Raw genomic sequence first — 230,686 nt, 5'->3', positions numbered from 1 at the left:
TTGAGCAGTACGGCTTTCAGGCGGTCAGAATATTTCTTCTGCTGCACTACGTTATTACCGGAACGTGCATGAATCCCGTCATTGAGCAGTTTTTCCAGCAGTTCCACTGCCAGATTACGCTGCGGCATTTCCCGCACTTCTTCCAAAAACTCATCGGACAGCAAACCTATGTTCGGTTTATCCAGCCCGGCGAGTGCGAAGACATCCTCAACCCCGGTCGCGACAACCGCGTTATCGAGGATCTTGCTCAGCAGCGAGTTTTTTTCGGACTGGCTAAATTTGGCCTTCGGATCGAGTTTGATAAGCCCCACCCTGACCGCCGAAAGAAACGCGAATTCCTCCTGTAAGGGTTCGGCCTCATCCAGCGTGTTACATAGTGACCAGGCTTTGCTCATCGCCAGCGAGACATCGAGGTAACGTTTTTTACCGTCATCCAGTCCCAGAATGTAGTTCACGGCATCACGCAAGAAGGCCAGCGGATCGCGGGAGAAGCCCGTGTAATCAAATCCCGGCTTACCCGCCGAACGGGCAAACATCCCATGAATGACATCCATTTTTTCCAGCAGAATCGCAAAGGCTTCCCTGGCATCGACCGTTGTCTGTCCTTTGCCTTTTGAATCGGTATAGGTTTTCAGCGCCTGCTTCAGCTCGTTGGCAATGCCGATATAATCCACCACCAGCCCGCCGGGTTTATCCCGGAACACACGGTTAACGCGGGCAATCGCCTGCATCAAATTATGGCCGCGCATCGGTTTGTCGATATACATGGTGTGACAGCATGGGGCATCAAACCCGGTCAGCCACATATCCCGCACAATCACCAGTTTCAGCGGATCGTTCAGATCTTTAAAGCGGGCTTCCAGGCGTTTTTTGGTCTGTTTGTTGTAAATATGCGATTGCAGGTGATCTTTATCTGACGCCGATCCGGTCATGATGACTTTGATCGCCCCTTGTTCAACGTCTTCACTGTGCCATTCATGGCGTATCGCCACGATGGCATCGTACAGTTTCACGCAGATCTCGCGGCTCATGGCGACAACCATCGCCTTGCCGTTCATGGCAGTGTTACGTGTTTCAAAATGCTGAACCAGATCGGCGGCGACCTGCTGAATACGTGGCTCTGAACCGACCAGCTTTTCCAGACGGCTCCAGTCACCTTTGGTTTTTTCTTGCTGGCCCGTTTCTTCGTCTTCTACCAGTTCATCGACCTGATCAGAGAGCGTTTCCAGCTCTTCATGGTTCAGGTCGAGTTTTGCCAGCCGGGATTCGTAGTAGATCGGCACCGTTGCGCCGTCATCGACCGCATCCTGAATGTCGTAGATAGAGACATAATCACCGAACACGGCACGGGTATCTTTATCTTCCGAGGCAATCGGCGTGCCGGTAAAGCCCATAAACGACGCATTCGGCAGCGCGTCGCGCATATGTTTTGCGTAGCCGTATTTATAGACACCCGTTTGTCTGTCCAGCGTGGCGCTCAGGCCATACTGGCTACGGTGCGCTTCATCCGAAATCACCACGATGTTGCTGCGCTGATTGAGTGCCGGATGGCTCTGCTCACCGTCCAGCGGCGCAAACTTCTGCACGGTGGTAAAGATGATGCCGCCGGATTCACGGGCATTAAGCAACTCGCGCAATTCATCTCGATCGTTGGCCTGTAGTGGCGTCTGCTTCAGCAAATCCTGTGCCTGGCAGAAGGTGGCGTATAACTGGCCGTCGAGATCGTTGCGATCCGTCACCACCACAATGGTCGGGTTGTTCATCTCCGCCTGTTGCAGCAGTTTCCCGGCATAGCAGCACATAGAGATACTTTTGCCGGAACCCTGGGTATGCCAGACGACCCCCGCTTTTTTACTACCGGGCTGAATATTACTGTGCAACGGCAGGTGTTTACCGGTCGAGGCCACAATCGTCGCCGTCACCGCTTCACGCACTGCATGGAACTGGTGATAGGCGGCAATCTTCTTAATCAGCCGTTTGCCGTCATTCTCAAACAGGGCAAAATAGCGGATATAATCGAGCAATAATTCACGGTTAAAAAAGCCCTGCACGACGGTTTTAAGCTGCCAGTCAAACTGCGGTTTGTCATTTTCGTTCGCCACCGTTTTCCACGGCAGGAAGCGCTCTTCATCCGCCGTGAGAGAGCCAATGCGCGCATTCTGCCCATCGCTCACCACCAGCGCTTCGTTACAGATAAACAGATCGCTCAATTCGTTTTTATAGGTCTGTAACTGGTTAAACGCCGCCCAGATATCGGCGTTAGCATCAATGGGGCTTTTCAGCTCAATCACCGCCACCGGCAGACCGTTGATATAGCCAATGATATCCGGACGACGAACCTGCTTTATTCCCTGAATGGCGACCTGGTTCACCACCATAAAGCGGTTGTTGTCTGGATGGTTGAAATCCATTAACAGCGCGTTATCGTGAATTACCTTGTCTTCATGCTTATATTCAACGGGTACGCCATTGAGCAGCAGGTGATGAAAGACTTTATTGCTGACGACCAGATCCGGGCTGTGCGCATGGGCGATACGCAGTATCACCTCCTCCAGCACGGAAACAGGGAGATGGGGATTGATGGTTTGCAGCTGCTCCAGCATTACCGGGCGCAGAAACACATCATGAAATGAGGCACGCAGCGGGTTATCGCCATCCGGTGCGATATCCGGCCCGTGCAGCACGTCCCAGCCCTGTTCAGCAAACCATTGCAGGCATTGCTGTTCTAAATCGTCTTCGCTTAGCATCAGGCTTCCTCGCTGATTATTTGTTCTGCTTCCGGCAGGGTAATTTCACCCGAGAGAAGTTTGGGGAGAAGGGTGTCGCGGAGTTCGGTTAGGCTATTATTTTCCCGCATAGTATTTTCAATCAACGAGTAGATTGCACTTACTTGCTTGGTATAATTTTTAACAAGCTCAAGTGGCGGCTTCACAAGAGGAATTGGATTGAAATTTTTCTTACTAATTTCAGCAAAGGTGGTACCACTTGCGCGAGATATAATTTCTGGCATGTTTGCAGAACACCACTGTAACACGAATTCAGGGCTTAACTCTTTATTACACTTCATGGCAATATATCCCTGATTAATCGCCACAGGGACTTTTGCAATTGCCAGGTATCCCACAGGTGCACGTGATGACATCAACACGGTATTAACAGGTAGTAAACCAGAGGAAATTTTGCCCAATCCTGCTTTTGTTATTTTTCTTTCTGTATGCAGTAAAATTTTGTCTTTAACGTTGGATAAATCTTTAGGTGTAGTCCAGTGAATATCTCCATTATCCCAAAAATCAGGTGTTTTAGTTGATGGCGTTGCCCCACCAGCAATATCGATTTGCGCTCCAATTTCAGATAGAGTCCACCCTTCCGGAATTTCCCCCAACTCACTGTCCTGCATCGCCAACGGAAACAGCTCTGCTGTGGCTTTTAATTCGGCATACTGCTCAGGATGTTCACGCTCAAAAACCGCTAGCGCATCCGCATTTTTCCCGGAAATGGCGGTCATTGCGGCAAGCGTTGCGTCTTCCTGCGAACCGCCCGCTTCCAGCACTGCCATTTTGGCCTTTACGGGTTCAAAATTAACAAACCAACTTTTGAACAAGGCTTGTGCCATTTGTTCGAGGGTTTGGTTGATTTCTTTATTCTTCTCAATTTTTTCACTAAGAGAGAAATAAAACAAACCAATGGCCCTCTGAATTTTAAGATTTCTAGGTATTGAAAGATAGAGGTTTTTGAAATCACCTTTTTTAAAATGAGGGATTAAAGTACCAACATGCATGTTATTTATTTTATTAATCACTTGCTCAGAACGAAGCAATGAAAATAAAAACATAGGATCAACTAATCTTTGATCTGCACGTATTGCGACCATATCTTGGGCAATGCAAAAGGAAACAGGTTCTTTCACCCATGCAACACGGCCAGGAGAACCTTTACATACAAAAATTATGTCTCCAGCATTTGGGTGACCTCGAAACCAATTTTTATATGTGTCATCTGATACAAATCTAACTTTCTCGAAAACAGGATATAATGAGTCATCCTTGATGCAATTTGTCGCTATTAATGGGAAACCTTTATCTTCTACAGGACAAGTTTTCCCTCTATTGTCAACAATATTGGACAATAAATCTGCAAAACTATATTCATCAAAATCCATAACCCAGCCCTCCCAGATTCGCCTTAATCTGTGCTTCCAGCTTCGCACTCTCTTCGAGCTGATCTTTTAGCTGCGCCGTCAGTCGTGCCATCTTCTCGGCAAACGGTTCATCATCTTCATCTTGCTCGGCCGCACCGACATAGCGCCCAGGGGTTAATACAAAGCCGTTTTTCTGAATATCTTCCAGCGTTGCCGAGAAGCAGAATCCGGCTTCGTCTTCGTAGTCTTTATCCGATTGCCATGCATGGAAGGTCTCGGCAATTTTGGCGATATCTTCACGGCTAAAATCACGCAACACGCGATCTTTCATATAACCAATCTGGCGCGCGTCTATAAACAGTACTTCACCTTTACGGTGTGCTTTGCCGTTGCCACCAGATTTATCTTTGGTCAGAAACCAGATGCAGGCCGGGATTTGGGTGTTGGTAAACAGTTGCCCTGGCAGCGCCACCATACATTCCACCAGATCCGCTTCAATCAGGTTGCGGCGGATTTCGCCTTCATTGTTGGTGTTGGAACTCATTGAGCCGTTCGCCAGCAGCAGAGCCATCGAACCTTTTGGCGCGAGGTGGTGGATCATGTGCTGCATCCACGCAAAGTTGGCGTTGCCCTGCGGCGGCGTACCATATTTCCAGCGCACGTCGTTTTCCAGCTTCGCGTTCCACCACTCCTTCATGTTGAACGGCGGGTTTGCCATCACGAAGTCGGCACGCAGATCCGGGTGCTGGTCGTCCAGCAGGGTATCGGCGTTTTTGCTGCCGAAGTTAAAGTCGATACCCCGGATCGCCATATTCATCGCCGCCAGCTTCCAGGTGGTCGGGTTGGACTCTTGGCCGTAAACGGAGATATTGCGCTTCTGCTCGGCGGCGTTGTACTGCTTCTCGCCCGCGTGCTCTTCGATAAAACGGTCGCTGGAAACAAAGAACCCGCCGGAACCCATCGCCGGGTCATACACGCGCCCGTTATACGGTTGCAGCATTTCAACAATCAGGGTGACGATACTTTTTGGCGTGTAATACTGGCCGCCCTGCTTACCTTCCGCCAGCGCGAACTGACCGAGGAAATATTCGTATACGTGGCCGAGAATATCTTTGCTCTTTAAGCTCAGTTTCTCACCGTTATATTCCGGGTTGCTGAAGTTGGCATCAGAGAAGGTGTTAATCAGCCCGGTCAGTACCTCGTTGCCCAACTGGTACTGGCTAATGCGGTTCAGAATGCCTTTCAGTTTCGGGTTGGTTTTTTCGATTTCATCCAGCGCGTTGTCCACCAGCCAGGAGACGGAGCGCAGCTTCACATCCTGTCCGGTGGTTTCATCCACCCACAGCACCGTACCGGTCGGCAGAATCGCTTTCGTTTTCAGCGTATCCCAGCGTGCGGCTTTCGGCACCCAGAAGATGTTCTTTTCGGTGTAGTAATCTTCCACCTCCAGTTCATCCACAATCGCCTGTGCGTACTCTTCATCAGAGTCGTAACCGTCGCGCGACATGGCATAGATGTTGTCCGGGTTGCCGACATCGCGGAACAAGGTGATTAGCTCCTGCTGACGCGCCTCGAAGGCATCGGACACATACTTGAGGAAGATAAGCCCCAGCACCACGTGCTTGTAGTTGGCGGCATCCATGTTGGCGCGTAGCTTGTCGGCGGCTTTCCAGAATTTGTTATCCAGCTCGTTCAGGAACTGTTGTTCGGCGTTGTTCATGAAAATCCTCAGGGGCGATCGCAGCGATAGTGCTAACATGCCTATCTTAAATTTGGTTTTGGAATGCTAATCGCAAAATGATACCCGGAATGACTAGGTTCATAAACGAGATAGCGCAAAGAAGTGGAAGATGGGCTATGGCTAAGTTGACATTAAGTTCCGGGCCTCAAGCAGACGTCTCAACGTTGTCTCGCGAATATGCCAAATTATTCCGCAGCAGATGCTCAGCCCTACGGATTGACAGTCTATATTACTCTCCAAACAGTCTTCATTTACCTTCGGTTTTACGATACATGTCTGGTCGGTTGATCTGCCAGACAAAGTCTGGTCGGTTCAACGGGAGATACCCCATTTTCTGGTATAGCCAAGGGGCGCTGTCAGTGACCAGCATTATCCGTCGCAGGCGTGACATCAATGGATGGGCGTGACAGCATTCAATCAACCAACGACCGAGGCCACTTTTCTGATAGTCGTTCAGCACGTAGACGTCGCACAAATAACCAAAAGTGGCAAAGTCTGTCACCAGACGGGCGAAACCGATCTGTCTTGTGCCATCCAGTAGGCCAAAACAAAGGCTGTTCTGGATAGATACACTGACCGTTTCTATATCAATACCAGGAGCCCAGGACGATTGCGAAAGGTAATCATGAATGGCTTCCAGCTCAAAAAAGGCGGGATCGGTTGTGACCGTAAACAGGTCTTTAGTAAAACTGAGATGCGGGTTATCCACTGATTAACTCCTTGTAAACGAATATGTGACGAGACAGGACCGAACGGTATGTTGGGTAACTCTCAGGATGATTTCTCATGTACCGTCATGATGAACACCAATGGGCTCGCTCCTCGGTTTTCATAGCAATGCGCAACGTCTGTTCTCGCGGTTGCCGAACAGTTGGTGTTCACTTGATACAGGTGATCTTGTACACCCAGTGTGAGTGTGCCTTCCTGGACGTAAAACAATTCAAGCGTTCCATCTGTGTGGCCGGGGGAAGCAAACTTTTCCCCCGGTTGCATTTCCCACATCCACATCTCGGTCATATCAGGGCCACCTGATCCTGCAAGCAGTCTGGCTCGTCCGCCTTTTTCGCCTTGCCATAATTCGGGGATTTCCTCTTCAGCGATGAGATGCACCGTTGGTTTCGAACTGACATCCACAAAGTCTGCCACCGAAACCCCCATCGCGACGGCCAGGCGGCACAACAGAGCAATACTGGGATTTGCCCGGCACCCCTCAATTTCAACCAGTGCACCCTTGCTGACGCCCGCCCGGCGGGAGAGTTCATCAAGGGAGATTTTTTTTTGTTTGCGATACAGCTTAATCCGCTGAGATACAGCTTCATTTACTGTGCTGGCAATCGAACCAGCATCGGTCATTAAATTGACTTTTTTAGTCATTGGTCATTATCATGATTTAAATTGGTCATTACAGGATTATTCCGTGTTAACAGTATCTCCGTCAATTGCCCCTGAAATTTATCGTATTGCACCCGGTTTCCGGGCACTCAGTATCTATGTAAACGCTGCGCCGGTGCTGAACCCTGATATTGGTGAAACAGCGCTGAGAGAAGCTTGTGAAGCGGTTCTTGTCGGTGAGCCTGAGTGGGCAGAATCGCATTTAGCTGCATGGGCTGAGATTTTTCAGACGTTTGGCGCTAAGCCTAAACGCACCCCTTGTTCAGCTGATGCGTTACGTAAGCGTGTATTACGTGACGGCGCGATGCCAGCACTTGACCCCATCGTTGATCTCTATAATGCCGTTAGCCTTCGCTACGCCGTGCCGGTGGGGGGCGAGAACATTGCTGCCTATCAGGGGCTACCACGCCTCGTTGTGGCAACAGGCACTGAGCCGTTTGATACGGTAAAAGAGGGTGAAATCGCCGTTGAATATCCTTCGCAAGGTGAAGTTATCTGGCGTGATGATGCCGGTGTGACCTGCCGTCGCTGGAACTGGCGACAAGGAGTCAGAACCCGCTTAGATGTGGAAGCACAGCACATGTGGTTTATTCTGGAGAGTCTGCCGCAAATGCCACTGGAAAAACTTCACGAAGCCGGGAAGATGCTGACCGATGGCCTCGAAGCAATGATGCCAGGTCTGCGGGTTGACGTAACTCTCATTGAAGAGCAACAACCGTAATACCATTGAGGAGAAACACCATGTTCACCGGCTTGTCTGCTTTCCCAATGACCCCTGTTACCGCCAACGGCGTCGATGAAAAGGGATTCAATAATATTTTGGCCCGCCTTACGACGGCACGGGTGGATTCAATGGGTATTCTGGGGTCTACCGGTAGCTACGCCTATCTAACCCCGGAGCAGCGCAAACGTGTCGCGACTCTGGCAAAACAGGTTGCTGGGGATATCCCTGTTATGGTGTGTGTGGGGGCAGTCAGGGAAGGTGCGAATAAGTAGGTCATTTCTTCCCAAGCTGACTCGCTGATTAAAATTTCGCGGATCTGGGCCGATTTTTTTCCCGCAAACACATCGAATCAGCCTATTTAGGCTATTTTTTCCACCATTTCTGGCGTTATTTCCGGTTTTTACTGAGATCTCTCCCACTGACGTATCATTTGGTCCACCCGAAACAGGTTGGCCAGGGTGAATAACATCGCCAGTTGGTTATCGTTTTTCAGCAGCCCCTTGTATCTGGCTTTCACGAAGCCGAACTGCCGCTTGATGATGCGAAACGGGTGCTCCACCCTGGCACGGATGCTGGCTTTCATGTATTCGATGTTGATGGCCGTTTTGTTCTTGCGCGGATGCTGCTTCAAGGTTTTTACCCTGCCGGGACGCCCGGCGATCAGCCAGTCCACATCCACCTCGGCCAGCTCCTCGCGCTGTGGCGCTCCTTGGTAGCCGGCATCGGCTGAGACAAATTGCTCCTCTCCATGAAGCAGATTACCCAGCTGATTGAGGTCATGCTCGTTGGCCGCGGTGGTGACCAGGCTGTGGGTCAGGCCACTCTTGGCATCGACACCAATGTGGGCCTTCATGCCAAAGTGCCACTGATTGCCTTTCTTGGTCTGATGCATCTCCGGATCGCGTTGCTGCTCTTTGTTCTTGGTAGAGCTGGGTGCCTCAATGATGGTGGCATCCACCAAAGTGCCTTGGGTCATCATGACGCCTGCTTCGGCCAGCCAGCGATTGATGGTCTTGAACAATTGACGGGCCAGTTGATGCTGCTCGAGCAGGTGGCGGAAATTCATGATGGTGGTGCGATCCGGCAGGGCGCTATCCAGGGATAATCGGGCAAACAGGCGCATGGAGGCGATTTCGTACAGGGCATCTTCCATGGCACCGTCGCTCAGGTTGTACCAATGCTGCATGCAGTGAATACGCAGCATGGTCTCCAGCGGATAGGGCCGTCGGCCATTGCCCGCCTTGGGATAAAACGGCTCGATGACAGCGGTCATATTCTGCCATGGCAGAATCTGCTCCATGCGGGAGAGGAAAATCTCTTTTCGGGTCTGACGGCGCTTAGTGCTGAATTCACTATCGGCGAAGGTGAGTTGATGGCTCATGATGTCCCTCTGGGATGCGCTCCGGATGAATATGATGATCTCATATCAGGAACTTGTTCGCACCTTCCCTAAATCATTAGGTTGGAAGCATCACCGAAAAAATGTATATTTGTCGGCGAATAAATAGCATTCTTTGACGCCGATAGCACCAGCGAACTTATATTTTTAGGTTCGTTACCTGACGCCTTAAATATTGCGGATCCCGGTCAGTCGAAGATTCTATTAGCAGTGGCATAAATCAGCATCGCCTGATGTTTATGGTTCTATGCGAATTCACAGTGTGCTCATGGATTCGTAATTCACTCTGACAAGGAAATAGCAATGAAAAAGGTTCTTCTCTCTGCAGCAATGGCAACCGCGTTTTTTGGCATGACTGCTGCCCATGCAGCTGATACCACTGTTGGCGGCGGCCAGGTTAATTTCTTCGGTAAAGTTACCGATGTATCCTGTACTGTTTCCGTTAACGGCCAGGGCAGCGATGCGAACGTTTACCTGTCTCCGGTAACCCTGACTGAAGTTAAAGCGGCAGCAGCGGATACTTACCTGAAACCGAAATCTTTCACCATTGACGTCTCTAACTGCCAGGCGGCTGATGGCACTAAACAGGATGACGTAAGCAAACTGGGCGTGAACTGGACCGGCGGTAACCTGCTGGCTGGCGCAACCAGCAAACAACAGGGCTACCTGGCGAACACCGAAGCTTCCGGTGCTCAGAACATCCAGCTGGTGCTGTCTACTGACAACGCTACCGCGCTGACCAACAAAATCATCCCGGGTGACAGCACTCAGCCGAAAGCGAAAGGCGACGCTTCCGCTGTCGCTGATGGCGCGCGTTTCACCTACTACGTAGGCTACGCCACCAGCGCGCCGACCACGGTAACCACCGGTGTGGTTAACAGCTACGCGACTTACGAAATTACTTACCAGTAATTCCGTCAGAAAATAAAACTGCCCCGCGATGGGGCAGTTAATAACAATAATAAAGCGGCAATGTCCGCCGCTTGTATTTTTATTCTGAGGTCAGCATGAAGCGTATTGCCCTTTTTTTCTGTTTCATTTTTAGTTTTGCGGCCCATGCCAACAATATTATTGTTAACGGTACCCGCTTTATTTATCCAGGAAATGAAAAAGAAATAACGGTACAGCTTTCAAATAACGCCGACCGTCCGGCGCTGGCGCAGGCCTGGCTGGATAACGGCGATGCCGATGCCACACCGGATACCATTACCACCCCGTTTATTATCACCCCGCCGATTTCGCGCGTTGACGCCAAGAGCGGCCAGACGCTGCGTATTAAGCTCGGCAGCAGCGCCGGTCTGGCGAAAGATAAAGAGACGCTGTGGTGGCTGAATCTGCTGGAAATTCCGCCGGTGGTGGCCAATCAGAAAAATGAAGGCCAGAACGTGCTGCAGCTGGCGATCCGTTCGCGCTTTAAATTTATTTATCGTCCTGCCGGACTGGGCAACCGCGATGCGGCGGCCGAGAAGCTGACCCTGACCGCCAGCGGCAGTAGTCTCGCCATCAACAACCCGACGCCGTTCTACATTACCGTCAGCCGTATTTCCCGCGACGGCGGTAAAGCCCTGAACAGCAAAACCGTGATGCTGGCGCCGCAGTCCAGCCAGACGGTGGCGCTCTCCTCCGCCGTCAACCGCGGCGAAACCCTGACCGTTAACAACATTAATGACTATGGCGCCGATGTCGCAGTGAAAGTGGCCGTTAAATAAGGGAAAAGCTAATGAAGCAGAGGTCATTCTGCCCGGGAAGATTAAGCACCGCGATCGCCATCGCGCTGTGCTGCTTTCCGCCATTTTCCAGCGGACAGGAAAACCCGGGAACGGTATATCAGTTTAACGACGGCTTTATTGTCGGCAGTCGCGAAAAGGTCGATCTGTCGCGCTTTTCGACCAGCGCGATTACCGAAGGCACTTACTCCCTTGACGTCTACACCAACGACGAGTGGAAAGGGCGCTACGATTTACGCATCGCGCGCGATAAAGATGGTCGGCTGGGCGTCTGCTACACCAAAGCGATGCTGGCCCAATATGGCATCGCGGCGGAAAAGCTCAATCCGCAGCTGAGCGAGCAGGAGGGCTACTGCGGTAGCCTCAAATCCTGGCGCAACGAAGAAAACGTCAAAGACAACCTGGTCCAGTCCTCCCTGCGGTTGAACATTTCGGTACCGCAGATCTATGAAGATCAACGCCTGAAAAACTATGTCAGCCCGGAGTTCTGGGACAAAGGCATTACCGCGCTTAATCTTGGCTGGATGGCCAACGCCTGGAACAGCCACACCTCTTCGGTCGGCGGGTCGGATAACAGCAGCGCCTACCTTGGCGTCAACGCCGGTCTGTCGTGGGACGGCTGGCTGCTGAAGCATATCGGTAATCTGAACTGGCAGCAGCAGCAGGGCAAAGCGCACTGGAACAGCAACCAGACCTATCTCCAGCGGCCGATCCCGCAGATCAACTCCCTCGTCAGCGGTGGTCAGATTTTTACCAATGGCGAATTTTTCGACACCATCGGTCTGCGTGGGGTCAACCTCGCCACTGATGACAATATGTTCCCGGACGGCATGCGCTCCTATGCCCCGGAAATTCGCGGCGTGGCGCAGAGCAACGCCCTCGTCACCGTGCGTCAGGGCAGCAACATTATCTATCAGACCACGGTTCCGCCGGGGCCGTTTACCCTGCAGGATGTCTATCCATCCGGCTATGGCAGCGATCTTGAAGTCTCGGTAAAAGAGGCGGATGGCTCGGTGGAAGTGTTCAGCGTGCCTTACGCCTCCGTTGCTCAGCTGCTGCGTCCGGGCATGACCCGCTACGCGCTCTCCGCCGGTAAAGTGGACGACAGCGGGCTACGCAACAAGCCGATGCTCTATCAGGCGACCTGGCAGCACGGGATCAATAACCTGCTGACCGGCTACACCGGGGTCACCGGCTTTGACGACTATCAGGCCTTCCTGGTGGGCACCGGGATGAACACCGGGATCGGCGCGCTCTCTTTTGACGTCACCCATTCGCGGCTGAAGAGCGATACCCATGATGACTCGGGGAAGAGCTATCGCGCCACCTTTAACCGCATGTTCACCGATACCCAGACCAGCATCGTGCTGGCGGCGTATCGCTACTCGACGAAAGGTTATTACAACCTCAACGATGCGCTGTACGCCGTCGATCAGGAAAAAAACAGCCGCAGCAACTATACGCTGTGGCGGCAAAAAAACGGCATGACCTTCACGGTGAACCAGAACCTGCCGGACGGCTGGGGCGGGTTTTATCTCAGCGGTCGTATTTCCGATTACTGGAACCGCTCCGGGACCGAGAAGCAGTATCAGGTCAGCTACAACAATTCGTTTGGTCGTCTCTCCTGGTCGGCGAGCGCCCAGCGCGTCTATACCCCGGACAGCTCCGGCCATCGCCGCGACGATCGCATTTCACTCAACTTCAGCTACCCGCTGTGGTTTGGCGATAACCGCACCGCCAACCTGACGTCGAACACCTCGTTCAACAACTCGCGCTTTGCCAGCTCGCAGATTGGCATCAACGGTTCGCTGGACAGTGAAAACAACCTTAACTACGGCGTGTCGACCACCACCGCCACCGGCGGTCAGCACGATGTGGCGCTCAACGGCAGTTACCGTACGCCATGGACCACCCTCAACGGCAGCTACAGCCAGGGCGAAGGGTATCGTCAGAGCGGCATTGGCGCCAGCGGGACGATGATCGCCCACAGCGGCGGCGTGGTGCTCTCGCCGGAAAGCGGCTCGACGATGGCGCTGATTGAAGCCAAAGACGCGGCCGGCGCCATGCTCCCGGGATCGCCGGGCACCCGCGTGGACAGCAACGGTTACGCCATCCTGCCGTATCTGCGCCCGTACCGGATCAACGCCGTCGAGATCGACCCGAAAGGCAGCCATGACGATGTGGCCTTCGATCGCACCGTGGCGCAGGTTGTGCCGTGGGAAGGCAGCGTGGTTAAGGTGGCGTTCGGCACCACGGTGCAGAACAACCTCACCCTGCAGGCGCGCCAGGCGAACCATGAGCCGCTGCCGTTCGCGGCGAGTATTTTCTCCCCCGACGGCAAGGAGATCGGCGTCGTCGGTCAGGGCAGCATGATGTTCATCAGCGATGCGAACGCCAAACGCGCGATTGTGAAGTGGAGCGGCGGGCAGTGTTCGGTGGATCTGGGACAGCAAACAACAAAGGATAGCGTATGTCGCTGAGGAAATTACTGACGCTTTTTATCGTCTTAATGGCGCTGGGCACCACCTCGTCCTGGGCCGTCTGTACGCGTCTCTCTTGGCCAACGGTGATGCTGGACATGGTGGTGGGCAGGGTGGTGGTGCCCCCGGATCTGCCGGTGGGCTCGGTGATCCTCACCCGCGACTGGACGATGAGCGCCCCGGGCGGGGCGAGCTATCGCTGTACCTCCGGCACCAACCGCTTCGCGGCGAAGATCGTCTCGCCAGGGGCCACCGATCTTGGGAATAAAATTTATTCCACCAACGTGCCGGGGATTGGTATGCGTTTCAGCCGCGGCGGCGCGACGGTGAATATCGTCTATCCCGACGTCTATTCGTCCCGGGTGTATAACACCACCAACTATTCCCTTGAAGGGTCACGTTTTACGCTGGAGATTATCAAAACCGCGGCAACCACCGGCAGCGGCACCCTCGCGGCGGGAAAATACACCTCCTATGACTGGGAGAGCGGCGGCAACCCGATCCTCGAAACCTATCTGAGCGCCAATGCGATCACCGTGGTCTTGCCCTCCTGTTCGGTACTGAGCGGGAAAAATATGAATGTTGATGTGGGCGCCATCAGACGCACTGACCTGAAAGGGGTGGGCACCACCGCGGGCGGGAAGGATTTTAATATCGATCTGCAGTGCAGCGGCGGCCTGAGTGAAACGGGATACGCCAACATCAGCACCTCTTTTTCCGGCACCCTGGCGACCAGTACCACCGCCACTATGGGCGCCTTGCTGAATGAAAAGGCCGGCAGCGGGATGGCGAAAGGCGTCGGCATCCAGGTGCTGAAGGATGGATCCCCGCTGCAGTTTAATAAGAAATATACCGTTGGCCGCTTGAATAATCAGGAGACCCGCTACATCACCATCCCGCTGCACGCGCGCTTTTATCAGTATGGCCCGACGACCAGCACCGGCGAGGTGGAGTCGCATATGATCTTTAACCTGACGTACGATTAATACGGGAGGGGGAATGAAGGGATTGCCGAAACATACTATCGCGTGGCTGCTGCTCTGCGGCAGCCTCGCTGCCCCCTCGGCGTGGGGTTTCGAGACCAATTATGATCGCGGACGGGGCGATTTTGCCGGGCGGGTGACGGATATTTCCTGCAGCGTCGCGCTCAATGGCGGCCAGCATGCCGGCAGCGGCAACGTCTGGCTGGCGCCGGTCAGCCTGGCGGAAGTGCACGATCGCGGGGCCGGCGCGTTTATGAAGCCGCAGCCTTTTACCCTGGCGCTGTCAAACTGCCAGCTGCGTCATGACGGCGGCGCCGCCTCGCAGGACGAGGTGCGGCGGGTCAGCGTTCGCTGGGTCGACGGTTTTTTACTGACGGCGGTCGGCAATGAGAACGCGGGCTATCTGGCCAATACCTTGCCAGACGGAGCGCAGAATATTTATCTGGCGCTGTCGACCAATGATAATAATACGCTGGATAAGAGTAATAAAATTGTCCCTGCGGACCCGCAGCAAAATCAGGTGCATTTGCAGGAAAGCGCGGTCAGCGGCGGTCTGTTCACCTATTATGTGGGCTACGTTTCGCCGACGCCGAAAAGCGCCACCAGCGGGCCAATTACCAGCTGGGCAACGTGGGAATTAGTTTATAATTAAGTGACGTTAAAAAGGGTAATGGTGCCAACTTACTGATTTAGTGTATGATGGTGTTTTTGAGGTGCTCCAGTGGCTTCTGTTTCTATCAGCTGTCCCTCCTGTTCAGCTACTGACGGGGTGGTGCGTAACGGCAAAAGCACTGCCGGACATCAGCGCTATCTCTGCTCTCACTGCCGTAAAACATGGCAACTGCAGTTCACTTACACCGCTTCTCAACCCGGTACGCACCAGAAAATCATTGATATGGCCATGAATGGCGTTGGATGCCGGGCAACCGCCCGCATTATGGGCGTTGGCCTCAACACGATTTTCCGCCATTTAAAAAACTCAGGCCGCAGTCGGTAACCTCGCGCATACAGCCGGGCAGTGACGTCATCGTCTGCGCGGAAATGGACGAACAGTGGGGATACGTCGGGGCTAAATCGCGCCAGCGCTGGCTGTTTTACGCGTATGACAGGCTCCGGAAGACGGTTGTTGCGCACGTATTCGGTGAACGCACTATGGCGACGCTGGGGCGTCTTATGAGCCTGCTGTCACCCTTTGACGTGGTGATATGGATGACGGATGGCTGGCCGCTGTATGAATCCCGCCTGAAGGGAAAGCTGCACGTAATCAGCAAGCGTTACACTCAGCGAATTGAGCGGCATAACCTGAATCTGAGGCAGCACCTGGCACGGCTGGGACGGAAGTCGCTGTCGTTCTCAAAATCGGTGGAGCTGCATGACAAAGTCATCGGGCATCATCTGAACATAAAACACTATCAATAAGTTGGAGTCATTACCAATATTTCTTTATTCAGAAAATGAAGCATGCTTGGCAGCAGGCTGTTTCATCACGTAAAAAAGACAAAAAGTAGATCAAGTTAATAATTTTCAGATATATATCATCACTCTGAACATACCAGATTAACGGTGGAATCTCACGATTCTGCCGTTTTTGTATTATTTTTCAGAGGAGTAGTAATGAACAATTCTGAAGGATTGAAGCCGTTTCAGCAATCGCTCGCTGGTCTGCCACAGTGGGTGTCTGAACGTATATTGCAGCAGATAAATCAGTTAACCCGCTACGAGCCAGTGATCGGCATTATGGGTAAAACCGGTGTTGGGAAGAGCAGTCTGTGCAATGCCCTGTTTGCCGGAGATATATCACCGGTCAGCGATGTGGCTGCATGTACCCGTGAGCCACTGCGCTTTCGCCTGCAAGTCGGCGACCGCTATATGACGCTGGTGGACCTGCCCGGCGTGGGCGAAAGTGGTGCTCGCGATACCGAGTATGCTGCGATGTACCGCGAACAACTCCCCCGGCTCGACCTGGTTCTGTGGCTGATTAAGGCCGATGACCGGGCGCTGGCGGTGGATGAACATTTTTATCATCAGGTGATTGGAGAGGTATACCGGCATAAGGTGCTGTTTGTTATCAGCCAGTCGGATAAGGCCGAACCCACCAGCGGTGGGGGACCGTTGTCCACGGCGCAGAAGCAGAATATCAGCCGTAAAATCTGTCTGCTGCATGAGCTGTTCCAGCCCGTACATCCGGTGTGTGCCGTGTCGGTCCGTCTTCAGTGGGGACTGCGGGTGATGGCCGAGCGAATGATTAAGTGCCTGCCACGTGAGGCCACCAGCCCGGTGGTGTCGCAACTCCAGTCTTCCTTTCGCACGACGGTAGTCCGGGAACAGGCTCGTAGCGATTTTGGTGAAACCGTCGGGGCCGTACTCGATAGCATCAGTGCCTTTCCCCTGATACCCGCCCCGGTACGGGCTGTCATTCAGGCCGTGCGCACCACGGTGGTGTCAGTGGCCCGCGCCGTCTGGGATTTCTTCTTCTGAGTATTTAACCCATCCCTGTTACTTCCCTGCCCCTGTCGCAGATGCGACGGGGATCCCTTTTATTTGTTTTCCCGTTATGAGGAGTCTGCTTATGACCCGTCTGGCTTCGCGCTTTGGCGCAGCAAATCTTATCCGTCGCGACCGCCCGTTAACCCGCGAAGAGCTGTTTCGCGTGGTGCCCAGTGTATTCAGTGAGGACAAACACGCATCCCGTAGTGAGCGTTATACCTATATACCCACCATATCCCTGCTGGACAGCCTGCAGCGCGAAGGCTTCCAGCCGTTCTTTGCCTGTCAGACCCGGGTACGCGACCCGGGTCGACGCGAGCACACAAAACACATGCTACGCCTTCGTCGGGAGGGGCAGATTACCGGTAAACAGGTACCAGAAATTATCCTGCTCAACTCCCATGATGGCACCAGTTCGTACCAGATGTTGCCGGGTTTATTTCGTGCGGTTTGTCAGAACGGGCTCGTCTGCGGTGAGTCGTTTGGCGAGGTGCGGGTGCCACACAAGGGGGACGTGGTGAGTCAGGTGATTGAAGGCGCGTATGAGGTGCTGGGGATTTTTGACCGGGTGGAGGAGAAACGGGATGCCATGCAGTCGTTGCTGTTGCCACCCCCGGCACAGCAGGCACTGGCAAAAGCCGCCCTCACATACCGCTTTGGTGAAGACCACCAGCCGGTGACTGAATCGCAGATCCTCTCCCCTCGCCGCTGGCAGGATGAGAGCAATGACCTGTGGACCACGTACCAGCGTATTCAGGAGAACCTGATTAAGGGCGGGCTCAGTGGCCGTAATGCCAAAGGAGGACGGTCACATACCCGTGCCGTTCGCGGTATCGACGGGGACGTGAAACTTAACCGGGCACTGTGGGTGATGGCGGAAGCCCTGCTCACGCAACTGCAGTGACCGTTTAATGTTGCTGCTTTGTTAATATCGGACACCACCTGTCCGCATCGCACCGTGCTGACGGTCCTCACTCACCGAGGGAAGGCCTGTAACCCCCGCTGCCTCTGGCTTTTGCAGAAATGAAAAATAGTTTCTGTGGTGTCCATACCCTGTCCGACCCCCTCTTTAAAGTAATCACATCATTTTCAGTCAGTTAACTTTCACGGAGAACGTCTCATGACACAGGCAGAACGCCGCCATGACCGGCTGGCTGTCAGGCTGTCACTGATAATCAGCCGTCTGGTGGCAGGGGAAACGCTGAGTGTGCGTAAGCTTGCCGCTGAGTTTGGTGTGTCGGTGCGCACGCTGCGGCGTGATTTTCGTGAGCGGCTGATGTATCTGGACCTGGAGTATCAGTCCGGATATTGCCGCTTACGCACTGCGGGCAGTGAGACGCAGATGGTGCCCGACGTGCTTATCTTTGCCCACCGCAGCGGGATGGCCGGTCTTTTCCCTGGCTTTGACCGTCGTCTGGTAAACGCACTGCTGATGTACGATGAGTCTCCCTGCGTAATCGCACCCGCCAGTCCGGCTCCTTCGCCATCAGGCGCATTGTCTTTCTGGCGACTGATTCAGGCCATTACCGGGCGCAGGCGGGTGACGCTAATTGCCTAGGGGCAGCGCTGTGAGCGGCTGGCTCCCTGTCGGTTACTCATCCACCAGCAGGCCTGGTATCTGGTGGCAGAGCACGACGGACATATCGCCGTATTCACCCTGGATGAAATCCATCTGGTTCAGCCCTTGCAAGAGACTTTTCGCCGCAACGACAGTCTGTGCAGTCTGGTTGAAGACCCGGTGTTTATTCAGGCCTTACCCCATTTTCGCTTTATCCAGCAGTCACTGCTTGCGTTTATTCCGGCCGACAGCCCACCGGAATAGTGCAGGTCTATCTCAACTCATCCGCAGGGAGAGCCTATGCCATTCATTGCCATTATTGCCATTGTTGTCATCGTCATCATTCTGAACAAAACCGGGGTGTCCGACAGCCTCACGGCCCTGACCCTTGCGACGGTTGCTGCACTCTTGACGGGCGGAGGTGCAGCAGGGGCCGCCAGTGTCGCGCTGACACCGTTCGTCGGCGTGCCGGTGGGTATTTTCGTGGGCATTTATGTCTTTGCCAAAGTGGTTCGTCTCATTTCAGGAAAAAAATAATGAAACGTAAAACACTGCCTCTGCTGGCGCTGGTTGCCACCACGCTGTTGCTAAGCGCCTGCGATGACAGAAGTGATGGCCTGAAGGCCATCAGCAAATTTAAGGATCTCACCCCACCGCGTTTCAGTGATGTGGTTAGCCACCAGGATGATGTCAGCGAAGAATGGTCACAGGTTGACTACGTATCCGGTCCCACCTTGCAGGTTTTACGTACCCGCCAGTCGCCCGATGGCTGCGAGGGTGGCAGTTACTACTACCTCGTGGATATGCAGGAAAAAACCGTCCAGCCACTGATGAATGCGCTGTGTATTGCCGATAACATCAAACTGGAATACCAGGAGGTGACGGACCCGTATACCAAAGAAAGATACTTTGAGTACGCCCATGACGGCAAACTGATGGGGCGACTGCTGATACCCTCAAACCCTGAGAACCAGGAATAAAACAACGACAAAGGAGACAGGAATGACAATACGTTCACTAAGTCGATTTATGCTGGCGGGTGTACTGCTCGCGAGCTTTAATGCCTCTGCGATCCCGGGGTTCTGGCAGCAGGGTTACGGTCAGGGCAATACGGAATACAGTGTGACCGAAGCCAGCGGGAAGACGTTTACCATCAACTGCACAGGGAACCCGGACCAGAATGGTTTTTATCAGCATTCAGTTTTTCTTACCCTTGCCGATGACAAGATGGTCAGTTCGCACGATGACGGCACCACTATCACCGTAGTGATGGATCACCAGCAGTACATTATTCCGTCCAGCCTGGGCTGGCGTAACGGCGATAACGCCTGGTTTGACTTCATCAGCAATATCTCTGAGGCCGGGCAGTTTGACGTTTACGTCAATGACCGTAAAGCGGGGACTTTCACTGTGGACCTGAAGAACGCAGAGAAAGTTCTACCCACTCCCGGAGACTGCAGTAACGACTGATAGCTGTTCCTTCCTCAGCAAATCCCCCCCCGACAGCCAGCAGGCTGCCGGGGTTTTCTTTTATCAGGAGCCCGAAAATGTCCCGACCGGTATTCTTTACATTATAAGAATGAGCTTTGACCCGTTAAACTAACAGCACGGATCGGACATAAATCAAGATCAATAAGGCCTACATTGAGCGTGAAGCGGAAGTTAAATGGTTAGACGTTAGCATCGACTTACAGAGGTCTAACCCAATGCGGCAGCTTTATATTTGTAAGATGCTCTTCCTCAACGACAAACGCTAGGCTGTAACGGGCTCGGGTAATGGCCACGTACAGCTTGTTTCTAGATTCCTCCGTTTTATCTTTATCGAACACGCCAAGGTCACCACCCAGATACTTGAGATGTTTCTCCGGTGAAATAATTAGTACGCGGTCGAAACCGAGACCTTTACAGGAGCCGAAGGTGTGACAGGTGAGACCTGGTGGCAAATAGCCTTTTCCCATGGGCGATGACCATCGCAAAACTTGAGGTTTGAATATATCGAGATAATCGTTCACCTGAGATGGTTTTATGAGAAAACAACCGCAGTGATGGGCCATCTCAGCAGGAACTTCTCCCACCTCTGATTGCGTTTGTTCATAAATACCGGGATGAATGGTATCCGCGAGATCGCAGATTTCCTGGATACATCTGCGATTCTTCGCCAGCGAGAACGGACTAAAATTGAGGTCTTTGAAGTATTGAATCTTTTGCTCAGGTGTTTCCGGTGCCTTGTGGCCGAACGTGGTCGTGTAAATAGTTTGACGAAAATCGCCTACACAGCAAATAGAGTTATGCATTGCCTTACTGAGTGCTTTGATAACGTCAAAATCCCATCCAACCAAATCCTGAACCTCATCAAAAAAGATCCTCTGATAAATCTCTTTCAATCTGCTAGCGGGGGCATTCTTTGTTGAAGCGGAGATTCTTGTTGCCAGCTTCGCCAGCAGCCCAGTGTAAGCTTTGGTTTTGCACGGCGTCAGATAATGAAGAGGATTCAGCGCCCCATTAATTTTTTCCCCTCTTTTGGGATGCCATTTCCTCGTACCAGGTATCAGGTGAGGGTTATGCTCGGTGAACATTGTAGAAGTGATTCGCTCTGGAAACATGGCCGTTTGATATGGTCTTACTAAGTCTTCTAGGTAAAATGAAAACAGGCCTTTCACAACAAAATCATCGCTGTGTTTGCCGTACAATTCCACAAAGCGAGAACGGAGCTCTGCCTGGTTGTTCATGGTGTAGGTGACGACCAATACGCGTCCGCCCGCCTTTATGACTTCAATGGCATCCTCAATGACTTTTTGGGTTTTTCCTGATCCTGCACCGGCAATCCAGAATTCATTAGGCAAAGTCGAACACCTCATCGAGGAAAGGTGGATACCTGAAATTCAGAGTGCCATCGAACAGCTTGATAGCTGAGTCGACCTTGCGAGCGCCCTTACCGTTTCCCTGGACGCTTCGAAACCAGTCGATCAGAAAGTCGCGTCGCTTATCTAAGTCGACTACTTTATCGTAGAGGTTAAACGTCTGTGTCGATAACACCACTTTGGCGAAAGCGTCCAGCGTAACCAAGTCGGTTGCATTGGCATATATCATCGCGGGTTCAAGCGAAAACTCCTCATTTTTGGCAGAGGAGATAAGTTTGATATTGGGATAGGCCGCATAATCGGCACGCACTTTCACGACGTTTTCATCATAGTCGCCATCGTTATCTCTGAGGACGTTAATCCGAGTACCAATTTCCATACCTACGGAGATGAACGTATCAAACCCGACTCCGCGCACGACGATGATATCAATACCATCCTGCTCGGGCAGGCGGTTATGCTTGCGGTGGTAAATCTTCTTGAGTACTAACTCGTCTGACGGTCCCTCGACAAGGATGACTTTGTGCGACAGTGCCACGCGCAATGTGTCATAGCCCGGTAAGCGCTTTAAGGTTTTGACCACTGCAGGGGCAAGCTTATGCAGACGTTTGTATCCCGACTGAACCAAGCAGATTTTATCAATGCTCAGCTTGTTGAGCACATACGAGCTGTGAGTGGTAAGGAAGAGTTGTTTGTCTCCCCGCTGATTTTCAATGTAGTGAACCAGCTTATTGAGGTTAGTGTGAGAAAGGTGATTTTCGGGCTCCTCCATCATCACCAAATCGATATCCTTCGACTTGTTCTGAATCGCGAGCTTGATCTGCACATTACTCTGCTCACCCTTGCCAATGAACTGGAAAGGGACATCATCTACTTCAAGTTGAAGGCTGGTCTGAATAGATCCCGCTGGTAAAGTGCTTGCGGCAATGGACAGCTTTTTTTCTGTGATCAAGTGGTCCGTATCCAGACCGGTGTTGACTGTCCTGACCTCACCTGAGTTGTTAAAAACCTGCTGATTCTCACGATAATTGAGGGTCAGCTTAACCAGTTCCTCTTTCTTTAAAGCGGTATTAAGTATGGTAGAGATGTACTGATTCTTACCCAGAGTGGGGTGGATACGAGTTGGGTCGATGTATAACGCCCTGAATTTCTTCGCTACGGCTTTAACAGGATTCCATCCGAAATCCAGCCATTCCAGCTTGTAGAATTCGATCGGGATACTCGTAATGTGTGGGTTTGTCAGTAAGTGGTCGGCGTAAACGTCCTTGAGTGTGTCATCAAAGCGCACCAGCACCGTGATCCCTTGAGCATCGGCTTTAAGGAAATTATTTGTACCCCGGTATTCAGGAACCCCCTCAATGAATGCCTCTATTGCCAAGACAGGTAAGTGCGTGGCCGATTTATCAGAAGCCAAAAAAAGCTGCACTGCATCCTTATTAAAAATGTCTGGCGTAAACTCGCTGTTGAAGGGGCGGCCCCGATAGCTGTAATTCAGTACGATTTCCAGGGCTTCCAGAATAGTACTTTTACCGGCGTTGTTATCACCTACAAAGATATTTACGTCATCGTTGAATTCAAAATGTTCATCTTTGAATTTCTTGAAATTGGTAAGCTTAATCGATTTAACCCGCACTCTAATTCCCTCAAGATACTGTCAAATGATACCCCTTAAAGACATTAACTCACCGATATACCTGTGTCCACATGCAGGCTCGTTGTCCCCTTAAATCCTGCAGGCACTGAAGGGGTGGTCTACATCAATAGGCCAAGATATGAGAGCTGTTCTTGGACAACTTAAAGTCTGCTATTTGGCATAGAACGGTCTATCAGCATTATAAAAGTTTTCAGGTATATATCATTCCTCTGAATAGACCCGATTAGCGGCAGAATCTCACGATTCTGCCGCTTTTTTATTATTTTTCAGAGGAGTAGTAATGAACAATGCTGAAAGTTTGAAGCCGTTTCCCTAATCGCTTGCTGATATACCACAGTAGGTATCAGCTAATTGCGCAGCATGGCTACTGATTCCTGCCAGTATCACCGACTTTAACATTAAAGACGACCAAGGCGGTCACATCTGCCTGATAGATACTGATACCGAAGATCTGATAGTTGTCTGGCATGGAACTTTGAACCCGATGCTGGTGAAGGTCTTAACCGCTACATCCGCACCTCTGGCATCCGTACAGGCAACTCCACCCGCTGACCGCGAAGCATTTACCCGCAACATTTCACCTCCCCGAACACACTTTATATCCCCATACGCCAGCCATCGCCGCTGGCGTTTTTATTGACGGAGACATACCCATGACAACACAGACGCAGTACGATCTCGCACCCGCTAACCAACCCGAATTTGAACTGACCGTCACGCCAGTTCCCGATGAACAGCGCATCGATTTCTGGCCTCAGCATTTTGGCACTATCCCACAGTGGATAACCCTGGAGCCCCGTATTTTTGCCTGGATGGAGCGTTTCTGTGCGACCTACAGTGGCGGTATCTGGTCATTCTGCACCCTGAGTAACGGTGGCGCATTTATGGCCCCAGAGCCTGAAGGTGACGATAAGTGGCATCTGTTCAACGGCATGAACGGTAACGATGCACAAATGAGTGCGGAAGCCGCAGGTATTGCTGTCTGCCTGATTGAATATAGCCATCACGCCTGCCGTACCGAATGCGATGCCATGACGGAGCACTATTACCGTCTGCGGGACTATGCCCTGCAGCATCCTGAAGCCCACGCCATTCTGCGCATCATCGACTGACCGAAGGAGCAACGAATGAAACAGCTTTCCTTTTTACCCGGCGAGATGACGCCACAGGACCGGCGTCTCATTCAGCGGGCGCTCAGGGCGCTGGACCGGCACCTGCATGAACCCGGGGTGGCCTTCACCTCCTCACACGCTGTCCGTGAATGGCTGAGACTGCATATGGCCGCACTTGAGCGGGAAGAGTTCCGGGCGTTGTATCTGGACAACCAGAATCAGTTGATTGCCCATGAAACGCTCTTCACCGGCACGATTAACCGTACTGAGGTGCATCCCCGGGAAGTGGTCAAACGTGCTCTGCACTTCAATGCCGCAGCAGTAATACTGGCGCATAACCATCCTTCCGGCGAGACGACACCCAGCCTGGCTGATAAAACCCTCACGCAGCGACTGGTGCAGGTGCTTCAGTTGGTGGATATCCGCGTTCCTGACCACCTGATTGTCGGCGGCAGGCAAATCTATTCGTTCGCAGAACACGGTCTGCTGTGAGGTATGACATGAAAATTATCAGTAAACGCCGGGCAATGACGATATACCGCCAGCATCCTGAGTCCCGAATCTTTCGCTACTGCAGTGGAAAATATCAGTGGCACGGTAGCGTCTGTCATTACACCGGCAGGGACGTTCCGGATATCACCGGAGTCCTCGCGGTATACGCCGAACGCCGCCAGGACCGTAACGGGCCCTATACCTGCCTGATGAGCATCACCCTGAACTGACAATAAAAGGAGAGCCGCCATGACCCACATCATCTGGGGCCTGCAGCGGAATATCACGCCGCGCCTGGGAGCCCGTCTGGTACAGGAGGGCAACCGACTGCACTACCTGGCTGACCGGGCCAGCATCACCGGTATGTTCAGTGACGTCGAATGCCTGAAGCTGGATGACACATTCCAGCACTTTATCCGCCAGATGGAATCGATGCTGACCACCGGTGAACTCAGCCCCCAACATGCCCACTGCGTCACCCTGTACCACAACGGTTTTACCTGTGAAGCCGACACCCTTGGCAGTTGCGGCTACGTATACATCGCCATTTACCCCACTCAGCGTTAATTACCTTCACGAGAGCAAACATGAAAACTTTACCTGCAACAACTCTGCGGGTGGTGAAGCCCTGCCTGTCACCCGTGGCTATCTGGAAAATGTTACTGACACGCCTGCTGGAACAGCACTATGGTCTCACCCTCAACGACACACCGTTCAGTAAGGAACGTGTTATACAGGAACATATCGATGCCGGGATCTCGCTGGCTGATGCCGTGAATTTTCTGGTGGAAAAATACGAACTGGTGCGTATCGACAGGAAGGGGTTTAGCTGGCAGGAACAATCCCCTTATCTCCGGGCTGTAGACATTCTGCGAGCACGGCAGGCAACTGGCTTGTTGCGGCAAAGCCGTAAAAATTTGGTACGGTGAATATTACAGGCAGTGCTACTGGCTTTCATCACTATCCGGGGATGCTGGCAGCGAGATGAAGAGGGCAGGGTAGCAATTCCTTACCTGACCCATTACCTGACCCAAATTGCATCCAAAGAAAAAGGAGTTAGACGATTTCTCATCTAACTCCTTGTTTTATCTGGTGGCCCCTGTTGGGTTTGAACCAACGACCAAGCGATTATGAGTCGCCTGCTCTAACCACTGAGCTAAGGGGCCGTGGCGGTGAATTATAAAGTAACTCCCCGCAGCAATCCAGCCATTCACACCTGCCTGCTGTTTTTATAAACAATGCATAATCAATCCTTTATACTTCCCTGACGATGTATCGAGCGGGAGTAAAGATGATCAACGATATTCTGGCCCCAGGCCTGCGGGTGGTGTTCTGCGGAATCAACCCGGGTAAGTCCTCGGCGCACACCGGTTTTCACTTTGCCCATCCGGGCAATCGCTTCTGGAAGGTGATCTACCAGGCCGGGTTTACCGACAGGCTACTCAAGCCCGAAGAGGAACAGCATCTGTTGGACACGCGCTGCGGCATAACCATGCTAGTCGAGCGGCCTACGGTACAGGCGAGCGAGGTCAACCTGCATGAGCTGCGCAGCGGCGGACGGGAGCTGATCAAGAAGATAGAGGATTATCAGCCGGCCGCGCTGGCGATCCTCGGCAAGCAGGCCTATGAGCAGGCGTTTAGCCAGCGCGGTGCTAAGTGGGGTAAGCAGAGCATCATGATTGGCGTGACGCAGGTTTGGGTGCTGCCAAATCCGAGCGGGCTCAACAGGGCGACGCTGGATAAGCTGGTAGAGGCGTATCGGGAGCTGGATGAGGCGCTGATGGTGCGGGGGCTTTAATCCTCTGCGGCCTGATGCCCTCATCCTCTCCCCACATGACTGAGGGATCCCTACAACGTTATGGCAGCACGGAACAGTCCCCTCGCCCCTCCGGGGAGAGGGTTAGGGTGAGGGGAATATACGGCCGTGGTGGTCATTCCGTTCACTTTATGTTCCTTGCTACTCTGTCACGACATGACCTGTGAACGTGCCAGGGTGGCTCAGTCGCCACCACCCTGGCGACCCGGGCTCCCGGCGGTAAATCGCCGCTTCGCGGTGCCCTCGGCTTATTCCTTCCGGCTTATCGGGTACGGGCGGAGGTAACGTCCCTGTAAAGCCGCCCTCTCGGCGCATCCATGCGCCTCGCCCCGGCCTGCAGGAAACGCCTCAGCGATTTACAGCCGGACCAGAGCATCGCTGAAAGTCTTCACTCGTTCTGAAACAAGGTTATTGCTTCTGCTTATAAATTACTGGGGAGCCCACAGTCCATAGGGAGAGGGTATAAACAAAAACAAAGCTCCCGATTGGGAGCTTTTTCACTGTCAGGACCGATTAATCGTCCAGGAAGCTACGCAGCACTTCAGAGCGGCTTGGATGACGCAGCTTGCGCAGCGCCTTCGCTTCGATCTGACGGATACGTTCGCGGGTAACGTCGAACTGTTTACCCACTTCTTCCAGCGTGTGGTCGGTGTTCATATCAATACCGAAACGCATACGCAGGACTTTCGCTTCACGAGCGGTCAGGCCGGCCAGAACGTCGTGCGTCGCAGCGCGCAGGCTCTCGGTGGTGGCAGAGTCCAGCGGCAGCTCGAGGGTGGTATCCTCGATGAAATCACCCAGATGCGAATCTTCATCATCACCGATTGGTGTTTCCATGGAGATTGGCTCTTTGGCGATCTTCAGCACTTTACGGATCTTGTCTTCTGGCATCAGCATGCGCTCGGCCAGCTCTTCCGGCGTCGGCTCGCGGCCCATCTCCTGCAGCATCTGGCGGGAGATACGGTTGAGCTTGTTGATGGTCTCAATCATATGCACCGGAATACGGATGGTGCGCGCCTGATCCGCGATAGAGCGGGTGATAGCCTGACGGATCCACCAGGTTGCGTAGGTGGAGAACTTGTAACCACGACGGTATTCAAACTTATCTACCGCTTTCATCAGACCGATGTTGCCTTCCTGAATCAGATCCAGGAACTGCAGACCACGGTTGGTGTATTTCTTGGCGATAGAGATAACCAGACGCAAGTTCGCTTCAACCATCTCTTTCTTCGCACGGCGGGCTTTCGCTTCACCGATGGACATACGACGGTTGATGTCTTTAACCTGCTCGATGGTCAGGCCGGTCTCTTCTTCAATCTGATGAAGTTTCTGCAGGCCGCGATGTACGTCGTCCTTCACGTCGTGCAGTTTTTCAGACCACGGCTTGTTCATCGCGATAGCCGCGTTGAACCAGGTTTCGCTGGTTTCGTTGCCGGTGAAGAGGGTGATGAAGTTCTTCTTCGGCATTTTGCACTGCTCAACGCACAGCTTCATGATGATGCGTTCCTGGGTGCGTACGCGATCCATCATCACGCGCATGCTGTTTACCAGGTAGTCGAACTGTTTTGGCACCAGGCGGAACTGTTTGAATACCTCAGACAGTTTCAGGATCTCTTCCTGAGCGGCGGCATGGCTGCGGCCTTTCGCTTTGATGGTGTCGCGCGTCACTTCGTACTGGGTACGCAGCTCGGCAAACTTCTCACGCGCCAGCTCCGGGTCGATGCTGTTGTCATCGTCCGCGGTGTCGTCGTCGCTCTCTTCCTCATCTTCGTCTTCGTCATCATCCATCTCTTCCTGAGACAGTTCAGAACCGACGTGAGTGGCGGTAGGAGCCATATCTTCTTCAGCGTTCGGGTCGACAAAACCGGTAATCAGATCAGACAGGCGCGCTTCTTCCGCTTCAACGCGATCGTACTGCTCCAGCAGATAGGTGATCGCTTCCGGGTACTCGGCAACGGAGCACTGAACCTGGTTGATCCCGTCTTCGATGCGTTTTGCGATGTCAATTTCGCCTTCGCGGGTCAACAGTTCAACGGTACCCATTTCGCGCATGTACATGCGGACCGGGTCAGTGGTACGCCCGATTTCAGATTCCACGCTGGACAGTACCTGTGCAGCAGCTTCTTCCGCATCTTCGTCAGTGTTGTTGGAGGTTTCAGCCAGCAACAGATCATCGGCATCCGGTGCTTCTTCCATCACCTGAATGCCCATGTCATTGATCATTTGGATGATATCTTCGATTTGATCTGAATCGACAATATCTTCCGGCAGATGGTCATTGACCTCGGCATAGGTCAGATAGCCTTGCTCCTTACCACGTTGGACAAGAAGTTTCAGCTGTGACTGCGGGTTTTGCTCCATAAGACGGTATCCACACTTAATTCGTTTGATTGGTGTCGGCGATGGGGCTGCCAACCTTTAAAGCGAGGGCGTACTTATATTTTTGCCGCTGCCTCTCAGTGCGGCTGCCGGGGGCTTCCCGATCGATATTCGGCACTTAAGCCGTTAAATTTTTTATTTCTTCGCCAGTTCCTGGTTAATCATCCAAAGCTCCCGGCGTTCTTCGCTGCTTAAACCGTGTGTGCGCTCGCGAGCTATCAACTCTTCCTGGCGCAGCTCAAGCATCGAATCAAACATATGGTTGAGTGAGTCGGTGAACGTTTTTTCTGCAATGTCCTTATCTGCTATATCGTCCCACATCGACAATTTTTCAAGGGTAGCGGCCTCTTTTGTGCCGCGATAATGCTCTAAAAGTTGTCCGGTGGTCAGACCTGGCTGAGACAAACACGTGTTGACCAGTTCTGAAAATAAGCCAAGCCCGGGCAATTTTTCGTGGTTTAAACCCGCCAGCGACGGCACCTGCGGCGCAAGCTCGGGGTTTTGGACCAGCAACCCTATCAGTATACGCATGGTTGTGCGTTTTAGCTGAGGTGCGGGCCGAACCGCACCGTTTTCAGCCTGTTTTGGCATTAAACGTTCAAGCTGGCTGTCATCCAGAATGCCGAGCTTGTTGCCTAACTCCTGACGCAGATAGATGCGCAGCGTTTCGCCGGGCACCTGGCTGATTAACGGCAGCGCCAGCGTGCTGAGCTGCGCGCGCCCGTCAGGGGTACTCAAATCGACCTGCGGCATCAGGCTGTTAAACAAAAACGTGGAGAGCGGCTGAGCCTGCTCCATCCGCGCTTCAAACGCCGCTTTGCCCTCTTTACGCACCAGCGTATCCGGGTCTTCGCCGTCGGGCAGAAACATAAAGCGTAGCTGACGCCCGTCGGTCATATACGGCAGCGCGGTTTCCAGCGCGCGCCAGGCGGCGTCGCGCCCTGCGCGGTCACCGTCGTAACAGCAGATGACGTTGTTGGTCACCCGGAACAGCAGTTGAATATGATCGGCGGTGGTGGACGTCCCTAACGACGCAACCGCGTAGTTGATGTCGTACTGCGCCAGTGCCACGACGTCCATATAGCCTTCGACGACCAGAAGACGCTGAGGTTCCGCATTATTCTGCTGCGCCTCATAAAGGCCGTACAGCTGGCGGCCCTTATGGAAAATATCGGTTTCCGGGGAGTTGAGGTATTTCGGCAGGGCATCACCCAGCACGCGACCACCAAAACCTATTACCCGGCCACGCTTGTCGCGGATCGGGAACATCACCCGTTCGCGGAAGCGGTCGTAGCTTCGTCCCTGGTCGTTAGTGACCAGCATGCCTGCATCGATGAGTGACTTACGATCTTCGCTATTGCCGCCAAAACGCTTTAACACGTTGTCCCAGCCGGGCGGGGCGTAACCAATAGCGAAACGCGCAATGACATCGTCGCTCAAGCCGCGCTTGTTCAGATACTGACGCGCAGGCTCAGCCGCAGATTGCTTAAGAGACTGTTGGTAAAACGAATTCAGGCCATCCATCAGTTGATACAGCGTTTGCCGTTGATGGCGCTCGATCTGACTTGGCCCACTGCCTGCTTCATACGGCACTTCAAGGTTATGCATCGCCGCCAGCTCTTCGACGGTTTCAACGAACTCGAGCTTGTCGTAGTTCATTAAAAAATCGACGGCATTACCGTGTGCGCCACAGCCGAAGCAATGGTAGAACTGCTTTTCACCGTTTACGGTGAAGGAGGGGGTTTTTTCGTTATGGAACGGACAGCACGCATGGTAGTTCTTGCCCTGCTTTTTTAGCTTTACCCGCGCGTCGATGAGATCGACGATGTCGGTTCTGGCAAGCAGGTCATTGATGAAAACGCGTGGGATTCTTCCGGCCATATGCCCCAAAATTTTAAGCGACTTATAAACGAAAACAAGCCGCGCATTCCTTCCGGAAGCACGGCCTTACGACTATTACTCTGTCTGTCAATTGAGGGCTGAGGCCCTCAACCAATTAGTACAGACGAGTACGGCGTGCGTTTTCGCGAGCCAGTTTCTTCGCGTGACGTTTCACAGCGGAAGCTTTAGCGCGCTTACGTTCGGTCGTTGGTTTTTCATAAAACTCACGACGACGAACTTCAGCCAGAACACCTGCTTTCTCGCATGAACGTTTGAAGCGACGCAGTGCTACGTCGAACGGCTCGTTTTCACGTACTTTAATTACCGGCATGTAACTCTCACCTTTAATAAATTCGGTTTGCCGCTGGCATCAACGCCAGCTTATTTCAAAATGGTGCGGAATTTTACTGCAAATGCTGCTGCTTTGTAAAGCACCGATGCGATTTTGAAAGGGACTTTAATAAGGGTGAGGAGTATACACGAGCCTTCTTCCTGGGGCGAACAAAGTTTTACATCAACCCGCCCAGGCTCTACACTGCGCGGTATTGAAACGAGGTAAAACAAGTCATGCGTGTACTGGGTATTGAAACATCCTGCGATGAAACCGGCATCGCCATTTACGACGACGAAAAAGGGCTTCTGGCCAACCAGCTGTATAGTCAGGTGAAATTGCACGCTGACTACGGCGGCGTCGTACCTGAACTGGCCTCTCGTGACCACGTGCGTAAAACGGTTCCCCTGATTCAGGCGGCGCTGAAAGAAGCGGGATTAACGGCAAAAGAGATTGATGCAGTGGCTTACACCGCAGGCCCTGGTCTGGTCGGCGCGCTGCTGGTTGGCGCAACGGTTGGCCGTTCACTGGCGTTTGCGTGGGATGTGCCGGCGATCCCGGTTCACCATATGGAAGGGCACCTTCTGGCGCCGATGCTGGAAGAGAATCCGCCTGAATTCCCGTTTGTGGCGCTGCTGGTCTCCGGCGGCCATACGCAGCTGATTAGCGTAACGGGCATTGGCAAGTACGAGCTGCTGGGCGAATCGATCGATGACGCCGCCGGTGAAGCGTTCGACAAAACCGCCAAGCTGCTGGGTCTGGATTATCCTGGCGGCCCGATGCTGTCAAAAATGGCGTCGCAGGGAACGGAAGGGCGCTTTGTCTTCCCGCGTCCGATGACCGACCGTCCGGGGCTGGATTTCAGCTTCTCCGGGTTGAAAACCTTCGCGGCGAATACGATTCGCAACAACGATGACAGCGAGCAGACCCGCGCCGATATCGCCCGCGCGTTCGAAGATGCTGTGGTGGACACGCTGATGATCAAGTGCAAGCGCGCGCTGGATCAGACCGGCTTTAAGCGTCTGGTGATGGCGGGTGGCGTCAGCGCTAACCGCACGCTGCGCGCGAAGCTCGCCGAGATGATGCAAAAGCGTCGCGGGGAAGTGTTCTATGCCCGTCCGGAATTCTGCACCGACAACGGCGCGATGATCGCTTACGCGGGAATGGTGCGCCTGAACGCGGGCGCAACGTCCGACCTCAGCGTGTCCGTGCGCCCGCGCTGGCCGCTGGCGGAACTGCCGGAGGCGTAATCCCTCACCCTAACCCTCTCCCCACAGGGAGAGGGGATCGTTTGACTACACCCGCAGCATCCCTTTCTCTTCCAGGAACGCAATTATCGTCGCTAACCCGTCACCCGCCTTCAGGTTGGTAAAGGTCCACGGACGCTCGCCGCGCATGCGGTTAGTGTCGCGCTCCATCACCTCCAGCGACGCGCCGACGTACGGCGCGAGGTCAGTTTTATTGATCACCAGAAAATCGGATTTGGTGATCCCCGGCCCGCCTTTACGCGGGATTTTTTCCCCTTCGGCCACGTCGATCACGTAAATGGTCAGATCCGCCAGCTCCGGGCTGAACGTCGCGCTCAGGTTGTCTCCGCCGCTTTCAACGAAGATCAGATCCAGATTGCCGAACTTCTCGCTTAACGCTTCCACCGCCGCCAGGTTCATCGAGGCATCTTCACGAATGGCGGTATGCGGGCAGCCTCCCGTCTCTACGCCCACGATGCGCTCCGGCTCCAGCGCGCCTGCCTCGGTCAGGATGCGCTGATCCTCTTTGGTGTAGATATCGTTGGTCACCACCGCAAGATGATACGTGTCGCGCATCGCCTTGCAGAGCGCTTCCAGCAGCGCGGTTTTGCCCGACCCTACCGGGCCGCCCACGCCCACGCGCAGGGGATGTTTGTAATCAGCCATGTTGACTCCTCAGGAACGGAATAGTCGTGAATATTGGGTTTCGTGGCGCGCGGAGGCGATGGCGGACAGCGGCGTTGCTGCCCCCAGCGCGTCGTCGCTACGCAAAAATGCCTGTTCAAGCCCGGCGGCGTAATGGTCGCCCAGTTCGATAATCAGCTGCTGCGCGGCCTGTTGCCCAAACGGCACCAGCTTGACGCCCGCCATGACCGCGCTCTCCATCCAGCTGTAGCCGAGGCTCAGCGCCAGCTCGCGCGCGCTAATGCCCCAGCGCACGCCGAGCCAGGCCATGCCGCAGAGCTGGCTTTGCATAAACAGCGGCAGCCATTCGGGCGGACAGTCAGGTTCCCAGCTCTTAATCAGCCGCGTAAACGCCGCCCCGCGGTTGCGCTCCTCTTCGCGCAGCTCGCGCGTTTCCCGGCAGGCGAGAAGGTATGCCGTCCAGCGTTTTGCATTTGTAAGAGAGCGTTGCTCACAGGCCTGATAAAGACGGATAAACAGCGGCAGATCGACGCAGAAAAAGCTCTGCTCCATCTGCTGGATTTGCCAGCGTTTGAACGCGTCGGCGTCGGTGACCCAGCCTGCCTCAACGGCCCACTCCAGCCCCTGCGACCAGGTAAACGACCCGACCGGCAGGCTGCTGCTGGAGAGCTGCATCAGGCGCAGCCTCTGGCGGGCGTGCTCCATCAGCTCATCAGCGCCAGCAGGGCAGAGACGATCAGCCCGCCGCCGAAGGTTTTACGCAGGCCGTCGTGACGGCGCAGCAGCAGCCCCGCGGCAAAGCTGGCGCACAGCACCGTGGCGCTGGCGAGCATAAAGCCGCTGGTGAAGAGCCAGAAGCTGTGGCCGGACATCTCCACGCCGTGCGCCCAGCCGTGGAACATCGCCAGGGCAGGCACCGCCAGCAGCAGGCGGTTTTCAGTTTTAAACATCATCACGCCGGATACCGCCAGCGAGGCGATAATCAGCATCTCCATGCCGCTGAAGCCGCCGAGCAGGCTGCCCGCAATGGCGCCGACAAGCATCATCCCGAGGGTGGCAAACGGCAGCAGGAGTTTGCGACCGCTCAGGGCCGAGAGCACGCCCGCGCCCGCCAGCATCAGCAGGTGATCGAGCCCTGTCAGCGGGTGGAGAAATCCGGCCTGGAAGCTGTCGGTACCGTGACCGGGATGCGCGAGGGCGGGAACGGAAAAAGCCAGCAGTAACAGCGGTAAATACTTGCGCATGATGGATCCTTAATGTGAATGAGCGTGAGAATGGCTGTGGCTGTGGGCATCGCTGGCGTACGCGCCCGCTTCCGGTTCAAACGGCAGGCTGGCGTAGGTCACGTCCAGCCCGAACTGGCGCAGCATGTCGTCGAGAACGTGGTCGTGGTGATAGCGCAGCTCGCCGGGCATGACCTGTAGCGGCACGTGGCGGTTGCCCAGGTGGTAGCAGGCGCGGGCGAGCAGGAACGGATCGGCGCAGCGCACCACGGAAACCGACTCCGGGGCGGCGATCACTTCGATGACCTCGCTGCCGTCGTCGGTCGTCAGCAGGTCGCCCCCACGCAGCAGCAGGCCGCGCGGCAGCATCAGCCCGGCTTCGCGGCCGTCGTTCAGCGCTACGCGGGCGCGGCTTTTCACCCGCACGTCAATCGGCAGCGTGACGCTGGCGGTAATCGGATGCGCATGGTCCAGGCGTTGGGTTAAATAGATCATCATCACTCCTCAAAACAGGAAATAGCGTTGCGCCATCGGCAGAACGTCAGCCGGTTCGCTGGTTATCAGTTCACCGTCGACGCGCACCTCGTAGGTTTGCGAGTCGACGGTGATATTCGGCTGCAGGCCGTTGTGGATCATGTCCGCTTTTTTCACCGTCCGGCAGCCTTTCACCACCGCGGTAGCGCTCTGCAGGTTGAGCTGCTGCGGGATGCCGTTCGCACTGGCGGCCTGCGAGATAAACGTCAGTCGGGTAGCGTGGCGCGCGGCGCCCAGCGCGCCAAACATCGGGCGGTAATGCACCGGCTGCGGCGTAGGGATCGAGGCGTTGATATCGCCCATTGGCGCGCAGGCGATCATCCCGCCCTTGACGATGGTGGCGGGTTTGACGCCGAAGAACGCCGGGGACCAGACCACCAGATCCGCCAGCTTGCCCGCCTCAATCGAACCGACTTCATGGGCGATGCCGTGGGTGAGCGCCGGGTTAATGGTGTATTTGGCGACGTAGCGCTTCACGCGGAAGTTGTCGTTCTCGCCGGTCTCTTCCGGCAGCGCGCCGCGCTGGACCTTCATGCGGTGCGCCACCTGCCAGGTGCGGATAATCACTTCCCCGACGCGGCCCATGGCCTGTGAATCTGACGACGTAAGCGAGAACGCGCCGATGTCGTGCAGCACGTCTTCCGCGGCGATGGTTTCACGACGAATGCGGGATTCGGCAAACGCCACGTCCTCGGCGATATCCGGATCGAGGTGATGGCAGACCATCAGCATGTCGAGATGCTCATCGATGGTGTTCACCGTATAGGGCAGCGTCGGGTTGGTGGAGGAGGGCAGAATATTCGGGTGCGCGCAGGCGGTGATAATATCCGGCGCGTGGCCGCCGCCCGCGCCTTCGGTGTGGAAGGTGTGGATGGTGCGCCCGGCAATGGCCGCCAGCGTGTCTTCGACAAACCCGGACTCGTTCAGCGTGTCGCTGTGCAGCGCCACCTGAATATCCATCTCGTCAGCCACCTCCAGCGAGCAATTGATGGCGGCGGGCGTCGCGCCCCAGTCTTCGTGGATCTTCAGCCCGATGGCGCCCGCGGCAATCTGCTCGCGCAGGGCGTCCGGGCTGGAGCCGTTACCTTTGCCGAGAAGACCAATATTCACCGGCAGCGTATCGGCAGCCTGCAGCATGCGGGCGATATACCACGGTCCCGGCGTGCAGGTGGTGGCGTTGGTGCCCGCCGCCGGTCCGGTGCCGCCGCCGATCATGGTGGTGACGCCGGAGACCAGCGCCTCTTCCGCCTGCTGCGGGCAGATCCAGTGGATGTGGGTGTCGATCCCGCCGGCGGTGACGATCTTCCCCTCGGCGGCAATCACTTCCGTTGCCGCGCCAATCGGGATCGTCACGCCGGGCTGAATGTCCGGGTTCCCGGCTTTGCCGACGGCGAAGATCCGTCCGTCCTTGACGCCGATATCGGCCTTCACGATCCCCCAGTGATCGACGATCAGCGCGTTGGTGAGAACCAGATCCACGCAGCCGTCTGCGGTCATCTGCCCCTGACCCATACCGTCGCGGATCACCTTTCCGCCGCCGAACTTGACCTCTTCGCCGTAGACCGTGAGATCGTCTTCCACTTCGATCCACAGCTCGCTGTCGGCCAGCCGCACTTTATCTCCGGTGGTGGGGCCGAACATATCGGCATACGCCCGGCGCGAAATCTCAGCCATGGTTCACCTCGCCCATCACCTCGCCGCGAAAGCCGAAAATGCGCTGCGCCCCCGTGACCTGAACCAGCGTCACTTCCCGCTTCTGGCCGGGCTCGAAGCGCACGGCGGTGCCCGCCGGGATGTTCAGTCGGAAGCCTTTGGTGGCTTCCCGATCGAACTTCAGCGCCGGGTTGACCTCGTAAAAGTGATAGTGCGATCCGACCTGGATCGGCCTGTCGCCGTGATTTTCGACAACCACGCGTTGGGTTTCACGCCCGACGTTGAGGGCAATCGTTCCGGGCTGGATCTGGTATTCACCTGGGATCATCACGCGCTCCTTAGACGATCGGGTTGTGGACGGTGACGAGCTTCGATCCGTCCGGGAAGGTGGCTTCGACCTGAATATCCGGGATCATCTCCGGGACGCCCTCCATTACCTGGTCGCGCCTCAGGACGTGGCGGCCCGCCTCCATCAGCGAGGCGACGGTTTCGCCATCGCGCGCGCCCTCCATAATGAAGGCGCTGATCAGCGCGACCGATTCCGGGTAATTGAGCTTTACCCCGCGCGCAAGGCGGCGTTCGGCAACCAGCGCGGCGGTGAACAGCAACAGCTTGTCTTTTTCTCTGGGGGTCAGTTCCATAACGTTTCTCTTATGTCTGCCAGATACGCGGCGAACAGGCATTTTTGGTGGTGAGAAGCGGGCGAAGCGACTGCCAGATGTCGCGCATCACCCGCTGGCAAATCAGGTTGTCGTCGGAGAGAAAACGCACCGACAGCAGATCGTCAGTGAGCGTTGCACCTGCGTAATTTTCCAGCGGTGCGAGCCGTTCGCGCACCGCGTCGAGATGTTCTTCTTTGGCCGGATAGAACAGCAGCGTGCCGAGCCACGGACGTCCGGCGACGGGCGTGAGATCGCCGTCGCTAAGATGCTGACGCTCAATCAGGCGCGGTTCGTCTTCAACCCAGATTTCAAGGCGGCTTTCCAGCGTGCCGTGGCTAAAGATCTCACCGATCACCGGACGCCCCAGGCAGTACAGCTCCCACGCCAGCAGCGTGCTGGAGGCCTTCAGATGGAAGACGGAGCGCAGCGCGGCATTCGCGCCGGGGAAGATAATGGTGTCCTGCGGCAGCCACTCCAGCGTGGAATCTTCATCGAGGTAAAAATGCTGATTCAGACGGGCCTGCGGGCCGCTGCTGCGATAGAACTTGCTGGCCCCGGGCATGGTGATGAGCGCGTGGCTTTTGGCGTCCAGCCGAACGGAAATGTCCAGCGTATCGCCGCCCACAATCCCGCCTGGCGGGTGCAGCAGGTAAAGGTGGCAGGTTTCGCCTTCTGGGTAAAACGGACGTTGAACGGTGAGCGGCCCGACGTGGTGGGCGGAGTACAGGAGGGTTTTCTCAGGGGTGTGACAAAACTGCAGGGCAAGCGACGCCTGCCAGCCTTTATACGTATTATCAGTGACCTGAGCTGCTAACATGCTGCATCCATTTCCACACCATCGGGATACGTTTCAGTATGCCCTGGCGGAAATGAAGCCTGTCATATGAGTCGCTTATGGATGGCCAGGCAGGAGAAATACAAAAGCACGGCCGGGGCCGTGCTCTGTATAAGCAATGACGAGACTATTTCAGGTGCTCATGCAACGCTGCACCTGCCTGCTCAAGCGCAACTTTCACCGTTGGCTCCTGGCTCAGCGGGTTAAGCAGGCCGTAGTCGTGGATCATGCCGTTATAGCGCGTGACGGTCACCGGGACGCCAGCCGCATCCAGTTTACGCCCGAATGCTTCACCTTCATCCCGCAGAACGTCCAGCTCCGCTGTCTGGATCAGCGTCTCGGGGAAGCCTTTCAACTGCGCGGTGCTGGCGCGAAGCGGAGAGGCAAGGATATTGTTGCGATCGGCAGCGCTGGTGGTGTAGTTATCCCAGAACCATTTCATCATGTTTTTCGACAGGAAATAGCCATTTTCGAACTGGCTATACGAGGCAGTATCAAAATTCGCATCGGTAACTGGCCAGAGCATGACGTTGTAGCGAATCTTTGGCCCATTGAACTGTTTGGCCTGCAGCGCCACCGAAGCCACCATATTGCCGCCCACGCTGTTACCCACCAGACCCAGACGGCTACCGTCCACGCCAATTTCCTGACCGTGCCCGGCGACCCATTTTGTCGCTTCATAGGCCTGATTAATTGCTACCGGGAAATGGGCCTCAGGTGACGGGGTGTAATCGACGTAAACCGCAGCGGCACCCGAAGCGCGAACGAGGTCGCGGATTAAACGTTCGTGGGTAGCGAAGTCACCCAGCACCCAACCGCCGCCGTGAAAGAACATAAAGGCGGGGAGCGTGCCGCTGGCGTTTTCAGGTTTCACTATTTTCAGTTTGATCGCCTGGCCATTTACCTGGATCGTTTTTTCAGAAACCTGAGCGGGCGGCAATTTTGCGCCTTGCTGCGCGCCAATCAGTACCTGGCGGGCCTCCTGCGGGGTCATCTGTTCCATTGGCTTACCCTTGCCGGAATTCAAAACATTAAGAAATGCCTGTACGCCTGCGGTCGGGGTTGGGGTATTGGGGGTTTGAGCGGATGCCGCGGCTGACGCGAAGACGGAAGAAACCAGGATGGAGGTTAGTGTTTTCATGGTAGTGCCTCTTTAAGCGTATTTGATTGGATGAGATAACTAAATAGTGCGCTACTTAGTTGTTGGTGTAATACTTGCGCGCAAGATACTTTTAGTCAAACATTATTTATAATTTTTTTAGGCAACCGATTTGGAGTTGATAGAAAAATGAAAGAAAACAAAACGCTAGACGATTTACTTTGCTTCTCGCTGTACTCGGTCACCAACGCGTTTGTTCGCCAGTATCGCCCCTTACTGCAAGAGATGGATCTGACCTATCCGCAATTCGTTGTTTTGATGGCGCTTTATGAGAAAGACAACATCCCACTTCGCGATCTCAGCGATAAGACGTTTTTTGATTCGGGCACATTGACCCCGCTTGTACAAAAGCTTGAGGCAAAAGGATTCCTCAACCGTATCGCGGTTGTGGGTGATGAAAGGATGAAAAATGTTGTACTGACCGACAAGGCCAAAGACCTGAAGAAACGGGTGATGGCATTGCCGGATCAGATTCGCTGCAGCATGCGGATGAATGACGATGAGCTTGAGACGCTAAAAAAACTCTCCCGAACGCTGCTCGACGATTTGTAATAACCCTTCGGTGGGTTGAACCCACCGAAGTAATGTGTCGTTACCGGTAGTCCTCTGCATCCACATCATACCCCGACGGCTCCCAGCGGATTGCCAGCAGCGACGCCAGGCCGATAAACGGCGCCAGCGCAATCACCCAGAACACGGCGGTATCCAGCGAGGCGACCAGCAGCGGGAACAGAAACAGCGACAGCGTCGAGCTGCTGCGCATCAGCGTCTGGTTGAGGCCCACGCCCACGCCGCGCAGCGAGGTTGGGTAGCTCAGCGAGGCAAACGTCATGGTATGCGCGCCCGGGCCGAAGCCCTGACCGAACAGGAATAGCGCCAGCATCGCCACGGCGAGCACCCCTTCAGAGGCACCGTCTGGTCTGCCAATCAGCGCCAGGCCAAGCAATGCGACAAGCTGGCAGGCATAACCCGCCAGCGACATCCGCCAGGCGCCGAAGCGCGGCACGTAGCGTACCGCCAGCAGTCCGCCGACGAAGGCAAACAGCAGGTTAAGCGCCAGAGAAATGAGAATGGTGGTGAGCATCGACTGGACAAAGAAGCTGGAGATGATCACCGGCAGGCCAAACGCCACGGCGTTATAGGCAAACGACGAGACGACGGAAAGCAGCGTGGCGAGCGTCGTGCGGCGTAAGTAGACGCCGCGGAACAGGTTCAGATAGTTTGACCATTTCGCTTTATTCACGACGGGTGCGGGCTGGCCGAGCGCGTCCTGCGGCACGTGGGCATTGATGTTATACGACTGGCGTAAAATCGACGCCGCCTCTTTCAGGTTGCCCTGATTAGCCGCCCAGACCGGAGATTCGCTCATATAGCGGCTGCGGATGGCGATAATCACCAGCGCGGGCACCGCGCCAAAGCCGAGAATCAAACGCCACAGCCAGTCGCTGTGGCTCTCCGGCAGCACGGCGTAGAAGAAAAGCACCAGCAGGTAGGAGATGCTGATGGCGGCATACCAGGTGGGGCACCACATCGCGACGCTGGAAGCCTTATTTCCGGGCCCTTTTAGCCTGGCGAACTCGCTTAAAAACGCCATCGCCACGGGAAGGTCGATCCCAACCCCCAGCCCCATCACAAAGCGGGCGCCCGCGAGCACATATTCGTTCGGGGCCAGCGCACAGGCGATCGCTGCCACCACGAAGAACACCATATCAGCCATAAAAACGCGGTAGCGCCCGATTTTATCCGTGAGATAGCCGCCAAGCAGCGCCCCGACAATGGCACCAAAGGTAATCGCCGAGGCCACCATACCGGTACCAGCGGGCGTCAGGCTAAATTCGCGGGTGATGTCTTTAATGCCGAACGCCAGCGCGCCCAGATCGTAGGCATCGAGGAAAATGCCGCCCAAAGCGATACCGACCACGATACGGGCGTTTGTCCGGCCCTGAGAACCGTCATTAACGAGGCGTGATACATCCGAAGCGCTGCGCACCCACTGGATGTCGCCATCAGGGGGAATACCTGCCGTTGAAAGGGGAGTTGATTCTGTGATTTCAGCCATTTTCTTCTTATGTGGTTGTGTTGTGTCCCTAACAGTTACCACAGGCAGAAGGTGACCAAAATCACATTTGGCTATAAGGCATAACTAACCCTTTGGAGCGTCTTTTTTCTTTCTCTTGAGCTTCGTCCAGATTTTGGTCTCCTGACGACGCCACAGGCGCTGAATATTGTCGTGATGGCGCAGCAGGATAAGACAGGAGAGCATCGACACCGGGAAGGTGAACTGGGGTTTGAACCACCAGACATAGAACGGGGCGATCAGCGCGCTGACGATTGCGCCCAGCGACGAATAGCCGCTCAGAAGAATGGTGAGCAGCCAGGTCCCGGCCATTACGCCGGTGAGATCCCAGCCGATAGGTGCAATGGCACCAAAGGCGGTCGCAACGCCTTTACCGCCTTTAAAGCCGAAGAATACGGGCCAGATGTGGCCAACGCAGGCCGCAATCGCAATGAGCCCGAGCCAGAAAGGCGTAACGCCCAGCGCATAGGCGCCCCAGACGGGCAGCATCCCTTTCAGAACATCAAAAATCAAAACCGCTACGGCTGCTCCCTTGCCGCCAATTCGTAGTACGTTGGTCGCCCCCGGATTCCCGGAACCATTTTCACGCGGGTCAGGTAACCCTGCAATGCGGCAGACCAGAATGGCGCTGGAGATTGAGCCGCAAAGATAGGCGAGGAGGATCATTCCAGGCGCGATTGCACTCATAACGCTGTTCCGTTTTGAAAATGTATCTGTATTCTCAGCATCTGTGGATAATACGCATAATTCGCCGGAAGTGGTATCCGGTTTAGCCAAAAAGCAGGCAGGTCGTGATGGATATTGTATTTATAGAGCAACTTTCGGTAATCACCACAATTGGTGTTTACGACTGGGAACAGACCATCGAGCAGAAACTGGTGTTCGATATCGAAATGGGGTGGGATAACCGCAAATCGGCAAAAAGCGATGACGTGAACGACTGTCTGAGCTATGCCGATATCAGTGAAACGGTCATCGCCCACGTTGAAGGGCAGCGTTTTGCGCTTGTCGAACGGGTGGCGGAAGAAGTCGCAGAATTATTGCTGAAAAAATTTAAGTCACCGTGGGTGCGCATCAAGCTGAGCAAGCCGGGCGCGGTGGCGCGCGCCGCCAATGTTGGCGTCATTATTGAGCGTGGCACAAATCTGAAAGGCAAGATTTAACGTCATAATTGCTAAACCATTTTAGGTTATACCGGTCTCAAGACTGTATCTTATCGGTTGTCCGTATGGGGCACCGTTTTTTTATATCTTTTTAGGGGTTTATAGATGAGCGATATGCACTCGCTGCTGGTGGCGGCAATACTGGGTGTGGTCGAAGGATTGACGGAGTTTTTGCCGGTCTCCAGTACGGGCCATATGATTATCGTTGGCCATCTGCTGGGCTTTGAAGGCGATACCGCAAAAACGTTTGAAGTGGTGATCCAGCTGGGGTCCATTCTGGCGGTGGTCGTGATGTTCTGGCGTCGCCTGTTTGGCCTGATCGGCATCCATTTTGGTCGTCCGCCTCAGCACGAGGGGGCCGGTAAAGGTCGTCTGTCACTGATCCATATTCTGCTCGGGATGATCCCTGCGGTGGTGCTGGGCCTGGTGTTCCACGACGTCATCAAATCTCTGTTTAACCCGATTAACGTAATGTACGCGCTGGTGGTGGGGGGCTTACTGCTGATCGCCGCGGAAGTGCTGAAGCCAAAAACGCCGCGCGCGGAAGGCCTGGACGACATGACGTATCGTCAGGCGTTTATCATTGGTTGCTTCCAGTGTCTGGCGCTGTGGCCGGGCTTCTCGCGTTCAGGCGCTACCATCTCCGGCGGGATGCTGATGGGCGTAAGCCGTTACGCCGCGTCAGAGTTCTCGTTCCTGCTGGCGGTGCCGATGATGATGGGCGCCACCGCGCTTGACCTCTATAAAAGCATTGGTTTCCTTACCACGGGCGACATTCCGATGTTCGCCGTTGGCTTCATCACCGCCTTTATCGTGGCGCTGATTGCCATTAAAACCTTCCTGCAACTGATTAAGCGTATCTCGTTTATTCCGTTCGCGATCTATCGCTTTATCGTGGCGGCTGCGGTGTACGTGGTCTTCTTCTGACCGATGGCCCTCAGTCTTTCGGCTGAGGGCAATGCTTTTCCTTCCAGTCCGACACCGCCTGAATTCGCCGTTTCGTGAGCTCTTCGCGAATTTCCGGTCCTTTGAATCCTGCTTCGACAACGTCCTTCGTGGGCACCGCTTTCGCAACGTCCCAGGCTTTGCGCAGTAAACGTCCCTGCGGGTAATCGCACGCTTCAAAACCGGTACGACCGCGCACGTCAGCTTCGCTGGTGAGCGCGATTTGCTCTACGCGCTGGGGTTTGCGCCAGGCGTCGATATTATCGAAAAGCTTAACGATGGTAGCCGGCTTCAGGATCGGGAAGGTGTGGATCAGATCGTGGAACTCGGCCACCAGTTTCGCCAGATCGCGGATCTCGTTCGGCACGCGCAGACGCTGGCACAGCCCCTCGACCAGCTTCACCCCTGCCGGGCCGTGCCCGTGGTGGCGAGGCCAGAATTCTTTTGGCGTTAGGCCTTTGCCGAGATCGTGGCACAGGGTGGAAAAGCGCACGTCCACGTCAGGGCTGAGCATGGCGGCCATGCTCAGAGTCATCAACGTGTGCACGCCGGTATCAATTTCCGGGTGCCATTTTGCCGGAGCAGGCACGCCGAACAGCGCGTCTATTTCCGGGAACAGCACCTTCAGCGCGCCGCAGTCGCGCAGGACCTGGAAAAAGACCTGCGGGTTGCGCGTGGTGAGGGCATTTTCCGTCTCTTTCCAGACGCGCTCTGGCGTCAGATGTTCAAGCTCGCCCGCCTCGGTCATGGCGGTCATCAGCGCCATTGTCTCATCGGCAATACGGAAACTGAGATGGGCGTAACGCGCGGCAAAGCGCGCCACGCGGAGCACGCGGAGCGGATCTTCTGAAAACGCCGGGGAGACGTGACGCAAAAGGCGGTTGCGCAGATCGTCCTGACCGCCATAGGCGTCAACAATCTGCCCATCCTCGCCCTGCGCCAGCGCGTTGATGGTGAGATCGCGGCGCAGGAGATCTTGCTCCAGCGTGACGTCCGGCGCGGCATAGCAGGTGAAGCCCGTATAGCCCGAGCCCGATTTCCGCTCGGTACGCGCCAGGGCATACTCTTCACGGCTTTTCGGGTGCAGGAACACGGGAAAATCGCGGCCTACCTGCTGGTAGCCCGCGTCGAGCATCTCTTCAGGGGTGGCGCCAACCACCACCCAGTCTTTATCTTTGACCGGCAGACCTAACAACGCATCACGTACCGCACCACCGACAAGATAACTCTTCACGCCCAACTCTCCCGTTTTCTCTTTTCCAGAATGATACGTAAGTCTGGCAGAGAAGACGAATTAGTTCATCCAGCGGTCTTTACGCTTGCGGCTTGGGATCAGATGCGGCAACACCAGACCCAGTACCAGACCCACGCCCAGCACGCCGCCGCCATACATGAACCACTGCATGATGATGGTGCGCTGTTTGTCGTCGAGCTGCAGATTGGCGGCATTCACCTTCTTCTGCGCGACAATCAGCTCGTTTTTCAGTTTCTGGTTCTCTTCTTTCAGACCGTTAATCACACCGTCGCTTTGCGCCACTTTCTGCTGCATTTCAGCGGTGCGCTGGTTCCAGGTGCCGTCGATGTTGTTCAGCTTATCGGTCAGGGTCTTCACCTGGTTTTCCAGATCGGGAACGCGCGTGCGCAGGCTTGGCACGGTGCTCAGCTCTTTCAGCGGGATCCAGGACGTACGGCCGGTACTGTCGCGAACCTGGCCATAGTTGGTGTCCGCGTTGGTCTGTAACAGGGTGACTTCCTCGCCGGCATTCACCGTGCCCACGAGGCGATAATTATCTCCGGGGCCACTGCGTACCCAGGTGTTCAGTTCGTCAGAAACGTAACGCTTCTCTTCAGCGTGCACTGCGGTTGCGGCGCTAAAAGCGAGTAAAGTAAGTCCAATCAGGCGTAATTTAAGCATCATTAGTCGTTATTTTCATAAATAGTGGAACGATAGTAGTGGCAACAGTGTCTCTACGCAAAGCATTCGTCAGCAATCAGAATCATCTGTGTCACGACTCTATACATTTACGCCCGACAAATTGCTCATTGCATGGCAATTTGGCGCAAAATACTATGTACTGACAAACAAATGGCGAGGAAGTTCGCCCTCATTGACGCGTCTGTGACGCCCGCAAAAGTACAAGGCTATGGCACAAGAAATCGAATTAAAGTTTATCGTCGAAAAAGACAGCGTTGACGCACTCCGCCAGCATCTGCATACGCTTTCCGGCGAACACCATGCACCGGTACAACTGCTTAATATCTATTATGAAACGCCAGACAGCTGGCTGCGCCGCCATGATATGGGGCTGCGCATCCGCGGCGCTAGCGGGCGCTACGAGATGACGATGAAAATTGCCGGCCGCGTGGTCGGCGGTTTGCATCAGCGCCCGGAATACAATATCGACATCAGCAAGCCGGAACTTGAGCTGGAACGTTTCCCGGCGGAAGTCTGGCCGGATGGCGAGCTGCCTTCCACGCTGGCGGAACAGGTGCAGCCGCTGTTCAGCACCGATTTCTGGCGCGAGAAATGGCTGGTGACGGAAGGCAAAAGCCGCATCGAAATCGCCCTCGATCTGGGGGACGTGAAGGCGGGTGAGTTCCAGGAGCCGATTTGCGAACTCGAGCTTGAGCTGCTGGAAGGGGACGCAAATGACGTGCTGAAGCTGGCGCGCAGGCTGGTGAACCAGTCCGGACTGCGTCAGGGAAGCCTGAGTAAAGCCGCGCGGGGTTACCATCTGGCCGCCGGAAATGCGCCGCGCGTGCTGAGAGAGACGACCATTTTGCACGTTGCGCCGAAAGCCAGCGTTGAACAGGGTCTGGAAGCCGCGCTGGAGCTGGCGCTTTCTCAGTGGCAATACCATGAAGAGCTGTGGGTGCGAAATGTGAAAAACGCGAAATCCCACGTGCTGGCGGCGATTGCCCTGGTGCGCCATACCCTGACGCTGTTCGGCGGTATTGTTCCTCGCAAAGCGAGCGCTCACTTACGTGACCTGCTGACGCAAACCGAAACGCTGATGCTCTCCGACGTATCGGCGCAAACGGCAATCTACAGCCCGCAAGCCGCGACGGCAAAACTGGCGCTGACCGAGTTTCTGGTGACGCGCGGCTGGCGCGCCTTCCTGGATGCGAAAGCCGAGACCAAAATCGCGGAAAACTTTAAGCGTTTCGCGGATATTCATCTTTCCCGTCATGCCGCCGAGCTGAAGAGCACCTTTGCGTATCCGCTCGGCGATCGGTATGGCGATCAGCTTCCTCGTCTGTCGCGCAACATCGACAGCATGCTGCTGCTTTCCGGCGCTTATGACGGCGTTAAAACCCAGGCCTGGCTGGAAAACTGGCAGGGGCTGAAGCATGCCATTGAGACCCGCCAGCATATTGAGATTGAGCATTTCCGTAACGAGGCCATTTCGCAGGAGCCGTTCTGGCTGCACAGCGGAAAACGTTAACTCTGGCAAGGAACCCCTATAATGCCGCTTTCTTCACCGTTACAGCAGCAGTGGCAGACCGTTTGCGAACGTTTGCCTGAGTCATTACCGGCGTCATCGTTAAGCGAGCAGGCGAAGAGCGTGCTCGCCTTCAGTGATTTTGTGCAGGAAAGTATCGCCGCCAACCCGGACTGGCTGGCGGAGCTTGAGAACGCACCGCCGCAGGCGGACGAGTGGCGGCAGTATGCCGGCTGGCTGCAAACCGCGCTCGAAGACGTTGCGGATGAAGCGACGCTGATGCGCGTCCTGCGCCAGTTCCGCCGTCGGGTGATGGTGCGCATTGCCTGGGCTCAGGCGCTGGAGCTGGTGAGCGAAGAGAGCACGCTGCAGCAGCTAAGCGAGCTGGCGCAAACGCTGATTGTCGCCGCGCGCGACTGGCTCTACGCCGCCTGCTGTAAAGAGTGGGGCACGCCGTGCAGCGAGGAAGGGGTTCCTCAGCCGCTGCTGATTCTGGGGATGGGCAAGCTGGGCGGCTGCGAGCTGAACTTCTCCTCCGACATCGACCTGATTTTTGCCTGGCCCGAGAACGGCTCCACGCGCGGCGGCCGTCGCGAGCTCGACAACGCCCAGTTCTTTACCCGCCTCGGCCAGCGTCTGATTAAGGCGCTGGATCAGCCGACGCAGGACGGTTTTGTTTACCGCGTGGATATGCGCCTGCGCCCGTTTGGCGACAGCGGACCGCTGGTGCTGAGCTTTGCCGCGCTGGAGGATTACTACCAGGAGCAGGGGCGCGACTGGGAGCGCTATGCGATGGTTAAAGCGCGGATCATGGGCGACAGCGACGACGCTTACGCCAACGAGCTGCGCGCCATGCTGCGCCCGTTCGTATTCCGTCGCTATATCGACTTCAGCGTGATCCAGTCCCTGCGTAACATGAAAGGGATGATCGCCCGTGAGGTGCGCCGGCGCGGGCTGAAGGACAACATCAAGCTCGGCGCGGGCGGCATCCGCGAAATTGAATTTATCGTCCAGGTCTTCCAGCTTATTCGCGGCGGCCGTGAGCCGTCCCTGCAGTCCCGCTCGCTGCTGCCGACGCTGAGCGCCATCGAGCAGCTGCACCTGCTGCCGGACGGCGACGCGCAAACCCTGCGCGAGGCCTATCTTTTCCTGCGCCGTCTGGAAAACCTGCTGCAAAGCATCAATGACGAACAGACCCAGACCCTGCCGGGCGATGACCTTAACCGGGCGCGCCTGGCCTGGGGCATGCGCGTGGACGACTGGGCCGCGTTAACCGAACGATTGGATGCCCATATGGCAGGCGTGCGCCGCATCTTTAACGAGCTGATCGGTGATGACGAAAGTGAATCACCGGATGATGCCCTTTCCGAGCACTGGCGCGAGCTGTGGCAGGACGCGCTCCAGGAAGATGACACCACGCCGGTGCTGACGCACTTAACCGACGACGCGCGCCATCGCGTGGTGGCGCTGATCGCTGATTTCCGTCTTGAGCTGAACAAACGCGCCATCGGCCCGCGCGGCCGTCAGGTGCTGGATCATCTGATGCCGCACCTGCTGAGCGAGGTCTGCTCGCGGGCGGACGCGCCGGTGCCGCTGTCGCGCATGATGCCGCTGCTGAGCGGGATTATCACGCGTACCACCTATCTGGAGCTCCTGAGCGAGTTTCCGGGGGCGCTGAAACACCTGATTACGCTCTGCGCCGCGTCGCCGATGGTGGCCAACAAGCTGGCGCGTTACCCGCTGCTGCTGGATGAGCTGCTCGATCCGAACACGCTGTATCAGCCAACGGCGACGGATGCCTACCGGGACGAGCTGCGTCAGTATCTGCTGCGCGTGCCGGAAGAGGACGAAGAGCAACAGCTGGAGGCGCTGCGCCAGTTTAAGCAGGCGCAGATGCTGCGCGTGGCGGCGGCGGACATTGCCGGAACGCTGCCGGTGATGAAAGTGAGCGATCACTTAACCTGGCTCGCGGAGGCGATCATCGACGCGGTAGTGCAACAGGCGTGGGTGCAGATGGTGGCCCGCTACGGCCAGCCGAAACACCTGGCCGAACGTGAGGGACGAGGGTTTGCCGTGGTGGGTTACGGCAAGCTTGGCGGCTGGGAGCTGGGCTATAGCTCCGATCTGGATTTAATCTTCCTGCACGACTGCCCGGTTGACGTAATGACCGACGGCGAGCGTGAAATTGACGGGCGCCAGTTCTACCTGCGCCTGGCGCAGCGCATCATGCACCTGTTCAGCACCCGCACCTCGTCGGGCATTTTGTATGAAGTCGATGCCCGTCTGCGTCCGTCCGGCGCGGCGGGCATGCTGGTGACCTCAACGGAATCCTTCGCCGATTACCAGAAGAATGAAGCCTGGACGTGGGAGCATCAGGCGCTGGTGCGCGCTCGCGTGGTGTATGGCGATCCGCAGCTCAAAACGCAGTTTGACGTCATCCGTAAGGACGTTATGACGACGGTGCGAGAGGGCGCCACATTACAAACAGAAGTGCGGGAAATGCGTGAGAAAATGCGCGCGCATCTCGGCAATAAACACCGCGATCGCTTTGATATAAAAGCCGACGAGGGCGGGATTACCGATATTGAGTTCATTACCCAGTATCTGGTGCTGCTGCACGCCCACGACAAGCCGAAGCTGACGCGCTGGTCCGATAACGTGCGCATTCTGGAGCTGCTGGCGCAAAATGACATCATGGACGAGCAGGAGGCGCAGGCTTTAACCCGCGCCTACACGACGCTTCGCGATGAGCTTCATCACCTGGCGCTGCAGGAGCAGCCGGGGCACGTGGCGCTGGACTGTTTTGCTCATGAACGTGCTCAGGTAACGGCCAGCTGGCAGAAGTGGCTGGTGGAACCGTGCGTAACAAATCAAGTGTGATATTATCGCGCGCAAATTGTGAATCTTTCTGGAGTCAGGAATGAAAGTAACACTGCCAGAGTTTGAACGTGCTGGGGTAATGGTTGTTGGAGATGTGATGCTGGATCGCTACTGGTATGGGCCTACCAGCCGCATCTCTCCGGAAGCACCGGTACCGGTGGTTAAGGTCGACACCATTGAAGAGCGTCCCGGCGGCGCGGCAAACGTGGCGATGAACATTGCCTCTCTGGGCGCGCAGTCGCGTCTGGTGGGCCTGACCGGCATCGACGATGCGGCGCGTGCGCTGAGCAAGTCGCTGGCGGACGTGAACGTGAAGTGCGACTTCGTCTCTGTTCCGACCCACCCGACCATCACCAAGCTGCGCGTGCTGTCGCGCAACCAGCAGCTGATCCGCCTCGACTTTGAAGAAGGATTCGAAGGCGTTGATCCCGAGCCGCTGCACGAGCGTATCAACCAGGCGCTGGGCAATATCGGCGCGCTGGTGCTGTCCGACTACGCCAAAGGCGCGCTGGCGAGCGTGCAAACGATGATTCAGCTGGCGCGTAAAGCCAGCGTGCCGGTGCTGATCGACCCGAAAGGGACCGACTTTGAGCGCTATCGCGGCGCGACGCTGCTGACGCCAAACCTCTCCGAGTTTGAAGCGGTGGCGGGCAAGTGCAAAACCGAGGAAGAGCTGGTTGAGCGCGGCATGAAGATCATTGCCGATTTCGAGCTGTCCGCGCTGCTGGTCACCCGCTCCGAGCAGGGGATGACGCTGCTGCAGCCGGGCAAAGCGCCGCTGCATATGCCAACCCAGGCGCAGGAAGTGTACGACGTGACCGGTGCCGGTGATACGGTGATCGGCGTGCTGGCGGCGACGCTGGCAGCAGGAAACTCGCTGGAAGAGGCGTGCTACTTCGCTAACGCCGCGGCGGGCGTGGTCGTCGGTAAACTCGGTACCTCAACCGTTTCGCCAATCGAGCTGGAAAACGCGGTGCGCGGTCGTGCGGATACCGGTTTTGGCGTCATGACCGAAGACGAGCTGAAGGTGGCCGTCGCCGCCGCGCGCAAGCGTGGTGAAAAAGTGGTGATGACTAACGGCGTGTTCGACATTCTGCACGCGGGCCACGTTTCGTATCTGGCGAACGCGCGCAAGCTGGGCGATCGCCTGATTGTGGCGGTTAACAGCGATGCATCGACGAAGCGCCTGAAGGGGGAAACGCGTCCGGTGAACCCGCTCGAGCAGCGCATGATTGTACTCGGCGCGCTGGAAGCCGTGGACTGGGTGGTGTCGTTTGAAGAAGATACCCCGCAGCGCCTGATTGCCGGTATTCTGCCGGATCTGTTGGTCAAGGGCGGGGATTACAAGCCGGAGCAAATCGCGGGTAGCGAAGAGGTCTGGGCGAACGGCGGCGAGGTGATGGTGCTCAACTTTGAGGACGGGTGCTCAACCACCAACATCATCAAGAAGATCCAGAAGGACAGTCAGTAAAAAAACGGGCCAGCTGGCCCGTTTTTCATGCCGGGTGGCGGCTGCGCCTTACCCGACCTACGCGTAGTATATGTAGGCCCGGTAAGCGAAGCGCCACCGGGCGATACAACCAGCACTTACTCCTGGTCATCCACCGGTGGAATAGCCGGTGCCGGCTTCACTTCTTCCGGCGTATTACGGTTTTCCAGCTCGGTCAGACGCTGTTCCAGCAGCGCCAGCTTCTCTCGGGTGCGCAGCAGAACCTGGGTCTGCACGTCAAACTCTTCGCGGCTGACTAAATCAAGGCGAACCAACTGCGCCTGCAGCGTCTGGCGGATTTTCTTTTCTACGTCATCACCAAATTCACGAATGCCTTTTGGCATAGATTCATGAACCTGACGCGCGATCTGCTCAATTTTTTTCGGGTCAATCATTGGCGTTTCCCTTGATGGAAAAGTGTTAGTGTCCATTGTAGCGCGTCATGCCCGGGGTAAACAAAATTGTTTGATGCTTATGCATTGCCCAGGATAATCAATAGCGTTATAGTTATCTCGCTTATTCTCAGGGCGGGGCGAAATTCCCCACCGGCGGTAAATCAGCGTGACGCTGAAAGCCCGCGAGCGCTTTGGGTGAAAACTCAAAGGTCAGCAGATCCGGTGTAATTCCGGGGCCGACGGTTAGAGTCCGGATGGGAGAGAGTAACGATCAAGTCGGGCATGGGCCCGCTCACGTTATCTTTTTGCCGCTTATACGGCGCTCCTAAGACTGCCCTGATTCTGGTAACCATAATGTTAATGAGGTTTTTTTACCATGAATCAGACGCTACTTTCCTCTTTTGGCACTTCAACTCAACGTGTTGAACATGCACTGGATGCACTGCGCGAAGGCCGCGGTGTGATGGTGCTTGACGATGAAAACCGTGAAAACGAAGGCGACATGATTTTCGCCGCCGAAAACATGACCGTTGAACAGATGGCGCTGACCATCCGTCACGGCAGCGGCATCGTATGCCTGTGTATTAATGAAGATCGTCGTAAGCAACTCGATCTGCCGATGATGGTCGAAAACAACACCAGCGCCTTTGGTACCGGTTTTACCGTGACCATTGAAGCGGCGCATGGTGTGACCACCGGTGTGTCTGCGGCTGACCGTCTGACCACCGTACGTGCAGCGATTGCTGATGGTGCCAAACCATCCGATCTGCACCGTCCTGGCCACGTCTTCCCACTGCGTGCGCAGGCGGGCGGCGTGTTGACCCGCGGTGGTCACACCGAAGCGACGATCGACCTGGTGACGCTGGCTGGCTTCAAACCTGCTGGCGTGCTGTGCGAACTGACCAACGATGACGGCACCATGGCGCGCGCGCCGGAGTGCATCACCTTTGCCCGCCTGCACAACATGCCGGTGGTCACGATTGAAGATCTGGTTGAGTATCGCCAGGCGCACGAGCGCAAAGCCAGCTGAAAATAAAAACGCCGGGAAGTCCCGGCGTTTTTTTACCCGATTCCTGCGCTCTGCAGCAGAACCAGACTTAATCCCATCACCGACATTCCGCACAGCACGCCATAGCTGGGGTTGTTGTTTGGATCGATCTCCTTCGCCAGCGGCATCAGTTCATCCACCGAAAGCGCAACCATGATCCCGGCTACCGCTGCCATGATCGCCGCCATTACTACCGGAGAGACCAGGCTACCAAGGATCAGCCAGGCCAGCACGCCACCGAGGATTTCGGCCATCCCGGAAATGCCCGCCCAGAACACCGCTGTGCGTTTCGATCCCGTTGCGGCATACACGGGTCCGGCGACGGCCAGTCCTTCAGGAATATTGTGTAAGGCGACCGCCAGCGCGATGCCAAAGCCCATCTCCAGATTACTGCTGGCCGTCACGTAGGTAGCGACCCCTTCCGGGAAGTTGTGCAGGCTGATGCCAAGCGTTAACAGCACGGCGGTACGCTTGATATTGCGCGGTATAGGCGTCACGTTTTTCTGCATTAAATCCTGCGGATGCGCGTGCGGCAGTATCCGATCGAGGGCAAAGTATCCCAGCAGGCCAAAGATAAACATGCCGTAGCCAAGCAGCGGAGACATGCCTTCTGTGCCCAGCGCGGCAGGCAGCATCTCCATCAGGGAGATGAGCAGCATGATCCCGGCAGCAAAGCCCAGTGAGAAGGCCAGTACGCGGTTAGAGGGCTTTTGGCCGAGCACGCCGAGGAGCGCACCGATGAAGGTCGCGGCGCCCGCCAGTATGGTCAGGATCAAGGGGACTGACATGCATTGCTCCTTTTGATAATGATTATCATTAATATAAATGATTCATTTCTGGCAAAGCGAGGGTTAAAACCCGGCTTTACACATTCCTTACATTCAAATTTCCTGATGATGATCTTCACGCTTATCTGCGTTCATCTTTGCCGCATTGCGCGTAATGTAGCACCATTAAATTGACACCTTCTGTAAGGATATCACCATGACTTCTTCCCGTATGCCAGCCCTGTTTTTAGGCCACGGTAGCCCTATGAACGTTCTGGAAGACAACGTCTATACCCGCGCCTGGCGTCTTTTGGGTGAGACGCTGCCACGGCCGAAAGCGATCGTGGTGGTGTCTGCGCACTGGTTTACCCGTGGGACAGGCGTGACCGCCATGGAAGCGCCAAAAACCATTCATGATTTTGGCGGCTTCCCGCAGGCGCTGTACGACACGCATTATCCGGCCCCCGGCTCGCCTGAGCTGGCGCAAAAGCTGGTAGAGTTGCTGGCACCTGTCCCTGTGACGCTGGATAAAGAAGCCTGGGGCTTTGACCATGGCTCCTGGGGCGTGCTGATTAAAATGTATCCTGACGCGGATATCCCGATGGTGCAGTTGAGCATCGACAGTACTAAACCGGCGGCCTGGCATCTGGAGATGGGGCGTAAGCTGGCAACCCTGCGTGATGAAGGCATCATGCTGGTGGCGAGCGGCAACGTGGTGCATAACCTGCGTACCGCACGCTGGCACGGTGAGAACACGCCGTACCCGTGGGCAACCTCTTTTAACGACTACGTCAAAGCGAACCTGACCTGGCAAGGCCCGGCTGAGGAGCACCCGCTGGTGAACTATCTGGATCACGAAGGCGGTTCGCTCTCTAACCCGACGCCGGAACACTTCCTGCCGCTGCTGTACGTTCTTGGCGCGTGGGATGGTCAGGAGCCGGTGACGATCCCGGTCGACGGTATCGAGATGGGCAGTCTGAGTATGCTGTCGGTGCAGGTGGGATAATAAAAGCAAAACGGCAACCTCAGGTTGCCGTTTAGTGTTTGCCCCCTCTCCCTGTGGGAGAGGGGCGGGGTGAGGGCATCAGGCCGCGGCCTATTCGACAAAAATGTGCGGATAAAAGCGTGACAGATCCTGCGTGATCAGCGCGCGATCTTCGCGAATACCAATCCCGGCCGGCAGATCGTTAATGAGCCAGCTGCCAATCAGGGTATAGCTGTCGCCAAATTTCGGCAGTTGCCAGAACTCCTGGACGATCATCCCTTCTTCGCCGTATGGCCCTTCAACCGCTTCCAGCGTCTTGCCGTTTTCGATAATCGAGACGTTTGCGCCTTCGCGGGAGAAGATCGGCTTAACGACGTATTTCTCCATTTGCGGGTAATCATCTTCCGCAAAATAGGCTGGCAGCAGGTTCGGGTGGTTGGGGAACATCTCCCAGAGCATCGGCAGCAGGGCTTTGTTAGAGATGATGCTCTTCCAGGCCGGCTCCAGCCAGCGCACGCCAGCATCTTCCAGCTTGGTGGAAAACATCTCGCGCAGCATGTATTCCCACGGGTATAGCTTGAACAGGTTGCTGATCACCTGGTCCTGCATATCCGTAAACTGACCCTTTTCACCCAGGCCGATATCCTCGATATAGAGGAACTCGGTCGCCACTTCCGCTTCGGCGGCGCAGTCCTGCAGATACTGAACCGTGCCACGGTCTTCTTCCGTGTCGCGGCAGCAGGCGAGATGGAGCAGGTTAAAGCCATGCTGTTCGCGCAGCTCGGCAAAACGCTCAATCAGCTTTTCCTGCAGGCTGTTAAACTGGTCGCTGCCTTCCGGCAGGTTTCCGGCATTGGCCTGGTCTTCCAGCCAGATCCACTGGAAGAACGCCGCTTCATACAGAGAGGTTGGCGTATCGGCGTTGTTTTCCAGCAGCTTAGGCTCGCCTTTGCCGTCCCACGCCAGATCCAGGCGAGAGTAAAGCGAAGGTTGATTCGTTTTCCACGACTGGCGCACAAAGCCCCAGGTGTGCTTCGGAATGCGGAACTTTGCCATCAGCTCGTCGCTGTCGATGACCTTTTCCACGACCTTCAGGCACATCTGGTGCAGCTCGGCCGTCACCTCTTCCAGTTTTTCCACCTGGGCCAGCGTGAGCTTGTAATAGGCGTCTTCACACCAGTACGGCTCGCCGTACATGGTGTGGAAGTTAAAACCGTACTCAGTGGCTTTTTCGCGCCAGTCCGGGCGCTCGGTGATACTGACTCGTTCCATGATTAGCCGCCCATTGAGCGAGTAGAGGAGGTGCCTGTCGCACTGCGCTGCATACTGGTCTGCTTCGCCACAGATTCACCAAACCCGCCGCGGGTGATGGTGCTGGTGGTCGCAGGCTTGGGCGCCATCGCCGTTTTCGGTACGGTCACGGTGCGGCCGGGGGTCGCTGCGCCGTAGCCTTTGCCGCTGGCATCGGTATATTGACCGTAAGCCGGGCTGGCCGGGTTTTTCGAGCTAAACAGCGGCTGCTGCTGATAGCCCGCACCGCCGCCCATCAGGCGACCCATCATGTAGCCTGCCATCAGCGGCATCCAGAAGCTGCCGCTGGACTGCGCCTGAGCCTGATTTTCAGGTGCGGTGCCGGCCTGAGCCGGTGCCTGCTGGCACTGACCTTCACCAAACTCCGCCACGCAGTCTTCGCGTGAGGCATATTTCGGCGCGGTACGTTCCGCTTCTTTCAGCGCGCTGGTGTAGGCCGTTTTACATTCGGCCGCTTTACCAGTGGCGGCAGAGCAGTCGTCCGCGTTTTGATACAGCGAAACCGTTTCGTCATTTTTCTCACAGCCTGCCAGCATAAAGACAGCCGTGACCGCCAGCGCAACAGGGGTGAGGTGACGCGCGTTCCAGCTCTTACGGAACGAAGCGTGATTTATAGATTTTGTCCGTTTCATCTTTGTCTTCCAGGACCCAGTGGTAATAACGCTCAGGATAGAGGATGAGTGGTTGAAAATGAAGCGAAGAGGGGCGTAATCAGGGGGATCTTTACGTTGGCTTACGTTCGGATGTGATTCAGATGCGCCCTCTCCCTGTGGGAGAGGGCGAGGGCATCAGGCCGCAGTGGACCTGATGACACTCTTAATTACGGAACGGATTATTGCCTTTGCTGGCGGATGTAGTGGTACGCGCAGCGGCCGGCTGTGCCGCAGGGGTGTTGCTGTTAGCGTTGAAGTTATCAACCGCGGCAACCTGCTCCGGGTTCTCCGGTGCAACGCTGTCCGGAGAGGTGGAGACCGGTTTGCCCAGCGCGCTGTTCAGCATCTGCAGATCTTGCTCGTTCAGCGTACCCAAAGCCTGTTTGATGTTCAGCTGGTTAATCAGGTACTGGTAACGCGCGCTTGAGAGCTGCTGTTTCGCGTTGTACAGCGTGGTGGTCGCGTCGAGCACGTCCACGATAGTACGTGTACCGACCGAGTAGCCCGCTTCCATCGCATCCAGAGAGCTCTGTGCAGACACAACGGCCTGTTTATAGGCGTTGATGCTGCTGATCGAGGCGTTCACGTTGTTAAAGGAGGAACGTACGGTCTGCACCACGTTGCGGTGGGCGCTTTCCAGCTGCTCGCTCGCGCCAACAAAGTTGTACTGCGCCTGTTTCACCTGAGAGTTGACCTGGCCGCCCTGGTACAGCGGCAGGGAGAAGCTCAGACCTACTTTGTTCTGACCCATATTGCTGTCGTCATACTGGGACGTATTGGTTTTAGAGCCGCTGTAGGTCGTATCAGAGACACCGGTAGACGCGCTCAGGCTCAGGGTTGGCAGATGGCCGTCCTGCGCCTGACGAATTTGCTCGCGGGCCAGGTCCTGGCTCAGACGCGCCTGCAGCAAACTCAGGTTGCGGTTTTCCGCCTCTTTCAGCAGGGCGTTAACGGCCTGCGGTTTATCCGTTTTGAAGCTGTCCACGTTCAGCGACGCCAGCTCAGGATAGTAATTCCCGGTGACCTGACGCAGGGATTCCAGCGCGTTGTCGAGGTTGTTACGCGCGGTCACTTCGTTAGCCAGCACGGTATCGTACTGTGAACGGGCGTTCTGCACGTCGGTGATCGCCACCAGGCCCACGTTGAAACGCTGGGTGGTTTGATCTAACTGGCGGTAAATCGCCTGTTTCTGCGCTTCGGTGTAGGAGAGTGCGTCAATCGCGCTCAGCACGTTGAAGTACGCTGTGGCAGTGTTCAGGATCAGCGTCTGCTGGTCGGTTTGATAGGTCACATCCTGAATACCAGCACTCTTTTCCTGTAGGGTCAGGGCACGCCATTTGGACATATCAAACAGCGTCTGTGTCAATTGCAGTGAGGCGCTGGTAGCATTGGAGTTTACGCCGTTAGCGTCGCGGAAACCGTTGCTGTAGGTATAATCTGCACCTAAACCTAACTGTGGCAGCAAGGGGCTACGCGCTTCGTTAATCTTTTCAAACGCAGCATCACGATCGGCCGCTGATTTACGTAAATCAGGGTTGCCCAGACGTGCCTGCTGGTAGACCTGTAACAGGTTTTCCGCCTGGCTCATTGCACTGAAGCCCGTCAGGCTCAGGCCGATAAGGATGGGGAGCAATTTCTTCATTTGCATTCCTTGTTGTGAAGCAGTATTAGCGCTGATCTAATTAAAAAATAATTGCCGATTCTAACAGAATCTTCCATACCAAAAGGTTGGCGTAACGTGCCATCTGGCGGTAATTTGCACCAATCTACCATATAGCCTTACAAACGGCAGCCAAACAGCCTTGAAATTCACAATTTCATCACCATTGCTACCAGGACTCGACCCATGCAAAAACCAGAAAAGTTGCCCGTGACATTCGCCAAAAACGATGTAGAAATTATTGCACGAGAAACGCTTTATAGCGGTTTTTTTTCAATGGATCTTTACCGTTTCAGGCATCGCCTGTTTAACGGGGAAATGAGCGGCGAAATCAGACGCGAAATTTTTGAGCGCGGGCATGCGGCAGTCTTGCTACCCTTTGACCCAGTGCGTGACGAAGTTGTGCTGGTGGAGCAGATCCGCATCGCCGCTTATGACGTCAGTGAGAGCCCGTGGCTGCTGGAGATGGTGGCCGGGATGATCGAAGAAGGTGAAACGGTTGAAGACGTCGCCCGGCGCGAGGCGCTGGAAGAGGCCGGACTGGTGGTGGGTCGCACCAAGCCGGTGCTGAGCTATCTGGCAAGCCCGGGCGGTACCAGCGAGCGCTTGTCCATTATGGTGGGCGAAGTGGACGCCACGACGGCGGAAGGGATCCACGGTCTGGCAGATGAAAACGAAGATATTCGGGTTCATGTGGTGAGCCGGGAACAGGCTTATCAGTGGGTAGAAGAGGGGAAAATCGACAACGCAGCGTCTGTCATCGCCCTGCAATGGCTACAGCTGCATTATCAGACATTACGAAACGAGTGGAAAAAATGAAGCGCTATACGCCTGACTTCCCAGAAATGATGCGCCTGTGCGAAACCAATTTCGCACAGCTGCGCCGCCTGCTGCCGCGAAACGACGCACCCGGCGAAACGGTAAGCTATCAGGTGAGCAACGCGCAGTATCGGTTAACCATAACAGAATCAACGCGCTACACTACGCTGGTGGAGATTGAGCAAACGGCACCCAGCATTAGCTACTGGAGCCTGCCGTCGATGACGGTGCGCCTCTATCATGACGCGATGGTCGCTGAAGTGTGTTCAAGCCAGCAGATCTTTCGCTTCAAAGCGCGGTATGATTACCCCAATAAAAAGTTGCATCAACGCGACGAAAAGCATCAAATTAACCAGTTTTTAGCCGACTGGCTAAGATATTGTTTAGCACATGGAGCAATGGCGATTCCGGTTTGTTAGCGTCATAAACCTACCTAAGGACACCATTTGGAAAGCCTGTTGAACCTGACTGTTGCTGGTGGGGCGCCAGTCAGGATATTACAAATCACCGATACCCACCTTTTTGCCGAAAAGCATGAGACGCTACTGGGGGTCAACACCTGGGAGAGTTATCAGGCGGTGCTTAGCGCCATTCACGCTGAAAACCGTGCATGCGATCTGATTGTCGCAACGGGCGATCTGGCGCAGGATCAGTCCTCCGCGGCCTACCAGCATTTTGCTGAAGGCATCGCGAGCTTTAGCGTGCCTTGCGTCTGGCTGCCAGGAAACCATGACTTCCAGCCTGCTATGTACAGTTCTCTTCAGGATGCGGGCATTTCGCCGGCGAAATGTGTTTTTGCGGGTGAACAGTGGCAGATCCTGCTGCTTGACAGCCAGGTGTTCGGCGTCCCGCACGGTGAGTTAAGCGAGTTTCAGCTCGACTGGCTTGAGACCAAACTGGCTGCTGAACCTGAACGCCACACGCTGCTGTTGCTGCATCATCATCCTCTGCCGGCGGGCTGCAGCTGGCTCGATCAGCACAGCCTGCGCAACTCCGCAGCGCTGGATCGCGTGCTGGCCAAGTTCCCACGGGTGAAAAATCTGCTGTGTGGGCATATTCACCAGGAACAGGATCTCGACTGGAACGGACGCCGCATGCTGGCGACGCCATCGACCTGCGTTCAGTTTAAGCCGCACTGCGCCAACTTTACGCTGGATACCATCGCGCCAGGCTGGCGCTGGCTGGAACTGCATGCCGACGGCTCGCTGACCACGGAAGTCTGCCGTTTGACCGGTGCAAAATTCCGCCCGGATACCGCTTCAGAAGGCTATTGATGTCTACGCTCCTTTATCTGCACGGATTCAACAGCTCGCCGCGCTCCGCAAAAGCGACACAGTTTCGCCAGTGGCTGAGCGAGCATCACCCCGACGTTGAGATGATTATCCCGCAGCTGCCGCCTTACCCGGCAGAGGCCGCTGAGATGCTGGAATCTATTGTGCTTGCGCACGGCGGCGAAACCTTCGGTGTGGTCGGTTCATCCCTGGGCGGGTACTACGCCACCTGGCTTTCACAATGCTTCATGCTGCCCGCCGTTGTGGTTAATCCGGCGGTTCGGCCATTTGAGCTGCTGAGGGACTTTCTTGGCGTAAACGAGAACCCCTACACCGGGCAGCAATATGTGCTAGAGTCACGCCATATTTACGATCTCAAAGTTATGCAGGTCGACCCGCTTGAGGCGCCGGATCTCATCTGGCTGCTGCAACAGACGGGTGATGAAGTCCTGGATTACCGCCAGGCAGTGGCGTATTACGCCTCCTGCCGCCAGACTATAGAAGAGGGCGGAAACCATGCTTTCACGGGCTTTGAGAATCATTTCACCCAGATTGTCGATTTTCTTGGACTGCACAGCCACTGACAATCAATGCGAATTGCTAGTTTAAATCATGACGCAAACCTATAACGCTGATGCCATTGAGGTCCTCACCGGGCTTGAGCCGGTTCGCCGCCGCCCGGGGATGTACACCGATACGACGCGCCCAAACCATCTGGGCCAGGAAGTTATTGATAACAGTGTGGACGAAGCGCTGGCGGGCCATGCCAAACGCGTCGACGTTATCCTGCACGCCGATCAGTCGCTGGAAGTCATCGACGACGGGCGCGGCATGCCGGTGGATATCCACCCGGAAGAGGGCGTGCCTGCCGTTGAGCTGATCCTCTGTCGTCTGCACGCGGGCGGTAAGTTCTCCAACAAGAACTACCAGTTCTCCGGTGGTCTGCACGGCGTGGGCATTTCCGTCGTGAACGCCTTGTCCAAACGCGTGGAAGTGAACGTTCGTCGCGACGGTCAGGTCTATAACATCGCGTTTGAAAATGGCGATAAGGTGCAGGATCTGCAGGTTGTCGGCACGTGCGGCAAACGCAATACCGGCACCAGCGTCCACTTCTGGCCTGACGAAAGCTTCTTCGACAGCCCGCGCTTTTCCGTTTCTCGCCTGACGCACCTGCTGAAAGCCAAAGCGGTGCTGTGTCCGGGCGTGGAAATCACCTTTACCGATCACGTTAACAATACCGCACAAACCTGGTGCTACGCCGACGGTCTGAACGACTACCTGTGCGAAGCGGTAAACGGCCTGCCAACGCTGCCGGAAAAACCGTTTGTCGGTAACTTTAGCGGCGATACCGAAGCCGTGGACTGGGCGCTGCTGTGGCTGCCGGAAGGCGGCGAGCTGCTGACGGAAAGCTACGTTAACCTGATCCCGACCATGCTCGGCGGTACGCACGTTAACGGACTGCGTCAGGGGCTGCTGGACGCGATGCGTGAGTTCTGCGAATACCGCAATATTCTGCCACGCGGCGTGAAGCTGTCGGCGGAAGATATCTGGGATCGCTGCGCCTACGTGCTCTCCGTGAAGATGCAGGATCCGCAGTTTGCCGGCCAGACCAAAGAGCGCCTGTCGTCACGTCAGTGCGCGGCATTCGTCTCCGGCGTGGTGAAAGATGCGTTTACCCTGTGGCTGAACCAGAACGTGCAGGCGGCAGAGATGCTGGCCGAAATGGCGATTTCCAGCGCCCAGCGTCGTCTGCGTGCTGCGAAGAAAGTGGTGCGTAAAAAGCTGACCAGCGGCCCTGCGCTGCCTGGCAAGCTTGCGGACTGTACCGCGCAGGATCTCAACCGTACCGAGCTGTTCCTCGTGGAAGGGGACTCGGCGGGCGGATCGGCCAAGCAGGCGCGCGATCGTGAATATCAGGCGATCATGCCGCTCAAGGGTAAGATCCTGAACACCTGGGAGGTCTCTTCTGATGAAGTGCTGGCCTCGCAGGAAGTGCACGATATCTCGGTAGCGATCGGCATCGATCCGGACAGCGACGATCTGAGCCAGCTGCGCTACGGCAAGATCTGTATCCTCGCGGATGCGGACTCCGATGGTCTGCACATCGCCACGCTGCTGTGCGCGCTCTTCGTGAAGCATTTCAAAACGCTGGTGAAAAACGGTCACGTCCACGTGGCGCTGCCGCCGCTGTACCGTATCGACCTCGGCAAAGAGGTTTACTACGCGCTGACGGAAGAAGAGAAAGCGGGCGTGCTGGAACAGCTGAAGCGCAAGAAGGGCAAACCGAACGTGCAGCGCTTTAAAGGGCTGGGCGAGATGAACCCGATGCAGCTTCGCGAAACGACGCTGGATCCGAACACGCGCCGTCTGGTGCAGCTGACGATCAGCGACGAAGACGAACAGCAAACCAACGCCATGATGGATATGCTCCTTGCCAAGAAACGTTCGGAAGACCGACGCAACTGGCTGCAGGAGAAAGGCGATATGGCGGATATTGAGGCCTGATGCCCTCACCCTAACCCTCTCCCACAGGGAGAGGGAATGGATCGTAGGCCCGGTAAGCGTTAGCGCCACCGGGCTTTTTTACGTCAAAACTCCATCTTCACCGTAAACTGCACTTCGCGCGGATCGCCAATCTGGTTGCCCAGGTTGTTGGTCGCAATGGACGACGTGTAGTAGGTCTTATCAAACAGATTTTTCACGTTCACCTGCAGCGTCACCGGATACTGTAGCTTCATTTTGTACGCCGCAAACGCATCCGCCACGAAATAGCCCGGCAGATAATAATCCGCACCGTTGGTTGCGGAACGACGGCTTACGCCGTGCCCGCCGCCGCCCAGCGTCAGGGTATTCCCGGCAAACGCATTGTGAATATCGTAGGTCAGGAACAGGGAGCCGGTATGGCGCGGCACGTTTGGCAGCGGTTTGCCCGCATAGTCCGGGTCTTCCAGCACCTTCGCGTCGGTATAGCCGTAGCTGGCGATAATGTTGGTGTTCTCGGTCAGCGAGCCGGCAAGATCCACCTCCACGCCCTGGGAGCGCACGCGGCCCGCGGTTTTAGCGACGGTTTCATCACCAATGCTTTCGGTGTACAGCACGTTGCGCTTGTGGATATCAAACAGCGCGATATTGGCGGTAATGCCGTCGAACAGGTCAAACTTAGCGCCGATTTCATACGCGTTAGACGTTTCCGGCGGCAGGTCGCCGATGTAGCTCGCAATGGACGACTGCGGCATAAACGTCTGGGAATAGTTGGCAAACAGCGAGACCGCTGGGGTGAGCTTATAAACAAGACCCAGCTTCGGCGTCCACTGGTCGTCGCGGCTGTCGGTGTTCACGTTAAACGGACGGCCTTTCCCCGCATACTGGGTGTAATACTGATAGCGCATTCCGGCGACGGCGATCCACTTATCGGTCAGGTACAGCGCGTCCTGCGCGTAGGCGGAGTAGCTCTCCTGCTTGATGGTTTGATCGCTGTCGGCTGCCGAGACGGTGGTGCACTTGCCGAGGCTGCCGTAGCTCGGGTTGTAAATATTGAAATCCTTAACGTTCTTACAGCGGATCATGTCCGTACGCAGCAGATCGTAATTCTCATACGACACGCCGGTCAGGATCTCATTGTAAAAGCCCGCGATGTCCACGTTTCCCTGTAGATCCGCGCGCGTCGTGTGCATGCGCTGGGTCGAGCCCTGGGTCGCATCCACGCGGCGGGTCAGGGTGCCGGTTTTTGAATCGTAGGCCATCACGCGGGCCTGGTTATCGCTGTATTTATCCTGGCTGTAGCTGTAGTCAAACTTCGCGGTCCACTGGCTGTTGAGGCGATACTCCGCGTTGAGCTGAGCGAGATCGGACTGACCGTCGGTCACGTTAAACGGTTCGTCGAAGCGGGTTTTACGATCGACGTCGACGGCTTTTTTAGTGTTGAGATCGAAGATCGTTCCGCGATCGAACGGCGTTTTATAGTCGCGATGCGAATAGAGCACGGTCACAGTGGCATCGTCGCCGAACCAGGTCAGCGACGGGGCGATAAAGGTGCTGCGTTCGTTGCCGAAATTACGCCAGTAATCCTCGTCCTGATATTCGCCCGTCAGGCGATACGCCAGACGCGTGCCGTCAATCGGGCCGGTAACATCAACCTGTCCGGTGCCGCCGCCAAAGCTGGACGAGGTAGCGGAAAGTGAGCCGCCGAAGGTCTTCTCCGGGCGTTTGGTGACGACGTTGATCAGGCCGCCGGGGTCGAGAATACCGTATAGGGTCGAGGCCGGGCCTTTCAGCACCTCCACGCGCTCGGTTGCGGCATTAAAGCTGCGCGGCAGCACGGTGCGCAGGCCGTTGGTCATGATCGAGCCGTCGCGGTTCGCGCCAAATCCGCGGCGCACGAAGGCATCCTGCGTACCGCCCAGGGTGTTGGTCTGCACCACGTTGCTGACGTTATAGAGCGCTTCATCCAGCGTGGTGGCATGCTGATCCTCCAGCACTTTGTCGCTGACGGTATTGACCACCTGCGGGATGTCCAGCATCGGCATGTTGGTTAACGTCGCGGTGGAGGTATTCAACGGCTGATAGCCATTCGTGGCCTCCGCCGTCGTATTTGGATCGGCGGTGACAGTAAGCGTTTCGCCGTCTTTAGTCGCGGTGTTATCTGCTGCCTGCACCAGCGGCGCCATGAACAGCAGTGAAAAGAGCGCGCGCCCTTTTACCCCAGAGAGTGAAGGTGTGAACGTAGCCATTACATCTGTTATCCCGAAATATCCCGCGAATGACGTTTCGCGGAAAAATGTGTGAGTCATTGCCCTTTACGGTCTGTCCGTTAGCCACGGCGGGCATCGGACATGTAATTGAGAATCATTCAATCATGCGCGAATGTAGTAGTAAATGGAAAAAAGCAAAAATCGGCTACAACGTTTATCCGGGCGTATAAGCGCAGCGGGACAATTATTAACTTATTGAATTAAATGCTTTTGAAAGTCATTTCTTGTTCATTCCCCCTTAGACTTATCCCTGGTTTTATCAGGGTGTTTCTTCTCTTGACTACTACATGGCGCAGCGTCAAACTCTCAAAAGAGAATGATTTTTATTTATATTTGTTGCGCTTTTTTATTACGTTGGCATTCACGTGGCTCACAACACAAAAAAACCGGGACTGGTTCTGGAGAACCTCTCTGCGGGCTATCAGAAAAAAATCATCGTTGATGATATCTCCCTTGCGATCCCACAGCAGAAAATGACCGTGCTGGTAGGGGCGAACGGCTGCGGAAAATCCACGCTGCTGAGCACCATTGCGCGTTTGCTTCAGCCGCTTGGCGGCGCGGCAGTTCTCGACGGCAAGGCGATCCACGAGCAGCCGACCAAAGCCGTCGCCCGCGAACTGGGTATCCTGCCGCAGTCTCCGCTGCTGCCGGAAGGGTTAACCGTCTTTGAGCTGGTCTCGCGCGGGCGTTTTCCCTGGCAAAACTTTATGCGCCAGTGGAGCGACGAGGACGAGCTGGCAGTGGAAGAGGCCCTGCGTCTGACCGGAACGGCGGAGTTTGCCCATATGCCGGTGGAAAGCTTATCCGGCGGCCAGCGTCAGCGCTGCTGGATCGCCATGGCGCTGGCGCAGCAAACGCCGTATATCCTGCTTGACGAGCCCACGACGTTTCTCGATCTTCGCTATCAGGTGGAGATCCTGGAACTGCTGCACACCCTGACCCGCCAGCACGGACGTACCGTCGTGGTGGTGCTGCACGATCTCAACTTCGCCGTGAACTACGGCGATTCGCTGGTCTTTTTACGCCAGGGGAAAGTTGAAGGCGTATTGCATGAGGGCGATGTTTGCACGCCGGAGCTGATCAAAGCGGTGTTTGATGTCGACGTGCATATGTCCATAAACCCGTTGACCGGCAAGCCGTTCTTTATGCCGTTTCGCCAGAGCACCGTTCAGCCATGATGCGCTCCTCTCTGCCCTTTCCGATCTTCGCACTGCTGCTAGTGCTGGGCGCGATTATGCACCTGGGCATCGGCGCACGCTTCATCGCCCCGCAGACGGTGGTGGAGGCATTCTTCCATTTCGATCCGCGCAATTTCGACCATAACGTCATTATCAAATTAAGACTGCTGCGCCTCTGCGCCGCGATGGTGACGGGCGCCGCGCTCGGCGTGGCGGGCGTGCTGCTGCAGTCCGTGATCCGCAACCCGCTCGGCGAGCCGCATATTCTGGGGCTCAACGCCGGGGCCGCGCTGGCGGTAGTGATTACCAGCGCGCTTGGGCTGTCGCTGCCGTTTGGTCGCCCGCTCGTTGCCGCCGCCGGTGCCGCCGCGCTGTTTTTGCTGGTGCTGATGTTCTCCTCGTCCGGTCGCACCGGGCTTACGCCGATGAAGGTCACGCTGTGCGGCGTGGCGATGTCGGCGTTTGCCTCGTCGATTACCGCCGCGGTGTTAATTCTCGATGAACAGACGCTGCTCTCTCTGCGCACCTGGCTCGCGGGTGATATCGCCGGGATCAACGCGCAGATGCTCCAGAGCGCCCTGTGGGCTGCAGCCGCTGGTTTTGTTCTCGCCATCGGTCTATCGCCCTCGCTCAACATGCTTGCGCTGGGAGACCGAATGGCGCAGGGGCTTGGCGTGTCGCTGCTGAAAACCCGCCTGCTCGCCCTGCTGGCCATCGCGCTGCTCTGCGGCGCGGCCGTCTCAATTGCCGGGCCGATTGGCTTTATCGGCCTGGTCGTGCCGCAGCTCATTCGCCGTCTGGTGTCGGTCGATTTACGCGTGATGGTGCCGCTGTCAGCCCTGTGCGGCGCGCTGGTTCTGCTGCTGGCGGATATCGCCGCCCGCTCGCTGTTTACGCCCTGGGAGCTGGCAACCGGCATCATGACGGCCCTGGTCGGCGCACCCGTATTCATCTTTATGGCGTCGAGGATGTTCAAATGAACCGGGCCGGATTCCGCGCGATCCGTATTGGCCGTGTATCGGCGCTGGTTCGCCCGCGGGCGCTGGCGTGCCTGACGCTTTTGGCGCTGGTGGCGTTAAGCCTGCTGGGCTTTGGTCTGACGCACGGATCTCTGCCTGTTCCCACCTCCGCCATCGGGCGCGCGCTGTTTTCTCCTGAGAGTCTGACGGCGGAGACGCGCTACATCGTGATGGATATTCGCCTGCCGCGCCTGCTGATGGCGGTGCTGTGCGGCGCGATGCTCGGCATGGCGGGGGCGGCAATGCAGTCCATCACCCGCAATGGTCTGGCCGATCCCGGGCTTATCGGCGTGAAGGAGGGCTGTAGCGCGGCGGTACTGCTGCTGATTTTTCAGTTCCCGGCGCTGGGCCTGGCCTGGCGTCCTCTGGTCGGCATGGCCGGTGGACTGCTTACCGCGCTGCTGGTTATCGGCCTGGCGCGCGATATCTCGCGCCCGCGGTTCATCCTGATCGGCATCGGCGTGTCGTGGGCGTTTGCCGCCGCAATGGGCGTCTTTATCACCACCGCCGACGTGCGGGACGTGCAGACGGCGATGCTGTGGCTGGCGGGAAGCCTGCATGCGGCAAACTGGACGCTGGTGGGGTTAGCCGCGCTCTGGGCTGCCCCCGCGTTTGCGCTGCTGCTTTTTACCGCACGGGCTGCGGACGTGGCGTTGCTCGGCAATCAGGCCGCCGTGGGCCTTGGCGTGCGCATAACCCGGCTGGCGCTGCTGCGAGTTCTCGCTCCGGTGGTGCTGACGGCGGCCTGCGTCTCGTGCGTGGGCGGTATTGGTTTCGTGGGGCTTATTGCCCCGCATATGGCGCGCCTGCTGCTGCGCGGTGGGCAAACCGCGCTCCTGACTGGAAGCGCCGTGCTGGGCGCGCTGCTGGTGCTGCTGGCTGATAATGTCGGACGTCTGGCATTCCTCCCGCTGCAGCTGCCGGCGGGAATTGTGATTTCATTGATTGGCGGACCGTTTTTCCTGCTGCTGCTCTGGCAGCGTCGGGACAGATTTTAGGAGACTATGATGCGCGTACTGTTTTCGATGCTGTTGCTGGTGGGGTTCGCGGTGGGTGCGGCGGAGCCGACGCAGACGTTTACTGACGATCTGAACCGAAAAGTGGTGGTGCCGGTTCATCCGAAACGGATTGTCTCTTTACACGATCTGGATATCACCATTCCGCTGATTGAGCTTGGCGTGCCGCCGGTGGCAAGCCATGGCCGCACGCGGCCGGACGGCAGCCACTTTCTGCGCTCCAGCGGCATGTTGACCGGCGTCGACTTCGATAATTCCGACATTAAATTTATCGGCACGGCCGATATCGACATTGAAGCCATCGCCGCCGCAAAGCCTGACCTGATCGTTACCGAGCCGACCCGCAACACCCCGGTGGAACAGCTGGCGAAAATTGCCCCGACGGTGAGCATCGATCATCTCGACGGCGGCGCGCCGGAGATCTACCGCAAGCTGGCTCAGCTGACGGGAACGCAGGCGCGGCTTAAGGTTCTGGAGCGGCGCTATCAGGAGCAGATTAAGGCGCTGAAGGCGACTATTGATACCCGCAAGGTGACCGTGTCCGTGATTCAGGCGAATCAGGGAAAGATTAACGCCATGCACAGCTACCACTCGCTGGGCCGCGTGCTGCGCGACGCCGGGTTCACCTTCCCGCCGCTGATTGAGAGCATCCCGGAAGGAGGGCGCATCGACGTCAGCGCCGAGCGCCTGCCGGAGCTGGATGCCGATTTCGTCTTCGCCACCTGGCGCGGGGATACGGGCGGTAAACCGCAGGACGAGCTGGCGGCGATGGATGCGGTCATGCCGGGCTGGTGTCAGTTCCTGAATGCCTGCCGAACCGGGCATTACGTACTGATCTCGCGTGAAGAGGCCATCTCGAATTCGTACGCCTCGTTAGGGCTGATGGCCGCGCAGGTGCAGTCGCAGATTGCCGGACGTCCGCTGCCGGAGGCGACACGGTGATCCGCAAAGAGAAAGGGCGCGTGGATGTCTATGGCGACCGCTTTCGCGCGCGCGCGCATCAGCTGACGCCGCGTCTGCTGCAGGTTGCACGCTATATTCATGACAACCGAGAAGCGGTGATGGAACAGACCGCAATGGAGATCGCGACGCTGTTGAAAACCTCAGACGCCACGGTGGTCCGCGCCATTCAGGCGCTGGGTTTCGCCGGGCTGCGCGATCTCAAGCAAACGCTGGAGCAGTGGTTTGGTCCGGTGGTCACCTCCAGCGAAAAGATGTCCACCACGGTGAATACGCTCGCCAGCGACGTCAACGCGAGCATTGATTTCGTGCTGGAGGGGCATCAGCACACCTGCGAAGTGTTATCCGAGCCCCACAACCGCTACGCGATGGCCCAGGCCGTCTCTCTGCTGGCGCAGACGAGGCAGGTCGCCATATTTGGCATTGGCGCCTCCGGCATTCTGGCCGAGTACACCGCCAGGCTGTTCAGCCGAATGGGGTTACCCGCCACGCCGCTTAACCGTACCGGAATAGGGCTTGCCGAGCAGCTGATTGCGCTTCAGCGCGGCGACGTGCTGGTGATGATGGCGCAGAAATCCGCGCACCGGGAGGGGCAAACCACGCTGCGTGAAGCGAAGCGTCTGGGCATTCCAACCATCCTGCTGACCAACGCCCTCGACTCACGCTTCAGCAAGGAGGCCAGCGTGGTGATTCACGTTCCGCGCGGCGGCGAAAAAGGCAAAATTCCGCTCCACGGTACGGTGCTGCTGTGTCTGGAGATGATTATTTTATCCGTGGCCTCCACCGAGCCGCAGCGCACCATCAAGTCGATGAAGCGCATCAACGAGTTACATCGTGGGTTAAAACCGGGGAAGAAAAGCAGCTGATTTCCCCGGCTCGCGGATCACGCCTTAGGAATACGCAGCGTCTGGCCAGGATAGATTTTATCCGGGCTGGAGAGCATCGGGCGGTTAGCCTCAAAAATCTTATTGTACTTGTTGGCATCGCCGTAGACGGTTTTGGAGATAGCGCTCAGGGTATCGCCGGATTTCACCGTATAGTAGGTGGCTTCATCTTTGGCATCGGTCGCGGTGATGTTGTTCTCCACCTCGCTGACGCCCGCGATGTTCCCGACGGCGACCTGGATTTTTTCTTTCTGCTCCTGGGTCAGCCCGTCACCCGTCACGCTGGCTTTGCCGTCGGTAACGTTAACCTGAACCTTATCTGAACCGGGAATATTGAGTTTTTTGAGATGCTCGGTGATTTTGTCACTCTGGCCTTTATGATCGGTCAGGTTATCCCATAGCTTTTCGCCTGCTTCTTTCACGAAGTTAAAAAGACCCATTCCATCCTCCTGTTAATCATGAAGTCAGAATAAGCATAGCAGTTGAGTTTTAAGCTGATAAAAAACCCGGTAGCGCTGACGCTCACCGGGCCTGGATCTGTTCGTCCTCTCCCTGTGGGAGAGGGCGGGGTGAGGGGAAACTTAAACCCCTTGCTCCAGAATGCGGATGTGGGTCTCCAGCACGTCACCCTTCACCGCATCGCTCCACGCTTTCATGTGAGGGGTCTGCAGGTGCGCTTCAAGGTGCGCGACGGTTTCCCACTGCTCAACCATGATGATTGAGTCTGGCGCGGTCGCCTGGAAGCTGGCGTCAGTGGCGGCATCCACCATCGGCGCGTAGCCGTGGCAGCCTTCTTCTTTCAGTACGGTCGGGATAATTTTCACGAACTGATCCAGCACCGCCTGACGGTGATGTTGACCTGGACGAGTACGGATTTCTGCGATTACGGTAAGCATGTTTACTACTCCTTTAATTCCAGGCTACCAGTTAAGCAAAAATTTTCGCGAGATGCTTGCGATATTCTGCGATATAGCTCGGGACGTCAGGCATTTTAATCACGTCGTTGACGATAAAGGTCGGCAGCGGATCCATGCCCAGGAACTGGTTAGCCTTGTGGAACGGCAGGTACGCGCCGTCGACGCCCACGCCTTCGAAGAACTGATCTTTATCGGTGAAGGCTTCCAGCGGGGCGTTCCAGGTCAGCGAGAGCATATATTTTTTGCCCTGAATCAGGCCGCCCGAGCCGTATTTTTTGGAGGCGTCAGAGCGGGTGCGGCCATCGCTGGCATACAGTGAACCGTGACCTTCGGTGAACACGTCGTCCATGTATTTTTTTACGGTCCACGGCGCGCCCATCCACCAGCCTGGCATCTGCCAGATCACCACGTCAGCCCACAGGAAGTTCTGCACTTCGGCCTTCACGTCATAATTGCTGTCCGCGCGCACGACCTTAACATCATGCCCGGCGTCGCGCAGGAAACCGTCCGCGACCTCGGTCAGGGTGTCATTCAGCTGGCCTTTAGAATGCGCAAATTCTTTTGCACCGTTGATAATCAGGATGTTGCTCATTATTTGTCCTCGATGATGAGAGTATGGCCAGTATTCTACGCGCGAGGACGGTGCGGTAAAATGAGCAAAATGTGCAAAGTCTTTTGCGTTAAACGCAATAATCCCTACCAGCTGACCTTCACTTCAAAACCGCCTTCAGGCGCATTGCTCAGCGAAACGCGCATCCCGTGTAGGGTGGCGATGCGTTTTACAATGGATAACCCCAGCCCGCTGCCCGTGGCATCCTGACCCGGCGGACGATAAAAGCGCTCGCCGACGCGCGCCAGCGCGTCAGGTGAAATGCCTGGACCGTTGTCGCGCACGGTAAAGCCACGCGCGTCCAGCGTCACGTCCACCACGCTGCCGCGCGGGCTGTAGCGAATCGCGTTATCCAGCAGGTTGCGCACCAGCAGGCTCATGAGGAGCTGCTGGCCCGTGCGTGTAACCTCTGGTGCATGGATGTTCAGGCGAAGATCAATGCCCGCCTGCTGCGCCGGATGCCAGATATCCAGCACGGCTGACTGCAGCAAGTCGGCCAGGGGAATCGGTTCGACATCGTCAAGGTTATCCAGCGAGTCCAGACGCGACAGCGTGAGGAGTTGATCCACCAGCCGGGAGGCGCGGTCGATACCCGCATGTAGCTGCGAAAGGGCTTTGGACTGCGCCTCGGGATCGTCCTGATACAGCTGCGCCACGTCAGTTTGCACCTTCAGTGCCGCCAGCGGGCTGCGTAGCTCGTGGGCGGCATCGGACGTAAAGCGGCGCTCGCGGGTCATCATCTCCTGGGTGCGCGCGAAGAGATGATTCAGCGCGTCGAGCAGGGGGCGCACTTCCGTAGGAAGGCCCTCCGTCGGCAGTTTATCGGTGGCATCCGGCGAGCGGGAGCGCAGGGTCTGCGCCAGCTTTTTCAGCGGCTTCAGCTCCCGACTCAGGAGGACGATCAGCAGCAGCAACATCACGGGCAGCGCCACCAGCCAGGGGGTCAGCTGCGAGCTGACCACGTCCAGCGCCATCTCCTCGCGGTACTCCCACTCCTGGCCGACCACCACGCGGTATTTTCCGTCAGGTGAAGTCAGCCATAAAAAACGCCACTCGTCGTTGTCGCCCTGTAGCTGCCCGTTATCGAACCCGTCGCGGCGATAGTGGTACGGAATATCGCGTCCGTTTTCACCGTCGTTGAGGAGCATTTTGCCGTCGACGGCGTAAATGGCGAAAGCCAGCGCGTCGTCGTCCAGACGACCGTGCTTCACTTTTTTCGGGATCTCGCGCATGCGTTCGGGGGCGCGGATCTCGTCCAGATCCATCGTCAGCAGCCGTTTAGCAAACAGCATCTGCTGGGTATCGAACAGCTTGTCGAGCTTGTGGGTCGTCTGCTGCCAGGCGACCAGGCTGGCGGCAAACCAGGCCGTCAGAGAGAGCAGCAGGAAGAGAAGCGTCAGGCGCAGCTTAAGGCTAAGGCGTTGCGTCAGTTTCATGCGTTACCCAGGGTGTAGCCGATGCCGTGCACGGTGCGGATAAACTCGCTCCCAAGCTTGCGGCGCAAATGATGGACGTGAACCTCGATGGCGTTGCTGGAGACGTCGTCGTCCCAGGTATAGAGTTTTTCCTCGATCAGCTTTCGCGGCAGCACCCGACCGGCGTTACGCATTAACAGCTCCAGCAGCGCGAACTCTTTCGGCTTGAGCGTCAGCGGCTCACCGTCCAGCGTGGCGATGAGACGGGTCGGATCGAGCGTGACCTTCCCGTGACGCAGTTCGCTACGCGCCTGGCCGTGGCTGCGGCGGACCAGCGCTTCGAGGCGGGCACCCACTTCGATCAGCGCGAACGGCTTACAGAGATAATCATCCGCCCCAAGACGCAGCCCTTCGACGCGCTGGTTAAGCGCATCCCGCGCCGTCAGAATTAATACCGGCTCGCTGCGCCCGCTTTCGCGCCACGCGCGCAGAATGTCCAGACCGTCAATTTCCGGCAGCGTCAGATCCAGCACCACGGCATCATAGGGTGCAGAGGAGAGAGCGGCCTGGCCGGTTTTACCGTCGGTAAACCAGTCCACGCTAAAGCCCATTTTGCTTAGCCCCGCCTTGATACCGTCGCCGATTAACCTGTCGTCTTCTACCAGTAAAATACGCATGTTCCCTCCTTGATGCCGTCAGTAAACCCTCTGTAAGCGCCTGCTGTACAGCAATAATAAATAAATTTTTCCCTTAAGAAGTTGTTAAGGATTACCCTGTTAAATGGATTGCGAAACGACATTAAAGGGAGAGATGAAAATGAAAAAATTCGCTGCAATTGCTGCCATCATGATGATGACCACCGCGCCGGTCTTTGCTGCTCAGGGCGGTTTTACTGGCCCATCGGCCACACAGACCCAGACGCAAACTCAGCAGGGCGGTTTTGTCGATAACAACGCCAACCTCACCACCGCGGCAAAAGTGAAAGACCTGAAGGACGATGCCTGGGTGAAGCTGCGCGGGAACATTACCGAGCGCCTGTCCGATGACCGCTACACCTTCCGCGATGAGTCCGGCACGGTCGTAGTTGAGATTGACCACAAGCGCTGGAACGGCGTGACCGTCACTCCGCAGGATAAAGTTGAACTGCAGGGTAAAGTCGATAAAGACTGGAACGAGTTTGAAATCGACGTGAAGCAGGTTATTAAGCTGAACAAATAACCCGAAAAGGGCCGCCTGTGCGGCCCTTTTTCTTTGTGACTCAATTCATCAGATGAGGTAGTATCTGCGGCAATATTGCCTGAAACCCTTCGGTTTCTGAGTTGAGGAATCACACGTAATGAGCGATATGGCAGAGCGCCTCGCGCTACATGAATTCACGGAAAACGCCTACCTGAACTACTCCATGTACGTCATCATGGACAGGGCGTTGCCGTTTATCGGGGATGGCCTGAAGCCCGTTCAGCGCCGCATCGTCTATGCGATGTCCGAACTGGGGCTGAACGCCACCGCCAAGTTCAAGAAATCCGCCCGTACCGTCGGTGACGTACTGGGTAAATACCACCCGCACGGCGACAGCGCCTGTTATGAAGCGATGGTGCTGATGGCGCAGCCGTTCTCTTACCGCTACCCGCTGGTGGACGGGCAGGGGAACTGGGGTGCGCCGGACGATCCGAAATCCTTCGCGGCGATGCGTTATACCGAATCCCGTCTCTCTAAATATGCCGAAGTGCTGCTGGGCGAGCTGGGTCAGGGAACCGTTGACTGGGTGCCAAACTTCGACGGTACGATGCAGGAGCCGAAGATGCTGCCCGCGCGTCTGCCGAACATCCTGCTGAACGGTACCACCGGTATCGCGGTCGGTATGGCGACGGACATTCCGCCGCACAACCTGCGTGAAGTGGCGAAAGCCGCTATTACCCTCATCGAGCAGCCGAAAGCGACGCTCGACGAGCTGCTGGATATCGTGCAGGGGCCAGATTTCCCGACCGAAGCTGAGATCATCACCTCGCGCGCGGAAATCCGCAAAATCTACCAGAACGGTCGCGGCTCCGTGCGCATGCGCGCGGTGTGGAATAAAGAGGACGGCGCCGTGGTGATCACCGCGCTGCCGCATCAGGTTTCCGGTGCTAAAGTGCTGGAGCAGATCGCCTCCCAGATGCGCAATAAAAAGCTGCCGATGGTGGACGACCTGCGCGACGAATCGGATCATGAGAACCCGACCCGTCTGGTTATCGTGCCGCGTTCCAACCGCGTGGACATGGAGCAGGTGATGAACCACCTGTTTGCCACCACCGATCTGGAAAAAAGCTACCGCATCAACCTGAACATGATTGGCCTCGACGGACGCCCGGCGGTGAAAAATCTGCTGGAGATCCTCACCGAATGGCTGACCTTCCGCCGCGATACTGTCCGTCGTCGTCTGAACCATCGTCTGGAGAAAGTGCTTAAGCGCCTGCATATCCTCGAAGGTTTGCTGGTGGCGTTCCTCAATATCGATGAAGTGATTGAGATCATCCGTACCGAGGACGAGCCGAAGCCGGCGCTGATGTCGCGCTTTGGCATCAGCGAAACCCAGGCCGAAGCGATCCTCGAACTGAAGCTGCGCCATCTCGCCAAACTGGAAGAGATGAAGATCCGCGGCGAGCAGAACGAGCTGGAAAAAGAGCGCGATCAGCTGCAGGCGATCCTCGCGTCCGAGCGCAAGATGAACACCCTGCTTAAGAAAGAGCTGCAGGCCGATGCAGACGCCTTCGGCGACGACCGTCGTTCTCCGCTGCACGAGCGCGAAGAAGCGAAGGCGATGAACGAGCATGACATGCAGCCGTCCGAGCCGGTCACCATTGTTCTGTCGCAGAGCGGCTGGGTGCGCAGCGCCAAAGGCCACGATATCGACGCGCCGGGGCTGAGCTACAAAGCGGGCGACAGCTTCAAAGCGGCGGTGAAAGGCAAGAGCAACCAGCCGGTGGCGTTTATCGACTCCACCGGCCGCAGCTACGCCATCGACCCGATTACGCTGCCTTCCGCGCGCGGGCAGGGCGAGCCGCTCACCGGCAAGCTGACGCTGCCGCCGGGTGCGACGGTTGACCATATGCTGATGGAAGCCGATGACCAGAAGCTGCTCATGGCGTCCGATGCGGGCTACGGCTTTATCTGTACCTTCAACGATCTGGTCTCCCGTAACCGTGCCGGTAAGGCGCTGATTAGCCTGCCGGACAACGCCCACGTGATGGCGCCGCTGGTGATCGAGAACGAAAGCGACATGCTGCTGGCGATCACCACCGCCGGACGTATGCTGATGTTCCCGGTCAGCGATCTGCCGGAGCTGTCGAAAGGCAAGGGCAACAAGATCATCAACATCCCGTCGGCGGAAGCCGCGAAAGGCGAAGATGGCCTGGCGCACCTCTTCCTCCTGCCGCCGCAGAGTACGCTGACCATTCACGTCGGCAAGCGTAAGATCAAGCTGCGTCCGGAAGAGCTGCAGAAAGTGGTGGGTGAGCGCGGTCGCCGCGGCTCGCTGATGCGCGGCCTGCAGCGCATCGACCGCGTGGAGATTGACTCTCCTGCACGCAGCACCGCGGGTGACAGCGAAGAGTAATGTCGTGATATCCCCCTCTGCCCGGAGGGGGAGTTTCAATAAAATTTCCCGTAAAATCGTTGTTAATTCGTGCGTTGCGATTAACAATACGCGCTCGTAATAAAGTCCTTACCTGGCCACAGGTGAAGTATAATTGTCAGCTGTTGGGGCTTCAGAGGTCGCTATGCTATATATTGTTCGTCTTATTCTTACCGTAATCTACTGCATTCTGGTCTGTATTTTCGGCTCTATTTATTGCCTTTTCAGCCCGCGTAATCCGAAGCATGTTGCCACCTTTGGCCATATGTTCGGTCGTCTTGCGCCGCTGTTTGGTCTGAAGGTTGAAAAACGTCTGCCTGAAGGGGCGGAGAATTTCGGTAACGCCATCTATATCGCCAACCATCAGAACAATTACGATATGGTGACCGCCGCAAATATCGTGCTTCCACCGACCGTGACGGTGGGAAAAAAAAGCCTGCTGTGGATCCCGTTTTTTGGCCAGCTGTACTGGCTGACCGGTAACCTGCTGATCGACCGTAACAACCGCGCGAAAGCGCACAGCACCATTGCGGAAGTGGTGAATCATTTTAAAAAGCGCAAAATCTCAATCTGGATGTTCCCGGAAGGAACGCGCAGCCGCGGCCGCGGCCTGCTGCCGTTTAAAACCGGGGCGTTTCATGCCGCAATTGCGGCAGGTGTTCCAATTATTCCTGTGTGCGTTTCCAATACTTCGAATAAGATTAATCTTAACCGCCTGAATAACGGGCTGGTGATTGTCGAAATGCTGCCACCCGTCGATACCAGCAAATACGGTAAAGACCAGGTGCGCGAGCTGGCAGCGCACTGCCGTGAGCTGATGGCTCAGCATATTGCGCAGCTCGACAAAGAAGTCGCAGAGAGAGAAGCCGCCGGTAAGATTTAATCCGGCGTTGAAGGGAAAACGAATTCCCGCGTTGTTAGTCGTTTCAGATGGAGCTTATATGTCACTCAGTCGGCGTCAGTTTATTCAGGCTTCCGGGATCGCCCTTTGTGCGGGTGCGATGCCGCTGACAGCCAGCGCCGCCGGGCAGCAACAGCCGCTGCCTATTCCGCCATTAATTGAATCTCGTCGCGGTCAGCCGCTTTTCCTGACGCTGCAGCGCAGCCACTGGTCCTTCACCCAGGGAACGCGCGCGCCGGTCTGGGGCATTAACGGACGTTACCTTGGGCCGACCATACGCGTGTGGAATGGCGATGACGTAAAGCTCATCTACAGTAACCGCACCCCTGAAAATGTTGCCATGACCATCAGCGGCCTACAGGTGCCCGGCCCGTTGATTGGCGGCGCGGCGCGAATGATGTCACCCAGCGCCGACTGGGCGCCGGTTCTGCCGATTCGCCAGAGCGCGGCCACCCTGTGGTATCACGCCAACACGCCTAACCGTACGGCGCAGCAGGTTTATAACGGCCTGGCAGGAATGTGGCTGGTGGAAGATGAGGTCAGCAAATCCCTGCCGATCCCGAACCACTACGGCGTGGATGACTTCCCGATTATCATCCAGGACAAGCGTCTGGATAATTTCGGTACGCCGGAATACAGCGAGCCGGGCAGCGGTGGCTTCGTCGGCGATACGCTGTTGGTCAACGGCGCGCAAAGCCCGTATGTCGAGGTCTCGCGCGGCTGGGTGCGCCTGCGCCTGCTCAACGCGTCCAACTCGCGCCGCTATCAGCTGCAAATGAGCGATGGCCGTCCGCTGCACGTGATCTCCGGCGACCAGGGCTTTTTACCGGCCCCGGTGTCCGTCAAACAGCTGGCGCTCTCGCCGGGAGAACGTCGTGAAGTTCTCATTGATATGACCAACGGGGATGAAGTGTCTGTCACCTGCGGTGAAGCGGCCAGCATTGTGGACCGCATTCGCGGGTTCTTTGAACCGTCGAGCATTCTTGTCTCGACCCTGGTGCTGACCCTGCGCCCGACCGGTCTGCTGCCGCTGGTGACCGATAGCCTGCCAATGCGCCTGCTGCCGCAGGAGATCATGAGCGGCTCGCCGGTGCGCAGCCGTGATATCAGCCTGGGCGATGACCCGGGCATCAACGGCGCGCTGTGGGACGTCAACCGCATCGACATTACCGCGCAGCAGGGCACCTGGGAGCGCTGGACGGTCCGTTCAGATATGCCGCAGTCGTTCCATATTGAAGGGGTGGCATTCCTGATCCGCAACGTCAACGGTGCGATGCCGTTCCCGGAAGACCGCGGCTGGAAAGATACCGTCTGGGTGGACGGTCAGGTTGAACTGCTTGTCTACTATGGTCAGCCTTCGTGGCCGCACTTCCCGTTCCTGTTCCACAGCCAGACGCTGGAGATGATGGACAGGGGCTCCGTGGGGCAGATGCTGATCAACCCTGCGCCATAATCCTGACATTCCCGGTTCGCCGGGAATGTTTTATGCCCGCCAGAAAAAGCGCGAGAACAGAATCAGCACCGGGTAAATTTCCAGACGCCCTAAGATCATCGCCGCGCACATCAGCAGTTTTGCCCCCTCTGTTAACGTGCCAAACGTCGACGCCGTCTCCCCAAACCCCAGCCCCATGTTGTTGATGCAGGCGGCGACCGTTGCGAATGCGGTGAACAGGTCGTAGCCCATCAGATTGAGCGACCAGACAAAAAAGCCCGTGATCATGACGTAGAGAAAAAAGAAGCTCCATACCGAGCGCAGGACGCGTTCATTCACCACGCTTTTGCCCACCTTAATGCTCAGCAGCGCTCTCGGATGCGCCAGCTGGTTCATCTCCTGAATACTCTGCTTGAACATAATGAGAAAACGCAGGGCTTTGATCCCGCCGCAGGTCGAGCCTACGCAGCCGCCAAAAAAGCTGGCGCTCAACAGCAGGAAGATGGTGTGTGCGGGCCATTGGGCATAGTCGGCGGTCGAAAGGCCGTTATCGGTCATCATCGAACTGGCAAGGAAGAAGGCGTGCACCAGGCTATCCGTAGCGTTGTACATCCCGGCATGCCAGACCTGCCAGGCGGTGATGACAATAATCACCGCGGCGGCGCTCAGAAAGAATTTAACCTCCGGGCTGCGGCGAATCGGTTTCAGGGTGCGTCTGACAATGGCGACGTACCAGAGGGTGAAGTTGAACGCGGAGAGCAGTGAAAACGCCCCGGCGACCAGCTCAATCGCGTGGCTGTCATAAAACCCAATGCTTTCGCTGCGGGTGGAGAACCCGCCCAGCGACACGGTCGACAGCCCGTGACAAAGGGCGTCAAAAAATGACATTCCCGCCAGCCAGTAGGCCAGGGTGCAGGCCACGCCCAGCGCGAAGTAGGTCACCCACAGCGTGCGCGCGGTATCGGCAAGGCGGGGAGTCAGACGCTCCTCCTTGAACGGCCCCGGCATCTCTGACTGATAGAGCTTCATGCCACCAATGCCCAGCAGCGGCAGGACCGCGACGGCCAGCACGATGACGCCTAACCCGCCAATGAAATTCAGCTGTGCGCGGTAATAAAGGTACGACTTAGGCAGGGCGCTGACGTCCCCGATCACCGTTGCCCCGGTGGTGGTGATCCCGGAAACCCCTTCAAAGAGCGCGTCGGCAAAGGAGAGCCGTAGCCCGTCATCCATCCAGAGCGGCATGGCGCTAATGAATGAAAACAGCAGCCAGAACAGCACGATAATCACAAACCCGTCGCGGGTGCGCAGCTGTATGCCAGCGTGACGGGTTGCCCGCCAGGTTAACCCTCCGAGAGTAAAAAAGGTTAAAAAGGTGGTCAGAAAGGCAAAGTAGGTCCGCTCTTTATTCAGCAGGGCGATAACCATCGGCGGCAGCATGGAAAGGCTGTACAGCAGAACCAGAAAACCGCAGAGGTGAAGGACAACCCGCAGCTGGGATATATGTAACGAATCGTTGGGCTTCACGACAGAGCTCCGCGCAATAACACGTTCCGGGGCAAATCACCGGAAAATATAGTGAATATTATGATTCAAAATTATCAGGGCGCCGTATTTTAACGACTTCCCCGAATATCTGCCTGCTTCATGCATCCTTTTCTTCAAATCTGGCGGATGAACAGCGTATAATCCCGCTCCTTTTGTCTATTTTTTCTTCGGAAGCATTATGAGCGCAATTTCCCTGATCCAGCCGGATCGTGACCTCTTCTCCTGGCCGCAGTACTGGGCGGCCTGCTTTGGACCGGCGCCATTCCTGCCGATGTCCCGGGAAGAGATGGACCAACTGGGCTGGGACAGCTGCGACATCATTCTGGTCACGGGCGATGCCTACGTTGACCATCCGAGCTTCGGCATGGCCATCTGTGGCCGGATGCTTGAGGCGCAGGGCTTCCGCGTGGGGATCATCTCCCAGCCTGACTGGAACAGCAAAGACGACTTTATGCGTCTGGGTAAACCCAACCTGTTCTTCGGCGTGACCGCAGGCAACATGGACTCGATGATCAACCGCTACACCGCCGACCGTAAGCTGCGCCATGACGACGCCTACACGCCGGATAACGTGGCGGGTAAACGCCCCGACCGCGCAACCCTGGTCTATACCCAGCGCTGTAAAGAAGCATGGAAAGACGTCCCGGTGATCCTGGGCGGCATCGAGGCGAGCCTGCGCCGCACCGCGCACTACGACTACTGGTCAGATACCGTTCGCCGCTCGGTGCTGGTGGATTCCAAAGCCGATATGCTGATTTACGGTAACGGCGAGCGTCCGCTGGTGGAAGTGGCGCACCGTCTGTCGCAGGGTGAACCGGTGAGCAGCATCCGCGACGTGCGCAATACCGCCATTATGGTGAAAGAGGCGCTGCCGGGCTGGAGCGGGGTGGATTCCCGCATCATTGATATGCCGGGCAAAATCGACCCGATCCCGCACCCGTACGGCGAAGATCTGCCGTGTGCCGATAACAAGCCGGTTGAGCCGAAAAAAGCGGAAGCGAAGGCTATCGTTGTGCAGCCGCCGCGCCCGAAACCGTGGGAAAAGACCTACGTGCTGCTGCCTTCCTACGAGAAGGTGAAAGCCGACAAGGTGCTCTACGCGCACGCGTCCCGTATTCTGCACCATGAAACCAACCCTGGCTGCGCCCGCGCGCTGATGCAGAAGCACGGCGAGCGCTTTATCTGGATCAACCCGCCGGCGATCCCGCTCTCCACCGAAGAGATGGACAGCGTCTTTGCGCTGCCGTACAAGCGCGTGCCGCACCCGGCGTACGGCAACGCCCGTATCCCGGCGTATGAGATGATCCGCTTTTCGATCAACATCATGCGCGGCTGCTTCGGCGGCTGTTCGTTTACTCTTGTTTTTATGTATTTAGAGTTAAACTCTACTTTTCTATTTTTAGAATTCAAGCTATTCATCGTAATTGAGAGATATCCTTTTAATGTTCAGCAAGCCTGTTAAAAGCACTTTATCTGAACCGCGTTTTGCCTAAATCCTGCTCAATATATACTCTCCCTGAGTTCTGAAATCCTCAAATTCCCCAATCTTAAAGCATTGATACATAGATGATGTCAGATAATGCGCAATCATCTCACCGCCAATATGGATCCGTTCCGGGTGTGGGTATGTCGCCTGTATAGCCCTTTGTTCATTCATCATTACAGGAATTGTCTGCAACAAATCCCCATCCAAGATTTGGCACTCAGGTTTTACTCCTGTTCCGTATTGTAATTGCTCTGATTCGAAATCATGGACTGAGCGATAGGCGAACGAAACGATATTTCCTGTTTCCTCGCAAATTGCGAACTGATAAACACTGGTTGTCACCGTTGAAGAAGAGGGAATTGCATGGTCATGCTTGTATTGTTTCCACAGCCTCCTTAGACAGGCCGATGTATGATAATTGAGATTTTGTATACCTGATACGACCATTCTGGTTGATGCTTCAAGCAACCAGGTGTTAGAAAATCCACCTGCCCCCGTTCCTGCTATGATGGTTCTTAGCTGGGGGATGTAACCTGCTTTGGAAACAAAAGATAACGGCTCCCCATTATCGGTGACGGCAAGGGTATCTGTTACAATCAGTGCTTGTGCTTCGTCTGTATAAAATATCAGTGATGACATATTTTCCTCATCCAGAAAAGACATTACATGAATCACAGAACAGGTCACTACAACCACGTGAAAGGGAGTCAGACCATTTTCCAGAGGTAAATATATTCTTGTGTTTGGACGCGTTGCGGTTCTCTGTAAAAAATATATAGCACAAACAAAAGTCCCCGCAGGGATAAATATAGTTATATGCGCTTTTTCTGCTGGCTTTTACAATTGAAAGTGACAGGTAAACGAAATGTGTTACAGGTTTCTTTTGCTTTTCGTTGGGTTCTGTATATGCGAATTTACCCTGTGTGTTATTTTTGCAATGGACTCAGGCTGTATTCAATCAATTAAGGTTTACTTCTGGCATTAAGATGTATCCGTTGCCTGTTTTTTAAGGGCACGGTTTGTGCCGGGAAATGAAAATCACATCTTAAGTTCTTCACTCAAAGGATTTGTGATGTTTATCACGTATGGTCCGGGTAACGTGTTGAGGTCAATGTATTGCATCGTGATGGTGTCGTTACATCTTTTACTTTCCTCCTGATTTGCATATTCACTCCCGGCAACCTGGTTGTTTGTTTTTTCTTCTTCCGGATTTATAGTGTAGGCATGAGGTGGCGTTTCAGGGCGACAGACTGTGAGGATAATCACTAACATTCATGCGCGTTATGGGCGTGTCAGCAAACTGGATGCAACAGAGCCGAAACTGAAATTTGAACCCGGATTTCTGTATGCTGAAATACCTTATATTAGCGGCATCCAGAATCGAAAACTGAGCCGATATGTACACTTTTATCTTATGGATAAAGCTATCCTGCAGGCCAGGGATTTAAAGCCTTTAGCCCGGGCATTTTTACGCTGGATAAGGTGGCTGGAGGATAACGGACTTGACCCTTTCACCCCGGGAACGTTGAAATACCAAAGCCCTACATATGGCTTCAGGGAGTATCTTCTGGGGGCCGTAAGGCAGGGGCGCATCGCCTCATCCACCGCGGCGGTGTACATCAGCGTTATCCGACGGTTTTACGTATTTCTGGGCAAGTGTGGTGAGCTGGCTGCCAGCTCATTTTTTACGTTGGTCGAAAAAGTCGTTGACGGGCGACGCAAGGTGATAAGTTCGGATCTTGCCATCAGGATAACCAGCACAACAAAAAGGACAATCAACCCACTGAATGATGCAGAGGTTCATATCCTGGATGAGGCACTGAAATCTGAGTCCGGGTTGTTCAGTTTAATGATTGTGCTGATGAAAAATTGTGGGCTACGGCTGGATGAAATGCTGACCCTGCCGTCGTCACTCTTTACTGAAGAGTACCTTGCCAGTGTCCCTGTATCTGAGTTGACCATCAGGGGGCTTCATATTGGTCCGAGATGCGGAGTTCATACGAAGTTTGGGATGACGCGAGAACTCTTCATCACCAGACGATTGTACGAGCAGGTTCTGGATTATCTGGCGGATGAGGAGTATGAAAAGAAGATCCAAAAATGGCGTGCACGACAGGGTGGGGAAGGGCGGCACGAGCCTTTATTTTTAATGGCAAACGGGAAACGGATGTCTGAAAAAGCCTTTTACTCCCGCTGGTACAGTTTTCGCCATCGCCTGGCCCGGTCTGCTCCGGGAAATGTGTTCAGACATAAACCCCATGATTTGCGGGCAACGTTTGCGACCCATTTTTTACGCTCGGCACTGAGTTGCTATCCCGATCAGGCCGCAAATGCGCTGGGTACAGTAAAATACTGGATGGGCCATAAAAGCGAAAATACGACGATGAAATACATCGTCTTTCTTCAGCAAAACCAGATTTCTGATGCAGTCGCCGGGGTCATGGACGCATTGATTGACGGTGCTGCAGGTCGCGATGGAGCCATATATGAGCCGGAGTGAAACGCAGATAACGTGGATGGCCGAAAATGTGCTGTCATGGGAGACGGTCAGCGGACACATCACTCAGCGGGATCTGAACCGATATTATTTACTTGACGTTTATCTTCAGGCTCATTTTTCAGATTATGTGTTGCTCCCCGGATGGTTTAGTGAACATTCGCATCTTGCCCGCCCTGAAAAACGCGATTTTATTGCCTCTCTGAAACGATTTCTTCTGTCTTACCGTCCCGCCGGAAGGTTAACCATTTTCCGTTATCTCAATATGTTTTTTATATGGCAGTCAGTCAATCAGTATGACTATGGCACGGCTGAAGGCGTTGAAATGTATATTAAACATCTCATGAACGATATTCGTCGGCGAAAAATTTCAGTCAGGATGGCAAGACACTACTTGTCCGTGGTCAACCGGTTTTTGCTTACGGGCGGGCAGATTCAGAGGCGGTATGAATATGAATTCTTACCGAAAGGAACGTATCAGCAGCAGGGAAGGGATAGCTATACCAGGAATGAACTTTCCGAGATCCTGAGGCAGTTGTCATCCATGAATGAGTTCCTTGCGGGATGTATCCGGGAGCATATCGCTAAATCGGAAAAAGGGGTGCGGCATTTCTCACCGTCTTTGCTGGCACCTGTTTATGAAGCGTATTTCCGGTATCCGGGAGAGAACGGGGTCAGCAGGGCAGAGATCATCATCAGGGACGTTCTGGAAAATTACTTTCTTACTTCTTTTTTTCTGTTCTGTTACCACACATGGGGAAACACCTCTCAGGTTCTGGGTCTGACGCGGGATGATATACATCTGGATGAAAAGGGTATCAGCACTGATTATGTTTATAAGGGGAGAGCGAATAAGTATATACGTCTGACGATAGGTAAATCGGAGTATGTGACCAAACGTGCGGGCTATTACTGGTTTCTGTCTTTTATCAGGCTCAGGGACGACATCGTTAACTATCTGGTTTCCGCAGATAACTTCCCTCCGGTACAGGCGCTGTTTCTGAGTGAGCCGCAGGTGAAATTCCGTAAGCTTTATTCTCTTAATCCCAGTCATCTGACTAAATTTTCTAACTCTGAGGGGGCGTGGGCCACGATGCGGCAGCTTAATCCCTCGCTTCCATCAATTACCGTTTCTGGCTTGCGCAAAACGTCTGAGCAGTATACGGACAGAACATTAAAGAATGGTCTGATTACGGCGGAAAAAGCACAGCATAACTGGGGCACTTACAGGCGGAATTATGCTGCAGGTAACCCACAGGGGGCGAAGGAAAACTTCAGTGCTGCACTTGATACGCTTATGAATCAGGGGATTGCGACACGTGCGTTATCCGAGCGGGTAAAAGTTGCTGATGAGCTGGGGATCGATCTGCGTGGAAGCGATGAGGGTGTGGATCTTTTATTGAATGGCCTGGGATGTCGATCGCAGGAGCCGCCTACAGATATTGAATTGCGCTTTATAAAAAAGCAAAAACGATTTGGCCGGACACCAAAGGCTTGTGCGGATTTTTCTCATTGTGTCGAATGTTCAAAAAGTTGCGTTGTGGAAACGCTGGAGTCTGTATGGCTCCTGCTGTCATTCAGGCATGCTATCGAGTATGGAAAACCGTTGTACATCGGTTCGGTCAATGCTGTGGAGCGTTATGAAACGTTACTCCTGAAGATTGATTTACGGCTTGGGCTGGTAGATGAGGCGACCCTGAAAAAAGCGCGCGTTAAACTTCAGCGAGAAGGTGTGGCTCCGGTATGGCAGATTTGAAGAAAAAAGAGGTAAGCCGTAGTCGAATGGCGGAGTTTCCTGCCGGAACGCCGCTTCGTTCAGGGGATGAGTTTCCGACTGAGGATATCATCTGTGAGGCACTAGAAAACAAAAGCTTTGAACGTCTGAATAACTGCCTGGTTATCGCCAGCTCAGATGAACATGATATGCGTTTTATCAATGAGGAGACGCTGAATATTTATTTCAGGGATGATGTCTGGACCAATCGCTATGTCAGAACCCATATTGGTGAAACGTTAAGAACCGTTAATTTTTCAGGCATACGGGATCCTGAACTGCGTCTTGAAGCCAAAATCATCTCAGCCAGCCTGCTCTGGATTGTCGGCAGGACCGCGAAGACGCAGTCACTGATCCGGAAATGTGCAAACATTGTGGCGGGAGCCCGTATTATTGAGTCTATGGGGTATCGCAGTCTGTTTCAGCTTCGTTTTCCGCTTGTCCGGAATGCTTTCATTGTAAAGATGAAGGAGGAGGATGAGCACGGCAGGAAGCGTTCTGAAAGAACATTACGTAATTACTTTATGGACCTGGCGGATATCTCGCTGACAGGTCATACCCGTCTTCGAAAATACGGTTACTTTCCTGATATTAGCTTCGACAGTTACAACAGTGTGGATGATTCAAACCAGACATATTGTATGCCTTTCAGTCTTATGATGTCTGTCTGGGAAGGGCTGATTACTGAACTGGATGCTGAAATCAGTGATTTCGATTTTGACGGGTTTTCCCGGCTGTGCGCTATCATAAACGGTTTTTATGATTCGCCTTACTATACGTCGATGCTGGAAGCCCGTAAAAGAGGGACAGCAAAAAGCATACCGGATTACCGGGCCGCGTATTACTACAATATTGTTGCCGGGGAAATTCGGGCGCTTTTCGCGACACTTGGCCCCGGGATGCAGGGCTGGTTCTCGGTACATAAAAATAAGCGCTGGAGATCTGATTTTATTGGCGTTGATCACATAAAGCTGAACACCTGGCATTTTGAGCTGACGTTAAAAGTCATGAATGTGATACAGGCCATGTCGGGGATGAGACACAGCGAAGTGCTTGGCGTGATGCACGGTTCACTGATTTATGATGGTGATATCCTGGGACTTCGTTCGGTGTTGCATAAGTTCGCCCCGGAAGGTGGAAGTCACGAAGACTGGGTTGTTTGTCGCTATGTGGAAAAGCCTTTTCAGCATTTACGCAGAATTAATCAAATCATGACAGGCCTGGACGGGAAGACGCTGGACAATGTTCCATTGTCTTTAAATATCAGGTCGTGGTTCTCGGAGCAAAAACTCTCTTTTATGGGGACGCAGCGCCAGACTGAGTGGGCAAAGAAATTTGTGAAAAGACACCATCTGTTCATCCGACGTGACCATATTGATGAGTTCAGGCTTTTAAATCCAAACATACGTGATGATGAACGCGTTGCGATGGAGATTCGGGAGGGGGCTTTCTGGCCATTGCGAACCCATCAGTTTCGCCGTTCACTTGCTGTACACCTCAGGCGTCTTGATCTGATTTCTACTAATGATCTTATCCGGCAGTTTAAGCACTTAATCAGAGGCATGACGGAGTGGTATATGTCCGGTGCACTCAACGCTTCGCATTTTAGCCGGGCGATCCCTCAGGCATTCGCTGCCGAGATTGAAAGGGTTGATACCGAACTCTCAGCTTCCAGGGCTGTTTCTTATCAGCATGAAGGCCTGCTTTATGGCGAAGGCGGGAAGTTACTGATGTCCCAGAGAGGTGGGCACTTACATCAGATGACGTTTCCTACACTGAAAAAAGCGATGAGCATGGCTAAACGAGGCGGGCAAAAACTGGTATCTCTTGGAAACGGTTTTTATTGCATGAATGGCCATGACTGCGAGTTTAAGGCGGTTGTTCAGTCAGCGTCCTGCAATCCGGGATGTGAGAACATGCTGGCCGGAGCTGATTCTGTTCCCGTGTGGAAACGCAGGATGGCTCATTATGACAACCTTCTGGAGATTGCCGTGCGAAATAATGCTCCTCAGGCTGACAGGGATTTTCTGATGCTTGAGAGAGATTTTTATGCAGATGCTGTCCGCTTTTTTGAAAAGGATGAATAGAGCATGACGAACGAACAGTCGGGGGTTAAAAAAACACAGGCAAGAGCAGAGCAGGCCCTGAGGGAACTGATGTTATCAGGGGAGCGTATCAGCCAGTATGCTGTGGAAAAACGAGCGGGGCTGGCAAACGGCACCCTGAATTATAACTGTCCTGAGTACAGGCAGGTCAGGGAGGCTATCCGCAGTCTGAAAAAAACGTGCCAGGGCACCGCGCCGGTTGATGAGCAGGGCATTGAGCAGCAGATCAAGCTGAAAGAAAAGTATCGCCGTCAGAGAAATGAGCTGAGGGAAGAAATCAAAAAGATGATGGCTGAAAATGTAGAGCTGTTACATAACCTTATACTTTTACAGCAGTATGTCAGGGAGCTTGAACGCAACACCGGGAGGGAGAAAGGGGACGTCATTCCGTTCTCGGGTGGTGTCAGGGACTGAGGCTATACTGAACGGAAGGACGCGAGGTGAATCGCCACGCGTTTAACAGACACCTCAGAGTCATTTATGGACTGACCCCGCCCCGGTAGACGATCCTGCCCTATAGTTTGAGCATAGGAGGAGCGTATGGGCACACCACGATTTACACCTGAATTTAAGGAAGAAGCCGTCCGTCAGATAACAGAACGCGGTTATTCCGTTGCCGAAGTATCCGACCGTCTGGGCGTTTCTGCACACAGCCTCTACAAGTGGCTACGGGCTATCAAACCTGATAACAGCGAACAGCATGCCCGGGATTTACTGGAAGCCAAAAGCGAGATCCTGAAACTCCGGGCGCAGCTAAAACGCACCGAAGAAGAACGGGATATCCTGAAAAAGGCCGCGCGGTACTTTGCAAGGGAGCCCGACTGAAGTACCGCTTTATCAATGAACACCGCACTGTATGGGGTGTGATGACGATGTGTCGGGTACTGAATGTCGCCCGGGCCGGGTTCTATGCGTGGCTGCACAACCCGGTCTCGGCGCGTGATAAAGATAACCAGCGTCTGCTGATGCTTATCCGCGACTCATATTCACTGAGCGGAGGCGTATACGGTTACCGGCGGGTTCATGGCGACCTGAACGAAATCGGGGAAACCTGCGGCAAAAACCGGGTGGGTCGTATTATGCAACAAAACCGGATCAAAGCCGTACGCGGCTATAAAGCGCCGCGTCGTATCGCCGGCCGGCCTTCAGTGGTTGCCCCTAATCGCGTGCAACGGCAGTTTACTGTTGTCCGGGCCAATCAGGTCTGGGTCACAGATATTACTTATATCCGCACCTGGCAGGGCTGGCTGTATCTGGCGGTGGTTATCGATCTCTTCGCCCGTAATGTGGTCGGCTGGTCGATGAAGCCCACTCTCTCACGCGAACTGGCACTCGACGCGCTGATGATGGCCGTCTGGCGGCGAAAACCGGACGGCGAGGTCATCGTGCACTCAGACCAGGGCAGCCAGTACGGCAGTGACGACTGGCAGCGCTTCTGCCGGGCTAATAACCTGGCCCCGAGCATGAGCAGGCGTGGCAACTGCTGGGATAATGCGGTGGCCGAATCGTTCTTCAGTTCGCTGAAAAAAGAGCGGATCAGAAAACGCATCTATAAAACCCGGGATCTGGCCCGGGCCGATATCTTCGATTACATTGAAGTGTTCTACAACCGGGCCCGGCGCCACAGTCACCTCGGCGGCCTCAGTCCGGAGGCCTTCGAACAGGCCTCATCGTGAGGACAGAATTTGTCTACGGGCGTGGGGTCAGTCCACTAGGGTTACCTAATTCACCTATGTCTACTTCTGGCACAATGCAGAAATGAGATAGATTTACTTTATCCGCTTCTCGCTCAAAGCTGTCCGTAATCCCCTGCCTGCTTAAAAAAACCGGATTAACGTGTGATGTTTTTACGTTTTCCAGGCAGCCTTCATCGGTAAGTACCTGTCTTACAGACTTCAATGCACTTAGTTAAGAAACATCCTAATCGTCCTTTCGCCGATCGCGAGATCTGTTATGGCAGCTAAACTCGATTGATACCCCAATCCGCCGGGCAGCATTTCCTTTCCGCACGCAAGAAGGAGAAGATCATGAAAGCAGTAATTTACAACGGTCCTTATGATGTAAAAGTAAAAGACGTACCGGATGCGAAAATTGTCCGCCCCACGGATGTACTCGTCCGCATCACCACCACCAACATTTGTGGGTCGGACTTGCACATGTATGAGGGCCGGACCAGCTTTGAACAGGGACGGATTCTGGGTCACGAAAACCTGGGTGAAGTGGTCGAAATTGGCTCAGGCGTTGAACGTATTAAGGTGGGCGACTATGTTTGTCTGCCGTTTAACGTGGGATGTGGTTTTTGCGAAAACTGTGAAAAAGGTCTGACCGGCTTTTGTCTCACTACCAATCCGGGTTCGGCAGGCGCAGCTTATGGTTTTGCTGAAATGGGTCCCTGGGAGGGGGGGCAGGCGGAACTGCTTCGGGTGCCATTTGCCGACTTTAACTGCCTTGTTCTTCCCCCTGATGCGGCAGAAAAAGAAGATGATTATGTGATGCTCTCTGACATTTTTCCTACCGGCTGGCATGCAACAGAACTTGCCGGATTGAAGCCTGGTGAAAGCGTGGCCATTTATGGCGCGGGGCCGGTCGGTTTGATGGCAGCTCATTCGGCGATCATTAAAGGTGCTTCACAGGTGTTTGTGGTTGATACGCACACAGACCGGTTGGCTCTGGCTGAAAAAATGGGGGCGACGGGCATCAATGCTACTGGCGATGAAGCTGTACAAAAAATTCTCGACCTGACGGATGGACGCGGTACGGATTGTGGCTGCGAATGTGTTGGCTATCAGTGCTGTAACAAACATGGCCATGAAGATAACTCTGTCACCATGAACAGTCTTGTTGCGTCGACGAAAGCAACCGGGGGAATTGGTGTGGTTGGCGTCTTTATTCCTCAGGATCCGGGGGCTGAATCGGAGCTTGCCAGAGAGGGTAAGATGCCATTTGATTTTGGGAGTTTCTGGTTTAAAGGACAGGCAATCCGTACCGGCCAGGCGAACGTTAAGGCCTATAACCGTCAGCTGTCTCGCCTCATCCATCACGATAAAGCCAGTCCGGGCAAAATAATTTCTCATCGTCTTTCGCTTGAAGAGGCTCCTGCCGGATATAAGCACTTCGATGAGCGGGATGAAGGATGGACGAAGGTTATCCTTAAGCCTTAAATAGAGTTATCCGGTATGAGAAAGCAAAAACCGGGAAAGAATGTATGACTTTTGACAGGGTGCAATAAAATATCCTGTCAGGGCGTTATTATTCATACTTTCAGCTGCCAGGTGATGCTGCCAACTTACTGATTTAGTGTATGATGGTGTTTTTGAGGTGCTCCAGTGGCTTCTGTTTCTATCAGCTGTCCCTCCTGTTCAGCTACTGACGGGGTGGTGCGTAACGGCAAAAGCACCGCCGGACATCAGCGCTATCTCTGCTCTCACTGCCGTAAAACATGGCAACTGCAGTTCACTTACACCGCTTCTCAACCCGGTACGCACCAGAAAATCATTGATATGGCCATGAATGGCGTTGGATGCCGGGCAACCGCCCGCATTATGGGCGTTGGCCTCAACACGATTTTACGTCACTTAAAAAACTCAGGCCGCAGTCGGTAACCTCGCGCATACAGCCGGGCAGTGACGTCATCGTCTGCGCGGAAATGGACGAACAGTGGGGATACGTCGGGGCTAAATCGCGCCAGCGCTGGCTGTTTTACGCGTATGACAGGCTCCGGAAGACGGTTTGCGCACGTATTCGGTGAACGCACTATGGCGACGCTGGGGCGTCTTATGAGCCTGCTGTCACCCTTTGACGTGGTGATATGGATGACGGATGGCTGGCCGCTGTATGAATCCCGCCTGAAGGGAAAGCTGCACGTAATCAGCAAGCGATATACGCAGCGAATTGAGCGGCATAACCTGAATCTGAGGCAGCACCTGGCACGGCTGGGACGGAAGTCGCTGTCGCTCACAAAATCGGTGGAGCTGCATGACAAAGTCATCGGGCATTATCTGAACATAAAACACTATCAATAAGTTGGAGTCATTACCCTTTTTTCAACTTCTGATGGATGCGAGTGATTGAACTCATACATTAATGTTTTCCCACGAAGTCTTTTTTCAGGTAAGCCTTCGCACATATCGGTAAATAGCTTGCCTGCTTTTATTTTTTCTGTCATCGACATGTTCATTTTTAACATTCCGTCCTGATAAGTTGGTCGGATAAGGCGCTCGCGCCGTATCCGACATTAATTTCTTAAGCGACTTCATTCACCTGGCGACGCAGCAGAGAAAGTGGGCCGGGGCCGCTAAGCGTGAACACGGAAATTAAGGTGAAGCCCAGCGCCACCAGACCCAGCACCAGGTAAGCGCCCTGGAAACCGATGCTTTCATACATATTGCCCGCCAGAATAGACATAAAAATCATCGCCAGTTGCTTAAAGAAGCAGAAACAGACCAGATAAATCGTCGCTGAAAAACGCACTTCAAACTGGCTGGTAATATATTTAAAGCAGCCCACCAGCAGGAACGGTACTTCAAACATATGCAGCGTTTTCAGAATAACCACTTCCAGTGCTGAGGTAGCGAACGATGAGCCAATAATACGTACTGACATAATAGTGCCAGCCAGCAGCAGGGCGTTTTTCCCACCGATGCGATTAATGATCAGTGGCGCAAAAAACATAATCGAGGCGTTAAGTAATTCGCCCATTGTCGTTACGTAGCCAAATACCCGCGTACCCTGTTCACCGGTAGCAAAGAACGAAGTAAAGAAATTAGCAAACTGTTGGTCAAAAACATCGTAGGTGCAGGAAACGCCAATAACATACAGTGACAAAAACCACAGTTTTGGCTGTCTGAACAGTTCCAGCGCCAGCTTAAGGCTAAATGCCGAATGGTTGGCACCTACCGCATTGGCAACCGTGGCAGAAGAGGGCGCATCCGTTTTGGCGAAAAAGAGTAAAACGGCGAGGATGAATGCACAGCCAGAACCCAGCCAGAAAACAAACTGATTATTGATGGTGAACATGATGCCGACAATCGAGGCACACAGCGCCCAGCCAACACAGCCAAACATCCGCGCGCGACCATATTCGAAATTACTGCGACGGCTGACTTTCTCGATAAATGCCTCTACTGCTGGCGCACCGGCGTTAAAACAAAAGCCTAGATAAATACCACCAACAATCGATCCTACTAAAATGTTGTATTGTAACAGTGGCCCGAAGATAAAAATAAAGAACGGCGCAAACATCACTAACATGCCGGTAATAATCCACAGCAGGTATTTGCGCAGCCCGAGTTTGTCAGAAAGCAGACCAAACAGCGGTTGGAATAATAGCGAGAACAGAGAAATAGCGGCAAAAATAATACCCGTATCACTTTTGCTGATATGGTTGATGTCATGTAGCCAAATCGGGAAAAACGGGAAGTAGGCTCCCATGATAAAAAAGTAAAAGAAAAAGAATAAACCGAACATCCAAAAGTTTGTGTTTTTTAAATAGTACATAATGGATTTCCTTACGCGAAATACGGGCAGACATGGCCTGCCCGGTTATTATTATTTTTGACACCAGAGCAACTGGTAATGGTAGCTACCGGCGCTAAGGTGGAATTCCGCCGACACTGACGGGCTCCAGGAGTCGTCGCCACCAATCCCCATATGGAAACCGTCGATATTCAGCCATGTGCCTTCTTCCGCGTGCAGCAGATGGCGATGGCTGGTTTCCATCAGTTGCTGTTGACTGTAGCGGCTGATGTTGAACTGGAAGTCGCCGCGCCACTGGTGTGGGCCATAATTCAATTCGCGCGTCCCGCAGCGCAGACCGTTTTCGCTCGGGAAGACGTACGGGGTATACATGTCTGACAATGGCAGATCCCAGCGGTCAAAACAGGCCGCAGTAAGGCGGTCGGGATAGTTTTCTTGCGGCCCTAATCCGAGCCAGTTTACCCGCTCTGCTACCTGCGCCAGCTGGCAGGTCAGGCCAATCCGCGCCGGATGTGGCGTATTGCTCGCCACTTCAACATCAACGGTAATCGCCATTTGACCACTTCCATCAATCCGGTAGGTTTTCCGGCTGATAAATAAGGTTTTCCCCTGATGCTGCCACGCGTGGACCGTGGTAATCAGCACCGCGTCGGCAAGCGTATCTGCCGTGCACTGCAACAACGCTGCTTCGGCCTGGTAATGGCCCGCCGCCTTCCAGCGTTCGACCCAGGCGTTAGGGTCAATGCGGGTCGCTTCACTTACGCCAATGTCGTTATCCAGCGGTGCGCGGGTGAACTGATCGCGCAGCGGCGTCAGCAGTTGTTTTTTATCGCCAATCCACATCTGTGAAAGAAAGCCTGACTGGCGGTTAAATTGCCAACGCTTATTATCCAGCTCGATGCAAAAATCCGTTTCGCTGGTGGTCAGTTGCGGGATGGCGTGGGGCGCGGAGGGGAGTGTCACGCTGAGGTTTTCCGCCAGACGCCACTGCTGCCAGGCGCTGATGTGTCCGGCTGCTGACCATGTGGTCGCGTTCGGTTGCACTACGTGAACCGTTAGCCAGAGTTGTCCGGCGCTCTCCGGCTGCGGTAGTTCAGGCAGTTCAATCAACTGTTTACCTTGTGGAGCGACATCCAGAGGCACTTCACCGCTTGCCAGCGGCTTGCCATCCAGCGCCACCATCCAGTGCAGGAGCTCGTTATCGCTATGACGGAACAGGTATTCGCTGGTCACTTCGATGGTTCGCCCGGATAAACTGAACTGGAAAAACTGCTGCTGGTGTTTTGCTTCCGTCAGCGCCGGATGCGGCGTGCGGTCTGCAAAGACCAGACCGTTCATGCAGAACTGGCGATCATTCGGCGTATCGCCAAAATCACCGCCGTAAGCCGACCACGGATTGCCATTTTCATCATATTTAATCAGCGACTGATCCACCCAGTCCCAGACGAAGCCGCCCTGTAAACGGGGGTACTGACGAAACGCCTGCCAGTATTTAGCGAAGCCGCCAAGACTGTTACCCATCGCGTGGGCGTATTCGCAAAGGATCAGCGGGCGCGTCTCTCCAGGCAACGAAAGCCATTTTTTGATGGACCATTTCGGCACAGCCGGGAAGGGCTGGTCTTCATCCACGCGCGCGTACATCGGGCAAATAATATCGGTTGCGAAGGTGTCGGCTCCGCCGCCTTCATACTGTACCGGGCGGGAAGGATCGACAGATTTGATCCAGCGATAGAGTGCGTCGTGATTAGCGCCGTGGCCTGATTCATTCCCCAGCGACCAGATGATCACACTCGGGTGATTACGATCGCGCTGCACCATTCGCGTTACGCGTTCGCTCATCGCGGGTAGCCAGCGCGGATCATCGGTCAGACGATTCATTGGCACCATGCCGTGGGTTTCAATGTTGGCTTCATCCACCACATACAGGCCGTAGTGGTCGCACAGCGTGTACCACAGCGGATGGTTCGGATAATGCGAACAGCGCACGGCGTTAAAGTTGTTCTGCTTCATCAGCAGGATATCCTGCACCATCGTCTGCTCATCCATGACCTGACCATGCAGAGGATGATGCTCGTGACGGTTAACGCCGCGAATCAGCAACGGCTTGCCGTTCAGCAGCAGCAGACCATTTTCAATCCGCACCTCGCGGAAACCGACATCGCAGGCTTCTGCTTCAATCAGCGTGCCGTCGGCGGTGTGCAGTTCAACCACCGCACGATAGAGATTCGGGATTTCGGCGCTCCACAGTTTCGGGTTTTCGACGTTCAGACGTAGGGTGACGTGATCGGCATAACCACCACGCTCATCGATAATTTCACCGCCGAAAGGCGCGGTGTCGCTGGCGACCTGCGTTTCACCCTGCCACAAAGAAACCGTCACCCGCAGCTCATCGCGCAGCTCGCCGTACATCTGAACGTCTGCCTCCAGTACAGCGCGGCTGAAATCATCATTAAAGTGAGTGGCTACATGGAAATCGCTGATTTGCGTGCTCGGTTTATGCAGCAACGAGACGTCACGGAAAATGCCGCTCATCCGCCACATATCCTGATCTTCCAGATAACTGCCGTCACTCCAGCGCAGCACCATCACCGCGAGGCGGTTTTCTCCGGCGTGTAAAAATGCGCTCAGGTCAAATTCAGACGGCAAACGACTGTCCTGTCCGTAACCGACCCAGCGCCCGTTGCACCACAAATGAAACGCCGAGTTAACACCATCAAAAATAATTCGCGTCTGGCCTTCCTGTAGCCAGCTTTCATCAACATTAAATGTGAGCGAGTAACAACCCGTCGGATTCTCCGTGGGAACATACGGCGGATTGACCGCAATGGGATAGGTCACGTTGGTGTAGATAGGCGCATCGTAACCGTGCATCTGCCAGTTTGAGGGGACGATGACAGTATCGGCGTCAGGAAGATCGCGCTCCAGCCAGCTTTCTGGTACCGCTTCTGGTGCCGGAAACCAGGCAAAGCGCCATTCACCATTCAGGCTGCGCGACTCTTGGGAAGGGCGATCGGTGCGAGCCTCTTCGCTATTACGCCAGCTGGCGAAAGGGGGATGTGCCGCAAGGCGATTAAGTTGGGTAACGCCAGGGTTTTCCCAGTCACGACGTTGTAATACGACGGCCAGTGAATCCGTAATCATTGTCATAGTTGTATCCTGCGTGAATTGTTATCCGCTCACATTTTCGCATAACATACGAGCCGGACACATAGAGTGTAAAGCCTGGGGTGCCTAATGAGTGAGCTGACTCACATTAATTGCGTTGCGCTCACTGCCCGCTTTCAAGTCGGGAAACTTGTCGTGCCAGCTGCATTAAGGAATCTGCCAACGTGCGGGGAGAGGTGGTTTGCGTATTGGGCGCCAGGGTGGTTTTTCTTTTCACCAGTGAGACGGGCAACAGCTGATTGCTCTTCACCGCCTGGCCCTGAGAGAGTTTCAGCAAGCGGTCCACGCTGGTTTGCCCCAGCAGGCGAAAATCCTGTTTGATGGTGGTTAACGGCGGGATATAACACGAGCTGTCTTCGGTATCGTCGTATCCCACTACCGAGATATCCGCACCAACGCGCAACCCGGACTCGGTAATGGCGCGCATTGCGCCCAGCGCCATCTGATCGTTGGCAACCAGCATCGCAGTGGGAACGATGCCCTCATTTAGCATTTGCATGGTTTGTTGAAAACCGGACATGGCACTCCAGTCGCCTTCCCGTTCCGCTATCGGATGAATTTGATTGCGAGTGAGATATTTATGCCAGCCCGCCAGACGCAGACGCGCCGAGACAGAACTTAATGGGCCCGCTAACAGCGCGATTTGCTGGTGACCCAATGCGACCAGATGCTCCACGCCCAGTCGCGTACCGTCTTCATGGGAGAAAATAATACTGTTGATGGGAGTCTGGTCAGAGACATCAAGAAATAACGCCGGAACATTAGCGCAGGCAGCTTCCACAGCAATGGCATCCTGGTCATCCAGCGGATAGTTAATGATCAGCCCACTGACGCGTTGCGCGAGAAGATTGTGCACCGCCGCTTTACAGGCTTCGACGCCGCTTCGTTCTACCATCGACACCACCACGCTGGCACCCAGTTGATCGGCGCGAGATTTAATCGCCGCGACAATTTGCGACGGCGCGTGCAGGGCCAGACTGGAGGTAGCAACGCCAATCAGCAACGACTGTTTCCCCGCCAGTTGTTGTGCCACGCGGTTGGGAATGTAGTTCAGCTGCGCCATCGCCGCTTCCACCTTTTCCCGCGTTTTCGCAGAGACGTGGCTGGCCTGGTTCACCACGCGGGAAACGGTCTGATAAGAGACACCGGCATACTCTGCGACATCGTATAGCGTTACTGGTTTCACATTTACCACCCTGAATTGACTCTCTTCGGGTGCTATCATGCCATACCACGAAATGTTTTGCGCCATTCGGAGGGGGCACGCCGAAGTGAGATTCAAAATGCCGACGTCAGTTCACAGGTGGGTAATGATACCAACGTGTTGATTTCGTATTTTCACTGACACCAGGATCATCCTGATGTTACAAGGATTGAATGACTACAGATTAAAATAGTCATCAACAGGTTGACAGCATTACCGTTTTTTTCGTCTCATTTTTATCGTATTCGGGTGTCTGTCTGTACCATGCAGACGCTCGCTTTTTGTAATGCCAGCTAAAGAAACAGGCTTAACGTAGGATATTTTCCGTTTGCCAAGCGGCCCCCATATTGAATGGCTGACGGTACTGGATTTCGATGAGATAAAAATAGACCGTATTTTTATTGCCAATATTGATGACCCGGTGAAGCGAGCGCTACTTGTTTCTGTGGTGAAAGGGTTACGTGGTACTGGCAAACCACTGGTGTTTGAAGGGGTGGAAACGCCAGGACAGTTTGAATTCGTCCGTTCTCTTGGCCCCGGTTACCTAGTTCAGGGCTGGTATACCGGAAAACCCGAAACAATATCTGCGATGAATATTCAGGGTTAAAACGATACGGGGCCCGGCCCGTATCGGCAACCCGACCCGTCAGCGTATCGCTTTCTGTCTGAAGCCGGTTCAGGTCGGCTTCTATCTGCGCGATGCGGCGGGAGATTTATTCAGAACGACTGCCGAAGTTCATCCGGCGAATCTTATCCAGCTGCGCCTGCAGATGGTCTATTTCGCGCTCCCGGTCGGCCTGCTTTTCCAGCAGGGCGCGGTTCAGCGCTTCCTGTTCGGACAGGCGCTGTTTCAGCAGAAGGATGTCGTCAGGGGGAGGTGTTGTTCATAAGCCCGCATTTTACCAGGCTTATTCAACGACAACCAGGATAAAGAGGCCTACAACATGGTCAGGGACGTAAGCAGTCTTTTAGGCTGCCGCCAGTCGATGCCTTCCAGAAGCATTGCCAGCTGCGCCGGGGTCAGGAACACTTTGCCATCGCGGGCAGAGGGCCAGGCGAAGCGGCCGCGTTCCAGCCGTTTGGTCAGCAGGCACAGCCCGTCGCCGGTGGACCACAGCAGTTTGACCTTACTGCCGCTGCGGCCCCGGAAGATGAAGACATGGCCGGATATCGGGTCATCTTTCAGCATCGTCTGCACCTTTGCGGCGAGACCATTGAAGCCGTTGCGCATGTCGGTGATACCGGCAACCAGCCAGATTTTGGTGCCTGTTGGCAGGTGGTTATCACTTCCTTTATCTGTCCTGTGATGATCCTTATGACTTCGCCAGACTACTTCACCACACACATGGGTCTGCCAGATACCGGTTCGGGATGGATTTCCGCTTCTACGCTGAACACCGTCTTTAGAAGCTCTGGTTTCATCACTGCTTCCGGAGCACCTTGCGCCATCACGCGACCGCTTGCCAGTACCACCAGATGATCGCAATAGCGGCTGGCCTGATTCAGATCGTGGAGTACCGTCACTACGGTTTTCCCCTGCCTTTTGAGTTCAACCATCAGGCGCATCAGTTCAACCTGATGATTGATATCGAGGTAGGTCGTAGGCTCATCAAGAAGAATGAGTGGGGTATCCTGTGCCAGCACCATCGCCAGAAACGCACGCTGGCGCTGGCCGCCGGAAAGCTGGGTTAACCTGCGGTCAGCCAGATTGCGCGTCCGGGTCTGACTCATTGCCACGTTGACCCGCTCGTTGTCTTCCGCGGAGAGTCGCCCCCACAACGACAGCCACGGGCTGCGGCCGTAGGAAACCAGTTCCCGTACAGTGATCCCCTCGGGGGATAAATGGTGTTGCGGCAGTAAAGCCAGGCGGCGAGCCAGCTGGCGGGCGGAAAAACCGGCTATGGGTTTTTCATCAAGCAATATCTCGCCAGAGTCTGGTGTTAACAGGCGAGAAAAACAGTTCAACAGCGTCGATTTCCCGCAACCGTTAGGGCCGAGCAGGGCCGTGATTTTTCCGGCAGGCAGGGCGAGAGAAAGTCCATCCAGCACGGTTTGTGCGCCATAGCTGACGGTCAGATTTTCAGTACGTAATCTCATTTATCGCATTCTCACAAGCAGCCAGACAAACCACGGTGCGCCGATAATGGCGGTCAGCACGCCTGCCGGAAGCTCCAGCGGCGGATGAATGATTCGTGCCAGCAGATCGGCAATGACCAGCAACAACGCGCCCGTCAGGGCCGAAACGGGCATCAGCCAGCGGTGACGCCCGCCGGCGATCCTGCGCACCATGTGCGGCACGACGAGACCAATAAAACTTATCGGGCCACAGACGGCCACGCCGGTTGCTGTCATCGCGACAGCCAGCATCAGCCCCTGGAACCGGGTGCGCTGAACCGACACGCCGAGCGTGGCTGCTCGTGCATCGCCCAGCGCCAGCAGGTCGAGATCGCGACAAAAGCGCAGGCTCAGCGGCAAAAACAGAATGAGCAACGGCACGGCAATCTTCACAAAGTGCCAGTCGCGCCCCCATAAGCTACCCGTCAGCCACAGCAGGGCACTGTTTACATCCTGCGGGTGCAGGAGCATCAGGTAATCCGTCAGGCTCGCCCAGCAGGCGGAAAGCGCCACGCCGGTGAGCGCCAGCTTCATCGGCTGGTGGGTCTTTGCCAGCATCTTCAGCAAGATCAACCCCGCCATACCGCCCGCAAAGGCCAGCAGCGGCAGCACCATCACGGATAGTGATGGCATAAGAAGCAGTGCTCCCACAGAGGCAAGGCTGGCGGCATGGTTAATGCCGAGAATATCCGGTGATGCTAGCGGGTTACGCACAATCCCCTGTACCAGCACGCCCGCCACGGCGAGGGCTGCACCGACAAACAGTGCCAGCAGCAAGCGCGGCAGTCGGTACTCCATCAATACATAATAATGCTCGCGTCCGTCCTGCCAGTCGGTCAGCAGCGCGCGCCACGGCACGGGGATCACCCCCATATGGAGTGATAACAGCGCACAACCTGCCAGGGCAAGGGTGATGAAAATGACCAGCGCAATTTTCATCCTCGCCTCCTCACCAGCCAGACAAAGCAAGGACTGCCAATCAGCGCCAGCACTGCGCCTGCGGGCAGATCGCCGGGGAAGGCCAGCGCGCGTGCGAGTACATCTGCCATCAGCATCAGCGTGGCCCCCAGCAGCATGCTCACCGGCAGTACGTTGCGCTGATCGAAGCCTGCCCAGAAGCGCGCCAGATGTGGCACCAGCAGGCCGATAAACGCCACCGGACCTGCCACACTGACGCACGCGCCAACCAGAAGCAGCACTAACATATTGATGATCAAACGTAGTCTCGGCAGGTTCACTCCCAGCGTATGGGCGGTACTGTCGCTGACGTTGAGCAGGTTCAGTTGATTCGCCAGCAGCAACACGACAGGGACTGCAGTGACCACCACCGGCAAGAGCTGCCAGACATCCTGCCAGTGGGCGTGGGACACTCCGCCTGCCAGCCAGTAAAAGATGCCGTAAGCATGATCTTCGGCCAGCAGCAGGGTGATGCGGGTCAGGGCCATACAAAAGGCCGACAGCGCGATACCCGCGAGGATCAGTTTGTTTCTGTCCTGGGTATGACGAAACCCGCCTCCTGCGGTCATGACCAGCAGCCAGCTCACGCCGCCCCCGCATGCCGCGATGAACGACAGGGAATAGCCTGCAACCGGCGTCGGACTCAGCGCGCTGGTAAGCGCCATAGCCAGCGCCGCGCCGCTGTTAATGCCGAGCAGTGAAGGAGAGGCCATTGGGTTGTGGGTCAGGGTTTGCAGCAGCGTGCCCGCGAGCGCCAGGCTTGCGCCGATCAGAACGGCGACCAGGCTTCGCGGCAAACGAAGGTTTTGCACCAGCGCTTCTGGTAGCGTTGGCGTGTGTCCAGGCAGCAGGGCGCGGATTGCGTCTGCTCCGGAAACAGGAATGGCCGAGTAGCAAAACAGACTCAGCCAGAAAATAATAATAAGTACTGCAACGGGAAGCCCCCACAGCAGCACCGGGTGTTTTAGCGCGGTCATTTCACATCGGTAAGCGGCTGATGGTGGAAGATTTTTACCGTGTCAGCGGCAATACGCTCTGCGGCAAAAATACCGCGCATCCGCGCCCAGGCGTTACTGTCGACTGAAGCAACCTGCTGCTTCTGCGCGGCGGTTAATATCTGCCAGAGCGGATCTTGTTGCCAGCGTTTAACAATGCTCTCTTCGCGATAGTGGGCAACCAGCAGCCAGGCAGGATTGACCGCCAGCAGTTGCTCCAGGCCGATGGACGGCATGGACGCGCCCGCCATCGCAGCGGGAACGTTCAGCCCCAGAGAAGCCAGCACGCTGCCGGTCCAGGTCTCCTGGGTATGCAGGTTGAATAGCTGTTCGCGTGATGTGCCAAAGGCCACGCGTGTCCCTGTGGGAAGCTGGCTGGACCACTGCGCCATCTTCTCTTTATGTTGTTCCAGACGCGCCTGCATCTCTCGTTTTTTACCTACCACTTCGCCGATGATAGCCGCTGAGTGCAAATTTTCAGCGTAGGTTTCGTTGCGGGACTTAAGCAGCAGTACCGGCGCGATTTGCTGCAAGGCAGTGTAAATCCCCGCATGGCGACTGCTGTCGGCAATGATCAGGTCTGGTTTCAGGGCAGCAATGGCTTCCAGGCTCGGCTGCGCGCGCGTTCCGACGGACTGCCACGGTTTCAGGTGCGCACGCACTTCGGGCAGGATGCGTTTTGCATCGTTATCGTCGGCAATACCGATCGGGCTGACGTCCACGGCGGCCAGCGCATCGGCGAACGAGAGTTCCAGCACCACAATCCGTTGTGGCGTTTTATCGAGTGTAAACGTGCCGTGTTCGTCCTGAACCGTGGCGGCAAAGGCGTGGCCGATCACCAGCAGCAGGCCTGCAAAAAGAAAACGGATAAATGCCAACATAGTCACATTCCAGCTAAAAGCCCGGCAAGCCGGGCGTTAACACATCAGAACTTCAACGACCCCTGCATATACAGCGTGCGCGGCTGGCCTGCGTAGATGCCTTTGTTGTTGTCGTCATAAGAGCGGATGAAGTAGTCCTGGTCGAAGATGTTTTTCACACCGAACGCCAGGTTCAGATCTGCCATCTGCGGGCCAAAGTCATACGCCACGCGTGCGCCCCAGAGCATGAAGCCGGGAATGCGGCCGGTACTGCCGTCGGCGCTCTCTTTCACCGTATTGGCGTTATCCGCAAACTGGCTGGACTGGAAATCGCTGTTCAGATTGAACGTCCAGTTGCCCGGCTTGTAGTCCACGCCCAGCGTGCCTTTATGTTTCGGGGAGAATGGCACCTGATTGCCATAGGTGTCGCCTTTCTCGCGGATTTCCGCGTTCACATACGCATAGCTGGCGTAGACGGAAACGTTATCAAGCGTTGGCGTTAGCGTACCCAGGTCGTAACGTGCCTGCGTTTCCAGCCCGGTATGGCGCGTTTTGCCACGTGCAGTGACGGTGTCGTTGGTCTGGTTGGAGTCGTACTGATTGTTAAAGTTAATCAGGAACAGCCCCATTTCCGCCGTCAGCGCGCCGTCATCGTAGCGGGTACCGAGTTCCCAGGTTCGCGCTTTTTCCGGTTCCACATTGCCGCTTTGCACAGCCTTGCCAATCTGGCTGTACTGTACGGTGCCGAACGAGCCTTCAGTGTTTGCATAAAGATTCCAGCTATCAGTCAGGTGATAGAGCACGTTCAACGCCGGAAGCGGTGCGTTATAGCTCACCTCTTCGTGCGTGCCTTTGATGGCGTTGTTCTGGTATGACTCGATATGTTCGAAACGCATACCCGGCGTGATGGTCCAGTTGCCGATGTCGATTTTGTCATCCAGATACCAGGCGTGCGCCTCGGTGCCGGAACGCGTGTCGCGGTCGTAAGGGCTTGAGCCGGACGGCAACTGCCCGCTGCTGGTGGCGGTGTAGTAACGCATTTCATGCGTTGATTCATTCACATAGCGATAGCCCACGCCCACTTCGTGCGCGGAAGGGCCGATCATAAAGCTCTGGCTGTAGCGTGGCTCAATACCGCGCACCCAGTAGATACGCGGCGAGAGGGTGATGCGTTTGCCTTGCTCCAGGTAGCCGCTGCGCAGGGTTTGGGTGTAGAACCCCTGAATGTTGAATTTATGCTGGCTGTCCGGCTGGAACTGGTAGCCCAGGCTCGCCAGCTTGCGACGGCCCCAGAAGCGGTCATACGGGCGGGTGGATTGCCAGCGATCGGCGTCGTAATCCGCGCGGGACAGGCCGCCGGGCATGTCGGCTTCACCATCGTAATATTGCAGCAGGCTGTTGAAGGTGTGCACCTCATTCGGCGCATATTTGCTTTTCAGCATCAGGTCGTCGATGCGGGTGGCGCTGTGCTCGCGCCAGTCACTGCCGCGCGTGCCGGAGTAGAGCAGCGCGGTGCCAAAACCGTTGTCCGCTGTGCCGCCCACCATCAGGTTGTGCGTCTCTTTCGGGTTGTTTTGTGAAGAGGTTGGGCTGAGCTGACCTTCCACCCCCGCCTCGATACCAAAGTCCTGCGGAATGGCGCGGGTAACAAAGTTCACCACGCCGCCCACGCTCTGCGGTCCGTAACGCACCGCACCACCACCGCGCACCACGTCAATGGCATCCATGTTGCCGAGCGAAACGGGAGCCAGTGAAAGCTGCGGCTGACCGTAAGGGGCAAAGGGGACGGGGATGCCGTCCATCAGGACGGTCGAGCGGCTGGCGAGGCGTGGGTTCAGGCCCCGGATGCCAAAGTTCATCGCCAGGTCGTGGCTGCCGGTGCCGTTGTTTTCCGGCGCGCTGACGCCAGGGATGCGGTTAAGCACCTCACGCATGGTGGTTGCGCCGGTTTTGGCGAAATCCTCACGGCGGATCACGTCACGCGCGCCAGCATGTTCAAATACGTCGTTTTCACGCGCATCGCCCAGCCAGTCGCCGACCACGGTCAGGGCATCTTCTTTTGGCGCGGGCGCGGTCTCCAGCGTCCAGCTGTTATTTCTCAGCGGTTTTACCTGCAGTCCGCTGCCGTCCAGCAGTTGTTGCAGGCCGCTCTCGACGTCGTAATCTCCGTGCAGGCCGTTGCTCTGCTTGCCGCGCGTCAGGCTGGCGTCAACCGAGAGGGTAATTCCGCTGTGTGCGGCATACTGATTGAGCGCTTTGTCGAGCGATCCCGGTGCGATATCAACCTGTGCAGCAAAAGCGGAAAACGAGAGACCGGCCAGCGGCAGCAGGCTCAGGCGAATGGCGTTAACCAAAGGTGTTGTTTTACGAAAAACGCGTAACGGCGTCATACCTTCTCCATCATCATTTTTGTTGTGTTCAGCTATGAGTCGAACGAGAAGGGTAAAAAGGACAATCGAAATGAGAATTATTTTTCTTACAGCGGTGAAATGTTTATCCAGTACCGCGTAATAGACTGAATTTTAACGGGAAGCGTTTGAGCGATAACGTTCAGGATCGCATCGGTATTTTTCAGCGGGAACGTCCCGCTCAGGCGCAGCCCGGCAACGGCGGGATCGCAGCGCAGCACGCCGTTGCGGTAACGGCTTAGCGTGGCTATCACCTCACCCAGCGGTTTATCGCTGAAGCTCAGGATGCCCTTCGTCCAGCTTGTACTCTCGTCATCCAGCGGTTTCACTGCGCCAAACTCAGAGGCGCTGAACTGCAGGCTTTCACCAGCGTTCACGATGCGTTTTTGCGCGGGGGCACTGGCGAGAAGCACTTCCACGGCGTGCTGCTGCACGTCAAGCTGCGTGAAATTATCCTGCTGGCGGACGGTAAATTCTGTCCCTAAAGCGGTGAGTTGGCCCTGACGGGTCAGGACGCGGAAGGGGCGTTGCTGCGCATCTTTCGCGGTAGTAATGGCGATTTCACCGTACCAGAGCCGGACGGTGCGCTGATGCGCATCAAAACGCACATCCGCCGCGCTTTGGGTATTCAGCGTGAGCAGGGAGTCATCTTCCAGTTGCTGACGGCTGACTGCGCCTTTGGCGGTGCGGTAATCTGCCCGCAGACCTTCGCCGGTTTCCGACTGCCAGAGTTGCCAGCCTCCGCCAGCGCCGAGCAACAGCAGTAATCCTTTCATCACGTGACGGCGGGTGAGGCGGGTATCGTGCAGCGCCCGGCTGGCAACGTCGCCAGGCACACCGCCAAGCTGGTTGCGCAGGTTTTCAACCTGCTGCCAGGCCCACTGGTTATCCTGATCCTGTTCATACCACTGTTGCCAGCGCGCTTCCTGTTGTGGGCTGACGCGCTCGCCGCTTAGCACGGCATACCAGTGGGAAGCTGAACGCAGCGCCTGACGGCGGGAATCGGTTAACGAAGGATTCATAACCCATGCTCCAGACGAAACAGCAGGCAGTGCTCGACGGCTTTCGCCACGTATTTTTTCACGGAGCTGACGGAAACACCGAGTTTGTGCGCAATCTCGCTGTATGTCAGGCCATCCAGTTGCGAAAGCAGAAACGCTTCACGTGTTTTTCCGTTTAGCCCGTCCAGCATGCTGTCGACGAGTTGTAGGGTCTCGAGCTGGCTTTCGCGTTCCTCAGGTGAAGGCGCTACCCCCTCCGGCATAAGCGCCAGCATCTCCAGATACGCTTTTTCCAGCGCGTTTCGGCGAAACAGGTCCACCATCACGCGTTTGGCGATAGTGCACAGGAAAGAGCGAGGATCGCGGATCGTCGAGAGCGTTTCGCTGCTCATTACCCGCAAAAAAGTGTCCTGGGCAATGTCATCTGCATCAAAGGCAGACTGGAGTTTGCGCGTCAGCCAACTTTTCAACCAGCCGTGATGGGTGCCATAAAGCGACTCGAACGTTAAGGAAGCTGTGGAAGTGGCACGGTCAGACATGCGGAGTGCATCAAAAGTTAATTATCACGTAGCCATATTAATATGAGAATGGTTATCATTACAATTGGAAATAAAATTGTTTCCAATAAACATTTTTAACATGTTGTTTTTCTAAGTGTTATAAGGTAGGTATAAAATGGGATGGATCCTCTGCTTCTGGCATCTGTCGGTCAGAATGACATCATGATGTGGTCTGCTATTATTGACATCCTCCCCGCCCTTTAGGGCGGGGAGGATGTCAACTATGAGTGTTGCCTGAAATGTCGCCAGCCCCCGGTACAGCAGAAGTATCTCGGGCTTTCTGCGTTTGCTCCTGGTGGGTATGGCCCCCGCAAGCGGGGGTTATTGCTAACTGGGTAATGACTCAAAATTATTGATAGTGTTTTATGTTCAGATAATGCCCGATGACTTTGTCATGCAGCTCCACCGATTTTGTGAGCGACAGCGACTTCCGTCCCAGCCGTGCCAGGTGCTGCCTCAGATTCAGGTTATGCCGCTCAATTCGCTGCGTATATCGCTTGCTGATTACGTGCAGCTTTCCCTTCAGGCGGGATTCATACAGCGGCCAGCCATCCGTCATCCATATCACCACGTCAAAGGGTGACAGCAGGCTCATAAGACGCCCCAGCGTCGCCATAGTGCGTTCACCGAATACGTGCGCAAACCGTCTTCCGGAGCCTGTCATACGCGTAAAACAGCCAGCGCTGGCGCGATTTAGCCCCGACGTATCCCCACTGTTCGTCCATTTCCGCGCAGACGATGACGTCACTGCCCGGCTGTATGCGCGAGGTTACCGACTGCGGCCTGAGTTTTTTAAGTGACGTAAAATCGTGTTGAGGCCAACGCCCATAATGCGGGCGGTTGCCCGGCATCCAACGCCATTCATGGCCATATCAATGATTTTCTGGTGCGTACCGGGTTGAGAAGCGGTGTAAGTGAACTGCAGTTGCCATGTTTTACGGCAGTGAGAGCAGAGATAGCGCTGATGTCCGGCGGTGCTTTTGCCGTTACGCACCACCCCGTCAGTAGCTGAACAGGAGGGACAGCTGATAGAAACAGAAGCCACTGGAGCACCTCAAAAACACCATCATACACTAAATCATTAAGTTGGCAGCATCACCGATTTTTTAAACATATAAAATACCATCAATGAAGTGATTAAGAAGTTATAGAGTAACAGAGAATTAATAAGATTCTTTTCTCTGAGACGCCAGAATATTTGTTCTGGCGTCTGATTTTGAGTTTATTTGACTAATGAAAATAGATCATTGAGTGATTCGCTCATCGACGGATGAGTAAATATCTGATCGCGTAATATGCTATAAGGCAGCCCGGCATCCATCACCATTTTCACTATATTGATCATCTCGTGGGAGTCAATACACAGCAGTGATGCTCCTAATATACGTTGGGTTTTATTATCAACAATCGCTTTTAATACCCCACGGGTATCGTTCATCACTCTGGCGCGCGGAATTGCAGCTACAGGCAATGTCACCACCTGAATATCAGCACCACTCTCTCTGGCTTGTTCTTCTGTCATACCAACCCTGGACAGGGGCGGTGTCATAAATACGGAATAAGGCACATTTTTCCGATCATCAGTACTACGTTTGCCTTCACCCAGTAACTCATCACGTACAATGCGGTAATCATCCAGTGATATGTAAGTAAATTGCAGCCCGCCGGTAACATCTCCCATCGCCCAAATATTGTCTGCGGTGGTATGTAATCGCTTGTCAACGACAATTGCCCCGCGCTCGTTTACTGCGATACCGGCATTTTCTGGATGTAACGAAGCGGTAGCCGGTTGACGACCGGAAGCTATTAACAGTGCATCCACCGCCAGTTGGGCGTGCTCGCTATGCACTTGCACTTGATTTTCATGGTGACTGATTCGCTCCACATGGGCATTGAGGATAATATCGACGCCCTGATCGCGTAAAATCGTCGCGATATTATCAGCAATATCCCGATCTTCCCGAGGCAAAAACAGCGAAGCTGCCTCTAAAATGGTTACTTTGCTGCCAAAATTAGCGAACATAGAGGCGAACTCAACGCCAATATATCCGCCGCCCAAAATACCTAAATGCCCAGGCAATTCTTTTAGATTAAGTAATCCGGTGCTGTCATATACACCAGGCGTGGTGGTAATTCCAGGAATTGGCGGAACCACGGCTTGTGCACCGGTATTAATAAAAATTTTCTCGCCATGAATCTCCAAATTTCCCTCAGGCCGATGAACACGCAGGCTATGATTATTGATAAACTCCGCCTGGCCGTCGATCACGTCGATATTGGGCATATCCGCAAGATTATGAAAATTCTTATTACGTAAAAAATTAACCACTTCATTTTTACGCTGTATGGCACGGACAAAATCTGTGTGCTGCTGTGCGTCATGAACCAATGTTTTGGTTGGGATACAGCCGATATTAATACAGGTCCCGCCATACATTGCATTTGATTGTTCGATGAGAGCCACACGCCAACCTGCTTTTGCCAGCGTGACGGCTAATGTTTTTCCAGCCTTGCCAAAACCAATAATAACTGCCTGATATTTATTCATGATGATTTCCTGTCGAAACGCGTTCATTTGACATCATGACTATAGACGCAAAAGGTGATGCTGCCAACTTACTGATTTAGTGTATGATGGTGTTTTTGAGGTGCTCCAGTGGCTTCTGTTTGGCTTTGTTGAATAAATCGAACTTTTGCTGAGTTGAAGGATCAGATCACGCATCTTCCCGACAACGCAGACCGTTCCGTGGCAAAGCAAAAGTTCAAAATCACCAACTGGCCCACCTACAATAAAGCCCTCATCAACCGTGGCTCCATAACTTTCTGGCTGGATGATGATGAATCGCCACGCGTTTAACAGACACCTCAGAGTCATTTAAGATGACTTAAAGAGAGGTGCCCATGAGCGGTAAGCGTTATCCTGAAGAGTTTAAAACTGAAGCAGTCAAACAGGTTGTTGATCGCGGTTATTCTGTTGCCAGCGTTGCAACACGTCTCGATATCACCACCCACAGCCTTTATGCCTGGATAAAGAAGTACGGTCCGGATTCTTCCACTAATAAAGAACAGTCAGATGCTCAGGCCGAGATCCGCCGTCTCCAGAAAGAGCTGAAACGGGTTACCGACGAACGGGACATATTAAAAAAAGCCGCGGCGTACTTCGCAAAGCTGTCCGACTGAGGTACGCCTTTATCCGTGACAACTCCTGTTGCTGGCCTGTTCGCCTGCTCTGTCGGGTGCTGGATGTTCATCCCAGTGGTTTTTACGCCTGGCTTCAGCAGCCGCATTCACAACGCCATCAGGCAGACCTGAGACTGACAGGACAGATTAAACAGTTCTGGCTGGAATCGGGATGCGTCTATGGTTATCGCAAAATCCATCTGGATCTGCGTGACAGCGGGCAACAGTGCGGAGTAAACAGAGTCTGGAGACTGATGAAACGTGTCGGAATAAAGGCTCAGGTCGGATACCGAAGCCCGCGGGCACGTAAAGGCGAGGCCAGTATCGTGTCACCCAACAGGCTCCAGCGACAGTTCAATCCGGATGCTCCTGATGAGCGTTGGGTAACGGACATAACCTACATCAGGACCCACGAAGGCTGGCTGTATCTTGCCGTTGTTGTTGATCTGTTCTCACGCAAAATTATCGGCTGGTCCATGCAATCCCGGATGACAAAGGACATTGTCCTGAACGCACTGCTGATGGCTGTATGGCGGCGTAATCCCGAAAAACAGGTGCTGGTTCATTCGGATCAGGGCAGTCAGTACACAAGCCATGAGTGGCAGTCGTTCCTGAAATCACACGGCCTGGAGGGTAGCATGAGCCGTCGCGGTAACTGCCATGATAATGCGGTTGCAGAAAGTTTTTTCCAGTTGTTGAAACGTGAACGGATAAAGAAAAAGATCTACGGAACGCGGGAAGAAGCCCGCAGTGATATTTTTGATTACATCGAAATGTTTTATAACAGTAAGCGTCGGCATGGTTCTAGCGAACAGATGTCACCGACAGAATATGAAAACCAGTATTATCAACGGCTCGGAAGTGTCTAGATTATCCGTGGCGATTCACCGGGGCAAACAGGCCGATCAGGAACGACATAAGAAAGTTCTGTATTACCGACAGGTCAAGAAACTGAGCATAAGAGAAACTGCTGAAGCCACCAGTTACAGTACATCTCAGGTCTGCAGGGTTCAGGCCCTGTTCAGGCCTGAAAATTAAGCACATTTTCTGAGGCTGGAAATCAACTCATGCTGACAGCCTGAGCCTGTTGGCATGGTAAGCAATGTGCTCACCAATAAAGCTGGAAATGAAATAATAGCTGTGGTCGTATCCAGTATGATATCGGAACGACGCATTGAGGTTCATCTCATTGCATACTCTCTCAAGGATTTTGGTGCGCAGTTGCTCTTCATAAAAGGCGTCACTCAGCCCCTGATCAATGAAGATTTCTGGTAATTTTTCACCCTGTAAAATGAGGCTGACTGGATCGTAGGCTTCCCACGTTTTTCTGTTTTCACCCAGGTAAGCGCTAAATGCCTGTTGCCCCCATGGCACCTGAGAAGGCGATACTATCGGGGAAAATGCTGATACGCTCACATATTCACCAGGATTTCGCAGAGCCAGCACCAGAGCACCCAGCCCTCCCATAGAATGACCGGATATAGATTTTCTTGCCGTTGCAGGAAAATGATTCATGACGACATCCGGAAGCTCTCTGAGAATATAGTCATACATCCTGTAATGAACATTCCACGGCTGTTCCGTCGCGTTCAGATAAAAACCGGCCCCCTGGCCAAGATCGTAACTGTCGGCATCCGGGACATTATTACCCCGGGGACTGGTATCCGGGACAACAACGATGACGTTATGCCGGGCTGCATAATGCTGCATACCTGATTTGGTGATGAAATTCTGCTCAGTACAGGTCAGGCCCGACAACCAGTATAGTACCGGCAGTTTTTCTGTTACTGCTTTGGGAGGAAGATACACACCGAAATTCATTTCACAATTAAGGGATTGTGAATAATGCCGGTACACGTTTTGCCAGCCGCCAGAGCTGGCATGCTGCTCAATGAGTTCCATCAGCCGTTATCTCATGGTTATTTCCCCTGACCGAAGCCAGGGGAAGTATCTTTAAATCCGGACGTCAGATAAACGTATACGCCGTGATTTTGTTACCCGCCGGATCCCGCAGGTAGGCAGCATAGGCCCCGGGAAGGTGACCACGCGGGCCAGGTTGACCTTCATCAGCTCCACCGGCGGCAAGGCCGGCAGCATGGAAAGCATCAACCTCTTCCGGGGTGGCAGCAGCGAAGCCGACAGTCACCCCGTTAGCGGAAGGTGCTTCACCGTTGCCCGGACGGGCAATGATAAATGCCGGCTTTTCGCGGCCATAGAGTACCCAGCCGTTGCCAAACGGGCCGAGGTTATTGATACCAAGCGTGCCCAGGACGACATCGTAAAATGCGGAGGATTTCTCGACATCGGCTGCGCCAATGAACACATGAGAAAAGATGCCGTCACCAGAAATTACCGGAGTTGTCATTTTCCACTTCCTTCAGTTTGAGTTGATTAAAATTCTGATGGGATCAGTAATGAATCACTGTCCGGATAGATTTGCCTTCATGCATAAGCTCGAAGGCGTCATTGATTTCATCCAGTGTCATCGTATGGGTTACAAATGGCTCAAGGTCAATATCCCCCTTCATGGCATCCTCGACCATACCGGGGAGCTGAGTGCGGCCTTTTACTCCGCCAAACGCGGAACCTTTCCATACGCGCCCGGTGACCAGCTGGAAAGGACGGGTGGAAATCTCCTGTCCGGCCCCTGCGACACCAATGACAACGGACTGCCCCCACCCACGGTGAGCACTTTCCAGCGCTGCACGCATGACGTTAACGTTACCGATACATTCAAAGGTATGGTCAATACCCCACTTGTTGATATCCAGCAGAACATCTTTAATCGGTTTGTCATAATCATTCGGGTTAATGCAGTCAGTGGCCCCGAACTGACGGGCCAGGTCAAATTTTGTCGGATTAGTATCGATAGCGATAATACGTCCCGCTTTTGCCTGACGGGCCCCCTGTACCGCAGCCAGACCAATTGCCCCCAGACCAAAAATGGCAACTGAATCGCCCGGCTGCACTTTAGCCGTGTTATGGACGGCGCCAATACCGGTAGTCACGCCACAACCCAACAGGCAGACGTGTTCATGGTTCGCCTCCGGGTTAATTTTTGCCAGAGAAACCTCGGCCACAACGGTGTATTCACTGAATGTGGAACATCCCATGTAGTGGTAAAGAGGCTGACCGTTGTATGAAAAGCGAGTGGTCCCGTCAGGCATCAGTCCTTTGCCCTGAGTCTCGCGAACCGATACACAGAGGTTCGTTTTACCGGACTGGCAGAATTCACACTCCCCGCATTCAGCGGTGTAGAGCGGAATAACATGGTCACCCGGCTTCACACTGGTGACGCCTTCACCAACTTCAACGACGATACCGGCTCCCTCGTGGCCGAGAACCACCGGGAAAACGCCCTCAGGGTCATTCCCTGAGAGGGTAAAGGCATCGGTATGGCAGACACCTGTGTGGGTGTTTTTAATCAGCACCTCGCCTTTTTTAGGCGGAGCAACATCAATTTCAACAATCTCCAGGGGCTTCCCTGGTGCAAATGCAACAGCGGCACGTGATTTCATACGTAATATATCCTCAATGTAATAATGGCCTCACCTATTTAAGATAGGCACGAACCAGCTCAATCGTATCGTCAACTGATTTACTGACTTCATGACTGTAGCTGTCATTCTGGTCAAAGGTTTCCCGTATGTGGCTCTCCAGCACCTCTGCCATCAGTCCGTTAGCGGCGCCCCGGACGGCGGCGATTTGCTGGAGAACGGAACGGCATTCAGCGCCACTTTCAAGTGCTCTTTCCAGAGCATCAATCTGACCCCGGATACGGCGAACCCGGGTTAGGACCTTTTTTTTCTCTTCAGGAGTACTGGGCATTGCTTACCTCACTGCTCTGTATTTCTTATACTATAGGGGAGTATTACATTAAGATCAACACATACCCCACTATAGTATAATAAATATATCAGAGCACCGGTAATGACTCCAACTTACTGATAGTGTTTTATGTTCAGATAATGCCCGATGACTTTGTCATGCAGCTCCACCGATTTTGAGAAAGACAGTGACTTCCTGCCCAGCCTTGCCAGATGCTGCCTCAGATTCAGGTTATGCCGCTCAATGCGCTGCGTATATCGCTTGCTGATAACGTGCAGTTCTCCCTTCAGGCGTGATTCATAAAGCGGCCAGCCATCCGTCATCCATACCACGACCTCAAAGGCCGACAGCAGGCCCAGAAGACGCTCCAGCGTGACCAACGTGCGTTCACCGAATACGTGCGCCACAACCGTCCTCCGTATCCTGTCATACGCGTAAAACAACCAGCGCTGGCGTGATTTAGCGCCGACGTAACCCCACTGTTCGTCCATTTCCGCGCAAACAATAACGTCACTGCCCGGTTGTATGCGTGAGTTTACCGACTGCGGCCTGAGTTTTTTAAGTGTCGTAAAATCGTGTTGAGGCCAACGCCCATAATGCGTGCACTGGCGCGACATCCGACGCCATTCATGGCCATATCAATAATTTTCTGGTGTGTACCGGGCTGAGAGGCGATGTAAGTGAACTGTAGCTGCCATGTTTTACGGCAGTGAGAGCAGAGATAGCGCTGATGTCCGGCAGTACTTTTACCGTTACGCACCACGCCTTCAGTAGCTGAACAGGAGGGACAGCTGATAGAAACAGAAGCCACTGGAGCACCTCAAAAACACCATCATACACTAAATCAGTAAGTTGGCACCCTTACCCTGTATAGGTACTCTCTGTTTTTCGTGGCCTGCCTCGCCCACGAATTTCGCCAGTCATGACTTTGCTCCTGCATTTTATTAACGGAAAAGAATAAGTGATTTTGCGCGGAGGCTTCAATCAGTTTATCCCCGGCGGTGACGAGGTGGCCACCTATGCCGACTGGACAGGGGACTGACTATTGCCATAACGCCATCGCAGGTTGCTTCAGTAAACCTGCTAATCCCGTACAATGGCGAATTCGCTATATCCGCTTCTCGCACTTAGCTGCCATAAATCGGCCAGGCAATCACAGGTCATTTCTGTCTCGCAAAGAAGGTGCCGTTTCTGCTTTGCGTTGACACCCCTAAATATTAGAATTAAAAGGAGAGAGTTACTGGAAAAAGGCAGCGGAGGCAGTGACAATCGTGGCTTGAAGCCACTACTCGATGGATGCGGACATGTAGTTGGCGTCATTCGACAAAACTAGCAAACTTCTAATAGTCACCATTTCTCCCGTCTGGCGGGAGTGCTGTCAAATGCCCCCCTCATCTCTGTGTGGGAAATGAAGGGTGAAGGGGAAATAGATGACAGCGTTATTTCTACGCCCAGAATACTGAATACCTTGTACAGACGATCAATACTGGCGCTAGCAGGGTTTGCTTCCAGGCGGGCATAGGTTTGCTGCGTTACGCCAAGCCTCTCAGACACATCTTTTTGCGTGAAGCCCTTGATTTTGCGAAACCCGATTAGCACAGGTCTGAGCTGGTTCAGCGTTTTTATCGGGAACTGATTATTCATAAGTGACCTGCCTCGCAGACTGAGTAGGGAGTACCGCCCTGTAATACAGCAGGTAAGGTGTATTTTGTGTTATACAGACTATAGGCTGTAAAACCTTTATTGAAAAGATGCTGATGTTCCAGGGGCATGCCGAGCATGGACGATTTTCTGCGGGGCGGTATTTCGCTACGGGGGAGATTGCGTTCGGGCAATGTACCGGTGTAAAAAACGTCAATTTTTCAAAACCGCTGTTATCGGGATAAGCTGAAAACTCCGAAGGCAGACACAGCCACGAATAATGTCAGACTTAAGCTCTGTAGCTGTCTTCTTTTGCCTGTAAATAACGTCTAGTTTGACTCTGATGAAGGCTGTACCAGGCAGAGAACATGTCACTCTCGGGGCCGGATGATAAAATGTGTTCAACTGGCTGGGCAGGGTAATAGCGAAGAACGTTCTCTGAAATTCGATTCAGCTCAGCGTAACGTGCGCTGTAGGTATGTATAATCCATTGCATCAATTTTGCATCCGTATTATTCGCAGATTACACACAAGAAGCTTAACAATGGCTGAAAGAGTGAGCAGGGATATGTAACAAAAACAAGGGCTTCAAGATGAACTGGATAAAACCGGAGCAGAGCAAGCCCTGTTCCGGTTTGTCAGGCTTTGGAATTTCTTCCAGGCCCCTGCAGCTAGTCACAACAAACACATTAATGTTTTCATTGCTTCAATTCAATATTATTGTGTGAAAGGGATTCCATCGAAATCGGCTTATGCATGCTTAAAACTAAACTGCCCCGGCTGCAGTCATTTGGTTGCTGTGGGCTCTGTACTGTGTCTAATAGTGAAAGAATCTTACGTTATAACGAAGGAAATTGCTGAATGACTCTACGATTGCAGACGGAATCACCCGCTGACCAGGATATGTTTAGAGGCAGCAGTCATGAAAAAGTTGCAGAGAATGTGGCTCAGATCATCAGGACACCTGATGTCAATATTATTGGTCTGGAAGGTGAGCTGGGTTCAGGTAAGTCAACAATATTGAAGTTCCTGCAGAAAAAGCTTAAAGATGATTTTACGTTCATTAACTTTGATGCAGAACGTTACCATCATGGCTCAACTAAAAAAGCGCTTATCGATGTCATCCACCACGGGGTCAGCCTACAATGTCCGGGCTCCCGGGATGTGTTGGATAAGTATAAAAATCTGGCTCTGGGTAACATCGTTGAATACGACAAGAGGGTCAGCAGCAGGCTAAGCTGGTTGACCGTCGTTTTTATTTTACTGTCATTGCTTTCCGTGCAGATGCTTCGTTATGTGCTAACAGACCTTAATCAATATTTTACTAACAAGGAGTCATTATTAGGGTGGCTTTTTTATGTTGAGGTGGCCGCGTTTCTTTCTCCTGCCATTATGGTCGCAGGACTGGCATGCCTGCAGAACATGGAATGGTACAGAAAGAAAGGGTATTCGAGTATTGGTGATTTGTTCAAACGCAACAGTACTGACAGGATTGAAGAGACTTGGCTAGTTAATAAGGAGGTCGGAGCTATTGAGCTGGCTGAAGCTCTGCAGGGATTTACCTCCAAAGAGGTCATTTCCCATGGAGATCGCTTCATCCTTATCATTGATAATCTGGACCGAATCAGTGCAGACAAAGTGAAAGAGCTCTGGAGTGATATGGAGCTTATTGCCGGAGCCACTCATGAACACTTCAGGATAGTGGTGCCCTATTCGGCAAGACAGGTTTCAGCCTCACTTTCTGTGGCGGGTTTCAGCGGGCGTGAGTTTATTGCAAAGCGGATTCCTGTAAGTTTTCAGGTTCCTCCTCTTATTTCGGCAGGATGGCAGGAAGCGTTAAGGCAGTACTGGAAAGAAACAGTAAATGAGGATGCAGGGATAGCGTGCCGGGAAGCAACGGTGTTGCTTGAGCGCTGGAAACCCTCTGAGTATCCTCGTATCACACCGCGATTAATGAAGAAGTTTGTTAATGATATTCATATTCTGAACCTTACCGTTCCTGCAACAGAAGATCATCGCCATATTCTTATTGCTCTCTACTTACTGGTGGTCAGATACGGGGAGCGAGATATTAAAGTATTACTTCGCGATCCCAAAGCTAGTCAGACCGAACCCGGTATTGCTCCGGATGATTTTGACGAGATGCTCTCGCTAACTTATCAACAAATATCCCGAATTTTTAATAACGATACAGAAAGATGGAGCGAATTTCTGATGAGCATCCACTATCAGTCCACGGTGGAGCTTGCCAGGAGCGAGTTGCTTGATACGCCTCTTAAAGACGCGATTGGTGCTATAAATATCCCACGGCTTGAAGAACTGACGGCCTTGTGGGGTTTCGCTGAAGCATGGCAGCGAGTGGCACCACATATTCAGATGCGAGACTGGCTGGTTTCTTATAGCCGGATGGATGAGAAGTGTCAGGCTCTCGCCGAACCGCAACTCAAAGTCGCAGTGCAAATGCTGAATCAGAGTTATGCTGTTTCACTCAGAGAAAAGAATGATGAAGGTTTCGTATTGAGTCTGCAGAAACTGATGGCTGACGGGCGGATAAGCCTAGAGCCTTTCGTCGAAAGGCAAATATCGTTTATTGTGAGTAAACTTGATGAAATTCAGGATTCAGAAAAATTGGAGGCTGAATCCACGAAGACGTTGCTGCAGGAAGCTGATTCATACTCTGTTCTGGCCGGTGAATCACTACTGAATAAAATGGAGAATTTTGTAGATGGCGTATTTTATGTGGAATACCTTGTCAATAATGAAGAGACCTTGTCAAACCTGAAAATTGGCACACTAGATATCGGAAATCACGGTCGGGAGGAGATGTTACGCTATGGAGCTGAGCAACCTCAGATAGACCTTTTTAATCCGGGAATTATCCGGCATATCAATATTGCATCGAAGGCGGTACAGAACGTAATTGGAAAGAATGATGGTACAGGTGGGGCTCAGGTTAGCTCTGCAATAATGACGCTTAAAAATCGTCAGGTTGTTGAGGACGTTATCCATTTCAGAAAAATTGTTCTGAGCCCGGACTGGAATAATAATGTTTTAAATCAATATTATCTTAATAATACGGCGACGAGGAATCTCTTCCCTGCGGAATTTGCTGCACAGGCTGTTGCTCACATGGTGCTCCATGGTAACTATGCCGGTATCGAGTCGTACAGTGAACATATTGGTGAGGAACGGTTTGACCTGGCTTTGGCTGCATATCTTCGTTATCTACGTACTGCCGAGAGTATCTTTATAGCACTTAAGGATAAAAATGTTCTGCCGTACATCAAAAATGCTGTTGGCAGGATTGTTGATTTAGGTCTTCTGGTGAATATACCTGTCCTGAGCTTTGTTAAAGGTCAGTATGACGTCATCAAAGAAGCTACAAATGCAACCTCTCTTTTAATATTTGTGCGAGAGCGTCAAAAAGCACTGTCAGAGAAAATAATTGAGTCTGATGTGAATGCTATGGGTCCAGTATTTCTCCATGACGTATATCAGTCAGGTGAGCAGTTTGATATTTTGAAGAAAAAGCTGAACGCCCTGGCATGTGGAGTATTTAGTTCTTCTGAAAGGCTTATTGAGTGTTTTACGGTTCTTCCTGTGAACATGCGCTTTATCCTTGAACAAATGCAACTTCAGGGGCAGCATATCCGGATGGAAGGTAGTGTGGGTATCTTTGCATCATGGTTCCGTGATGCAGAGCCAGACGTTGTCACAAATGCCGAGAACATTCATTTTCTGTGGTCTTGCCTCGACGATACCCAGAGAGAGACTGTACTTGATGAGTTGCACGATGTCTTACTTGAAAGACATATTCGTATTGACAGCCGTATTGCGATTATTACCCGTTTTCATAATGAGTTGTCGTTTATTGAACCTGAGAAGGCCGTTGAACGCAGGGCTATTGCGGCGCTGTTTAGCGCTTCTGTTGATAATGTATTATTGTCTCAATGGCTTGACCGTCAGACGTTTTCATTTTCATCATGGTCTCCGGAGGACGCCCGTACGGCAACGAGTTGTATAATGAATAACTCGGAGATTTTTCCTCTCATCTGCAGGAATTCACAGTATATTAAAAACAGAATGTTACCAGAGAAAGCGGACGTTACAGAAGATAGTGATACGTTTCCGGACTGAGTTCGTTCTTTAAATCCTATACCTGAAGACCACAGCGGTGGTCTTTGGGAGTTTTTTTATTGCCTGATATACATTAAGCATGTTATATCTTGCTAAGAAATAATCATTCAGGGATTAATCATAACTACTGAAGTTATGTTGTGTTCTTTTCTTTTAAAAATAAATTATTCAGATTTATTTTCTATTGATTTAATGAGGTAGGGAATGACAGAAAGTGCTTTGCTTTTGCGAGAGGCATTTAATGAATCGGTTAACTATATGACATGGTCTTTTTATTCACTGATAACTGCTTACGTTTCGATGGCTTTTTATGATAGAGTTGAGGTTAAGACCCGAATAAATAATTATCTGAATAAGTTACTTTTCGTGATTGCTATGTCCGTTTTTATCCCAAATATGTACTTTGTTTCAATGGTGTTCAGTCAGAAGTTAGGCACCGCAGCTGGCGTTGCGTCATTCATTATTGGGCTACTTTTCATGATGTTAAACTCGGCACCTGTAATTACTGGTATCGTACAGCAGCGCAAAGATTGAGTTTTATGAGTATAGTCAGTTGGGTTTTCATCTGTTTTATCAGACTTAGAAAAATGAAATCTTTCAATTCATTGATTTTAAACGCAAAAAAATTTCTAAATGATCAGAATTATAGGGTGTTCGTTTTGCCAGGCTGTTGGGTTGGATAAGTCAATGGAGACGTTGCTTGCCACGGACCCTGAAAGGCATGGCTATATGTCGGGGCTGAACCGCATCCAGCGCTACTTGGCAAAACGCCGGTACGCATGGGAAGACCGCCATCCCGTAGGTCGAACGATTTACGAGGGCGGATACATCAAAATACAGCCGGACGTTTACAGTCCTGTTTTCCTAGAACGATTGCTTCATGTCTGTTGCAGCATGGACTACATGGAGCAAAAGAGAGCTGATGAGCTGGCATACAAGCTGGCTACTGGTCAAGCAGAGGATAACGACTGGAACCGTCGAATGGCAGAGCCACAATTCCGGATCATATCGGAAGAGGCTTTAGTCCATATCGACTTCATGTGGGCCTTCCATCATTTCAATGATAAGCCTTTCCATGCCCTGGAGATTTACCACAGGGTTTGGTCGATGGGTGATCTGGACTTGCTGGAAGACGAGCCGCAGTGTGAAACCGTTCCTCAGTCACCAATTCCGAAGCCATTGTGGTTGAAGGTTGGTCGCTGGGGCGATGGTTCGCTTTCTGATGGCTTGGCCGATCCGTTAGCGGAAATGGCTTACTTTGACGGCGGGGATGACCCGTTGGCAGCGCAAGTGATCAATACCGCAGACGGAAAGAGAAGGGTGGTTTGCTTCGCAGAAGATGATGAAGTGAAAGTCGATCCCGACTCCGCTGCGTTCATCATCTGGAACGAATACCCGCGACTAAGGGAGTCTGTACTGAAGGGACATTATACGCCCGGTAGTGCAGCGCAGTTCTACCTTCGGTTCGGAGCAATCCAGCTTGCGAAAGGAAAAGGCGCTTTGTATCACCGTATGATGCAAAGAGGTCAAACCTACCACCAGATGGGCCTTACAGGGCTACAGACGATGGAAGGAATCCAACAGCGCAAGGATGTCAAAGTGCTTAGCGATGCTAAGTACAAAGATCTGGTGAAGCGAAAAATCAAGGGAAGACTGGCAACGGTACGCTGGTGGGTCAACTTGCACTTAACGTTCAAGTACCATCTGCACCACCGTACTCCGACGGGGTTGTTCATCGAGAAGCAACTTGACCAGGAAGCAATGGAAGAACAGAAACGGCATCAGGAGCGATGGTTTAACTACGTGACTGACGCGATGCTTTGTTACTCCAGCGCATTCTGTATGAGCGTCATGGAAGGGCGAGAGGGGAGCGGAAACGCCAACATTCGTCGTTACATGGCCGCGACCAGAAGGAAGGCTTATACGGCCCTCTGCGAGCTCTTGGACAATACTGACGCCCAGTGGGTGAATGATGTGGTCCAGAGTGCCGTAGGGCAGTATGAGGCGATACAGGCAGCCCTAACCGAAGGTTCCGCGCTTGCTATCTATCTCGACTGGATCAACCTACTGTCAAAACGCCATCCAGCCTCTTTGGAGCGACATGTCAGAACGATGATCAAGGCGGTTCAACGCTTACATCGCCGCGACGACACAGAGTTGCAAAGAGGACAGCAAGGCTTGTCCTTGGCCGCATAAAAAGCCCTCCTTCGGGAGGGCTTTTTCTTTTGCACCCCAAAAGGGCAATTACAGCGTTTTACCCTTTTAGGTGGCTGTCATACTCTTTGTTCATTGTCAGCGCTTGCTGGCTATAACGGTAGCTGGCCCAAAACAGCAATAACCTAACCCCTCGGGAGGAAACCCCTCCTGGGTTCTCTCCCACAAACAAAGGAGAGAAGCATGAGCCTAGACAAGTTAAGTCGGCTGGTGGACCAACAACGAAAGACCCAGGATGAAATCGACAATGAAATCATTCTGGCCGTCAAAGAGGTGTTGGCTACAAACTCAGTCGGTTTAGCCCGTGAGCTTGTTGGGGGTGTCCCGCAAGATCATCCATTCCATCCGTTTTTACTCGCTATAGCTAAGCAGCTTGACCCGAGATAACTAAGTAACCCAACCGGGTACACCAAGGCCCGGTCGGCTTTGGTGTACCTCCAACCAATTTTGGAGGCACTATGTCTAATTCAAATTTCGGCTTTCTAGCTCTGGCCTTGCGCCAACGCCTGATCAAACGCTGGTCACTGATGCACTCTGTTCAACCGGAGTCTGTGTTGGAACACAGCGCTGTTGTTACCCTGCTTTCCTACCTGGCTGGCAATATTGCCATTCAGCAAGGGAAGTCGGTGGATCTGGCAGTCATGCTTGCTCATGCTTCGTTGCATGATGCAGCCGAGGTTCTCTGTTCGGATGTTGTAACACCGGTCAAGAAAGCAAACGCTGTTTTGCAGCGTGAGTTTGAACGACTGGAAAAGGCCGCAGAGGACAAACTCATCCAGACTCTTCCCGAAGAACTCCAGGATGCAGTCGCCATAGCCTTCGCTCCCGGTGGCTATGAACAATCACTGGTTAAGGCCTGTGATACCTACTCCGCTTACATCAAGTGCAAACTTGAGGTGGCCGCAGGTAATGGCCTTGAGTTCCAGGATGCTCTCAGCAAAATGGAACGTGTTGTTGCTCAGGTGAAATCGGACTTCCCGGAAATCGACGCTCTGGACAAATGGTTTGGTAACGGACTCGGCCATTCAGTAGATAAACTGCTGGCAGGGGGTAACGATGACTAATCCAATCCCTGGCGACATCAAGATTAAGGACTTTGGCCGCGACCGGAAATTCCGTTCGGTTGATGAGCTTCAAAGCACTTTGTCAGAACAGTACAAAGGTCAGCATGTCAGCATCGTTTACCCTGCAAAGCCCAGCGGTTTACTCCGCACGGTTTTTGTCAGTGTCGATGATGCTGGTGGCGTGAATCGAACCTATGGGGACCAGTCTCCTGTCGATTTTTCTGCCATCAAAGATGACCTGTATGTACCAAGTGACCTGTAGGAGAGCACTAGCTATGGTGGTGATCATCGTAAACACAGGACACTATGAGTTTATCGGCCTTGGTGAGACCCACGGACAAGCCACAGAAGGGCTTTTGAAACGCTGGGACGAACACTGCGAACGTAATCCGGATGCTGAGTCTGGTTACATGCAGGAGCTGATAGAAGAAGGAAGCGCACAAGTTGTCGAGATGGAGCCCGGCTCCGCCGTAATTTACGGACTTGACGGCTAAGCCTTCTCAACTAACCCACTCGGGCGCATCATCCCGAGAGGGTGTGGTGCGTCCTAACCAAAAGGAATGCACTATGTCTAACTTTGAACAAGCTCTGGAGCGTACTGACGGTAAAACACTGATTCTCAGCAATGGGAGTAAGTGGGCAGGCCAAGACCCGGACAGCATTCAGACTTTACTGGATGTCCTGGGTGACAACGTTCTTGACCCGATGTTTGAGCAGTATCACTGTTATCGCCCATACCCGTTTGAACCAATGGTGAGGACGGGGCGAAATGGCGAAATGTTCCAGCCTTGGCTTGGGGCAGCCTGCTTCTTTGGGAACTTCCTGACCGTCTCTCATGTTTTCAACATCATCACGAAAGATGACGGTGTTGTTGAGGCCTTAACAGAGGCGATCCGGAAGAATATGGCGACTGAACAGTACCAGCAGAATGCCTATGAGCGTTATGCCGGTTGGTTCTACGCTGAAACCAGCGAAGGGTTAAGGCTAGTCTCTCCAAGTGAGGCTGCCGACATCCGAGCTGGCGCAGTTTCAAAGCTGCGTTACCCAAGAAACTTCGAGGTTATGAAAACTGCGGTTCTCAAAGGTCCTCGATTTGATACTGAATTAAGCCGCAAGGCTTCTTAACCCAAACATTAACCCCACGGGGGACATCGGTCCCTGAGGGGATGGTGTCTCCCTCTGAAATTAAGGAGATACCAATGATTAAACAGCATTTTCAAAACGAACTGGTTAAGTGTGGATACCCGGATGATCTGACGATTGAGTACAGTCTCGGATACTGCCAGGGGGATGGCGTAGCCTTCTACGGGGATTTGAGCGTTGATGACGTCAAAGCTCTCATGAATCGCCTATTCAGCACTGAGCCCGGCCAAGTGGATGCTGTCAGCCGCGTGAAGAACCTGATGGCACAGAAAGACATTGAGAATATGCTTTCTGTCCTCCGCGAATATGGTTCCTGTGACCTGTCCATTACTCGGAATAGTCACGGGCATCACTACAGCCATTGGAACTGCATGAACATCGACGACAACGTGGACTTCACAGGGATCTTCCCTGATGATGATTCCATGATTGGCACCGGCATTGAAGGGATTAACCAGGATATGGTCGAGCGCTGGCAAGACCTCTGGGAACGCTTTGTGCTGGAGCTGGCGGATGATGTAAAAAGTCTTTCCAAGAAGCTCGAAGCGGACGGGTACTCGCTGATCGAGGCCTCTCCATGCGAAGATGAAGTGGTTTGGGAACGGGCCACTGAAAACTACCTGGTGCGTGTTACTGAACTCCCTGAGCGGGATTTCGATATGGGCCACTGGGATGACGAAGTAAGAGACCAAACAATTTGTTCTATCCTGGAAGGGAAAGAGCGAGTGCTTGGCCTACGTGTTGAGGTACTCTCTCGTGAAAACGAGATTGTCCTGGGTGAAGAGAGTCTGCACGGCTTGACCGTTGCCAGTGATGACAAGAGCTACGCTGGCTACAGACGAGAACTTCTCCGGGGCGCTATCCAGCAAACCAGGGACTTTTTCTCTCGCCACCTCAAAGCGGCATAACAAGGCAGGGGGAAACCCCTGCTTTACTTCCCAAGTCTTCTTACTCATGGTTAAGCCATCAGTAAGCAGATTTTGTCCTCCCTGAGGGCGAAAGCGTGCGATAGCTGGTCGCCAAAAACAAACAGCAAATTAACGTTAATTTATTAATCCCTGCGGGAGTCTATCTCCTGCTGGAGATACCTCCCGTTATTTCTGGAGGTATCCATGAACAAATTCCAAGACTTTAAGTTGGTTTATCGTCAAGGTGGTCGTCGCTTAGAGCGTGTCTTTAAGGACACTCTTTACGCGAATGTGAAGCGTGTCGCTGACTCGTTTCCTCCGACCGTTCTTTGGCGCATTCAGCCAGCGTAAAACTCGGAACCTTAAAGCTCGGCTTTGGCCGTGACCTTTCAATAACCCATGCGGGTACACTTCCCCGCACGGGGTAGGTGTACCCATTAACTTTGGAGTACACCTTATGAACCAAGTAGCTAAATTGGACCTCGCCCAAATCCGTCAACAAGCCATCAATGATGGTCTGCTGGTGGACCAATCTTCCATCGGTAAACAAGCTGGTTTCCTGACCAATGTGGCAGTGACCCCGGCAATTGTCGATGGAGTATTTGGTGCAGATGGTAAGCACTCGGTAGAAGACTTCCTTTTCATGTTTTTGCAGCTTTGTGTTGCTCAAACAAAGGTCGCTTTTACCGACAACAAGAATTGGGGAAAGATTCGTCTTTATTACCCCATGCCCACTGTAGATGGCTTTTTCAAACCCACTGAGGTTGTGATTAAGTCAGATCCTGTAACCGCAGATGTCACAATCATGATGGCCTCGGAAGATGGCACTCATTTGTGCTTGTGATATTCACAAAATTCGCCTCCGTTTCGGGGGCGACCTTTTTAAACCCCTCGCCGGGGAGTTCTCCCCGGCTGGGGAGCCTCCTTGGCACATTCTCCCGGTGTCGGGGTTTCCTTAAAACCCTGGCGACGGGGGTTTAAGGAAGCCTCGATGCTGGGGTTCACGCTAAGGAGAAAACCTATGTCTTACTACAAAGCTGACACCGTTCGTGAAGCTGCAAACGGAAACTGGCTATTCATCCTGGCGGCCCTAGCGCCCCATCTTGAACCAGCTCTCCGTAAACCTGGTCGTCATGTTTCTTGTCCTATCCACGGCGGGAAAGATGGCTTCCGACTGTTCAAGGATGCCCACCTGACTGGTGGCGGCGTATGCAATACATGCGGTGCCAATCATGATGGTTTTGAGCTGCTGATGTGGCTCAATAACTGGGACTTTAAACAGTGCCTGAGCGAGGTTGGTGATTATCTGGGCGTTGAGAAAGAGCAACCCCAGTATCAACAAGCCGCTGCACCGACACGAGCTCCTGTCCAGGCCAAAGCGCCTGTTCAGCAAGAGCCTATGAAGGTGAATAACAAGGTTCTCGATTCCAAGAATCGTAAAAAATCCATTGCCGGTACTCTGATTGCCCACGGTAAAGCTCCTTATGAGCATAACGAAGACAACGAGCTCAGCTACTTTGCCTTCATCCGTGACAAGAGCGGTTTGGAACGCACCATCTGGGGCGTGGATCTTGAAAGAGCCATTGGTGAAAGTGAAGCCAAGTATGGGGATGAGATCGTCATGACAAACCTCGGGCGCGAGCCTGTAACTGTCGTCGTTGAAGTTAAGGACGAGCAGGGGAATGTTGTGAGAGAACAACCTATGCAAACGCATCGCAACACCTGGCTGGTGGAACGTCGCGGCGCTACGGTAACGCAGTTCCGCGCTCGCTCGAACGGTGGTGTTGAGCCGGTGAGTCACCATGTTGAGTCGGCCCCTGTGGTCAACCGCACGGTAGAAGCTCCGGCACCGCAAGTACAACATGCGGCCACACAACCGGAAGAGCAAAGCAGCGAAAACAAGCCGAAAGTTGTTCCGATGTTTCGTGAACAACCTAAGCCTTGGCTGCTTGAGCTCCAAGAAGAAATGGAGAAGAGAATGGAGCGCGAACGCGCTTACAGTGCTCGTCTCCGTGAGAAAATCGAGAAGGTATGGAACGAGTGTTTGCCGTTCTCCAGTCATGTGACTGAGCCAATGCGTCTGTACTTCAAAAACCGCGAGCTTCTGTTCAAGGTTGATGAAGTAGAAAAAACAGACTGTCTGCGGTTCAATCCGGCTATGGCCTACTACGACGAAGATGGCAATGAAGTTGGGAAATTCCCGGCTATCGTCTGCGCTATCCGAGATGTGGAAGGCAACCTGGTAACGCTCCACCGCACCTATCTCACCCAAAACGGTAAAAAAGCCAAGGTCGGCAACGCCAAGAAGATGATGCCCATTCCTGACGGTTTGGATGTCAATGGCGCGGCCATCCGCCTCGGTGAACCGACTGAGGGTATCCTGGGTGTTGCAGAAGGGCTGGAAACAGCCCTGTCAGCTTATCGAGTCACTCAAATCCCGGTTTGGTCAACGGTCAATGCGACCCTGATGGAGTCCTTCGAGGTTCCAGAAGGTGTTCACACCGTACTGATCTGGGCTGACAAAGATAAGTCTGTGACTGGTGAGAAGTCAGCGAACGTGCTGAAAGCCAAGCTGGAGAAGCGCGGCATTCGTGTGTACGTCCTGCTGCCTAAACTCCCGATCCCGCCCAGAGCGAAAGGGATTGACTGGAACGATGTCCTGATGAGTCAGGGAAGCCTCGGTTTCCCGAATGCTCGCTACCTGCGCGATTTCATTGCGAGAAGGAGAGCTGAGTATGGCCGTCATTGATGTCTCGAAGGTTGATACAACGCCTGGTAACGACGCGGTGTGCCCCTTTTCTCCCCCTGAGGGGTGGGAGGGGGACTCTGCGGCCTACGTTGAGCTTATGCGGTCTCGGTATCGTCATCTGATGCACGGCCAGAGAATGATGGTGACAGCCTCCTTCGCAAGAAGGGAGCCTATCCAAGTTACTGGCCCGTTTGCTGATGAAGCGACGAAGATCATTAACTCAATGAAGATGAACAAGGCGAAGCCAACAGCTTTGTCTGCCTAAAACTTTAACCCTGAGGGGGTGTTCATGCCCTCTCGGGCATGATTCGCCTCCTCTTCAACTATGGAGGTAATCATGAAAAAGTTTTTGCGTATTAAGACGTGGTTTGTGCGTCTTTTCTCTCCTGACAAGAAGACTCTGGGAGCTATCGGTGAAGACCTGCGTAAGGTCGCCGTAACAGCCATCGGTGTCGGTATTGTAGGATTGGCTGTATCTGGGGACACTATAACCGTCAAAGAAGCCGGTTTGGTGTTGGTCATTGGGGTTATCCTGTGGATCTATGGTATAATCTTAACCAAGGTCAGCAATTCCTAAGGGGGTCAAATGGACGCTTTCACATTAGGCATGTTGGGGTTGCTCATTTTTTTCACTGTCGTCACTGGCGGCAGTCTGTATCTCTACCATGAGAAACAGAAGGAAAAAAAGCATCACAACGCCTAAAGAGTAACTGCGATAATGAACGTAAAGGCCAGCAATAGCTGGCCTTTTTTTATACTTGCAGTTTGAAGTGTTACATGTCACGATGAAGTTGGTGTGACATGTAACGGTAAAGGTGTTTTTTTGAAAGTATCCAATGAAGATGCTCAGGCTACGGCGATCTATCTCCTCAGAGCTGCTTCGCGCCCAGCTTTCTGGCGTGACGTCCCATTCGATAAGAAACTTGAAGCCGTGGACAGCCTGAACAGCATGGGGCGATCACCATCAGAACTCACTGAATGGATTAATAAATATCTGACAGCAGAGCAAATCAATAAACTCGGGACATCAATTAGGCAACGTCGCAGAAGGGGATATGGTGTTGGTAAAAGCATAACTATAAGCGATAAAGCCCACAGGATTTTGAAGCGGTTGGCAGAAGTCGATGGTTGCAATTTGTCAGAAGTGATAGAGAAACGCCTAGCCCGAGCTTATAAAAATACTTGGGACCACAAATAGAGTGGCACTAGGGGTTGCATTTTTAAAACCCGTGGTAGCATCTAAATGAACCCTAACGAATAGGGGTGCTGGCGGCGATGCCGACCATTATCCCGATAATGGAGAAATAGACCATGATGACACTGACTACTGTCTCGAAGAAAACTTCTAATAATTCAGCCCTTGTATTCTGGCGCGTTGGTACAAAACGGAAAGGCATCCTTGATGTTCGTATTGATTTTGACAACGAGGAGGCAGATCTTTTGGCTGAGCTCGTAGCCATTCGCTATCTGGCGCTGGACAAACAGGTTTTTTGCAGAGAGCCAGGTGCTGGTGCTGGTTACAAGCTGGTGGTATCCAAAGGTGCGATTAAAAAGCTGGCGCTGGGCAAATCCACCAAGGAGTTTGCATTCAAGTTTGCGGCTTGCCTCACTGGACGTTTAAAGGGCGCTACTATTGAAGTTTCGCAGAGCATGGAGTTTATGGATGAGCCGGGTGAGGGCAACGTTGAGCTCCTCGATGTGGACAAGCAAGCCTATACTCAAACCCATGACGAAATCTCTACACCGGCCATTGGTCCCGTCCTTGTTACTCAACATGCCATCGATCAGTATCAGGCCCGGATAACCTCTGGAGACCCTAAAAAACCGTGGGCCTCACTCGTTGGTCGCCTCCAGCATCCAGAGTTACAGGTTCAACCCTTTGACGAGAAAGTGGCTCGCCATAAAGCCAGAAAGTATGGCCGCGTAGATAACGTGGAAGTCTGGGGCCATAGAGATTCCAAGTTCAAGTACCTGATGGTGATCAACGACGACAACCAAAAACGTGTTCTTGTCACAGTGTTTGAGCGAAATGAGTAACCTGCTTCTCATTTGTTCTGAATACACAACCTCTCCAAATCACGTATTCATACCCTAAAAGGGCAAAAACGCAGTCGTTGATAACGACTCTCCCACCTGAAAATAGCTCCAGCATAAAAACTGGAGCTGTAAATGAGATCGAGACCTTCCCTTTTACTGATGCGAAACCTGCGGTCATTGGCCGTTGTGGTGCTCGCAACTTTGCCATGCGTTGCTTTTGCACAATGGCGGGTTGTAGCCGTGAGCACCGAAGTAGACAAAATGCGCTTCAACACCATCATAGACGCGCATTCCTTCATGAAGAATTATCGCTCTGGTGAGGAGCAAGGGAAGGGAACGCCAGTTGGGGATGCGCTTTATCCGGTTGCCAGTTATGGTGATGGCCGTTATGTCTCCAGGATCTGTTTTAAGTATCTAGGTGCTACTGGCGATTATGACCCCACTACCTGCACTGGCGACCCAGCTACGGTCTACTGGCGCTCAACCTATGTTCTGCCGGGTGAGATGGATAAAACACCGTTCCTGGACAGGGATCTCGGCTTACCAACAACGACCATGTGTGTAGGGAACCCTATCCATCTTGGCACCGGCAACAAGTTCCAGGCTGAACTGGATTATCAAAGCGGAGGCTCCGACCCTTTCACATTCACCAGATACTACAATAGCCACCTTCCTGATGAAGAGCTCGGCGGCTGGCGGCATACCTACTCGCGGAGCGTCGAGGTCAACGCCTCGAAGTACGGTGAGAACATGGTTGTCCTGCACCGGCCAGAAGGGCAACAACTCGCGTTCTACAACTCGTCCTCTGTCTGGGTGCCAACATGGAAAACCGATGATACCTTGACGAAGGATGCTACCGGCTGGCGTTACACTCAATCTGACGGGGTAGTCGAGGCCTATGATGAAACCGGACGACTGACCGGCATCGAGAAGCCCAACGGCAATCACATCACCCTGAGCTATCTGAACGGAGAGCTATCCTCGATCACTGACGGCTTTGGCCGCAACATCCAGTTCCAGCATCAAGATGGCCGCATGGTCAGTGTCACCGATCCTGCTGGTGGCAGTATTCAGTACCAGTACAACAGCGCTGGCAAGCTGGCGGAAGTGATCTACCAGGACAATACGAGCCGCAGCTATCTCTACGATGACCCGAATGCACCGGGTTTGCTCTCTGGGCTGGTGGACGAGAACGGCAACCGTTTCGCCACATGGGGATATGATGCTCAGGGGATGGCAGTTCTAAGTGAACACGCCGGGGGCGCAGAGAAGACTCAGGTAAGCTACAACGCTGACGGAAGCGTCTCTGTCACCAACGCCCTCGGCCACGTTCAGCGATATACCTACAGCCGTCACAACGGGATGCTCAAGCCTGATGTTGTTGAGGGTGCGCCGTGTACCGGCTTTGTGGGAGGCAAGGAAACCTACGTCTACGACAGCAAAGGCCTCGTCTCCAGCATTACAGATCGTGCTGGACAGAAGCGCACGTTCACCCATAACGACCGGGGATTGGAAACCACCCAGATAGACCAGGATGGGGGCAAGGTTACGACCGACTGGCTTCCTTCCAAGTCGCTCCCTGCAAAAATCACGGAACCAACCAGGATCACTGAGCTTACCTACGACACTCATCTCCGGGTGATAAGCCGCAAGGTCACAGATCGCAGCTCGGGCGCTTCCCGGACATGGACCTACACCTATGCCCCTGTTGGTACAGGAAAGCCGAGCCTGTTGGCCTCGGTTGATGGTCCGCGCACCGACGTCAGCGATGTTACGACATTTGACTACGATGACCAGGGCAACCTGATCCGGACAACAAACGCGCTGGGGCAGGTGATGCAGTTTGGTGACTACGACGCGAACGGTCGCGCCGGGACCATTCAGGGCGTCAACGGTGTAACCCAAACCCTCACCTATGACGCCAGAGGAAGACTTGTCAGCTCCACTGGACCAGAAGGAACCACGGCCTACAACTATGATGCTGTGGGCCTCCTGAGCTCGCTGACTAAGCCAAATGGTGCAACCGTCAGCTATGAGTACGACGCTGCACATCGGCTGGTGGCGGAAACAGATGCACAGGGCAACCGGCGCGAGCTTGAGCTCAATGACCTCGGGAACCCAGTAGAAGAGCGACTGCTCGATGCGCTGGGCCAGACCCGTTGGATAGAGCGCCGGATCTTCAACGAAATCGGCTGGCTCTCCAGTGTCTCCGACGCCTATAGCAATCAGTCATCGTTTTCCTACGATGTGGTGGCAAACCTGATACAGGAGACCAGTCCCTCTGGTAACACACACTCCTACAAGTACGACGGCTTCCATCACCGGACACAAACGACCGATCCACTCGGGAAGGTCACGCAGGTGCTCTACAAGGATACCGGCGATGTTTACCGTGTCTCCGACCCTCGTTCGCGCCTGACCTACTACAGCTACAACGGCTTTGGCGAAGTGACTCAGGTCCGGAGCCCGGACACCGGCACCACCGACATTACCTATGACGAAGCCGGTAACGTGGCAACGCGCAAGACGGCCAAGGGACAAACCACAAGCTACAGCTACGACGCGCTGAACCGGATCATCGAGGCATCCAGCGGTGTCGCTGGCGAATCGCCAATTCTGTACGGGTACGACGAAGCAACCTCACCATACGGCATGGGCCGCTTGACCTCAGTCGATGATGGCAACGGTGTCCGGAGATATGGCTATACACCCGAAGGATGGTTGGCTTACGAGACCTGGGAAACCCACGGGCAGAGCCTTACTACCCAGTACCAATACGATGGTGCAGGCCTCATCACGAAGATCACGTATCCCAGTGGTCGTGAGGTTTCCTACACCCGTGATTTAGCCGGTGACGTCATCGAGGTGGCAACGACACAAGCAGGCACCACAACAAGCCTGGCAAGCCAGATCGAGCGAGCGCCCTTTGGCCCCGTCACCAGTATGGTCAGATGGAACGGCATTTCAGAAAGTCGCTCTTTGGATCTCAATTACCGAGTCACCGGCATCGACGCTACTAGAGTGCATTCGCTGGTCTATCGGTACACGCCAGACTCGTTGATTTCAGCCATAGACGACAATCTGGGGTCGTCTCAGAAAACGGAAAATAAAGCACGCTAAGCCGGTGGCAGCGGTCGCAATGGCCTAAACTTCCCCGCACCGACCTTGGCGCTGCTGCGCCATAGGTAATCGCCGGTCAGGTTGATGTGCTCCCACCCCAGCGGCGACAGATATTGCAACAATGTGTCGTCCAGCGCCGTGCCGTTGCCACGCAAAGCACTGGTGGCACGCTCCAGATATACCGTGTTCCACAACACGATGGCCGCCGTCACCAGATTGAGGCCGCTGGCCCGGTAGCGCTGCTGCTCAAAACTGCGGTCGCGGATTTCACCCAATCGGTAGAAGAAGACCGCCCTGGCCAGCGCGTTGCGCGCCTCGCCCTTATTCAGCCCCGCATGGACGCGGCGGCGCAGCTCCACGCTTTGCAGCCAATCCAAAATGAACAGCGTGCGCTCGATGCGCCCCAGCTCGCGCAACGCCACGGCCAAGCCGTTCTGGCGCGGGTAGCTGCCGAGTTTGCGCAGCATCAGCGAAGCCGTTACCGTGCCTTGCTTGATGGAGGTGGCCAGCCGCAGAATTTCATCCCAATGGGCGCGTATTTGCTTGATGTTCAGCCTGTCGCTGCTAATCATCGGCTTGAGCGCGTCATAGGCGGCATCGCCCTTGGGGATGAATAGCTTGGTTTCGCCCAAGTCACGGATACGCGGCGCGAAGCGAAATCCCAGCAAATGCATCAAGCCAAACACGTGATCGGTGAAGCCTGCCGTGTCGGTGTAGTGTTCCTCGATGCGCAAGTCCGACTCGTGGTACAGCAGGCCATCAAGCACGTAAGTTGAATCACGAATGCCCACGTTGACCACCTTGGCACTGAAGGGCGCGTACTGGTCGGAGATATGGGTGTAGAAAGTCCGTCCTGGACTGCTTCCATACTTCGGGTTGATATGACCAGTGCTTTCTGCTTTGCTGCCGGTTCTGAAGTTCTGGCCGTCCGACGATGACGTGGTGCCGTCACCCCAGTTGCCGGCGAAGGGTTGCCGAAACTGCGCATTCACCAGCTCGGCCAGCGCCGTCGAATAGGTTTCATCGCGGATGTGCCAGGCTTGCAGCCAAGACAGCTTGGCGTAGGTGGTGCCAGGGCAGGACTCGGCCATTTTGGTCAGACCCAGGTTGATCGCGTCGGCCAGGATCGTCGTCAACAGCAAGGTTTTGTCCTTGGCCGTGTCGCTGGTCTTCAGGTGTGTGAAGTGGCGGGTGAAGCCCGTCCATTCATCGACCTCCATCAGCAACTCGGTGATTTTGAGGTGCGGCAGCAGCATAGCTGTCTGGTCGATCATGGCTTGCGCGGCGTCTGGTACTGCCGCGTCCAGCGGCGTGATCTTCAGGCCTGACGCGGTGGTGATGATGGCATCCGGTAAGTCGTTGGCCGCAGCCATGCGGTTGACTGTGGCGAGTTGCGCCTCCAACAATTCCAACCGGTCATGCAGGTATTGGTCGCAGTCGGTGGCCACTGCCAGCGGCAATTCGCTGGCCAGCTTCAAAGTGGCGAACTTCTCGACCGGCACCAGGTATTCGTCGAAGTCCTTGAACTGGCGAGAACCCTGCACCCAGACATCACCGGAGCGCAGCGCGTTCTTCAGCTCCGACAGGGCGCATAACTCGTAGTAACGCCGGTCGATGCCGTCGTCGGTCAGAACCAGCTTTGCCCAGCGCGGCTTGATGAATGCGGTTGGCGCATCGGCGGGCACCTTGCGCGCGCTGTCGCTGTTCATGCCGCGCAGCATGTCGATGGCATCGAGCACACCCTTGGCGGCGGGCGCAGCCCGCAATTTGAGCACGCCCAGGAACTGCGGCGCGTAGCGGCGTAGCGTGGCATAGCTTTCACCGATGTGGTGCAGGAAATCAAAGTCGGCAGGCCGCGCCAATGTTTGCGCTTCGGTGACGCTGGCGGCGAAGGTGTCCCAGGGCATAACGGCCTCGATGGCGGCGAACGGATCGCTGCCGCTTTGCTTGGCCTCAATCAACGCTTGACCGATGCGCCCATACATCCGCACCTTGTCGTTGATCGCCTTGCCGGAAGCCTGGAACTGCTGCTGATGCTTGTTCTTGGCCGCGTTGAACAGCTTGCCGATGATGCGATCGTGAAGGTCGATGATTTCATCGGTGACGGTGGCCATGCCTTCGATGGCCAGCGCTACCAGCGTGGCATAGCGTCGTTGCACCTCGAACTTTGCCAGATCAGCAGGCGTCATCTGGCCACCTTCACGAGCGATTTTGAGCAGGCGGTTCTGGTGAACCTGCCGCTCGATGCCTGCGGGCAGATCAAGTGCTTGCCAGGATTTCAGGCGCTCAATATGTTCGAGCATGTGGCGAGAGTTCGGTTTGGCAGGCGACTGGCGCAGCCATGCCAGCCACGTCACTTTACTGCCGTCCTTGCGCTTGAGAAGTTCGTCCAGGCGCTGACGGTGGGGTGATAACAAAGAATCGGTCAGCGCCGCGTAAATGCGTCGGTTGGCACGGGTGATGGCCTCGGCGCTTGCGCGCTCGATGGCATTCATGGCGGGCAGGATAATGCTCTGCCGCCGCAGATTCTCGACAAGTGCGCTCGCCAGCACGATGCCTTTGTCGGTCTGCAAGGCCAGCTCGGTCAATGTATGCACGGCTTGCCGATAGTGGCTCATGGTGAAGGGCTTGAACCCAAAAACCGTTTGCAGCTCGACCAAGTGCTCCCGCCGTGTCTGTTCGCGCTGGCCGTACTCGCTCCAACTTTCCACTGGCATCTTGAGTTGCGCGGCCACCATGCGCAACAGGGGCGGAAACGGAGGCTCATCGACGCCCAAAAAGGTGCCAGGGAATCGCAAGTAGCAAAGCTGCACAGCGAAGCCCAATCGATTCGCGGCGCCGCGACGCTGACGGATCACCGACAGGTCGGTTTCGTTGAACGTGTAGTGCCGTATCAGTTCGTCTTTGGCATCTGGCAGTGCCAGCAGGCTTTCGCGCTCGGTGGCGGACAGGATTGAGCGGCGTGGCATGGTCAGTCTTCCCGCAGGTACTGGTACAAGGTTTCGCGGCTGATGCCGAAGTCACGGGCCACCAAGGTTTTTTGGTCGCCTGCCGCAACTCGCCGTTTCAACTCGGCAATTTGTTCGCTGTTCAGCGATTTCTTTCGTCCCCGGTAGGCACCGCGCTGCTTGGCCAGCACGATTCCCTCGCGCTGACGTTCGCGGATCAGGGCGCGCTCGAACTCAGCGAAGGCTCCCATGACCGACAGCATCAGATTGGCCATCGGTGAGTCCTCGCCGGTGAACTTCAGCCCTTCTTTGACGAACTCCATGCGCACGCCCCGTTGTGTCAGCCCTTGGACGATGCGGCGCAGGTCATCAAGGTTGCGTGCCAGCCTGTCCATGCTATGCACCACCACGGTGTCGCCCTCGCGGACGAAGGCCAGCAGCCTTTCCAGCTCGGGACGCTGGGTGTCCTTGCCAGAAGCCTTGTCGGTGAACACCCGCGCCACCTGAACACCCTCCAATTGCCGTTCCGGGTTCTGGTCGAAGCTGCTGACGCGGACATAGCCGATGCGTTGACCTTGCAAGATGCCTCCAAAGGCAAAAGTGTCAGGATGAAATCTATTACCTTTGACGGAATATGTCAATCAATAGGAAATTTAACTCTATTCTGACATCGTTTGCACATGGTGTCGTTTTCAGAAGACGGCTGCACTGAACGTCAGAAGCCGACTGCACTATAGCAGCGGAGGGGTTGGATCCATCAGGCAACGACGGGCTGCTGCCGGCCATCAGCGGACGCAGGGAGGACTTTCCGCAACCGGCCGTTCGATGCGGCACCGATGGCCTTCGCGCAGGGGTAGTGAATCCGCCAGGATTGACTTGCGCTGCCCTACCTCTCACTAGTGAGGGGCGGCAGCGCATCAAGCGGTGAGCGCACTCCGGCACCGCCAACTTTCAGCACATGCGTGTAAATCATCGTCGTAGAGACGTCGGAATGGCCGAGCAGATCCTGCACGGTTCGAATGTCGTAACCGCTGCGGAGCAAGGCCGTCGCGAACGAGTGGCGGAGGGTGTGCGGTGTGGCGGGCTTCGTGATGCCTGCTTGTTCTACGGCACGTTTGAAGGCGCGCTGAAAGGTCTGGTCATACATGTGATGGCGACGCACGACACCGCTCCGTGGATCGGTCGAATGCGTGTGCTGCGCAAAAACCCAGAACCACGGCCAGGAATGCCCGGCGCGCGGATACTTCCGCTCAAGGGCGTCGGGAAGCGCAACGCCGCTGCGGCCCTCGGCCTGGTCCTTCAGCCACCATGCCCGTGCACGCGACAGCTGCTCGCGCAGGCTGGGTGCCAAGCTCTCGGGTAACATCAAGGCCCGATCCTTGGAGCCCTTGCCCTCCCGCACGATGATCGTGCCGTGATCGAAATCCAGATCCTTGACCCGCAGTTGCAAACCCTCACTGATCCGCATGCCCGTTCCATACAGAAGCTGGGCGAACAAACGATGCTCGCCTTCCAGAAAACCGAGGATGCGAACCACTTCATCCGGGGTCAGCACCACCGGCAAGCGCCGCGACGGCCGAGGTCTTCCGATCTCCTGAAGCCAGGGCAGATCCGTGCACAGCACCTTGCCGTAGAAGAACAGCAAGGCCGCCAATGCCTGACGATGCGTGGAGACCGAAACCTTGCGCTCGTTCGCCAGCCAGGACAGAAATGCCTCGACTTCGCTGCTGCCCAAGGTTGCCGGGTGACGCACACCGTGGAAACGGATGAAGGCACGAACCCAGTGGACATAAGCCTGTTCGGTTGGTAAGCTGTAATGCAAGTAGCGTATGCGCTCACGCAACTGGTCCAGAACCTTGACCGAACGCAGCGGTGGTAACGGCGCAGTGGCGGTTTTCATGGCTTGTTATGACTGTTTTTTTGTACAGTCTATGCCTCGGGCATCCAAGCAGCAAGCGCGTTACGCCGTGGGTCGATGTTTGATGTTATGGAGCAGCAACGATGTTACGCAGCAGGGCAGTCGCCCTAAAACAAAGTTAGCCATATTATGGAGCCTCATGCTTTTATATAAAATGTGTGACAATCAAAATTATGGGGTTACTTACATGAAGTTTTTATTGGCATTTTCGCTTTTAATACCATCCGTGGTTTTTGCAAGTAGTTCAAAGTTTCAGCAAGTTGAACAAGACGTTAAGGCAATTGAAGTTTCTCTTTCTGCTCGTATAGGTGTTTCCGTTCTTGATACTCAAAATGGAGAATATTGGGATTACAATGGCAATCAGCGCTTCCCGTTAACAAGTACTTTTAAAACAATAGCTTGCGCTAAATTACTATATGATGCTGAGCAAGGAAAAGTTAATCCCAATAGTACAGTCGAGATTAAGAAAGCAGATCTTGTGACCTATTCCCCTGTAATAGAAAAGCAAGTAGGGCAGGCAATCACACTCGATGATGCGTGCTTCGCAACTATGACTACAAGTGATAATACTGCGGCAAATATCATCCTAAGTGCTGTAGGTGGCCCCAAAGGCGTTACTGATTTTTTAAGACAAATTGGGGACAAAGAGACTCGTCTAGACCGTATTGAGCCTGATTTAAATGAAGGTAAGCTCGGTGATTTGAGGGATACGACAACTCCTAAGGCAATAGCCAGTACTTTGAATAAATTTTTATTTGGTTCCGCGCTATCTGAAATGAACCAGAAAAAATTAGAGTCTTGGATGGTGAACAATCAAGTCACTGGTAATTTACTACGTTCAGTATTGCCGGCGGGATGGAACATTGCGGATCGCTCAGGTGCTGGCGGATTTGGTGCTCGGAGTATTACAGCAGTTGTGTGGAGTGAGCATCAAGCCCCAATTATTGTGAGCATCTATCTAGCTCAAACACAGGCTTCAATGGCAGAGCGAAATGATGCGATTGTTAAAATTGGTCATTCAATTTTTGACGTTTATACATCACAGTCGCGCTGATAAGGCTAACAAGGCCATCAAGTTGACGGCTTTTCCGTCGCTTGTTTTGTGGTTTAACGCTACGCTACCACAAAACAATCAACTCCAAAGCCGCAACTTATGGCGGCGTTAGACATCATGAGGGTAGCGGTGACCATCGAAATTTCGAACCAACTATCAGAGGTGCTAAGCGTCATTGAGCGCCATCTGGAATCAACGTTGCTGGCCGTGCATTTGTACGGCTCCGCAGTGGATGGCGGCCTGAAGCCATACAGCGATATTGATTTGTTGGTTACTGTGGCCGTAAAGCTTGATGAAACGACGCGGCGAGCATTGCTCAATGACCTTATGGAGGCTTCGGCTTTCCCTGGCGAGAGCGAGACGCTCCGCGCTATAGAAGTCACCCTTGTCGTGCATGACGACATCATCCCGTGGCGTTATCCGGCTAAGCGCGAGCTGCAATTTGGAGAATGGCAGCGCAATGACATTCTTGCGGGTATCTTCGAGCCAGCCATGATCGACATTGATCTAGCTATCCTGCTTACAAAAGCAAGAGAACATAGCGTTGCCTTGGTAGGTCCGGCAGCGGAGGAATTCTTTGACCCGGTTCCTGAACAGGATCTATTCGAGGCGCTGAGGGAAACCTTGAAGCTATGGAACTCGCAGCCCGACTGGGCCGGCGATGAGCGAAATGTAGTGCTTACGTTGTCCCGCATTTGGTACAGCGCAATAACCGGCAAAATCGCGCCGAAGGATGTCGCTGCCGACTGGGCAATAAAACGCCTACCTGCCCAGTATCAGCCCGTCTTACTTGAAGCTAAGCAAGCTTATCTGGGACAAAAAGAAGATCACTTGGCCTCACGCGCAGATCACTTGGAAGAATTTATTCGCTTTGTGAAAGGCGAGATCATCAAGTCAGTTGGTAAATGATGTCTAATCGGGTAGCCGGAGGTATTTAGCCTCCAGCCCCCACACCACCCTGCATGCGGCTCCGCACAGGGCGGTTCATTTAGAACGCCTAACCTGTTTTCTGGTTCGGATAGTGAACCGCGATCCATCCATCTCTCAGTGAATACAATCCTGCTTTCTTGAGATACTCATTACTCAGCGCTTGCTGTATCCCTGGTGTTTTCGAGCTTCGCCACGGCCCTTTGCTTGTAATTCCACAAGCAACGGCCGCTTGGATCCTGACGCCACGTTTGAGTAAGTTTTGTACCTTAGTCCGTGGCTTTCGCCATTGACGCCAGTAGCACATACGTACTCGACGACGGATCCAGTGGTCTAAATCGACACACTCTTGATAAGCGTTGGCTATGCCAAAGTAGTTGATCCAGCCTTGCATGTATTGCCGCACTTTAAACAATTGATAGCTCATGCTCACGCCCCAATTGCGGTTTGTCAGTCGTCTTATCTTTTGTTTGAAGATGTGCAGTGTTTTGACATGCCACTGGATCTTTCCGCGGTTAAAGGTAAACCCTAGGAACTTGCTTTGGCCTACCTTAACCACTTGGCTTTTCTGTTCGTTAACAACCAGTTTTAGCTTAGTGGCAAGATAGCGAGTAATACTCTTGAGGACACGTTCGCCCGCTCGTTGAGACTTGACCAAAATGATAAAGTCGTCCGCGTAGCGGGCGAATTTGTGCCCTCGGCTTTCCAGCTCTTTATCAAGACTGTCCAACATAATGTTAGAGAGTAATGGCGAGAGTGGGCCGCCTTGAGGCACGCCTTCGAAGCTTGCTTCAAATTGGTCGTTGACCATCACACCAGCTCGCAGGTATTTACCAATAAGCGCCAGCAGACGCTTATCCTGTACCTTGATCCTCAATTGAGTCATCAACAGGTCGTGATTTACTCGATCAAAGAACTTGGACAGATCAACATCGACGGCAAATTTGTGCTTCTGTTTGATGATATCTCTGACTTGCAAGACCGCTTGTTTGGCATTCCTATTCGGTCTAAAGCCGAAGCTATTAGCCGAGAAGAAAGGGTCAAACAACGGCGTGAGAATTTGAGCAATAGCTTGCTGTATCACACGATCAATGACGTTAGGGATACCCAGTTTGCGTTTACCGCCATCGGGTTTGTCGATCTCTACGCGTCTGACTGCTGAAGGGTTATATTCACCTCGTTCCAGTAGAGATTTACACCGTTGCCAACCGCCTTGTTGCATCCAAAGCGGGAAGGCTTCGATAGTCATGCCATCGATGCCAGCCGCGCCTTTATTGGCTTTAACTTGACGCCAAGCTCGGTGTAGATTTTCAGGTTCGAGTAGTTGTTGGAATAAATCGCTGTTGAAGGCCGGTTGCATATCAATACGCTGCCGATAGTAATCGTCTGGCGACGTAGTGGGTATCGACAAGTTTGACAAGACTCCTCCTTCTTCTAAATGTTCAGGCCTTCACCATGTACCCACAACGCTAACGCGGGGTATGCTATCCCATCCATTACGATGGGCGTTGGGCTACTATGCCGTCTGCTGACTTCTGCTTAATCACATGCCGAGTTGCCCCGTCATGCGCTATCGGTTTTCATCTGGTTCGCTCTTTTCAGTCGATGAGATTGAAAAGCCAAGGCACTTAATAGACCAGAGCCTGACTGGTTATTGACCGATCGCGTGTTAAGCAGATCTCCCCAGATAAGAACATGAACTTTCTTTGCACTGCTGCATCATTTACGGTGGCCATTAGATCACGTGGTTTCGTCGTCTTGTGCCAACTCACCTCTAGCCTACGCCTCATATGATGTTCTTGTTCATCAGCTCGCAAATTTGCTAGCGGCTTCCTTCAGACCAATCCTCGCGGATAAGCCCTTGCCATTCACTAGTAGTTAGCGTTTAATAACAGCATGTTATTGAACGGTGACCTTCCTACAGAGGACTTTCACCTCATTAGTTCATGCCCATGCTGGGCGTACACAATTCGTTCAAGCCGACCGCGCTACGCGCGGCGGCTTAACTCCGGCGTTGGGCGCACAATAAGGCTCCTTGCAGAGTTGCTTGAAAGTTGTTACGATTCAAATTCAATCATGAGATAGTCAGCAGATGAGCACTTCCAAGAACGCAGACAAGTAAGCCGCAGCAACCTTCATTTTTCGGTTGTTGCGGCGTTCTCATGAATCCTTTTGCTCTACGGGAGCGCCGCCAAATCCTTTGTTCAAGGAGATGGTTTCGTGCGCTCAAAAAACTTTAGTTGGCGGTACTCCCTTGCCGCCACGGTGTTGTTGTTATCACCGTTCGATTTATTGGCATCACTCGGCATGGACATGTACTTGCCAGCAGTGCCGTTTATGCCAAACGCGCTTGGTACGACAGCGAGCACAATTCAGCTTACGCTGACAACGTACTTGGTCATGATTGGTGCCGGTCAGCTCTTGTTTGGACCGCTATCGGACCGACTGGGGCGCCGCCCCGTTCTACTGGGAGGTGGCCTCGCCTACGTTGTGGCGTCAATGGGCCTCGCTCTTACGTCATCGGCTGAAGTCTTTCTGGGGCTTCGGATTCTTCAGGCTTGTGGTGCCTCGGCGTGCCTTGTTTCCACATTTGCAACAGTACGTGACATTTACGCAGGTCGCGAGGAAAGTAATGTCATTTACGGCATACTCGGATCCATGCTGGCCATGGTCCCGGCGGTAGGCCCATTGCTCGGAGCGCTCGTCGACATGTGGCTTGGGTGGCGGGCTATCTTTGCGTTTCTAGGTTTGGGCATGATCGCTGCATCTGCAGCAGCGTGGCGATTCTGGCCTGAAACCCGGGTGCAACGAGTTGCGGGCTTGCAATGGTCGCAGCTGCTACTCCCCGTTAAGTGCCTGAACTTCTGGTTGTACACGTTGTGTTACGCCGCTGGAATGGGTAGCTTCTTCGTCTTTTTCTCCATTGCGCCCGGACTAATGATGGGCAGGCAAGGTGTGTCTCAGCTTGGCTTCAGCCTGCTGTTCGCCACAGTGGCAATTGCCATGGTGTTTACGGCTCGTTTTATGGGGCGTGTGATACCCAAGTGGGGCAGCCCAAGTGTCTTGCGAATGGGAATGGGATGCCTGATAGCTGGAGCAGTATTGCTTGCCATCACCGAAATATGGGCTTTGCAGTCCGTGTTAGGCTTTATTGCTCCAATGTGGCTAGTGGGTATTGGTGTCGCCACAGCGGTATCTGTGGCGCCCAATGGCGCTCTTCGAGGATTCGACCATGTTGCTGGAACGGTCACGGCAGTCTACTTCTGCTTGGGCGGTGTACTGCTAGGAAGCATCGGAACGTTGATCATTTCGCTGTTGCCGCGCAACACGGCTTGGCCGGTTGTCGTGTACTGTTTGACCCTTGCAACAGTCGTGCTCGGTCTGTCTTGTGTTTCCCGAGTGAAGGGCTCTCGCGGCCAGGGGGAGCATGATGTGGTCGCGCTACAAAGTGCGGAAAGTACATCAAATCCCAATCGTTGAGAGAATGTGGCAAGCTATCGCCCAACAAATCGCTGCAGCCGACCCAAAACCGCTACGCGGTTTCGGTCGGCTGAGCTCAGTCGTTAGGCAACGGTGTTGTTGCAGATTTTTGGTGTGGAATTATATGAAGAACTATTTTGAGAGCCCGTTTAAGGGAAAACCTCTCGTCGAACAGGTAAAGAACCCAAATATCAAGGTGGGCCGTTATAGCTATTATTCAGGCTATTACCACGGGCATTCATTTGATGATTGCGCTCGCTACCTCCTGCCTGATCGTGATGACGTTGATAAATTGATAATTGGAAGCTTTTGCTCCATAGGGACGGGTGCATCTTTTATCATGGCTGGAAATCAAGGTCACCGATATGATTGGGTTACATCATTCCCTTTTTTCTATATGAATGAGGAACCGGCATTTTCGGAATCAGTTGATGCTTTCCAGGCGGCAGGTAATACCGTCATAGGAAGCGACGTGTGGATTGGCTCTGAAGCAATGATTATGCCTGGAGTAAAGGTTGGCCATGGAGCGGTAATTGGCAGCCGGGCTTTGGTTACCAAAGATATAGAGCCATACACAATTGTTGGTGGCAACCCTGCAAAAGAGATAAAGAAGCGCTTTTCAGAACAGGAAATTTCAATGTTGCTAGATATGAAGTGGTGGGATTGGCCGTTGGAGCAAATTAAAGAAGCAATGCCTCTTTTGTGCTCGTCTGATATTGCAGGCTTGTACCATTTTTGGCAGCGTTCAAGTGCCTAACAAACGGCTGTTGTCGCCCCTTCGGGGCTGGGACGGCCTTTCCGCCGCTTTGCGGCTACAAGTCCGCCCCAAAGCCGGGCGTTAGATGCACTAAGCACATAATTGCTCACAGCCAAACTATCAGGTCAAGTCTGCTTTTATTATTTTTAAGCGTGCATAATAAGCCCTACACAAATTGGGAGATATATCATGAAAGGCTGGCTTTTTCTTGTTATCGCAATAGTTGGCGAAGTAATCGCAACATCCGCATTAAAATCTAGCGAGGGCTTTACTAAGCTTGCCCCTTCCGCCGTTGTCATAATCGGTTATGGCATCGCATTTTATTTTCTTTCTCTGGTTCTGAAATCCATCCCTGTCGGTGTTGCTTATGCAGTCTGGTCGGGACTCGGCGTCGTCATAATTACAGCCATTGCCTGGTTGCTTCATGGGCAAAAGCTTGATGCGTGGGGCTTTGTAGGTATGGGGCTCATAATTGCTGCCTTTTTGCTCGCCCGATCCCCATCGTGGAAGTCGCTGCGGAGGCCGACGCCATGGTGACGGTGTTCGGCATTCTGAATCTCACCGAGGACTCCTTCTTCGATGAGAGCCGGCGGCTAGACCCCGCCGGCGCTGTCACCGCGGCGATCGAAATGCTGCGAGTCGGATCAGACGTCGTGGATGTCGGACCGGCCGCCAGCCATCCGGACGCGAGGCCTGTATCGCCGGCCGATGAGATCAGACGTATTGCGCCGCTCTTAGACGCCCTGTCCGATCAGATGCACCGTGTTTCAATCGACAGCTTCCAACCGGAAACCCAGCGCTATGCGCTCAAGCGCGGCGTGGGCTACCTGAACGATATCCAAGGATTTCCTGACCCTGCGCTCTATCCCGATATTGCTGAGGCGGACTGCAGGCTGGTGGTTATGCACTCAGCGCAGCGGGATGGCATCGCCACCCGCACCGGTCACCTTCGACCCGAAGACGCGCTCGACGAGATTGTGCGGTTCTTCGAGGCGCGGGTTTCCGCCTTGCGACGGAGCGGGGTCGCTGCCGACCGGCTCATCCTCGATCCGGGGATGGGATTTTTCTTGAGCCCCGCACCGGAAACATCGCTGCACGTGCTGTCGAACCTTCAAAAGCTGAAGTCGGCGTTGGGGCTTCCGCTATTGGTCTCGGTGTCGCGGAAATCCTTCTTGGGCGCCACCGTTGGCCTTCCTGTAAAGGATCTGGGTCCAGCGAGCCTTGCGGCGGAACTTCACGCGATCGGCAATGGCGCTGACTACGTCCGCACCCACGCGCCTGGAGATCTGCGAAGCGCAATCACCTTCTCGGAAACCCTCGCGAAATTTCGCAGTCGCGACGCCAGAGACCGAGGGTTAGATCATGCCTAGCATTCACCTTCCGGCCGCCCGCTAAATATCTCCTTTTGGGTTGTTAATAAAACATCCAATAAGTTGACTGTGCGTGAAAAAGAAAGTTTTGTGTGATGGCGTTGAAGATCGCACCGTTAAGCTCTTATGTGGGATGGTGCAGAGCTCGACGACTACCGATAAAACGCAACCGCCGCAAACAGACAAGAAAAAGCCCCAACTGATAACAGTTGGGGCTTCAGTATTGTGATTGGTGGAGCAATAGCACCCTGAACCCAAAACCTTCTCGCTCAACCGGTAGTGGCTGATAACAACTCGTGAGGGCTATTGCGGGTTAAGCATTTAGCGATGTCTAGGGCCAGACTGGACGTCTGAACGCAAGCCGCTGATACTGTACATAACCACAGTATCGGCGGAGGATACCCATGTCGCTGGCAAGGAACGCCACGGCGAGTCAATCGCCCACTCAAACAAACGGTTACGAACGCCACCAACCCGACCAGACGCTGCTCTACCAGCTGGTTGAGCAGCACTACCCAGCCTTCAAAGCCTCACTCGAAGCCCAAGGTCAACACCTGCCTCGCTACATCCAACAAGAATTCAACGACCTCCTCCAATGTGGCCGTCTGGAGTATGGTTTCATGCGGGTTCGCTGCGAGGATTGTCATCACGAGCGTCTGGTCGCCTTCAGCTGTAAACGACGCGGCTTTTGCCCTAGCTGCGGTGCCCGCCGGATGGCCGAGAGTGCGGCGCTGCTGATAGACGAAGTCTTCCCCAAGGAGCCCATTCGCCAGTGGGTGCTCAGCTTTCCTTTCCAGCTACGCTTTTTGCTGGCTCGCCATCCCCAGCTGATGGGCCAGGTCTTGAGTATCGTCTATCGTACACTCTCAACTCATCTGATCAAAAAAGCCGGTTACACCAAAGCCTCTGCACAAACTGGCTCAGTGACTCTTATCCAACGCTTTGGCTCCGCGCTAAATCTCAATGTCCACTACCACATGCTGTTTCTCGATGGTGTCTATGCCGAAGATGACTATGGCAAGCAACGCTTCCATCGTGTCAAGGCACCCACTTACGATGAGCTGAATACGCTCGCTCACACCCTCAGCCATCGCATCGCTCGCTGCATGGAAAAGCGTGGGATTTTGGAGCGTGATGCCGAGAATACGTGGTTGACACTGGAAGAGGGCGAAGACGATACGCTGACTCAATTACATGGTGCTTCGGTTACGTATCGCATTGCCGTCGGCCCCCAGCAAGGGCGCAAAGTCTTCACCCTGCAAACCTTGCCAGGGCGTGAGGATAAAGCCGACTCAAGCAGTCGAGTAGCCAACCATGCTGGTTTCTCGCTACACGCCGGTGTGATGGCCGAAGCGCATCAGCGGGATAAGCTTGAGCGCTTGTGTCGCTACATTAGTCGGCCAGCGGTTTCAGAAAAACGTCTGGCATTAACCGCCAATGGGCAGGTGCGTTACGAGCTCAAAACTCCGTACCGCAATGGCACCACCCATGTGATCTTCGAGCCGCTGGACTTCATCGCCAAACTCGCTGCGTTGGTACCTAAGCCGCGAGTCAACCTCACACGCTTCCACGGCGTCTTTGCACCGAACAGCAAACACCGAGTTCAAGTAACACCCGCCAAGCGGGGCAAGAAGCCCGACAAATCGGAAGGTCTCGATACTAACTGGCGTGACAAGAGTCCTGCAGAGCGCCACCGCGCCATGACCTGGATGCAACGCCTCAAGCGAGTCTTCAATATTGATATTGAAGTCTGCGAACACTGCGGCGGTCACGTCAAAGTGATTGCCAGCATCGAAGATCCGAAGGTCATTGAGCAGATTCTCAAGCATCTGAAACAGAAAACAGCCAAGGCGAATGCCGCCAAGCAGCGTGAGCTGCCACCAGAACGAGCGCCGCCACTGACTCCCAGCCTGTTCGATCCATCACAGAGTCGTCTCTTTGACTGACGACCCCAAATCCAACACTGCTCAACACTGCCAACTTTTAAACGGGGCGGTGGGGCAGTTTGTATCTCTCGAGCTATCAGGCTAGAGATTTTACCGCCAAATCGAACCTTATTAGAGCGGTTTAGGCTGGACCGGCAGTTAAAATTGGGGCTTGAGCGGTAAACGAGTGAGGGAATTTCAGGTAAGATACTTCGGATGAGGAGCAAAAAGGTGGTTTATACTTCCTATACCCCTGCAAAGGTTGTTGGGAAGGCGCGAACCAACCCCATGTTTGCCTGCCTAGGCAAAGCTCGCCGAAAGAGTTAGCACCCTCCCTGATTAAAGGAAGCCGTATGGATATTATTGATAAAGTTTTTCAGCAAGAGGATTTCTCACGCCAGGATTTGAGTGACAGCCGTTTTCGCCGCTGCCGCTTTTATCAGTGTGACTTCAGCCACTGTCAGCTGCAGGATGCCAGTTTCGAGGATTGCAGTTTCATTGAAAGCGGCGCCGTTGAAGGGTGTCACTTCAGCTATGCCGATCTGCGCGATGCCAGTTTCAAGGCCTGCCGTCTGTCTTTGGCCAACTTCAGCGGTGCCAACTGCTTTGGCATAGAGTTCAGGGAGTGCGATCTCAAGGGCGCCAACTTTTCCCGGGCCCGCTTCTACAATCAAGTCAGCCATAAGATGTACTTCTGCTCGGCTTATATCTCAGGTTGCAACCTGGCCTATACCAACTTGAGTGGCCAATGCCTGGAAAAATGCGAGCTGTTTGAAAACAACTGGAGCAATGCCAATCTCAGCGGCGCTTCCTTGATGGGCTCAGATCTCAGCCGCGGCACCTTCTCCCGCGACTGTTGGCAACAGGTCAATCTGCGGGGCTGTGACCTAACCTTTGCCGATCTGGATGGGCTCGACCCCAGACGGGTCAACCTCGAAGGAGTCAAGATCTGTGCCTGGCAACAGGAGCAACTGCTGGAACCCTTGGGAGTAATAGTGCTGCCGGATTAGCTCTGGTTCTGAAATCCATCCCTGTCGGTGTTGCTTATGCAGTCTGGTCGGGACTCGGCGTCGTCATAATTACAGCCATTGCCTGGTTGCTTCATGGGCAAAAGCTTGATGCGTGGGGCTTTGTAGGTATGGGGCTCATAATTGCTGCCTTTTTGCTCGCCCGATCCCCATCGTGGAAGTCGCTGCGGAGGCCGACGCCATGGTGACGGTGTTCGGCATTCTGAATCTCACCGAGGACTCCTTCTTCGATGAGAGCCGGCGGCTAGACCCCGCCGGCGCTGTCACCGCGGCGATCGAAATGCTGCGAGTCGGATCAGACGTCGTGGATGTCGGACCGGCCGCCAGCCATCCGGACGCGAGGCCTGTATCGCCGGCCGATGAGATCAGACGTATTGCGCCGCTCTTAGACGCCCTGTCCGATCAGATGCACCGTGTTTCAATCGACAGCTTCCAACCGGAAACCCAGCGCTATGCGCTCAAGCGCGGCGTGGGCTACCTGAACGATATCCAAGGATTTCCTGACCCTGCGCTCTATCCCGATATTGCTGAGGCGGACTGCAGGCTGGTGGTTATGCACTCAGCGCAGCGGGATGGCATCGCCACCCGCACCGGTCACCTTCGACCCGAAGACGCGCTCGACGAGATTGTGCGGTTCTTCGAGGCGCGGGTTTCCGCCTTGCGACGGAGCGGGGTCGCTGCCGACCGGCTCATCCTCGATCCGGGGATGGGATTTTTCTTGAGCCCCGCACCGGAAACATCGCTGCACGTGCTGTCGAACCTTCAAAAGCTGAAGTCGGCGTTGGGGCTTCCGCTATTGGTCTCGGTGTCGCGGAAATCCTTCTTGGGCGCCACCGTTGGCCTTCCTGTAAAGGATCTGGGTCCAGCGAGCCTTGCGGCGGAACTTCACGCGATCGGCAATGGCGCTGACTACGTCCGCACCCACGCGCCTGGAGATCTGCGAAGCGCAATCACCTTCTCGGAAACCCTCGCGAAATTTCGCAGTCGCGACGCCAGAGACCGAGGGTTAGATCATGCCTAGCATTCACCTTCCGGCCGCCCGCTAAATATCTCCTTTTGGGTTGTTAATAAAACATCCAATAAGTTGACTGTGCGTGAAAAAGAAAGTTTTGTGTGATGGCGTTGAAGATCGCACCGTTAAGCTCTTATGTGGGATGGTGCAGAGCTCGACGACTACCGATAAAACGCAACCGCCGCAAACAGACAAGAAAAAGCCCCAACTGATAACAGTTGGGGCTTCAGTATTGTGATTGGTGGAGCAATAGCACCCTGAACCCAAAACCTTCTCGCTCAACCGGTAGTGGCTGATAACAACTCGTGAGGGCTATTGCGGGTTAAGCATTTAGCGATGTCTAGGGCCAGACTGGACGTCTGAACGCAAGCCGCTGATACTGTACATAACCACAGTATCAGCGGAGGATACCCATGTCGCTGGCAAGGAACGCCACGGCGAGTCAATCGCCCACTCAAACAAACGGTTACGAACGCCACCAACCCGACCAGACGCTGCTCTACCAGCTGGTTGAGCAGCACTACCCAGCCTTCAAAGCCTCACTCGAAGCCCAAGGTCAACACCTGCCTCGCTACATCCAACAAGAATTCAACGACCTCCTCCAATGTGGCCGTCTGGAGTATGGTTTCATGCGGGTTCGCTGCGAGGATTGTCATCACGAGCGTCTGGTCGCCTTCAGCTGTAAACGACGCGGCTTTTGCCCTAGCTGCGGTGCCCGCCGGATGGCCGAGAGTGCGGCGCTGCTGATAGACGAAGTCTTCCCCAAGGAGCCCATTCGCCAGTGGGTGCTCAGCTTTCCTTTCCAGCTACGCTTTTTGCTGGCTCGCCATCCCCAGCTGATGGGCCAGGTCTTGAGTATCGTCTATCGTACACTCTCAACTCATCTGATCAAAAAAGCCGGTTACACCAAAGCCTCTGCACAAACTGGCTCAGTGACTCTTATCCAACGCTTTGGCTCCGCGCTAAATCTCAATGTCCACTACCACATGCTGTTTCTCGATGGTGTCTATGCCGAAGATGACTATGGCAAGCAACGCTTCCATCGTGTCAAGGCACCCACTTACGATGAGCTGAATACGCTCGCTCACACCCTCAGCCATCGCATCGCTCGCTGCATGGAAAAGCGTGGGATTTTGGAGCGTGATGCCGAGAATACGTGGTTGACACTGGAAGAGGGCGAAGACGATACGCTGACTCAATTACATGGTGCTTCGGTTACGTATCGCATTGCCGTCGGCCCCCAGCAAGGGCGCAAAGTCTTCACCCTGCAAACCTTGCCAGGGCGTGAGGATAAAGCCGACTCAAGCAGTCGAGTAGCCAACCATGCTGGTTTCTCGCTACACGCCGGTGTGATGGCCGAAGCGCATCAGCGGGATAAGCTTGAGCGCTTGTGTCGCTACATTAGTCGGCCAGCGGTTTCAGAAAAACGTCTGGCATTAACCGCCAATGGGCAGGTGCGTTACGAGCTCAAAACTCCGTACCGCAATGGCACCACCCATGTGATCTTCGAGCCGCTGGACTTCATCGCCAAACTCGCTGCGTTGGTACCTAAGCCGCGAGTCAACCTCACACGCTTCCACGGCGTCTTTGCACCGAACAGCAAACACCGAGTTCAAGTAACACCCGCCAAGCGGGGCAAGAAGCCCGACAAATCGGAAGGTCTCGATACTAACTGGCGTGACAAGAGTCCTGCAGAGCGCCACCGCGCCATGACCTGGATGCAACGCCTCAAGCGAGTCTTCAATATTGATATTGAAGTCTGCGAACACTGCGGCGGTCACGTCAAAGTGATTGCCAGCATCGAAGATCCGAAGGTCATTGAGCAGATTCTCAAGCATCTGAAACAGAAAACAGCCAAGGCGAATGCCGCCAAGCAGCGTGAGCTGCCACCAGAACGAGCGCCGCCACTGACTCCCAGCCTGTTCGATCCATCACAGAGTCGTCTCTTTGACTGACGACCCCAAATCCAACACTGCTCAACACTGCCAACTTTTAAACGGGGCGGTGGGGCAGTTTGTATCTCTCGAGCTATCAGGCTAGAGATTTTACCGCCAAATCGAACCTTATTAGAGCGGTTTAGGCTGGACCGGCAGTTAAAATTGGGGCTTGAGCGGTAAACGAGTGAGGGAATTTCAGGTAAGATACTTCGGATGAGGAGCAAAAAGGTGGTTTATACTTCCTATACCCAGTAGTGTTCCCCTGTCGGTTTGGTTGGGGTCGATGCCCCACTTTGGGCGCGGCGTTGGGCGCCGCAAGATGAAAGCTCTGTGTGAAGGCTTGGATATTAAGACCTTGGATGATTTCAATGCCATCACCGAAGAGCAGATCGTTAGCGTCGACAAATTCAGCTACAAAACTGCCGCAAAAGTGCTTGCAGGTATGGCTGAACATGCCGAGCTATTCAACAAGATTCAATCAATCATCGGGTTCAAACAGCAGGTCACTTCGGGGGATCGTTTTACCGGTGAGAAGATCGTGATCACCGGTTTTCGTGACGCGGCCTTGGAGAAGCTGATTGAAGCTGAGGGTGGTGAAGTGCAATCATCAGTCTCGTCGAAGACCACCATGGTGATCGCGGCATCCACTTCCGGATCTTCCGGCAAATTGAAGAAAGTGCACGATCTCAACAACAGCGGAAAGGCAAATATCAAACTGATTGATCTGGCCACCTTCCGTAAGCAATATCTGGAACAACCAGCATCGACTGGTTTGGAGTTTTAATGAGTCACCCACAACTTGAGCTAATAGTCGCTGTGGATTCTAAGTTGGGATTCGGGAAAGGCGGCAAGATTCCATGGAAATGCAAAGAAGACATGGCGCGATTTACGCGGATTTCTAAAGAGATCCGCGTGTGCGTTATGGGGAAACACACGTATACTGACATGCGTGACATGCAGTTAGAAAAGGATGGCGCCGAGGAGCGAATCAAGGAGAAAGGAATTCTCCCCGAACGCGAATCGTTCGTGATCTCCTCGACGTTAAAACAAGAAGATGTCATAGGCGCTACTGTCGTTCCTGATCTTCGTGCTGTGATCAACCTGTATGAGAATACCGATCAACGCATTGCTGTCATTGGTGGGGAGAAGTTGTACATTCAAGCTCTTTCATCAGCAACGAAACTGCACATGACCATAATTCCAAGAGAGTTCGACTGTGATCGATTTATTCCTGTTGATCCGATCCAGAACAATTTTCACATTGATTCCAGTGCCAGCGAGACTGTGGAGGCAACCGTTGATGAGACTCAAGAGCGCATTCACTTTGCTACTTACGTGCGTAACAATCAGTAACGCGCTGGCAGTGGAAGAACAAGAACCAGAAACGAAGCAGACGGTGTTGGCCGTCTGCTTCGAAACATCATTATTGGCTCGAGAACTGATCGAGAATACCATTCTTGCGGACGACATCCAAAACAATACAGAAAAGATAGCTTTGCAGTTGTCGGAGCCCCTCCCCCCAACTTATAATGGGATTATTGCTGGGCTAAACAATGCTGTCGCCATGCGTGGGACAGCAAACGTTGAATCGCCATCAAGAGCATCCACAGATTTACGTGCAGCCGTCATCGGTTTATGGTGTATAAATGACACCATAGCCGCCCTGAATCAGACTGATAATGCAGTCTTACAGGACGGCGAGTTGCAACAAACACTTGTCGATTATTACAACAACTTATTGGCTGACATCGTTTGTCGTTTTCAGAAGACGGCTGCACTGAACGTCAGAAGCCGACTGCACTATAGCAGCGGAGGGGTTGGATCCATCAGGCAACGACGGGCTGCTGCCGGCCATCAGCGGACGCAGGGAGGACTTTCCGCAACCGGCCGTTCGATGCGGCACCGATGGCCTTCGCGCAGGGGTAGTGAATCCGCCAGGATTGACTTGCGCTGCCCTACCTCTCACTAGTGAGGGGCGGCAGCGCATCAAGCGGTGAGCGCACTCCGGCACCGCCAACTTTCAGCACATGCGTGTAAATCATCGTCGTAGAGACGTCGGAATGGCCGAGCAGATCCTGCACGGTTCGAATGTCGTAACCGCTGCGGAGCAAGGCCGTCGCGAACGAGTGGCGGAGGGTGTGCGGTGTGGCGGGCTTCGTGATGCCTGCTTGTTCTACGGCACGTTTGAAGGCGCGCTGAAAGGTCTGGTCATACATGTGATGGCGACGCACGACACCGCTCCGTGGATCGGTCGAATGCGTGTGCTGCGCAAAAACCCAGAACCACGGCCAGGAATGCCCGGCGCGCGGATACTTCCGCTCAAGGGCGTCGGGAAGCGCAACGCCGCTGCGGCCCTCGGCCTGGTCCTTCAGCCACCATGCCCGTGCACGCGACAGCTGCTCGCGCAGGCTGGGTGCCAAGCTCTCGGGTAACATCAAGGCCCGATCCTTGGAGCCCTTGCCCTCCCGCACGATGATCGTGCCGTGATCGAAATCCAGATCCTTGACCCGCAGTTGCAAACCCTCACTGATCCGCATGCCCGTTCCATACAGAAGCTGGGCGAACAAACGATGCTCGCCTTCCAGAAAACCGAGGATGCGAACCACTTCATCCGGGGTCAGCACCACCGGCAAGCGCCGCGACGGCCGAGGTCTTCCGATCTCCTGAAGCCAGGGCAGATCCGTGCACAGCACCTTGCCGTAGAAGAACAGCAAGGCCGCCAATGCCTGACGATGCGTGGAGACCGAAACCTTGCGCTCGTTCGCCAGCCAGGACAGAAATGCCTCGACTTCGCTGCTGCCCAAGGTTGCCGGGTGACGCACACCGTGGAAACGGATGAAGGCACGAACCCAGTGGACATAAGCCTGTTCGGTTGGTAAGCTGTAATGCAAGTAGCGTATGCGCTCACGCAACTGGTCCAGAACCTTGACCGAACGCAGCGGTGGTAACGGCGCAGTGGCGGTTTTCATGGCTTGTTATGACTGTTTTTTTGTACAGTCTATGCCTCGGGCATCCAAGCAGCAAGCGCGTTACGCCGTGGGTCGATGTTTGATGTTATGGAGCAGCAACGATGTTACGCAGCAGGGCAGTCGCCCTAAAACAAAGTTAGGCCGCATGGACACAACGCAGGTCACATTGATACACAAAATTCTAGCTGCGGCAGATGAGCGAAATCTGCCGCTCTGGATCGGTGGGGGCTGGGCGATCGATGCACGGCTAGGGCGTGTAACACGCAAGCACGATGATATTGATCTGACGTTTCCCGGCGAGAGGCGCGGCGAGCTCGAGGCAATAGTTGAAATGCTCGGCGGGCGCGTCATGGAGGAGTTGGACTATGGATTCTTAGCGGAGATCGGGGATGAGTTACTTGACTGCGAACCTGCTTGGTGGGCAGACGAAGCGTATGAAATCGCGGAGGCTCCGCAGGGCTCGTGCCCAGAGGCGGCTGAGGGCGTCATCGCCGGGCGGCCAGTCCGTTGTAACAGCTGGGAGGCGATCATCTGGGATTACTTTTACTATGCCGATGAAGTACCACCAGTGGACTGGCCTACAAAGCACATAGAGTCCTACAGGCTCGCATGCACCTCACTCGGGGCGGAAAAGGTTGAGGTCTTGCGTGCCGCTTTCAGGTCGCGATATGCGGCCTAACAATTCGTCCAAGCCGACGCCGCTTCGCGGCGCGGCTTAACTCAGGTGTTAGACGGCAAAGTCACAGACCGCGGGATCTCTTATGACCAACTACTTTGATAGCCCCTTCAAAGGCAAGCTGCTTTCTGAGCAAGTGAAGAACCCCAATATCAAAGTTGGGCGGTACAGCTATTACTCTGGCTACTATCATGGGCACTCATTCGATGACTGCGCACGGTATCTGTTTCCGGACCGTGATGACGTTGATAAGTTGATCATCGGTAGTTTCTGCTCTATCGGGAGTGGGGCTTCCTTTATCATGGCTGGCAATCAGGGGCATCGGTACGACTGGGCATCATCTTTCCCGTTCTTTTATATGCAGGAAGAACCTGCATTCTCAAGCGCACTCGATGCCTTCCAAAAAGCAGGTAATACTGTCATTGGCAATGACGTTTGGATCGGCTCTGAGGCAATGGTCATGCCCGGAATCAAGATCGGGCACGGTGCGGTGATAGGCAGCCGCTCGTTGGTGACAAAAGATGTGGAGCCTTACGCTATCGTTGGCGGCAATCCCGCTAAGAAGATTAAGAAACGCTTCACCGATGAGGAAATTTCATTGCTTCTGGAGATGGAGTGGTGGAATTGGTCACTGGAGAAGATCAAAGCGGCAATGCCCATGCTGTGCTCGTCTAATATTGTTGGCCTGCACAAGTATTGGCTCGAGTTTGCCGTCTAACAATTCAATCAAGCCGATGCCGCTTCGCGGCACGGCTTATTTCAGGCGTTAGATGCACTAAGCACATAATTGCTCACAGCCAAACTATCAGGTCAAGTCTGCTTTTATTATTTTTAAGCGTGCATAATAAGCCCTACACAAATTGGGAGATATATCATGAAAGGCTGGCTTTTTCTTGTTATCGCAATAGTTGGCGAAGTAATCGCAACATCCGCATTAAAATCTAGCGAGGGCTTTACTAAGCTTGCCCCTTCCGCCGTTGTCATAATCGGTTATGGCATCGCATTTTATTTTCTTTCTCTGGTTCTGAAATCCATCCCTGTCGGTGTTGCTTATGCAGTCTGGTCGGGACTCGGCGTCGTCATAATTACAGCCATTGCCTGGTTGCTTCATGGGCAAAAGCTTGATGCGTGGGGCTTTGTAGGTATGGGGCTCATAATTGCTGCCTTTTTGCTCGCCCGATCCCCATCGTGGAAGTCGCTGCGGAGGCCGACGCCATGGTGACGGTGTTCGGCATTCTGAATCTCACCGAGGACTCCTTCTTCGATGAGAGCCGGCGGCTAGACCCCGCCGGCGCTGTCACCGCGGCGATCGAAATGCTGCGAGTCGGATCAGACGTCGTGGATGTCGGACCGGCCGCCAGCCATCCGGACGCGAGGCCTGTATCGCCGGCCGATGAGATCAGACGTATTGCGCCGCTCTTAGACGCCCTGTCCGATCAGATGCACCGTGTTTCAATCGACAGCTTCCAACCGGAAACCCAGCGCTATGCGCTCAAGCGCGGCGTGGGCTACCTGAACGATATCCAAGGATTTCCTGACCCTGCGCTCTATCCCGATATTGCTGAGGCGGACTGCAGGCTGGTGGTTATGCACTCAGCGCAGCGGGATGGCATCGCCACCCGCACCGGTCACCTTCGACCCGAAGACGCGCTCGACGAGATTGTGCGGTTCTTCGAGGCGCGGGTTTCCGCCTTGCGACGGAGCGGGGTCGCTGCCGACCGGCTCATCCTCGATCCGGGGATGGGATTTTTCTTGAGCCCCGCACCGGAAACATCGCTGCACGTGCTGTCGAACCTTCAAAAGCTGAAGTCGGCGTTGGGGCTTCCGCTATTGGTCTCGGTGTCGCGGAAATCCTTCTTGGGCGCCACCGTTGGCCTTCCTGTAAAGGATCTGGGTCCAGCGAGCCTTGCGGCGGAACTTCACGCGATCGGCAATGGCGCTGACTACGTCCGCACCCACGCGCCTGGAGATCTGCGAAGCGCAATCACCATCTCGGAAACCCTCGCGAAATTTCGCAGTCGCGACGCCAGAGACCGAGGGTTAGATCATGCCTAGCATTCACCTTCCGGCCGCCCGCTAGCGGACCCTGGTCAGGTTCCGCGAAGGTGGGCGCAGACATGCTGGGCTCGTCAGGATCAAACTGCACTATGAGGCGGCGGTTCATACCGGGCTCTGTTGCAAAAATCGTGAAGCTTGAGCATGCTTGGCGGAGATTGGACGGACGGAACGATGACGGATTTCAAGTGGCGCCATTTCCAGGGTGATGTGATCCTGTGGGCGGTGCGCTGGTATTGTCGCTATCCGATCAGCTATCGCGACCTTGAGGAAATGCTGGCGGAACGCGGCATTTCGGTCGACCATACGACGATCTATCGCTGGGTCCAGTGCTACGCCCCGGAGATGGAGAAGCGGCTGCGCTGGTTCTGGCGGCGTGGCTTTGATCCGAGCTGGCGCCTGGATGAAACCTACGTCAAGGTGCGGGGCAAGTGGACCTACCTGTACCGGGCAGTCGACAAGCGGGGCGACACGATCGATTTCTACCTGTCGCCGACCCGCAGCGCCAAGGCAGCGAAGCGGTTCCTGGGCAAGGCCCTGCGAGGCCTGAAGCACTGGGAAAAGCCTGCCACGCTCAATACCGACAAAGCGCCGAGCTATGGTGCAGCGATCACCGAATTGAAGCGCGAAGGAAAGCTGGACCGGGAGACGGCCCACCGGCAGGTGAAGTATCTCAATAACGTGATCGAGGCCGATCACGGAAAGCTCAAGATACTGATCAAGCCGGTGCGCGGTTTCAAATCGATCCCCACGGCCTATGCCACGATCAAGGGATTCGAAGTCATGCGAGCCCTGCGCAAAGGACAGGCTCGCCCCTGGTGCCTGCAGCCCGGCATCAGGGGCGAGGTGCGCCTTGTGGAGAGAGCTTTTGGCATTGGGCCCTCGGCGCTGACGGAGGCCATGGGCATGCTCAACCACCATTTCGCAGCAGCCGCCTGATCGGCGCAGAGCGACAGCCTACCTCTGACTGCCGCCAATCTTTGCAACAGAGCCTCCGTCGCCATGCTCACCTCGCTTTGGTGCACACGAGTATTGAGCATAGTCGAGATTGGGGCACTGTTGCAAATAGTCGGTGGTGATAAACTTATCATCCCCTTTTGCTGATGGAGCTGCACATGAACCCATTCAAAGGCCGGCATTTTCAGCGTGACATCATTCTGTGGGCCGTACGCTGGTACTGCAAATACGGCATCAGTTACCGTGAGCTGCAGGAGATGCTGGCTGAACGCGGAGTGAATGTCGATCACTCCACGATTTACCGCTGGGTTCAGCGTTATGCGCCTGAAATGGAAAAACGGCTGCGCTGGTACTGGCGTAACCCTTCCGATCTTTGCCCGTGGCACATGGATGAAACCTACGTGAAGGTCAATGGCCGCTGGGCGTATCTGTACCGGGCCGTCGACAGCCGGGGCCGCACTGTCGATTTTTATCTCTCCTCCCGTCGTAACAGCAAAGCTGCATACCGGTTTCTGGGTAAAATCCTCAACAACGTGAAGAAGTGGCAGATCCCGCGATTCATCAACACGGATAAAGCGCCCGCCTATGGTCGCGCGCTTGCTCTGCTCAAACGCGAAGGCCGGTGCCCGTCTGACGTTGAACACCGACAGATTAAGTACCGGAACAACGTGATTGAATGCGATCATGGCAAACGAGGGTGTTCAATATTCTGTGTCAGCCGATCATAGGTCAATATGATCATCCAATCTGCCGGGGAAATGGATCGATAGCTGCGACAGCGTCAGATTCCAATTCTGGATGGGGAGCGTCCAGCGTTCTGATGCCTGCAACATACCGGCGTATAACAGCTTGAGCAAACTGTTTTCATTGGCGAAACCGCCTTTGGTTTTCGTCAGTTTGCGGAACTGCCGGTGTACCGCCTCGACCGCATTGGTCGTGTAGATGGCGGTTCTGACGTATTCCGGGTATTTAAAATAGGCCGACAGCGTCTCCCATTTATTGCGCCAGGATTTAATGACGACTGGGTATTTCTCGCCCCACTTGGCCTCCAACTCATCCAGCGCCGATTCAGCCGCACTCAGGGTAGCCGCTTTGTACACGCACTTCAGATCCACCATGAAGGCTTTCTGGTTCTTGCTGGCAACATATTTCAATGAGTTGCGGATCTGGTGGATGACGCAGTGCTGAACTTCCGTTCGAGGATAGATACTTGCGATGGCCTCAGGGAAGCCCTTCAAGCCATCCACACAGGCAATCAGTATGTCTTTGACACCCCGGTTATGCAGATCGGTCAGCACGCTTAACCAGTGATGGGCCCCTTCATGCTCTGACAGATAAAGACCGAGCAGCTCTTTTTTACCTTCGACATTCAGGCCCAGAATGGTGTAAACAGCTTTGGTGATATAGCGGCCATTTTCCTTGATCTTGTAGTGAATGGCATCGAGCCACATCACCGGATAAATCGCATCCAGCTCACGGTCACGCCAGGCTTGTAACTCAGGCAGCAGCTTGTCAGTCACGGCGTTGAGCGTACCGTTGGACAGATGGATGCCGTACAACTCTTCGATATGCGCCCGGATATCCTGGTAGCTAGTTCCAAGCGCAAACAGGGCGATGATTTTGCGCTCCAGCTCGTCAGTCAACTGGGTCTGGTGTTTTTTGATGATTTGCGGCTCAAAGGTACCGGCCCGATCACGAGGCGTATTGAGTTCAAAGCGCCCAGCGATGCTTTTGATGGTCTTGGATGTTGAGCCGTTTTTGCGATTGGGCGTTTCATCTTGGGCGAGGTGCTGCTCAAGTTCGGCCTGCATGGCCGCTTCGGTCAATTGCTTGATAAGCGGGGTAAGAATGCCGTCTTTGCCAGTCAGGTCTTTACCGTCACGCAAGGCTTGCAATGCAGCTTCGATATCGAAGGATGGTTTGGTCATGTGTCATCTCTTTTTGTCGTAGTTTAATGAAATGACACAGAATTCTGAACACTACCTGGCAAACTGAAACGGATAATCGGCGCCACGCTGGGATTTAAATCCATGAAGACGGCTTACGCCACCATCAAAGGTATTGAGGTGATGCGTGCACTACGCAAAGGCCAGGCCTCAGCATTTTATTATGGTGATCCCCTGGGCGAAATGCGCCTGGTAAGCAGAGTTTTTGAAATGTAAGGCCTTTGAATAAGACAAAAGGCTGCCTCATCGCTAACTTTGCAACAGTGCCTAAAATAAGCCTTATATCCAAGCATAAAACAAGGTTGTCTAGACTTCTTTTAACAGTAAAGTTATCATAAAACTGAATTTTATTTTTTAGGTAAGTTTATGCATTCTATCCGCATTCGTTAAGACACAACTATTTGCATAGTGACACTATTTTATAATGGTGGGCTTTTGTTGTGTCTTTAAGAATATATGCGGATATATAAAGTAAAAGTATGCTTAATTTATAAGTATGCTTTTAGTGCATAGTTTCCAGTTATAACTTAATTGACTAGCTATTTGTCCACCCTGTGGATGAATAGCTTTTTTTTTGGGAGGACACTGTGATGCTAGCTTTTGTTTTCACCTAAATCCTGTTTGCTGCATAAAAAATTTCAAGAGCTAAACAGGAGTAAATAAAAATGAGTTTAATTATTAAAGCGAGAAACATACGCTTGGATTATGCTGGGCGTGATGTTTTGGATATTGATGAATTGGAAATTCACTCTTATGACCGTATTGGTCTTGTGGGTGATAACGGAGCAGGAAAGAGTAGTTTACTCAAAGTACTTAATGGCGAAATTGTTTTAGCCGAAGCGACATTACAGCGTTTTGGTGATTTTGCACATATCAGCCAACTGGGCGGAATCGAAATAGAAACGGTCGAAGACCGGGCAATGTTATCTCGCCTTGGTGTTTCCAATGTACAAAACGACACAATGAGTGGCGGAGAGGAAACTCGTGCAAAAATTGCTGCCGCATTTTCCCAACAAGTACATGGCATTCTAGCGGATGAACCAACCAGCCACCTTGATCTCAATGGAATAGATCTACTTATTGGTCAACTTAAAGCATTTGATGGAGCATTACTTGTTATCAGTCATGACCGATATTTTCTTGATATGGTTGTAGACAAGATATGGGAGTTAAAAGACGGTAAAATTACGGAATATTGGGGTGGTTACTCGGATTACTTGCGTCAAAAAGAAGAAGAGCGACAACACCAAGCCGTAGAATATGAGCTGATGATGAAGGAACGGGAGCGATTAGAATCTGCTGTGCAAGAAAAACGCCAGCAAGCTAATCGATTAGACAATAAGAAAAAAGGAGAAAAATCCAAAAACTCTACCGAAAGTGCTGGACGACTTGGGCATGCAAAAATGACTGGCACCAAGCAAAGAAAACTGTATCAGGCAGCTAAGAGTATGGAAAAGCGTTTGGCTGCATTAGAAGATATTCAAGCACCAGAGCATTTGCGTTCTATTCGTTTTCGTCAAAGTTCAGCCCTAGAACTGCACAATAAGTTCCCGATTACGGCAGATGGTCTGAGCTTAAAATTTGGTAGCCGTACTATCTTTGATGACGCTAACTTTATAATACCGCTTGGCGCTAAAGTCGCTATAACTGGATCGAATGGAACAGGGAAAACGTCCTTGTTAAAAATGATATCAGAACGTGCTGATGGATTAACCATATCTCCAAAAGCTGAAATTGGCTACTTTACACAAACAGGATATAAATTTAACACGCATAAATCTGTGCTCTCCTTTATGCAGGAAGAGTGCGAGTACACAGTTGCGGAAATTCGTGCAGTATTGGCTTCAATGGGGATCGGAGCGAATGATATTCAAAAAAACTTATCCGACTTATCGGGAGGTGAAATCATCAAACTGCTTTTATCCAAAATGCTTTTAGGAAAATATAATATTTTGCTTATGGATGAACCAGGAAACTATCTTGACCTAAAAAGTATTGCCGCATTAGAAACAATGATGAAGTCCTATGCAGGAACTATTATCTTCGTATCTCATGACAAGCAATTGGTCGATAATATTGCTGACATTATCTACGAGATCAAAGACCACAAAATCATCAAGACTTTTGAGAGAGATTGTTAATGATAGCCAATCTAATCCGAACATTAATTATTGAACTCTTTAAAGGAAATTAAAAATGACAATTCAAGATATTCAATCACTTGCTGAAGCACACGGCTTGTTGCTTACGGACAAAATGAATTTCAATGAAATGGGCATTGATTTTAAGGTCGTTTTTGCTCTTGATACAAAGGGGCAACAATGGTTGCTGCGTATTCCTCGTCGTGATGGCATGAGGGAACAAATCAAGAAAGAAAAACGCATTTTAGAATTGGTAAAAAAACATCTTTCTGTAGAGGTTCCTGATTGGAGAATTTCATCTACAGAATTAGTGGCTTATCCCATACTTAAAGATAATCCTGTTTTAAATTTGGATGCTGAAACCTATGAAATAATTTGGAATATGGACAAAGATAGCCCGAAATACATAACATCTTTGGCAAAAACCTTATTTGAAATCCATAGTATTCCTGAAAAAGAAGTTCGGGAAAATGATTTGAAAATTATGAAACCTTCAGATTTAAGACCTGAAATAGCAAACAATTTGCAGTTAGTAAAATCTGAAATTGGTATAAGTGAGCAATTGGAAACCCGCTACAGAAAATGGTTGGATAATGATGTTCTATGGGCAGATTTCACCCAATTTATACATGGCGATTTATATGCTGGGCATGTACTAGCTTCAAAGGATGGAGCTGTTTCAGGCGTTATTGATTGGTCAACAGCCCATATAGATGACCCAGCGATTGATTTTGCTGGGCATGTAACTTTGTTTGGAGAAGAAAGCCTCAAAACTCTAATCATCGAGTATGAAAAACTAGGGGGTAAAGTTTGGAATAAACTATATGAACAGACTTTAGAAAGAGCAGCGGCCTCTCCTTTGATGTATGGTTTATTTGCCTTAGAAACTCAAAATGAAAGCCTTATCGTTGGAGCAAAAGCTCAGTTGGGAGTTATATAATTTAAAAATATGATTGCTGAGGCACTGTTGCAAATAGTCGGTGGTGATAAACTTATCATCCCCTTTTGCTGATGGAGCTGCACATGAACCCATTCAAAGGCCGGCATTTTCAGCGTGACATCATTCTGTGGGCCGTACGCTGGTACTGCAAATACGGCATCAGTTACCGTGAGCTGCAGGAGATGCTGGCTGAACGCGGAGTGAATGTCGATCACTCCACGATTTACCGCTGGGTTCAGCGTTATGCGCCTGAAATGGAAAAACGGCTGCGCTGGTACTGGCGTAACCCTTCCGATCTTTGCCCGTGGCACATGGATGAAACCTACGTGAAGGTCAATGGCCGCTGGGCGTATCTGTACCGGGCCGTCGACAGCCGGGGCCGCACTGTCGATTTTTATCTCTCCTCCCGTCGTAACAGCAAAGCTGCATACCGGTTTCTGGGTAAAATCCTCAACAACGTGAAGAAGTGGCAGATCCCGCGATTCATCAACACGGATAAAGCGCCCGCCTATGGTCGCGCGCTTGCTCTGCTCAAACGCGAAGGCCGGTGCCCGTCTGACGTTGAACACCGACAGATTAAGTACCGGAACAACGTGATTGAATGCGATCATGGCAAACTGAAACGGATAATCGGCGCCACGCTGGGATTTAAATCCATGAAGACGGCTTACGCCACCATCAAAGGTATTGAGGTGATGCGTGCACTACGCAAAGGCCAGGCCTCAGCATTTTATTATGGTGATCCCCTGGGCGAAATGCGCCTGGTAAGCAGAGTTTTTGAAATGTAAGGCCTTTGAATAAGACAAAAGGCTGCCTCATCGCTAACTTTGCAACAGTGCCCACGGGAGCACTTGCTCAATGAAATGGTTGAGCTCGAAGCGCGCCGGGGCAAGCTGGCACTCGAGCAGGGTAAGTATATGTTGCAAGATGCGCAAACGCGCATCGTGGAGGCACAACCTGCAGTCGTGGTTAAAACCTTGCAGCGTCACGGCGATTTAGTCGAAACCCTGTTAGAGCAAGAATCCCATGCCAGATTGGTGGTGATGGGGCGTCAAGGGGAGCAACATCAAGATCAAGCGCAGGCGATTGGCAGCCATCTAGAAAACGTCATTCGCACAGTTAAGCAGCCTATTTTAGTGGTGATGACAGAGTTTGAAGCACCGAAACGATTTATGATTGCCTACGATGGCAGCATTACTGCGAAAAAAGCCCTTAATCAAGTGCTAACAAGTCCACTCTTAAAAGGGCTTGAATGTCATTTGGTGATGGTGTCTGATGCTCAATCACAGGCGACAGCAGAACTGGCGTTGGTGACCGAATCTCTGATGGCGGCGAATTTCAATGTGGTTACCGCTGTTTGTCAGGGAGAAGTTCAAACGGCTCTTGAGATCTATCAACTTGAGCATCACATCGATCTTATGGTGATGGGGGCCTACGGCCATTCGCGGATAAGAGAGTTTTTTGTGGGAAGCAATACCACAAAGATGATCAGTAAAAGCCATATCCCATTATTATTATTGCGCTAACAGCTATTGATATTGCACTAATCAGTATCCAAGACGCTGGTTAGTGCATAGTAATAGAGATAGGTTCTGACGCTTAAGTTTGGAGGTGAAATGAACGAGCAGCTAAAGCAACAACTGCATTTACAGTTACAGCAAATGCTGGAAAGTTTGTTAGCGCAGATTGCAGCACAAACGAGTGATGTGCAAGTTGTCGAACTTGACCAATCACGACTCGGACGTCTTTCACGTATAGATGCATTGCAAGGACAGCAAATGGAATTAGAAACTGCGAGACGCAAGCAGCATCAGTTACAAGTTATTGAAGGTGCATTATTGCGCATAAATAGCGATGAATATGGCAGCTGTTTTGTCTGTGGTGAAGATATCGATTTGAATCGGCTTATGTTTGATCCTACCGTGACTCGCTGCATTAACTGTTCGTAGAAATATTAATGTTAGGCTAAGGCTCTTTAGATAAGGAAAATTTATCATACCTATTGATGTTACGTTAATACAGTAAGGCTAATTTTAAACGTCAATACATACAATAGTCAGTATCAATCACGTTTTATATTTTCCATAATCTCGCAGCTCTTTAACATCTATCGAGTAGGGGGAAACAATTGATTGCTTAACTGAATTTATTGCCCGATAAATAGAAGCTTCTCCAAGGTGATACTCCTTGGCAAGCTGACCAATAGTGGCCCCCTCAGCTCTTTTATCATAAATTGCTTGTTTTAAGGTGTCCGTAAGTTTTACAGGCCTACCAAATTTAACTCCATTTTCATGTGCTTTTGCGATACCTTCAGCTTGCCTCTCTGTCCGCAAGTCATTTTCAAACTCAGCAATAGCAGCCAACATATTGAACATGAGTCTCCCAGTCGAAGTGCTCGTATCAATGTTCTGATCGATAACGAGCAAATCAATACCTTCACTTTGAAAACGCGAAGCAATCTGGGCTAAGTGGACGACTGAGCGAGCAAGACGATCGAGTCGGGTTACCACTAGGGTATCCCCTTCACGTAAATAACTCATGCAAGATTGAAATTCAGACCGTTCAGCCGTCCTCCCACTGCGTTTTTCTTGATATATCTTATTGCACTCAGCTCGATGTAACTTGCCCAGTTGCACTTCTAAGCTTTGACCCGTGGAACTCACTCGAGCATAACCAACTTTGGACATAAATCACCATATCTCTTTAAAGGTTTTGATAATGCACTTATGATAGTAGTTTTGATAGGTAATAACCAGAGCTATCAAATAGTATACATTTTGATAGGGTGCATTTTTGACTTTTATCGCCCAACTGGTGTAAATTGAGCGAATCGAACGATTCGTTTAAAGGTGATAAATGAACACTCTTTCAGCCAATGAAGCAAAAATTCACTTTGGAGATTTGTTGCTCAAAGCTCAACAAGCTCCAATCCAAATTAATAAAAATGGCAAGCCTGTGGCCGTTGTTATTTCAGCTGATGCATACCAAAGTATCGAGACACTAAAATTACATTTGCTTCAATCCAAAGCGGTGAAAGCCATAACTGACATCAAAATGGGCAATTTGGTTGATGGTAATACCTTTTTTGATGAGCTGGCCGCAGGGCAGTATGACTAATGCCGGTAACTTATCATTTAACGCCCGATGCACAATCTGATCTGATAGGTATTCACCGCTTTACGTTAGCCCAATGGGGAACGACTCAGTCGAAGACCTATTTATCAGGACTTAGACAAACGATTCAACTGCTGGCTGAAACACCCACCCTTGGGAAAAATAGACCCGAGGTACGCATGAATGTGTTTAGCTTCCCTTATTCAAGTCATGTCATCTATTACATCCAACATGAGCATCAATTCGTTGTATTTGGGATCTTACATAAAAGTATGGTTCCACTTGCACATCTCGCGGAGCGGGAAATTATTTGATGTAGTGAAATAGGGAGGGCACCATGAAAAATGATGTTCGGCGGCTATCTATTTTGTCAACTGATGAAATAGATGAACTGTTTGGATTACCTCATTTCTCAGATGATGATCGTCGATTATATTTTGACTTAAGTGCTAAAGAGCGCGAGCTATTCGACAATACCCGAACGTTTTCTGTGGCAGCCCATTTAGTATTGCAACTGGGCTATTTCAAAGCCAAACGGCAGTTTTTCAGTTATGAACAAGAATCGTCAGTACTAAATGACTTGGATTACATTGCCGCGCTGTACTTTCCCACCAAAACGCTTTCAAGACTGAAAAGTCCCTCAAGACCGATTAGGGCTGAACAACAACGAGCAATTCTTGATTTATTCCAGTATAAACAATGTGATAATGAGGTAAAAGTTGATTTGGAAGATAAAGCACAGCGGGTTGCGATGTTATCGACACAACCTATCTTTATCTTTCGTGAATTAACCCAATACTTAGCATTACACCGTATTGTCATGCCCAGTTATCGGTATATGCAAGAGATGATTGGTAGAGTGGTGGCTTATGAACGCACCCGTATTGCTCGATTACTTAGCACTTGCATGACTTCACTTATCGATCAGCAATTAGCGGCTTTGCTTCGGGCTGAGTCAGGAGTATTTCGCGTCAGCGCATTAAAACATGAAGCTAAAGATTTCAGTTATAAAGAATTGCGACATGAAGTCGCACGGCGGCAGTTTTTCCAGCCTCTACATGAGTTTGCCAAGCAGTTCCTCATAACAGCGGGGATCTCCAATGAAAGCGGCAAGTATTATGCTTCTATGGTTAAGTTTTATACCACTTATAAACTTCAACGCATGAAAAAAGAGACTGCACAGTTATATCTGCTGTTTTTTGCTTTTCATCGGTTTCAGCAAATTAATGACAACTTAATTGAAGCATTGCTCCATTGGGTCGATCAATACGAGAAACAGGCCAAGCGTGCCGCTGAAGAAGCAATGAATAATGCGGTTACCAATGCAGCGAAAAATTTACAGGCTGCGGGTCATGTATTGAGCCTGTTTACGGATGACACCATCACCGATGACACACCTTTTTCCATTATTAAAGAAAAAGCCTATGCATTGCTTGAACAAGAGAGATTCCCATTAGTTGCTGATTACTTACGCAATATTGCTTTCGACAAAACGGCATTTGAATGGTCACATTACACAAAATTATCCGCCACATTCAAACGTAACTTAAGGCAACTTTTTACTGATCTGGATTTTGCCGGACGTGTAGAAGACTCTCCTTTGCTTGAAGCTATCGCGTTTTTACAAAACTTATTGCGCACAGAAAAATCACCAAGGCAAACTGACCCTAATTCATTTCCGACTGAGATTATTCCTAAAGGTTTACGCCGATATTTGTTTAGTAAAGAGGGCAAAACATTTAAAACGCTTGATGTAGATCGCTATGAGTTTTTGGTCTATCGCCTACTACGCAACTCACTGGAAGCGGGTGATGTGTACGTTAAACATAGTAATGAATTTCGCCGCTTTGAAGATGACTTAATAAGCGATCTTAGATGGCAGGATAAAGAACGAGTATTGCAAGATATTGGTGCACCCATTTTATTGGCCCCTATCCAAGATACTCTGGCTGTATTTCATACTATGCTAGCAGCACGTTATAGTGCGATTAACCAACATATTTCTGATGGGGTCAACAAACATATTAAAGTAATTGGGGCTGCCGAAAAGCGTCGTTGGAAGCTGCTTTATCCGAGCAGTGATGAATCCGTTAATAGCGATTTTTACAGCCAGTTACCAGGAATTGGTATTGCGGATCTACTGTGGTTTGTTGCGGGTAATACTGGATTTTTAAATGCATTTACCCATGTATTAGATCGTTATGTAAAGCATGAAGCTGATCCCCGTGAAATTTTCGCCTGTATTGTTGCGATGGGAACAAACATGGGGTTAGCAAAAATGGCTGAGGTTTCAGGCCTTAGCTCAGCATCAATGGCGGGGACATCAAGAAATTATCTACGCTTGGAGACATTACGAGCGGCTAATGATGCGATTAGTAATGCGACCAGCCAGCTACCCGCATTTCATCTCTATGATATTCAGGACACACTTCATTCAAGTAGCGATGGTCAGCGGATAGAAACGCAAATTAACACCCTTAACGCTCGATATTCTCCCAAGTATTTTGGTTTACAGAAAGGTGTCAGCGCCTACACGTTGGTTGCAAATCATGTTCCTATAAATGCAAAGATTATTGGGACTCACGAACATGAAAGCCATTACGTTTTCGATTTATTGCATAACAATACCTCTGATATAAAGCCAGAACGGCATTCCACTGACACCCATGGCACCAATCAGGTTAATTTTTGGATTTTGCATGCATTTGGATATCATTTTGCACCTCGTTATCGTGATTTGCATAAGAAAATGGATACGTTAGTCGGCTCACAACATCCCAATGAGTGTGGTGACTGGCTAATAAAGCCTGCCCGAAAAACCAACGATGAATTGATTGAACGTGAATGGCCCAATATTCAACGGATCATGGCATCGCTAGCTCAAAAAGATGTTACTCAAGCCACGATTGTTCGCAAACTCTCGAGCTATTCGCGTCAGAATCAGACCAAGAAAGCATTATGGGAGTTGGAAAACATATGCCGAACGCTATACATTCTCGACTTTGTCGACGATGTTGGCTTACGTCAATGTGTACAAAAAGCATTAAATCGTGGCGAAGCCTATCATCGTCTTAGACGAGCAGTTGCATTTGTTAACGGTGGAAAATTCAGAGTAAAAACAGAAGAGGAGCAGCAAATATGGAATGAATGCTCTCGGCTCATCACCAACGCGGTCATTTACTACAACACAGTGCTGCTATCTCGTGTCTATGAACAGAAGCAAACAGTAGGAGATCAAAATGCACTGGCTCAGCTTCACAGTATTTCGCCCGTTGCATGGCAGCACATCAATATGTATGGCAATTTTGAGTTTAGTCCATCAACCTCAAAAATAGATATCGATGCATTGGTTGCTCGATATGCTGAACCAGAATATTGGAAGCAAGCGCTGATTGAGAACGAGAATTCAAGTGAGTGATTTTAGAATTTAAAGCTAACTTTACATTTTTGGCGCGTTGGGCAAATTTAGCCAAGTCCATGACGCCTTTCCCGATTAATGCCCCGGCAAGTAAAAGCAGGCTGTCACCGGGTAAAAACGAGGCTGGCAGTAATCCATTTTCCAGAAACAGTGTTGCGAACATCACGAGGTAAACGATACCGACGACGTGAGGATCCGCCAGCGCGGCAAAGTCGTGTTGCCAGAGCGCCGCGATAATATCTTGAATAACAGCCATGGACTTTCCTGTGGAACAGCAGATATAGCGCTATTGTACTCCCTTATTCGCCCGTCGGGTTTGATCCCGGGCGCAACTCATGCAGACTTTTCTCATTGCCGTGTCCACAAAAGCGTCCAGAAAGTACATTTTCAGCCAGCACTCTACACGATACGCTCGAACCCTGCTGCTAAATCGGCAATCAGATCGTCAACGTTTTCTAAACCGATATGCAGTCGAATCAGGGTACCGCTGAAGTCCACTTCACCGCCGGGACGCAGAGCCGCAACCTGTTCCGGCTGATTAGGCAGGATCAGGGATTCAAAACCGCCCCAGGAGTAGGCCATGCTGAAGAGGGTAAAATTATCCAGATAGCTCGCCAGCTCGTCGTTATTTAGCCGCTTTTTCAGTACGAACGAGAACAAACCGCTGCAGCCCGTAAAGTCACGCTGCCAAAATTCGTGGCCTTTACTGCCCGGTAGCGCGGGATGATTCACGCGCTCAACCTGCGGATGCTGCGCCAGCCATTCGGCCACCTTCAGGCTGCTTTCATGGTGCTGACGAAGGCGAACGCCCAGCGTGCGGAGTCCGCGGCTGGTCATGTAGGCCGTGTCTGCATCCACCATCTGGCCCATCAGGTAGGCATTTTCACGCAGCTGATCCCAGCAGCGCGCGTTGGAAACCGCGGTGCCAATCATGCCGTCAGAGTGGCCTATCAGGTATTTCGTCGCCGCCTGAATCGAGATATCAATGTCGAATTCCAGCGCTTTAAACAGCACGCCCGCCGCCCAGGTGTTGTCGATCATCACGATCGCCTCTGGGGCTTTGCTGCGCACGGCCTTCACGATAGCCGGCACGTCGTGAACTTCCATGGTGAGCGATCCCGGAGATTCCAGGAACACAATGCGCGTGTTTGGCTGAATAAGTTCGGCAATGCCTTCGCCAATCAGCGGGTCGAACCAGCCGGTCGTTACGCCGAGCTTGCTGAGGATTTTGGTACAGAAGTCCTGGCTGGGTTCATAGGCGGTGTTGGTCATCAGGATATGGTCGCCCTGTTCCACAAACGCCAGAATGGTGTTGGCGACCGCCGCCGCCCCGCACGGGAACAGCGCGCAGCCCGCGCCGCCTTCCAGCTCGCACATCGCCTCCTGCAGCGAAAAATGGGTTAGCGTGCCGCGACGGCCATAAAACAACCCGCCTTTCGCGCGGTTGCGCGTGGCAATTTTTTTCTCCTCAACGGTATCAAACACCAGCGAGGAGGCTCGTTGAATCACGCTGTTGACCGATCCCTGCGTATATTTTTTGCTGCGTCCTGCCTGTACCAGCGTGGTATCAAGATGCTTCTTTGTCATGTTCGCTAACCCTGTTTTTATACGTCTGGACGTCCAGACTACCACGATTGGAAAAAACTGCACCCCGAGGCTTATCGAATAAGCAGAAAATATTAGCAAAAATTCGCATAAGAAATTTTTACTGCGTAAGCGCAAGGAAAGTGAGCGAAAATTACGGCACCATGCAAATACTAATGAGAACTACTATCAATTCGGCGACGTTTTGATATTATTACGCTCAGATTTTGTGATTTGCGTCCTGGAGATACAGAGTGGGTAATAATTTGATGCAGACGGATCTCTCCGTTTGGGGCATGTATCAGCATGCTGACATCGTGGTTAAGATTGTGATGATCGGCCTGATTCTGGCGTCCGTTGTCACCTGGGCTATTTTCTTCAGCAAGAGCGCCGAGCTGCTTTCTCAGAAGCGCCGCCTTAAGCGGGAACAGCAGCAGCTGGCAGAAGCCCGCTCTCTGGATCAGGCTGCAGATATGACCTCATCCTTTCACGCGAAAAGCCTGACCACCCTGTTAGTGAATGAAGCACAGAACGAGCTGGAACTCTCCGCTGGCAGTGAAGATAACGAAGGCATCAAAGAACGTACCGGTTTCCGCCTGGAGCGTCGCGTTGCGGCCGTTGGCCGACACATGGGACGCGGCAATGGTTATCTGGCGACCATCGGCGCGATCTCACCGTTTATCGGTCTTTTCGGAACGGTCTGGGGCATCATGAACAGCTTTATCGGTATCGCGCAGACCCAAACCACCAACCTGGCGGTCGTGGCGCCGGGTATCGCAGAAGCGCTGTTGGCGACGGCAATCGGTCTGGTTGCCGCTATCCCGGCGGTGGTCATCTACAACATCTTCGCGCGTATGATTGGCAGCTACAAAGCCACGCTGGGTGACGTTGCCGCGCAGGTTCTGCTGCTGCAAAGCCGCGATCTCGACCTGAACGCCAGCTCGGTTAAGCCGGTGCACGCGGCGTCTAAACTGCGCGCAGGTTAAGAGTATGGCGATGCGTCTAAACGAAAATCTGGACGATAACGGCGAAATGCATGAAATCAACGTGACGCCGTTTATCGACGTCATGCTGGTTCTGCTGATTATCTTCATGGTGGCTGCGCCGCTGGCGACGGTCGATGTGAAGGTCAATCTGCCTGCCTCTTCCAGCCAGCCCCAGCCCCGCCCGGAGAAGCCTATCTACCTGTCGGTGAAGGCGGATAAATCCATGTTCCTCGGGAATGACCCGGTGACGGCCGACTCGGTCATCCCGGCGCTGGAGCAGCTTACGGGCGGTAAGAAAGACACCACGGTCTTCTTCCGTGCGGATAAAACCGTTGATTATGAAACCATGATGAAGGTAATGGACACGCTGCATCAGGCGGGTTACCTGAAGATTGGACTGGTCGGCGAAGAGAAAGCGGCCTCGAAGTGATAAAGAAGCTGGCGAAAGCCGGCTTTTTTTATGCCTGCCGGTTTATGCGTTTTTGCTATCCGTCGGTGCGGTAGAGGGGGTTGCCAGCGCGTCCTCATCAAGCGCAACGCAGGTGACGTTTGAGGTACGGTACTCACCGTCGGACAGCTTGCGCGTCAGACGCAGGGTGGCGATTTCTCTGGCAAGCAGATATTGATAATTGGCCTCAAGACGTCCCAGAAGCTTCTCTTTCAGTTCTGGCCGCTGCTCTATGATGACGTTCATCACGGCACCGTAAATTTCTTCTTTGACCTGTAGCGGATAAATTTCACGGCGATTCTGCCATTTCAGACGAACCAGCGTCGCCGGGATCGATACCAGGTCTTGCGTAATACGCGTCATCTCGTCATTTTTTGTGTTTCTCAGTGCGTCGAGATTTTGCTTTAAGATAAATTCATCACTTTTTTTATCTTCTAAAGTCAAATAAACGTCGTTGTTTTTAACTTCTTTCACGTTAATCTTCCCCCAGGCTATAAAAAATTGGGTTGTTTTTTTCGCGCGTAATTAAATTAAGCCAAATTTCATTGCCCGCTTCATTAATTTCTTCGGTTTTCTCGGCCATTATTTGACTTAGTTTCTGGGCATCTATTTCACCCTCGGCCTGCAGGTCATTCAGCAGGTGGACAAAGGCTTCAATTTTTATGGCGCGAAATAAGCGGTCTTTTATATGGCGATCGTGCTCTTCCAGCAACATATTTCGGGATTTGCCAGTTCGGGAAACACCAATTAATATATCGGGCTCGAAATCAGAGAGCTTTCTTTTCCCCTGAGTGAAACTGGCCTCTTTTTCTGCTTCCGTCGGTTGCTGTTCCACAGGCGTAATGTGGTACTTAGCCGGGACGAGATAGTCGGGCAGCATTTTTAATTTCCTTTATTTTCAACAGGGTGGGGTTGGTAAAGGCGTGAGATTCGTTGACAATATCATGAGGCAAATTTAAAATCAAAAAAAATGGAGCCTACCCATGAACAGCATCTTTTTTACGGTCATCACATTACTATTACTGACCGCTGGTGTGCTTTTATTGATGCAGGAGTTCAATAAAACGAAAGTGTCGAAAGACACCAGTGAACCCCCGCAACCTGAACTGATGACAAAAGAGGAAGGGGAAGACCATTTCTCTGTATTGATGAACTCCGTTACGCCTGTCTGGTACTGGCGGGTGAACCACGAATATATCGACTTTTTACACGCGACAATTAAGCGCATGAAAATGTCGGAAATTAATGACACGCCCGGACTGTTTGAGGCGCAGCGTCGCTGTAGCGATCTGAATTCAGCAGTCTATAAATATTATGACAATATTAAAAAGCGCTGCCTTAACGGCGAGAAGGTCTCTTATTCCGATCTGGATGTATTAAATTTGCGCCAGTGTTTTCGCGAGTTCAGTCTGGAAGCCTATCCTGAACTGGTGGCGCTTGTCTGGCCGGAGTACGCACGTCCCGAGGTTAACCCAGACAACGTCTGAGTGACGTACCGTTGAGTTATTGCAAACAGCCAGCGCCGTTGAGATATACTGGGCGCTGGTTTCTTTTGCAAACAGGACTTTATGGAACGCTTTTTTGAAAATGCCATGTACGCCTCTCGCTGGATACTGGCCCCCGTCTATTTTGGCCTCTCGCTGGCACTTATCGCGCTGACGATTAAGTTCTTTCAGGAAATCTGGCATGTTCTGCCGAACATTTTTTCTATTGCCGAAGCGGATTTGATTCTGGTTCTGCTGTCGCTGGTGGATATGACCCTGGTGGGCGGGCTGCTGGTGATGGTGATGTTCTCCGGCTACGAGAATTTTGTCTCCCAGCTCGATATCGACGAGCGTAAAGAGAAGCTCAGCTGGCTGGGCAAAATGGATGCTTCGTCGCTGAAGAATAAAGTGGCCGCGTCGATTGTGGCGATCTCCTCTATCCACCTGCTACGCGTGTTTATGGACGCGAAGAACGTGCCGGATAACAAACTGATGTGGTACGTCATCATCCACCTGACGTTTGTGCTGTCTGCGTTTGTGATGGGGTATCTGGATAAGATCAGTAAGAAGTAAAGTACATCTAATACCCCTCACCCCTCCCTCTCCCCAAAGGGGAGAGGGAGAAAAGCCGCACCGAGCAGTCCCCTCTCCCCTTTGGGGAGAGGGTGAGGGGGGAAGGCATCAGACCGCACTATTTATCCGACGACGCCTGCCACAGATTCAACTCCCCATCCGCAACATGCTGGTCAATCCGCTTGAGTTCGTCCTCCGTAAAGCGCAGGTTTTCCAGCGCCTGAACATTCTCTTCCAGCTGTTCCGGGCGGCTTGCGCCAATCAGCACGGACGTCACGCGCGTATCTTTCAGCAGCCAGCTTAGCGCCATCTGCGCCATCGTTTGTCCGCGCGCCTGCGCCATCTCATTCAGCAGGCGAAGGCTGTTCAGGTTGGCGTCGGTCAGCATCTTCTGCGTCAGGCCGCGCGCTTTATTCCCTTCGCGCTGCATGCGTGAACCTTCAGGAATACCGTTCAGGTATTTTCCGGTCAGCAGCCCCTGCGCCAGCGGGGTAAAGGCAATACACCCCGTACCGTTTGCTTCCAGCGCATCCAGCAGGCCGGTCTTATCGACCCAGCGGTTAAGCAGGTTATAGGACGGCTGGTGGATCAGCAGCGGGATCTTCCACTCGCGCAGCAGCTCGGCCATTTTCTGCGTGCGATCGGTCGAGTAGGAGGAAATGCCGACATACAGCGCTTTCCCACTCTGCACGGCGTGGGCCAGCGCGGAGGCCGTCTCTTCCATCGGCGTGTTTTCATCCACGCGGTGGGAGTAGAAAATATCCACGTAGTCGACGCCCAGACGCTGCAGGCTCTGGTCGAGGCTGGCGAGCAGATATTTGCGTGAACCGCCCGAACCGTACGGCCCCGGCCACATGTCGTAACCCGCCTTGGTGGAGATAATCAGCTCGTCGCGGTACGCGGCAAAGTCCTCACGCAGCAGGCGGCCGAAATTCTCCTCCGCGCTGCCCGGCGGCGGGCCATAGTTATTGGCGAGATCGAAATGGGTGATGCCGAGGTCGAAGGCTTTTCGCAGCAGCGCGCGCTGGGCGTCAAGAGGCTGGACGTGGCCGAAACTATGCCACAGTCCCAGCGACAGCGCGGGCAGGCGCAGGCCACTTTTACCGCAATAACGATATTGCATACTCTCATAGCGGCCAGGGTAAGGGTGCCAGGACATGATGTCTCCTTTCTTATTGATGAATTTTTCGAAACAACGTTTTCATCTGAACTTACCACATCGCAAATGACATCCCTAAGCTCGGGACTAATGATTAACGACTGCTGTGCGACCAGTGAAGCCACGCTAATTAAAAATGATCACAAAACGTTATAATTTCCCTTTTTCCTGCCGATAACGAGAGTAGTACTCGCCTCTGGGCGAACTCACCCTCACGGCAAGGAAGACTTATGAATATGCTCCGTAATTTCACGATCCGTTTCGTCATGCTGACGATTCTCGGGATCTTTTGTTTAATTTGGGCAGGCGTTGGGTTGTACAGCACCTGGTCCCTTTCTCGCGTATCAGATGGCAATGAAGTCGACCGCCAGCTGGTTAAACAGATGACGGTACTCAGCCAGGGTAACGATCAATATTTCCGCTTTGTGACCCGTCTGAGCCGCGCAATGGAAGTCAAAGCCGCAGGCGGCACGCCGGATCTGTCCTCTGCCCAACAGGCGCTGGATAACATGGGCAAGAAACTGGCCGAGATGAAAGCGATCTCCCCAGGCCCGATGGATGAGCAGATCTCTTCCCGGGTGATCGGCTCCTGGCAGGCGCTGCTCGAACAGGGCGTAACGCCGCAAATGCAGCAGGCGAAGCAGGGGGCTCTGGAGGGGTATCGCCAGCAGGCCAACAACGTCACGCCGCCGCTGAGCCGCGCGTTCGGCGCGGCCGCTGAGGAGTTCAACAATGCCGCCGCGAAGTCGCTCGACAGCACCCGCGTGGTGGTGGACGGTCTGACAAGCATGACCCGCACGGTGATTATCGTCGCCACGATTATCGGCCTGCTGATCCTGCTCTTCACCGACCGTTACCTGGTGGCGATGCTGGTCAAACCGCTGGCTCGCATTCGCCAGCAGTTCCGCCAGATTGCCCAGGGCGATCTCAGCCAGCCCATTGAGCCGTTTGGCCGCAACTGCGTGGGGCAGCTGGTGCCGCTGCTGAGCGCTATGCAGGACAGCCTGCGCGAAGCGGTCAGCACGATTCGCTCCGGCAGTGAAAACATCTGGCGCGGCGCGACGGAAATCTCCAGCGGTAACAACGACCTCTCTTCCCGTACCGAAGAGCAGGCGGCTGCGCTGGAAGAGACGGCAGCCAGCATGGAACAGCTGACCGCCACGGTGAAACTGAACGCGGAAAGCGCGCGTCAGGCGAGCCAGCTGGCCGATGTGGCCTCAACAACCGCCAGCCGCGGCGGCTCGCTGGTGGAAGAGGTGGTGACCACCATGAGCGGTATTTCGGAAAGCTCGAAGAAAATTGCTGAAATCACCAACGTGATCAACAGCATTGCCTTCCAGACCAATATTCTGGCACTCAATGCGGCGGTTGAAGCGGCGCGCGCGGGTGAACAGGGGCGTGGTTTCGCGGTGGTGGCAGGCGAAGTGCGCAACCTGGCAAGCCGCAGCGCCAACGCGGCCAAAGAGATTGAAGGGCTGATTACCGATTCCGTTTCCCGCGTAGAGCAGGGGGCACAGCTGGTGAGCGACACCGGCACCACCATGGATGCGATTTTGCGCGACGTGACGGAAGTGACAACCATCATGAAGCAAATCGCTTCCGCATCTGAGGAGCAAAGCAAGGGCATTTCGCAGGTCGGGATTGCCATTACCCAGATGGACGGCGTTACCCAGCAAAACGCCTCGCTGGTTGAAGAGGTTTCTGCCGCGGCGGCGGCGCTGGAGCGCCAGACCGAAGATCTTCAGCGCTCTGTGCAGAAGTTCCGCCTGACGGCATAACGCAGCGTATAAGGCCGCCTTGTGCGGCCTTGTATTATTAACGCCTTCCCCATTCAGCCCCTTCTGAAACTGCTATTCTTTTGCTAACCCCACTGACGTTCTGGGCTCTCTTCTTCGAGGTGTTGCTATGAACAGATCGTTATCTGTCATTCCTGTCCTTTCTTGCATTCTTCTGATGCTGTTCTCGGTTTCTGCCAGTGCGACCCAGCAGGCGCAGGAGCGGCGCGTGGCGCGTGATGTCAGGCAGGAAACCCGCGACGCGTCGCGGCAGGTGAAGCAGACCTGCGTGGCGAACAATAACCAGAGCAATCACGACTGCCGTCAGGACAAGCGTCAGATGAAACAGTCCGGAAGACAAAAAGCGCGGGACATTAAGTATTAATGCAACAGGTGAGGCGGCATGCAGGCATGTCTCTTACCGCCATTTCCAGTAGTGTTTCAGTATGACGATCGTCATTGATGCTTCGCCCGGCTAGAACTTTAGGGCGTATTTTGACGTGCGTCCCACGCTGGTGCGTTTAACCCTGCAGCTGCAATTCGGGAAATCGGATATCCCGTTGCGGATGCCACTTCCGCAATACGCTTAAATGAAGGGTTACCGTTTGGTGAAAGTGATTTATAGAGTGATTCGCGAGAAATGCCTGCACGTTTAGCAATGACGGTCATCCCGCCAGAGGCTTCAATCACATGTCGTAAAGCCAGCATGAACGCCTCATAGCCTCCGGGCTCGTCAATTTCAATAAAAGCCTGATGAAGATATACGGGCGCGAAATCCGGAGAATCTTTCAGGAGCTGTACCATTGCGTCATCATGGAGTACTGATTTAGCCATTCCGATTTCCTCTTATATCCTGCGCTTGTAGTTGTTGAGATACTCAACGGCCCTGTCAATATCTGCATTTTGCTCAGATATGAATCAAAAGGGTCGTACCCGTCTGCTGTGATGTAGTGTTTGACCTTAGCCATTATTGTAGCCTGTAGTTTACGATAAGCAACTGCATTGTAATCTTCAGGCTACGACAGGCAACTGTTCACAGGGTTGTGGCAGTGGGGAAGATGTGATTTCTGAAAGCGGATCGCAAAAATGTGAGACCTTGTGCGGAGGGATTACTGCATAACAACGAGGCCGGGCTCGCAGAGCGCTGCCCGGCTGTATTTATCAGTGCGTCGCTTCACCAATCAGCGCGCCCGTGCCCGCACCAACGGCTGCACCTTTCAGCACGCTCTTGCCGGTAACCGCTGCGGCACCTGCGCCTACGGCAGCCCCTACCGCGCCGCCCTTACGCGCGGCTTTACCTTTGCCGCCATTTTTGAACATGGCACCGGTGCCTGCGCCCACGACGGCGCCGCCAACGGTCGATTTGAGATCTTTGCCCGTGGCCGCACCAATGGCCGCGCCTGCTACCGCGCCGGCGGCAGTTTTGTCGATAGCCATTCCCGAGGTGGAAAAAATGAGGGCGCTGATAACCAGCGTTGTTTTAATAAGTTTCATAACAGATCCTTTGTGACTGCTGTCGGTTGAGACGTCATTTCTCACTCTCAGACGCGAGAAAAACGTCCAGATAGTGCCAGCAATACCGGCTCAACCTTTAAGCTAATCATGCCCTGGGCAGGGATCTCAGTTGCCGGGCGGGGATCCGCCCGGCGGAACATTACGCCTGACGCTTATCTTCCGTATTGGTATCGAAATCGCTCGCCGCGTGGCGCTCGTGGAGCTGCTCGTTCAGCTCGCCGCTGGTGCGGTTAACGATGCGGCCGCGCTTCACGGCATGGCGGTTCGCCACATCTTTTGCCCAGCGCTGGACGTTGGTGTACTTCCCGGCGTCGAGGAACTCGGCGGCGTTATAGACGCTGCCCAGCGCCACGCAGCCGAACCACGGCCAGATGGCGATATCCGCGATGGTGTACTCCTCACCCGCCACGTAGCGGCCGCGCGCCAGCTGTTTATCCAGCACGTCGAACAGGCGTTTGGCTTCCATGGTGAAGCGGTCAATCGCGTACTCAATTTTAACCGGCGCGTAGTTGTAGAAGTGGCCGAAGCCGCCGCCGAGGAACGGCGCCGCACCCTGCAGCCAGAACAGCCAGTTCAGGGTCTCGGTGCGTCCCGCCGGATCTTTCGGCAGGAAGTGACCGAATTTCTCTGCCAGATAAAGCAGGATATTGCCGGACTCAAATACGCGCGTTGGCGGGTTCGTGGAGTGGTCACGAAGCGCCGGAATTTTCGAGTTCGGGTTCACCTCAACAAACCCGCTGGAGAACTGATCGCCCTCGCCGATGCGGATCAACCATGCGTCATACTCCGCGCCCGTCACGCCCAGCGCCAGCAGCTCTTCGAGCATGATCGTCACTTTCTGGCCGTTCGGGGTCCCGAGAGAGTAAAGCTGCAGCGGGTGGGAGCCCACGGGCAGATCTTTCTCATGGGTCGCGCCGGAAATCGGGCGGTTAATATTGGCGAACGCGCCGCCGCCGTTCTTTTTCCATTCCCACACTTTTGGTGGCTGATACGTGTTGTCTGACATGTTGGCCTGCCTTTTGAGTGATGTGTTGAGGCAGTGTAGCAGGAGATTTGTGAAGCGTTTAACGTTGCGAGCGCAATCAATTAACCGCTATTCCTTCCGGCGCTTATATATATCAAATCCGGCATAAGCTTAATCGAAAATCGCATTTTCATAATTAATGCGTAAACCGATAAAGCTGAATATGATGCTTCAACATAAATAAAAAATGCAGTAATAAACACTTTATAAGGCAAGGAGTTAGTGAGATGCGCAAGCTTCTGTTATCGGCAGTGGTGGTTTCGCTCGCGTTAGGCCTGGCGGGCTGTGATGATGCGAAAAATAAAGAGACAAATACGCCCTCAGCGGCAAAAAACGACGCGCCAAAAGAGGGCGGTTCGCTAATTATTGGAATTACCTCCGGCGACCCGTTAGCCGTTAATCCGCTCTATGCCAGTGACCGTACGACGTTAACGATCATGCAGGCGCTCTATGCCCCGCTGTACAGCTTTAATAACGGCAACATTGAGTGGGGCCTGGCGGAAAGCCTGACGCCTTCCGCCGACAACCTGAGCTATACCCTGACGTTAAAACCCAACCTGAAATGGCAGGACGGCCAGCCGCTGACGGCGGACGACGTGGTCTTCACCTTCAACAAGCTGCTGGATGCTAAACAGCACAGCTTCTTCCGCAGCATGTTCACCTACGGCGACAAGCCGGTACACGTGAGCAAGGTGGATGAGCGCACCGTTAAGTTCACCCTACCGCAGGTCAGCGCGGCCTTTACCGGCACCCTGGTACAGATCTACCCGATTCCGCAGCACGTGTTCGCCGGTGAAGGCGACCTTGAAAAGAGCAGCAAAAACGATGCGCCGGTAGGCTCAGGGCCGTTCAAATTCAAAGAGTATCGCGCCGGGCAGTATTACGCCCTGACCCGTTTTGACGGTTACTGGAACGGCAAAGCGAAGCTTGATTCGGTCACCTACCGTTTCGCCAAAGACAGCAACGCCGCTAACCTTGCGCTGCAAAACGGGGAAATCAACCTCAAGATGGTTGACCCGCAGGATGTGAACCGCCTGAAAAATACCGGTAAGTTTGACTTCGTGGTCTATCCGGAAGGCCGTCTGGCCTATATGACGTTCAACCAGAACGTGCCGGTGATGAAGAGCAAAGCGCTGCGCCAGGCCATCGCGTATGCCATCAACAAAGACGAGCTCACTCAGACCGCGTTTACCTCGCTGGACTACGCTAAACCGGCGACCTCGTTCCTGACGCCAGATACGCTTTACAAGACGGATGACGTCGAGCAGTACAAGTTCGATCTGCAAAAAGCCAAAGACCTGCTGAAGACATCCGGCGCGCCGGACAACCTCAAGCTGCGCCTGGCGTATGTGAACACCAACAAAACCCAGGAGAGCATGGCGCTCTACATTCAGCAGGCGCTGAAGGGCATTGGGGTGAACGTGGAGCTGATGCCGCTGGACTCCAACGCCATGTCTCAGCGCAGCCTCGATATGAACAACACCGCGTGGGAGCTAAACCTGGGCGGCTACATCATGGGCTCCGAGCCAGACGGTTACAAATCGCTGTTCATGAGCAACGAAGCCTATAACTACGCGCACTACAAAAATCCGCAGTTTGATGCCCTGTGGGATAAAGGCGCAGTGGAAACCGACGCCGCGAAACGGGCCGATATCTATAAGCAAATTCAGCAGACCGTGGCGAACGACATGACGTACTACCCGATCGCCTACACCAATGCGACCGTCGCGGTGGACAAGCGTTTTGGCGGCACCGAGGAAGCGGAGCCGAAACCGGTCTATCTGTTCCAGGATCTGTCAAAAATCTATCAGAAATAAGTGATTGCCCCGCCCGTCAGGTCGGGGCTTTTGAAAGGGCACGTCGTGAACACACTCCTCACGCGTCGGCTGCTGCAGCTGCTGCCGATGCTGTTTTTTATTTCACTGGTGGCGTTTCTGCTGGTCAAGCTCGCGCCCGGCGATCCGGTGGCGGCGTACATTACGCCGCGTATGGCCCCGGAAGACATCGAGCGTATTCGCCAGAGCCTGGGGCTGGATAAGCCGCTGGTCACGCAGTACGTCCTGTGGCTGAAAAACGTCCTGCAGGGCGATCTCGGCTATTCGCTGATTTATCATCGCCCGGTGCTGGAGATGATCGGCGAACGTATTCCGGCCACGCTGGGGCTGATGGGCGCGTCGCTGCTGATGGCGATCGTGCTGGCGATCCCGCTGGGGCTGCTGGCGGGGGCATTTAAGCACCGCTGGCTGGATCATCTGCTCAATTTATTCGCCTATATCGGCATTTCTGTTCCGATATTCTGGTTCGGCATCCTGCTCATCACCGTTTTTTCCGTGCAGCTTAACTGGTTCCCTAGCATGGGAATGCGCACCATCGGCATGGAGGATAACGGGCTGGATCTGCTGCGTCACGGCGTGCTGCCGTGTATTGCCCTCACGTTCTACAACCTCTCCAGCTACGTGCGCTACATCCGCTCCAACACCATCTCGCAGCTCTCGGCCGACTACGTGCAAACCCAGCTTGCCTACGGCGCGACGCGCTCCAGTATTCTGTTTCGGCACGTGCTGAAAAACGTGCTGCTGCCGGTGATTACCCTGTTCGGCCTGTCGTTCGGAGAGCTGATTGTGGGGGCCTATGTGACGGAAAGCGTCTTCTCCTGGCCGGGTATGGGGCTGCTCGGGATCCAGTCGATCGCCTCGCTGGATTACCCCCTGATTATGGCGATCATCATGCTCTCGTCGATGATGCTGATCGTCGGAAACCTGATCGCCGACGTGCTTTATCGCTTCGCCGATCCCCGCATTCGTACGCTGAGGTAACCCGGATGAGCAGACGCTGGCAGCAGGTTCGTCACCAGCTGCGCCGCAACCGTCCGGCGCAGTTCTCTCTGTTTGTGCTTTTTATTTTCGTTGTCGCCGCGCTCTGTGCGGGCTTAAGCCCGTACGATCCGGATCGGATGGCGCTCGGCGCGCGCACGTTGCCGCCGGATGCCGCGCACTGGTTTGGCACCGACGAATACGGCCGCGACTACTTCACCCGCGCGCTGTATGGCGGCCAGATCTCCCTGATGGTCGGTTTTCTCGCCATGCTCTTTTCCACGCTTATCGGCACGGTGGTGGGAACGGTGAGCGGCTATTTTGGCGGCTGGCTGGATAACCTGATGATGCGCGCCGTGGATATCCTGATGGCCATTCCGGCCTTCTTCCTGCTGCTGGTAGTGAATGCTTACCTCAAGCCGGGCGTGGATAACATCATTCTGATTATCAGCCTGCTGACGTGGATGAACATGTCGCGTCTGGTGCGTGCTGAAACCCTGTCGGTGAAAGAGCGCGAGTACGTGCTTTATGCCCGCGCGTCGGGAGAGCATCCGCTGCGCATTATCGCGCGCCACATCATTCCCGGCGTGCTGCCGACCATTATCGTGGCGGCCACGCTCAATATCGCCTCGGCCATTCTGATGGAGTCAACGCTCAGCTTCTTAGGGCTGGGCGTGCAGGCGCCCGCGGCGTCGTGGGGAAGCATGCTTAACAACGCCCAGTCTTATATTGGCGAAGCGTCGTGGCTGGCGATGTTCCCCGGCATTCTGATCCTGCTGACGGTGTTCAGCTTTAACGTGCTGGGCGATGTGTTCCGTACCGCCTTTGAGCCGGGAGCGAATCGCGATGAGTAACTTATTAGCGCTTGAGAACCTGCAAACCACGTTCCGCACCCGCGAGGGCGAGGTTCATGCGGTGCGCGGCGTGAGCTTTCAGGTTAAGCCGGGGGAAGTTGTCGGCATCGTCGGTGAATCGGGCTGCGGGAAAAGCGTCACCTGCAAGTCGATTATCCAGCTTCTGGGGAGCAACGGACGGATAACCGGCGGCAGCATCCGCTTCCAGAATGAGGATCTGGCGCAGAAAACGCCCGCGCAGATGCGCGCCATTCGCGGCAACGAGATCGCGATGATTTTTCAGGATCCGATGACCGCCCTGAACCCGGTGCTGACCATCGGCAAGCAGATGACTGAGATCCTGATGCGCAACAAAGGGTTGACCAAAAAAGCGGCCAAAGCGGCGGCCATCGCCATGCTGGAAAAGGTGGGCATTGCCGGGGCGGAACGGCGATACGACCAGTATCCTCACGAGTTCAGCGGCGGCATGCGCCAGCGGGTAATGATCGCCATTGCGCTCTCCTGCAACCCGAAGCTTCTTATTGCCGATGAACCGACCACCGCGCTGGACGTCACCATTCAGGCGCAGATCCTTCGCCTGCTGAAAAGTCTGCAACAGCAGACCCGGACCGCGATTTTGCTGATCACCCATGATCTCGGCGTGGTGGCGCAGGTCTGCAGCCGCGTGGTGGTGATGTACGGCGGGCTGGTGATGGAGGAGGGCAGCGTGGAGGACATTTTTTATCGCCCTGCGCATCCTTACACCCAGGGGCTGCTGGCCTCGCTGCCGCGCCCGGATGAGGTGAATCAGCGTTTATCGCCCATTGAAGGTTCGCCGCCTGGCCTGCTTAACCCGCCGCCGGGGTGTCCGTTTGCGGAACGCTGCCCGAAGCGCATGCCCCAGTGTGAACGACAGCCTGCATTTTACGCCGCCGGAGAGGGCCATCGCGCCGCCTGCTGGCTATGGGCCGACAAGGAGGCTGGCTATGGGCCGACAAGGAGATTCAGGCATGAATGAACAACAGGCGCCATTAGTGAGCGTGCGCGAGCTGCGCAAACACTATCCGCTCAACGGCGGTTTGCTGCGTAAAGGCGCGGCCGTGAAGGCGGTTGACGGCGTGAGCTTTGATATCCAGCCTGGCGAGACGTTTGGCCTGGTGGGGGAGTCCGGCTGCGGAAAATCCACCCTCGGGCGCGCCATCCTGCGCCTGTTCGATATCACCTCAGGCGAGATCCACTTCGCCGGGCAGGCGATTGCCCACGCCCGCGAAAAAGAACTCAAGCCGCTGCGTAAGCGGATGCAGGCGATTTTTCAGGATCCTTACTCCTCGCTCAACCCCGGCATGACGGTGCGACAGCTGGTGGCCGAACCGATGCAGATCCACGGCTACAGCCGCGAAGAACAGCGGGAACGGACGGAAACGCTGCTCTACAGGGTGGGGCTGAAGCACGAGCACCTTGAACGGTTCCCGCATGAGTTCAGCGGCGGGCAGCGTCAGCGCATCAGTATTGCCCGCGCGTTGTCCGTGCATCCTGAATTTGTGCTGTGCGATGAGCCGCTCTCGGCGCTGGACGTCTCGGTGCAGGCGCAGGTGGTGAATATTCTGCAGGATCTGCAGCAGGAGCTGGGGCTAACCTATCTGTTCATCGCCCACGATCTCTCCATGGTGCGGCATATCTCCAGCCGCATTGGGGTGATGTATCTTGGCAAACTGGTGGAGGTGGCCCCGGCGAATGAACTGTATCAGCGTCCGGCGCACCCTTACACCCGCGCGCTGCTGGCGGCGGTTCCCCAGCCCGATCCGCGCATCCGCAACCTCGAAGACGCCACCCTGCGCGGCGACGTTCCAGGCCCCACGTCCGCGCTGCCGGGCTGTAAGTTCTGCAGCCGCTGCCCGCACGTCATGCCGGTGTGCCAGACGCAGGAGCCTGCCATGCAGGAGATCGCGCCAGGGCATTTTGCGGCGTGCTGGCTGTTTAACATGTAGTTAATGCGCCGCGCAGGTGTATGATAAATGTCCCTCTGTCAGGTTAATTACAACGTGCAGACGACGACAACCCATAAAAAATTGCCGCCTGCCTGTTTTAGGTTGGATACATGCGTAAAGGAAAGTTAAGCAGTGATGCGCCATTCGGGACATTGTTAGGCTATGCGCCCGGTGGCGTGGCGATTTACTCTTCAAATTACGGCAGTCTGGACCCGCGCAGCTACCCGCAGGACGCGGATTTTCGCAGCTATATCGGCAACGAATACATGGGCCACAAGTGGCAGTGCGTTGAGTTTGCCCGCCGTTTCCTGTTTCTCAACTATGGCTTTGTGTTTACCGACGTCGGCATGGCGTGGGAAATCTTCTCCCTGCGCTTTTTGCGTCAGGTGGTGAACGATAACATTCTGCCCCTTCAGGCCTTTGCCAATGGTTCGAAACGCGCGCCGCGCGCCGGAGCGCTGCTGATCTGGCAAAAGGGCGGCGAGTTTCACGAGACCGGCCACGTGGCGGTGATCACCCAGCTTCTCGACGATAGGGTGCGTATTGCGGAGCAGAACGTGATTCACTCCCCGCTGCCGCTCGGGCAGCAGTGGACGCGCGAACTGCGTCTGAGCGTGGAGAACGGATGTTACACGATCCATGACACCTTCAACGACACGGAGATCCTCGGCTGGATGATCCAGACCGACGACGCGGAACACAGCATTCCCCAGCCGGAAATCGACGGCGAACTGCTGAAAATCAGCGGCGCGCGGCTGAAAAACAAGCGTCAGTTCGACGGAAAATGGCTTAACGAAAATGACGCGCTGCAGCAGGCGTATATTCGCGCTAACGGCCATGTGATCAACAAAGATCCCTGCCAGTACTTCACCATTACCGAAAGCGCCGAGCAGGAGCTGATCAAGGCCACCAACGAACTGCACCTGATGTACCTGCACGCGACGGACAAGGTGCTGAAAGACGACAGCCTGCTGGCGCTTTTCGATATCCCGAAAATCCTCTGGCCTCGCCTGCGCCTCTCCTGGCAGTGGCGTCGCCACCATATGATCACCGGTCGTATGGATTTCTGCATGGATGAGCGCGGCATTAAGGTTTACGAGTACAACGCTGACTCCGCCTCCTGCCATACCGAGGGCGGGCTGATTCTCGAAGAGTGGGTGAAAAACGGCTATCGCGGCAACGGGCATAACCCGGCGGAAGGGCTGCTGGAAGAGCTGACCGGGGCGTGGAAGCACAGCCACGCGCTGCCGTTCGTCCACATCATGCAGGACAACGATGTCGAAGAGGACTATCACGCGCTCTTTATTCAGCGTTCGCTGATGCAGGCCGGGTTCGAGACCAAAATCCTGCACGGGCTGGAGGCGCTCAGCTGGGATGCCGCCGGACAGCTGATCGACGACGAAGGCCGCCACGTCAACTGCGTGTGGAAAACCTGGGCGTGGGAAACGGCGATTGAGCAGATCCGCGAGGTGAGCGAAACCGAATATGCCGCCGTGCCGATCCGCACCGGGCATCCCGAGGGCGAGGTGCGCCTGATTGACGTCCTGCTGCGCCCGGAGGTGCTGGTCTTCGAACCGCTGTGGACCGTGATTCCCGGCAACAAGGCGATTCTCCCGGTTCTGTGGCAGCTGTTCCCGAACCACCGTTACCTGCTCGACACCGATTTTGAGGTTAACGAGCTGCTGAAGCAGACCGGCTATGCCGTCAAGCCGATTGCTGGCCGCTGCGGCAGCAATATCGATCTCATCAGCGCCCAGGACGAGCTGCTGGATAAATCCAGCGGCAAGTTTGTTGACCGCAAGAACATCTACCAGCAGCTGTGGTGCCTGCCGAATGTCGACGGTAAGTACATACAGGTCTGCACCTTCACCGTGGGCGGGAACTACGGCGGCACCTGTCTGCGCGGCGATGACTCGCTGGTGGTGAAGAAAGAGAGCGATATCGAGCCGCTGATTGTGGTGAAGGACTCGCTATAAAAATCCCCCCGCAGGGCTGAGGATTGCCTACAAAATAATGCCTGCACGGACTGCCCCCTCTCCCTTGAGGGAGAGGGCTGGGGTGAGGGGGAACATACGGCTCTGGTGGTCATTCCGTTCACTTTATGTTCCTGGCTACTCTTTAACGACATGGCCTGTGAACGTGCCAGGGTGGCTCAGTCGCCACCACCCTGGCGACCCGGGCTCCCGGCGGTAAATCGCCGCTTCGCGGTGCCCTCGGCTTATTCCTTCCGGCTTGTCGGGTACGGGCGGAGGTAACGTTCCTGTAAAGCCCGCCCTCTCGGCGCATCCCTGCGCCTCGCCCCGGCCGGAAGGCAAACGCCTCAGCGATTTACAGCCGGACCAGGGCATCGCTGAAAGCCTTTAGTCGTTCTGAAACAAGGTTATTGCTTCTGCTTAAAAAATACGGTGGATCCCTCAGCCCGCAGGGTCTCCTGCGGGGGCTTTACGTTACTGCTCTTCCTCTTCCTGCTGCTCGCTGATCTTCAGATCGATGATGCGGCCAATCTGATCGTGATACACCGTCAGCAGGTTGTACTGGCTCATCTCGGAGATAATCTGCGGTGAAACATTAAAGCTGCGGGCCAGCTCCTCCTGGTGAAAATAGCCTGGCTGACGCCGCCTCACATGGGCGCGGCGGCGGTTGTACTGATACCACAAAATCAGCAGCCAGCCGTTGAGCGCGGCGAACAGCAGGTAGAGCAACACCGTATTAAAGGACGCGATAATCACGCTCCAGCGGTGGTCGCTCTCATCGGTTAGCTGCATCCACAGCCGGGCATACAGGAAAAACAGAAATCCTCCCCATGCCACCAGCGTCAGCGCGGCATCGAAAAGACGCGGCAAGAGCCGATGCTCGGTCAAAATTAAGGTATTTTCGTTCATTAAATGCTCCCTTTTCCCCGGTCCGGACTGATCCAGCGCGCGCGGGCGCGCTGGCGTTTAAGCATGACTTTTGGAAATGCGACGAGGGTGGTGAACAGGCCAATCATCCAGTACACCATCGGGAACCAGATCACCCAGAAAAGCGAGCTGGCCACTTTTCGTTCATAGCGCCGCTCGATGTACAAGCTGACCAGGAACTGCAGCAGGCACATCACGCCCAGCAGCAGCCCGGTAAACTCCGGTGGAAAAAGGCTCTCCACGGTCAGCCTGGCGGGAACAGGCGCGACATGGCTGAGGAGGAACAGCAGCACCGTCATCGCATACGCGAAGGCCCACAGCGTTGACAGGGCGTACTCCAGAAACAGTGGCCACATGCGGTGATGCTCCCAGCGCACAATCCTGCGCAGGTTGACCAGAAACACCTCCGCGCCCCCCTGGGCCCAGCGCAGGCGCTGTTTCCACAGGCCCCTCAGCGTCTCCGGCATCAGGATCCAGCACAGCGCCCGCGGCTCAAAAAAGATATCCCAGTGGCGCAGCTGTAGCTTCCAGCTGATGTCGATGTCTTCGGTGATCATGTCCGGGCTCCAGTACCCGACGTCTGCCAGCGCCTGTCGGCGAAATGCGGCGATGACGCCGGAGACGGTAAAGACCCGGCCATAGATCCGCTGCGTCCGCTTGATGAGCCCAATAATGGAAGAGAACTCGCCCACCTGAATGCGGCCAATCAGCGTGGAGCGCGTGCGAATGCGCGGATTGCCGGTAACCGCCCCGACATGGGGGTACTGAATCAGCGGGGCCACCAGATACGCGGCCGTATCGCGATCGAGCAGGGCGTCGCCGTCAATGCAGACCAGCAGATCGCCCCGCGCCGCCGCGGCTCCGGCCTTGAGCGCCAGCGCTTTCCCCTGGTTTTCCGCGAGGTTAATCACCCGCAGACGCGGCTGTTCCTGCGCCAGCTCCTGCAGCACCTGCGCGGTGTTGTCAGAAGATCCGTCGTTGATGGCAATAACTTCTATATTTTCATACCGCTGATCCAGCGCGGCGCTAATGGTCTCCCGGGCATTTCGTCCCTCGTTGAAGCAGGGGATAAGAATGGAGATGAGCGGCTCACCCGCGAGCGTCGGGGCGGGCGTGTCTTTATCCCACGACCAGTGGCGTTCAAGCTGATACCAGAAATAGAGGCCGCCGGTTATCCAGAGCACCGACATAAACAGCGGCCAGAAGAACACAAAATCCAGAATCAGTTCGCCGGTAAAGAGGGCGGCCACGCCTAACGGCAACCCGAATACCAGACATAAAATAGAGAAGGCGATAATGCGATCAGTCATTGTCAGGGTACCAGTACGAAGAAAATTCAGGCCTGATGCGCGAGATATCAGGTTGGTTGTTGAGGAAGTCGTCGGGGTAGTAACCGTAGTTTTTGACGCCGTTCAGCTGGAGCACGCGCATCCACTGCGCAAGCTGGCTATCGGCAACGGCGCGCTGCGGTTTCTGGTCCCAGTCCCTGGCCTGCAGCTCGAAAATCGTTTTATCGAGCGCGCCGGGGCGTGCGGCGACCGCTTTAACCAGACGCGTCAGCCAGGCATCGCTCTCGTCTGCCGGGACGGACTCCATCAGCGGCATGGCCATCGGCACCGTCCAGTCATACTCCGCCAGAAAATCATCAAGATTCTGCGCGAACCACGCTTCGCTTTCGGGCTGCAGAATGGGTAAGGCGAACATATTGCGCGCGGTTTTTATCTGCGGGCCACGGATATGCTTCACCGCCAGGCTCAGGGCGTGGGTAAACCCGATAAGCGTCTGGCTTTTCTGACGTGTGGTGTTCTGACCGGCATCGTCCACGTCCGTCAGCGCCGCATCGTCATGGAACAAAATCCCGTTGAAGCTGGCATAGCGGGCCAGATCTTCATAGATGTCCGTCACCTGCTGGCGCACCTGCGGGTCCCACGGGGAGAGCCGGATATAGGGCTCGGTGGCTTCGCGCAGCTCGCCGGTTTGACGATCCCGACGCTGCACGCGCGGCAGGGAAGGATCGAGATCGAACGAGAGCACCGGCATCCACGCGAAGACTTTCACGCCCGCGCGGGTTTGCAGCTGCCAGGAGACAAAATTAAAAAGATCTGCCCGGACCGGCAGACGACGGTTGGGGAAATAGAGCGCCTTGATCCTGCCGTCGCCCTGCGGGTCGGCAAACGCCTGCAGGAAAACATGGCTGATCTTCATGTCATAGACCCGCTGGATCAGCCTGTTGATGTTTTGGGTCTGCTGGGCAGGATCGGGATCGTAAACGTAGTCGAGATCGACGTGCATGACGCGCACGGGATCGCGCTCCTGAACCTGGCTGACCGTGCTGGCAAACGCCTTGAGCGAGGGATTCCCGGCGATCAGCAGGCGGGGGATATTGCCCAGATCCTGCACGTTCCCCAGCCCGTCCTCAAGGGTGAAGGCCAGCCGGTAACCCTGCTGTCTGGCGATAGCGAGCGACGTACCGCTGGCGGCGCCGTAGGGCCAGACCCAGGCGCGCGGCGCTTTGCCCGTCACCTGCGTGATTTTTTCAGTCACTTTACGAACGTCATCGCCGATCCGCTGGCTGAACTGCTGGTCGGTTTCATAGCGGCCCGTCGCTTTGTCATAAAAGCGATTGGCGATCGCCGGCTCGCGGCTGCCCTGCGGGTTGGCCGGAATACCGTAATGCGAGGCCCAGGTGTGCGATCCGATCTCAATCAGCGGGGACCGGCTGAGCTCGCGCACCATGTCCCACGTCGCGAAGCGATCCCGGGGCGTCATCAGGCCGCCGAAGTTAACTTTTTGATTTGCCGGCGTATCCACCCAGCTGCCCACCGGCGCCCACAGCGCAGGAACGTTCCACGCCTGAAGCAGCGGCCAGACGCGGGTGTAAAAGCTGCTGTAGCCGTCGTCAAAGCTGAGCAGAACGGCTTTTGGCGGCAGCGTTTTTTTCCCGTCATGCGCGTCAAGAATGTCCTGCACGCTGATGGCGTGGTAGCCGTTGTGCAGAAGCCAGCTTATTTGCTCGTTTAACGCGCTGGTGCGAACGGAGAGATAGCGCTGATCGGCGGCATCGTCTTCAACGTCGTGGTAGGCCAGGACCAGAAACTGGTTCTCCGGCCAGGGTTTACTCGCCTCCAGCTGCGGCCGATCTTTGGGCGCAATGAACGAGATCGCCTGCGCGCAGACGCTCGCGCTGAGGCAGAGCCAGCCGAGGAGTATCAGGCTCACGGAAAAACGTGTGTTCAGCATATTCATCCTTAAAAGCGTAAAGTCGCGTCAAACGTGACGGAGAGATTGCTCTCGCGTTTGCCGTCGTAAGGGCGTTTATCCCAGTTCAGCATCACGCCGGTATCAATGACGTTGTTCCACTGGACGCGCTGTCCGTAACCCAGCAGGGCGATGGCGCCAGCGGACTGATTTTTCTGCCAGTAGCTGCCGCCTCCCGCCACAAACTGCTGGCTCCAGAGGGTGTCGTAATGGCGGACCATCTCATGGTCAACGGACAGGGCAGCCGTCACGGACAGATCCCGCGCCGGGTTGTAGTAGAGCGTGTCGCGCAGGCTGTTTTTACTGGCGGCGATCCCCGGTTCGAGATCCAGCGTCAGGGAAGGGGTCTGCCAGAGACGCTCCTTGCCCGTGAGGGTGTATTCCTGGCGACGGTTATGGTCGGCGAAGCGGCTGAGGGCGGCGCTGAACTGGTACTCACGCCGCTCGTTTTGATACCAGCGCACTCCGCCTTCACCCCGGTTGGCGCTAATTCCGTTGCGTAACGCCCGAAGGGGCGTGGTGCGCGACAGGCGTTCCAGGCTGCCGCTGACCTGCCAGCTATCGGTCACAAAGTATGTTGTTGCGAGGCGAGCGCCCGGCTTGTTTTCGCCGTGATAGCGGTTGCTGGAAAGCTCGGCTTCGAGCTGGAGGTCGCGTGGCCGCCATTCGACGCCGCCCAAAAGGTGACGGCTGGTGCCTTTGCCCTCATCGAAATTACTCTGCGCGTAGCGGGTGCCTGCAAACAGCCGCCAGCTGTCCGCTACGGGTGGGCCATAGAGCGTGGCGTCCCAGCTCAGGTCGTGTGTCCCGCTGACGGGGCTATCGGAGTGCAAACCCTTGCTCGCGTTGAGGCGCAGTTCGGACATGTGGTGGACCGTTCTGAGCCTGTCGAGACGCCTGGCGCTGCGGTCGGCGGGCGCGCGAGCCAGCACGTCGTCGGCCAGTAAATCCATCTGTCGCCACTCCTGCAGATCCATCGCGACGTAAGCCTGCTGTTGCTCTAGCTCTGTGTTGGACGGCTCCAGCGCCTCCGCTTTTTTCAGCTTTTGCTCGGCCGCGCGCGGCAGGCCCCGCGCCTGAAGCAGGGTGGCGTAGTCAATCTGTAATCCCTGATTGCCCGGCGCCGTTGTCGCCAGACGGTGCGCCAGCTTTTCGGCTTCCGGCAGGGCATTCGTCGCCAGCAAATAGTTAAAGCGGAGCGACTGTCCGGTAAGCCATCGATCGTTCGGCTGAGGGGTTGGGGAGCCGAAATCGTAGCGGGTCCACGGGACGTTGCGGGTCTGGCGCTCTACGTACTGGCGGGCGGACTGATACTGTCCCGTATCCAGCCAGGCGTAGAAAAGCGCGTGCTCCTCGTCCTGCGGGTCGGAAGCGTATTGCGGATAGCGTTGCAGAAGCGAGAAGGCGGCGGCAGCGTTTTGCTCCTGCAGATACGCGGAGATGACCCAGCCGATTGCCCAGCCCGGCACCGGATGCTGGGCTGCCGTAAGATCCTGATATTCGCTAATCACCCGTGGGTAATCAGCATGGGCGTACAGCGCGCCAAGCCTGTCGATACGAGCAAGGACGACGTCTTCCGCCGCCTGCGGCTCTTTTTGCCAGCGAGCAAGCAGAGCGTCGTAACGATTCAGCGTGGATTGCGCAAGCTGCAGGCGCTCCTTTTCTGTTCTGCCAGGCACATCGGCAAGGCGAACCCGTTCTGCAGCGGCATTACGCTCAAGACGACGACGCTCCGCGGGAGACAGCGTCACGCTTTGTGAAAGCTGGAGCGCGGGAGTGTTCACCCGGCTATCCGTTAGCGCGTCGATCAGCTCGCTGAGGAGCGCTTTATTCTCAGGTGCGACATTCAGCGCGCGGGTGTCTGCCAGCAGCCGATCCCAGCTTTTTTCCTGGCGTAACCAGACATACGAGAGCGTCTGGAGATGCGCCTGAGAGGGATTTTCCGCTACCAGCCGTCGGGCTTCCTGCAGGGCAAGCGTATCCATGCGGGCATCGGCCAGGGTTTTAATATAGCCGATACGATAATCATCGTTATCCGGCGCAAGGCTATGCGCCTCTTTCCAGAGCGCCAGGGCCGGCTGCCACGCTTTTTGATTTCGCCTGGACTGCGCGACGGCAGCAACGCCGCGGGCGGGCAGCGGCATATAAATGCCGTAACGCTGCCAGACCTGAATAACCTCGTTATCATGACCCGCCCAGGCTGCAACCTGTAACCAGTCCGCAACTTGTTCAGGCGTCAGGGCATGCTGCTGCTGATAACGCTGAAGATAATCGAGAAACGGCGTGTAATTACCGTTACGCGCCTGTTGAATCTGTTGCTCATAAACGGATTCAGTCGCCTGAGCCAGAACAGGAAAGAGGAATAACAGAAACAATAATGTTGGGGTGCGATAAAAGAATAACGTATTGAAGCGAAGTGAACTTTCCATATCTATTTGCCATTTGTTTATCATGAATCCATTGCATAACACGGCCGCCTTTAAACTCAGGGTTAAAGGCCATAAATGAGAACATTAAATCTGAATGCAGTGATGTTACGGGGTACTTACCTAAAGGTAATTATGGATCCTTATCTTAGTGGACTGGGTGAAAGCTAATGTACACCTGATATGTTGCCGGATAAATATGTTGAAAAGCCGGTGTGTCGTTTTGAGATAATTCTGGATTGAGCGCTTTGTGACGTTTTTATTGAATTAGGTGTTTATTTTTAACTCATTGAAATTACTGTGTTTTATTTTTATTGTGACAGCTTTGTATATATTTTTAATGGGGTTTGCCTGCCTCAGTTAAAGTACTTTCTGGTGCATGTTTGGGAAGTTTCATGACAAAAACTCTTAATGTTTAGAGAAGTGACTTTTCTGCGATTGTTTTTTATTTATAATTAATGGCAGCCATTGAATGATAGTCTACAGGAAGTCTTACTCATCAATGTCTGTATTGAGGGATGTCCAAAGCCAGAATACATTTACCGTTAATATAACAGCGCTATAAAACGAAGGCGGCCTTCTTTGCGAGGGATCGTGCTTGCTTTAATCTAAAAGGGATGGTTAGTGGCAACTTCAATTGTTTTAGTGACTCAGGATCGCTACCTTGTCAGAGGGATGCGGATATTTTTTCCGGATATTATCCTGCTCGACTCGATTGACAGAAACATATTTGATAACGGTGCAGATGAATATTCTGTATTGATTGATAGTCGTTCTCCGCTCCGTTTATATGATTACCTGATACGCCATCCGGCCAGAACGAAAAAAACAATCTGCTGCGTTATGCTCGATATGCGACACCGGGAGGAGAATCTGCTCAGTATGAAGTTATTTATGAACACGTCGCTGACCGCGCCGGATATGGCGTCGTTATTTAACCTGGTGCTCAATATGAAGGGCCGGCGCCTGACCACGAAGTGGCTGCTTAATTTACGTCTTAGCACGCACGAAGCGATCATGCTGCGGTTGCTACGGGCAGGGATGCCGATGGAAGCCATCGCCGATGAGCTGAATACGTCGGTGAAAAGCCTCTATCGCAAACGAACGGCGCTCTCGGAACGCCTGGGGGCGGAGAACTTCAACGAGGCGTGTTTGTTTATCTTCAAAAACAAACTGCTGGACGCAGGTGGGAACGATCCCTAAAGTTGTCAGGAATTCAAAAGCAAAAAACCGCCACGAGGGCGGGTTCGTTAATAAGGTGCGTGGTAACGCGCTTATCTCGATACCGGCGGATGTAAGATGGCAGAAAATGAGCGGGTGGCGGTTGGATTTTGGGGGAGAGGAAACGCGTATTATAATGAAAAACGAATAGTATCTTCTGCTCTTTAACCCCGTTTATGAACTGCCAGAGGCTAAGCCATGTGTTTTATCCTGAGCGGGTGATACCAGAAGGAGACTCCTGGAAGTGATTGAAAAATTTAAAAGGACGTTAGAAATGAATAAATATCTGTCTGGTCTGTGTGTTCTTTCTTTTTTTTATTTTTCTTCAATAGGTTACGCGCACTCTGCGGGTCCAAATAAAGTTCAGGTTAGTATCGAACCCAGCAACTTTAATAGAGGATATATCCCGGTAATTTCTGGCCTCGATGAAATCGAGGCTTCTGATTTCAGGGAGTCGGATCTACAGGATAGCCTGAGGCTGATGAAGTCCGACAACCGCAAAGTCGATGAGCTAACTCAGAAGGTTTTACAGCTTGAGAGAAAGAATTCTGAGCAGGAGAGTAAGATCGAGCGATTGCAAAGAAGCCTTGATGACATGAAGCGGAGCAACGACAACCTTTCAAATCAGGTCAGCAATTTATCCGGCAAAATTAAGTGATAAAAAGAGCCACCGCCTGTATTAACTTACCGGGCTATTAGCGTAAGCGTGCCTGCATTAAAGCCACGCTTATCAGCGCCCAGAAATCGGCCGTAGCCATATAGCAAAAAACCAGCCCGTAGGCTGGTTTCTCTAAATAGTGGTGCCCGGACTCGGAATCGAACCAAGGACACGGGGATTTTCAATCCCTGTGACAAAATGTTAAATTCCATAGAAGAATGATCGGTATTTGTTGAATCGCATCCTGATTAATTTTCAGGTGCTAAAATGCATTTACAATCAATCGATTATCCAACGTTGGGTGTTAAGCCTCGTATTATACCTGTTGTTTCCACTAAGGGTGGCGAGGGTAAGTCTACTCAGTCAGCTAATCTTGCAGGATTTCTGGCCGATGCAGGTATCAAAACACTTCTGATTGATGGCGACCATGCTCAGCCAACGGCCAGCAGTATATTCCCGCTTGAATATGAAGCCCCTGGTGGTTTGTACGAACTGTTGATGCAGACAGTTGATCTCTCAAATCCCGATAATCTGATCTCCCGTACGTCGATCAATAATCTGGACATTATCGTTTCCAACGATCCTCGTAATTTTCTCCCAACTGCAATGCTGAATGCGCCTGATGGGCGAGTTCGCCTCCGAAATGCTCTTTCACATCCCCTTTTTAATTCATATGGCGTGATTATTGTCGATTCACAAGGCTCACGGTCAGTGATGTCTGAGTTAATTATCCTGGCCTCCACCGGAACCATGGTGGGTATTGCCAAACCGATTCTTCCTGATGTCAGGGAGTTCATGCGCGGAACAGTCGCGCTGATGGAAGAATTGCTGCCTTATTGTGCGTTTGGCATTCAGCTTCCAGTCACAAAATTGCTCATCAACTGTATGGAATACGACAATCTGTCTGTTGAGACCCTCGCTGAAGTCAAAGCGATCGTTGAAGATAAACGCTACAGCGCCCATGCAGACAAAATTCATATCGACCTGCTGGAGACATGTATCTATGACCTGACTGTCTATGTCCTTGGGCATGTTAAGGGCGTACCGGTACATCGTCTTGAAAAAAATACCCGGCGTAAAAGCGACTCAGCGTTTACGTCAATGTATCAATTGGCTTGTGAACTTTTCCCAGAGTGGAAAACGAATTTTGATGCGTTAGCTAATGCGGGGGGCGAGGAATGACCTCTAATAACCGCAGAAATGTTTCGGGGCTGTTTTCTCAGGATGCTGAGCAGAGCGTCATTGGTGGCCTGATGCTGGATAACGACTGCTGGGATGAAGTGGCGCTCCGTCTCGATTCCGATGATTTTTATTTCAAGGTTCACCAGGTCATCTTTCATGAAATGACGCGTCTGGTTGCAGCAGGGCGTCCGATTGACCTGATCACACTTGCTGAGAGCATTGAAAACCGTGGTAAGGATGCGCTTGAGCAACTTGGCGGATTCGCCTATCTGGCCGAACTTTCAAAAAATACTCCGAGTGCGGCCAATATCGTCGCTTACTGTGACATTGTTGCCAGGTACAGCCAGGGGCGACAGTTGGTCGCCATTGGTGCTGAGATAACCGAAACTGTTAAGGCATCCGGTGCTGATATCGGGGCGGTGATGGAAACCGCAGAGCAAAAAATTACCCGGCTGGCAGAACGTTCAGAACCACAGCAGGCCGTGACGCTGCTTGACGGCATGGAAAAACTCCTTACAGAGCTGGAACGTCGTTGCAATGTGCCTGATGGTATTACTGGTACGCCTACGGGATTTGAAGATTTTGATGCCATGACCAGCGGGCTGCAGGCAGCTGACCTGATACTTATAGCAGCAAGGCCTTCAATGGGGAAAACTGCCTTTCTGATCAGCCTGATTTTGAATTCACTTCTGAAAAAAGCCGATACACATGCGCAGTTTTACAGCCTTGAGCAGCCCACCGAGCAGATCCTCATGCGTATGGTCGCTTCACTTGGCAGTGTAGATCTAACACATTTAAAAAATGGCCAGATGGATGATGAGGAATGGGCGCGCGTTTCAAACGCGTCTTCACTATTGATGGGTGACCTTAAAGACCGCCTCATCATAGATGACACAGGCTCATTGACCCCCGCCATGCTCAGAATTCGCGCCCGTCGTAACGCCCGCCGTTATGGTCACCCTTCAGTCATCGGTCTTGATTACCTGCAACTGATGCGTTGTCCGGATCAGGAGAACCGCACACAGGAAATTGCTGAAATCTCGCGGTCACTCAAAGCGCTGGCGAAAGAAATGGGTTGTCCGGTTGTTGCCCTTTCGCAGTTGAATCGTCAACTAGAGAGTCGTGCTGATAAACGGCCGAACAATGGCGATCTTCGTGATTCCGGTGCACTGGAACAGGATGCTGATGTTATTGTCTTTATCTATCGTGATGAGGTCTATCACGAAAACACTGAAGACAAGGGGGTTGCTGAAATTATTGTCAGCAAACAGCGTCAGGGACCGATTGGTACGATCCGACTGCAATACGAAGGCCGTTATACGCGTTTTTCTGCTAACCCTGGTCATACCGGGAGGTTTGCATGAGCAACGTCCGTAGTCTTAACCTTGGCGACGCCATGTTGCAGCGTGGAAAATCACCGGCTCAGGCTGCTGATAATAATACTCCCACCGTTACCCAGCCAGTAAATGAAATGGCAATGGTTCTTACCCTTGACCAGCTTCGCCCGAATCCGGATAACCCGCGCAAAGGACGCAATCCTCGTTTTGAGGAAATTAAAGCTTCCGTCCGTGCACGAGGATTGGATTCGATTCCAAAAGTGACCCGTGATCCGGATGGTGATGATGTTTATATCTTTAGTGACGGGGGAAATACCCGGTATCAGATACTCTGCGATCTCTGGCAAGAGACTGGTGATGAACGTTTTTATCGCGTTCACACGATCTTCAAACCCTGGCCTGGACGTCTAAAATGTCTGGTTGGTCACCTGGCTGAGAATGAGGTCAGGGGAGATCTTACCTATATAGAAAAGGCATTCGGTGTTCATAAAGCGCGGGTAATTTATGAAGAGCAACTGGGCCGGAGTGTTACCTTACGAGAACTTTCGGATCTGTTGGGTAAGGAAGGTTATCCTATTGATAACTCCAGCGTAAGCCGGATGGAAGATACGCTTAATTACCTTTATCCACATATGCCCCAGTTGCTTGAGAGTGGCATGAGCCGTGGTCAGGCAACACCACTCCTGAGCCTTCGTTCTTCAGCTATGAAGGTCTGGAAATCTTTCAGCGGTGACGTAAACCCAGAATGTTCTCTTGATGATGTGTTTGGTGCAGTTTGCCGGTGTTTTGATGAACCTGAAAGCTATGCCCTTGATATTTTCAGGGATGAGTTTATCGGTCAACTGGTTAAGGCTCTTCCCCATCCAAGCCTGAATTATGACCGCTGGTTAATTGAACTTGATCCTCGTGAACAAAAACGCAGGGAACAGTTTGGCGAGCCGCCTCCACTGCCAGCACCTACACCTGCGTCTGAACAGTCAGGTGGTCGGGAACGCACATCACCACCAATTACGACTCTGCCAGCAGATACTTCATCCCAGCCCCCTGTTACTGGTCTGCGTAGCGGTACGCTGACTACTCCAGGGCGTCCGGAAGCTGTACCAGAACTTCAGGACAATACTGCACTTCCCGGCGGTATGTCTGTTGGAAGTGAGCCGCGTCGTGAAGTTCAGAATGACCTGTTTGGCGGAAATCCTGTGATTACCGGTCAGACAGAGAATCCTGATAACGATGGAGAGTGGCAATTTAAGTCAGATGTTAATGCCAACTCGCTCGTTTCTGCTTTTGGCGAACAGGATGAAACTTCCACACCTTCAGTTAGCTCAGTGGCCTTCGCCGCAACCGGGTTGGAACCGGTCAATGATATCTGGCACATCTCCGCTTTACAGGACGACATCGAGCACCTGCAGGATATGGCTTATCGGCTTACTTTCGAAATTGCCGAAGCGATGGGCTGCGCGGACTGTGTTCGGGAGGATAAAGACCATCATTCAGCTGGTTTCTCCATTTCAGAGAACGCCAGTGAGTTTACTCTTTTCCTCGCCGGGCTATCAGGTTCACTGCCTAACAAACAGTTCAATATGTTCATGTTCTGCCTGAATTTTTTTGGCTCTCAGGAACCTGCAGATACTGCCGTTTTCGATGATGTCACTGTTGTAAAAACAATGCGCCTTATCCGCGTTATACGGCGTCTGCGTGAGCTGCAGCGTCTGGTTGTGAAGGGAGGGGAAAATGTCTGAGGACCTGAATGATGAAATGGCTCAGGCCAGTACCGCTATTTTCACCCAGCGCGGCATCGATGCTGTCAGGGCAAAAGTGCACTCGTTACGCCCGTCAAAAGAAATCTGTGAGTGCTGCGGCGCGGACATTCCCGCTGCCCGTCAGCTGGCAGTGCCGGGCGTAGAGTTGTGTGCCGCTTGTCAGGATGTGAAGGAGAAGCAGGATGTTCACCGTGCTGCCGGCTGCAGGGGGCTACACCATGTCTGAAAATACAAAAGTGATTGCACGTATCCGGCGACTGATGGCGCTGGGTACCCGGAACAGTAATCCACACGAGGCGGCCCGTGCAGTGGCTCTGGCTCAACGGCTGATGCAGCGTCATGGCCTGACCCCTGACATGCTTTCTCTTCATGATATCCAGGAATCCGTCTGTCAGAACCTGACCAGTAATGCTGAAAAAGTGCCAGCCTGGCTAAGTTCACTCGCAACAGTGGTATGCATGGCCACGGGCTGCCGTTGCTGGTTTGGCTGGCATATTCACACTAGTTGCAGTGGTGTAAAAAGCGTCCGCCGATCTCTGCACTTTTATGGTTTCAGCGGGAGAGCCGAAGTTGCGCTCTATATCTATACCGTTTTACAGCGGCAACTTCGTGCAGACACTGACGGTCAGATTGCCGGATACCGGAAGCGCCGTATTCTTAAGAACACGCTTCGTCGCAGAGCCGATCAGTTTCGTGAAGGGTGGGTATCTGGCGTCTGGCAGGTACTGCAGTCATTTGCGCCTTCAGAATGTGAGAATTCCATGCTTCAGCGCTGGCTTGCCCAGCGTCACACCGGCGACACCTTGGGGACTGTAAACGTCAGGGCGGCCGGTAAATGCCGTGGCGACAGAGCAGCACGCGTAGCGGGCTGGCTCGCGGGGCGGGATACTGAAGTTCATCAAGGCCTGACTGGTGCGAAGGCTCAACAGCAGATTACGGCGGGAGGCTGTACACATGAGTAACATTATTTTATGGAGTGCCTGCCTGTCGGGCTGGCTTTTTGATGTTCTGCTTGTTGCCGATCAGATGATATCAGGAGGGGCCCTATGAGCCAGCACAACCTTTCACAGGCCACCACGGCCATCCTTTCATCACTGCTGATGGATGTTAAAAACGGCAATATCCGCCGCTGTGAGTCGCTGGGAATGTCACTCGAGGAGATACGCGCACTGAGTCAGCTGAGCCTTGATGAGCTGCATTATTTGAGCCAGTCACACGTTTCTGTGCTTGATGTTAGCCTGAATCACGAAAATTTTTGGCTGATGCTCAACCAGGCACGTAATGAGCAGAAACGAATGCTGATGATAGACCGGGCGCTTGAGCTTGGCGGTTCAATGGAACTGATTGATAAATACTTCGGCCTGTCTCCATCAGAGGTTAGCGCACGGCGTCGTCTGATGGGGATAGAGTCTCGCCAGGGCCGCACACAGTCTCTGACGGAGCCACAGGATTCGGCACTATGGATCGAGTGGAAGGCTGCCGGGCTATCATCCCCGGACTCTCATCAGGCTCTGGAAGCGATGATGCTTGCCGCTGAGCAGCATGGCCTGTCACTGACCGCAGTCTGGAGCAGGGTCTGCCAGTGGTGCCGGGAGACAACTCCATCCCGCAAGAGTGAATCACAACAGCGCAAGGAAGCATGATGCAGATGACCGACTTTTCTTCACGTCAGTACGTTTCCCCCTCGGTTCGTCGCAGGGCGCAACGGCTGTTCAGCGCAGTGTGCTGCGGTGAGAAGGTGTTCCGTCGGTTGACGATGAACGGCTATCTCAAGATAGATGTTGGGCCGTTCTGGCGCATCCTCAGTAAGGATGGAGGTAAACACTGGTGGCTGATGGATCATGAGACCTATAACCGTGAAATACGGCGGTAACGGAATGCCGCTGCTGACCGTACAGTGCCGGGTTTATCCCGGCATTGTGCTGTCTCAGGTTGAAGAGGAGAGCAGAAAATGACCATTCCGGCAGACAGCATAGTTGCTCATACACTGTCCAGGATGCAGCGTAGTCTCGAACGGCGTACAGACACTGGTGATGTCGGTCAGGAGCGCAGCGGGCTTCTTTTTATGGGAAATGTACATGATGCGTTTCCCCGACAGCTGTTTCTGGATACCCGTCTTTCGCCACTGGATAAAACCGCCTGGGTGATGATCCGGTTGTATGCACAGCAGAATGAAGGTGCTGTTTTCCCGACTTATGATGAGCTCCAGGTTCAACTGGCGTCGGCACATTCAGAGAAGGCCTCCAGAGATACGGTCAGCCGCGTTCTGCTGATGCTGCGTCTTACAGGCTGGCTCAGCCTGTGTAAGCGTGTTCGCGACGACCATGGTCGTGTGCGAGGCAATATCTATGCACAGCATGATGAGCCGCTGGGCTACCGTGATGCTGAGACTTTTGATCCGGGCTGGCTGACCCTTGTTGAAGAGAGTTGCCTGAGCAGGAATAAAGCCGTCCGTATGACGGCGCTGGCTGTAGTCAATGACATCCTTCATGATCCGGGAATGCGCCACCGTCACAGCCGCCTGGCCATTATTGAGAGCCGACTAAGTGCACCTGCCACACCAGAACAAATGGCTCGTCAGCGACAGGCTGTGCAATCGAGTCCGAAATCAGGACTCAGTAAAAAACGCATAAAAAACAGCCCGAATTCACTGAGTCCGGAAAACGGACTCAGTTCCCTTAAACCTGATAATTCACAGAGTCCGGAAAATGGACTCAGTAAAAAATCAAGGAGTTACGCCGGAGTCCGAAATTCGGACTGTAACGTACGTTCTTTCACACACAGTGTGAATAAAAAAACGTACGTACCGTGTGGTGAGCAATTCCTGCCAGATGATTTTCTGAACGCTCTGAACAGTGAAGACAGGCAGATGCTGAGTACGCAGATGGCTTCGCTTCCGGAGACAATGGCAAAAGCCCTTGCTGACATGCTGCGTGAACAACAGGCCCTTGGAAGGCTCAACAATCCGGTGGGCTGGATGTTCTCTATGCTTCGCAGGGCGCGAAGTGGTGAGCTGAAAATTTCAGAGGATACGGCGACTGCCAGTTCTGGTGGAACAATTTCCCGCCCGGTTGAATCACGTACTGTACCCACAGCCGACGTCCCTGTTCAACCTGCGAAACGCCCGTCTCAGGGGCAGGTAAGGGCGATGATTGCGGCTATTCGGCAACAGGTCCAGAAATGATTATGGCATCAAAAATCTGTTTTTGATTAAAAAGTGAGCTTGCTGCGGGGCGCAGCAAGTACAAAAAATGAGCAGAACTACTGGGCGCAATAGTGGTTAAAAAATGACCTTGTTGCGGGGCGCAACAAGTACAAAAAAGAATCATGTTTCGATGTGTTGTGGTTGAGGTCTTGCGGGAAAGTATTGCAGCTGGTTAAAAAATGAGCTTGCTGCGGGGCGCAGCAAGTACAAATTTTAACCAACTTACAATTTCGTTCTTGGAATTATGAGTTTCGCGTTGTTGGAGATACCGGTGTTTCAGGACTATGCCTGCTCATCTTAACTGAGCACAGGTGACAACGATGGCAGAAAAAAATGAGAAAAGAACTGGTGCGCTGCAGTCTGAAATGACGATCGCACTGCATACGAATTACGCAATCGGGCTATGGCAAGGGCGTCAGCCTGAAAAACAGGACGGTGAAAAGCCTGCAAGGCATGGAATTATCGGTATGCCTCAGTTTTTCCACCGTGCGACTCTGATTAACCAGGATTCCCTGCGCAATAATCCATGGGCTGATGTTGCTATGTTTAACCTGGAAGAAAAGATCAAGGTTGCATCAGATTCTATGACTGCTTTGATTCAGCAACTTGATGCTGAGATGTCAATGTTGCCGCCTGGTATTACATTGACAGAAGTTGCATCTGTTGAGCCACTCGATATCCAGGTATTTACACGAACCCCTCTGGGTTACAGGTGTGTGTTTCTGTTAGTAGGATTCGATCAGTTTGCGAAAAAGGCACTACAGGCATCGCATTATGGATTAATTACACGTTCTCGCCGTGATCATCATCTTAGCGAAGGTGGCAGATTAATTCGTCAGGTCTATGGCTCTGTTTTATCTTATCGCCGTATTGATGCTACCCGGTTTGATGCTGTGGAAAACAACGAAACATGGAAACAAGCATGCGAGGTGGCGGGAGAGCCAGATTTGTCTGTTCTTCTTGGTGAAAAGCGCTCAGCTTTCTCACCGCCGGTTAATGAATCGAGCGTAAACCTGCTTCGTATGCGATATCGGGCTGCCTGACCGGGGAACCACCATGCGGTTGTTTATCTGCGAAAAGCCCTCACAGGGGCGAGATCTTGCGAATGTTTTGGGTGCCACCCGACGTGGCGACGGTTTTCTAACTGGCCCTGGCGTCACTGTTACCTGGGCAGTAGGGCATTTGCTGGAGACCGCACCGCCTGAAGCATACGGTCAACAGTATGGCAAACCATGGTCGCTCTCTGCTCTGCCGATCCTGCCTTCCCCATGGCAGGTGGTGGTAAAAAAGGAGACGCAGTCTCAGTTCAAGGTTATTGAGCGGCTGCTGCGCCAGGTCGATGATGTGGTTATCTCCACTGATGCGGACCGGGAAGGAGAAGTAATTGCCCGTGAATTGCTGGAATACTGCCGCTGGGACGGTCCTGTACAGCGGCTTTGGCTTTCTGCCCTTGATGAAATGAGCATCCGTGCAGCTCTCCAGGATCTGCGACCGGGTGCCGAAACTCTTGGAATGTATCATGCTGGACTTGGTCGCGCTCGTGCCGACTGGCTCATTGGAATGAATCTGTCCCGTCTGTATACACTGCTTGCAGTACAGTCAGGATTCGACGGTGTGATTTCTGTCGGGCGGGTGCAAACTCCCACTCTGGCACTGGTTGTCCGACGTGATCGGGAGATAGCGACATTCATCCCTAAACCTTTCTGGCAGGTTAAGGCGCTTCTGAGTGCGGGAGGGAGAACTTTTCCGGCGCAATGGGTACCTGCAAAGGTTTATACCGACGAAGAAAAACGCTGTGTACACCAAAATATAGCGCAGCAGGTAGCGCATCTTTGCCGGCAGGCTGGAGCAGCGACCGTAACAGAATGTGAGACGAAGCGTGAAAAAGCGGCAGCACCGCTGGCTTTTTCGCTCGGCACTTTACAACAGGCCTGTGGCCTGCTCTGGGATATGTCACCCCAGCAGGTGCTTGACACTGCACAGAGCCTCTATGAGAAACACAAGGCAACCACTTATCCACGAACTGATTGTGGATACCTTCCTGAGTCTATGCGTGAGGAAATCCCCTCGGTTCTTTCCGCTATTGGTCTGTCTGATCCAGAGTGTAGTTCTCTTCTTTCAGGTCTAAATACTTCGTTTGTTTCGCGTATATGGAACGACAAAAAAATCACAGCTCACCATGGCATTATCCCTACCCGAAACGCGTTTAAGTTTTCTGCGTTAAGTGAGGCAGAGCGAAGGGTATACACCCTTATCCGCCGAAATTATCTGGCACAATTTCTTCCCCTGCACGAATCTGATATTACTCGTCTGCAGTTTGACATTGGCGGGCAACTGTTCCGCACAACAGGAAGGACGGAGATTGTAATGGGCTGGAAGGTCCTTTTCAGTAAGGAGGAAGAGGATAGTCCAGGGGATGATGATCTCAGTATTGAACTTCCTCCTCTCAGGAAGGGTGACCGTTGCGGAGTAAACGGTGCAGAGGTCGTGCAGCAAATGACTCGTCCGCCGGCTCACTATACTTTCGCAACACTCATCGGCGCTATGATGAACGCGTCAGCGTTTGTTACCGATATTGCTCTTCGTAAGGTACTGAAGGACAACGCCGGATTAGGCACGGAAGCCACCCGTGCTGGTATCGTTGAGCAACTGCTGAACCGCAGATTTATTGTGCGCAAAGGTAAGCAGCTTCGCGCGACTGATCTTGGTGCTGATGTCATTGATGCTCTGCCCTCGCAGTTAACCGACCCGGGAATGACTGCACTTTGGGAACAGGCTCTGGATGAAGTAGCAGAAGGACGCCTTACCCTGAATGATTTTTTGCAGCGACAGGTCGGATGGACCCGTAACCTTGTCAGCATGGGAGGACAGCAGCGGGTGAGCATTAGAATACCACCCACACCATCGTGCCCTTTATGTGGGGGGAAAACTCGCCTAAAAAAAGGACAGAAAGGAGATTTTTGGGGGTGTACTCGTTATCCTGATTGCAAAGGAATCATCAACAACGACACCCAGAAACGTAAAAGCGCGCGTAGCTCTAAGGCTGTAAAACCAAAGAATAATTAATTCCTTGTCTCTCATTGCGGGGACAGGATGCCTTTGCTATTGTTGCGACGGCTCTGAAGCCGCACCCCGTGACTGCGGGTCCTGTGAGCATCAAATGCAGTGCTTGCAGGATACAGTCTTGTTGGCCGCGTCCACACCTGAACGTGAGTCAAAAAGGCACAAAACTCCGTGAAACCGTGCCGGGTCCTGAACACACCCCCGGAGCAACTGCGTAAGCAGGTCAACATCAGGTCTAATGGTGCAGACCTCACAGGCGGTGCCGAAAGGTGCCGCTTTTTTTATTTTTTGGCATTGATGATTTTTTACGCACACCGGCGTTGACATCTGCTGCGTCTGAATAAATGATAAAGAGGCTAATCGTTGTCATCGACAACTGCCAATGCCCTGGTGATTTGAGAAGGGCGCCTTCGGGTAATCACATGCCAATGCCACATAAAACCTGAGAGTGGCGCCTTCGGGTGGTAAACCTGTTTAACCTCTGAGAACAGGTACTCCTGGCGAGTTGAGGTCCATTTCACAAATACAGCCAGTCGGCAAAAATTTGCTGACTTCCCTGCGGGAAACGTTATCCCGCAAGGGATAGATGTTTCTCCGCAACCAGTTTAGTTTTCACTCCGGAGATAACATCATGACTGCTACTACAACTGCATCTTCTTCCACCACCTCTTCCTCTGCCAGCCAGAAAAAAGAGTATTTCAATCTTAACGTAAGCGGTATCGGCTACCTGAGCTCGATTCGTCGTGTACAGGGCCAAAACGGTGAATTTACCTGCGCTGTCATTAATGCCCTGACTGGTCCTACCGACAATGCGTCATACACTCGTTTCGATGTCACTGTTGCGGGCCCAGAGGCTACAAAACTCATCAACCGCTGCCAGAAGGCCGTGGATGAAGAGGAAAAAGTATTGCTGGGGTTTGTGCTGAGCGGCCTGAAAGCTGACGTGTTTACCCTTCAGTCGGGTGAACATTCCGGTGAATCCAGACCTTCTCTGAAGGCTCGCCTGATTAAGGTCGAGTTCATTAAGAAAGGCCAGGAAGTCGTTTACACAGCGCCAAATGCATCTCAAACCCCGGAACAAGGTTCTGCGGCTCCTAAAGACTACGATCCGAACTCGTTTTAATTCTTTTTTCTTACATCCGGTAAATCTCTTTCGGGAGATTTACCTCTCTCGATAACGTAACGGAGCTCTCGCATGGGAAATCCTTTCGGTTTACTGGCTTCAGAAGCTGGGTATCAATTACAGATCCAGGTTCTGTCCAGTCAGCGCGGTTTTTATATCGGAACCGCGAACGAAATGGGACCCGTGTCCCGTGAGTCAGTCGAATACTACAAAACCAGTCTGCAGGCCGATATTGCTCTTGAAAAAGGGGAATGGACGCAGCGTGAATATGATTAGGTACAGGAGATTACATCATGGCAAGTCGCGGAATTAACAAAGTTATTCTCGTTGGCCATCTCGGTCAGGACCCCGAAGTACGTTATATGCCCAATAGCACAGCTGTTACAGGGTTCAGTATTGCAACGTCGGAGTCATGGCGTGATAAACAAAGCGGTGAAATGAAGGAAAACACTGAGTGGCATCGCGTTGTGTTGTTTGGCAAACTCGCCGAAATAGCCGGTGAATATCTGAAAAAAGGTTCACAGGTATACATTGAAGGCCATCTGCGGACCCGCAAATGGACTGATAATGGCGGGGTTGAACGCTGGACAACAGAAGTTGTGGTTGGTGTGAACGGTACGATGCAGATGCTGGGTAGTCGTAATGCTCCAGCAGGTACCGGTAATGCTCAGCAGCCTGGGTCGGCGCAAGGAGGTTGGGGGCAGCCTCAGCAGCCTCAGCCTCAGCAGTCAGCTGCGCCACACAATCCTGCTAATGAACCTCCGATGGATTTTGATGATGACATACCGTTTCTGGGGCATGGTTATGGGATCTGCCGAAAAGCGATCTACGCCATTTCCTGATTGGATTTTACAGAGGCGCCAGTTTGACTGGCGCTTTTTTATTCAAGATAATCATGGCAGGAGCGGGGTACTTTTTTAATGCCAGTTATACTGAGAATTAACGGATTCAAATTTTTCTTTTACTCGAACGAGGGAAATCCTCTAGAACCCGCTCATATTCATGTCCGTAACGCTGATGGTGAAGCGAAATTCTGGCTTGAAGATGAAGTTAAACTGAGCAGGAACGATGGCTTCGATGCCCGGACTCTTAAAGAGTTGACTAAGATGGTTCAACATAACCAGACGATGTTTGTGGAGGCCTGGAATGACTATTTCAGCTAAAAATGTACGATTTGATGAGACCACCATGTGGGTCGAATTAAACGATGGCAGGGTGATGGGCGTACCAATCGCCTGGTTTCCTCGTCTGCTGAATGCCACAGACAAAGAACGTAATGACTATGAACTGAGTAAACGTGGTATTCACTGGGATAATCTCGATGAGGATATCTCAGTCGATGGCTTGCTCGCTGGCCGTGGTGACGTGACCCATGTTCCACATCGCGTAGCCTGATAATGACTAAGTTGCAGACTAAGGCGCCGGATTTCCCGGCGCTTTTCTTTTTAAATGTATTAGCTCAGGCTTGACCTGACAGTTTTCTCCGTACTCCGCCAGCACACAATCAAATCTGACAGTCTGCTTTGAGCGAAAAGCGGACATTTCATCTTTGCCCACGAACAGCTGAAATCAGCTTTAACAAGCTCTTGTAGAATCTAAGTTGAGATGTCCGTCCCGGGGATGCGGATAATAATCCTGAACGAAGAGCTGTACTGGCACGTCTCCGTTCAGGCGCCACACAGAGTGATCCCTGGCTTAAATCGTTACTTCATACTGTCAGCGATGGTATCAACATTATGTCTGAACGCTTTCGTATAAGTATCCGCCGGGCCACCTTTTGGTGAGAGCGCTTCAGGGTACAACTCACCACCAGGCTTCGCACCGGTTGCCCTGGCGATTTGTTTGACCAGACGCGGGTCGAGCTGATTTTCCATGAACCAGGTTGTAACATGATCCGCTTTAATCTGTTCAATTAACTCGGCAACATCTTTTGCACTGGCTTCGCTTTCAGAGGAAAGGCCTTGCGCCGAGAGGAAACGGACGTTATATGCGCGGCTAAAGTAACCAAACGTGTCGTGGCTGGTCAGGACAATGCGTTTTGCTTCAGGAATACCACTGAAACGGTTTTTCGCCCAGTCATCAAGTGCTTTCAACTGCGCAATATAGTCCTCACCGGATTTTCTCAACGCCTCCTTATCTTCAGGATCTGCACTGATAAGCCCATTCACGATGTTCTGTGCATACTGTGCGCCATTCGCCGCGCTGTTCCAGGCATGAGGATCAACCACGGTTTCACCATCCTCATCCATAGTATGCGTTTTAACACCCTCAGAGGCGACGATCAGTGTGCCTTTGAAGCCTGACGCCTTAATGAGTCTGTCCAGCCTGCCTTCCAGCCCCAGACCGTTGACTACTACAATATCCGCGCTGGCGATAGCGGCGCTATCCTGCGGTGATGGTTCAAAGGTATGCGGATCGCCGTCAGGCCCGACAAGCGCTTTCACGCTAACGTGCTCTCCTCCCACTTGTTGCACCATATCGCCAAGAATGGAAAAGCTGGTGACCACATTAATGGTTTTCGCGCTGGCGCTGTGCGCCATGAACCCCATACTGAGTGCCAGAAAAAGTGCTGTACGTTTCATTATCACTCCTTACCAAAAAAATGGCGCAACAGAGTGACAACCAGTCTGCTACGCCCGCCAAATAAAATAGAAAAAAAGAAAAAGATACTGGCACAGAGCACGACAGATGGCCCTGCGGGTAACGCGATAGCCCAGGAAATACTGAGCCCAAGCCACGAGCACAGGACACCCACCACACCTGCCAGCAGTAGAATTCCTGGTAAAGTTTGCATCCAGCATCGTGCAGCAACCGCTGGCAGCATCATCACACCGACAACCATCAGCGTGCCGAGCACCTGAAAACCCGCCACCAGATTGAGAACCAGAAGACCCAGAAACAGCGTGTGAAACAGAGTGGGCAGGCGCTTTTTATTGACCTCAAGCCACGTACTGTCAAATACCTCGCTCACCAGTCCCCGGTAGCATACCGCCAGACTAAGCAGGGTTAGTGTCGCTACCGCAGCGACGAAAATTAGGGACGCCCGGTCGACCGCCAGAATCGAGCCGAAGAGAAGATGCAGCAGGTCCACGCTGGATCCGTGTAACGACACCAGCGTGACACCGAGCGCCAGCGAGCCAAGATATAATCCGGCAAAGCTGGCATCTTCCTTAAGCGGCGTTTGCCTGCTGACCCATCCGGCTACCAGTGCAACAACAATACCGGCGATAAATCCCCCTGTCGCCATTGCAAACAGCGACATGCCACTGAGCAGATAACCAATGGCTACGCCGGGCAAAATAGCGTGTGACAACGCATCACCCACCAGGCTCATTCGCCGGAGAAATAAGAAAACGCCCAGTGTGGTAGTGCTAAGCGACAGCGCCAGACACGCCACAAGCGCCCGACGCATAAAGCCATATTCAATAAAAGGCTGAATAAGGAAATGTAACGTCATGACACACACTCCTTGTGCACTTGCGTTTGCCAGTAGCTGCGCTCACTTTCCAGACGCAATACAGAAGGAAAATAGCGCTGCACCCGCGTGGTATCGTGCAGAACGGCCAGAATCGTTTGTCCCCGTTGATGCATTTCTTCGATCAATGACATCAGGACATGACTGGTGTTTTCATCTACCCCGGTCAACGGTTCATCCAGCATGATCAATGGAGCCTGCTGTAACCAGACTCTGGCAAAAAGCATTCTCTGAAATTGCCCACCTGAAAGCGTCTCAATAGGGCTTTTTGCGAGATGCAGCAACCCCACACGCTCAAGTGCGGCCGCAATTCGCAAGCGCTCGCTGCGGCGGATACTGCGAAAAAGTGACACTCGCGGCCAGAGCCCCATGCTCACTACATCCTGGACGACTATCGGGAAATCGGACTCCAGGGTATTTCGCTGGGCAAGCCATCCCGTGTCCGGACGCCCGTGTGGCCAGATAATATGGCCATTCACAGGAGGGAGAAAACCGGCCAGAGTTTTGAGTAACGTCGATTTGCCGCACCCATTTTCACCGACGATTGCAGTCATGCTGCCAACTGCAATATGTCCACTGATGATGGATGTCACGGGAGAATGGTTATAACCGACGCTGAGTTCCTGAAGCTCAATCATGGCAGTGCGATCGCCCACTGAACGGCAGCCCATAAAACACTTAAAATGAGTATGCCCACGCCCAGTCGCAGGAGAAGAGAGAGTGAAAAAAGCGTTGGAGAAAGCATACGAGCCCCTGGAATGTATGTTATAACATAACATTAAATCAGCACAGCAATGATTGTAAAGAAGGGCCAGCGCGGAAATGTGTGACGGAATGTTACAATCTTCTTTCGTTTTCTCCGATTCGTCCCGCTTATTTATTCTACGACCTGCACAAGATAGTCAAGGTCCGAGTGTCAAAGCGTCAATGATTCAATGCCCGGAAAAACTCACGTTTGCCACGAGCGAATAACACATTGATGTCAGGTTACAGTGAAGGATTGTCGTATGTTGTTCATTCAGGATAACTCAAATGAAAATTCATAAAATTATCGTTGCATCCCTGGCAGTGACCTCATTCAGTGCGCTGGCATTTAAATCTGAACTCTCCCCGACGACCACGATCTCCACGAATAAACTCACTGCGATTGAAGCCAGTATTTTTAGCAGTTTTAACCTCAGCCACTCAGGCCCATCGCTCGCCGGAACCTGTAATGCCTCTCCGGTCACAGGTTACGGTTGCGCATTCTGCACTATGCTTCGAAGCCATCTGAATTAAGAGGGCAGAGAGCAAGCTACCTGCAATTACATTACAGATTGCGAAACTGAAAAAAGTGCAAAAACAACCATTCTAAATAAAGTTTGAGCGCGATTTGAGAAGTGGTCAGAACAATTTAACGTCCGCTCCTGGCACAGAGCTGCCTGTCAGATTAGGTTTGGCTCTGTGCCATAGCTGTATCAGGTCAAATCTAAGCGAATACATTTTAAAATATTGCCAACTGGCTGGATAAATCGGTCTCGTGTAGCTCCTTTCCCTGCGCCCGAAAACGGTGAAAGCCCTTGAAACTGGTTATCCTGGTCTTTCGCGGTTGCCCCACCGAGGAAATTTTCTTCAGTTCTCAGTAATAGTTTTGCATTGTCCGAAAAGGCATCCCCGCCAGAATATCCGACTTGTTTCGGACAACTCCTGGGGATTCCTGATGGTAAAAATAAACCTGCAGACACGTTATCGGCTTGGGGCCATCACGCTATGTCTGCTTGCCGCTGGCTGCACAGACTTTAGTTCTCGCTCTGGACCCATGAGCAGGCTTCAGGGCTCTCCCCGTGTTCAGGATCTTTATCAAAACCGTTCCCCTGAAGTTGTTCGTTACGATCGTTACACACTTGCCAGTACGCTACCTGTAGATGCTCAGCGTGACCCACTGAATCAGATTATCGATATCAGGATGCCTTTGCAGATGGTGAATACGATTGGGGAAGGTATGCGATACGTGATGCTTGAATCAGGTTATTCACTGTGTTCAGGCGAACCGGGTGTATTCTCTGAATTGTTCGTTAAACCATTACCGGCTGTGCAGCGTTCAATAGGACCTGTGAAGCTTGGAGATGCTTTACAAATCCTGGCCGGGCCTGCCTGGCGTATGCGCGTAGATGACCTGAATCGAGAAATTTGTTTCGTTCTGCGTGATGAATACCGACATCTTGCCCTCTCAACAACAGGTCCCTTGCAGGCGAGTGTAGCAAGTCAGGGAACAGGGAAATCGGCTTCTACAGGTACACTACTTAACAGTTCTAAGGGACTTTCTGGTACTGGAAATAACAGCTATCCGTTGCCCCCGGCTCGGCCGGAAAGTTCCATTTTGTCACCAGGGACACCAAAAGTTACCTCTCAAGCTGTTTCTCCTTTATCTGTTGCAACGACAGCAAAAACACCTCGTAACCCGTTCTCTGCCAGCGAGCCTGGGGAAAAATCTAAGGTTCCGGTGCAGAAAACACAGGCAAGTCCCGCAGCTAAGTTAACATCTGGCAAGGTAAAACCATCAACAGAGTTGGCTCCTGCGCCTGCGCCTGCGCCGTCAGCATTGTCAGTTGCGTCAACACCTCTGAATAAAGCTGCTCTTGGTGTGCCTTTAACTCCATCTGGTGCAGTGAAACCAGGTGGAACAGTTCAGAACAGTAATCCACCTTCCACTGTTATCTCTCCTACTGCTCCGGTCAGCGGAAAAACTGTTTTCACTCCGGGAGCATTGCTTTCCTCGTTACCAGACGGACAGGCCTGGACCGCGCAGGCAGGCACTACGTTAAAAGAGACTCTGATCCAATGGGCTACATCGGTTCGCTGTGAGAGTGGCAGTAGTCCTACCTGGGTAGTTATCTGGCCAACGCCTGTGAACTACCGCATCGATGTACCATTTACGCTGCGCGGTAATTTCGAGTCGGTTATCGTGCAGCTGTTTAGGTTATATCGCCCTGCAGAAAAACCCCTCTATGCAGCACCAAATCGTCTTCAGTGCCTGGTATTCGTGGACGATAAGCCGATTCAGGACGGGAAATGATATGGGATATGCGCTGCCAGTTTTCGCGCTTTGTCTTGTCATCATCTTGATAGCCGGTGATGCACAGCACCACTCATCAGAGCATGTACGGCTTGCGCTGCAGCAGACTCAGCCTGAACAGCTTGCAGCAGACATGCTTCGGACTGCTGATGTCGTAAATAACTGGCGTCACGGGCGGTCCATAACAGATGGCCCCGTATCAACCGCACTGACTGGAATGGTGCCGTTACCAGACAGTCGTATCAAAAGCATTATTCAGAACGGTCGCCTGTGGATCTGGGTACCTGAAACAGACGGTGTTTATGCCGCGTTGCGCGCCCGCTCAGTGACTTCTGCGCTTGCCCTGACCGTCAGAGGCGGTCGTCTGCGGATGGCGGATGGCACTGATATGAACCTGTCTCTGCCGTCCGGTGTGACGGAAGGCAGCATTGTTTATCTTAACTAACAGAATCAGGGAGCTGCGGATGCCGCGTATACCTTTCTGCCTGACAGTACTTACCGCTGCGTTTGTGCTGTCATCATGTTCGCTGAATGAAATCAGCAAAATAGACAAGGAAGCCGTTGGGCAGGCCGATACGGCTCAGCGAGTGTTGCAGAGTCGTCAGTCCATATCACAACCAACTGTTGTCTGGATGGATAAGCCCTGGGTAAACCTGCAGCCAGTCACGCCGGTGGTCTCCACTCCGGACGAAAAGAATCTGCCTCCCTGTCAGATAACGATTAATCGTCCTGACGGCATTTCACTGCCTGAGCTGGGACAGCGCATCACTGCGCTATGTGGTATACGAGTCTCCATCACACCAGATGCATTTGCTGCGCTGAGCAACGTGAGTACCGGCAGCGTGGTAACTTCTCAGATGAGTGGTCAACTGCCGGCGCCGGATGACAATGGTCGGGTTCCCCTGGCACAGATGGGGGCTACGTCAGCTCAGCCCGTCTCCGTTCAGCCATCACCGGCGCTCATGCGTGGCCTTAAATTCCAGGGAGATGTTCGTGATCTGCTCGATGTCGAAGCCAGCGGGTACGGGCTGTCATGGCGCAGTGACGGAAACGGAGTTTATTTTTATCGACAGGATACCCGCACTTTTCAGCTCGTTATCCTGAATACGAAAGTAAACAGTAGCGCATCAATTAACTCCGGCTCTGGCAATCAGCTGGGCAGCGGTGGCGGCACATCGGGGGGGACTAGCGGAGACATTAGCTCTAATCAGAAGACCGATTATGGCATGAACAGCGACCTGTACGACGACATTCGTAAAACCATCGAGCAGATGCTGACGCCAAAATCTGGTCGTTTCTGGCTTTCAGCAACTACTGGCACGTTGAGTGTTACTGACACACCGGACGTTCTGGAGCGTATTGGTCGTTACATTGAGTATCAGAATAAGGTTCTAAGCAGGCAGGTCCAGCTCAACATACAGATTGTCAGCGTCAACCAGACGCGTAATGAGCAACTGGGTCTTGACTGGGGGCTCGTATACAAATCCCTGCACAATTTTGGCGCCACTCTGACCGGTTCAATGGCCAATGCTTCGACTTCAGCAGGCAGTGCCGGCATTTCGATTCTCGACACGGCAACAGGCAATGCCGCCAAATTTTCCGGCTCCAGCCTGCTGATTAAAGCGCTTTCCGAGCAGGGCAACGTCAGCATGGCGCTGAACCAGACCGACCCAACAGCAAATTTGACGCCGGTAGCTTATCAGCTCTCAAACCAACAGGGCGTTCTGACAAGTTCCAGTTCAACTGCAACAGCTAATGTCGGGGTTACTTCCTCACAGACCGTAACCACAATCACCACCGGTTTGTTCATGACCATGCTGCCGTTCATCCAGGAAAACGGTGACGTGCAACTGCAGTTCGCTTTTAGCTATACCAGTCCACCGCAGATAGAGAAATTTATCAGTAGGGACGGGAATACCCGTAACGATATACCGAATACCTCGACACAGGGGCTGGCACGTAAAGTTAACCTGCGCTCAGGCCAGACACTGGTATTAACCGGATCTGAGCAACAGAACCTTTCTGCAAACAAGCAGGGAACATTCACACCCGACAACTTTATCCTGGGCGGTGGCCAGAACGGTACGCGCGGTCGTAACACGCTCGTGATTATGATCACCCCTGTTCTGCTGAGGTAATCCATGTCATCAAAGAAAAAATCTTCACTCCGTAGCGGCATTCGCGTCACCCACAACCGTCGCGACTGGATGGCAGGACTTCATTGGGAGCAGCAGCGGAGCGCACTGTTAACGCGATTCCGGGGAAAAGCCTCACCTGACACGCATGTAGTAGTTGCCGGCAGGCGTAACGCATCAATGATGGGGGTCGTTTCCCCCGGGCGTGTGCGACGTAGCCCTTACTCTCTTGCAGTAGCATTCCTGCTGTCTGAAGGGGGAAATACATGGGGGATATACCGCCTCAGCCGCAACGAAGATCTCTGGGTTTTCTTTGCAGCCAGCGGTGGGCAGCTTTCTGTCATGGGTGATGTGACCGGTTCACGCGCGAAGATAGAATCAGCAGCAGAAAACTTCCTGCGTTTTAACGATGCTGATACACCGGGTCTGCGCTGTGCTGCAACCGCAGATGATAATTGTGATGCAACCTCGCTCACTGACAGGCTGAACCGTTCGCAACTGAAGCGTTGCCGCCTGGGTAAGCGCCTGACGACGATGTCGCTTATTATGCCTGCTGCGCTTATTACACTCGTGGCAGCAGCAGGAATTTACTGGTACGACGACGTTCAGCAAAAAGCGGAACAGGCTGCTGCAATGGCAGAGTTTCGCGCCCGAATGGCGATGTCTGCTGATAAGCCAGCTGCGCCAGCCCGAGCGCCACATCCATGGGCCTCTCAGCCACCAGTTTCGCTTTTACTTGGTAATTGCTGGCTGACACGCGAACCACTTTTCGCCTCGGTGGCTGGCTGGCGCTTTACGGACGGTGAATGTGTCCCTGAAGGCCTGCGCTTGCGTTACCTCGCCACACCTGGTGCTACGGTGGAGGATTTCTCCCACCGCGCGAGGGTGCTTCTTGGGCATTCTGCTGTTTTCAACCTTCAGGAGGGAGGTAAAAACGGCGACGTATTCATTCCCTTCCGGAAATACAGCGTAAGTGAGTATACCGACGAGGCCTTGCCTGGCGCGGATGCCCAACTGATGCGTTTCATTTCGCACCTGCAGCGCCGCAACCTGGAAGTCAAGTTCAGTGAAGTGAAACCGCCAGCGGTCGCGCCAGGACAAGAGAAAACCATGCCCGTACAGGACTGGCGCGAATTCACTTTTACTGTCAGCTCGCGTTTGCAGCCTGAACGTCTGCTGCAGGATTTTGATGCGACCGGGCTCCGCCTGAACAGCGTGTCAATCACCATGAGCCCGCAGGGGCAGTTCGACTACACCATGAAGGGGAGCATTTATGCGCAGAATTAATCCCGCGGGAACGGGCCTGCTGCTGTCCGCTCTGTTCTGCGGGCAGGCAGTGGCAACCGTAACCAGTGATGCGCTTCCGCCGAACGTTACGCTTGGCGAACTTGAAGCAGCTCAGGCGCGCAACCTCATTCTGGAGCAGAAAGTGCAGACGGCGCGTCTGGAGCAGCAGCTGCGTGAAAGCCAGTCCGGACAGAGTACTGACAGGAATTATCTGTCTACTGCCGCCCAGCCTGCCATGCCGCTTATGGCGCAGCCAGCTCCTTCACAACAGACTGCCAGTGCAGTCGGTGAAAAGCGGACCGGTGGTGTGCGCCTTCAGGAGATTTACGGCCGTGGCTCGCAGTTGCGTGCACGCATTGTTCTGCCTGATGGCGGAGTCACAGAAGTAGCAAAAGGCGATCAGCTTCCCGGAACCTCAAAGCGGGTCACGGAGGTTACGTCCACGATCGTACGCCTCAGCGACAATTCTGAACTTTCATTCTGAGGTGATGATGTCTCCTGATAAAGAAATCATGGATTTTGTCTTTGCCGAGCAGCATCCGTCTGGAGGGGTTACGCTACTCATCGACGGCAACCGGCGAAAAGACCCTGACATACAGCGCTGGGTTATGGATGTCACCCGGACATGGGCTGATGCAAAAACTGAGTTTGTTACACTCAGCGAACTGAACCGGCGGCGTGAAGTGGCAGAACGTCAGGGCCGTGGGCTTAACCAGGGTGTGAGCGAGGCGGATCTAAGTAACCGTGACGTCAGTGTGTCGCAGGATAAGGTCATCAGCTATATGAGGCTGGGTAACGACTTTAATGCCTCTGATATTCATATGGAAATAAGCGGTGATCGCAAGATTTGCATCGTTCAGTTGCGTATTCACGGCGAGCTGGAGGTGGTGGATGAAGTGAAAGATGTGGAGGGTATGACGCTGGCCTCCACATCTTATCTTTCCATGTGCGACGTGCGCGAGCAGTCATTCTTTGCCGGTCGTGAGCAGTCAGGGCGCATCGATGCAAAGTTCGCCCGCCGCGCCGGCCTCTATGGCGCCCGCTACGAACACCGTCCTACTCCGGATGGGCTGATAGTGGTCATGCGTCTGATCCCGGATGACGGGGACAATATACCGACGCTGCCGCAACTGGGTTTTTTGCCTGAGCAGATTAAGCTCATCATGCAGATCCTGCGTATGCCGGAAGGCATGACGCTGCTGACCGGGCCTACTGGTTCAGGGAAGAGCGCCACGCTGCGCGTGTTCAGTGATATCTGGCTGAAACTGACCGGCGGTAAAAAGCGCCTGCTCACGCTGGAAAACCCGCCCGAGGGGCGTATTCCGGGTGGTATTCAGACCCCCGTTATGCCTGAAGACAATTCACCGGAGGCCATCAGCCGCGCCTGGAGTAACGGAAACGCCTCTGCACTTCGTCTCGATCCGGATGCCATCCTGAACGGTGAGATCCGTGACCTGTATTCCCTTCTCGCCGCCATTTTCGCCAGTGAAACCGGCCACCTGGTGCTGTCGACCCTGCACACCCAGAGCCCTATCGGCTCCCTGCGTCGTATGGAGCATTTCGGTATTGATCGCCACCTTCTGGCGGATGCTGCACTCATCACCGGCCTGATTGGCCAGCGTCTGGTGCCGCTGTTGTGTGAACACTGCCGGGTACCGTGGGAAGTCAAAGTCCCTGAGCTTGATGAAGAAACCCGCGCGCGTCTCGAAAAATATTGTTCTGTCGCGGGCTTGTGCGAACCGAAAAATCTCTTCTTCCGCAACTATGAGGGATGTGAACACTGCCGGAAAACGGTACCACTGACCGGACGCATTATCAGTCGTGGCGTTACAGGGCGAACAGCTATTGCCGAAGTTGTCCGGACAGATGCTCGCCTGATGCAACTTTGGCTTTCACATGGGCCTTCAGTTGCCAGAAAGTACTGGATAAACCAGGGGGGGATTACTCGCCGCATGCATCTGTTGCGTTATCTGGCAGAGGGTCTTGTTGATCCGCTGGAAGGCGATCTCATCTGTCCGCTGGATGAGGATGACATCATGGATTGTGAGGTGCCTGATGGAAAGTGACAGCCATTTTTATCCATCCCGGGAAATGTCGTTCCCTGAAAGGATTCGCTACCGGCTTGTCAGAGCCACTTTTACTGGGAAATACCGCCAGCCATTTTACGAAACGCTGCGCTTTCTTCTTGAAAACCGTAAGGCCCTGAAAGACGCGCTGACCATGATCGGCGATGTACATACTGATTTTGGCAGGCGCTGGCATCCTTATTATGAACTTGTTCAGGACTGCATCGAGGGTGTGAACGACAACCGTCCTGGCCGCGCGCTGCAGGATGTTCTGGCTGCCTGGGCACCTTACGAAGAGGCCGCGCTTATCAGCGCCGGAATGGAAACCGGTAATATTCCTGCCGCGCTGATGCAGGCTGATAAGTTGATTGTTGCCCGTCGGCGAATTCTTGGGCAGGTAATTTTTGCGTCAGTATTTCCTGCCGCGCTTGCCATCCTGAGTACGGGGCTACTACTGGCCAACAATCTCGCACTTGTTCCCACCATGAGCAAAATGTCCGATCCAGCTCGCTGGACCGGTGCACTCGGGTTTATGAATGGAGTAGCGAAGTGGAGTTCCGAGTGGGGTGTTGCTTCTGCCGCTACAGCCGCAGGGCTTGTGCTGCTGTCTTTCTGGTCGTTGCCCCGCTGGCGCGGCCGTCTCAGGCGCTGTGCTGACTGGTTACTACCATGGTCTGTTTATAAAGACCTGCAGGGAGCTGTATTCCTTATGAATATTGGCGCGCTTCTTGGTTCGGGTGTCCAGGAACTCAAAGCTTTGCAGATCCTTAACGGTTTTGCACCGCCCTGGCTGCAGGAACGCATCGAGGCAGCGATGGAGTGCATGAGTGAAGGCGATTCACTTGGCAGAGCTCTGCGTAACAGCGGATATGATTTTCCGAGCCGTGAGGCTGTGAACTATCTCTCTCTTCTGGATAAGGGGGATGGTGCTGCTTCGCTCATCACCAATTATGCGGACCGCTGGCTGGAACAGGCGCTCGCGCGCGTCGCGCGTCGGGCGAATGCCACCAAACTCTTTTCTCTCGTTCTGATTATGAGTTTCTTCTTACTCATCCTGATGATGGTGATGCAGATTCAGGACATGAACACTTTCAACTTACACTAAGGAACCGCCATGTCAGCTCAGACATTACCACATCGCCAACATCAGCCTGACCGGGGCTGGGGCATTCTTGAACACGGTACCATTGCGATCGGGACGATTATCGTACTGGCTATAGTTGGTGCTCTGGTCTGGAGTCTTTGGGGGAAAAAGTCCGTTGCCGTTGAGGTTTCAAATCTCCAGACCGTCGTGACAAACGCGCAGCAGCTTAAGCAGGCGCAGGGGGGATATAACTTTACGAGCGGTACAACTATGACGGGAACGCTTATCCAGCAGGGGGGCGCACCAAAGGCTGGCTGGACTATCCAGGGAACAGCCAGTTCCGGTACCGCTACGATGTGGAACGGTTATGGTGGTCAGGTCGTTCTGGCACCTGTGGCATCGAATGGATTTAACAATGGATTTTCAGTTACATCGCAGAAAGTTCCGCAGGCAGACTGCATCTCTATCACTACTCAACTCGGTTCCGGTGGAGCATTCAGTGCTATCACCATTAACAGTACCGATTACAGTGACGGTCTGGTCAGTGCAGAAGAGGCAGGCAAATCCTGCTCATCAGACAGCGGAATGACAGGTAACAATACACTGGTCTTCACCCATAACGGCTGATGACATGCTGCGCCTGTCCGCTTTTCTGCTGCTGATTTTGGTTTGCCCACGGGTGGATGCATTCTGCTTTGAATCGGCGGGCGCTAAATACCACATTGACCCGCTACTGGTTAAGGCAATAGCCATAGGTGAAAGCAGCCTGCGACCGGATGTCACAAATATTAATCGTGACAAAAAGACCGGGCAGGCACTCAGTACCGATTATGGACTGATGCAGGTTAATTCATCGCATATCGCTTCGCTGATAGCGCAGGGTTACATTCGCAGCTCACAGGACCTCCTGAACCGTCCGTGCCTCAACGTTCAGATAGGTACCTGGATACTGGCGAAGCATTTTCAGGTATGCGGCATAAGCTGGAACTGTCTTGGCTCTTATAACGCAGGTTTTCGTAAGGACCGGCACGAAACTCGCGAGTCCTATGCCAACCGGATTTATGCCATTTATCGTCGGCTTTTACTTAATGAACGGGGAATAAAACTGTGACACTGCTGACGCTGAGTATGCCCTGGGCAACTGTCATTATCATTTTTCCTCTATGCCTCAGCTTATTCAGTTTTATGAGGAGCCTGGTTCGTCTCAGCCTGATGATATTGGATGATGATCAGGAATGGTTTGCTGTTTTTTTCGCCCCTGCATCCACCGGCTTCATCTGGCTTTACGCTACAGCGGCAACTGGCATGATGCTGTCCCCTGTGCCGCTACTGGAGCGACTGATGTCTCTGTTGTTCTGCCTCTTTCTTTTCAGGTTGACGCTTACCGATGCGTTCACAGGATTTCTGCCTCGAGAATTGACGATAAGGTGTCTTATTGCCGGTCTTGTTTCCGCTCTTATCGCTCCCGGCTTTATAGGGCACTTCCTCACAGCTACCACTGCGCTGGTGATTTTTGGCGTCTGGCGTTATGTCACCTTTAGGATTCATGCCCGTGAGTGTCTGGGGCTTGGCGATGTCTGGTTGGCCGGTGCTATTGCGGCCTGGTTGGGAGGGCGAGAGGGGCTTAATGCTCTGCTGATCGGCGTGGTGCTCTTTGTGCTCTGGCAGATATCTGTTCGTCGCATAACTGAAGGAGGGCCGATGGGACCCTGGCTGTGCGCCGGCGCGATTTCTGTGACCCTGTTTAAATTGTATCAACCGCTTATTACATGGTGATGCCTGTGTTCACATATAAAACGACTGACCGGGGCTGGGCTATCCTCAGCACTGGTGCTTCATTGATTATTCTCCTGGTGGTCAGCGTCTGGGGCTTTACCCTTATCAGTGACTGGATGCAAAAACGGACCTGGCTGAATACCGCGTCACAGGTATCTCGCTTTACACAAGCTGTGAAGAGCTACACTGGCCGTTATTACGATACTTTGCTTTCAAGTGCCACCACCACGACCCCGGTTACGGTTACACCCGCTATGCTGAAAAACACCGGATTTCTGGAGCAGGGGTTCAGCGAGACGACAGTAGACGGACAGGCTTATCTGGCTGCTGTTGTTCGTAATGCCACTAATACAGATCAGCTGCAGGCACTGGTTTACACTCAAAACGGCGCGGCACTGCCTTTTCTCGCACTGCGCCAGATATCAATGGATATCACCTCGGGTATGGGCGGCTATATATGGACATCAGGTACTGCTACCGGCGCTATGGGCAGCTGGACTATTCCTCTTTCACAGTTTGGGATAAGTACAACTCAGGGACATATTGCGGCTTTACTGACCACAGATGAACTGGGCGCTGCTCGCGGTGAAAATGATCGCCTTTATCGTTTTTCGGTAACCGGCAAGCCAGACCTCAACACGATGCATACCAGTATTGATATGGGAGGTAACAATCTTAATAACGCAGGCACGATTAATGCCGTAACGGGTAATTTCAGTGGCGATGTGGCGGCCACTGGAAATATAACTGCGAATGGAACTGTTACAGGACAGAATGTTACTGCCGGTTCAAACGTCACCGCAGGAAATACAATAACGGCTAACAACGACATACGTTCAAATAATGGCTGGTTCATAACTCGAGGGAGTAAGGGATGGCTAAATGAAACGTATGGCGGCGGTTTTTATATGTCAGATAATGACTGGGTTCGAGTCATAAATAATAAGAATATTTACACAAGCGGTCAGGTTCGTGGCGGAAGTGTGCGGGCTGATGGAAGACTTTCTACAGGAGAAGTTTTGCAGCTCGACGGAGTCAATACTGCTGGCGCAGTTTGTTCACCAAACGGCCTTGTAAGCCGCGACGCCACTGGAGCCATACTTTCCTGTCAATCCGGTGTGTGGACAGCCGCATCAAAAATCAAAATGCAAACCGTTTTTGGCGAAACCACCTGCGCCAACAAAGCGGTTGCATCTGCTTATTGTCCGTCAGGTACAGTGGCAATAGGTGGTTCTTATGCTTTAAAAAGTTGGTCTGATGGTTCCAACCATAACTCACCCGACTCAATGGTTCTTGATCCTGTAAATGACCGGTTTTACATCGTTTTACCGAACAATTCGAAAGGTGCAGCGTGCTTCCAGGCTATAGCAAACTGCGCCACTAATTAGACGCCAAATCAGTTGTCAGAAACAGACGGCAACGCAATTCGCTTGCCCATTACCAACCTTTGGAGCCGACAAGGTCCATGTGCCATTTGAGTTTCTTACCAAAACGCAGGCACGGTAATTGTTGTAATCGAATCGTGTCTGAGACAATGCACAATATTTATGTTGCCCAATATTACGTGATTGACCGGAGCCGATATCAGGAGAGAAGAACAAATCACCGATTTCAGCATTGTTTTTCCACACACCGGATTGACAGTTCAATCGATACAGCTTACCCAACATCTTTGAGTGCTGCTTCCGTTGTAACCGATCAGGTCAAGCCACCACGAAGAACCGGACGGATATACACGGCATGTACCATTGTCACCTGCCGACATTAATCCAGAAATAAAGCAGTATTTATGAACACCTGGGACCTGATATGTAACTCCTTTTGTTGAGGTGGTTTCCCACATTGCGACATCAGTGTAATGACCAGAATCTTGAGATTTCCACACACCGGATTGACAGGTTTATTTAATTGCTAATGCACGCCACGCAATGTTGTTGCTGCGGCTTGAATCTTTGTTTTTTACGCAAACGCGAAATTGGCTTCCATTTATGACTGTAAAGTAAGCAGAGGTTACTCCAGCATTAGCCAGAGAACTAAGATCAGATACACTTCCTGTAAGCGATAGAACCTGGCTTACCAGTACCGGAAATCCGCTGTTGACACAGCTATCGTCGCCAATACCGTATATGGTTCCGAACATTTCTACATGTGATCCATAGTCAATAAATCCTGGGTAAACAGTAGAAATTTCATTTCCTTGCCACACACCGGATTGACAGTCAAATTCCGGCACCAGGTAGATTTAAGCAAGTGACAGTGATTGTCCCTCCTGATTCGTAATCACCCCATCGCGTATTGGTAACAAACCAGCGATTTGAACTATCTGCATATACCTTCTGAAATCCACCAAAAGGTGAACCATTTAAGTTCGTCCATGAGCAATAAGCATGGATTCCAATATCACTGTTAGTGACATTTTTCCCCACATCGAAAGCCTGTATCGAGAACTTGTTTTGGGATGATTTCCACGCACCGGATTGACAGTAGTATGTGATATATTTCTAATCTTTTTAGGAATATGCGATGCAACTCAGACAGCGAATTAAGAAAATGGAGCTGGGTGTAGCTCTTGATAAATATTACGGTTGTGCATCTGTGCAAAAGCGGGGCCATCTGCAGGAGTTTTATCGGATAAATGTTATAAAGCGTTCAGCTCTTGCCAGGCGATACATGCATGAGATTACTTCGGTTGATATTGCAGAATACCGTGATCAGCGACTCTCTGAAGTAAGTGGTAAAACGGGGCGAACTAATAGCCCTGCAAGTGTCCGACTTGAACTTGCGTTGCTATCTGCCCTTTATAACCTTGCTCGAATTGAATGGGGAACATGTACTCATAACCCTGTTGAGCATGTACGAAAACCACCGGCCTCCAAAGGGCGAACCCGAAGATTGACATCTCAGGAGGAGCGAAAGATTGGCAGGGCGCTGGCAAAACGAAATATCGAGTTGGCAGCCATTTTTCATTTGGCCCTTGAAACGGCTATGCGTCAGGGGGAGATCCTCTCACTTCGCTGGGAGAATATCGACCTGCACATTGGCATCGCTCATTTGCCTCTCACTAAAAATGGGAGCGTAAGGGATGTTCCGTTGTCTTTTAAAGCCAGAAAGGTATTAAGAGAGTATTCCGGCCCTCTATCCGGACCTGTTTTCAGTTATACATCCAATGGGTTTAAAAGCGCCTGGCGAGAAGTTATACAGGCTTTAGGCATTGTCGATTTGCATTTTCATGATCTACGACACGAAGCTATAAGCCGTCTCTTTGAGCTCGGAACACTGAATGTTATGGAAATTGCAGCGATATCAGGACACAAGAGCCTGACGATGCTAAAACGCTATACCCACCTTCGTGCGACGCAGCTGGTTAGTAAACTCGATATACGTAAACGACAGGCGCAGAAACTGGCGGCGATCTTTGTTCCGTATCCTGCTGAACTTGAGAGCAGCAATAACGGTATTGTTTTACGCTTCCCTGATCTTGAACATCCTTCACTTGAAGCGCAAACAAAGGAAGACGTTATCCAGAAAGCCTCTTTTGAGCTTCTCAGAATTCAGGCTCTTGCTGCTCGTTCTGGAGAACGACTCCCCCCACCAGGCAATATCAAAGCCAATGACCCAACTCGTGTGCTTATTAATCCGCTCTGAAATTCTGTGAACCCCTGGATTCAAACACATCATAAACAAGGACGTTTTTGGCTGCGCTGTTATGAAAGTGGCCTTTCCAGATGATCCCCTCCGACCTGGTTTCCCCGCCGAAAAAAACTTCAGAAATGGCAGATGAGTTAATCATCGCCATAGAATGACGTTTTTTGCACCTTATGGCTGTTCTGCGCAGCTATAAGGATTTTGAAATGTCAGTCAGTCAAGTCGTCCCGGAAGAAGTTATACCTGAAAATCCAGAGGTTACTTCTTCGAAAGTTGTGCCTGCTGAGCCAGAGGCTCGCCGGTTGGTTCCCATTAACCTGAAAAAAATAGTCCGGATTGGAGGTCTGGGATTCCTCATTGTTTCTCTTGTTGGTTCTGTGGCCACGATTGTGATCATGGCACAGCAAATCTCTGATCTGAGTATTCGGGTGAACTCCCTGGATGCCGCTTTTCGCAGCGGTCAGATGAGCCAGTTGTCTGGTTCGGTTACTTCGCTCGAAGCTCAAAGCCGGAAACACGAGAAGCAGCTCGAGTCTGTCTCATCAGGGCTTGAATCAGTACAAAACCAGTTAGCTGATTTCCAGGAGGAACATTCAAAATTAACAGGAAGCATTAACAAACTTTCCTCAGAAGCCCTGGCGCGGCGTACCGCGATAGACGAACACTCTGAACGTATTGATGACATTAACTCACGGTTGTCACAGGTTGAATCGCGAGTTGCCGGGCTGAGCAAAGCTGAAAGCAACACTTCTCAGAAAGAATCGAAGCAGAACCAGCAACCAGTCACTAAGAGCAAAACATCTTCAAAATCCGGGACAGGCCAGATCGTAAAAAAGCCTGAGCGGTCAGTCAGGCGCGCAGCTGTTGAAGCACCGTTTGTACTGACCGGCATTGAGCGGCGCGGCGGGCAGATGTTCGCAGTCGTCATCCCCCGTGGAAATTCCCAAATATCAGATATGCGGTTGCTTTCACCGGGAGACGGGATGCTGGGGTGGACGCTTCGTTCTATCCAGGACAGTGGTACCGCTGTTTTCAGCGTGAACGGTGCCCAACAGAGTTTACAGGTTCAATAAGAGACCAGACATATGAAGCATCAGATGAGAAGAATTTTGATGGCAGGTGTACTTTCCTTGCCGCTGTGTGTGGCGGCATCAACAGTTACCACTCAATCGAATCAGAGTCAGCAAACATCCCTGCAGGCATCATCAGCAAACCAGGTTCAGACGCAGCAACAGGGTCAACAATGGGGGCTTTCAGATGAGGACTGGAGTCGCTATCAGTCGTTGATGAAAGGAGCCAGAGGCATTATGTCCCCTGGTCTTGATCCTCTCACTGCCCTGGGCGTCGAGACAGATAATTCATCTGAGCGCCGTCGGCTGGCTGAATTGTGGGTAAAACACGAATACGCCCGTACCGAGAAAGAACTCGCATTTCAACGAGAAATAAACACTGCCTGGCTTCGTCTTTATCCTGAAACATTGGCCGTGAATATGGGGAATGCCGCGGGTATCGCTCATGACACACAAGGAAGACTGGCGTTATTTGTCAAAGAGTCATGTTCACGCTGTGATGCTCGGCTTGCTGCTGTTATCGCCGACAACAGACCGGTAGATATTTACCTTGTCGGAAATGACGTGAGCGACGAAAAAATCAGATCATGGGCAATAAGCCATGGCATACCAGTCGAAAAAGTGCGTAATCGGCAAATTACCCTAAATCATGATCGCGGTTTGTGGCAGCGCTATGGGCAAGGTCAGATGCCAGTTATTTTGCAGCAGAGAGAAGAGGGATGGCAAATTGCCGCATTCTGAAACTGGCTTGCTGTTTATGGTTTGTCAGCACTGGTTGCCTGGCGGTCGTGAATGTAAATAGCAGTGTTCAGGTAGTTCCGCAGGCTTATCGGGTCATTGCTGCTGCCGAGCGCGTTCCGGCAGAATCGCTTTACTCGCTGGCGATGGCCGAAAGCACCCGTAAAACCGCATGGGGGTCTAAACCATGGCCCTGGACTATTAATGTAGCAGGGAAAGGATACCACTTTGAAACCCGCGAGGAGGCCTTTGCGGCACTTCTTGGATTTATGCAGCGCTACCCTCTCAAGCGTATCGATGTCGGTGTAGCCCAGGTCAATCTTGGGTGGAACGGGCATCTTTTCCCATCCTTTCGTGATGCTTTTGATCCCTACACAAATCTTCGTGCAGCGGCCCGAATTCTCCGTGCCTGCTATGACGCTCAGCCTGGAAGCTGGATTAAAGCTGCTGGCTGTTATCACCACCCGGCCGGTGGTAAGCCGGCAGCAAAATATATGGCTATCGTACGCCGCAAGCTAAGTCAGATCGCACCTGATATTAAGGTCCCTGAAGGGGGGCCGGTTGCTCTGGCCAGTCACTCATTAACCTGGGTTGAACCTCAATGAAAAAAAATATCGATAAATATTTCAATGGCATCTTTTGTGTATCACTGCTTACAGCAGCGTTTAGTTGTTTTGCTTCGCTGACAGTGGTCGGGGATCTGGGCGGGGAGTCAACCAGACCATTATTCGAGGCGATTAATTCAGGTGAGGAGTCGCATTTGTCCGATGTTTCTTCCTTGCCTGAACCACCGTCATCGCTGTCTATTTCCGATATGTTGCCCGTTAATACACCGGAAATGACACCCGGAAAGGTGACGTCTCGCCCTCTGCAGTTACCCGGTTTGCCCCCTGTTTTTGTGATTGGCGATGATGATATTTCCCGAGCCTGGCTGCGGCAGCGTGGTGCTGAACTGAAAGGGATGGGCGCCACAGGAATGGTAGTGAATGTTACGACTGAAAGTGCGCTCAACACGCTTAGAGGACTCTTGCCAGGTACTGAGATGGTCCCTGTTCGCGGCGGTGATTTGGCACAGCGATTGAAACTGACGCATTACCCTGTCCTGATTACCGCTGATGGATTAGCGCAATGACCACAGTGGTTTTCATATTATTGGCTTTCATTTCACTCACAGCTTTTTGGCTGCGGTGTAATACAAGAAGTGCCCGTGTCCGCAGACATCAGCGTAATCGACAGACGGCTAACAGGGTGTTGCTAAAACTGCCTGAGCTGAAAGCGGGGCAGCAGGTTTTATATTTACGGAAGATTAATCCCTATGTTTTCGAGGAGATGATTCTGACCGCCATAGAGCGGCGAGGAATACCGGTCAGGCGTAATCCGAGTTACAGCGGTGATGGTGGTATTGATGGTCAGTTCTGGATTGGTCAGGAAAGGTGGCTTGTCCAGGCTAAACGATTTGCCAGTGCTGTTCGTCCTGAACATGTCCGCCAGTTTGGTGAGTTAGTCCGACAAGAAAAATGCAGAGGTCTGTTTGTACACACAGGACGAACAGGTTTTATCAGTTTTAAGTATTTCAGTGATTACCCGGAAATTTTGCTCATAAGCGGGTCTTCCCTTTTGCTACTGCTGTCTGGTGAATCCGTTGAACATGTTCTCCGGCCATTAAAAAAGAGGTAATACAGATGAATTTTTCCACATCAACATTACCGTTTATTGGTTCGGTGTGGCTTTTGGTTTCTTTCCGGATTTTCATATTCCGGTCTGTATTGATTTCTTTGCTGATGTTTGGGTTATTTCTTTTCTTTTATTTATTTCTAGCCGTATTCCGCAAGGCCACAGATTCTGCTCATTTATTCCTCAAACTCAATGATAAAACTTTTGCTCTGTTCCAGGGGAGGGCTTTTATATGAGCGACAAGTACGTGATGGAATCCCTCCTTCGCCCGGCGGTTGAACTGTATTCCGCTGCGGCGGCGGGTAGCGCAACCTTTATTTGCCTTACGGCCCCTTGGGCTGTCGCGCTCGCACCATCGGTCAGTTGGGTGACCGCCGCGGGGTTTGGTGTACTGGCGCTGAAGCGTACATCTGAGGGGATGAAAATACTCCGTTACCGCCAAAACATTCGCCGTTTGCCCCGATATGTACTGACCAGCGAGCAGATCCCCGTCAGCCAGCGGCACTTGTTCCTTGGCAAGGGCTTCCAGTGGTCTCCCCGCCATACGCAGCGTCTTCTGGAAGCGAGGCGTCCGGAGTGTGAGGTCTACGTACAACCTTCTGTTATTTATCGCCTGGCACGCGATCTGGAAAAAAAGATGGAGTACAGCTTGCCGTGGTTGTGCAGGCTGACACGAACTGATTCGGCGCTCAACCCGTTTCGCCCGTTGCCTCCTGTAGGAGGAAGCCCCATTTACCATGGTGTGGAACTGGATGAAACTACGGTCACCTATGATCTCGGAGAACGTGTAGGGCATACACTGGTTATCGGCACCACACGAGTCGGTAAAACCCGGCTTGCTGAGTTACTTATCACACAGGATATTCGCCGTAAAAACGCTGCAGGCGAGCATGAAGTTGTCATCGTGT

218 protein-coding genes, 1 tRNA gene, 13 pseudogenes and 1 riboswitch (2 of these 233 running past the window's edge) are annotated in these 230,686 nt (G+C 53.5%); of the genes and pseudogenes, 149 read left to right on the top strand and 83 right to left on the bottom strand.

All coding sequences use genetic code 11. The features are described 5' to 3' along the window. The 5 genes from WM95_RS22215 to WM95_RS22195 all read right to left on the bottom strand — a co-directional run. Positions 1-2,747 carry the 5' portion of a type I restriction endonuclease subunit R gene (locus tag WM95_RS22215; protein WP_045269868.1) on the bottom strand. 385 nt of this gene lie to the left of the window's left edge, so the window shows 2,747 of its 3,132 coding nt (coding positions 1-2,747); it begins with the start codon at positions 2,745-2,747; its stop codon lies off the left edge, out of view. Continuing rightward, the gene (locus WM95_RS22210) at positions 2,747-4,159 is read right to left on the bottom strand and encodes a restriction endonuclease subunit S (RefSeq protein WP_045269867.1); all 1,413 of its coding nucleotides are present in this window, start codon (positions 4,157-4,159) and stop codon (positions 2,747-2,749) included. The genes WM95_RS22215 and WM95_RS22210 overlap by 1 nt, the downstream gene beginning before the upstream one ends. After that, on the bottom strand, positions 4,149-5,858 hold the full coding sequence (locus tag WM95_RS22205; RefSeq protein ID WP_045269866.1) for a class I SAM-dependent DNA methyltransferase: 1,710 nt from the start codon (positions 5,856-5,858) through the stop codon (positions 4,149-4,151). The genes WM95_RS22210 and WM95_RS22205 overlap by 11 nt, the downstream gene beginning before the upstream one ends. 268 nt (positions 5,859-6,126) lie before the next feature. Next, positions 6,127-6,588, bottom strand: a complete 462-nt coding sequence (locus tag WM95_RS22200) for a GNAT family N-acetyltransferase (protein ID WP_019077728.1) — start codon at positions 6,586-6,588, stop codon at positions 6,127-6,129. Positions 6,589-6,650: 62 nt separating this feature from the next. Further along, positions 6,651-7,253, bottom strand: a complete 603-nt coding sequence (locus tag WM95_RS22195) for a helix-turn-helix domain-containing protein (RefSeq protein ID WP_001581470.1) — start codon at positions 7,251-7,253, stop codon at positions 6,651-6,653. Between the two features lie 43 nt (positions 7,254-7,296). Between WM95_RS22195 and WM95_RS22190 the strand changes: the two genes are divergently transcribed. Together WM95_RS22190 and WM95_RS22185 are read left to right on the top strand one after the other, a co-directional pair. After that, complete coding sequence (locus tag WM95_RS22190) at positions 7,297-7,992, top strand: B3/B4 domain-containing protein (protein ID WP_001581469.1); 696 nt, start codon at positions 7,297-7,299, stop codon at positions 7,990-7,992. Positions 7,993-8,012: 20 nt separating this feature from the next. Continuing rightward, positions 8,013-8,258, top strand: a pseudogene (locus WM95_RS22185) (dihydrodipicolinate synthase family protein); the annotation flags it as partial. On the opposite strand, the gene WM95_RS27785 reads toward WM95_RS22185, so the two are convergent. Both WM95_RS27785 and WM95_RS22180 read right to left on the bottom strand, forming a co-directional pair. Beyond that, a complete protein-coding gene (locus WM95_RS27785) occupies positions 8,160-8,414 on the bottom strand; it encodes a hypothetical protein (protein WP_305955147.1) in 255 nt (84 codons plus the stop codon). The pseudogene WM95_RS22185 and the gene WM95_RS27785 sit on opposite strands and share 99 nt — an antisense overlap. Beyond that, positions 8,396-9,376 (bottom strand): IS5-like element ISKpn26 family transposase, encoded by a 981-nt coding sequence (locus tag WM95_RS22180; protein ID WP_086550188.1) that lies wholly within the window; start codon positions 9,374-9,376, stop codon positions 8,396-8,398. The genes WM95_RS27785 and WM95_RS22180 overlap by 19 nt, the downstream gene beginning before the upstream one ends. A 321-nt stretch (positions 9,377-9,697) precedes the next feature. Between WM95_RS22180 and mrkA the strand changes: the two genes are divergently transcribed. The 12 genes and pseudogenes from mrkA (at position 9,698) to ykfB (ending at position 20,099) form a co-directional block, all read left to right on the top strand. Beyond that, entirely contained in the window at positions 9,698-10,306 is a 609-nt protein-coding gene (gene mrkA, locus WM95_RS22175; RefSeq protein WP_002916128.1) for a type 3 fimbria major subunit MrkA, read from the top strand. Between the two features lie 95 nt (positions 10,307-10,401). Beyond that, a complete protein-coding gene (gene mrkB, locus WM95_RS22170) occupies positions 10,402-11,103 on the top strand; it encodes a type 3 fimbria chaperone MrkB (RefSeq protein WP_000820818.1) in 702 nt (233 codons plus the stop codon). Between the two features lie 11 nt (positions 11,104-11,114). Then, entirely contained in the window at positions 11,115-13,601 is a 2,487-nt protein-coding gene (gene mrkC, locus WM95_RS22165; protein ID WP_045270032.1) for a type 3 fimbria usher protein MrkC, read from the top strand. Beyond that, positions 13,592-14,587, top strand: coding sequence for a type 3 fimbria adhesin subunit MrkD (mrkD, locus tag WM95_RS22160; RefSeq protein WP_045270033.1), 996 nt, complete (start codon positions 13,592-13,594; stop codon positions 14,585-14,587). The genes mrkC and mrkD overlap by 10 nt, the downstream gene beginning before the upstream one ends. A 13-nt stretch (positions 14,588-14,600) precedes the next feature. Next, positions 14,601-15,236, top strand: coding sequence for a type 3 fimbria minor subunit MrkF (gene mrkF / locus WM95_RS22155; protein WP_045270034.1), 636 nt, complete (start codon positions 14,601-14,603; stop codon positions 15,234-15,236). Positions 15,237-15,305: 69 nt separating this feature from the next. Beyond that, positions 15,306-16,003, top strand: a protein-coding gene (locus tag WM95_RS22145) for an IS1-like element IS1B family transposase (RefSeq protein WP_223566646.1) whose coding sequence is annotated in 2 segments (ribosomal slippage) — positions 15,306-15,555 and positions 15,555-16,003 — 699 coding nt in all. Because the reading frame shifts where the segments join, the coding sequence is not laid out codon by codon here. Between the two features lie 195 nt (positions 16,004-16,198). Further along, positions 16,199-17,062 carry a GTPase family protein gene (locus tag WM95_RS22140; protein WP_001548935.1) on the top strand — a complete coding sequence of 288 codons (864 nt, stop codon included), beginning with the start codon at positions 16,199-16,201 and terminating at the stop codon, positions 17,060-17,062. Between the two features lie 91 nt (positions 17,063-17,153). Beyond that, positions 17,154-17,975, top strand: a complete 822-nt coding sequence (locus WM95_RS22135; RefSeq protein WP_021574424.1) for a DUF932 domain-containing protein — start codon at positions 17,154-17,156, stop codon at positions 17,973-17,975. A 216-nt stretch (positions 17,976-18,191) separates the two neighbouring features. After that, positions 18,192-18,893, top strand: a pseudogene (locus tag WM95_RS22130) (DeoR family transcriptional regulator). A gap of 36 nt (positions 18,894-18,929) precedes the next feature. Further along, positions 18,930-19,166 carry a protein YpjK gene (gene ypjK, locus WM95_RS22125; RefSeq protein WP_001115854.1) on the top strand — a complete coding sequence of 79 codons (237 nt, stop codon included), beginning with the start codon at positions 18,930-18,932 and terminating at the stop codon, positions 19,164-19,166. After that, positions 19,166-19,609 carry a YfjS/YafY family lipoprotein gene (locus WM95_RS22120; protein ID WP_058673475.1) on the top strand — a complete coding sequence of 148 codons (444 nt, stop codon included), beginning with the start codon at positions 19,166-19,168 and terminating at the stop codon, positions 19,607-19,609. Before ypjK ends, WM95_RS22120 begins: the two co-directional genes overlap by 1 nt. 22 nt (positions 19,610-19,631) lie before the next feature. Beyond that, the gene (gene ykfB, locus WM95_RS22115) at positions 19,632-20,099 is read left to right on the top strand and encodes a protein YkfB (RefSeq protein ID WP_058673476.1); all 468 of its coding nucleotides are present in this window, start codon (positions 19,632-19,634) and stop codon (positions 20,097-20,099) included. Positions 20,100-20,317: 218 nt separating this feature from the next. Here the strand turns inward: ykfB and WM95_RS22110 are convergent, their stop codons facing one another. Further along, positions 20,318-21,472 carry a UvrD-helicase domain-containing protein gene (locus WM95_RS22110; RefSeq protein ID WP_045268636.1) on the bottom strand — a complete coding sequence of 385 codons (1,155 nt, stop codon included), beginning with the start codon at positions 21,470-21,472 and terminating at the stop codon, positions 20,318-20,320. Then, positions 21,465-23,123 carry an ATP-dependent nuclease gene (locus tag WM95_RS22105; RefSeq protein ID WP_045268637.1) on the bottom strand — a complete coding sequence of 553 codons (1,659 nt, stop codon included), beginning with the start codon at positions 23,121-23,123 and terminating at the stop codon, positions 21,465-21,467. The genes WM95_RS22110 and WM95_RS22105 overlap by 8 nt, the downstream gene beginning before the upstream one ends. A gap of 388 nt (positions 23,124-23,511) precedes the next feature. On the opposite strand from WM95_RS22105, the pseudogene WM95_RS27285 reads away from it, so the two are divergent. The 6 genes and pseudogenes from WM95_RS27285 to WM95_RS22075 all read left to right on the top strand — a co-directional run bounded on the left by WM95_RS27285 (position 23,512) and on the right by WM95_RS22075 (position 25,677). Continuing rightward, a pseudogene (locus WM95_RS27285) lies at positions 23,512-23,696 on the top strand (DUF905 family protein). A gap of 101 nt (positions 23,697-23,797) precedes the next feature. Then, on the top strand, positions 23,798-24,256 hold the full coding sequence (locus tag WM95_RS22095; protein WP_045268638.1) for an antirestriction protein: 459 nt from the start codon (positions 23,798-23,800) through the stop codon (positions 24,254-24,256). Positions 24,257-24,271: 15 nt separating this feature from the next. After that, positions 24,272-24,748: a JAB domain-containing protein gene (locus WM95_RS22090; RefSeq protein ID WP_045268639.1), complete on the top strand. Its 477-nt coding sequence runs from the start codon at positions 24,272-24,274 to the stop codon at positions 24,746-24,748. Between the two features lie 8 nt (positions 24,749-24,756). Then, positions 24,757-24,978, top strand: coding sequence for a DUF987 domain-containing protein (locus tag WM95_RS22085; RefSeq protein WP_007893437.1), 222 nt, complete (start codon positions 24,757-24,759; stop codon positions 24,976-24,978). A gap of 19 nt (positions 24,979-24,997) precedes the next feature. Continuing rightward, positions 24,998-25,315: a type IV toxin-antitoxin system YeeU family antitoxin gene (locus WM95_RS22080; RefSeq protein ID WP_045268640.1), complete on the top strand. Its 318-nt coding sequence runs from the start codon at positions 24,998-25,000 to the stop codon at positions 25,313-25,315. Between the two features lie 20 nt (positions 25,316-25,335). Further along, entirely contained in the window at positions 25,336-25,677 is a 342-nt protein-coding gene (locus WM95_RS22075; protein WP_045268641.1) for a TA system toxin CbtA family protein, read from the top strand. Positions 25,678-25,838: 161 nt separating this feature from the next. Here WM95_RS22075 and WM95_RS22070 read toward each other — a convergent pair. Then, positions 25,839-25,914: transfer RNA gene (locus WM95_RS22070), tRNA-Ile, on the bottom strand. 125 nt (positions 25,915-26,039) lie between these two features. Here WM95_RS22070 and mug point away from each other — a divergent pair. Further along, a complete protein-coding gene (mug, locus tag WM95_RS22065; protein WP_024906471.1) occupies positions 26,040-26,546 on the top strand; it encodes a G/U mismatch-specific DNA glycosylase in 507 nt (168 codons plus the stop codon). A 531-nt stretch (positions 26,547-27,077) separates the two neighbouring features. Here the strand turns inward: mug and rpoD are convergent. The 3 genes from rpoD to rpsU all read right to left on the bottom strand — a co-directional run bounded on the left by rpoD (position 27,078) and on the right by rpsU (position 31,155). Further along, positions 27,078-28,925, bottom strand: a complete 1,848-nt coding sequence (gene rpoD / locus WM95_RS22055) for an RNA polymerase sigma factor RpoD (RefSeq protein WP_023309228.1) — start codon at positions 28,923-28,925, stop codon at positions 27,078-27,080. Positions 28,926-29,078: 153 nt separating this feature from the next. Then, positions 29,079-30,824: a DNA primase gene (gene dnaG / locus WM95_RS22045; protein ID WP_063409302.1), complete on the bottom strand. Its 1,746-nt coding sequence runs from the start codon at positions 30,822-30,824 to the stop codon at positions 29,079-29,081. A 115-nt stretch (positions 30,825-30,939) separates the two neighbouring features. Further along, positions 30,940-31,155, bottom strand: coding sequence for a 30S ribosomal protein S21 (rpsU, locus tag WM95_RS22040; protein WP_001144069.1), 216 nt, complete (start codon positions 31,153-31,155; stop codon positions 30,940-30,942). Between the two features lie 236 nt (positions 31,156-31,391). On the opposite strand from rpsU, the gene tsaD reads away from it, so the two are divergent. Further along, a complete protein-coding gene (gene tsaD, locus WM95_RS22035; protein WP_032650276.1) occupies positions 31,392-32,405 on the top strand; it encodes a tRNA (adenosine(37)-N6)-threonylcarbamoyltransferase complex transferase subunit TsaD in 1,014 nt (337 codons plus the stop codon). Between the two features lie 45 nt (positions 32,406-32,450). On the opposite strand, the gene ureG is transcribed toward tsaD, so the two are convergent. The 9 genes from ureG to WM95_RS21990 all read right to left on the bottom strand — a co-directional run bounded on the left by ureG (position 32,451) and on the right by WM95_RS21990 (position 39,095). Further along, the gene (gene ureG / locus WM95_RS22030) at positions 32,451-33,068 is read right to left on the bottom strand and encodes an urease accessory protein UreG (RefSeq protein WP_014071813.1); all 618 of its coding nucleotides are present in this window, start codon (positions 33,066-33,068) and stop codon (positions 32,451-32,453) included. A 9-nt stretch (positions 33,069-33,077) separates the two neighbouring features. Then, the gene (locus WM95_RS22025) at positions 33,078-33,752 is read right to left on the bottom strand and encodes an urease accessory protein UreF (protein WP_063409301.1); all 675 of its coding nucleotides are present in this window, start codon (positions 33,750-33,752) and stop codon (positions 33,078-33,080) included. Further along, entirely contained in the window at positions 33,752-34,291 is a 540-nt protein-coding gene (locus tag WM95_RS22020) for a HupE/UreJ family protein (RefSeq protein ID WP_032659887.1), read from the bottom strand. The genes WM95_RS22025 and WM95_RS22020 overlap by 1 nt, the downstream gene beginning before the upstream one ends. Positions 34,292-34,300: 9 nt before the next feature. Beyond that, positions 34,301-34,765 carry an urease accessory protein UreE gene (ureE, locus tag WM95_RS22015; RefSeq protein ID WP_023309224.1) on the bottom strand — a complete coding sequence of 155 codons (465 nt, stop codon included), beginning with the start codon at positions 34,763-34,765 and terminating at the stop codon, positions 34,301-34,303. A gap of 9 nt (positions 34,766-34,774) precedes the next feature. Continuing rightward, positions 34,775-36,478, bottom strand: a complete 1,704-nt coding sequence (ureC, locus tag WM95_RS22010; RefSeq protein ID WP_063409300.1) for an urease subunit alpha — start codon at positions 36,476-36,478, stop codon at positions 34,775-34,777. Beyond that, complete coding sequence (locus WM95_RS22005; protein WP_023309222.1) at positions 36,471-36,785, bottom strand: urease subunit beta; 315 nt, start codon at positions 36,783-36,785, stop codon at positions 36,471-36,473. The genes ureC and WM95_RS22005 overlap by 8 nt, the downstream gene beginning before the upstream one ends. A gap of 10 nt (positions 36,786-36,795) precedes the next feature. After that, positions 36,796-37,098, bottom strand: coding sequence for an urease subunit gamma (locus WM95_RS22000; RefSeq protein WP_006811999.1), 303 nt, complete (start codon positions 37,096-37,098; stop codon positions 36,796-36,798). Positions 37,099-37,108: 10 nt separating this feature from the next. Further along, a complete protein-coding gene (locus tag WM95_RS21995; protein WP_063409299.1) occupies positions 37,109-37,936 on the bottom strand; it encodes an urease accessory protein UreD in 828 nt (275 codons plus the stop codon). Positions 37,937-38,081: 145 nt separating this feature from the next. Next, entirely contained in the window at positions 38,082-39,095 is a 1,014-nt protein-coding gene (locus WM95_RS21990; protein WP_063409298.1) for an alpha/beta hydrolase, read from the bottom strand. A 147-nt stretch (positions 39,096-39,242) separates the two neighbouring features. Here WM95_RS21990 and WM95_RS21985 point away from each other — a divergent pair, with 147 nt between their 5' ends. Continuing rightward, entirely contained in the window at positions 39,243-39,665 is a 423-nt protein-coding gene (locus WM95_RS21985; protein WP_045356087.1) for a MarR family winged helix-turn-helix transcriptional regulator, read from the top strand. Positions 39,666-39,705: 40 nt separating this feature from the next. Here the strand turns inward: WM95_RS21985 and WM95_RS21980 are convergent, their stop codons facing one another. Together WM95_RS21980 and plsY are read right to left on the bottom strand one after the other, a co-directional pair. Next, the gene (locus tag WM95_RS21980; RefSeq protein WP_063409061.1) at positions 39,706-41,172 is read right to left on the bottom strand and encodes an MFS transporter; all 1,467 of its coding nucleotides are present in this window, start codon (positions 41,170-41,172) and stop codon (positions 39,706-39,708) included. An 84-nt stretch (positions 41,173-41,256) separates the two neighbouring features. Beyond that, positions 41,257-41,877, bottom strand: a complete 621-nt coding sequence (gene plsY, locus WM95_RS21975) for a glycerol-3-phosphate 1-O-acyltransferase PlsY (protein ID WP_023309216.1) — start codon at positions 41,875-41,877, stop codon at positions 41,257-41,259. A 107-nt stretch (positions 41,878-41,984) separates the two neighbouring features. Here plsY and folB point away from each other — a divergent pair, with 107 nt between their 5' ends. Together folB and bacA are read left to right on the top strand one after the other, a co-directional pair. After that, on the top strand, positions 41,985-42,353 hold the full coding sequence (gene folB / locus WM95_RS21970) for a bifunctional dihydroneopterin aldolase/7,8-dihydroneopterin epimerase (RefSeq protein ID WP_063409062.1): 369 nt from the start codon (positions 41,985-41,987) through the stop codon (positions 42,351-42,353). A 105-nt stretch (positions 42,354-42,458) separates the two neighbouring features. Further along, positions 42,459-43,280 carry an undecaprenyl-diphosphate phosphatase gene (gene bacA, locus WM95_RS21965; RefSeq protein ID WP_063409063.1) on the top strand — a complete coding sequence of 274 codons (822 nt, stop codon included), beginning with the start codon at positions 42,459-42,461 and terminating at the stop codon, positions 43,278-43,280. A 10-nt stretch (positions 43,281-43,290) separates the two neighbouring features. Here the strand turns inward: bacA and WM95_RS21960 are convergent, their stop codons facing one another. Continuing rightward, complete coding sequence (locus WM95_RS21960; RefSeq protein ID WP_063409076.1) at positions 43,291-44,532, bottom strand: multifunctional CCA addition/repair protein; 1,242 nt, start codon at positions 44,530-44,532, stop codon at positions 43,291-43,293. Positions 44,533-44,592: 60 nt separating this feature from the next. Beyond that, positions 44,593-45,213, bottom strand: a complete 621-nt coding sequence (locus WM95_RS21955; protein WP_024906484.1) for a TIGR04211 family SH3 domain-containing protein — start codon at positions 45,211-45,213, stop codon at positions 44,593-44,595. A gap of 229 nt (positions 45,214-45,442) precedes the next feature. Between WM95_RS21955 and WM95_RS21945 the strand changes: the two genes are divergently transcribed. From WM95_RS21945 to hldE, 3 genes are read left to right on the top strand one after another with little or no spacing between them, the layout of a single operon-like run. Further along, the gene (locus WM95_RS21945; protein WP_063409064.1) at positions 45,443-46,744 is read left to right on the top strand and encodes a CYTH domain-containing protein; all 1,302 of its coding nucleotides are present in this window, start codon (positions 45,443-45,445) and stop codon (positions 46,742-46,744) included. A gap of 21 nt (positions 46,745-46,765) precedes the next feature. Continuing rightward, positions 46,766-49,621, top strand: a complete 2,856-nt coding sequence (gene glnE / locus WM95_RS21940; protein WP_063409065.1) for a bifunctional [glutamate--ammonia ligase]-adenylyl-L-tyrosine phosphorylase/[glutamate--ammonia-ligase] adenylyltransferase — start codon at positions 46,766-46,768, stop codon at positions 49,619-49,621. Positions 49,622-49,661: 40 nt separating this feature from the next. Beyond that, on the top strand, positions 49,662-51,092 hold the full coding sequence (gene hldE / locus WM95_RS21935; RefSeq protein WP_045404039.1) for a bifunctional D-glycero-beta-D-manno-heptose-7-phosphate kinase/D-glycero-beta-D-manno-heptose 1-phosphate adenylyltransferase HldE: 1,431 nt from the start codon (positions 49,662-49,664) through the stop codon (positions 51,090-51,092). A 116-nt stretch (positions 51,093-51,208) separates the two neighbouring features. Here hldE and ubiK read toward each other — a convergent pair whose 3' ends face one another. Next, entirely contained in the window at positions 51,209-51,505 is a 297-nt protein-coding gene (ubiK, locus tag WM95_RS21930; protein WP_020689465.1) for a ubiquinone biosynthesis accessory factor UbiK, read from the bottom strand. 119 nt (positions 51,506-51,624) lie between these two features. Further along, positions 51,625-51,775, top strand: a riboswitch (FMN riboswitch). Between the two features lie 106 nt (positions 51,776-51,881). Between ubiK and ribB the strand changes: the two genes are divergently transcribed. Then, positions 51,882-52,535: a 3,4-dihydroxy-2-butanone-4-phosphate synthase gene (ribB, locus tag WM95_RS21925; protein WP_023309208.1), complete on the top strand. Its 654-nt coding sequence runs from the start codon at positions 51,882-51,884 to the stop codon at positions 52,533-52,535. A 32-nt stretch (positions 52,536-52,567) separates the two neighbouring features. Here the strand turns inward: ribB and zupT are convergent, their stop codons facing one another. Further along, entirely contained in the window at positions 52,568-53,341 is a 774-nt protein-coding gene (gene zupT, locus WM95_RS21920; RefSeq protein ID WP_063409067.1) for a zinc transporter ZupT, read from the bottom strand. Between the two features lie 196 nt (positions 53,342-53,537). On the opposite strand from zupT, the gene ygiD reads away from it, so the two are divergent. Next, positions 53,538-54,326: a 4,5-DOPA dioxygenase extradiol gene (gene ygiD, locus WM95_RS21915; protein WP_063409068.1), complete on the top strand. Its 789-nt coding sequence runs from the start codon at positions 53,538-53,540 to the stop codon at positions 54,324-54,326. Between the two features lie 90 nt (positions 54,327-54,416). On the opposite strand, the gene WM95_RS21910 is transcribed toward ygiD, so the two are convergent. The 3 genes from WM95_RS21910 to tolC all read right to left on the bottom strand — a co-directional run bounded on the left by WM95_RS21910 (position 54,417) and on the right by tolC (position 57,911). Continuing rightward, complete coding sequence (locus tag WM95_RS21910) at positions 54,417-55,577, bottom strand: glutathionylspermidine synthase family protein (protein ID WP_023309205.1); 1,161 nt, start codon at positions 55,575-55,577, stop codon at positions 54,417-54,419. 2 nt (positions 55,578-55,579) lie between these two features. After that, a complete protein-coding gene (locus WM95_RS21905; protein WP_023309204.1) occupies positions 55,580-56,248 on the bottom strand; it encodes a DUF1190 family protein in 669 nt (222 codons plus the stop codon). A 184-nt stretch (positions 56,249-56,432) separates the two neighbouring features. After that, positions 56,433-57,911 (bottom strand): outer membrane channel protein TolC, encoded by a 1,479-nt coding sequence (tolC, locus tag WM95_RS21900; RefSeq protein ID WP_032659905.1) that lies wholly within the window; start codon positions 57,909-57,911, stop codon positions 56,433-56,435. Positions 57,912-58,115: 204 nt separating this feature from the next. Between tolC and nudF the strand changes: the two genes are divergently transcribed. The 5 genes from nudF to parE are packed head-to-tail and all read left to right on the top strand — an operon-like array spanning position 58,116 to position 62,524. Then, a complete protein-coding gene (nudF, locus tag WM95_RS21895) occupies positions 58,116-58,748 on the top strand; it encodes an ADP-ribose diphosphatase (RefSeq protein WP_008502974.1) in 633 nt (210 codons plus the stop codon). Next, on the top strand, positions 58,745-59,167 hold the full coding sequence (locus tag WM95_RS21890) for a DUF1249 family protein (protein ID WP_003862516.1): 423 nt from the start codon (positions 58,745-58,747) through the stop codon (positions 59,165-59,167). Before nudF ends, WM95_RS21890 begins: the two co-directional genes overlap by 4 nt. 27 nt (positions 59,168-59,194) lie before the next feature. Then, positions 59,195-60,022 carry a 3',5'-cyclic-AMP phosphodiesterase gene (cpdA, locus tag WM95_RS21885; RefSeq protein WP_023309202.1) on the top strand — a complete coding sequence of 276 codons (828 nt, stop codon included), beginning with the start codon at positions 59,195-59,197 and terminating at the stop codon, positions 60,020-60,022. Further along, the gene (gene yqiA / locus WM95_RS21880) at positions 60,022-60,603 is read left to right on the top strand and encodes an esterase YqiA (RefSeq protein ID WP_063409069.1); all 582 of its coding nucleotides are present in this window, start codon (positions 60,022-60,024) and stop codon (positions 60,601-60,603) included. Before cpdA ends, yqiA begins: the two co-directional genes overlap by 1 nt. Positions 60,604-60,631: 28 nt before the next feature. Beyond that, a complete protein-coding gene (gene parE, locus WM95_RS21875; protein WP_029740698.1) occupies positions 60,632-62,524 on the top strand; it encodes a DNA topoisomerase IV subunit B in 1,893 nt (630 codons plus the stop codon). A gap of 83 nt (positions 62,525-62,607) precedes the next feature. On the opposite strand, the gene WM95_RS21870 is transcribed toward parE, so the two are convergent. Beyond that, on the bottom strand, positions 62,608-64,749 hold the full coding sequence (locus WM95_RS21870) for a TonB-dependent siderophore receptor (RefSeq protein WP_063409070.1): 2,142 nt from the start codon (positions 64,747-64,749) through the stop codon (positions 62,608-62,610). Between the two features lie 386 nt (positions 64,750-65,135). Between WM95_RS21870 and WM95_RS21865 the strand changes: the two genes are divergently transcribed. Genes WM95_RS21865 through WM95_RS21845 form a run of 5 tightly spaced genes read left to right on the top strand, consistent with a single transcriptional unit; the run spans position 65,136 to position 69,809 of the window. Beyond that, a complete protein-coding gene (locus WM95_RS21865) occupies positions 65,136-65,948 on the top strand; it encodes an ABC transporter ATP-binding protein (RefSeq protein WP_063409071.1) in 813 nt (270 codons plus the stop codon). Then, positions 65,945-66,928, top strand: coding sequence for a FecCD family ABC transporter permease (locus WM95_RS21860; protein ID WP_063409072.1), 984 nt, complete (start codon positions 65,945-65,947; stop codon positions 66,926-66,928). The genes WM95_RS21865 and WM95_RS21860 overlap by 4 nt, the downstream gene beginning before the upstream one ends. After that, complete coding sequence (locus tag WM95_RS21855) at positions 66,925-67,965, top strand: FecCD family ABC transporter permease (RefSeq protein ID WP_063409073.1); 1,041 nt, start codon at positions 66,925-66,927, stop codon at positions 67,963-67,965. The genes WM95_RS21860 and WM95_RS21855 overlap by 4 nt, the downstream gene beginning before the upstream one ends. Positions 67,966-67,974: 9 nt before the next feature. Beyond that, entirely contained in the window at positions 67,975-68,925 is a 951-nt protein-coding gene (locus WM95_RS21850) for an iron-siderophore ABC transporter substrate-binding protein (RefSeq protein WP_045356063.1), read from the top strand. Beyond that, positions 68,922-69,809, top strand: a complete 888-nt coding sequence (locus WM95_RS21845; RefSeq protein ID WP_063409074.1) for a MurR/RpiR family transcriptional regulator — start codon at positions 68,922-68,924, stop codon at positions 69,807-69,809. Before WM95_RS21850 ends, WM95_RS21845 begins: the two co-directional genes overlap by 4 nt. A 17-nt stretch (positions 69,810-69,826) precedes the next feature. Here the strand turns inward: WM95_RS21845 and lysM are convergent, their stop codons facing one another. From lysM to qseB, 5 genes are all read right to left on the bottom strand, one after another. Continuing rightward, on the bottom strand, positions 69,827-70,267 hold the full coding sequence (gene lysM / locus WM95_RS21840; RefSeq protein WP_023309194.1) for a peptidoglycan-binding protein LysM: 441 nt from the start codon (positions 70,265-70,267) through the stop codon (positions 69,827-69,829). A gap of 141 nt (positions 70,268-70,408) precedes the next feature. Next, positions 70,409-70,723 carry a putative quinol monooxygenase gene (locus WM95_RS21835; RefSeq protein ID WP_023309193.1) on the bottom strand — a complete coding sequence of 105 codons (315 nt, stop codon included), beginning with the start codon at positions 70,721-70,723 and terminating at the stop codon, positions 70,409-70,411. A 31-nt stretch (positions 70,724-70,754) separates the two neighbouring features. Continuing rightward, entirely contained in the window at positions 70,755-71,336 is a 582-nt protein-coding gene (locus tag WM95_RS21830; protein WP_023309192.1) for an NAD(P)H-dependent oxidoreductase, read from the bottom strand. A gap of 104 nt (positions 71,337-71,440) precedes the next feature. After that, positions 71,441-72,790, bottom strand: a complete 1,350-nt coding sequence (gene qseC, locus WM95_RS21825) for a quorum sensing histidine kinase QseC (RefSeq protein ID WP_023309191.1) — start codon at positions 72,788-72,790, stop codon at positions 71,441-71,443. Beyond that, a complete protein-coding gene (qseB, locus tag WM95_RS21820) occupies positions 72,787-73,446 on the bottom strand; it encodes a quorum sensing response regulator transcription factor QseB (protein ID WP_045356056.1) in 660 nt (219 codons plus the stop codon). Before qseB ends, qseC begins: the two co-directional genes overlap by 4 nt. 139 nt (positions 73,447-73,585) lie before the next feature. Here qseB and WM95_RS21815 point away from each other — a divergent pair, with 139 nt between their 5' ends. The 4 genes from WM95_RS21815 (at position 73,586) to ftsP (ending at position 78,736) form a co-directional block, all read left to right on the top strand. Then, entirely contained in the window at positions 73,586-73,987 is a 402-nt protein-coding gene (locus tag WM95_RS21815) for a YgiW/YdeI family stress tolerance OB fold protein (RefSeq protein WP_023309189.1), read from the top strand. Positions 73,988-74,105: 118 nt separating this feature from the next. Next, the gene (parC, locus tag WM95_RS21810) at positions 74,106-76,364 is read left to right on the top strand and encodes a DNA topoisomerase IV subunit A (protein ID WP_023309188.1); all 2,259 of its coding nucleotides are present in this window, start codon (positions 74,106-74,108) and stop codon (positions 76,362-76,364) included. Between the two features lie 163 nt (positions 76,365-76,527). Then, positions 76,528-77,265: a 1-acylglycerol-3-phosphate O-acyltransferase gene (gene plsC / locus WM95_RS21805; protein WP_023309187.1), complete on the top strand. Its 738-nt coding sequence runs from the start codon at positions 76,528-76,530 to the stop codon at positions 77,263-77,265. 58 nt (positions 77,266-77,323) lie between these two features. Further along, the gene (gene ftsP / locus WM95_RS21800) at positions 77,324-78,736 is read left to right on the top strand and encodes a cell division protein FtsP (protein WP_023309186.1); all 1,413 of its coding nucleotides are present in this window, start codon (positions 77,324-77,326) and stop codon (positions 78,734-78,736) included. Between the two features lie 30 nt (positions 78,737-78,766). Here ftsP and WM95_RS21795 read toward each other — a convergent pair whose 3' ends face one another. After that, positions 78,767-80,242, bottom strand: a complete 1,476-nt coding sequence (locus WM95_RS21795) for a TrkH family potassium uptake protein (RefSeq protein WP_063409075.1) — start codon at positions 80,240-80,242, stop codon at positions 78,767-78,769. A 199-nt stretch (positions 80,243-80,441) separates the two neighbouring features. Here WM95_RS21795 and WM95_RS21790 point away from each other — a divergent pair. After that, positions 80,442-81,617 (top strand): annotated as a pseudogene (locus WM95_RS21790) (YgiQ family radical SAM protein); the annotation flags it as partial. 135 nt (positions 81,618-81,752) lie between these two features. Here the strand turns inward: WM95_RS21790 and WM95_RS21785 are convergent. After that, positions 81,753-82,388 (bottom strand): hypothetical protein, encoded by a 636-nt coding sequence (locus WM95_RS21785; protein WP_012477419.1) that lies wholly within the window; start codon positions 82,386-82,388, stop codon positions 81,753-81,755. 613 nt (positions 82,389-83,001) lie between these two features. Between WM95_RS21785 and WM95_RS21780 the strand changes: the two genes are divergently transcribed. From WM95_RS21780 to WM95_RS27925, 8 genes and pseudogenes are all read left to right on the top strand, one after another. After that, positions 83,002-84,249, top strand: a complete 1,248-nt coding sequence (locus WM95_RS21780; RefSeq protein WP_007897923.1) for a tyrosine-type recombinase/integrase — start codon at positions 83,002-83,004, stop codon at positions 84,247-84,249. Continuing rightward, complete coding sequence (locus WM95_RS21775; RefSeq protein ID WP_007897920.1) at positions 84,236-86,002, top strand: hypothetical protein; 1,767 nt, start codon at positions 84,236-84,238, stop codon at positions 86,000-86,002. The genes WM95_RS21780 and WM95_RS21775 overlap by 14 nt, the downstream gene beginning before the upstream one ends. After that, a complete protein-coding gene (locus WM95_RS21770; RefSeq protein WP_017384059.1) occupies positions 85,990-88,107 on the top strand; it encodes a hypothetical protein in 2,118 nt (705 codons plus the stop codon). Before WM95_RS21775 ends, WM95_RS21770 begins: the two co-directional genes overlap by 13 nt. 3 nt (positions 88,108-88,110) lie before the next feature. Beyond that, positions 88,111-88,539 carry a hypothetical protein gene (locus WM95_RS21765; protein ID WP_017384060.1) on the top strand — a complete coding sequence of 143 codons (429 nt, stop codon included), beginning with the start codon at positions 88,111-88,113 and terminating at the stop codon, positions 88,537-88,539. 126 nt (positions 88,540-88,665) lie between these two features. Then, a protein-coding gene (locus WM95_RS21755) for an IS3 family transposase (RefSeq protein ID WP_201405648.1) occupies positions 88,666-89,801 on the top strand; the annotation gives its coding sequence in 2 pieces (ribosomal slippage) (positions 88,666-88,912 and positions 88,912-89,801; 1,137 coding nt in all). Between the two features lie 351 nt (positions 89,802-90,152). Continuing rightward, positions 90,153-91,286, top strand: coding sequence for a glutathione-independent formaldehyde dehydrogenase (locus tag WM95_RS21750; RefSeq protein ID WP_017384068.1), 1,134 nt, complete (start codon positions 90,153-90,155; stop codon positions 91,284-91,286). Positions 91,287-91,451: 165 nt separating this feature from the next. Next, positions 91,452-91,727, top strand: coding sequence for an IS1-like element transposase (locus WM95_RS27755; RefSeq protein WP_000179213.1), 276 nt, complete (start codon positions 91,452-91,454; stop codon positions 91,725-91,727). Then, a pseudogene (locus tag WM95_RS27925) lies at positions 91,646-92,147 on the top strand (IS1 family transposase). Before WM95_RS27755 ends, WM95_RS27925 begins: the two are co-directional and overlap by 82 nt. Positions 92,148-92,161: 14 nt before the next feature. Here the strand turns inward: WM95_RS27925 and WM95_RS21735 are convergent. The 4 genes and pseudogenes from WM95_RS21735 to lacI all read right to left on the bottom strand — a co-directional run. Beyond that, a pseudogene (locus WM95_RS21735) lies at positions 92,162-92,302 on the bottom strand (maltose acetyltransferase domain-containing protein); the annotation flags it as partial. Positions 92,303-92,367: 65 nt separating this feature from the next. Then, positions 92,368-93,621 (bottom strand): lactose permease, encoded by a 1,254-nt coding sequence (gene lacY, locus WM95_RS21730; protein WP_003846917.1) that lies wholly within the window; start codon positions 93,619-93,621, stop codon positions 92,368-92,370. 51 nt (positions 93,622-93,672) lie between these two features. Beyond that, complete coding sequence (lacZ, locus tag WM95_RS21725) at positions 93,673-96,747, bottom strand: beta-galactosidase (protein ID WP_088544979.1); 3,075 nt, start codon at positions 96,745-96,747, stop codon at positions 93,673-93,675. A gap of 121 nt (positions 96,748-96,868) precedes the next feature. Further along, positions 96,869-97,951 (bottom strand): DNA-binding transcriptional repressor LacI, encoded by a 1,083-nt coding sequence (gene lacI / locus WM95_RS21720; protein WP_007851507.1) that lies wholly within the window; start codon positions 97,949-97,951, stop codon positions 96,869-96,871. A gap of 346 nt (positions 97,952-98,297) precedes the next feature. Between lacI and WM95_RS21715 the strand changes: the two genes are divergently transcribed. Beyond that, positions 98,298-98,576: an EAL domain-containing protein gene (locus WM95_RS21715; protein WP_007898884.1), complete on the top strand. Its 279-nt coding sequence runs from the start codon at positions 98,298-98,300 to the stop codon at positions 98,574-98,576. A gap of 22 nt (positions 98,577-98,598) precedes the next feature. Here the strand turns inward: WM95_RS21715 and WM95_RS21710 are convergent. The 12 genes and pseudogenes from WM95_RS21710 to rclA all read right to left on the bottom strand — a co-directional run. Beyond that, positions 98,599-98,857, bottom strand: a pseudogene (locus WM95_RS21710) (IS66 family transposase); the annotation flags it as partial. A gap of 49 nt (positions 98,858-98,906) precedes the next feature. Then, on the bottom strand, positions 98,907-99,245 hold the full coding sequence (tnpB, locus tag WM95_RS21705) for an IS66 family insertion sequence element accessory protein TnpB (protein ID WP_028018554.1): 339 nt from the start codon (positions 99,243-99,245) through the stop codon (positions 98,907-98,909). Positions 99,246-99,298: 53 nt separating this feature from the next. After that, complete coding sequence (gene fecE / locus WM95_RS21700; protein ID WP_004152282.1) at positions 99,299-100,066, bottom strand: Fe(3+) dicitrate ABC transporter ATP-binding protein FecE; 768 nt, start codon at positions 100,064-100,066, stop codon at positions 99,299-99,301. Beyond that, positions 100,067-101,023 carry a Fe(3+) dicitrate ABC transporter permease subunit FecD gene (fecD, locus tag WM95_RS21695; protein WP_004118246.1) on the bottom strand — a complete coding sequence of 319 codons (957 nt, stop codon included), beginning with the start codon at positions 101,021-101,023 and terminating at the stop codon, positions 100,067-100,069. Continuing rightward, entirely contained in the window at positions 101,020-102,018 is a 999-nt protein-coding gene (gene fecC / locus WM95_RS21690; protein ID WP_004118243.1) for an iron-dicitrate ABC transporter permease FecC, read from the bottom strand. Before fecC ends, fecD begins: the two co-directional genes overlap by 4 nt. Then, positions 102,015-102,917, bottom strand: a complete 903-nt coding sequence (gene fecB, locus WM95_RS21685; protein ID WP_007898890.1) for a Fe(3+) dicitrate ABC transporter substrate-binding protein FecB — start codon at positions 102,915-102,917, stop codon at positions 102,015-102,017. Before fecB ends, fecC begins: the two co-directional genes overlap by 4 nt. A gap of 44 nt (positions 102,918-102,961) precedes the next feature. After that, the gene (gene fecA, locus WM95_RS21680) at positions 102,962-105,286 is read right to left on the bottom strand and encodes a TonB-dependent Fe(3+) dicitrate receptor FecA (protein WP_022652364.1); all 2,325 of its coding nucleotides are present in this window, start codon (positions 105,284-105,286) and stop codon (positions 102,962-102,964) included. An 86-nt stretch (positions 105,287-105,372) separates the two neighbouring features. Continuing rightward, positions 105,373-106,326, bottom strand: a complete 954-nt coding sequence (gene fecR, locus WM95_RS21675; protein ID WP_023304425.1) for a ferric citrate uptake sigma factor regulator FecR — start codon at positions 106,324-106,326, stop codon at positions 105,373-105,375. Next, positions 106,323-106,844 carry an RNA polymerase sigma factor FecI gene (gene fecI, locus WM95_RS21670; protein ID WP_016151347.1) on the bottom strand — a complete coding sequence of 174 codons (522 nt, stop codon included), beginning with the start codon at positions 106,842-106,844 and terminating at the stop codon, positions 106,323-106,325. Before fecI ends, fecR begins: the two co-directional genes overlap by 4 nt. 370 nt (positions 106,845-107,214) lie before the next feature. Then, a pseudogene (locus tag WM95_RS27745) lies at positions 107,215-107,590 on the bottom strand (IS1 family transposase). A gap of 44 nt (positions 107,591-107,634) precedes the next feature. Then, positions 107,635-107,910: an IS1-like element transposase gene (locus tag WM95_RS27740; RefSeq protein ID WP_000179213.1), complete on the bottom strand. Its 276-nt coding sequence runs from the start codon at positions 107,908-107,910 to the stop codon at positions 107,635-107,637. A 177-nt stretch (positions 107,911-108,087) separates the two neighbouring features. Continuing rightward, entirely contained in the window at positions 108,088-109,413 is a 1,326-nt protein-coding gene (rclA, locus tag WM95_RS21655) for a reactive chlorine resistance oxidoreductase RclA (protein ID WP_007896426.1), read from the bottom strand. 353 nt (positions 109,414-109,766) lie between these two features. On the opposite strand from rclA, the gene WM95_RS21650 reads away from it, so the two are divergent. Together WM95_RS21650 and WM95_RS21645 are read left to right on the top strand one after the other, a co-directional pair. Next, positions 109,767-110,914 (top strand): IS3 family transposase gene (locus WM95_RS21650; protein ID WP_085949497.1). Its coding sequence is split into 2 segments (ribosomal slippage): positions 109,767-110,004 and positions 110,004-110,914, totalling 1,149 coding nucleotides; the frame shifts between segments, so codons are not numbered across the junction. Between the two features lie 16 nt (positions 110,915-110,930). Further along, positions 110,931-111,083, top strand: a pseudogene (locus WM95_RS21645) (recombinase family protein); the annotation flags it as partial. Positions 111,084-111,110: 27 nt separating this feature from the next. Here the strand turns inward: WM95_RS21645 and fghA are convergent. The 6 genes from fghA to WM95_RS21610 form a co-directional block, all read right to left on the bottom strand. Continuing rightward, complete coding sequence (fghA, locus tag WM95_RS21640; protein WP_012561110.1) at positions 111,111-111,947, bottom strand: S-formylglutathione hydrolase; 837 nt, start codon at positions 111,945-111,947, stop codon at positions 111,111-111,113. Between the two features lie 64 nt (positions 111,948-112,011). Beyond that, on the bottom strand, positions 112,012-112,410 hold the full coding sequence (locus tag WM95_RS21635; protein ID WP_012561111.1) for a VOC family protein: 399 nt from the start codon (positions 112,408-112,410) through the stop codon (positions 112,012-112,014). Between the two features lie 43 nt (positions 112,411-112,453). After that, positions 112,454-113,563 carry an S-(hydroxymethyl)glutathione dehydrogenase gene (gene frmA, locus WM95_RS21630; protein WP_017384070.1) on the bottom strand — a complete coding sequence of 370 codons (1,110 nt, stop codon included), beginning with the start codon at positions 113,561-113,563 and terminating at the stop codon, positions 112,454-112,456. A gap of 34 nt (positions 113,564-113,597) precedes the next feature. Next, the gene (gene frmR / locus WM95_RS21625; RefSeq protein WP_017384071.1) at positions 113,598-113,873 is read right to left on the bottom strand and encodes a formaldehyde-responsive transcriptional repressor FrmR; all 276 of its coding nucleotides are present in this window, start codon (positions 113,871-113,873) and stop codon (positions 113,598-113,600) included. A 113-nt stretch (positions 113,874-113,986) separates the two neighbouring features. Then, a protein-coding gene (locus WM95_RS21620) for an IS1 family transposase (protein ID WP_223479951.1) occupies positions 113,987-114,684 on the bottom strand; the annotation gives its coding sequence in 2 pieces (ribosomal slippage) (positions 113,987-114,435 and positions 114,435-114,684; 699 coding nt in all). Positions 114,685-115,220: 536 nt separating this feature from the next. After that, positions 115,221-115,517: a helix-turn-helix transcriptional regulator gene (locus WM95_RS21610; RefSeq protein ID WP_017384073.1), complete on the bottom strand. Its 297-nt coding sequence runs from the start codon at positions 115,515-115,517 to the stop codon at positions 115,221-115,223. Positions 115,518-116,375: 858 nt separating this feature from the next. Between WM95_RS21610 and WM95_RS21605 the strand changes: the two genes are divergently transcribed. The 16 genes from WM95_RS21605 (at position 116,376) to WM95_RS21525 (ending at position 132,886) form a co-directional block, all read left to right on the top strand. Continuing rightward, positions 116,376-119,651 carry a P-loop NTPase fold protein gene (locus WM95_RS21605; protein WP_021242119.1) on the top strand — a complete coding sequence of 1,092 codons (3,276 nt, stop codon included), beginning with the start codon at positions 116,376-116,378 and terminating at the stop codon, positions 119,649-119,651. A 204-nt stretch (positions 119,652-119,855) separates the two neighbouring features. After that, the gene (locus tag WM95_RS21600) at positions 119,856-120,185 is read left to right on the top strand and encodes a hypothetical protein (protein WP_000140246.1); all 330 of its coding nucleotides are present in this window, start codon (positions 119,856-119,858) and stop codon (positions 120,183-120,185) included. A gap of 153 nt (positions 120,186-120,338) precedes the next feature. Continuing rightward, positions 120,339-121,847, top strand: a complete 1,509-nt coding sequence (locus WM95_RS21595) for a hypothetical protein (protein WP_223175384.1) — start codon at positions 120,339-120,341, stop codon at positions 121,845-121,847. Positions 121,848-122,048: 201 nt separating this feature from the next. After that, positions 122,049-122,252, top strand: a complete 204-nt coding sequence (locus tag WM95_RS21590; RefSeq protein ID WP_000050848.1) for a hypothetical protein — start codon at positions 122,049-122,051, stop codon at positions 122,250-122,252. 71 nt (positions 122,253-122,323) lie between these two features. Beyond that, positions 122,324-122,929, top strand: a complete 606-nt coding sequence (gene yfbR, locus WM95_RS21585) for a 5'-deoxynucleotidase (RefSeq protein WP_000071870.1) — start codon at positions 122,324-122,326, stop codon at positions 122,927-122,929. Then, a complete protein-coding gene (locus WM95_RS21580; RefSeq protein WP_000184110.1) occupies positions 122,922-123,191 on the top strand; it encodes a hypothetical protein in 270 nt (89 codons plus the stop codon). Before yfbR ends, WM95_RS21580 begins: the two co-directional genes overlap by 8 nt. Before the next feature lie 13 nt (positions 123,192-123,204). After that, positions 123,205-123,423 (top strand): hypothetical protein, encoded by a 219-nt coding sequence (locus tag WM95_RS21575; protein ID WP_000260293.1) that lies wholly within the window; start codon positions 123,205-123,207, stop codon positions 123,421-123,423. Between the two features lie 73 nt (positions 123,424-123,496). Further along, entirely contained in the window at positions 123,497-124,054 is a 558-nt protein-coding gene (locus tag WM95_RS21570; protein WP_000064432.1) for a hypothetical protein, read from the top strand. A 74-nt stretch (positions 124,055-124,128) separates the two neighbouring features. Next, positions 124,129-124,980, top strand: coding sequence for a hypothetical protein (locus WM95_RS21565; protein ID WP_000595210.1), 852 nt, complete (start codon positions 124,129-124,131; stop codon positions 124,978-124,980). Positions 124,981-125,437: 457 nt separating this feature from the next. Then, positions 125,438-125,824 carry a hypothetical protein gene (locus tag WM95_RS21560; protein WP_001077335.1) on the top strand — a complete coding sequence of 129 codons (387 nt, stop codon included), beginning with the start codon at positions 125,438-125,440 and terminating at the stop codon, positions 125,822-125,824. Between the two features lie 177 nt (positions 125,825-126,001). Next, entirely contained in the window at positions 126,002-127,729 is a 1,728-nt protein-coding gene (locus tag WM95_RS21555; protein WP_000122923.1) for a DUF7146 domain-containing protein, read from the top strand. Then, the gene (locus WM95_RS21550) at positions 127,716-127,994 is read left to right on the top strand and encodes a hypothetical protein (RefSeq protein ID WP_000268337.1); all 279 of its coding nucleotides are present in this window, start codon (positions 127,716-127,718) and stop codon (positions 127,992-127,994) included. The genes WM95_RS21555 and WM95_RS21550 overlap by 14 nt, the downstream gene beginning before the upstream one ends. Before the next feature lie 72 nt (positions 127,995-128,066). Next, positions 128,067-128,306: a permease gene (locus tag WM95_RS21545; RefSeq protein ID WP_000714162.1), complete on the top strand. Its 240-nt coding sequence runs from the start codon at positions 128,067-128,069 to the stop codon at positions 128,304-128,306. Between the two features lie 246 nt (positions 128,307-128,552). Beyond that, positions 128,553-128,927, top strand: a complete 375-nt coding sequence (locus WM95_RS21540) for a hypothetical protein (RefSeq protein ID WP_000868821.1) — start codon at positions 128,553-128,555, stop codon at positions 128,925-128,927. 113 nt (positions 128,928-129,040) lie between these two features. Beyond that, positions 129,041-129,766 (top strand): hypothetical protein, encoded by a 726-nt coding sequence (locus tag WM95_RS21535; protein WP_000988732.1) that lies wholly within the window; start codon positions 129,041-129,043, stop codon positions 129,764-129,766. A gap of 240 nt (positions 129,767-130,006) precedes the next feature. Beyond that, positions 130,007-132,886 carry a DUF6531 domain-containing protein gene (locus tag WM95_RS21525; RefSeq protein ID WP_170079687.1) on the top strand — a complete coding sequence of 960 codons (2,880 nt, stop codon included), beginning with the start codon at positions 130,007-130,009 and terminating at the stop codon, positions 132,884-132,886. Here the strand turns inward: WM95_RS21525 and WM95_RS21520 are convergent. The 3 genes from WM95_RS21520 to intI1 (WM95_RS21505) form a co-directional block, all read right to left on the bottom strand. Continuing rightward, positions 132,883-135,855: a Tn3 family transposase gene (locus tag WM95_RS21520; RefSeq protein WP_001138073.1), complete on the bottom strand. Its 2,973-nt coding sequence runs from the start codon at positions 135,853-135,855 to the stop codon at positions 132,883-132,885. The two genes, WM95_RS21525 and WM95_RS21520, sit on opposite strands and share 4 nt — an antisense overlap. 2 nt (positions 135,856-135,857) lie before the next feature. Further along, positions 135,858-136,415 carry a recombinase family protein gene (locus WM95_RS21515; protein WP_001162012.1) on the bottom strand — a complete coding sequence of 186 codons (558 nt, stop codon included), beginning with the start codon at positions 136,413-136,415 and terminating at the stop codon, positions 135,858-135,860. Positions 136,416-136,720: 305 nt separating this feature from the next. Continuing rightward, positions 136,721-137,734, bottom strand: a complete 1,014-nt coding sequence (gene intI1 / locus WM95_RS21505) for a class 1 integron integrase IntI1 (protein ID WP_000845039.1) — start codon at positions 137,732-137,734, stop codon at positions 136,721-136,723. 205 nt (positions 137,735-137,939) lie between these two features. Here intI1 (WM95_RS21505) and WM95_RS21500 point away from each other — a divergent pair, with 205 nt between their 5' ends. Together WM95_RS21500 and WM95_RS21495 are read left to right on the top strand one after the other, a co-directional pair. Then, a complete protein-coding gene (locus tag WM95_RS21500) occupies positions 137,940-138,806 on the top strand; it encodes a PSE family carbenicillin-hydrolyzing class A beta-lactamase CARB-2 (RefSeq protein WP_001931474.1) in 867 nt (288 codons plus the stop codon). Positions 138,807-138,923: 117 nt separating this feature from the next. Beyond that, on the top strand, positions 138,924-139,715 hold the full coding sequence (locus tag WM95_RS21495) for an ANT(3'')-Ia family aminoglycoside nucleotidyltransferase AadA2 (protein ID WP_001261740.1): 792 nt from the start codon (positions 138,924-138,926) through the stop codon (positions 139,713-139,715). A gap of 88 nt (positions 139,716-139,803) precedes the next feature. Here WM95_RS21495 and ltrA read toward each other — a convergent pair whose 3' ends face one another. Then, the gene (ltrA, locus tag WM95_RS21490; RefSeq protein WP_042946310.1) at positions 139,804-141,153 is read right to left on the bottom strand and encodes a group II intron reverse transcriptase/maturase; all 1,350 of its coding nucleotides are present in this window, start codon (positions 141,151-141,153) and stop codon (positions 139,804-139,806) included. 800 nt (positions 141,154-141,953) lie between these two features. On the opposite strand from ltrA, the gene WM95_RS21485 reads away from it, so the two are divergent. From WM95_RS21485 to WM95_RS27665, 12 genes and pseudogenes are all read left to right on the top strand, one after another. Beyond that, positions 141,954-143,213, top strand: coding sequence for a CmlA family chloramphenicol efflux MFS transporter (locus WM95_RS21485; protein ID WP_001256774.1), 1,260 nt, complete (start codon positions 141,954-141,956; stop codon positions 143,211-143,213). Positions 143,214-143,337: 124 nt separating this feature from the next. Beyond that, on the top strand, positions 143,338-143,970 hold the full coding sequence (locus WM95_RS21480) for a type B-2 chloramphenicol O-acetyltransferase CatB11 (RefSeq protein ID WP_000800689.1): 633 nt from the start codon (positions 143,338-143,340) through the stop codon (positions 143,968-143,970). A gap of 189 nt (positions 143,971-144,159) precedes the next feature. After that, entirely contained in the window at positions 144,160-144,507 is a 348-nt protein-coding gene (locus WM95_RS21470; protein WP_000679427.1) for a quaternary ammonium compound efflux SMR transporter QacE delta 1, read from the top strand. Next, the gene (gene sul1 / locus WM95_RS21465; protein ID WP_000259031.1) at positions 144,501-145,340 is read left to right on the top strand and encodes a sulfonamide-resistant dihydropteroate synthase Sul1; all 840 of its coding nucleotides are present in this window, start codon (positions 144,501-144,503) and stop codon (positions 145,338-145,340) included. The genes WM95_RS21470 and sul1 (WM95_RS21465) overlap by 7 nt, the downstream gene beginning before the upstream one ends. A 404-nt stretch (positions 145,341-145,744) precedes the next feature. Then, a complete protein-coding gene (locus tag WM95_RS21460; protein WP_000050481.1) occupies positions 145,745-147,286 on the top strand; it encodes an IS91-like element ISCR1 family transposase in 1,542 nt (513 codons plus the stop codon). 332 nt (positions 147,287-147,618) lie between these two features. Then, positions 147,619-148,275: a quinolone resistance pentapeptide repeat protein QnrA1 gene (locus tag WM95_RS21455; RefSeq protein WP_012579084.1), complete on the top strand. Its 657-nt coding sequence runs from the start codon at positions 147,619-147,621 to the stop codon at positions 148,273-148,275. Further along, positions 148,272-148,481: pseudogene (locus WM95_RS21450) on the top strand (DMT family transporter); the annotation flags it as partial. The gene WM95_RS21455 and the pseudogene WM95_RS21450, both read left to right, overlap by 4 nt. Next, positions 148,475-149,314, top strand: coding sequence for a sulfonamide-resistant dihydropteroate synthase Sul1 (gene sul1, locus WM95_RS21445; RefSeq protein ID WP_000259031.1), 840 nt, complete (start codon positions 148,475-148,477; stop codon positions 149,312-149,314). The pseudogene WM95_RS21450 and the gene sul1 (WM95_RS21445), both read left to right, overlap by 7 nt. A gap of 404 nt (positions 149,315-149,718) precedes the next feature. Then, positions 149,719-151,260, top strand: coding sequence for an IS91-like element ISCR1 family transposase (locus WM95_RS21440; protein ID WP_000050481.1), 1,542 nt, complete (start codon positions 149,719-149,721; stop codon positions 151,258-151,260). 301 nt (positions 151,261-151,561) lie between these two features. Continuing rightward, entirely contained in the window at positions 151,562-152,026 is a 465-nt protein-coding gene (locus WM95_RS21435) for a BRCT domain-containing protein (RefSeq protein ID WP_000645230.1), read from the top strand. Beyond that, on the top strand, positions 152,026-152,595 hold the full coding sequence (gene dfrA19, locus WM95_RS21430; RefSeq protein WP_000019304.1) for a trimethoprim-resistant dihydrofolate reductase DfrA19: 570 nt from the start codon (positions 152,026-152,028) through the stop codon (positions 152,593-152,595). The genes WM95_RS21435 and dfrA19 overlap by 1 nt, the downstream gene beginning before the upstream one ends. 10 nt (positions 152,596-152,605) lie before the next feature. Further along, a complete protein-coding gene (locus WM95_RS27665; RefSeq protein WP_048228299.1) occupies positions 152,606-153,211 on the top strand; it encodes a hypothetical protein in 606 nt (201 codons plus the stop codon). Here the strand turns inward: WM95_RS27665 and intI1 (WM95_RS21420) are convergent. Beyond that, positions 153,198-154,211 carry a class 1 integron integrase IntI1 gene (gene intI1 / locus WM95_RS21420; protein WP_000845039.1) on the bottom strand — a complete coding sequence of 338 codons (1,014 nt, stop codon included), beginning with the start codon at positions 154,209-154,211 and terminating at the stop codon, positions 153,198-153,200. The two genes, WM95_RS27665 and intI1 (WM95_RS21420), sit on opposite strands and share 14 nt — an antisense overlap. Positions 154,212-154,356: 145 nt before the next feature. Between intI1 (WM95_RS21420) and aadB the strand changes: the two genes are divergently transcribed. From aadB to WM95_RS21370, 6 genes and pseudogenes are all read left to right on the top strand, one after another. Further along, positions 154,357-154,890 (top strand): aminoglycoside nucleotidyltransferase ANT(2'')-Ia, encoded by a 534-nt coding sequence (gene aadB, locus WM95_RS21415; RefSeq protein ID WP_000381802.1) that lies wholly within the window; start codon positions 154,357-154,359, stop codon positions 154,888-154,890. Positions 154,891-154,972: 82 nt separating this feature from the next. After that, a complete protein-coding gene (locus WM95_RS21410; RefSeq protein WP_000186237.1) occupies positions 154,973-155,605 on the top strand; it encodes a type B-3 chloramphenicol O-acetyltransferase CatB3 in 633 nt (210 codons plus the stop codon). Positions 155,606-155,761: 156 nt separating this feature from the next. Continuing rightward, positions 155,762-156,109, top strand: a complete 348-nt coding sequence (locus WM95_RS21405; protein WP_000679427.1) for a quaternary ammonium compound efflux SMR transporter QacE delta 1 — start codon at positions 155,762-155,764, stop codon at positions 156,107-156,109. Continuing rightward, positions 156,103-156,942 carry a sulfonamide-resistant dihydropteroate synthase Sul1 gene (gene sul1 / locus WM95_RS21400; RefSeq protein WP_000259032.1) on the top strand — a complete coding sequence of 280 codons (840 nt, stop codon included), beginning with the start codon at positions 156,103-156,105 and terminating at the stop codon, positions 156,940-156,942. Before WM95_RS21405 ends, sul1 (WM95_RS21400) begins: the two co-directional genes overlap by 7 nt. Positions 156,943-157,116: 174 nt before the next feature. Then, positions 157,117-157,881 (top strand): IS6-like element IS6100 family transposase, encoded by a 765-nt coding sequence (locus WM95_RS21390; RefSeq protein WP_001389365.1) that lies wholly within the window; start codon positions 157,117-157,119, stop codon positions 157,879-157,881. Positions 157,882-158,057: 176 nt separating this feature from the next. After that, positions 158,058-158,591: pseudogene (locus tag WM95_RS21370) on the top strand (IS6-like element IS26 family transposase); the annotation flags it as partial. 30 nt (positions 158,592-158,621) lie between these two features. Here WM95_RS21370 and WM95_RS21365 read toward each other — a convergent pair. Next, a complete protein-coding gene (locus WM95_RS21365; RefSeq protein WP_088544805.1) occupies positions 158,622-159,827 on the bottom strand; it encodes an IS256 family transposase in 1,206 nt (401 codons plus the stop codon). 57 nt (positions 159,828-159,884) lie between these two features. Here WM95_RS21365 and WM95_RS27275 point away from each other — a divergent pair. From WM95_RS27275 to WM95_RS21335, 6 genes and pseudogenes are all read left to right on the top strand, one after another. Further along, positions 159,885-160,061 (top strand): annotated as a pseudogene (locus tag WM95_RS27275) (IS6 family transposase); the annotation flags it as partial. 449 nt (positions 160,062-160,510) lie between these two features. After that, complete coding sequence (msr(E), locus tag WM95_RS21355) at positions 160,511-161,986, top strand: ABC-F type ribosomal protection protein Msr(E) (RefSeq protein ID WP_000052512.1); 1,476 nt, start codon at positions 160,511-160,513, stop codon at positions 161,984-161,986. A gap of 55 nt (positions 161,987-162,041) precedes the next feature. Continuing rightward, positions 162,042-162,926, top strand: a complete 885-nt coding sequence (locus WM95_RS21350; RefSeq protein WP_000155092.1) for an Mph(E) family macrolide 2'-phosphotransferase — start codon at positions 162,042-162,044, stop codon at positions 162,924-162,926. Positions 162,927-163,009: 83 nt separating this feature from the next. After that, complete coding sequence (locus tag WM95_RS21345) at positions 163,010-163,714, top strand: IS6-like element IS26 family transposase (RefSeq protein WP_001067855.1); 705 nt, start codon at positions 163,010-163,012, stop codon at positions 163,712-163,714. A 63-nt stretch (positions 163,715-163,777) separates the two neighbouring features. Then, complete coding sequence (locus tag WM95_RS21340; RefSeq protein ID WP_236901067.1) at positions 163,778-164,452, top strand: universal stress protein; 675 nt, start codon at positions 163,778-163,780, stop codon at positions 164,450-164,452. A gap of 90 nt (positions 164,453-164,542) precedes the next feature. Next, positions 164,543-164,875 (top strand): TraR/DksA family transcriptional regulator, encoded by a 333-nt coding sequence (locus WM95_RS21335; RefSeq protein WP_011787803.1) that lies wholly within the window; start codon positions 164,543-164,545, stop codon positions 164,873-164,875. Between the two features lie 117 nt (positions 164,876-164,992). Here the strand turns inward: WM95_RS21335 and WM95_RS21330 are convergent, their stop codons facing one another. Then, entirely contained in the window at positions 164,993-165,613 is a 621-nt protein-coding gene (locus WM95_RS21330) for a recombinase family protein (RefSeq protein ID WP_011787804.1), read from the bottom strand. A gap of 169 nt (positions 165,614-165,782) precedes the next feature. On the opposite strand from WM95_RS21330, the gene WM95_RS21325 reads away from it, so the two are divergent. The 3 genes from WM95_RS21325 to WM95_RS21315 are packed head-to-tail and all read left to right on the top strand — an operon-like array spanning position 165,783 to position 169,458. Further along, positions 165,783-166,043, top strand: a complete 261-nt coding sequence (locus WM95_RS21325) for a type II toxin-antitoxin system Phd/YefM family antitoxin (protein ID WP_011787805.1) — start codon at positions 165,783-165,785, stop codon at positions 166,041-166,043. Beyond that, on the top strand, positions 166,043-166,354 hold the full coding sequence (locus WM95_RS21320; protein ID WP_011918375.1) for a type II toxin-antitoxin system RelE/ParE family toxin: 312 nt from the start codon (positions 166,043-166,045) through the stop codon (positions 166,352-166,354). The genes WM95_RS21325 and WM95_RS21320 overlap by 1 nt, the downstream gene beginning before the upstream one ends. 23 nt (positions 166,355-166,377) lie before the next feature. Then, positions 166,378-169,458, top strand: a complete 3,081-nt coding sequence (locus tag WM95_RS21315; protein ID WP_011787830.1) for a Tn3 family transposase — start codon at positions 166,378-166,380, stop codon at positions 169,456-169,458. A 55-nt stretch (positions 169,459-169,513) separates the two neighbouring features. Here WM95_RS21315 and WM95_RS21310 read toward each other — a convergent pair. Beyond that, positions 169,514-169,714: pseudogene (locus WM95_RS21310) on the bottom strand (DedA family protein); the annotation flags it as partial. Between the two features lie 143 nt (positions 169,715-169,857). Beyond that, positions 169,858-171,045, bottom strand: coding sequence for a cystathionine beta-lyase (metC, locus tag WM95_RS21305; protein WP_063409624.1), 1,188 nt, complete (start codon positions 171,043-171,045; stop codon positions 169,858-169,860). 251 nt (positions 171,046-171,296) lie between these two features. Between metC and exbB the strand changes: the two genes are divergently transcribed. Further along, complete coding sequence (exbB, locus tag WM95_RS21295) at positions 171,297-172,028, top strand: tol-pal system-associated acyl-CoA thioesterase (RefSeq protein ID WP_023309174.1); 732 nt, start codon at positions 171,297-171,299, stop codon at positions 172,026-172,028. Between the two features lie 4 nt (positions 172,029-172,032). Further along, positions 172,033-172,458: a TonB system transport protein ExbD gene (exbD, locus tag WM95_RS21290; RefSeq protein ID WP_023309173.1), complete on the top strand. Its 426-nt coding sequence runs from the start codon at positions 172,033-172,035 to the stop codon at positions 172,456-172,458. A 42-nt stretch (positions 172,459-172,500) separates the two neighbouring features. On the opposite strand, the gene WM95_RS21285 is transcribed toward exbD, so the two are convergent. Then, entirely contained in the window at positions 172,501-172,950 is a 450-nt protein-coding gene (locus WM95_RS21285; RefSeq protein ID WP_063409625.1) for a hypothetical protein, read from the bottom strand. A 1-nt stretch (position 172,951) separates the two neighbouring features. Then, on the bottom strand, positions 172,952-173,356 hold the full coding sequence (locus WM95_RS21280) for a hypothetical protein (protein ID WP_023309171.1): 405 nt from the start codon (positions 173,354-173,356) through the stop codon (positions 172,952-172,954). Between the two features lie 103 nt (positions 173,357-173,459). Here WM95_RS21280 and WM95_RS21275 point away from each other — a divergent pair, with 103 nt between their 5' ends. Together WM95_RS21275 and WM95_RS21270 are read left to right on the top strand one after the other, a co-directional pair. Further along, positions 173,460-173,963 (top strand): ESA_00282 family adhesion-associated protein, encoded by a 504-nt coding sequence (locus WM95_RS21275; RefSeq protein ID WP_023309170.1) that lies wholly within the window; start codon positions 173,460-173,462, stop codon positions 173,961-173,963. 81 nt (positions 173,964-174,044) lie between these two features. Beyond that, positions 174,045-174,533 (top strand): TIGR00645 family protein, encoded by a 489-nt coding sequence (locus WM95_RS21270; protein ID WP_023309169.1) that lies wholly within the window; start codon positions 174,045-174,047, stop codon positions 174,531-174,533. 118 nt (positions 174,534-174,651) lie between these two features. Here the strand turns inward: WM95_RS21270 and WM95_RS21265 are convergent, their stop codons facing one another. After that, positions 174,652-175,692, bottom strand: a complete 1,041-nt coding sequence (locus tag WM95_RS21265) for an aldo/keto reductase (RefSeq protein ID WP_045403973.1) — start codon at positions 175,690-175,692, stop codon at positions 174,652-174,654. 230 nt (positions 175,693-175,922) lie between these two features. Here WM95_RS21265 and WM95_RS21260 point away from each other — a divergent pair, with 230 nt between their 5' ends. Further along, positions 175,923-177,470, top strand: a complete 1,548-nt coding sequence (locus tag WM95_RS21260; RefSeq protein WP_063409626.1) for a methyl-accepting chemotaxis protein — start codon at positions 175,923-175,925, stop codon at positions 177,468-177,470. A 127-nt stretch (positions 177,471-177,597) separates the two neighbouring features. After that, a complete protein-coding gene (locus tag WM95_RS21255) occupies positions 177,598-177,852 on the top strand; it encodes a hypothetical protein (protein WP_023309166.1) in 255 nt (84 codons plus the stop codon). 98 nt (positions 177,853-177,950) lie between these two features. On the opposite strand, the gene WM95_RS21250 is transcribed toward WM95_RS21255, so the two are convergent. The 3 genes from WM95_RS21250 to yghU all read right to left on the bottom strand — a co-directional run bounded on the left by WM95_RS21250 (position 177,951) and on the right by yghU (position 179,988). Then, a complete protein-coding gene (locus tag WM95_RS21250; RefSeq protein WP_045356040.1) occupies positions 177,951-178,301 on the bottom strand; it encodes a helix-turn-helix domain-containing transcriptional regulator in 351 nt (116 codons plus the stop codon). A gap of 327 nt (positions 178,302-178,628) precedes the next feature. After that, entirely contained in the window at positions 178,629-178,961 is a 333-nt protein-coding gene (locus tag WM95_RS21245) for a hypothetical protein (RefSeq protein ID WP_029740720.1), read from the bottom strand. A gap of 160 nt (positions 178,962-179,121) precedes the next feature. Beyond that, a complete protein-coding gene (yghU, locus tag WM95_RS21240; protein WP_047743766.1) occupies positions 179,122-179,988 on the bottom strand; it encodes a glutathione-dependent disulfide-bond oxidoreductase in 867 nt (288 codons plus the stop codon). A gap of 245 nt (positions 179,989-180,233) precedes the next feature. Between yghU and WM95_RS21235 the strand changes: the two genes are divergently transcribed. The 6 genes from WM95_RS21235 to gss all read left to right on the top strand — a co-directional run bounded on the left by WM95_RS21235 (position 180,234) and on the right by gss (position 187,616). Then, positions 180,234-181,823: an ABC transporter substrate-binding protein gene (locus tag WM95_RS21235; protein WP_063409627.1), complete on the top strand. Its 1,590-nt coding sequence runs from the start codon at positions 180,234-180,236 to the stop codon at positions 181,821-181,823. Positions 181,824-181,868: 45 nt separating this feature from the next. After that, complete coding sequence (locus tag WM95_RS21230; RefSeq protein WP_023309160.1) at positions 181,869-182,822, top strand: ABC transporter permease; 954 nt, start codon at positions 181,869-181,871, stop codon at positions 182,820-182,822. Between the two features lie 5 nt (positions 182,823-182,827). Then, positions 182,828-183,673, top strand: a complete 846-nt coding sequence (locus WM95_RS21225) for an ABC transporter permease (protein WP_029740724.1) — start codon at positions 182,828-182,830, stop codon at positions 183,671-183,673. Then, a complete protein-coding gene (locus WM95_RS21220; RefSeq protein WP_088544977.1) occupies positions 183,666-184,670 on the top strand; it encodes an ABC transporter ATP-binding protein in 1,005 nt (334 codons plus the stop codon). The genes WM95_RS21225 and WM95_RS21220 overlap by 8 nt, the downstream gene beginning before the upstream one ends. Further along, entirely contained in the window at positions 184,663-185,640 is a 978-nt protein-coding gene (locus WM95_RS21215; RefSeq protein WP_063409807.1) for an ABC transporter ATP-binding protein, read from the top strand. Before WM95_RS21220 ends, WM95_RS21215 begins: the two co-directional genes overlap by 8 nt. A 110-nt stretch (positions 185,641-185,750) precedes the next feature. Then, on the top strand, positions 185,751-187,616 hold the full coding sequence (gss, locus tag WM95_RS21210; RefSeq protein WP_063409806.1) for a bifunctional glutathionylspermidine amidase/synthase: 1,866 nt from the start codon (positions 185,751-185,753) through the stop codon (positions 187,614-187,616). 471 nt (positions 187,617-188,087) lie between these two features. On the opposite strand, the gene pgaD is transcribed toward gss, so the two are convergent. Genes pgaD through pgaA form a run of 4 tightly spaced genes read right to left on the bottom strand, consistent with a single transcriptional unit; the run spans position 188,088 to position 194,227 of the window. Beyond that, positions 188,088-188,522, bottom strand: coding sequence for a poly-beta-1,6-N-acetyl-D-glucosamine biosynthesis protein PgaD (pgaD, locus tag WM95_RS21205; RefSeq protein WP_023309156.1), 435 nt, complete (start codon positions 188,520-188,522; stop codon positions 188,088-188,090). Beyond that, on the bottom strand, positions 188,522-189,850 hold the full coding sequence (pgaC, locus tag WM95_RS21200; RefSeq protein WP_023309155.1) for a poly-beta-1,6-N-acetyl-D-glucosamine synthase: 1,329 nt from the start codon (positions 189,848-189,850) through the stop codon (positions 188,522-188,524). The genes pgaD and pgaC overlap by 1 nt, the downstream gene beginning before the upstream one ends. After that, positions 189,843-191,780, bottom strand: coding sequence for a poly-beta-1,6-N-acetyl-D-glucosamine N-deacetylase PgaB (gene pgaB / locus WM95_RS21195; RefSeq protein ID WP_063409805.1), 1,938 nt, complete (start codon positions 191,778-191,780; stop codon positions 189,843-189,845). The genes pgaC and pgaB overlap by 8 nt, the downstream gene beginning before the upstream one ends. Positions 191,781-191,788: 8 nt before the next feature. Then, complete coding sequence (pgaA, locus tag WM95_RS21190; protein WP_063409804.1) at positions 191,789-194,227, bottom strand: poly-beta-1,6 N-acetyl-D-glucosamine export porin PgaA; 2,439 nt, start codon at positions 194,225-194,227, stop codon at positions 191,789-191,791. Positions 194,228-194,899: 672 nt separating this feature from the next. Between pgaA and WM95_RS21185 the strand changes: the two genes are divergently transcribed. The 17 genes from WM95_RS21185 (at position 194,900) to WM95_RS21105 (ending at position 209,168) form a co-directional block, all read left to right on the top strand. Beyond that, positions 194,900-195,427 carry a helix-turn-helix domain-containing protein gene (locus WM95_RS21185; RefSeq protein WP_045403948.1) on the top strand — a complete coding sequence of 176 codons (528 nt, stop codon included), beginning with the start codon at positions 194,900-194,902 and terminating at the stop codon, positions 195,425-195,427. A 262-nt stretch (positions 195,428-195,689) separates the two neighbouring features. Next, positions 195,690-196,103: a hypothetical protein gene (locus WM95_RS21180; protein ID WP_236901066.1), complete on the top strand. Its 414-nt coding sequence runs from the start codon at positions 195,690-195,692 to the stop codon at positions 196,101-196,103. 267 nt (positions 196,104-196,370) lie between these two features. Next, complete coding sequence (locus WM95_RS21175) at positions 196,371-197,285, top strand: ParA family protein (protein ID WP_000550614.1); 915 nt, start codon at positions 196,371-196,373, stop codon at positions 197,283-197,285. Next, positions 197,282-198,649 (top strand): SPI-7-type island replicative DNA helicase, encoded by a 1,368-nt coding sequence (dnaB-PI, locus tag WM95_RS21170; RefSeq protein ID WP_032676543.1) that lies wholly within the window; start codon positions 197,282-197,284, stop codon positions 198,647-198,649. Before WM95_RS21175 ends, dnaB-PI begins: the two co-directional genes overlap by 4 nt. Beyond that, the gene (locus tag WM95_RS21165) at positions 198,646-200,361 is read left to right on the top strand and encodes a ParB family protein (protein ID WP_032676545.1); all 1,716 of its coding nucleotides are present in this window, start codon (positions 198,646-198,648) and stop codon (positions 200,359-200,361) included. The genes dnaB-PI and WM95_RS21165 overlap by 4 nt, the downstream gene beginning before the upstream one ends. Next, positions 200,354-200,608, top strand: coding sequence for a TraR/DksA C4-type zinc finger protein (locus WM95_RS21160; RefSeq protein WP_032676546.1), 255 nt, complete (start codon positions 200,354-200,356; stop codon positions 200,606-200,608). Before WM95_RS21165 ends, WM95_RS21160 begins: the two co-directional genes overlap by 8 nt. Further along, complete coding sequence (locus tag WM95_RS21155) at positions 200,601-201,344, top strand: DUF2786 domain-containing protein (RefSeq protein WP_032676697.1); 744 nt, start codon at positions 200,601-200,603, stop codon at positions 201,342-201,344. Before WM95_RS21160 ends, WM95_RS21155 begins: the two co-directional genes overlap by 8 nt. An 84-nt stretch (positions 201,345-201,428) precedes the next feature. Further along, complete coding sequence (locus WM95_RS21150; RefSeq protein ID WP_000077899.1) at positions 201,429-202,025, top strand: DUF2857 domain-containing protein; 597 nt, start codon at positions 201,429-201,431, stop codon at positions 202,023-202,025. Next, complete coding sequence (locus WM95_RS21145) at positions 202,025-202,255, top strand: ParE family toxin-like protein (RefSeq protein WP_001178480.1); 231 nt, start codon at positions 202,025-202,027, stop codon at positions 202,253-202,255. The genes WM95_RS21150 and WM95_RS21145 overlap by 1 nt, the downstream gene beginning before the upstream one ends. 78 nt (positions 202,256-202,333) lie before the next feature. Beyond that, positions 202,334-203,566 (top strand): STY4528 family pathogenicity island replication protein, encoded by a 1,233-nt coding sequence (locus WM95_RS21140; RefSeq protein WP_032676549.1) that lies wholly within the window; start codon positions 202,334-202,336, stop codon positions 203,564-203,566. Positions 203,567-203,907: 341 nt separating this feature from the next. Then, positions 203,908-204,630 carry a PFL_4669 family integrating conjugative element protein gene (locus WM95_RS21135; protein WP_000818555.1) on the top strand — a complete coding sequence of 241 codons (723 nt, stop codon included), beginning with the start codon at positions 203,908-203,910 and terminating at the stop codon, positions 204,628-204,630. Positions 204,631-204,643: 13 nt separating this feature from the next. Continuing rightward, a complete protein-coding gene (locus WM95_RS21130) occupies positions 204,644-206,653 on the top strand; it encodes a DNA topoisomerase III (RefSeq protein WP_032676550.1) in 2,010 nt (669 codons plus the stop codon). A 628-nt stretch (positions 206,654-207,281) separates the two neighbouring features. Further along, positions 207,282-207,773, top strand: a complete 492-nt coding sequence (locus tag WM95_RS21125) for an STY4534 family ICE replication protein (RefSeq protein WP_032676551.1) — start codon at positions 207,282-207,284, stop codon at positions 207,771-207,773. 72 nt (positions 207,774-207,845) lie between these two features. Then, positions 207,846-208,049, top strand: a complete 204-nt coding sequence (locus tag WM95_RS21120) for a hypothetical protein (RefSeq protein WP_032676552.1) — start codon at positions 207,846-207,848, stop codon at positions 208,047-208,049. A 17-nt stretch (positions 208,050-208,066) separates the two neighbouring features. Continuing rightward, complete coding sequence (locus WM95_RS21115; RefSeq protein ID WP_032676553.1) at positions 208,067-208,615, top strand: single-stranded DNA-binding protein; 549 nt, start codon at positions 208,067-208,069, stop codon at positions 208,613-208,615. A gap of 78 nt (positions 208,616-208,693) precedes the next feature. Next, positions 208,694-208,936, top strand: a complete 243-nt coding sequence (locus WM95_RS21110; RefSeq protein WP_001144085.1) for a DUF4160 domain-containing protein — start codon at positions 208,694-208,696, stop codon at positions 208,934-208,936. Continuing rightward, positions 208,920-209,168 carry a DUF2442 domain-containing protein gene (locus WM95_RS21105; RefSeq protein WP_000155614.1) on the top strand — a complete coding sequence of 83 codons (249 nt, stop codon included), beginning with the start codon at positions 208,920-208,922 and terminating at the stop codon, positions 209,166-209,168. The genes WM95_RS21110 and WM95_RS21105 overlap by 17 nt, the downstream gene beginning before the upstream one ends. 308 nt (positions 209,169-209,476) lie before the next feature. Here the strand turns inward: WM95_RS21105 and WM95_RS21100 are convergent, their stop codons facing one another. Genes WM95_RS21100 through WM95_RS21090 form a run of 3 tightly spaced genes read right to left on the bottom strand, consistent with a single transcriptional unit; the run spans position 209,477 to position 211,886 of the window. Next, entirely contained in the window at positions 209,477-210,355 is an 879-nt protein-coding gene (locus tag WM95_RS21100; protein ID WP_032676556.1) for a metal ABC transporter substrate-binding protein, read from the bottom strand. Between the two features lie 2 nt (positions 210,356-210,357). Next, positions 210,358-211,230 carry a metal ABC transporter permease gene (locus WM95_RS21095; protein ID WP_032676557.1) on the bottom strand — a complete coding sequence of 291 codons (873 nt, stop codon included), beginning with the start codon at positions 211,228-211,230 and terminating at the stop codon, positions 210,358-210,360. Then, positions 211,227-211,886: a metal ABC transporter ATP-binding protein gene (locus WM95_RS21090; protein WP_032676558.1), complete on the bottom strand. Its 660-nt coding sequence runs from the start codon at positions 211,884-211,886 to the stop codon at positions 211,227-211,229. Before WM95_RS21090 ends, WM95_RS21095 begins: the two co-directional genes overlap by 4 nt. 394 nt (positions 211,887-212,280) lie before the next feature. Between WM95_RS21090 and WM95_RS21085 the strand changes: the two genes are divergently transcribed. From WM95_RS21085 to traD, 19 genes are all read left to right on the top strand, one after another. Continuing rightward, entirely contained in the window at positions 212,281-212,526 is a 246-nt protein-coding gene (locus tag WM95_RS21085) for a hypothetical protein (protein WP_032676559.1), read from the top strand. A 421-nt stretch (positions 212,527-212,947) separates the two neighbouring features. Continuing rightward, the gene (pilL2, locus tag WM95_RS21080; RefSeq protein ID WP_046092721.1) at positions 212,948-214,303 is read left to right on the top strand and encodes a PFGI-1 class ICE element type IV pilus protein PilL2; all 1,356 of its coding nucleotides are present in this window, start codon (positions 212,948-212,950) and stop codon (positions 214,301-214,303) included. A gap of 1 nt (position 214,304) precedes the next feature. After that, a complete protein-coding gene (gene pilM, locus WM95_RS21075; RefSeq protein WP_032676561.1) occupies positions 214,305-214,748 on the top strand; it encodes a type IV pilus biogenesis protein PilM in 444 nt (147 codons plus the stop codon). Positions 214,749-214,767: 19 nt separating this feature from the next. Then, on the top strand, positions 214,768-216,441 hold the full coding sequence (gene pilN, locus WM95_RS21070; protein WP_088544976.1) for a PilN family type IVB pilus formation outer membrane protein: 1,674 nt from the start codon (positions 214,768-214,770) through the stop codon (positions 216,439-216,441). A gap of 3 nt (positions 216,442-216,444) precedes the next feature. Then, entirely contained in the window at positions 216,445-217,725 is a 1,281-nt protein-coding gene (gene pilO2, locus WM95_RS21065; protein ID WP_071886859.1) for a type 4b pilus protein PilO2, read from the top strand. Continuing rightward, complete coding sequence (gene pilP / locus WM95_RS21060) at positions 217,712-218,209, top strand: type IV pilus biogenesis protein PilP (RefSeq protein ID WP_001252747.1); 498 nt, start codon at positions 217,712-217,714, stop codon at positions 218,207-218,209. The genes pilO2 and pilP overlap by 14 nt, the downstream gene beginning before the upstream one ends. A gap of 7 nt (positions 218,210-218,216) precedes the next feature. After that, positions 218,217-219,791, top strand: a complete 1,575-nt coding sequence (locus tag WM95_RS21055; RefSeq protein WP_032676564.1) for a GspE/PulE family protein — start codon at positions 218,217-218,219, stop codon at positions 219,789-219,791. Beyond that, positions 219,781-220,896, top strand: a complete 1,116-nt coding sequence (locus WM95_RS21050) for a type II secretion system F family protein (RefSeq protein WP_032676566.1) — start codon at positions 219,781-219,783, stop codon at positions 220,894-220,896. Before WM95_RS21055 ends, WM95_RS21050 begins: the two co-directional genes overlap by 11 nt. A gap of 9 nt (positions 220,897-220,905) precedes the next feature. Beyond that, on the top strand, positions 220,906-221,502 hold the full coding sequence (locus WM95_RS21045; RefSeq protein ID WP_032676568.1) for a type 4 pilus major pilin: 597 nt from the start codon (positions 220,906-220,908) through the stop codon (positions 221,500-221,502). Between the two features lie 4 nt (positions 221,503-221,506). Next, positions 221,507-221,986 carry a lytic transglycosylase domain-containing protein gene (locus WM95_RS21040; RefSeq protein ID WP_032676569.1) on the top strand — a complete coding sequence of 160 codons (480 nt, stop codon included), beginning with the start codon at positions 221,507-221,509 and terminating at the stop codon, positions 221,984-221,986. Then, positions 221,983-222,651, top strand: coding sequence for a prepilin peptidase (locus WM95_RS21035; RefSeq protein ID WP_032676571.1), 669 nt, complete (start codon positions 221,983-221,985; stop codon positions 222,649-222,651). Before WM95_RS21040 ends, WM95_RS21035 begins: the two co-directional genes overlap by 4 nt. Then, complete coding sequence (gene pilV / locus WM95_RS21030; RefSeq protein WP_032676572.1) at positions 222,651-224,039, top strand: shufflon system plasmid conjugative transfer pilus tip adhesin PilV; 1,389 nt, start codon at positions 222,651-222,653, stop codon at positions 224,037-224,039. Before WM95_RS21035 ends, pilV begins: the two co-directional genes overlap by 1 nt. Positions 224,040-225,174: 1,135 nt before the next feature. Further along, positions 225,175-226,296, top strand: coding sequence for a site-specific integrase (locus WM95_RS21020; RefSeq protein WP_032676573.1), 1,122 nt, complete (start codon positions 225,175-225,177; stop codon positions 226,294-226,296). Positions 226,297-226,502: 206 nt separating this feature from the next. Next, positions 226,503-227,369, top strand: a complete 867-nt coding sequence (locus tag WM95_RS21015) for a hypothetical protein (protein ID WP_032676574.1) — start codon at positions 226,503-226,505, stop codon at positions 227,367-227,369. Positions 227,370-227,393: 24 nt separating this feature from the next. Then, on the top strand, positions 227,394-228,107 hold the full coding sequence (locus WM95_RS21010; RefSeq protein WP_088545055.1) for a TIGR03759 family integrating conjugative element protein: 714 nt from the start codon (positions 227,394-227,396) through the stop codon (positions 228,105-228,107). Then, entirely contained in the window at positions 228,086-228,709 is a 624-nt protein-coding gene (locus tag WM95_RS21005) for a transglycosylase SLT domain-containing protein (RefSeq protein ID WP_032676575.1), read from the top strand. Before WM95_RS21010 ends, WM95_RS21005 begins: the two co-directional genes overlap by 22 nt. Then, entirely contained in the window at positions 228,706-229,236 is a 531-nt protein-coding gene (locus tag WM95_RS21000; protein WP_032676576.1) for an integrating conjugative element protein, read from the top strand. Before WM95_RS21005 ends, WM95_RS21000 begins: the two co-directional genes overlap by 4 nt. Then, positions 229,233-229,781 (top strand): restriction endonuclease, encoded by a 549-nt coding sequence (locus WM95_RS20995; RefSeq protein WP_032676577.1) that lies wholly within the window; start codon positions 229,233-229,235, stop codon positions 229,779-229,781. Before WM95_RS21000 ends, WM95_RS20995 begins: the two co-directional genes overlap by 4 nt. A 229-nt stretch (positions 229,782-230,010) precedes the next feature. Further along, a protein-coding gene (traD, locus tag WM95_RS20985) for a type IV conjugative transfer system coupling protein TraD (protein WP_032676579.1) crosses the window boundary here: on the top strand, positions 230,011-230,686 show its start. 1,436 nt of this gene lie beyond the right edge of the window; 676 of the gene's 2,112 nt are visible here — the first part of the coding sequence; the start codon lies at positions 230,011-230,013; the stop codon falls past the right edge of the window.

It is taken from the genome of Enterobacter cloacae complex sp. ECNIH7, from assembly GCF_002208095.1.
Taxonomy (GTDB): domain Bacteria; phylum Pseudomonadota; class Gammaproteobacteria; order Enterobacterales; family Enterobacteriaceae; genus Enterobacter; species Enterobacter cloacae_M.
Note: the sequence above shows the minus strand (reverse complement) of the source record. Positions and strands in the feature narration are given on the sequence as shown.

Excerpts from the sequence above, each read along its gene's own strand:
- WM95_RS22210 (WP_045269867.1), bottom strand. The coding sequence starts at position 4,159 with ATGGATTTTGATGAATATAGTTTTGCAGATTTATTGTCCAATATTGTT.
- WM95_RS22205 (WP_045269866.1), bottom strand. The coding sequence starts at position 5,858 with ATGAACAACGCCGAACAACAGTTCCTGAACGAGCTGGATAACAAATTC.
- WM95_RS22195 (WP_001581470.1), bottom strand. The coding sequence starts at position 7,253 with ATGACTAAAAAAGTCAATTTAATGACCGATGCTGGTTCGATTGCCAGC.
- WM95_RS22180 (WP_086550188.1), bottom strand. The coding sequence starts at position 9,376 with ATGAGCCATCAACTCACCTTCGCCGATAGTGAATTCAGCACTAAGCGC.
- mrkA (WP_002916128.1), top strand. The coding sequence starts at position 9,698 with ATGAAAAAGGTTCTTCTCTCTGCAGCAATGGCAACCGCGTTTTTTGGC.
- mrkB (WP_000820818.1), top strand. The coding sequence starts at position 10,402 with ATGAAGCGTATTGCCCTTTTTTTCTGTTTCATTTTTAGTTTTGCGGCC.
- mrkC (WP_045270032.1), top strand. The coding sequence starts at position 11,115 with ATGAAGCAGAGGTCATTCTGCCCGGGAAGATTAAGCACCGCGATCGCC.
- mrkD (WP_045270033.1), top strand. The coding sequence starts at position 13,592 with ATGTCGCTGAGGAAATTACTGACGCTTTTTATCGTCTTAATGGCGCTG.
- mrkF (WP_045270034.1), top strand. The coding sequence starts at position 14,601 with ATGAAGGGATTGCCGAAACATACTATCGCGTGGCTGCTGCTCTGCGGC.
- WM95_RS22140 (WP_001548935.1), top strand. The coding sequence starts at position 16,199 with ATGAACAATTCTGAAGGATTGAAGCCGTTTCAGCAATCGCTCGCTGGT.
- WM95_RS22135 (WP_021574424.1), top strand. The coding sequence starts at position 17,154 with ATGACCCGTCTGGCTTCGCGCTTTGGCGCAGCAAATCTTATCCGTCGC.
- ypjK (WP_001115854.1), top strand. The coding sequence starts at position 18,930 with ATGCCATTCATTGCCATTATTGCCATTGTTGTCATCGTCATCATTCTG.
- WM95_RS22120 (WP_058673475.1), top strand. The coding sequence starts at position 19,166 with ATGAAACGTAAAACACTGCCTCTGCTGGCGCTGGTTGCCACCACGCTG.
- ykfB (WP_058673476.1), top strand. The coding sequence starts at position 19,632 with ATGACAATACGTTCACTAAGTCGATTTATGCTGGCGGGTGTACTGCTC.
- WM95_RS22095 (WP_045268638.1), top strand. The coding sequence starts at position 23,798 with ATGACAACACAGACGCAGTACGATCTCGCACCCGCTAACCAACCCGAA.
- WM95_RS22090 (WP_045268639.1), top strand. The coding sequence starts at position 24,272 with ATGAAACAGCTTTCCTTTTTACCCGGCGAGATGACGCCACAGGACCGG.
- WM95_RS22085 (WP_007893437.1), top strand. The coding sequence starts at position 24,757 with ATGAAAATTATCAGTAAACGCCGGGCAATGACGATATACCGCCAGCAT.
- WM95_RS22080 (WP_045268640.1), top strand. The coding sequence starts at position 24,998 with ATGACCCACATCATCTGGGGCCTGCAGCGGAATATCACGCCGCGCCTG.
- WM95_RS22075 (WP_045268641.1), top strand. The coding sequence starts at position 25,336 with ATGAAAACTTTACCTGCAACAACTCTGCGGGTGGTGAAGCCCTGCCTG.
- mug (WP_024906471.1), top strand. The coding sequence starts at position 26,040 with ATGATCAACGATATTCTGGCCCCAGGCCTGCGGGTGGTGTTCTGCGGA.
- rpoD (WP_023309228.1), bottom strand. The coding sequence starts at position 28,925 with ATGGAGCAAAACCCGCAGTCACAGCTGAAACTTCTTGTCCAACGTGGT.
- dnaG (WP_063409302.1), bottom strand. The coding sequence starts at position 30,824 with ATGGCCGGAAGAATCCCACGCGTTTTCATCAATGACCTGCTTGCCAGA.
- rpsU (WP_001144069.1), bottom strand. The coding sequence starts at position 31,155 with ATGCCGGTAATTAAAGTACGTGAAAACGAGCCGTTCGACGTAGCACTG.
- tsaD (WP_032650276.1), top strand. The coding sequence starts at position 31,392 with ATGCGTGTACTGGGTATTGAAACATCCTGCGATGAAACCGGCATCGCC.
- ureG (WP_014071813.1), bottom strand. The coding sequence starts at position 33,068 with ATGGCTGATTACAAACATCCCCTGCGCGTGGGCGTGGGCGGCCCGGTA.
- WM95_RS22025 (WP_063409301.1), bottom strand. The coding sequence starts at position 33,752 with ATGGAGCACGCCCGCCAGAGGCTGCGCCTGATGCAGCTCTCCAGCAGC.
- WM95_RS22020 (WP_032659887.1), bottom strand. The coding sequence starts at position 34,291 with ATGCGCAAGTATTTACCGCTGTTACTGCTGGCTTTTTCCGTTCCCGCC.
- ureE (WP_023309224.1), bottom strand. The coding sequence starts at position 34,765 with ATGATCTATTTAACCCAACGCCTGGACCATGCGCATCCGATTACCGCC.
- ureC (WP_063409300.1), bottom strand. The coding sequence starts at position 36,478 with ATGGCTGAGATTTCGCGCCGGGCGTATGCCGATATGTTCGGCCCCACC.
- WM95_RS22005 (WP_023309222.1), bottom strand. The coding sequence starts at position 36,785 with ATGATCCCAGGTGAATACCAGATCCAGCCCGGAACGATTGCCCTCAAC.
- WM95_RS22000 (WP_006811999.1), bottom strand. The coding sequence starts at position 37,098 with ATGGAACTGACCCCCAGAGAAAAAGACAAGCTGTTGCTGTTCACCGCC.
- WM95_RS21995 (WP_063409299.1), bottom strand. The coding sequence starts at position 37,936 with ATGTTAGCAGCTCAGGTCACTGATAATACGTATAAAGGCTGGCAGGCG.
- WM95_RS21990 (WP_063409298.1), bottom strand. The coding sequence starts at position 39,095 with ATGAAAACACTAACCTCCATCCTGGTTTCTTCCGTCTTCGCGTCAGCC.
- WM95_RS21985 (WP_045356087.1), top strand. The coding sequence starts at position 39,243 with ATGAAAGAAAACAAAACGCTAGACGATTTACTTTGCTTCTCGCTGTAC.
- WM95_RS21980 (WP_063409061.1), bottom strand. The coding sequence starts at position 41,172 with ATGGCTGAAATCACAGAATCAACTCCCCTTTCAACGGCAGGTATTCCC.
- plsY (WP_023309216.1), bottom strand. The coding sequence starts at position 41,877 with ATGAGTGCAATCGCGCCTGGAATGATCCTCCTCGCCTATCTTTGCGGC.
- folB (WP_063409062.1), top strand. The coding sequence starts at position 41,985 with ATGGATATTGTATTTATAGAGCAACTTTCGGTAATCACCACAATTGGT.
- bacA (WP_063409063.1), top strand. The coding sequence starts at position 42,459 with ATGAGCGATATGCACTCGCTGCTGGTGGCGGCAATACTGGGTGTGGTC.
- WM95_RS21955 (WP_024906484.1), bottom strand. The coding sequence starts at position 45,213 with ATGCTTAAATTACGCCTGATTGGACTTACTTTACTCGCTTTTAGCGCC.
- WM95_RS21945 (WP_063409064.1), top strand. The coding sequence starts at position 45,443 with ATGGCACAAGAAATCGAATTAAAGTTTATCGTCGAAAAAGACAGCGTT.
- glnE (WP_063409065.1), top strand. The coding sequence starts at position 46,766 with ATGCCGCTTTCTTCACCGTTACAGCAGCAGTGGCAGACCGTTTGCGAA.
- hldE (WP_045404039.1), top strand. The coding sequence starts at position 49,662 with ATGAAAGTAACACTGCCAGAGTTTGAACGTGCTGGGGTAATGGTTGTT.
- ubiK (WP_020689465.1), bottom strand. The coding sequence starts at position 51,505 with ATGATTGACCCGAAAAAAATTGAGCAGATCGCGCGTCAGGTTCATGAA.
- ribB (WP_023309208.1), top strand. The coding sequence starts at position 51,882 with ATGAATCAGACGCTACTTTCCTCTTTTGGCACTTCAACTCAACGTGTT.
- zupT (WP_063409067.1), bottom strand. The coding sequence starts at position 53,341 with ATGTCAGTCCCCTTGATCCTGACCATACTGGCGGGCGCCGCGACCTTC.
- ygiD (WP_063409068.1), top strand. The coding sequence starts at position 53,538 with ATGACTTCTTCCCGTATGCCAGCCCTGTTTTTAGGCCACGGTAGCCCT.
- WM95_RS21910 (WP_023309205.1), bottom strand. The coding sequence starts at position 55,577 with ATGGAACGAGTCAGTATCACCGAGCGCCCGGACTGGCGCGAAAAAGCC.
- WM95_RS21905 (WP_023309204.1), bottom strand. The coding sequence starts at position 56,248 with ATGAAACGGACAAAATCTATAAATCACGCTTCGTTCCGTAAGAGCTGG.
- tolC (WP_032659905.1), bottom strand. The coding sequence starts at position 57,911 with ATGAAGAAATTGCTCCCCATCCTTATCGGCCTGAGCCTGACGGGCTTC.
- nudF (WP_008502974.1), top strand. The coding sequence starts at position 58,116 with ATGCAAAAACCAGAAAAGTTGCCCGTGACATTCGCCAAAAACGATGTA.
- WM95_RS21890 (WP_003862516.1), top strand. The coding sequence starts at position 58,745 with ATGAAGCGCTATACGCCTGACTTCCCAGAAATGATGCGCCTGTGCGAA.
- yqiA (WP_063409069.1), top strand. The coding sequence starts at position 60,022 with ATGTCTACGCTCCTTTATCTGCACGGATTCAACAGCTCGCCGCGCTCC.
- parE (WP_029740698.1), top strand. The coding sequence starts at position 60,632 with ATGACGCAAACCTATAACGCTGATGCCATTGAGGTCCTCACCGGGCTT.
- WM95_RS21870 (WP_063409070.1), bottom strand. The coding sequence starts at position 64,749 with ATGGCTACGTTCACACCTTCACTCTCTGGGGTAAAAGGGCGCGCGCTC.
- WM95_RS21860 (WP_063409072.1), top strand. The coding sequence starts at position 65,945 with ATGATGCGCTCCTCTCTGCCCTTTCCGATCTTCGCACTGCTGCTAGTG.
- WM95_RS21855 (WP_063409073.1), top strand. The coding sequence starts at position 66,925 with ATGAACCGGGCCGGATTCCGCGCGATCCGTATTGGCCGTGTATCGGCG.
- WM95_RS21850 (WP_045356063.1), top strand. The coding sequence starts at position 67,975 with ATGCGCGTACTGTTTTCGATGCTGTTGCTGGTGGGGTTCGCGGTGGGT.
- lysM (WP_023309194.1), bottom strand. The coding sequence starts at position 70,267 with ATGGGTCTTTTTAACTTCGTGAAAGAAGCAGGCGAAAAGCTATGGGAT.
- WM95_RS21835 (WP_023309193.1), bottom strand. The coding sequence starts at position 70,723 with ATGCTTACCGTAATCGCAGAAATCCGTACTCGTCCAGGTCAACATCAC.
- WM95_RS21830 (WP_023309192.1), bottom strand. The coding sequence starts at position 71,336 with ATGAGCAACATCCTGATTATCAACGGTGCAAAAGAATTTGCGCATTCT.
- qseC (WP_023309191.1), bottom strand. The coding sequence starts at position 72,790 with ATGAAACTGACGCAACGCCTTAGCCTTAAGCTGCGCCTGACGCTTCTC.
- qseB (WP_045356056.1), bottom strand. The coding sequence starts at position 73,446 with ATGCGTATTTTACTGGTAGAAGACGACAGGTTAATCGGCGACGGTATC.
- WM95_RS21815 (WP_023309189.1), top strand. The coding sequence starts at position 73,586 with ATGAAAAAATTCGCTGCAATTGCTGCCATCATGATGATGACCACCGCG.
- parC (WP_023309188.1), top strand. The coding sequence starts at position 74,106 with ATGAGCGATATGGCAGAGCGCCTCGCGCTACATGAATTCACGGAAAAC.
- plsC (WP_023309187.1), top strand. The coding sequence starts at position 76,528 with ATGCTATATATTGTTCGTCTTATTCTTACCGTAATCTACTGCATTCTG.
- ftsP (WP_023309186.1), top strand. The coding sequence starts at position 77,324 with ATGTCACTCAGTCGGCGTCAGTTTATTCAGGCTTCCGGGATCGCCCTT.
- WM95_RS21785 (WP_012477419.1), bottom strand. The coding sequence starts at position 82,388 with ATGTCATCACTGATATTTTATACAGACGAAGCACAAGCACTGATTGTA.
- WM95_RS21775 (WP_007897920.1), top strand. The coding sequence starts at position 84,236 with ATGAGCCGGAGTGAAACGCAGATAACGTGGATGGCCGAAAATGTGCTG.
- WM95_RS21770 (WP_017384059.1), top strand. The coding sequence starts at position 85,990 with ATGGCAGATTTGAAGAAAAAAGAGGTAAGCCGTAGTCGAATGGCGGAG.
- WM95_RS21765 (WP_017384060.1), top strand. The coding sequence starts at position 88,111 with ATGACGAACGAACAGTCGGGGGTTAAAAAAACACAGGCAAGAGCAGAG.
- WM95_RS21750 (WP_017384068.1), top strand. The coding sequence starts at position 90,153 with ATGAAAGCAGTAATTTACAACGGTCCTTATGATGTAAAAGTAAAAGAC.
- lacY (WP_003846917.1), bottom strand. The coding sequence starts at position 93,621 with ATGTACTATTTAAAAAACACAAACTTTTGGATGTTCGGTTTATTCTTT.
- lacZ (WP_088544979.1), bottom strand. The coding sequence starts at position 96,747 with ATGACAATGATTACGGATTCACTGGCCGTCGTATTACAACGTCGTGAC.
- fecE (WP_004152282.1), bottom strand. The coding sequence starts at position 100,066 with ATGAGATTACGTACTGAAAATCTGACCGTCAGCTATGGCGCACAAACC.
- fecD (WP_004118246.1), bottom strand. The coding sequence starts at position 101,023 with ATGAAAATTGCGCTGGTCATTTTCATCACCCTTGCCCTGGCAGGTTGT.
- fecC (WP_004118243.1), bottom strand. The coding sequence starts at position 102,018 with ATGACCGCGCTAAAACACCCGGTGCTGCTGTGGGGGCTTCCCGTTGCA.
- fecB (WP_007898890.1), bottom strand. The coding sequence starts at position 102,917 with ATGTTGGCATTTATCCGTTTTCTTTTTGCAGGCCTGCTGCTGGTGATC.
- fecA (WP_022652364.1), bottom strand. The coding sequence starts at position 105,286 with ATGACGCCGTTACGCGTTTTTCGTAAAACAACACCTTTGGTTAACGCC.
- fecR (WP_023304425.1), bottom strand. The coding sequence starts at position 106,326 with ATGAATCCTTCGTTAACCGATTCCCGCCGTCAGGCGCTGCGTTCAGCT.
- fecI (WP_016151347.1), bottom strand. The coding sequence starts at position 106,844 with ATGTCTGACCGTGCCACTTCCACAGCTTCCTTAACGTTCGAGTCGCTT.
- rclA (WP_007896426.1), bottom strand. The coding sequence starts at position 109,413 with ATGAATAAATATCAGGCAGTTATTATTGGTTTTGGCAAGGCTGGAAAA.
- fghA (WP_012561110.1), bottom strand. The coding sequence starts at position 111,947 with ATGGAACTCATTGAGCAGCATGCCAGCTCTGGCGGCTGGCAAAACGTG.
- WM95_RS21635 (WP_012561111.1), bottom strand. The coding sequence starts at position 112,410 with ATGACAACTCCGGTAATTTCTGGTGACGGCATCTTTTCTCATGTGTTC.
- frmA (WP_017384070.1), bottom strand. The coding sequence starts at position 113,563 with ATGAAATCACGTGCCGCTGTTGCATTTGCACCAGGGAAGCCCCTGGAG.
- frmR (WP_017384071.1), bottom strand. The coding sequence starts at position 113,873 with ATGCCCAGTACTCCTGAAGAGAAAAAAAAGGTCCTAACCCGGGTTCGC.
- WM95_RS21610 (WP_017384073.1), bottom strand. The coding sequence starts at position 115,517 with ATGAATAATCAGTTCCCGATAAAAACGCTGAACCAGCTCAGACCTGTG.
- WM95_RS21605 (WP_021242119.1), top strand. The coding sequence starts at position 116,376 with ATGACTCTACGATTGCAGACGGAATCACCCGCTGACCAGGATATGTTT.
- WM95_RS21600 (WP_000140246.1), top strand. The coding sequence starts at position 119,856 with ATGACAGAAAGTGCTTTGCTTTTGCGAGAGGCATTTAATGAATCGGTT.
- WM95_RS21595 (WP_223175384.1), top strand. The coding sequence starts at position 120,339 with ATGGAGACGTTGCTTGCCACGGACCCTGAAAGGCATGGCTATATGTCG.
- WM95_RS21590 (WP_000050848.1), top strand. The coding sequence starts at position 122,049 with ATGAGCCTAGACAAGTTAAGTCGGCTGGTGGACCAACAACGAAAGACC.
- yfbR (WP_000071870.1), top strand. The coding sequence starts at position 122,324 with ATGTCTAATTCAAATTTCGGCTTTCTAGCTCTGGCCTTGCGCCAACGC.
- WM95_RS21580 (WP_000184110.1), top strand. The coding sequence starts at position 122,922 with ATGACTAATCCAATCCCTGGCGACATCAAGATTAAGGACTTTGGCCGC.
- WM95_RS21575 (WP_000260293.1), top strand. The coding sequence starts at position 123,205 with ATGGTGGTGATCATCGTAAACACAGGACACTATGAGTTTATCGGCCTT.
- WM95_RS21570 (WP_000064432.1), top strand. The coding sequence starts at position 123,497 with ATGTCTAACTTTGAACAAGCTCTGGAGCGTACTGACGGTAAAACACTG.
- WM95_RS21565 (WP_000595210.1), top strand. The coding sequence starts at position 124,129 with ATGATTAAACAGCATTTTCAAAACGAACTGGTTAAGTGTGGATACCCG.
- WM95_RS21560 (WP_001077335.1), top strand. The coding sequence starts at position 125,438 with ATGAACCAAGTAGCTAAATTGGACCTCGCCCAAATCCGTCAACAAGCC.
- WM95_RS21555 (WP_000122923.1), top strand. The coding sequence starts at position 126,002 with ATGTCTTACTACAAAGCTGACACCGTTCGTGAAGCTGCAAACGGAAAC.
- WM95_RS21550 (WP_000268337.1), top strand. The coding sequence starts at position 127,716 with ATGGCCGTCATTGATGTCTCGAAGGTTGATACAACGCCTGGTAACGAC.
- WM95_RS21545 (WP_000714162.1), top strand. The coding sequence starts at position 128,067 with ATGAAAAAGTTTTTGCGTATTAAGACGTGGTTTGTGCGTCTTTTCTCT.
- WM95_RS21535 (WP_000988732.1), top strand. The coding sequence starts at position 129,041 with ATGATGACACTGACTACTGTCTCGAAGAAAACTTCTAATAATTCAGCC.
- WM95_RS21520 (WP_001138073.1), bottom strand. The coding sequence starts at position 135,855 with ATGCCACGCCGCTCAATCCTGTCCGCCACCGAGCGCGAAAGCCTGCTG.
- intI1 (WP_000845039.1), bottom strand. The coding sequence starts at position 137,734 with ATGAAAACCGCCACTGCGCCGTTACCACCGCTGCGTTCGGTCAAGGTT.
- WM95_RS21500 (WP_001931474.1), top strand. The coding sequence starts at position 137,940 with ATGAAGTTTTTATTGGCATTTTCGCTTTTAATACCATCCGTGGTTTTT.
- WM95_RS21495 (WP_001261740.1), top strand. The coding sequence starts at position 138,924 with ATGAGGGTAGCGGTGACCATCGAAATTTCGAACCAACTATCAGAGGTG.
- WM95_RS21480 (WP_000800689.1), top strand. The coding sequence starts at position 143,338 with ATGAAGAACTATTTTGAGAGCCCGTTTAAGGGAAAACCTCTCGTCGAA.
- WM95_RS21470 (WP_000679427.1), top strand. The coding sequence starts at position 144,160 with ATGAAAGGCTGGCTTTTTCTTGTTATCGCAATAGTTGGCGAAGTAATC.
- sul1 (WP_000259031.1), top strand. The coding sequence starts at position 144,501 with ATGGTGACGGTGTTCGGCATTCTGAATCTCACCGAGGACTCCTTCTTC.
- WM95_RS21460 (WP_000050481.1), top strand. The coding sequence starts at position 145,745 with ATGTCGCTGGCAAGGAACGCCACGGCGAGTCAATCGCCCACTCAAACA.
- WM95_RS21455 (WP_012579084.1), top strand. The coding sequence starts at position 147,619 with ATGGATATTATTGATAAAGTTTTTCAGCAAGAGGATTTCTCACGCCAG.
- sul1 (WP_000259031.1), top strand. The coding sequence starts at position 148,475 with ATGGTGACGGTGTTCGGCATTCTGAATCTCACCGAGGACTCCTTCTTC.
- WM95_RS21440 (WP_000050481.1), top strand. The coding sequence starts at position 149,719 with ATGTCGCTGGCAAGGAACGCCACGGCGAGTCAATCGCCCACTCAAACA.
- WM95_RS21435 (WP_000645230.1), top strand. The coding sequence starts at position 151,562 with ATGAAAGCTCTGTGTGAAGGCTTGGATATTAAGACCTTGGATGATTTC.
- dfrA19 (WP_000019304.1), top strand. The coding sequence starts at position 152,026 with ATGAGTCACCCACAACTTGAGCTAATAGTCGCTGTGGATTCTAAGTTG.
- intI1 (WP_000845039.1), bottom strand. The coding sequence starts at position 154,211 with ATGAAAACCGCCACTGCGCCGTTACCACCGCTGCGTTCGGTCAAGGTT.
- aadB (WP_000381802.1), top strand. The coding sequence starts at position 154,357 with ATGGACACAACGCAGGTCACATTGATACACAAAATTCTAGCTGCGGCA.
- WM95_RS21410 (WP_000186237.1), top strand. The coding sequence starts at position 154,973 with ATGACCAACTACTTTGATAGCCCCTTCAAAGGCAAGCTGCTTTCTGAG.
- WM95_RS21405 (WP_000679427.1), top strand. The coding sequence starts at position 155,762 with ATGAAAGGCTGGCTTTTTCTTGTTATCGCAATAGTTGGCGAAGTAATC.
- sul1 (WP_000259032.1), top strand. The coding sequence starts at position 156,103 with ATGGTGACGGTGTTCGGCATTCTGAATCTCACCGAGGACTCCTTCTTC.
- WM95_RS21390 (WP_001389365.1), top strand. The coding sequence starts at position 157,117 with ATGACGGATTTCAAGTGGCGCCATTTCCAGGGTGATGTGATCCTGTGG.
- WM95_RS21365 (WP_088544805.1), bottom strand. The coding sequence starts at position 159,827 with ATGACCAAACCATCCTTCGATATCGAAGCTGCATTGCAAGCCTTGCGT.
- WM95_RS21350 (WP_000155092.1), top strand. The coding sequence starts at position 162,042 with ATGACAATTCAAGATATTCAATCACTTGCTGAAGCACACGGCTTGTTG.
- WM95_RS21345 (WP_001067855.1), top strand. The coding sequence starts at position 163,010 with ATGAACCCATTCAAAGGCCGGCATTTTCAGCGTGACATCATTCTGTGG.
- WM95_RS21335 (WP_011787803.1), top strand. The coding sequence starts at position 164,543 with ATGAACGAGCAGCTAAAGCAACAACTGCATTTACAGTTACAGCAAATG.
- WM95_RS21330 (WP_011787804.1), bottom strand. The coding sequence starts at position 165,613 with ATGTCCAAAGTTGGTTATGCTCGAGTGAGTTCCACGGGTCAAAGCTTA.
- WM95_RS21325 (WP_011787805.1), top strand. The coding sequence starts at position 165,783 with ATGAACACTCTTTCAGCCAATGAAGCAAAAATTCACTTTGGAGATTTG.
- WM95_RS21320 (WP_011918375.1), top strand. The coding sequence starts at position 166,043 with ATGCCGGTAACTTATCATTTAACGCCCGATGCACAATCTGATCTGATA.
- WM95_RS21315 (WP_011787830.1), top strand. The coding sequence starts at position 166,378 with ATGAAAAATGATGTTCGGCGGCTATCTATTTTGTCAACTGATGAAATA.
- metC (WP_063409624.1), bottom strand. The coding sequence starts at position 171,045 with ATGACAAAGAAGCATCTTGATACCACGCTGGTACAGGCAGGACGCAGC.
- exbD (WP_023309173.1), top strand. The coding sequence starts at position 172,033 with ATGGCGATGCGTCTAAACGAAAATCTGGACGATAACGGCGAAATGCAT.
- WM95_RS21280 (WP_023309171.1), bottom strand. The coding sequence starts at position 173,356 with ATGCTGCCCGACTATCTCGTCCCGGCTAAGTACCACATTACGCCTGTG.
- WM95_RS21275 (WP_023309170.1), top strand. The coding sequence starts at position 173,460 with ATGAACAGCATCTTTTTTACGGTCATCACATTACTATTACTGACCGCT.
- WM95_RS21270 (WP_023309169.1), top strand. The coding sequence starts at position 174,045 with ATGGAACGCTTTTTTGAAAATGCCATGTACGCCTCTCGCTGGATACTG.
- WM95_RS21265 (WP_045403973.1), bottom strand. The coding sequence starts at position 175,692 with ATGTCCTGGCACCCTTACCCTGGCCGCTATGAGAGTATGCAATATCGT.
- WM95_RS21260 (WP_063409626.1), top strand. The coding sequence starts at position 175,923 with ATGAATATGCTCCGTAATTTCACGATCCGTTTCGTCATGCTGACGATT.
- WM95_RS21255 (WP_023309166.1), top strand. The coding sequence starts at position 177,598 with ATGAACAGATCGTTATCTGTCATTCCTGTCCTTTCTTGCATTCTTCTG.
- WM95_RS21250 (WP_045356040.1), bottom strand. The coding sequence starts at position 178,301 with ATGGCTAAATCAGTACTCCATGATGACGCAATGGTACAGCTCCTGAAA.
- WM95_RS21245 (WP_029740720.1), bottom strand. The coding sequence starts at position 178,961 with ATGAAACTTATTAAAACAACGCTGGTTATCAGCGCCCTCATTTTTTCC.
- yghU (WP_047743766.1), bottom strand. The coding sequence starts at position 179,988 with ATGTCAGACAACACGTATCAGCCACCAAAAGTGTGGGAATGGAAAAAG.
- WM95_RS21235 (WP_063409627.1), top strand. The coding sequence starts at position 180,234 with ATGCGCAAGCTTCTGTTATCGGCAGTGGTGGTTTCGCTCGCGTTAGGC.
- WM95_RS21225 (WP_029740724.1), top strand. The coding sequence starts at position 182,828 with ATGAGCAGACGCTGGCAGCAGGTTCGTCACCAGCTGCGCCGCAACCGT.
- WM95_RS21220 (WP_088544977.1), top strand. The coding sequence starts at position 183,666 with ATGAGTAACTTATTAGCGCTTGAGAACCTGCAAACCACGTTCCGCACC.
- WM95_RS21215 (WP_063409807.1), top strand. The coding sequence starts at position 184,663 with ATGAATGAACAACAGGCGCCATTAGTGAGCGTGCGCGAGCTGCGCAAA.
- gss (WP_063409806.1), top strand. The coding sequence starts at position 185,751 with ATGCGTAAAGGAAAGTTAAGCAGTGATGCGCCATTCGGGACATTGTTA.
- pgaD (WP_023309156.1), bottom strand. The coding sequence starts at position 188,522 with ATGAACGAAAATACCTTAATTTTGACCGAGCATCGGCTCTTGCCGCGT.
- pgaC (WP_023309155.1), bottom strand. The coding sequence starts at position 189,850 with ATGACTGATCGCATTATCGCCTTCTCTATTTTATGTCTGGTATTCGGG.
- pgaB (WP_063409805.1), bottom strand. The coding sequence starts at position 191,780 with ATGCTGAACACACGTTTTTCCGTGAGCCTGATACTCCTCGGCTGGCTC.
- pgaA (WP_063409804.1), bottom strand. The coding sequence starts at position 194,227 with ATGGAAAGTTCACTTCGCTTCAATACGTTATTCTTTTATCGCACCCCA.
- WM95_RS21185 (WP_045403948.1), top strand. The coding sequence starts at position 194,900 with ATGCGGATATTTTTTCCGGATATTATCCTGCTCGACTCGATTGACAGA.
- WM95_RS21175 (WP_000550614.1), top strand. The coding sequence starts at position 196,371 with ATGCATTTACAATCAATCGATTATCCAACGTTGGGTGTTAAGCCTCGT.
- dnaB-PI (WP_032676543.1), top strand. The coding sequence starts at position 197,282 with ATGACCTCTAATAACCGCAGAAATGTTTCGGGGCTGTTTTCTCAGGAT.
- WM95_RS21165 (WP_032676545.1), top strand. The coding sequence starts at position 198,646 with ATGAGCAACGTCCGTAGTCTTAACCTTGGCGACGCCATGTTGCAGCGT.
- WM95_RS21160 (WP_032676546.1), top strand. The coding sequence starts at position 200,354 with ATGTCTGAGGACCTGAATGATGAAATGGCTCAGGCCAGTACCGCTATT.
- WM95_RS21155 (WP_032676697.1), top strand. The coding sequence starts at position 200,601 with ATGTCTGAAAATACAAAAGTGATTGCACGTATCCGGCGACTGATGGCG.
- WM95_RS21150 (WP_000077899.1), top strand. The coding sequence starts at position 201,429 with ATGAGCCAGCACAACCTTTCACAGGCCACCACGGCCATCCTTTCATCA.
- WM95_RS21145 (WP_001178480.1), top strand. The coding sequence starts at position 202,025 with ATGCAGATGACCGACTTTTCTTCACGTCAGTACGTTTCCCCCTCGGTT.
- WM95_RS21140 (WP_032676549.1), top strand. The coding sequence starts at position 202,334 with ATGACCATTCCGGCAGACAGCATAGTTGCTCATACACTGTCCAGGATG.
- WM95_RS21135 (WP_000818555.1), top strand. The coding sequence starts at position 203,908 with ATGGCAGAAAAAAATGAGAAAAGAACTGGTGCGCTGCAGTCTGAAATG.
- WM95_RS21130 (WP_032676550.1), top strand. The coding sequence starts at position 204,644 with ATGCGGTTGTTTATCTGCGAAAAGCCCTCACAGGGGCGAGATCTTGCG.
- WM95_RS21125 (WP_032676551.1), top strand. The coding sequence starts at position 207,282 with ATGACTGCTACTACAACTGCATCTTCTTCCACCACCTCTTCCTCTGCC.
- WM95_RS21120 (WP_032676552.1), top strand. The coding sequence starts at position 207,846 with ATGGGAAATCCTTTCGGTTTACTGGCTTCAGAAGCTGGGTATCAATTA.
- WM95_RS21115 (WP_032676553.1), top strand. The coding sequence starts at position 208,067 with ATGGCAAGTCGCGGAATTAACAAAGTTATTCTCGTTGGCCATCTCGGT.
- WM95_RS21110 (WP_001144085.1), top strand. The coding sequence starts at position 208,694 with ATGCCAGTTATACTGAGAATTAACGGATTCAAATTTTTCTTTTACTCG.
- WM95_RS21105 (WP_000155614.1), top strand. The coding sequence starts at position 208,920 with ATGACTATTTCAGCTAAAAATGTACGATTTGATGAGACCACCATGTGG.
- WM95_RS21100 (WP_032676556.1), bottom strand. The coding sequence starts at position 210,355 with ATGAAACGTACAGCACTTTTTCTGGCACTCAGTATGGGGTTCATGGCG.
- WM95_RS21095 (WP_032676557.1), bottom strand. The coding sequence starts at position 211,230 with ATGACGTTACATTTCCTTATTCAGCCTTTTATTGAATATGGCTTTATG.
- WM95_RS21090 (WP_032676558.1), bottom strand. The coding sequence starts at position 211,886 with ATGATTGAGCTTCAGGAACTCAGCGTCGGTTATAACCATTCTCCCGTG.
- WM95_RS21085 (WP_032676559.1), top strand. The coding sequence starts at position 212,281 with ATGAAAATTCATAAAATTATCGTTGCATCCCTGGCAGTGACCTCATTC.
- pilL2 (WP_046092721.1), top strand. The coding sequence starts at position 212,948 with ATGGTAAAAATAAACCTGCAGACACGTTATCGGCTTGGGGCCATCACG.
- pilM (WP_032676561.1), top strand. The coding sequence starts at position 214,305 with ATGGGATATGCGCTGCCAGTTTTCGCGCTTTGTCTTGTCATCATCTTG.
- pilN (WP_088544976.1), top strand. The coding sequence starts at position 214,768 with ATGCCGCGTATACCTTTCTGCCTGACAGTACTTACCGCTGCGTTTGTG.
- pilO2 (WP_071886859.1), top strand. The coding sequence starts at position 216,445 with ATGTCATCAAAGAAAAAATCTTCACTCCGTAGCGGCATTCGCGTCACC.
- pilP (WP_001252747.1), top strand. The coding sequence starts at position 217,712 with ATGCGCAGAATTAATCCCGCGGGAACGGGCCTGCTGCTGTCCGCTCTG.
- WM95_RS21055 (WP_032676564.1), top strand. The coding sequence starts at position 218,217 with ATGTCTCCTGATAAAGAAATCATGGATTTTGTCTTTGCCGAGCAGCAT.
- WM95_RS21050 (WP_032676566.1), top strand. The coding sequence starts at position 219,781 with ATGGAAAGTGACAGCCATTTTTATCCATCCCGGGAAATGTCGTTCCCT.
- WM95_RS21045 (WP_032676568.1), top strand. The coding sequence starts at position 220,906 with ATGTCAGCTCAGACATTACCACATCGCCAACATCAGCCTGACCGGGGC.
- WM95_RS21040 (WP_032676569.1), top strand. The coding sequence starts at position 221,507 with ATGCTGCGCCTGTCCGCTTTTCTGCTGCTGATTTTGGTTTGCCCACGG.
- pilV (WP_032676572.1), top strand. The coding sequence starts at position 222,651 with ATGCCTGTGTTCACATATAAAACGACTGACCGGGGCTGGGCTATCCTC.
- WM95_RS21020 (WP_032676573.1), top strand. The coding sequence starts at position 225,175 with ATGCAACTCAGACAGCGAATTAAGAAAATGGAGCTGGGTGTAGCTCTT.
- WM95_RS21015 (WP_032676574.1), top strand. The coding sequence starts at position 226,503 with ATGTCAGTCAGTCAAGTCGTCCCGGAAGAAGTTATACCTGAAAATCCA.
- WM95_RS21010 (WP_088545055.1), top strand. The coding sequence starts at position 227,394 with ATGAGAAGAATTTTGATGGCAGGTGTACTTTCCTTGCCGCTGTGTGTG.
- WM95_RS21005 (WP_032676575.1), top strand. The coding sequence starts at position 228,086 with ATGGCAAATTGCCGCATTCTGAAACTGGCTTGCTGTTTATGGTTTGTC.
- WM95_RS21000 (WP_032676576.1), top strand. The coding sequence starts at position 228,706 with ATGAAAAAAAATATCGATAAATATTTCAATGGCATCTTTTGTGTATCA.
- WM95_RS20995 (WP_032676577.1), top strand. The coding sequence starts at position 229,233 with ATGACCACAGTGGTTTTCATATTATTGGCTTTCATTTCACTCACAGCT.